A 227005-nucleotide genomic window follows, 5' to 3' on the forward strand; every position below is an offset into this window, starting at 1 on the left:
CGTCATGTCCGCTCATGCCGGGCATCATGATGTCCATGATCACCAGGTCGAAAGGTTCGCCGGAGGCAAGGGCGGCTTTGTATTTCTCGAGCGCCTCCATGCCGCTGCTCGCCTGATGGCAATCCGCGGTCGCACTGAGTAAGGTGGCGACAAAGTCACGGCAAAAAGACTCGTCATCTACTATCAAGCACTTCATAGCTTCCCCCAGGTGTCTGTTGTGATGTTCGATGACGCCGGGGGAGCCCGCAGCCGATAGCCGCGCCCCTGCGCTTTTAACCGTATCGGTTCATTGGAATGAGACTTTAGCGGCTTTATGAAGCAGTGAGGCTACTGGAAAACGGGAAGGGAAGTACTGCGGGAGGGGGATGCCGCACGGGCACCATTGTGATGTATGAGGCGGGGGCAGGCTCAAGGCCCGCCCCCACAGCAGTCTCAGATCAATAGGCGCACCGGGTTCTCAAGCACCTCCTTCAGAGCCTTCAGGAACTCGGCGGCATAGGCGCCGTCCGTAACGCGATGGTCGGCCGAGAGGGTCACCTTCATCACCTTGGCGCTCGTCAGCACACCGGAGCGCACCACGGGAGCGTCGAGCACCGCGCCGACGGCGAGGACGCCGGCCTGGGAGGGATGGATGATGGCGCTGAAACAGTCCACGCCGAACATGCCGAGGTTGGAAACCGAGAAGGTACCGCCGCTCATCTCCTGTTCGGTCAGGGCGCCGGAACGTGAAAGTTTCACGAGCCGCTCCGACTCCTGGGCGATTTCCAGCAGGGTTAATGCGTGGCACCTGTGAACCACGGGCATGAGCACACCCTCGGGGACACCTACCGCGACGCTCACGTTGACCTCACCGTGATACGAGATGCCGTCCGGCGTGTAACGCGCGTTCAACTGCGGGTATTGCACCAGGGCGAGGGCCACCCCCTTTACGATGACGTCGTTCACCGTGACGCGCATCCCTCCCTGTTTCAACTGACGCCGGATCGCCTCCGCCTCGTCCATGAGGATATCCATGGTGACGCTGAAGTGCGGGATGTGCTCCCACGATTCCGCAACCGTCTTCGCCACGGCGGCCCGCAGCCGGGACATGGTCCGCACCTCCTCGACGAGACGCGGCCCTGCGGGAGGTGCCGGTTCCTTGCGCGGCGGTGTTGGAGCAGCAGCGCCTCCCCCCCCGGCGGCCCCCTCGAGGTCCTGCAAAAGGATGCGCCCGTCGGGTCCGCTGCCGCGCACCTGGGCGAGGTCCATCCCCAGCTCGCGGGCACGCCTGCGCACCACGGGAGCGGCGCGTTCACGACCTGCCGCCGAGGGGGTGAACTCCGGGGCCTCTTTGCCGGGGGCCGGAGCCCTCGTGTGGATGTATTCCGTCGGCCCCGCGGCCGCTTTTTCCGGCTGTTCCTGATCGGTACCCGGGACGGGAGGCGCGGCCGGAGCCTGCTTCTCCCCTTCCATGGGGAAGAGGTCGGCCTCTTTGGCTTCCTTCGCCTCGGCGGGAGGAGGCGCGGCCTGGGATGGCTCGTCTCCTTTCTCCTGCGTCACCCGTTCCTTCTCCGGTTCCGGCTCCGGTACCTGTTCCGGCTCGGCCACCGGCTCCGGCTCGGGCGCCTGCCCGGTGCCCTGCGTCTCTTTTCCGGATGCCTGGGCCTGCGGTGCGGGCGCCCCCTTCTCTTCGGGCTTGCCTACGACGGCGATCACCGTCCCCACCTGGACCAGGTCCCCCGGCTGCGCCTTTAGCTCCAGGATCACCCCAGGCGCGTACGCCTCGAGCTCCATGTTCGCCTTGTCGGTTTCAACCTCCGCGATCACCTCGCCGCGGCGCACCTCATCCCCTACCCGCTTCTTCCAGGAGACGAGCCTCCCTTCGGTCATGGTATCGGAGAGCTTCGGCATCACGATATCGTTCATGGCGGCACCTCAGTACGGTTCGTTCAGAAGATCACGTACGCCCTGCACGATCCCATCGAGCTGCGGGATGCACAGCTTCTCGATCTTGCGTGAGTACGGCATGGGGACGTCAAGCCCGGAGATGCGGCGCACCGGGGCCAGCAGCGTATCGAAGCACCCCTCGTAGATGCGCGAGGCGATATCCCCGCCAAGCCCCGCGCTTTTCCAGCATTCCTCGATCACCACGGCGCGACCGGTCTTCGTCACCGACGCGAGGACAGTCTCCATGTCGAGCGGCACCAGGGTCCGCAGGTCGATCACCTCGCAGGACACCCCTTCCTTTTCCAGCGCAAGCGAGGCCTGCAGCGCCAGGATTGCCATGCGCCCGTAACCTACGAGGGTGACCCGATCGCCGCTTTTGAGGACGTTCGCCTTCCCGAAGGGGACCAGGAACTCGGGGTCCTCCGGGACTTCGCCCTTGCTGTTGTAGAGAAGCTCGTGCTCGAGGAAGATGACCGGGTTGTCGTCCCTGATCGAGCTCTTCAAAAGCCCCTTCGCGTCGGCGGGTGTCGCCGGGTAGGCGACCAGCATGCCGGGGCAGTGCATGAAGTAGCTCTCGAGACTCTGCGAGTGCTGGGCGCCGAGCTGGCTCCCGCCCCCCCCCGGCATGCGCACCACCATCGGGGCCTTCGTCTGCCCGCCGAACATGTAGCGCACCTTAGCCATGTGGTTCACGATCTGATCCATGGCAAGCAGGGCGAAGTTGACCGTCATCAGCTCGGCCACCGGGCGAATCCCCCCCATGGCCGCCCCGACGGCGACACCGACGATGGTGTTCTCGGAGATCGGGCAGTCGCGCACGCGCAGTTCGCCGAACTCGGCTAACAGTCCGCGGGTCACCTTGAAGGCCCCCTCGTACTGTGCCACGTCCTCGCCGTAGACCACGACGTTCTTGTCGCGACGCATCTCCTCTTTAAGCGCCAGGTTGATGGCGTCACGGTAGGTCATCTCAGCCATACACCCTCTCCATTGATGCAGTTGTTGGTCTTTCGAGTACACACAAGGTTCCAATCTTAACAAAGGAGGCTTGGAAAACAACGTGACGGCGACATTAAAGAAATAATGCCGCCGTCATGAAGGGCACTGAGCAAATACCTTGCAACGATTGGCCATTTACGGTACGGTCATAGGCCATGAAGCCTGCCGCGACACTGTCATCGATATCCAGAACAGCCCTCTTGACATTGGTCGCTGTCTTCACCGTCGTCTTCCTCACTCAGGGAGCGGCGGTACCTGATCCCTGCCGCCTCCACACCCCGCTGCTCAGCGCAAAGCACGTAACCCGCGACACCCAGGACGCCTTCCTGAAAAACGCCGGGAAGGGTGCGCAGGTAAAGGCGGCAAAGACGTCAGCCGCCCCTGCCCTCGCCCCGACACCACCGTCAATCAGGCTTCTTTCGTCCCTTCCCGCTCACCTAACGCCCGTACGGAACCTCTTTTCTCCGGCGGACACCTCTGCCGTTTCTGCCAGAGCACCTCCAGCCTAGCCTCCACCGTCACAACTCCAGATAAAGTCCCCCGAACCAGGTACGGCATGCACAGGTTCAGCCGCGACCTGCACCCCCGCCTTTTCAGGTCGCTCAGGGAAAACCACCGGCAACCTTCGTTGTGCAACCGGCGGCTGCGCTGTCGTGTACCCACAGCACCGGAGACACCCGAAAGAGCGCTGTCTCCTTCTGCGTCTGAAAGAAGGACTTGCGGGATTCGTGCAACCTGCGCCTGTGCCCGGGTCGGACCACTCATCCACCAAAGACGGGGCCGGTATTAAACCGGCTCAAGGAGCGCATATGGAACTGATCAAAAACACCAGCATAGACTTCATCGGAAAACGGAAAATAAGCTTCGCCATCTCGTCGTTAATCGCCATTATCGGTCTTATCGGCTCGCTGCAGATCGCAAGGAACAAGGCCAACATGGGGATCGACTTCTCCGGCGGGACGTCGGTGCAGGTGAGTTTTGCACGGCCGGTCCCTCTCGATCGGGTGCAGCACATCCTCTCGGAGAAGCTCAATAAGGAAGTGCACCTGCAGGAGATAACCGGTTCGAACCGGCTGTTGATCAAGGTCGGCAGGTCGGCAACCGCCTCGCTGAACGTGGCAGACACGGTTACCGCACGACTGCAGCAGGAATTCCCCGACAACGCACTGACAGTGGAAAGCTCCAACGAGGTGGGACCGTCCATCGGCGACAAGCTCAAAAAGGATACCCTGAAGGCAGTGGTGTTCTCCATGGTCGGCATAGTGCTCTACATAGCGTGGCGCTTCGATTTCAATTTCGGCATAGGTGCGATAGCTGCCACCTTGCACGACGTCCTCTTCATGATCGCCCTCTTCTACCTGCTCGGCAAAGAGATAAACCTGCTCTTCGTTACTGCCGTTTTGACCATTGCAGGATATTCTTTGACCGATACGGTGGTCATCTTCGACCGGATCAGGGAGAGCCTCGGCAAGTTCGTACCCGAAGAGAAGGATGTCCTCTTCAACAGAAGCATCAACGAGGTACTGCCGAGGACGGTGATCACCTCGCTCACGACGTTTCTGGCCGCCGTCTCGCTCTACCTCTTCGGCGGCGCCGCGATAAACGACTTCGCGCTGGCCCTGGTATCTGGGGTGGTCGTGGCGACCTATTCCTCCATCTTCATCGCGAGCCCCATCGTTCTGGAACTGGAGAAGAGGCAGGACGCAAGACGCTTAAAGCGGGATGTAGCAGTACCCAGGTACGAGCCGTAACGGGAGGAGATTTATGCACGAGTTCAACCTGATCACGACGGTAACCGGCGGCTTTCTGGCCGCCCTGGTCTTCGGCTACCTGGCGCACCGCATCGGCCTGTCCTCGATCGTCGGCTTCCTCCTGGCCGGCATCGCGGTCGGCCCGCGCACCCCCGGCTTCGTTGCCGACCGGCACATGGCCGAGCAGTTCGCCGAGATCGGCGTCATCCTGCTGATGTTCGGCGTCGGGCTGCAGTTCCACTTCAAGGAACTGCTCGAGGTGCGGCGCGCCGCCATACCGGGGGCCTTGGGACAGAGTGCTGTGGCCACCATGCTGAGCGCCCTGGTGGCGCTTGGGCTTGGCTGGAGCTGGCCGGCGGCGATCGTCTTCGGCTTCGCGGTCTCCGTCGCAAGTACCGTGGTCCTTCTGCGCGTGCTGGTGGACAACAACGAGCTGCACACCCAGGCAGGCCATATCGCGGTCGGCTGGCTCGTGGTGGAGGACATCCTGACCGTATTCCTGCTGGTCATCCTCCCGGTGCTGTTCGGTTCACAGGGAAGCGCCGAGACGGGCCTCGCCTCGGCGGTCGCCTTCGCCCTGGTGAAGATCGCGCTGCTTGTCGCGGTCACCTTCCTGGTGGGGGGGAAACTGATCCCGCGCATCCTCGAGCACGTGGCCGCGACGCATTCACGGGAGCTCTTCACCCTCGCCGTCCTGGTGCTGGCCCTCGGTATCGCCGTCGCCTCCGCCAGCTTCTTCGGGGTCTCCATGGCGCTCGGCGCCTTTTTGGCCGGGATGGTGGTGAAGCAGTCGGATTTCAGCTTTCGGGCAGCCTCCGAGGCGCTCCCGATGAGGGACGCGTTCGCGGTGCTCTTCTTCGTCTCGGTCGGGATGCTCTTCGATCCCGCCCACCTGGTGCAGCACCCGGGCCTCGTCCTAGCCACCCTCGGGATCATCATGCTCGGCAAGCCGCTTGCCGCCCTGGTGATCGTGCTCGCCCTGCGCTACCCCCCGCGGGTCGCCCTGGCCGTTGCCGTGGCGCTCGCGCAGATCGGGGAGTTTTCCTTCATCCTCGCATCGGTGGGAAGGGATCTTAAAGTGCTAGGGGAGAGCGGCGCCAGCACCATAGTGGCCGCCGCGATCATATCGATCAGCCTGAACCCGCTTTTGTACCGCATGATCCCTGGGTTCGAGCGGCGGGCGAAGACGACACGGTTCTGGCGTTATCTGGAGGAGCGTGCGCGACCAGGGCGAGACGGGGTCGAGGCGGCCGACGAAGCGCACGGCGCCGGTCGCGCCGTAGTAGTGGGCTACGGCCCGACCGGCAAGACCCTCGCCCGGCTGCTCGCGGAAAACGGCATCGCCCCCTTCGTGGTGGAGATGAACCTGCAGACCGTTCGCGAGCTGCAAAAGGCGGGAACCGCCGCCCTCTACGGCGACGTGACGCTCAGGGACACCCTTGAGGCCGCCGGGGTGGCCTCCGCCGTGGCGCTCGTTTTGACCTCGGCAGGGATGCAGGGGGAGGAGGACGTGATAAAGCTGGCAAGGGAGCTGAATCCGGAGGTGCGCATCCTCGCGCGCGCCACCTACTTGAGGGATGTCCCCGGACTCTACCGCGCCGGAGCCGACGCGGTGTTCTCGGGCGAAGGAGAGGTCGCGCTCAACATGACCGAGCACATGATGCGTGCCCTCGGTGCAACGGACGAACAGATCGAACGGGAGCGGGACCGGGTCAGGGGCGAGCTGGCCGTAGCCGGCCGCCCCATCGGTCCTGTGCTCACTCACACGTAGATATCCTCCCAGACCTCGGCGTCCTCGGGCCAGGGCGACTCCTCGGCGAAACGCACGCTCTCCTCGACCAGGGCGAGGCAGCGCCTGTCGATCTCCTCGAGCTGTTCCCGGGTCGCCAGTCCTTCTTCCAAAAGCCGGCGCGACAGGTTCGGGATCGGGTCGCGGCTCTTCCATACGTCGGTCTCCTGGACGCTGCGGTACTTCGCCGGGTCGGACATGGAGTGGCCGCGGAAGCGGTAGGTGACCGCCTCGATGAAGTAGGGGCGCTGCCGCTCGCGGACCCATTCGGCCGCCCTTTTCGTCGCCTGGTACATGGCGATCACGTCCATGCCGTCGACCTTCTCGCTCGGGATGTCGTAACCGCAGGTGCGCCGGTGCAGCGCCGCCTGGGCCGAAGCGCGATGCACCTCGGTGCCGATTCCGTAGAAGTTGTTCTCGCAGATGAAGAGGACGGGGAGATCCCAAAGGCGCGACCAGTTGAGCGACTCGTGGAAGGTCCCCTGGTTCATCGAGCCGTCACCGAAGAAGCAGGCGGTGACGCGGTCCTCGTCGAGGAGTTGGCTTGCCCAGGCGAGACCGGTGGCGATGGGGAACTGCCCCCCGACGATGGCGTACCCCCCCATGAAGTTGATGTCGGGCTGGAATAGGTGCATGGAGCCCCCCTTCCCGCGGCAAAGTCCGGTCGCCTTGCCGAAGAGCTCCGCCATCACCTTTTTGGGATCGGCGCCGCGGACGATGGCCTGGGCGTGGTCGCGGTACGCGGAGAGCATGTAGTCCGTCTTCTTAAGCCCCGCCGTGCACCCCACGGCGACTGCCTCCTGCCCGGTGTAGAGGTGCAGGAAACCGGTGATATGCCCCTTGGAGTACTGCTCGGCACAACTCTCCTCGAACTCGCGGCAGAGCACCATCTGCTCGTAAAATCCAACTAGCTCCTCAGCCGGGAGCAGATCGCTAAGCTTTTCCGCCATGACTCTCCTCCTTCACCGCGTTCAGCAGCCCCCCGGCCAGCAGTTCACGGCGCTCGCGCTCCGAGACCTGCAGCAGGGTCACCACTTCTTGCCCGTTCACGAAGACCGGGATCTCGCTCGCCCCCCCCTGCACCAGTTCCCGAACCTTGGGAATGGAAATGCGGTCACCCTGGGCGATCCGGTCGTAGTCCGCCGGGTCGCGGAAGACGAGGGGGAGGATGCCGAAGTTGATCAGGTTGGAGCGGTGTATCCTTGCGAAGCTCTTCGCCAGCTTCACCCGGATGCCGAGGTAGCGCGGGGCAAGCGCCGCGTGTTCACGCGAAGACCCCTGCCCGTAGTTCTCCCCGCCGACCACGGCGCCGGCCCCTTTTTCCGTCGCCCGCAGGGAGAACTCGGGGTCGGCCTGCTCGAAGACGAACTTGCTGATCGCCGGGATGTTGCTTCTAAACGGGAGCACCTTGTTTCCCGCCGGCATGATGGTGTCGGTGGAGATGTTTTCGCCCACCTTGATGATTACCTCGACCTCGAGGCTGTCCGGCAGCGCCTCGAACTCGGGGAACGGGACGATGTTGGGGCCGGTCACGATCTCGACGCCGCTGCCGTCCTCGGGCGGGGTCTCGATGCCGGAATCGTCGACCAGGTAGCGCTCCGGGTTCTTCACGTCGGGCCAGGGGAGGAGTTCCTCGAGCTTGCGCGGGTCGGTGACCACGCCGAATACGCCGGCGGCGGCCGCGGTCTCGGGCGAGCAGAGGTAGACGCGGTCCTCCTTGGTGCCGCTTCGCCCGGGGAAGTTGCGCGGGAAGGTCCTGAGCGACACCTGGTTCGTTCCCGGTGCCTGCCCCATGCCGATGCAGCCTAAGCAGCCGGGCTGGTGCACCTGTCCTCCGGCCAGGAGGAGCATCATGAAGCCCCCCTGGGCAACCACGTTCTCAAGCACCTGGCGGCTTCCCGGGTTGATGTGGAAGGAGAGCCCCTGGGCGATCCTGCGCCCATCGAGGATGCGGCAGACCGTCATGAGGTCGCGGAAAGAGGAGTTGACCGAGCTCCCGACGATGACCTGGTCCACCTTGAGCCCCTCGATCTCGGAGACCGGGACGACGTTGTCGGGCGACGAGGGGCAGGCGATCAGCGGGACCACCTGGGCTAGGTCGATCTCGTCGTGCTCGTCATAGGTCGCGTCCGGGTCGGGCATAAGCTCGCGCCAGAGCTCGCCGCGCCCCTGCGCCTCGAGAAACAGACGGGTGTTCTCGTCGCTTTGGAAGACGGTGCTGGTGGCGCCAAGCTCCGCCCCCATGTTCCCGATGGTCGCCCGGTCGGTAGCCGAAAGGGTCGCCACACCCGGACCGTAGTACTCGATGATCTTCCCTACCCCTCCCTTCACGCTGTGGCGCCTGAGCATCTCGAGGATGACGTCCTTACCCGACACCCACGGCTGCAGGCGGTTGATGAGCTTCACCCCGAAGATCTTCGGGCAGGTGAGATGGAACGGGTACCCTGCCATGGCGAGGGCCACGTCGAGCCCTCCCGCGCCGATGGCGAGCTGTCCCATCCCTGCCGCGGTCGGCGTGTGGGAGTCGGCGCCGAGAAGCGTGGTTCCGGGAACCCCGAAGCGCTCAAGGTGCACCTGGTGCGAAACGCCGTTGCCCGGCTTCGAGAGGTGGACGCCGAACCTTGCCGCGACGCTGGCCAGAAAGGCGTGGTCGTCGGCGTTCTTGTTGTCAGTCTGCAGCAGGTTGTGGTCGACGTACTGCGCGGCGAGCCCCACCTTCACCCGGGGTATCCCGGTGGCCAAGAACTCGAGCATCGCCATGGTGCCGGTGGCGTCCTGCAAAAGGGTCTGGTCGATCCTGATCGCGATCTCCTTCCCCGGCACCAGTTCACCTTCCACGAGGTGTTCCTTCAGTATCTTTATGGACAGACTGTCGCCCATGTTAAACCTCCTTCGCGCGACCGCGGCCGCGCCCTATCCACCGTGCCCCTGTTCCTCCAAAAGCTCCTTCAGCACCACGGCGTTGTTGTGCTCCTCGTCCTTCGCGGCGTAGAGCAGGGTCACCCTCCCCTTGCCGGCCTGCCGGGCGAGCTCGTGCAGCAGGGTCCCCTTGTCGGCGAGCTCCTCTCTGAAGCGGCGCCTGAATTCTGGCCACTTCTCCGGGTCGTGGGCGAACCAGCGCCTCAAGTCGTCGCTCGGGGCGAGGTCCTTTTCCCAGCGGTCCAGGTGCGCCGCTTCCTTTTTGACCCCACGCGGCCAGAGCCGGTCCACCAGGATGCGCAGGCCGTCACCCGGATCAGGTTCTTCGTACACCCTTTTCAGCGCGATCATGGCTTATACCTGCTGCAGGGCGGAGAGAACCCGCTTCAGGCTATCCTGCACCGTGTGCGAGAGCTCGGTCAGCTGGGGATTGCCGACCAGGGCGAGCCCCGCCACCGGGTCCATCATCATCACGACGGTGCGGGTCTCGCTTGCCGAGTAGACCGCGACGTTGCAGGGAAGCAGGGTGCCGATGTCGAGCTCCACCCCGAAGGCCTGGTAGGCGAGGCCCGGGTTGCACGCGCCCAGGATGTGGTAGTTGCGGAATTCCTTGTCCAGCTTCTCCTTGAACTTTTGCCGCACGTCGATCTCGAAGAGCACCCCGAAGCCCTCCTTCTGCAGCTCCTGATGGACCCTCGGCAGCGCTTCAGCGAAGGGTAGCATCACGGTGGCCCCGAAGGCATACGGGGTGGCAAGGGGCATCGCTTCCTGCTTTTCCAGTGTTTCGGCTCTCTCTTTCAAGCTCATCACCTCTCTTTGTATCTGTTCCGGCAGATCCCTGCGGATCATCCGCTCCGCCTCGTCGTCCTTGGGAACCCAGTCCACTTCGATGGTCAGGACCATGGGGGCCACCGGACTTTGCACCGACGACGGAACGACCCGGTTGATGACGCGGCCGCTGAAAAGGGGGTGATCGATGAGGAAGTACTGCACCTCACCGCGCGGCTTGTCGAGCACCACCTTTTCCTTGATCACCACCCCTTCCGCCTTGATCTCGCGTAAAAGCCCGTTGCCGTACTGCTGCAGGACGCGCGCATGGGTCACCCCCGGCAGGTAGGAGTGCGGCTGCTCCACCTTGTCGACGAGAAGCGTCCATACCGTGTCCAGCGCAGCGTGAACCTCGCAGCTAAAAGATATCTTGCGCATGGCGTGCACCTCCGCTCGCTTGCCCAACGGTTCATTAGATTAATGCCCCGTTCCGAAGACACAACTCGACAACTGTACCCGATTGTGGAAACCGGGCAATGGCCACCCCGGCATTTTCATGGGAAAATGCGTAGCGGCGGGGGTAAGCCTTCCTGATGTCCGAAGCGATGGGGAAGGCCCAGGTAGCTCTTGTCTTGACATGTGTTGTGGATTAAGATGGCCGCCTTGGCAGGCGAATCTGGATCGGGAGGATTTTCAGCATGAAGAAGACCGCACTGATAACCGGGGCATCCTCGGGCTTTGGCGCCGCCTGCGCGCGCACGCTGGCGGAAAAGGGATGGCAACTGGTGCTGACGGCCCGCAGGGCCGAGAGGCTCGCCGCTCTGCAGCGTGAGCTCTCGGTGCAGACGCCCGTGCACACGCTGGCCCTGGACGTAAGGGACGCGGAGGCGGTGGCCGCTTCCTTCGCTTCGCTGCCGCCTGAGTTCGCCGAGGTGGACCTCCTGGTGAACAACGCGGGGCTCGCCCTAGGCCTTGAGCCCGCCCACGCGGCGTCGCTTGAAGACTGGGACACCATGGTGGACACCAACGTGAAGGGGGTGATGTACTGCACCCGCGCCATCCTCCCGGGGATGGTGGCGAGAAACCGCGGGCACGTCGTCAACATAGGTTCGGTGGCCGGCAGCTGGCCCTACCCCGGCGGCAACGTGTACGGCGCGACCAAGGCGTTCGTGCAGCAGTTCTCCCGCAACCTGCGCGCGGACCTGCTCGGCACCGCAATTCGGGTCACCAACATCGAGCCCGGCATGGCGGAGACCGAGTTTTCGAAGGTGCGCTTCAAGGGGGATGACGAGAAGGCGGGACGCGTCTACACCGGCACCGAGGCGCTGCAGGCAGAGGACATCGCGGACATCGTCGCCTGGGTCGCCTCAGTCCCGGCACGGGTTAACGTGAACAGCGTCGAGGTGATGTCGGTGCACCAGGCCTGGGGGCCACTGGCGGTGGACCGCTCCTGAGGCGGAGAAACAAGGGATGGTCAATAAAAAAGGGGAGCCCGTTAAACCGGAAGCTCCCCTTTAGCTTTTCTCGTGAGCGCCCTACCCCGCTCAGCGCAGCTCGCCGTCGCCGTTACCGTCGTCGTTGCCGTTGCTCCCCCCGCTCCCCTGGTCCTGGCCGGTCGCCTTCAGGTAATCGATGAACTCCTTGTCCAGCTTGTTGAAGTGCGAACGAAGCCACTCGCACATGGCGGTGATCACCGCAACGATCATGAGGGTGTTGTCCCCCTGCTCGGTATGCAGGCTCTCAAGGCGGAGCACCTCCCGGAAGAAGATCTCGTGCTGGTGCTTGTGTCCCTGGTATCCGGGAAAGCCGGATTCGAGCTGCAGCTTCTCCTCATCGCGGAAATGCCACCTCACGTATTTCTTCAGGAACCACATGAGCCTGCCGATCTCCTCGCCCCCCTTCCTGTTCTTCGCCCCCTTCAGCAGATCATCGACACGGCGCAGCAGCTCCTTGTGCTGCCTGTCTATCGCCTCGCTCCCTGTTGCCATGTCGTCACGCCACTGCGTCAACATCAAGTACTCTCCTTTAACTGCCGGGCCGCTGCTGTCGGCCTTCCCAGGTTTTCTGCCGGTTATCGTACCCATCGGCACCGTCCCCCTACTGCTTGAGAACTTTCGTTAAAAAAAAGCGCCCCGGGCTGGATCCCGGGGCGCTGGAGGGGCACGATGACATTGCAGGGCTCTTAAGCCTTCTTCTCCTCGTTCAGCTGCACCACGTCTTCGCCGGACGATGCCTTCTTGAAGTTCTTGATGCTGCTCCCGAGGGCCTGCCCCAGCTGCGGGAGCTTGGCGGGGCCGACTACCACGAGTGCTATCACGAGTACGATGATCATTTCCGGCATACCGAATCCAAACATTTACCTTCTCCTTTGTACGCCCCTTTCAGGGCGGCCCGGCTTAAGCCTGGGCTTTATGAGCTGTTTCGTTGGCGGCCGGGATCGCACCTTCGCTCCGGGCCTTGTCGTTGTTTCTGAGTTCGTAGTACTCCTGCGGCGTGTTGATGTTGCTGAAGGAGTCGAAGCGTGGGTCGAAGCGCGCCACCTCGCTTGCCGGGACCTCGTTCACCTTGAGCTGGGGCAGTATCGATACGATGCGCCGCTTCCCCTCTTCCAGGCAGGCCTCCATGGCCGTCAGGGCGCTCTTGTTGTAGAGCGCGTGGAGCGGCTCGAAGCCGTGCTCGCTCATGGGGAGGACCAGGTCGCAGTCCCCCCGGCGGCTCACGATGTGCCTGATGAGCCCCGGATCGAGGTGCGGCATGTCGCAGGCTACGGTGAAGACGCTCGGGTTGTTCGCCTGGGCGAGCCCGGCATGGATCCCGGCCAGCGCGCCCATCCCGACGTAGAGGTCGGGCACCTTGCGGCACGGGAGGAATTGGTACTGCTCCGGGGTGTTGGTCACCAGGATCACCTCGGTGAAGAGCTCGGAAAGCTCCCGGTAGATGCTCTCGATGAAGCGCCCTCCCTTGTGCGGTAGGAGCGCCTTGTTGCTCCCCATGCGGCTCGAGGCGCCGCCGGCTAAGATCACGCCGGTCACCCCGGCGATTCTATCGTCCCCCCCCATGCTGAGCGCTTCCGGGTGGGTGTAGACCTTGAAGCTGTCGGCGCGGACGTAACCGACCAGGGTGATGCCCGCGTCTTCGGCCATCTTCACCGCCATGTCGGTGGGCGAGGTGCGCGAGGCTATCACGTCGATGCCCAAAAGCGATGCCTTGGCGACCAGCTCGGTGGAGACGCGTCCCGAGGTCACCAGTATGGTTCCAGCCAGGGAGATCCCCTTCAGGAGGGCCTCCCCGGCGATTCTGTCGATGGTATTGTGGCGGCCGATGTCTTCCGCGTGCAAAAGGAGCGTCTCGCTCCCGACGCCTGCGGAGTGCATCCCGCCGTGGTTCTTGTAACCTTCGCTCTTCACAGCCAGCTGCTGCATCAGGGCGAAGATGGTCTCGGGCGCATGCACCCTGGACGGCCCGGCTTTCTTCTCGGGCTTGGGCATGTTGAAGGTGATGCCGGTGCCGCAGCCGGAGGTGAGCACCGGTTTCAGGCGCTCGGGGAGCTCGCCGCGGATGGTGACGCTGGCGGCGCCGAAGTCCTGGCAGATGGCGAGGGCGAGAAAGTCGTCCACGCTGGAGACGAAGCCCTGCAGGCGCAAAAAGCCAGCAACCAGGAAGCGCAGGTCGTGCGGCGATGCGATAAGGGTCGCCATCTCGCGCCCGTTCACCACCAGCTGCAGGGGGTATTCGTTCACCACCCCGCCATCCACCTGCTCCACTACGCCCTTCTTGAAACTGTAAATGGTTGCCACCTGCGGACTCCTTGAAAGCTTGCGTTTTACCTTGCCGTGCCCCACCCGTCCCTCCCCCGCTCGCGCGGGAGAGGGACTTGGAGGGTTTCCTCGTACTTCTGTATTACCCGGCCTCAAGGGCCGGTACTCCCTTCACGCTTAGGCCTTGGCGGCACCGTGTGCGTGGCCTTGCTCGTTTTTGCGGAAGTGGTCCGGGATGGAATAATCCACGGTTTCCGGGTGGTGCTCGAAGATCGGGAAGTACTTCGCGATCAGCACGAAGAACAGGATGTGCGCCGCGATGATGCCGATGGTCACCACGGACTCCAGGAAGGAGGGGTAATAGAAGGTTCCCGGAGCCTCCATGCCGAACATGGAGACGTTGAAGCGGTTCAGGATGACGCCTGCGATGACGAGCCAGGCAGCCGTGGCGCGCAGACGGTTGTTCTCACGCACGTTGCCGTTCATCAGCATGACCAGCGGGAGGAGGACGCCGCACACGACCTCGACGGCGAAGAGCACCAGCAGGCCGGGACGGTTGAAGAGCGGCCCCTCGGTGAGTGCCACCAGGGAGAACACCTTCACGGTCAGGTACACGGTGATGCCCCAGGGGAGGATCTTGGCCAGGGTCTCGAGCAGTTCGCTCTCGTCCGGCTGCCCCATGTACTTGTGGCTCATGGTGGCCTCCACGATGATGATGGAGATACCGGCGCACATGGCGGAGAGCCAGAAGAGAAGCGGCAAGAGCGGGTTGTACCAGAGGCTGTGCAGCTTATCGACAGCGATCAGGAAGAAGGTCCCGAGCGACGACTGGTGCAGCGTCGAGATGGAAGCCGCCGCGACGACGAGCGGCATCTCGATGGTGCGCAGCAGGCGCAGCGGCACGTGATAGCCGAACTTCTCGCACACCGGCGACAGGAACTCGAGGAAGAGCACCGTCGTGTAGGCGGCGATGCACATGGAAACCTCGAACATCGGGGAGTGCGGGTTCCAGTACACCATGGTGTGCCAGCAGCGCTGCGGCTGACCGAGGTCGAGCAGAAGCCCCACGCAGACCAGGGAGTAGCCTAGGAAGCCGGTCACGATGGCCGGGCGCACCAGCGGCTCGAGCTTCTTTATGTGGAAGCAGTGCACGATGGCCCCGAGGGTGAAGGCGCCGGCCGCAAGAGGAACCGCGGTGACGACGTCGAAGGAGATCCAGAGACCCCAGGGGAAGGTGTCGTTCAGGTTGGTGGTGACGCCCAGGCCGAAGACGAAACGGGCCAGGGAGGCGAGCGCGCCGAGGGACACCAGGACGATCAGGAACTTAACGAAGCGGTGGTAGCCCTTGATCTCGTTAACGATTATCTTTGCAGCGGTCATCTAGCTCTCCTCCTTCGGCGTAGCGCCGGATTTTCTCTGTTCCTCTTCCTTGGCGATCCTCTCCTTCCGGTGGTTGAACCAGGAAAGCAGCGACAGCGAAGAGCCTACGGTGAGGAAGATCCCCGGCACGAGGCGCAGCGCCTGCCAGGTGTAGGACGGGAGCGGGCGCTTGGTGACCGGTTTGAAACCGAGCTCGTCGAACGGGAGCGCGGTCAGGTAGATGACGGAGGTACCGCCGGCCTCTTCGGAGCCGTAGAGCTTCTTCAGGTACTTCTCCGGACGGGCGGCTATCCTCTTGTTGGCTTCCTTGATCATGTCCTCGCGGTTGCCGTAGGTGATGGCCGAGACGCAGGTGGTGGCGCAGGCCGGCTTCAGCCCTTCCTTCACCCTGGAGTAGCAGCCGGTGCACTTTCTCACCAGCGGCAGCGCCTTGCTCCACTCGTATTTGGGCACCCCGAACGGGCAGGCGACCATGCAGAAGCGGCAGCCGATGCAGCGGTCCGCGTCATAGGTGACCGGGCCTTCCTTGGTCTTCTTGAAGGCGCCTACCGGGCAGACCGATGCGCAGGCCGGCTCGTTGCAGTGCATGCACATCTCTTTGTAGAAGGCGAACTCGTTCTGCCCGTTCTTCTCGTAGTCGCGGAACTTGATGCGGGTGAAGGTGTATTCCGACATGAGCGGCGGGTTCTGGTAACCCTCGCCGGTGAAGAACTCCGTCTTCTCGGCGCCCAACTGGTTCCACTGCTTGCAGGCAACCTGGCAGCCGCGGCAGCCGGTGCACTTGGTCATGTCGATCAAAAATGCCTTGTTCTTGCCGAAATCTTTGTTTTCGCTGCTCATGCGCGCTTACCCCCTTTCTCGATGTTGCAGAGGAATGCCTTGAATTCGGGGATGCTCGTGTTCGCGCAACCGACCGACGGCGTGAGGACGTTGCCCGAGTCGCCGGTAGCCATGCCTGCATAACCGAAGTGCCAGGGGAGACCCACCTGCTCTATCTCTTTTCCCTGCACGTTGAACGGCTTCAGCCTGGAGGTGACCAGGGCCTTCGCCTCGATGGAACCGCGCTCGCTCGTTATCTTCACCATGTCGCCGTTCGAGATCCCCTTGGCGCGGGCAAGCGTTTGGGAGATCTCGACGAACATGGTCGGGACCAGTTCGACGAGCCACGGCAGCGAACGGGTCATAGCACCCGCCTGCCAGTGCTCGGTCATCCTGTAGGTGGTGCCGACGTACGGGAACTTCGTCGTATCGCTGGTCATGTTGGCCGGGATCTTGACGGCCGGGTTGGTCTGCGTCTTGGAGAGGAGGTTCTTGGCCGGGCTTTCCACCGGCTCGTAGTGCTCGGGGAACGGACCGTCCTTCATGTCCAGGGCGTAGAGGCGTGCATGCCCTTCCGGGAGCATGATGAAGGGGTACTTCCCTTCCTTGTCGTCCTTCATCGGCGGCCAGGGGCCGTCGGGTACGTCGCCCTTCCACTTCTTCTCCAGGGCATCCCAGGCGATGACGGCACGCTTCGGGTTGAAGGGGGCACCTTCCTGGTTGACCGAGGCGCGGTTGTAGATGATGCGGCGGTTGACCGGCCAAGCCCAGGACCACTTCGGGAACAGGCCGAGCCCGGTCGGATCGCTCGCGTCGCGGCGCGCCATCTGGTTGCCGTCCTTCGTGTAGGAGCCGCAGTAGATCCAGCAGCCGGAGACGGTGGAGCCGTCGTCCTGCAGGTACTTGAACATCGGGACCTGGTCACCCTTTTTGAACTCGAGGGTCTTGTCCTTGTCGACGATGGTCATGTCCTTCGTGAAGTAGCCGTTGATCTCCTTGGCCACCAGGTGCACTTCCGGCTCATCCCCCTCGCCGTAGTTCCAGGCGAGTTTGGTGATCGCCTCGGGGAAGGCGCCGCCTTTCTCGTACGCCTTCTTCATGCGCTTGGCGAACTGGTTCAGGATCCAGAGGTCGCTCTTCGCATCGCCCACCGGCTCGGCGGCCTTGTAACGCCACTGGGTCCAGCGGCCGGAGTTGGAGATGGAACCTTCCTTCTCGACGGAGGAGGCTGCCGGGAGCATGAAGACCTCGGTCTTGATGTCCTTCGGGTTGACGCCCGGGCGCTTCCAGAAGATGGAGGTCTCGGTCTCCCAGAGGTCGACGGTTACGAGCCAGTCGAGCTTGCCGAGCGCCTCGCGGGTCTTCAGGGAGTCCGGACCGCCCACCGCCGGGTTCTGCCCCATGCAGACCAGGCCCTGCAGTTCGCCCTTGCCCATCTTCTCCATCATCTTGACGAAGGAGTAGTTGCCGCTTCTCTTCGGGAGATAGTCGTAGCAGAAGCCGTTCTCGGCGGTGGCGTTGTCGCCGTACCAGGCCTTCAGAAGGCTCACGGTGTACTTCGGGGTGTTGCCCCACCAGTTGGCGCTCTTCTTGTCCTTGGTCTTGGGGGTCCACTTCTCGAGGTAGGCCTTGAGGTCTACGTTGTCGAACTCAGGGGACTTCAGGTAGCCCGGGAGCAGGTGGAAGAGCAGACCGTAGTCGGTCGAGCCCTGGACGTTGCTCTCACCGCGCAGCGCGTTCACGCCGCCGCCGGCGATGCCGATGTTGCCCAGAAGAAGCTGCAGCATGGCGGTGGCACGGACGTTCTGGGAGCCGTGGGTGGACTGGGTGATACCCATCGCGTAAAGGATGGTACCCGCCTTGTCGGCGCGCCCGGTGGAGCAGTAGGCCTTGGCGACTGCGATGTAGTCTTCCTTCTTGGTCCCGGTGATGTTGCAGACCATGTCCACGGTGTAGCGGGAATAGTGCTTCTTAAGGAGCTGGTAGACGCAGCGCGGGTCCTTCATGGAATGGTCGCGCTTGGGGTTGCCGGAGCCGTCAACCGCGTAGGCCCAGGCCTTCGGATCGTAGGTCTTCTCCTGGTCGTCGAAGGAGCAGAAGATACCCTCGTTGAAGTCGTACTTCTCGTTCACGATGAAGGAGGCGTTGGTGTACTCGCGTACGTACTCCTCGTGGATCATGTTGTTCTGCAGCGCGTAGTTGATCATGCCGCCCAGGAAGGCGATGTCGGTGCCCGGACGGATCTGCGCGTAGTGGTCCGCCTTGGAGGCGGTCCTGGTGAAGCGGGGATCGACGGCGATCAGCTTCCCGCCCTGATCCATAGCCGCCTCGATCCATTTCATGGAAATCGGGTGATTCTCGGCCGGGTTGCAGCCGATAGCGAGGATCGCGTCAGCGTTTTTCAGGTCGATCCAGTGGTTGGTCATTGCACCACGCCCAAACGAAGCCGCCAGACCGGCGACTGTAGCGGAGTGTCATATTCGGGCCTGGTGTTCGAGGTTCGCAACACCCATGGCGCGGGAGAACTTGCTCCAGAGGTAGCACTCCTCGTTGTCAAGGCCTGCCCCCCCCAGGAAACCCATCCCCTCGGTGCGGTTGACAACGTATTCCTTGTTGTCCTTTTTGTTGATCTCTTTGGCCTTGAAGGTCTTGTCGCGCGTTTCCTTCATCTTCTGCGCGATCCGCTCCAGAGCCCAGTCCCACGACTTCTCTTCGAACTTGTCGCTGCCGGGTGCACGGTACATCACCTTCTGCAAACGACGCTCGTTGTTGGCCACCTGGAACAGCGCGCTACCCTTCGAGCAGAGGGCACCCTGGTTGATCGGATGCTGTGTGTCCCCCTCGATGTTGACGATCTTGCCGTTCTTGGTATGAACCACAAGCCCGCAACCTACCGCGCAGAAAGGACAGATGGTGGTCGAGCTTTTCAGCCCCTTGGTGCGCAGTTGCGTGCCGTCTGCGCCGCCCGCTTCTGCTTTTTTGCCGGAGAGGATCAGCGCTGCCGCGGCCGCCCCCCCCTGCAGAAACTCCCGTCGTGAAACTGCCATGTTGAATCTCTCCTTTTTCCATGATAAACGTCGTGCCACCGTTTTATAACTCCGCGTATACGGCAATTGCCATGCCAGCGTGTTTACGTTCACCAGAAAAATAGTTGTGTACCGTAAACCTCCGAAATGATAATGTTGTCCGCGCCGCTCAGGAATCTCCAACAGGTTAACTTTAATTAACAATTGCGTCGTTTTGTCAAAATGTGTGACATTTTGTCCAAGGCAAGAGTTGAGCAACGGCGCGGAAAAAGATCGAGGCACGCCCCAAAATGACACAGGAAAGAATTCTCATCTGCGACGACGAGGAAGGTATCCTCATCTACCTGAAGAAACTTTTGCAGACCCAGGGGTACCTCGTGGAGACCTTCGGCGGTGGTGCACAGCTCCTGCGCCGGCTGCGTGAGGGGGACCCAACCGACGCCGACCTCATCCTGCAGGACGTGAGGATGCCCGACATGGACGGCATCACCGTGCTTCAGGAGGTGAAGAAACTGAGGCCGTCGCTGCCGGTCATCATCATGACCGCCTTCGGCACCATCGACGCCGCGGTCGAGGCGATCAAGCTCGGTGCCTACGACTACGTCACCAAACCCTTCCCGAAGGAAAAGATCCTGAGCGTCCTGAAAAACGCCCTCGAAAAAGAGCAGTTGTTGCAGGAGAACCGGGCGCTCAAGTCCGAGCTCGGCAAGCCGATCCTGCAGGACGCGATCATCTTCAGAAGCGCCGTGTTCCAGGAGACCTACGACCTCACCCTCCAGGTGGCCGCGAGCGAGGCGAACATCCTCGTGCTGGGGGAGTCAGGGACCGGCAAGGAGCTGATCGCCGGGGCCATCCACTACAACAGCCCCCGGCGCGACCGCCGCTTCCTCTCCATCAACTGCGCGGCGCTTACCGAGACCCTCTTGGAGAGCCAGCTCTTCGGTCACGTGCGCGGTGCCTTCACCGGCGCCATAACGCACCAGAAGGGGCTCTTGGAGGAGGCCGACGGGGGGACGCTGTTCATGGACGAGATCGGCGACATGAGCCTCCCGATCCAGGCGAAGCTTTTGCGCGTGATCCAGGAGCGCGACTTCATCCCGGTGGGGGCGACCCGGTCGAAAAGCGCCGACATCCGGTTCGTGGCCGCGACCAACAAGGACCTCGAGGAGGAGGTGCGCGCGGGCCGCTTCCGTGAGGACCTTTACTACCGCCTGAACGTGATCAACATCCCCCTCCCCCCGCTGCGCGAGAGAAAGGACGACATCGAGCCGCTCGCCGAGCACTTCTTGAAGAAGTACAGCGTGAAGATGAAGAAGGAGGTCTCCGGGGTCACCCCCGAGGCGCTCATGCTGCTTTGCGGCTACGACTGGCCCGGGAACATCCGCGAACTCGAGAACGTCATGGAGCGCGCCGTGATCCTCGCGAGGACTCCGCTGGTAACCCCGAAGGAGCTCCCCATCTGGCGCAAGACCCCGCAAAAGGCGGAGGCGCAGGTGCAGCCGCAGCTCGTCTCCCTTGAGAACATGGAGAAGGCGCACATCGAGCGGACCCTGCTCGGCACCGGCTACCACAAGAGCAGATCGGCCGAGATCCTCGGCATTTCGAGAAAGACACTGGACCGCAAGATCGCGGAATACGGCATCGCCATCCCCTCATGAACCTCCCAAGGCTCCGCTTTCCCATCAAGACCAAGCTCACCGTCGCCACGCTGATCCCGCTGGCGATCGCCATCCTCATCTGCTGGATGGCAGGCGTCTTCATCCTGAGCGCCAAGGTGGCAGCCCAGGCGCAGGAGAAGGTCCGCTACGACCTCTCCGTCGCGCGCGAGGCGTACCTGAACGAGCTGACGCGCCTCTACGACGCGGTGAAGCTCTCCGCCTCCTTCGGCCGCACCGGTGAGACCATCGCCGCGGGAGACCTGCGCGCCCTCGAGGCGACCCTCGCACCGGTACGAAAAAGCGAGCACCTCGACATCCTCGCCGCGGTCGACGCCTCGGGCAAGGTGATCTTCCGCGCCAACAACACGCGCCAGTTCGGCGACGACAAGCTGCGCAACCAGTTCGTGGCGCGCGCCCTCAAGGGGGAGCTTGTAAGCGGCACCACCATCATCCCGACCTCCGAGCTCGCGCTAGAGGGGGAGGCGCTGGTGCGGCAGGCGCACGTCCAGGTGGCCGGGACCAGGGCGGACCCCTCCCCCCCGGCCCCCTTAAACGGCGCCATGTTCCTCTTCACCGCCGCCCCGGTGCGGGACCAGGCCGGCAATGTGCTCGGCGCCCTTTACGGCGGCGTGATGCTGAACAACAACCGAAAGCTCGTCGACAAGATCAAGGCGGTGGTCTACGAAGGGGCGAAATCAAAAGGCAGGGACGTGGGGAACGCGACCATCTTCCAGGGGGGGGTGAGGATCGCCACCAACGTCCCCAATTCGGACGGCCGCCGCGCCACCGGGACCAAGCTCTCCGCCCCGGTTTACGAGCGCGTCCTTTTGAAAGGGGCCAAGTGGGTGGGGAGGGCGTTCGTCGTCAACGACTGGTACCTGACCGCCTACGAACCGATTCTGTCGCTGCAGGGGGTCCCGATCGGCGCCCTCTACGTCGGGATGCTCGAGAGCCACTACTCGGCGGTGAAGACCGACATGGCGGTGCTCTTGAGCTTCGTCCTCCTGCTGAGCGGTCTGACCGGCGTTTCCATGTCGGCTTTTCTCGGCAAGAAGCTCGCCCATCCGATCAAGGAGCTCGAGCTGCTCACCCGGCGCGTGGCCGCCGGCGAGCGGGACGTTAAGAGCAGCATCGATTCCCGGGATGAGATCGGCGACCTGGCCGGGCGCTTCAACGACATGAGCCGCTCCCTTGGCGAGCGTGAAAACAGCATCATCGAGTTGAACCGCAACCTCGAGGAAAAGGTGCAGCAAAGAACCGCGGAGCTGGAAGAGAAGAACCGGTTACTGGTGCAGACGCGTGAGGAGCTTCTGCGCGTCGAGAAGCTGGCCGCGATCGGCGAGCTGGCCGCAGGGGTCGCCCACGAGATCAACAACCCGATGGCGATCATCCGCGGCAACACGGAACTTTTGCAGCTCACCATCGACGAGGGGGCCCCGAACCGCGAGGAGGTGGACACCATCTTCCAGCAGGTGAAGAGGGTCGAGCGGATCGTGTCGAACCTGTTGAAGTTCGCGAGACGCGAGCAGATGGAGCATGGCAGCGTGCGGTTGAACGAGCTCCTGCACGAGATCGTCGGGCAGATCGGGCACCAGGCTTCCCTGGAGAAGATAGAAGTGATCGAGCTTTACGCCGAGGATACCGCCGTCGTGGAAGGCGATGGCGACCAGTTGCGGCAGGTCTTCACCAACCTGATTTTGAACGCGGTCCAGGCGATGCCTCAGGGGGGAGTGCTCGGCATCAGGAGTGCGCCGGTGGGGAGTGGGGATCACTACGAGGTGAAGATATCCGACACCGGAGTCGGCATCGCACTGGAGAATCTGAGGCAGGTATTCAACCCCTTTTACACCACCAAGTCCAACGGAACCGGGCTGGGGCTGTCGGTGAGTTACGGCATCATCAGGGAGCATGGCGGCTGCATCGACGTGGAGAGCATCCCCGGCCAGGGGAGCAGTTTCACCGTGCTCCTCCCCCGCGAACGCTGACCCCGTCCCCGCACCTTAAAGCAAAGAAGGGCCGTCGGCGCAAAACGCACCGCGGCCCTTCTTTTTTTCAATCAGTAAGAGCGTCCACAAGGTCCATAAGGTCCACCGGGTCCATGTGGTCCACAAGAAGCAGGCACGCCGGTCCTCAGCAGCCGGCGCCTGGCAGCCGGTGCCTGGGCACCCCTGAACGCCGCTCCTTAGCTGCCGGTAGCTACCCGGTCCCCCGCTCGCACCACCCCGCCCTTCAGCACCCTGGCGAAGATCCCCTCCTTGGGCATGACGCAGTCCCCGGCCTGGTAGTAGATGGCGCAGCGGGTGTGACATTCCTTGCCGATCTGGGTCACCTCGAGGAGCGTCTCCCCGAGTTCGATCTTCGAACCGATCGGGAGGCTCACGAGGTCCACCCCTTCGGTGGTGATGTTCTCGGCGAAATCCCCCTCCTTCACGTCCAGCCCGAGCGCCTGCATCTTGGCGATGCTCTCCTGGGCCAGCAGGCTGATCTGGCGGTGCCAGTCGCCGGCGTGACCGTCCCCCACGATGCCGTGCTCCTCGCGCAGGGTTACCTCGGGTACCGGGGTCTTTCTCTCCCCTTTGTTGGTGCTGATGTTAACCGCGACAACCTTTCCGATCATGTTATCTCCTTGTGGCTAGCCCCCGACACGGGACATGGCAAATGGTTTCGTTTCGACACCCTCGTCGGTAACCTCGTGGCGCCCCGGCTTCGCCGCGACGATGCGCTGGATCTCCTGGCGCAAAAGCTCGGGATCACCCGTGGCAAGCACCGGCTTCAGATCCACGCCGGAGCCGGAGAAGAGGCATCCCTTGGCAACCCCGGCGGCGGTCACCCGCAGCCGGTTGCACCCCTCGCAGAAGTGCCCGGTCATTGCGGTGATGATCCCGAGGGAACCGGGCGCCCCCTTGATCCGGAAGTTCCTGGCGGGGCCGGAGCGTTCGGTGCTACCCCCCTCCTCGATGGTGTACCTCTGCGCGATCCTCTCCCGGATCTCGGCGCCGGGGACGGTAAGGTCGCGCCAATCGGCGTCGCCGCAGGTGGGCATGTACTCGATGAAACGGACCGCGTAGGGACGCTTCAGGGTCAGCTCGGCGAAGTCGAGGATCTCGTCGTCGTTCACCCCGCGCATCACCACCACGTTGATCTTGTGCGGCGGGAAGCCGACCCGCTCCGCCTCCTCGATGCCGTCCAGCACGCGCTGCAGGTCGCCGCCGCGGGTGATCGCCGCGAAGGTCTCGGGTTTTAGCGAGTCGAGGCTGATGTTCAGGCGCTGTACCCCGGCGTCCTTGAGCCCCTGTGCCATCTCCTTCAAAAGAAGCCCGTTCGTGGTGAGCACGAGTTCCTTGAGCCCTGGGAGGGCGGCTAAGCTCGCGAGGAAGTCGAGAATCCCCTTTCGTACCAGCGGTTCACCACCGGTCACCCGGATCTTCTCTATCCCGGCGGCGACCGCCTCGGCGGAAACCCGAAGCAGATCCTCGTAGGAGAGCACGTCGCAGTGGCCGAGCTTCTCCACCCCCTCTTCGGGCATGCAGTAGCTGCAGCGCAGGTTGCAGCGGTCCGTCACAGAAAGACGCAGGTAGTTGATACGCCTGCCGTAGGTATCGATGAGCGACATATTTTCCTTTGTGCTTTGGCTATTTGCACGGCACCCCGGGCACCTGCGGCGTCGGGGCCGCCCATGCAAATGTGGGACACGATCAAAACCATACTCTGTTTGTCGAATGGAAATCAACCCCCTTAATGAGGGAGAAGCCCCACACGGTGGCAGGCCTTGAAAAAGTATACGGCCATACCGACGCATTGAGTATCGTGCAGAAAATCATGCTATGATAGGCACTTACCGCCCTTCCCTGCGCAGTCGGCGACACCAGGGTGACGGACGCTTAAGGCAAAATAATTGTTTATTTTCTTGGGAATATGCTATGGAAACCAGAATAAGCAGATCTGTCTCCGAGCCACGGCCGTCTAAAGGGAGCTTCCCCACGGTGCCGCGGCCGATGGGTGCTGCCGGAAACGGCACCGCCTCCCTTTTGGAAAGGAGAAAGCCACCGCTTGCGCCAGGGGGCCCTTTCCTTTTCACGGAATCGGGCCTTTTTCTTTATCAAACAGCAATGACGAGGTAACGATGACAAACTACGAGCAGGCCAGACGGATGGTCGTCGATCATGTCGCCCCGGCCGGGGTGGAAAAGGTCCTTCTTCTCGAGGCGGCCGGACGCGTCCTCGCCGAGGATTACGTCACCCCGAAGGACATGCCGCGCTGGGACAATTCCGCCATGGACGGCTTCGCGGTACGCAGCGCTGACTGCGCGCCAGGCACCGTTCTCAAGGTGACCGACTACATCCCCGCAGGCGTAAGCTCCGACGAGGCGATTGCACCAGGCTGCGCCGCGAGGATCATGACCGGGGCCCCGATCCCCCCCGGCGCCGACGCCGTGGTGCCCATAGAGGAGACCGAGGCGACCGCCGAGACGGTCAAGCTGCTGCAACAGGTGAAAAGGCACGACCACATCCGTTTCAAGGGCGAGGATGTCGCAAGCGGCGACACCGTCATCACGAAAGGAACGCTGCTCGGACCGCCCCAGGTGAGCCTCCTCGCGTCGTTCTCCGCGGTGCTCGTCCCGGTGTACCGCAAGGTGCGTGTAGCGATCCTATCCACCGGCGACGAGCTCGTCGACGTCGGCACCGAGCCGACCGCGAGCCAGATCGTCAACAGCAACACCCTGGCGCTCGCCACTGCGATCAAGCTCTGCGGCGCCGAGCCCGTCATACTGGGAATCGCACGTGACGACCGGGAGAGCCATAGGGCGCTTCTTGCCGAGGGGCTGAAGGCGGACGTCCTGATCACCTCCGCCGGTGTCTCCGCAGGCGATCGGGATCTCGTGCGCGAGGTCTTGGCCGAGCTCGGCGTGGCGGAGAAGTTCTGGAAGCCTGGCATCAAGCCTGGCGGTCCGACCGCCTTCGGCATGAAAGGAAGCGTCCCGGTCTTTTCGCTTCCCGGCAACCCGGTCTCCACCATGATCACCTTCGAGGAGTTCGCCCGCCCCGCCCTTTTGCGGATGATGGGACACGAGAAGGTGTTCCGGCGCACCGTGCCCGGTGTGCTCAAGGAGGGTGCCCGCAAGAAGGCAGGGAAGCTTAACTTCCTGCGCGTGCACGTGACCCTGGAGAACGGCCGCTACGTCGCCAGCACCTCAGGGGACCAGAACACCGGCATATTGAAGACCATGCTGCGCTGCAACGCCCTCGCATTGCTTCCCGCCGACCGGACCGAATTTACCGCCGGCGAGGAAGTAGACCTGCATCTGCTCGACCCGACCCTGGAACTGGAGGTATAGATGTCATTCAACCATTTCGACGCCAGCGGCAACGCCATCATGGTGGACGTGAGCCAGAAGACCCCGACCATGCGCACCGCGGTAGCGGGCGCCGTATTGACCCTAAAGCCCGAGACTGTGCAGTCGATCGTCTCCGGCAGGATGGCCAAAGGTGACGTCTTGGGCGTCGCGCGGCTTTCCGGCATTGCCGGAGCCAAGAAGACCCCGGACCTCATCCCCCTTTCCCACCCGCTTGCCATCCACCACGTGGCCATAGAGTTCGAGGTGAACGAGACCGAAGGCACCATCGGCGTCATGGCAACCGTTCGCGCCTTCGAGCGGACCGGCGTAGAAATGGAAGCGATGACCGCGGCCACGATCGCCGCCCTCACCGTGTACGACATGTGCAAGGGGAGCGACAAGGGGATCGTCATCTCCGACGTCAAGCTGCATTACAAGGAAGGCGGCAAGAGCGGCGTCTACAAGCGCGAGGCGTAGCCGACCGGGCAAGAAAAAGGAGAATCAGCACCATGAAAGCAGCCATCCTCACCCTCAGCGATCGCTGTTCTACCGGGGAGCGCGCCGACGGCAGCGGCCCGGCACTGAAAAGCTGGCTCGAAGAGCGCGGCGTCAGCGTCACCTGCACCGAAGTGATCCCCGACGAGGCCCCCCTCATCTCGGAGAAGCTCGTTGAGTGGTCCGACAGCGGCGCTTACGACTTGATCCTCACCACCGGCGGGACCGGCGTCTCCCCGCGCGACGTCACCCCCGAGGCGACTGAACGCGTGGTGGACCGCCTGCTCCCAGGCTTCGGCGAGGTCATGCGCATGGAAAGCCTCAAGAAGACCCCGCATGCCATCATCTCCCGGGCCGTCGCGGGCATCAGGAAAAACACCCTGATCATCAACCTCCCGGGAAGCCCCAAGGGCGCCACCGAGAACATCGGCTTCGTCTGGGCGGCGGTGCCGCACACGGTCGCCAAGCTGCAGGGTGACCCGGAGGAATGCGGCACTCCCATGCCCAGTTGACCCCGCGATACCGGCTTTTCTATTGACCGATCCCTCCTACTGGGTTATATATCTAACGCAGTTTTAAAATCAACTTGCGGAGGGATAAACATGCCGTTGGTAAAGCAGATTCACGAGAAGGCTAAATCTAACCTGAAGACTGTGGTCTTACCCGAGAGCTATGACGAGAGGATGCTCTTCGCCGCACAGCAGATCGTGGAACAAGGTTTGGCCAAGATCGTGCTACTGGGCAACCCCGAGAAAGTCCTCGAGGCGGCCGCCGCCAAGGGTGTGAGCCTCTCCGGCGTCGAGATCGTGGATCCCGCCACTTCCCCCAAGCTCGATTCCTACGTCGGGAAACTCGTGGAACTGAGGAAAGCAAAAGGGCTTACCCCGCAGCAGGCCCAGCAGCTGCTGACCGCCGACGACAACCTCTACTTTGCCGGCATGATGGTGCGTGAAGGTGACGCCGACGGCGAGGTGGCCGGTGCAACCGGAACCACCGGCGACGTGCTCCGTGCCGCCTTCCAGACCGTCGGCCCCTCCCCCGGCATCAAGACCGTTTCCTCTTTCTTCCTCATGGCCACGCAGACCCCCAACTTCGGGGAAAACGGCGTGATCCTCTTCGCCGACTGCGCGGTTAACCCGAACCCGGACGCCCAGGCCCTCGCTGAGATCGCCATCGCCACCGCAAAGAACTGCAAGTCGTTCCTCGACGTGCCGGCCCGCGTCGCCATGCTCTCCTTCTCGACCAAGGGAAGCGCAAGCCACCCGGATGCCGACAAGGTACTGAAGGCGCTGGAAATCGCCAAGGGGATGGATCCGGAGCTTTCCATCGACGGCGAGCTGCAGGCGGATGCCGCCCTGATCCCTGCCGTTGGTGCGAAAAAAGCCCCGGCGAGCGGTGTCGCCGGTAAGGCCAACGTATTGGTGTTCCCCGATCTCGACGCCGGCAACATCGCCTACAAGCTCGTTGAGCGTTTAGCCGGCGCCAAGGCCATCGGCCCGGTGATCCAGGGGCTCGCGAAGCCGGTCAACGACCTCTCCCGCGGTTGCTCCGTGCAGGACATCGTCGACGTCACCGCAATCACCGCGGTGCAGGCGCAGGGCTAGCAGCGCCCACACTCGGACCAACCGGCCGCTGTCATTCGGCGGCGGCCGATTCAAAACACAAAAAGGCCGGCGGGAAATCCTCCCGCCGGCCTTTTTACTGTCTTGCCTGCCGCGCCTCTACTTCCTTACGAAGTCGGGCTTGGAGAAGCTGTACTCGAAGCTCATATGGTCGGTGTAGGTGCCGTCCAGAATTGCCGCCACGTCCTCGGTGAAGACAAGCTCCTCATCGGTCGGGATGACGTACACCTTCACCTTGGAGTCGTCGGTGGTGATCAGCGTCTCGCGCTTCCTGGTCATGGCGGAGGCGTTTCTCTCGGGATCGAGGATGATCCCCAGGTGCTCCAGCCCGGACAGGGCCCGAGCCCTGATCGGCGCACCCATCTCCCCTACCCCGGCAGTGAACACCACGGCATCGAGCCTTCCGACAACGGCCATGTAGGAGCCGATGTACTTCTTGAGCCGGTACGCCTCGATGTCCAGGGCGAGCGCACAGAGACGGTCCCCTGCGTTGGCGTTTTCGATGACGTCACGGCGGTCGGTGAAACGCCCGGTGATGCCGATGACGCCGCTTTTCTTGTTGAGGATGGAGTCGATCTCCTTGGCGGAGAGGTTCTCCTTCTGCATCATGAACGCCGGGATGGCCGGATCGATGTCACCGCAGCGGGTCCCCATCATGGCGCCTTCAAGCGGGGTGAGCCCCATGCTCGTGTCGACGGATACGCCATTTTTGATCGCGCAGTGGGACACGCCGTTGCCGATGTGCATGGTGATCACGTTGCACTCGCTGGCGGGCTTGCCGAGGATCGCGGCGATGCGCTTGGAAACGTAGAGGTGCGAGGTTCCGTGGAAACCGTAGCGCCTCACGCCGTACTTCTCGTACCACTCGTAGGGAAGCGGATAGAGGTACGCCTGCTCGGGCATAGTTTGATGAAACGCCGTATCGAAAATGGCAATCTGGGGAACGTCCGGAAGGACGGCCATGGCGCCCTCGATGCCGGCGATGTTGGGCGGGTTGTGCAGCGGTGCCAGATGCTGCACCTCGGTCACCGCGGCAAGCACCTCATCGTCGATGAGAACGGACTTGGTGAACTTCTCGCCGCCGTGCACCACGCGGTGGCCTACTGCGGCGATCTGCTTGATGTCTTTAAGCACCCCGTACTCGGGGGAGGTAAGCGTCCTCAGGATCAGGTCAACTGCGGTCTTGTGGTCGGGACAATCTGAGTCTTCCCGGTAGGTTTCGCGCCCCGGAACCTCATGCAGGATGAAGGAGTCGCCGATCACCACGCGCTCCACCATACCCTTGGCTACCACCACTTTTTTATCCCAGTCAAACAACTGGTATTTTACCGAAGAACTACCGCAGTTAAGTGCCAATATATCCATCAGTTAGCGTCCCCCATACGTGTAATTCGCCCATGGAAACCGGGTACAAACCTCTAGGGCAAAAAAGTCACAAATAAAACCTTTTTTTATATATACAGTAGAGTCGTCCTCAGTTCAAGATTTTTCTCCTGATTAGCAGTTTATTGTCTACAGCTTTATGGTGGACTTTTTGCGAGCGCTGTGCTAGTTTCCTCCTGACTTTTTACCCTAGGTAGAGGAGGTGAACACATTGGCACATACCATTAGCGACGAATGCATCAACTGCGGCGCCTGCGACGATTCCTGCCCGGTTAACGCCATTAGCGAGGCTGGCAGCAAAAGGGCCATCGCTGCGGATACCTGCATCGACTGCGGCGCTTGCGTAGACACCTGCCCGGTGAGCGCAATCTCCCCGGCCTAAGCCACACAAAGAAGCATGTAATGCCATGGCCTGCAGCCGGCTCGTCCGCTGCAGGCCTTCTTTTGTCTCGCTTTAAAAGAAAAGGAGGGCGCCCGATGGGCACCCTCCTTTCTTGTTGCGGCCCTTCCTTTTCGCCGGCTAGCGGCAAAGCACCGAGATGGCGCGCTCTATGCGTTTTTTGGTCTCGGCAAGGCCTAGCACCTCGATCATCTCGTAGATGCCGGGAGACGCGGTGGTGCCGGAAAGGGAGAGACGCACGGCGGGGCCTACCTGTCCGAGCTTGATCCCCTTCTCCGCCATCAGTTCCTTGAATGCCTGCTCGATCTGCGGTGCGTCGAGCGCGGGGAGTGCCGCGAGCTTCTCCACCAGCGCGTTAAGCAGTGCCGGGGTGTCCGCGTTGAACGCCTTCGCCACGCCCTGCTCGTCGTAGGAAAGCTCGTCCCTGTAGTAGAAGAGCGCACCGTCGGCGAGCTCCAGCATGGTCTTGGCGCGCTCCTGAAGGGTCTTCACCACGGCCACGAGGTCGGGTCCCCCCTGTGCCGGATCCACGCCGCGCTCCTTCAGGAACGGGATCAGCAGGTCCGCCAGACGTACCGGGTCGCCGGTCTTGATGTAGTGGGCGTTCAGCCACAAAAGTTTGTCCGGGTTGAAAACACCGGCGGAACGGCCGACGTTCTCGATGGAGAACTTCTCGATCAGGTCGGTGAGGGAGAAGATCTCCTCGTCACCGTAGCTCCAGCCGAGACGCACCAGGTAGTTCACCATCGCCTCGGGGAGAAAGCCCATATCGCGGTATGCCATGACCGAGGTGGCGCCGTGACGCTTGGAGAGGCGCGCCTTGTCGGCGCCGAGGATCATCGGCACGTGGGCGAACACCGGAACCGGCGCACCTAGGGCCTCGTAGATGAGGATCTGGCGCGGCGTGTTGTTCACGTGGTCGTCGCCGCGGATGACGGTGGTCATCCTCATGGTGACGTCGTCGACGACGACGACGAAGTTGTAGGTCGGGGTACCGTCGGTGCGCTGGATGATCAGGTCATCGAGCTCGGCGTTTTCGAAGGATATCTTCCCCTTGATCAGGTCGTTCCAGGAAGTGACCCCTTCCTTCGGGGTCTTGAAGCGGATCACGTACGGGCGGCCGTCGTCCTCCTGCGGCGGAAGATCACGGCAGGTGCCGTCGTACTTCGGCTTGCCCCCTTCCTTGAGCGCCTTCTCGCGCTTGGCCTCCAGTTCCTCTACGCTGCAGTAGCACTTGTACGCCTTACCCTCGGCGACGAGCCTGTCGATGTACTCCTTGTAAACCGGGAAGCAGTCGGACTGGAAGAAGGGACCTTCGTCCCAGTCCAGCCCCAGCCACTTCATCCCTTCGAAGATCGCGTCGACCGATTCCTGGGTGGAGCGGGTGACGTCGGTATCCTCGATCCTGAGAACGAAGGTGCCGTGCTGTTTCCTGGCCAAAAGCCAGTTGAAAAGCGCCGTGCGCGCCCCTCCGACATGAAGGTACCCGGTCGGGCTCGGGGCGAAACGGAGACGTACTTCTGACATGAAAGGCTCCTTTGCTGCTTTGATCATTGCATGGCTGCAATAAAATACGGTGTCACAAAATGTCTGCGAACCTGCTAGTTCTCGTCCTCGTCGCCGTCGTCATGCTGCGGCGCCTTCTCTCCCGGGATGCGGTAGCCCTCGCTGGCCCAGGTACCGAGGTCGATCATCTTGCACCGCTCGGAGCAAAACGGGCGGTACGGATTTCCGGCCAGCTCCGTCTCTTTCCTGCAGTGCGGGCACTTGATGGTTATTACGGCGCACATCGGTGTTGGTCCTCAAATGAAGAACTCCAGCGCCATGGGGAGCTGGAGGTAAAAGGTCAAAAACTATCTGGTGCGTCAAAAGGCTATTCGGTGACAACGGCCGCGCCGCTACCCACCTTGCCGGCCAGCTGCTGGGCCTCCTGTTTGGAGAGGTGCTTGCCCACCCTTATCCGGTACCAGACCCCCTTGTCCTTCAGCTTCGACTCGACGACATAGGCGGCGACCCCTTTCGCGGTGAGCTTCGCGCGCGCCGACTCGGCCTCCTGCTTGTCCTTGTACGACGCCACCTGGACGAGGTAACGGGGCTCGGCGGCCTGCTTCTCGTCTCCCGTCTGCTTCTCAGCCTGCTTTTCGGCGGCAGCCGCGGAAGCCTTCTCCGCGGGTTTCGCGTCCCCTCCCTTGCCTGCGGGGGGTGCGGCCTGTGCCGCCTTTTGCTCCGGTGCCGCCTGCGGCGTGGCAGGCGCGGACTTCGGCAGTACCTCGGGAAGCTTCGTGTTGATGCCGCTCCCGATGGCACCCTTGCCCCCCGAGGGGAGCGTCTTGTAGAAGGTAAGCGGCACATCCGGCGCGGGCTGCCCAGGCTGCCCCGGCTGACCGGGGACGGCTCCCGCGCCCTGCGGTGTCTGTGCTGCGGCCGGCGCCTTCGCCTGCTGGGCGGCGGGCGGCACGGCAGCCTGCGGGTTTTTCCCGTGGAAGAGGAACCATCCCGTGAGCACCCCGGCCCCGTACCCTATGACCAGCAGCACCAAGGCGACCAGCAGGAAGCCGCCGATCGGTTCCCGCCGGGGGCGGTTCTTCTGCACGGGGCGGTTTCTCTCCGCGCTGTCCCGGACCGCCGTCATCTTTTCGCTGTAGTCAAGCCGCATGGGACCCCTCCTACATCCTCTCGGGGGCGGAAATCCCCAGTACCGTCAGCGCGTTCTTCAGCGTGATGGCGACGCAGTGCAAGAGGAACAGGCGTGCCTGGGTCAGTTCCGGCTCTTCGGGGGTGATGACCCGGCTCTTGTTGTAGAAACTGTGGAACTCGCCGGCAAGATCCTGCAGGTAGTAGGTGATCCGGTGCGGCTCGAAGTTCACCGCGGCCCCCTCGAGGATCTCCGGGTAGAGGGAGAGCTTCTTGATGAGGCTCATGTCGTCGGCCGTCTGCAGAAGCTCCAGGCGCACGTTGTCGAAGCAGGGCACCACGCCGCGCTCTTTCGCCGTTTCGAAGATGCTCCTGATGCGCGCGTGGGCGTACTGCACGTAGTACACCGGGTTGTCGTTGCTCTGGCGCTTGGCGAGCTCGAGGTCGAAGTCGAGCTGGCTGTCCGAGCGGCGCATGAGGAAGAAGAAGCGTGCCGCGTCGCACCCGACCTCGTCGACGACCTCTTTCAAGGTCACGAACTCACCGCTTCTGGTGGACATGGCGACCGGCTGGCCGTCGCGCAGCAGGGAAACTAGCTGCACGAGGATGATGCCCAAGTCCTCGGCCTTCCTGCCGAGCCCCTGCACCACGCTTTTGAGCCTCGGGACGTAACCGTGGTGGTCCGCTCCCCATACGTCGATGACCCAGTCGAAGCCGCGCGCGAACTTGTCGCGGTGATAGGCGATGTCGGAGGCGAAGTAGGTGGTCACGCCGTTACTTCTGACCACGACGCGGTCCTTGTCGTCACCGAATTCGGTGGTCTTGAACCAGAGCGCGCCGTCCTGCTCGTAGATGTGCCCCTTCTCCTGCATCTCGGCGATCGCCGTGGGGACCTTCCCCTCGTCGAAGAGCGACTGCTCCGAGAACCAGTTGTCGAAGCGGATGCCGAAGTCCTGCAGGTCCTGGTCGATCCCCTTAAGGATCAGGTCGCCCCCCATCTTGGCGAAGAAGGCGACACCCTCCTCCTGGGGCGCGTTCAGGAAACGGTCGCCGTGCTTCGCGATGGCGTCGCGGGCGATGTCCTTGATGTAGTCCCCCTGGTAACAGTTTTCCGGGAAGTCGATCTTCTCGCCTAAGAGCTCCTTGTAGCGCAGAAGCCCGGAGAGGCCGAGGGTGTTCATCTGGTTGCCGGCGTCGTTGATGTAGTACTCGCGCTGCACGTTAAAGCCTGCCGCGCACAGAAGCGATGCGACGGCGTCGCCGGTCGCGGCGCCGCGGCCGTGCCCTATGTGCAGCGGACCGGTGGGGTTCGCGCTCACGAACTCGACCTGGACCTTCTTGCCCGCGCCGACCAGGCTCTTGCCGTACTGGTCACCGGCCCGGTCGATGTCGCTCAGCACCTTTCTCCAGGCGGAATCCTTGATGAAGAAGTTGATGAAACCGGGCCCCGCGATCTCGACCGACTCGATCAGGTCCGAGGCCTCGGCGAGTTTTTTGACCAGCACATCGGCGACGGCGCGGGGCGCCTTGCGCTCCTGCTTGGCCATCTGCATGGCGACGTTGGTTGCGAAATCTCCGTGCTCGGCGTGCGCCGGTTTCTCCACGCTGATGGCCGGGACCACACCAGAGGTGAGCGTGCCGTCGGCGAAACACCCCTCGATTCCCTTCAGGATGCATGCGCGCAGCTGCTCCTTCATATCTTCTCCTCCCTTTCCTTTTCCTGTTCCGTGTCGGGCACGGCCTTTATCGTAACGTCTCGCGTGAAATCGGGGCAGCGGGCGCCGCCGTCGGCCACGCAGAATTTCTTGGAGCAGTGTTCGCGCCAGGCGCAGACCACACAATGCTGTTTTCCTGCCTGAATCATCGTCTTCCCCTTTCGCCCTTGTCGGGCGGCTTACTTCCCCTACCCGTCCTACTTACCGGTCTTTGCCTTCTGTGCCGCGGCGGGGGTCGCAGGCGCCGCGTGCGGGCCTTCCCTGCCGCCGGCGGGCGCGGGCGCGGCAGGCTGCTGCGCGGCCGGTGCCGGAGCGGGTTGAGCCCCCGCACCGTTGCCACCTTTCCCCCCCGGGAACTGGTAGATCACCTCGTTGCCGCGCACGAGGCCGAAATCGCGCCGCGCGATGCTTTCCAGGTAGCGCCGGTCCGACTGCAGCGCTGCGATCTCGCGCTTGAGCTTGTCGTTTTCCTCTTTCAGCTCGCTAAGGTGCTTCTGCATGTCGTCGAGGTCGCGGTGCAGGTGGTTGATGCGCAGAAGTCCCCGGTCACCGAAGACGGTGAAGTAGAGGATGAAGATGATCACTGCTGCAGGTGCGAGAAATAGACTTTTCTGCATGCGTTCCTATGCCGTGGTGAGGACCGAGCGGAAGTAGTCGATGGTCTGTTTGAGCCCGTCGTCGACGCACACCGTGGGTTCCCAGCCGAGCATCTGCTTCGCCAGCGAGATGTCGGGCTGTCGCTGTTTCGGGTCGTCCGCCGGCAGCGGCCGATAGACGATGCGCGATGACGACCCGGTCAGGGCGATGATCTTCTTCGCGAACTCGAGGATGGTCGTTTCCGCGGGGTTTCCGAGGTTAACCGGACCGGTGAAGCCAGGGGTTTCCATCATGCGTATCATCCCCTCGACGAGATCGGAGACGAAGCAGAAAGAGCGGGTCTGCGCCCCCTCGCCGTAGACGGTGATGTCCTCGCCCCTGAGCGCCTGGAGGATGAAGTTTGAGACCACACGTCCGTCGTTTTCGGCCATCTTCGGCCCGTAGGTGTTGAAGATCCGGATGATCCTGATGTCGACGTGGTTCTGGCGGTGGTAATCCATCATGAGCGTCTCGGCGACGCGCTTTCCCTCGTCGTAGCAGCTCCTGATCCCGAGCGTGTTGACGTTGCCCCAGTACGCCTCGGTCTGCGGGTGCACCTGGGGATCGCCGTACACCTCCGAGGTCGACGCCTGCAGGATCCTGGCGCGCACCCTCTTGGCGATGCCGAGCATGTTGATTGCGCCCATCACGCTTGTCTTGATCGTCTTCACCGGGTTGTACTGGTAGTGGATCGGCGAGGCGGGGCAAGCGAGGTTGTAGATCCGGTCCACCTCGAGGAGGATCGGTTCGGTCACGTCGTGGCGGACCAGTTCGAAGTCGTTGTGGTCCAAGAGGTGCGAGATGTTGCGCTTGCTCCCGGTGAAGAAGTTGTCGAGGCAGATGACCTCGTGTCCCTCTTTGAGGAGCCTCTCGCAAAGATGTGATCCGATGAAACCGGCGCCGCCGGTGACCAAGACGCGCATAGAACCTCTCAGAGGCCGTTCAACGTTCAACGTTAGACGTTCAACGGGCTTTATACCTTAATTGCAGCTTTTCCCTGACTTTCGAGTTAACGAACATGCCGCGGGGAAAAGGCGCGGTTACAAAAGCACATGTTGAACGTTGAACGCTGAACGTTGAACGGCCGTTAAGCTACTCCATCTCGCAGACGGCCGCGCCGTTTCTGCCGATGGGAAGATACTCGAAGCCGATCTCGCGCATACGCTCCGGCTGGTACAGGTTCCTGCCGTCGAAGATGACCGGGTTGACCAGGAGCTTCTTGATCCTGTCGAAGTCGGGATTTCTGTACTCGTTCCACTCGGTGATGATGACCAGGCCGTCGGCCCCCTTGAGCGGCTCGTACTGGTTCATGTGGTACCCGATCCGGTCGCCGAAGTGCTTCTTCGCCTCGTTGAGCGCCTCGGGGTCGTGCGCCTGCACCGTCGCACCGAGCTCGAGAAGACGGTTGATGATGGTGAGCGACGGCGCCTCGCGCATGTCGTCGGTGCGCGGCTTGAAGGAGAGCCCCCAGACGGCGATGCTCTTGCCGGCAAGCGGCTTCGCCCCACCCTGCCCGAGCCTGCGCTCGATCTTGTCGGAGAGGACGCGCTTTTGACGCTCGTTGGCCTCCTCGACCGCCTTCAACAGCACGAAATCGTATTTGCACTCGTCGGCGGTCCTGACGAGCGCCTTCACGTCCTTCGGGAAGCAGGAGCCGCCGTAACCGACGCCGGGGAAGAGGAAGTCGTAGCCGATACGCGAATCGGAGCCGATCCCCTCGCGCACCGCCATGACGTCGGCACCCATCAGCTCGCAGAGGTTGGCCACTTGGTTCATGAAGGTGATGCGGGTCGCCAGCATGGCGTTCGCGGCGTACTTGGTCATCTCGGCGCTTCTGATGTCCATCACCAGCATGCGGTTGGACTTGCGCATGAAGGCGGAGTACAGCTCTTTCATGATCTCGGCGGTACGCACGTTGTCGGTGCCGATGACGACGCGGTCCGGCTTCATGAAATCGTCGATGGCCGCACCTTCTTTGAGGAACTCGGGGTTGGAGACGACGTCGAACTCGATGTGCGTGCCGCGCAGGGCAAGCTCCTCGGCGACGGCGGCGCGCACCTTGTCGGCGGTGCCGACCGGTACCGTCGACTTGTCGACGATGATCTTGAAGCTCTCCATGGCACGCCCGATGTTGCGGGCGACGGCGAGAACGTACTGCAGGTCGGCGGAACCGTCGGCACCCGGCGGGGTTCCCACGGCGATGAAGCAGACCAGGGACTCCTTCACCGCTGCGTCGAGGTCGGTGGTGAAGTTAAGGCGCCCCTCTTCGCGGTTTCTGAGCACCATCTCCTTGAGCCCAGGCTCGTAGATCGGGATGATGCCGCGCTTCAGCCCTTCAATCTTCTGTTCGTCGACGTCGACGCAGACGACGTCGTTACCGCTCTCCGCAAAACAGGTGCCGGCGACAAGGCCAACATAACCGGAACCGATGACACATATCTTCATGAGGTTAACTCCTCCTCGGGGTTAAGATTAGCATTCTTATATAGCACACTCATTGGTGCTTAGCCAGAGGTTTTCCCAGCCGAAAGCGCCCTGGAAAGCGCCGCGAACTCCTCCAGCGAGAGAGTCTCGCCGCGCCTCTTCCCGTCGATGGAACAGGCGGCAAGTGCAGCGGTGAGCGCCCCGTCGACGTCGTCGAAACCGGCGGAGCGCAGCGAGTTCAAAAGCGTCTTCCTGCGCTGGTTGAAGGCCCCCTTCACCACGCGCCTGAAGAGTTCCTCGTCCCCCACCTCCACACGCGGCGCGGCAAGGGGCGTGAAGGAGAGCACGGCGGAATCGACCTTCGGGATCGGGCGGAAGGAACCGGGTTTAACGATGAACTCGCGGCGGATGTCGAAGTGCAGCCGCAAAAGCACGGTGAGCGCGCCGTACTCCTTGCATCCCGGGGGGGCGGTGAGGCGGTCTCCTACCTCCTTCTGCAGCATGAGCACGAGCCCCTCGAAGAGATCGCACTCCTCCATGAACTTGAAGAGGACCTGCGAGGAGATGTTGTAGGGTAGGTTTGCCGCCACCTTCCATTTCCTGCCTGGGGCACGGCTCGTGAGGATCTGGCGCAGGTCGACCCTGAGGATGTCGCCGTGGCCGATCTCGACCCGGTCGTTGCCGGCGAACTCCGCGTTCAAAAGGGGGATGAGCTCCCGGTCCCACTCGACCGCGACGAAACGCGCCCCGCTCGCCACGAGAAGCCGCGAGAGCGCCCCCCTCCCCGGCCCGACTTCGAGGATGCAGTCCTCCGGAGTCGGCGCGACGCAGGATACGATACGGGAAAGGACGTTGTCGTCGATGAGGAAGTTCTGGCCGAACTCCTTTTTAGCCTTGATCCGCTTCTCCATCATACCCCTCCCTTGAAACGCGCCGCGAGCTTGTCGAGCGGCCAGACCGGGAGGGCGTCGAGGTCGAAGCCGCTGGTGATCCCGTTGGACAGGTAGTAGTCGCCCGGCACCGCGATCATGGCGGCGTTGTCGGCGCAAAGCTTGGGCGCGGGTATCGAAAGTTCGACGCCGGCCTTTTCGGCGAAACGTGCCATGGACCGACGCAGACCGCTGTTGCAGGCAACGCCCCCGGCGACCACGAGACGCTTGATGCCGGTTGCCGCAACCGCCGCGGCGGTCTTTTTGGTGAGGACGTCGCAGACCGCCTCCTGGAAGGAGGCGGCGAGGTCGTTGATCCCCGCCTCCTTGGCCTCGGGGTGCCTGTTCACGTGGGTGAGCACCGCGGTCTTTAACCCCGAGAAGCTGAAGTTGAAGGTTCCGTCGTGCAGAAGCGGGCGCGGGAACTTGATCGCTTCGGGGTTCCCTGTAGCGGCAAGCCGGTCGATGGCGACACCCCCCGGGTACGGAAGCCCGATCAGTTTAGCCACCTTGTCGAAGGCCTCACCGGCCGCGTCGTCCACGGTCTGGCCGAGCGTCTTATAGCGCCCGACGCCGTCCACGCGGTACAGGTGCGAATGCCCGCCGGAAACGGCAAGGGCCAGGAAGGGAAACTCGACCGGCTGCTCAAGGAAGACGGCAAGGAGGTGCCCCTCGATGTGGTTCACCCCGACGAGCGGGATGCCGCGCCCGAAGGAGAGCCCTTTGGCGGCGGAGATGCCGACCAGGAGGGCGCCGGCAAGCCCGGGTCCCTGGGTCACCGCGACCCCTTCGATCTCGGAGAGCCCCACCCCGGCCTCACTAAGCGCCTCCTCGATGACCACCGAGACCGCCTCAAGGTGCTGCCGGGACGCTATTTCCGGGACCACGCCGCCGTATTCGGCGTGGACGCTGATCTGGGAGGCGACGATGCTGGAAAGGACGGTCCTGCCGTCTTTGACCACGGCAGCCGCCGTTTCGTCACATGAAGATTCCAGGGAGAGAATAAGCATAGAAAAATAAGAGAGGGCACTGAAGCGTGCCCCCTTTTTGGTCTCCTGATTCCGGGTGGTTAGCTGTCTTACAAAAGGTTCGCCGCCAGTTCCGCGAGCTCGCTGCGCTCACCCTTTGTCATGGTGATGTGACTGGAGATCGACTGTTCCTTCAGGCGTTCGACCACGTAGGTGAGGCCGTTGCTTTCGGCATCCACGTAAGGGTTGTCGATCTGGTACGGGTCGCCGGTCAGGATGATCTTGGTCCCTTCGCCGGCGCGGGTCACGATGGTCTTGATCTCGTGCGGGGTCAGGTTCTGCGCCTCGTCGACGATCATGTACTGGTTCGGAATGGAACGCCCCCTGATGTAGGTGAGCGGCTCGATGTCGAGGATCCCCATCGCCATGAGCTCCTTGTACCCCTTGCTGTGCCGCTTCTCCCCCTCGTGCCCGGTCAAGAGCAGTTCGACGTTGTCGAAAATCGGCTGCATCCAGGGGGTGAGCTTCTCCTCGATGTCGCCCGGGAGGAAACCCAAGTCGCGCCCCATCGGGAAGACCGGGCGGGAAACCAAGAGGCGCGTGTAGACGTTCTCCTCGGCGGTCTTTTGCAGGCCGGCCGCGATGGCGAGTAGGGTCTTGCCGGTGCCCGCCTTGCCTACCAGGGTGACGATCTTGATGTTGTCGTCCAAAAGCGCGTCGAGGGCAAAGGACTGCTCCAGGTTGCGCGGGAACACGCTCCAGACCCCTTCCTTGTCGAGTTTTGCGAGCGGCACCATGCGGCGTGCGACGGCATCGTAGCGGCCGACGGCGCTGTGCTGGGCGTTACCTTTCTCGGTAAGGAGCAGGTACTGGTTCGGGTAGTAGTCGCCGTCCATCTCCAGCCACCCCTGCCCGTAGAAGCGGTCGATGAGATCTCCCCCCACCTCGAGGGTGGCGGAACCGTTGTAGAGATCCTCGATGGCGACCTTGTCGGACTCGTAATCCTCGGCGTTGAGACCGAGCGCGTCCGCCTTGATGCGCAGGTTGGTGTCCTTGGTGACCAGGATGACCGGCATATCCTTCTGGGTTTCCATCAGGTCGACGGCCACGGCAAGGATGCGGTTGTCGCCGCGCTCCTCGCGCAACTCTGGAGGAAGGCGCTTCATCACCTTCTCTTCGTAGATCTCGATCCTCAGGGTGCCGCCGCTCTCAAGCGCGATCCCCTGGGAGAGCGACCCCTCCTTCCTGAAGGCGTCCATGAGACGGGAGACGTGGCGGGCGTTGCGGCCGGTCTCGTTCATGTCCTTTTTGAAGCGGTCGATCTCCTCGATCACCGTAATCGGGATGATGATGGAGTTGTCTTCGAACCTGGTGAGAGCTTGCGGGTCGTACAGAAGCACGTTGGTGTCGAGAACATAGATTTTCTTCATATCCACTCCCTGTACGCTGCTGCCTGCTGAATTATCGAACGCTTCCTCATCCCTGGCCAACAAAGCTGAACTTTTCGTAATATCCCCTTCCACGGCTCCTGGGCCGGCTTACTTATTGGTTTGCTCTACACCTGCTGCTCACCCGCAGGGGACTGGCTCCAAAGGTGCCTGTCCCCCTAGTTACGGGGACATTTTTCTCATGATATTATCTCACGCACTGCCCTAAGAAAATAGTCTATATCGGTTTCGCTATTGAAGAACCCGGGGCTCACCCGCACCGTCCCCTCAGGGTAGCTGCCGATGCTGCGGTGCACGTCCGGCGCGCAGTGCAGCCCGACCCTCACGCTGATGTCGTAGGTCGAGTCGAGCAGGAAGCCAAGCGAGGCGGGATCATACCCCTCGGCGTTGAAGGAGACCGCGGCGCCCCGCTCCCCCTGCAATGGACCGTAGAGCCGCACCCCCGGCATGCCGCGCAGCCCTTCCAGCAACTGCTCGACCAGGGCGCTCTCCTTTGCGCGGATCACCTCGAGACCGGTCGCCTCGATGAATTCCACCCCGGCTTTGAGCCCGGCGATGGCAGGCGTATTGATGGTGCCGCTCTCCAGGCGCTCCGGCATCTGCTCGGGCGGCTCCGGCGTACTGGCACTCCCCCCCGTCCCACCTACCTGCAGCGGCTCAAGGTTGATTCCCGCGCCGACGGTAAGGATGCCGGTACCGGGAGGGCCGTAAAGCCCCTTGTGCCCCGGTGCGGCGAGCAGATCTATGCCGATCGATTCCACGTCGATGGGAAAGAACCCGGCGCTCTGTGCGGCATCGACCAGAAAGAGCGCCCCCCCGATGCGTGCGACCTCGGCGATCTCGGCTATGGGCTGCACCGCGCCGGTCACGTTGGAGCAGTGCGCAAGCGCAACCAGCCTGGTGTCCGGGCGCATGGCACGCGCTATGTCGCGCTCCGAGACGATACCGCAGGGATCTGAGGGGACGAAGGTCACCTCGACGCCGCGCTTTTTCGCCAGGTGCAGCGGGCGCGCCAGCGCGTTGTGCTCGACGCAGGTCGAGACTACATGATCGCCCGGCTTCAGGAGGCCGAACACCGCTATATTGATCGATTCGGTGGCGCTGTGGGTGAAGATGAGACGGGATGAGTCCGGGACCCCGAAGAAACGGGCCAGTGCGGAGCGTGCTTCGAAGACGATACGTGCCGCCGCGAGCGACTGGCGGTAACCTCCCCGCCCGGGGGCCACTCCCACATCCCGCATGGCCGCGTCCATCGCCTGGTATACGGCATCGGGTTTCGGGAATGAAGTCGCTGCGTTATCTAGGAATACGGACATACCGTATTTACTAGCATTTTAACGGGGCTTTGGCAACCCGTTTCATGAAAGGTTTACGGGACTAACGCTAATGGATTCTGGTCGGTGAGGCCTAGTTCGTTCAGGAACCTGCGCGTCAGTTCCCGCTCCAGTTCGGGGACCCGCGCCGAGGTGACGTTATCGACCTTCCCCCCGGCCATCATGCCGTGACCGCCTGCGGTGCCGATGCCGGCCACGAGCTTTCGGATCAGCTCTCCGGCGTTGATCTCCTCGCTGGTGGTCCTGATGGAGAGAACCAGTTCGTTGCTGTAATGCCCGAGACATAGGACGGTCTCGGTCCCCTCCAGACGCACGAGCAGGTCGGCCAGTTCGGAGACGACCTCCGGGAAGAGCACACCGTCGAGGGAGGCGACCAGCACGTCACCGTAAAGTTGGGCGTGTTCTAAGGCGCTGTGCAGCGCGATGAAGTACTCCTTCGGGAGGTTCGGCCTGGTGATGCTGTTCAAAAGCGTCTTGTTGGCGAGCGGGAAGAGCACCAGGTAGGCATCGCGGTCCGGGCGCGTCGCCTCACGCCCGAGGTCCTGGGTCTCGGACTTTATCGCGTAGAAAAGCGCCGTGGCGAGTTTCGTCCCGAGCGACACCCCCTGCACCTTCAGGTACTCGTAGAGGATGGTCGCCGTTGTCCCGTAGTGGGGACGGATGTCGACCCAGCGGCAGGAGGCGCTGTTGTCGCGCATGGGGTGGTGGTCGATGACGATGTCGGCACGCATCTCACGAGGCAGCGAGTTGTTGCCGGTGCCCGGCTGGGTGTCCAGGAGGCAGATTACCTGGAAGGCCTTCAGATCGATGAGCGGAAACGGGGTGAGCGGTATCTGCAGCAGTTTTGCCATGGCGAGGTTTTCACTGCGGCCGATCATCCCGGAGAAGGCGATCACAGCCTCGCGGTTCAGCCGCACCGCGAAGAGGTGGCGCAGCGCCATGGCAGAGGCGAGCGAATCGGGGTCGGGGTTGTCGTGTACGACGATGAGGATGCGTCCGCGTCCGCTCACCCAGGTGAGCATGGAGTCGGTGTAGGACAAAAGGTCGGGACGGGTTTCATTCTCCAGCAAAGGGCACCCCCTGAAAGAGCTGCAAACCCGTGTAGTTTATCCCAGTGACGATACTGGTGCAAAAATAAAAAAAGGGAGGCATAAGCCTCCCCATAGACAACTGAGAGTGAAAAGGTTTAGAACTTGCCGCGCAGCAGTTCTGCCATTGCGCAGAGGTTGGTCTGCCCGCCGTTTCCTTCCCTGAACTCCGGGCGGATCGTGGGCATGGAGAACTTGACCTTGCCGTTTTCGTACTCGGCGAGCGATTTCGTCGCGGCGAAAGCGCCGTAGCTTGCTCCGACGAGGACGCCGACGCCGGCGCCTATGCCTATATTCTGGATGTGATCAGCGGGCTTTTTGGTGAAGGCCATGAGGGCGGCGCCGACCAGGCTGCCGGCAAGACCGCCGTAAAGGGCATCCTCGAACACGGTCTTCATCGCGTTTTCTTCGGCGAGACAGGGAGTGGCTAGAAAAACAAGGGCGAAAACAAGGACAACAAGGCGCTTCAGGCTCTTCATATAATCCCCTTACTCGAGGTGGTGCGAAATGTCCGACATTCTGCAAGAAGAGGGCCAGGAGCGCACCGGCAGAACTACTTCATCGGCAAAGCGCTGTTTCTGCGACACAAATCCGCACCAACAGCCACTCAGGCACCCCAGGGATAAAAGGGCCCAATTAGTCTTAATGTGCTAATGATGCAACACTCCGGGCCTACGCCCCAAGTGAGAACCGTTATTTAACGGTGAGATAACAGAATATGGTGAAAAGGCGGCGGTGTGGCAAAAAAGCCACAATCAGGAGAGGAGTTTGCGGACCAATGCGGTTTCGTCTTCCTTACTGGAGACCTTTCCGTTGAGCCTCGCGCTCAACACGACGTCGAGCACCTCGCGGAAAAGCGGGCCGGGCTTCACGCCGAGTTGCTTCAGGTCCTCGCCCTTCAAAAGGGGACGCGTGCCGTGCAGTTTGGTGAAGTAAAGAGAGATGCAGCGTTTTACCTCTGAGCTGCTGCTCTTCGCCATCTGGTACAGGAGGATCTCGACGGGGAGCCCGCGCAGGGTGAAGTAAATCTCACTGTTCTCCACCTGCTCCCCGCGCGCGAGCTTGCGCTCCATCGGCCCCACGAGCTCCTCGCCCTGGCGGCGCATCTCGGCGAGACGCTCCCTGTAGTGCTCACTTACCGCGAGCCTGGTGCAGGTATCGAGGAACTGCTCCTGGGCAAGCCGCTCGCAGAGGGCGAGGAAATAGACGGCCCAGCGCTCGTAGGGACGCTCCAGATAGAGGAGATCGAACCAGGAGACCACGTAGCGCACCTCTTCCAGCGCCCCCTGCAGTTCGGGGGTAAGTTCGAGGCCGGGATGGATGAAGCGCAAAAGCCCCAGCGACGCCATGCGGGCGACGCCGTTTATCGGCTCCTTTTCCTTCAGGATCTGAACCAGTTCCGAAAGGAGCCTTCGCCCCCCAAGCTTCACGAGGAAATCCATCTTCACCGCCGTCTTGATGAGATCCTCGGTGTGCTTCGCGATCTTGAAGCCGAGCCTCTGTTCGAAGCGGATGGCACGGAAGACGCGGGTCGGGTCCTCAACGAAGGAGAGGTTGTGCAGCACCCGGATCACCTTCGCCTGCAGGTCACGATAGGCACCGAAGTAGTCGATCAGCTTTCCGAAGGACGGGGCGTTCAGTGAAATGGCGAGGGTGTTCACGGTGAAGTCGCGCCGATAGAGGTCCATCTTGAGCGATGAGCGCTCCACGGTGGGGAGGGCGCCTGGGGAGACGTAATACTCTAGGCGTGTGCTGGCGACGTCGATCTTGAAGCCGTCGGGAAAGACGATGACGGCGGTACCGAACTTCTCGTGGCTTTTCACGCGGCAGCCGTGCGACGCGGCGAACGTCTCGGCAAAGAGGATGCCGTCGCCGTCGACGGTTACGTCGAGATCGGCGTTCTCCTGCCCGAGGAGGAGATCCCGGACGAAGCCCCCCACCGCGTACACCGCGAGGTCGAGCATGTCTCCGGTGTTCCCCAGGTCATGGAGGATCTGCACCGAGCGCTTGGGGAGGGCCTTCTTCATCAGCGCCTCCACCTCGCGGTTTTTCACCTGGATGGCGTCGCGCGACAGGTCGTAGATCGCCTCGCTGCCGAGGCTGTAGCGCAGGAGATCGGTACGCGTGATGACGCCGAGCAGTTTCTTGTCCGAAAGGACCGGCACGAGGCGGGAGTCGCCCCCCACCATGTAATTCTGTATCTCGCTGATCGGAGTGTCCGGAGCGGCGACGTAGAACTCGGAATGCATGTAGTCCGAGATCGGGACGCCGTTCAGGTTGTGGTAGAGCGCCTTCTCCACTGTCTTTCTCGAAATGATCCCGACCACCTCGCCGCCTGAGACCACCGGCATGGCGCTCACGTTGTAGCGCACCAGGCGTTCGCGCGCCTGTTCTATGGTGCAGTCCGGCGGCAGGGTCTTCACTGGCGAGGACATGATGTTGCGCGCAACGCGGATCGGATCGACCCGTTTTCTTAGCACCGCCTCCAACTGCTCCAGCACCTGGATGAGGGTGAACCCTCGCACCGTGGCTGAGGCGGCCGTCGCGTGTCCCCCTCCACCCAACTCCTTCAGGATCTCCCCTACCCTCACCTCGGGGATGCGGCTTCTCGCGATGACGAAGACGCGGTCCTGCATCCCGACGACGAGGAAGAGTACCTGCAGGTTCTCCATGTCGCGGATCATGTGCGCGAGCTGCGCGATGTCCCCGACGTAGCGGTCCACCGAGGCGTGCGCCACCGAGACGTCCACCCCCTTGAGCGAGCTGGTCTTCAAGGAGGTGAGCAGGGTGTTCAGAAGCGACACCTGCTCCGCGGTCAGCTCGCGCCCTATGGAGTCGGCGACCTCGTTTAGTTGCGCGCCGCGCTCGAGGAGCCAGGACGCAACGGCGTAGTCTTCGGCAGTGGTCGATGGGAAGGTGAGGTTGCCGGTGTCCTCGTGGATGCCGAGCATCATCAGGGTCGCCTGGCTCGCCGTCACTTCGATCCCGCGCTCCATAAGTATGGTGCCCAGGATCGTGGTGGTCGAACCGCAAGGGCGGATCACGCCGCCGACGGCGTTCAGGTCGCCGGAACTCGTCGGATGGTGATCGTAGATGTGCAGTTCGACGCCCCCTGCCTTGGCGAGCTCGCCGAACTTCGCGAGACGTGAGGAATGCTGGCAGTCGACGACGATGAGGCGGGTGATTGCGGAGAGATCGATATCCTTGATGCGGGCGAAGGATATCTCCGGGTGGAGCCCCTTCTGGAAGAAGTCACGCACCCCTTTCTCCTGCGCGCCGGAGAAGACTAAGAGCGCGTCAGGGTAGAGCATCTTCGCCGCGACCATGGAGCCGACGCAGTCGAAATCGGCGTTGACGTGGGTGGTGATGACCTCCATCAGGAAACCAAGAGCGAGGCGTAGGCGACGACGTTGCGCAGGTCGCCGTTCACCTCTCCGCTGGTGGCGTAGTGCACCAGGCGGCAGGAGGTGGCCCCGAGGGCCTTCGCGGCGACCATCATGACCGCGGCGGGGATGACGCCGCACATGGTGATCCCCTTGTCGCGGCAGACGCGCAGGAGTCCTTCGGGGCTCATGTCGGCGAGCTGCGCGAGGGCCAGATCGTCCTTCGCCTTTGCCTGCACCGCCGATTCGAAGTGGGTCATGTCGGAGCTCGCCACGATGAGGACCTCTTCGCCGTAGGCCGCGATGGCCTTGGCGATTCCTTCGCCGATCCTGGAAATCGACGGGAAATCCGGGATGGCGAGGCAGATGGCGGCGATGGATACGCCAGGGTTTCGGTACTGCAGGAAGGGAACCTGGACCTCGAGGGAGTGCTCGAAGCGATGCGCCAGGGCATCCTCGCGGACAAGCGGTGCGTGTTCGAGGATGAGCTGAGAGAGCCTGCGGTTAACGGGGACGGTACCAAGCGGCGTAAGCCACTCCGTGTCCGGGGAGAGTGCCGCGGCGCTCCCCGCGCCGGTGTGGTTGGGGCCCAGGACGAGGACGGTGTCGGGGATGCGAACGGCGGCATACACCTTCCCGGCCACCTTGCCGGAATAGACGTATCCCGCGTGGGGAGCGATGATGCCGAGGGCGCTTTGCGCCTCCCACTGCGGCACCATGGCGGAGAGCTCCTCGCGGAGCCGGTCCGGATCGCCGGTGTAGAACTTCCCGGCCACAGCAGGTTGCCGTACCATACCAGCCTCCTTGTTGGAAGTGCTCATGAACAGCGAGCCAGGGGATATTTTAACCCGGCAAGGGCTCCTCTTCAACGGACTCAAGCGGAAGCGCAGGCTGGTCCGCGAAAGGATCCGGCGGTACGAGCTCCTGGATCTCCTTGAGTGTCGGGAGCTGGTTCAGGTCCTTGAGTCCGAAGAGTTCGAGGAATTCGCGGCTCGTACCGTAGATGAGCGGCTTCCCCGGGACGTCCTTCTTCCCCATGATGCGCAATAGTTTTTTCTCCAGGAGGCTCTTCATCACCCCGCCCGAGTCGACGCCGCGCAGGTATTCCACCTCGGCGCGGGTGATCGGCTGACGGTAGGCAACTATGGCGAGCGTTTCCAGCGCGGACTGGCTGAACTTCACCCCTTTGGTCTTGTTGAGCCTGCGGACGTAATCGCCGTGCTCCGGGCGGCTTCTCAACTGGTAACCGCCTGCCACCTGGATAAGGACGATGCCGCGCTGCGCCTGTTCGTACTCCTCGATCAACTCGTCCAGCGCGGCGCGCAGGTCGGCCCGCTCGAATTCCTCAAGGATGGAGGCGAGCCGGTCCAGCGTGAGCGGCTGGTCGTGGATGAAAAGGATGCTTTCTACGATCGATTTGAGCGACTTAGCGGACAACCAGGTTCCTCCGGTACGTTCAAGTTAAGACAAAAGCGGGCGAATCGTGGAACAATCCGCCCCAAAGTGTTGCTTATACCTCTTTAGCGAAAGCTCCGAGGAAATGACTGTTCCCTCGACGCAGTGAGCAGGCCCCAGCGTCCCCCCCCTTTGCGAAGGGGGGACAGGGGGGATTTAGCCTAGGTAGCCGTAGCATCCAACTGCGCCACGAAGCCAAAAATCCCAAAAGCCATCAGTCAGTAGGCAGACATTCCTCGGCCGCCACCTCACCCTCCGCTTCAGTCCCTTCCCCCTCTCCTTCCTCCTTGGCGGCCAGATGCAGCCAGATGGCGCCCCGGTTCTCCGTCTGCACCACCTTGATCAGCTTCAGCTTGCAGAGTTCGAGGATGGAGAGGAAGGTGACCACCAGGAGATCGCGGGTCATGCCGGTGGTGAAAAGCGCGTCGAAGGAGACCGTCTTTTCGACGTGGAGCACCGAGAGCACCTCGCCGATGCGGTCTGCGATTGAGATGCCGTCGGCGACGACGTCGTGGAAGGTATCAACCGAGACGCGTGCCAGCACCTTCTGAAATGCCTCGATCAGTTCGAAGAGTTCCACATCCGCCGGTTCTTCGACCGGCTCAAGTTCATCGAACTCCGGAGCGTCGAACTTGCGGGCAAAGACCTCGCGCCCGAGGAGGTTGCGGCAGTTGAGCAGTTGAGAAGCGTCGCGGTAGCGCTGGTATTCGAGGAGGCGGCGCACCAGTTCGGCGCGCGGGTCCTCGACCTCGGCCTCGCCGTCCTCCTCCGGGGTAGCCGGGAGGAGCATGCGAGACTTGATCTGCAGCAGGGTAGCCGCCATCACGAGGAACTCCCCGGCGATGTCGAGGTTGAGCTCCTTCATGATCTCCATGTAGTCGAGGTACTGCCTGGTGATGGCAGCAATCGGGATGTTGTAGATGTCCACCTCGTTCTTCTTGATGAGGTGGAGCAGGAGGTCCAACGGTCCCTCAAACTCCTCGATACGCACCCGGTAAGCCTGGTCCAGTGCGTCGGAGAACAGGTTGCTTTGCATCTCTTCCAAAAAGGCTCCTGAAACCCGTTCAACGTTCTACGTTCAACGTTCGCCGTGATTATCCTGCTAAGCAGCGCCACTCGTGGCTTGTCATTTCTTTAAAAAGAGCCTCGAAAGCCAAGGTACCCCAAGCCATTTAGGACCGCCCAGCTCGAACGTTGAACGCTGAACGTTGAACGTTTCCTTAGCCGTTAGACTTTCAGCGCCGCTCTCGCCTCGTCCATGGTCTGGCGAGCGACCACCTCGGCCTTGCGGCTACCCTCGGCGAGCACCTCGTCCACGAGACCCGGCTTAGCGGCAAGCTCCACGCGCTTCTCGCGGAACGGCGCCAGGGTGTCGACCATGGCCTGCGCAAGGATCTTCTTGCAGTCCACACAGCCCAGCTGGGCACCGCGGCAACCCTCAACGATCTCAGCGCGCTTGTCGGCATCGACGTAGAGGGAGTGCAGCGTGAAGGCGACGCAGCGGTCCGGCTCGCCGGGGTCGCGCTTGAAGGGACGCAGGGTGTCGGTCACCATGGACATGACCTTTTTCCTGGTCTCCTCGGCGTCGTCGGAGAGGAAGATCGCGTTGCCGTAGCTCTTGCTCATCTTGCGACCGTCGATCCCGAGCACCTTCGGGGTCTCGGTGAGCAGAGCCGCCGGCTCCGGGAAAACCTCGCCGTAGAGGTAGTTGAAGCGACGCGCGATCTCGCGGGTGATCTCGAGATGCGGGATCTGGTCCTGACCGACGGGAACACGGGCGGCCTTGTACACGATGATGTCAGAGGCCATCAGTACCGGGTAGCCGAGGAAACCGAAGGTGGAAAGATCCTTCGTGGTCAGGTTTTCCTGCATCTCCTTGTAAGTCGGGTTGCGCTCAAGCCAGGAGACCGGGGTGATCATGGAGAGGATCAGGTTCAGTTCCGCGTGCTGCGGCACCCTGCTCTGCTTGAAGATCACGCTCTGCTCGGGATCGATCCCGAAAGCAAGCCAGTCGAGCACCATCTCGGTGATGCTGTCCTGGATACCGTCCGTGCTGGCGTACTCCGTGGTCAAGGAATGCCAGTCCGCGGCGAAGAAGAAGCACTCGAAGTTGCGCTGCAATTCCATCCAGTTGGACAGAACCCCGTGGTAGTGCCCGAGGTGCAGCTTTCCAGTCGGTCTCATGCCGCTCACGATACGGTTGTTGCTCATAAAAACGGACTCCTTTTTGGTTTCTATATCCAGCCTACCCTCTCATCATGAGCCGGGTGACGCCGAAGACGAGGTTCGAGTAAGGACCTGCCAGAAGGTGCACGCCGAAACTGAGGGCGGGAGATATGACGTAGCTGAAGGCATCGGTGAAGAACACCAGTGCGATGATGATGATCATGCCGAACGGCTCAACCCGGGCAAGCGCGTTGGAGGGACCATAAGGCAGCAGGCCGACCGCCACCCTCCCGCCGTCCAGCGGCGGCACCGGGATCAGGTTGAAAATGCCGAGCAGCAGGTTGATGTACACCGAGAAGGCGAGCATCAAGGTAACCGGATCCACGAAGGCAGCGATCATGCTCCCCGCGGGGACCTCCTGGGTAGCCGCGATCAGACCGCGCATCAGAAAGGCCGAGAGGGTCGCCAGGCAGAAGTTGGTAATCGGCCCCGCGGCGGCGACCCAGATCATGTCGCGCTTGGGATGGCGCAGGTTGTTGAAGTTGACCGGCACCGGTTTGGCCCAGCCGATCCCGATGACGAAGATCATGATGGTGCCGAGGATATCCAGGTGCTTGAGCGGGTTGAGCGTCAGGCGCCCCAGGGATCTCGCGGTGCTGTCGCCGAACTTGTCTGCGATGAAGCCGTGGGATACCTCGTGACAGGTGATTGCCATTAGACCCGGGACCAGCATGATGGACAACTTTATGAAGAACTGGTCCATGACGTCCTTTAAACCGTGTTAGCTACAAGCCCTATGTCTCTAGCAGATCGGTATCGGAAAGTCAACGATAGCAGGCGATTGGAAGCGGCCCCGCCCACTCCTGCCTTTACTACGCTTTGCACAGTAATCAGGGAATCTCGTGGAACAAGGAGTGCATCTGCCAACGAAGCGCTGCAAGAGACGCAACGTCCCCCCCTTTGCGAAGGGGGGACAGGGGGGATTTGCCTTGTCTGTCCCTAAACCTCCGTCACCGTCTCGTGCCGCGCCTCGTGCCCCCACAATTGTAGGATGAGTCCGCCGAAGAGGAGCACGGCCCCACCGAACCCCTGCAGCGCGGTCACCCGTTCCCCGAGCAAAACCGCGGATAGTAGCACGGTGATGAGCGGCTCGAGCATACTGATGATGGAGGCATTGGTCGCGCCGACCAGGCGCAGCCCCGCGAAGAATCCCATGACACCCAAAAGGGTCGGGAAGATAGCGATGCCGAGGATGGAAAGCCATCCCTGCGAGGTGAGTTCCAGGATGATTTCGCCTTTGGCGGCGCCGTAGCACAAAAAGGCGAGCCCGGCGGCGGTGCAGACCCAGAGCGAAGTGACCATGGGGTCAATGTTCTTGAGTATCCGGTTACCGATGATGATGTAGCAGCTGTAGATCACCGCCGCCCCCAACACCGAAAGCACACCGGCAAGTTGCGCACCGTCGAACGACGCACCCAGCAACAGCACGAGACCTACCGAGCAGACTACGAGCGCGACCCCCTTGGTGCCGTTGAAGCGTTCCTCGCCAACGACAAGCGCGAGCACGGTGACGAGCGCAGGATAGGTGTAAAGGAGCATCCCCGTGAGCGAAGCGGGAAGGTAGTGAATCGCGTTCGCGTAAAGCCCGGACATGCCGCCGTAGCCGACGGCTCCCATCAGGATGAGCTGGAAGGCAACTTTTTTGTCCAGGCGGCAGTCGATGCCGCGGGCGCGGAGGATGCCGAAAAGAAAGAGCCCCGCGATCAGGAACCTTCCTGCCAGAACGGTGCTGATGTTGGCGCCGCCGGTGAAGGCGCTTTTTATGAGGATGCCGAGCGTGGCAAAACCCGCAGCCGAAACCGCGATGAACCATGCCCCCTTGTGCCTGTCGGTCATTGAATAAGATCCTTGTCTTAATCGAGCTGTATCGTCTGATCCGTGATTTCGGTGAAGCTTACGTCATGGCTCACCAGGAAGAGCTGGTCATACCAGTGCTCGGTCACCTCTTCCTGCCCGACGTCGATGGCCCGGAACGCCTTCGCCAGGTTCTCGCGCCGCTCCGCGTCGAGGTTCGAGGTAGGTTCGTCGAAAAAGGCGATGCGCGCGCCGATGGTTTGCAAAAGGGCCAGGCGCAAGGCGACCACCGCGCTCATCATCTGCCCCCCCGAAAGCTGGTCGTCGGTACGCTCCCTCATGGCACCGTCCACCATATCCTTCAATACGATCTGGTAGTTGTCGCCCCAGAGAAGCTCCTCGTCGGACTCGCAGATGCTGCGATAGATCCGGTCGGCGCGGAAGCTGATCTCTTCCCGGAAGCGCTCGGAGAGCTGGGCCGAGACGTTCTTGAACACCTGGTTGCGCATGAACTTAACGAGGTCGCCCTGCTCCTTGAGCTTCGCAATATCGGCGAGCTTCTGCTCGATCTCGGCGGCGACGGCACGTAAAAGCGCGGTTTCTCCCTCGAGGCGGGTGACGTCGTTGGCGATGGAGCCGATCTCGGACGTTAGCCTTGTCGCCGTCATCACGAGCTGTTCGCGCTCGTTCTTTGCCGCCTCGTGCTGCTCCGGCAGGTAGCCGGCCACGAGCTTGCCGAGCTCCGCCTGTTTCACGGCAAGGTCGGAAGCTATCTCTTTCAGGCGCGCCTGGTATTTCTCTAGCGTTTCCTGGCGTTTTACCAACTCTTCGGCGGACTTCTGGTTCGCTATGTAACGATCGCGCTCCGGTTGGAAGCGTACCAGCTCATCCTCCGCTTCCTTTACGCCACGCTCCACGTCTGCGAAAGCGGCAAGCTCCGTCTTCCTGGCGCCGAGCTCGGTTTGCAGCGCGGAAAGCCGGGCGTTGTGACGCGCGATGGACTGCTCGCGCTGCGCCGCCTGTTCCCGTGCACCGTCGAGAGCGCGCTCCCTTTTCTCCAGCGCCTCGCACCCTGCGGAGAGGGCGGCGAGCTTGCTGGCGGATTCCTGCACCGGCTCTCCGGCCAGCTTGACGCGCTCTTCCAGGGCCGTTTCCAACCCGGCAACAACGCGCTGCCAGCCGTCAGTCGTTCGGGACAGCGCGTCCCGGCGCAACTGCGGAGCCGCCGCAAGGTCGAGGTCCACAAGCGGCAATTCAATGGAGCAAACGTCTCCAAGTCCAGCAGTTGCGAGCCACTCTTCAAGCGGCGCTCGAAGTGAGGGGACGGCGATACGGGCGTAGTTGCGGCCGAATTCCTCCTCCTGCTTCGCCCGTTCCCGCTCGGCCTTGGTCAGTTCCAGATGCACCTGCTTCATGGCGACAAGTTCGCGCTCAGCCTGCTGGGCGGCACTGACCTGGGTCGCCAGTTCGGCCGCCTCGCCATCGAGCCCCGCGATCTGCTCGTCGAGAGCGGCGATACGGGCGTCAAAGAGTCCGGCCGGGTCGGCGCCGTTCAGGTTCTGACACGGCTCCAGGAAGAAGGGGCACTCTCCCGCACCGATCTTCTCGCGTCCTTCGACGAGGGAAAGCTTGCGTCCGGCCAGCTCGGAGCGCTGCGCCTGCAGCTCCTCCAACCGGGTCCTTCGTTCGGCAAGCTTTTCCGCCTCGGCCTTAAGCGCTTCGCTCCCGGCCAGCAGCTTTTGCCGCTCCTCGATCTGCCTGTCGATCTCCTCGATCCGGCTTAGGGCAACGTTCAGGTACGGCAGCGTGGTCTCCACGTTGTGCACGGGGAGTTCACGGAAGAGCACCCTGCTCCGCTCCGCGTCGGCCAGCCCCTGTGCGGCAACTGCCGCGAGCTTCTTCTGCTCCGCCAGGGCAGCAGCGAGGGATTCCTTCTCCGCCGTGAGGCTCTTCAGCTCCTCGTCCATCGAGGCGCGGGCAAGCACGAGCTCACGGCTCTCCGCCACCAGCATCGCCTGAGCGCTTCCCTGTTCCTTCTCGAGATCGGTGAGCTTTCTTTCCAACTGGTGCTTCTTCTGTTCCTGCTCGCGCAGCTCCTTCAGCCTCGCCTCGGCGGCATCGTACCCATGCTTCCCGGCAGCCGCCGCAGCAACTAGCGCCGCAGCCTGTTTGGACTGTTCCACCAGTAGTTGCTGGTTCGATACGTAGTTCTTGCCGGATTCGGCGCGCTCCTCGAGCCCCTGCACCTCCTGCTGGACCGACTGGATCTGTTCCTTTTTCGACTCAAGGGTGTTGAGCAGAGTCGTTGCCCGCTCAAGTTCCACATTCTTAAGTTCAAGCTCGGCCTTCTTCGCCTCTCCCTGCATCCGCAAGGCGGCCAGTTCTTCTTCCTTGGCCGGGAGCACGGCAACCTGCTCGGACCTGCTGTCCACTTCGGCCTGCAGCACATCAAGTTTTGCCTTAATGGTGCTGGTCAAAACCTTGGTCTTATCCTGTGTTTTGCGCCAGGCGTCGATGCCAAGGATCTCGTCGAAGGCGTCCTGTCGCTTGGCCGGCTGTTTGATGACGAACGGCCCGAGGAAGTCGTTCTGAAAGGGGCCGATCACCAGCTTGAACTGCTCGGAGAGCGGACGCCCCGCGGAGAGGCCGAGCAGCTTCGTGATCCGTGCCTCGGTCTCCTCCATGTTGGCGTGCTCTTCAACCTCGAACTCCCCGCCGACCTCTTTTGCGAGCAGCCACTTACCGGCGCTCCCGACGGTACGCGTCACACGGTACAGCTCCCCGGGCGCCGTTTCGAAAACGACGCCGATCTCTCCGCGCTTGGCGCCGATGGTAAGGAAGCGTTCCGCATTGGAGACGAAATCCTTCGCGTCCACGCCGAATAGTGCGTAGCCGATCGCCTCGAAGATGGTGCTCTTGCCAGAGCCGTTGGCACCAGAGAGGACGTTGATCCCCGGTGAGAAGGAGAGTTCCTTGTCACGGTGCGACTTGATGTTCCTGAGATGGACCGAGACTATGCGCACGGCTCACCTCCAGAAGAAAGAAGACTCAGTAGTTCCTCGCCTTCCACGTCCCCCTTCAACACCAGGTCGCGCAGCGCGAGGCTCAGGCGCGTAAGCTCCTCAACGCGCCCCTGGTACTGACTGTTGGCGCCGATCAGTTCACCAAGCACGTCCCGCTCGATCTCGGCGAGACTCTTCTTTACCTTCTCCTCCCCTCCCCCTCCGGCAACCAGGGAAAGGTGGTTCTTTATCTCCAGGTGGAGCGGCTCGCAGACCTCGCACAGGGACGCGCGCAAACGGTCGCGGCTCAATTCGAACGGGTGGAAGCCGACCTTTCCGGCCAGACGCACCTCGATGAGCGGAGACCTTTCATCGGCGCATCCGCTTAATTTCCCTGCCATCTCCACCTTGAAACGCTCCAGGGCGTCCGTGGCGTTGGCGGCGCCGTCCAGATTAGCGGTGACGACCAGCATCGGGCGCGGCGAGGTGCGCCGGAACTCGTGCTGCACCTTCCCGCCCGGCTCCAGCGCAACCACGTAATACCCCTTGTCGTAACGCTCCTCGCCGAAGTTCACGCAGTCGGGCGAACCTGGGTTGAAGGCGTACGGGCGCCCCTGCGCGTCGTTCACGATGTAAGGCTTGTGCCCGTGCCCAAGCGCCACGTAATCGAAGCACTCCGAAAGCGGCAGCGCCTCCTCAGGCTTTATGTTGCCGATCTCCACCGGGGAATAGGTCCATACGCCGACGTGGAAGAGCAGGATGTTCCTCTTCGTGGCAACCGCGTCGCAGATGCGGGCGATGTGGTTGCCTGCCTGCGAGCCGATGTAGCCAAGGCCGTAGATATTGACCCCGCCCGCCTCGATATGCCCGCCGCACCCCTCCTCCGGATCGAAGGGATCGAAAAGGTAGCCGCCGTCGGCGCTCCGCGAAGGGCGCAAGAGCCTTATGTAGCCCAGTTGCGAGAGCGCTTCCATCCACGAGACGCTGTCGCGGCGGTGGATCCAGTCGTGGTTTCCTTCGACGGCGATGCAGGGGATGCCGGCATCCTTCAGGGGCTGCAATATTTCAATGGTCTTGGCGAAGGTCTTGGGGAGGATCTGGCCGGTGTGGAACAGGTCGCCACCGATCAGGACGAAATCGACCCGCTCGCGTAGCGCGTCCGCCACGATCCCGGCGAAGGTCGCGAAGAAGTCCTGGTAGCGCTGGGCATCGCAGCCGGAGCCGCGATAGGTCTTGCCGAGGTGGATGTCGGAGGTGTGGATGAAGCGAACGGTCATGCGGGCTCCGGCGAAAAGGAATTGCACAGGTATACCGCCGCCCGCGGGGACAAGTCAAGCTCTCTAACCCGGCAACTTCTGCCGCAGTTCGCGGTATCCCAGCCAAGGTTCATCCCTGGGCTCTTCCAGGCGGGCCGGGAGGTACCGCAGGTACCACGAACCGTCGAAGGTGCCCTCGAGCCCCCCCCCTTTGCGAAGGGGGGACGGGGGGATTTGCTTTTGCCCCACAGTTGATTTCCTCAAGGAAGAGACCGAAGTGGCTGCTCTGCAAGTGTCATTATTTAATGCACTGTACGCAAGGGGCGCGTCAGCAGGAGCATGTATGGTCCGACCAAGGCAAATCCCCCCTGCCCCCCCTTCGCAAAGGGGGAAACGTTGGGCCCTATGTTGCACTTCGTCGGCAGCTACTCTTCGGTCCCCCCGGAATTCCCTGAAGAACCTATTTACCTCCGAAGATCTCGTTGAAGAAAAGCTTCATCGCCTCCCATGAACGCCGGTCCGCCTTTTCGTTGTAGGCGACACCTTTGCTGTTGTCGTTGCCTGACTTGGGATTGCTGAAGCTGTGCACGGCGTTGCCGTAGTAGTTCATCTGCCAGTCGACCTTGGCGTCGTGCATCTCCTTCTGGAACGCCGCCACCTCGTCGGGCTTCACATAGGGGTCGTCCGCCCCGTGCAGCGCCAGCACTTTACCTTTTATGTTGCGTGCATCGGACGGGTTAGGTGTACTAAGCCCGCCGTGAAAGCTGACCGTCCCTAACAGGTCCGCTCCGCTGCGCGCAAGCTCAAGGGCCGCGGTGCCGCCGAAGCAATAGCCGATTACCGCCAGACGCTTGCGATCAACCTGGGGGAAACTCGCCAGTTTCTCAAGGCCCGCAGCACCCCTTGCCCGGATCAGGCTCCGGTCGTCGCCGCGGTATTTACCCGCCTCCTTGGCGGCAGCGTCTGGAGTGGCCGGACGTACCCCCTTGCCGTAGATGTCTGCCGCAAAGGCTACATAGCCGAGCTTTGCGAGCTGCTCGGCCCGCATCTTTTCGTATGGCCCTACGCCCATCCATTCGTGGATCACCAGTACTCCCGGACGCTTTTCCTTGATGGAATCGTCATAGGCCAGGTACCCCTCCAGCACGGTATCCCCCTGGCGGTATTCAACGGTCTTGCCTACCACTCCGGCAGCGGCATTTTGCGCTACCAGTGTCATCATCAATGCGAACAGGTATCTTTTCATTGTCTCCTCCAACCGTCCGTTGCCATGCAACGTCGACTTTCATTGATGTTCGAGACATCTGCACCTTCACTGACTACCTGAATGAGTCATGTCGTATTGTACCAAAAACAGATTCCTTCAGACCATCATGCCCCGACCTCACTTCCTGACACACCGCCTGGCCGTTGACAGTCCCATACCTTTCAGTACCATTTACCAGTCGAACATCATAACAGGAGCCTGCCATGAGACAACAAAACCTCCGTACTTTAACGGTTCGCATCATATCAGCCGCCGCGATTCTGTGGCTCGCAGGATGCGCAAACTGGAAGAACTGGACCGCACCGAAGACGGCGTCGCTGCAAAACGTTCAGGACGACCTGACGTACGCGCAGATGAAGACCAAGGACACCCGCCAGGCGCTCGAGGAGTTGCTTTTCGCGGACCAGGCCGATCTTCCCGCTGCGTATAAATCCTTTACTGCGAAGCTAAACCTGATGGAGGGTGCGGGGAACCGGTTGACACAAAACGCCGGTGGTCTCATCTACCGCGGGAATTCCTATCTCGTGGAGGCCGAGGCATCAGCCGGGCAGTGCCGTTATCCCAGGCTCTCAAGAAGCGCACAAATGCCCACGCTCATCCTGGGCGACGCCTTCGAGCCGATAGCGGAGCAGAGCGCGCATGTGCAGCGTGCGTACCGGGCGTTCGAATCGGATCTTACCGCCGTTAAGATGCATCTCTCAAGGCACCTAACCGAGCAGGGGGTACGGGACATGGCCATGTTCATTCGAAAGGGTGAAACGGACGGGGAAAGCCTCTCGTACGCGCTGAACCAGGCGATGACCGCCGTGACGAAGGCGAAGGCCGCGTATGAGATGACGGCGCAGGAACGGGAGGCGGCGCGGCTGCAGGTACAGCCTGCACCTCAGGGGAAGCAGTAACGGGATCAGCGAGGAGTTTTATCGGCGTTGAGCGGCAGTTGGCAGTGCAGGCACTTACGCAGATACAAAAGCATCATGCCGTGCATGTGAAAGTAGTTTTTGCAACGGGGGCAGCGGGCCGTGGCGGAATAGGCCATGGCCCAGAGCAGCAGGACGAACCAGAGGAAGAAGACCGGCATGGAGCCGCTGAAGGAGTGGGTGATCTTTTGGGTGGCCCACATGGCCGGAAGGTAAACGATGAGTACGCCCCAAAGGCACATGCGACGCTTGCGCACAGCGGCAAGCCCCGAAGCCAGTTGAACCGGATCTACAACTTCTGCAGCATCGGCCCGATCGGCGGCCGGTTGGCTTTCGTGATGCTCCAAGCGCACCTCCCAGAACCTTCTACTGCTGCACCCCTTCACGGTACTTCATCGTGAGCCCCTTCAGAAAATTCCGAAGCATCTGATCGCCGCACGGCTTGTAGTTCTCATGTCCCTTGGCGCGAAACACCGCACTCAACTCGGGCTTGGAAACAGGGAACTTCGCAAGCTTGAAGATCGCGAGCATCTCGTCTTCCTTGAGGGCCAGGGCGATGCGGATCTTCTTCAGGGTGTCGTTATTGGTCAGTTGTGCCGTGAGCGGCGTCGCTGTCTCCCCTTCCCGCTTGCCGCGTTTCAACGCGATCAGCCCGTCCAGGAAAGCCTCGAGCACTTCATCGCTGCACTCGCGGAAGCCTTCCTCCTCTTCCTTCTTGACCAAGCTTGTGATGTCGGACTGCCCCATCTTAGTGCCCGAAAGCCGGAAAGCCTCGATCACGGCCTGGGTATTGAGGTTCAGTGCATAGCGCAGTCTGCGAAAGACATCGTTGTTGGTCATCGGTTGCTCCTATGTATTAAACGGGGGCGGGGAACCCGGCTACTACATAGCATTTACCGCTGCACTCTGCAAGATTTTGATGGTTGGGGTGGCGGCGGTTCAGGCTTACGTTGCTACAGTAAATTCAACCCCCAAAAGATTGGGCCTCCGGCCGCGGGAGTAAATTCAAAACGCAGAAGGTTGAACCTCCGGCCGCGCGAGTAAATTCAAAACGCTGAAGGTTGAACCTCCAGCCGCGCGAGTAAATTCAAAACGCTGAAGGTTGAACCTCCAGCCGTGCGAGTAAATTCAAAACGCTGAAGGTTGAACCTCCAGCCGCGCGAGTAAATTCAAAACGCTGAAGGTTGAACCTCCAGCCGCGCGAGTAAATTCAAAACGCTGAAGGTTGAACCTCCAGCCGCGCGAGTAAATTCAAAACGCCGAAGGTTGAACCTCCAGCCGCGCGAGTAAATTCCCAGCGCCGAAGGTTGAACCTTCGGCCGGGAAAAAATTCATGCGGCTGCCATGCCTGCATCATCCTCCACCTCAGGCAATCCTAGAATGGCGTCGATCTCTGCGGAATCCATCGTTTCCTTCGCGAACAGTTCCCTGGACAATCGCTCAAGGACGTCCATGTTCTCCATCAAGAGGGCCATCACATCGGAGTAGCAGCCGGTGACGATGGAACGGATCTCGTTGTCGATCTCGAGGGCGGTGACGTCGCTGAAACCTTTCTTTGCTCCCGGCTCTGCGCTTTCGTTATGCCCGAAAGCCACCGGACCGAAGGCCCGCGACATCCCCCACTCGCAGACCATCTTGCGCGCGGTGTCGGTCGCCCTGGCCAGGTCGTTCCCCGCGCCGGTGGTGGTCGTGCTGTAGATCAACTCCTCCGCGGCGCGTCCGCCCATAAGCACCTTCAGATGGGCCACCAGCATCTCTTTGGTGTAGCAGTAGATGTCGTCCTCGGGGATCTGAACCGTCACCCCCATGGCGCGACCCCGCGGGATGATGGTTACCTTGTGCACCGGATCGCAGCCGGGGGTGAGCTTCGCAACCAGCACGTGCCCGGCCTCGTGGTACGCCGTGGAAAGCTTCGACTTGTCCGACAGAACCATCGACTTTTTCTCGGCCCCCATTAGGACTTTGTCCTTAGCAAGGTCGAAGTCGATCATCTCGACCTGCTCCTTGTTTGAGCGGGCTGCCATAATGGCCGCCTCGTTCACGACGTTGGCGAGGTCCGCACCCGAAAAGCCGGGGGTTCCCCGAGCGATCACCATCAGGTCGACTTCTTCGTGCAGCGGGACGTTCTTCGCGTGCACCTTCAGGATCGCCTCGCGTCCCCTGATGTCCGGGGACCCCACGGTCACCTGACGGTCGAAGCGGCCGGAGCGCAGCAGTGCGGCGTCGAGGATTTCCGGTCGGTTCGTCGCGGCCAACACCACGATGCCGGAATTGACCTCAAACCCGTCCATCTCCACGAGGAGCTGGTTCAGGGTCTGGTCGCGCTCGTCGCTTGCCCCACCACCCACCGCAGCATCGCGCTTGCGACCGACGGCGTCGATCTCGTCGATGAAGACGATGCAGGGCGCCGCCTTTTTGGCCTGGGCAAAGAGATCCCTAACGCGGGAGGCCCCCACGCCGACGTACATCTCGACGAACTCGGAGCCGGAAATGGAGAAAAAGGGAACGTCCGCCTCCCCTGCGACGGCGCGGGCGATGAGAGTCTTGCCAGTGCCCGGAGGGCCGACAAGCAGGACACCGGTAGGCATTTTGCCACCCAGCAGGGAGAACTTCTTCGGGTCCTTGAGGAATTCAACCGTGTCCAGGAGCTCGACCTTGGCCTCATCGGCACCCGCCACGTCGGAAAAGCGCGTCCCAGACTCGGCATAGTCGATCATCCTGGCGCGGCTTCTCCCCATGCCGGTAAAGCGTCTCAGTACAACGATTAGGAAGACGGCGATGGCGATGAAAAAACCGATTTCGAACCATTTCGGTCCGCCTGAGGCAGGGGTTGACGTAAGATCTACCTTCTTCGCGATGAGCAGGTCAGGCAAGTTGGCTCCTGCCGGAACAAATAGCCGGTACTTCTCACCGCTTTTAGCGTCGGCGGTAATCTCTTCGCCCTCGATGCTGGCTCTTGCGATACTGCCTGCGTTCACCTTCTGCATGAAGGCGGTGTAACTGATCTGTTTACTTCTGTCACCGTGTGACTGCCAGGCATAGATGCCGTAGCCGGCTAAGGTTAGAATGCCAAGCGACAACATCACCAATATGAGCCTCTTGTTTCTAGTGCTTCCCATATTTCTCCTGTTGGCACTGAACTAGTTAAACATGATAAGGTTATTCAGTGCTGTATCACGACTACTGCATGAAATAGCTTAGCACAGGTAGGCTAATACTTGTCGATAAGCATGCGCTAAACAAACTTTTTAACATCGTAAAACATGCGAATATGTATTTTTACCGTAGTCGCAACTTTTTTGTACACACAATTATTTTTCATTTCTTTCCATACATCAGGCATTTGTTGACTGACCGAAGCAAATCCCCCTGTCCCCCCTTCGCAAAGGGGGGAACGTGATGCAATGTTTACCGCCTCGAAATTAACTTTGAAGAACATTTGAAAGCGAAAAGTGGCACAAAAAAAGAGGCATCCCCCTTAAGGGATGCCTCTTTGGCTGAAACCTTTATTTTCCTGAAAACTACCTGCGCAGCAGCTTCACGATGGCGGAGAAATCTTCCTCACCCCTGCCGTCATTGACGGCCTGCTCGTAGATCCCGGCGACGGTCTTCGCCGCCGGAAGGTCGAGCTCGAGCTTGTCGGCCATCTCGAGCACGCGCAGCATCTGGGAGTGCACGTACTTGAGGGCGAGGTTGCGGCTGAAATCGCCGCGCGCGATGGAGCGTCCCTTGGAGTGGAACAGCGGCGAGGCGACCCCGCCGGAGTCTAGCACCTCGAGGATCTTGTCCGGCTTGAACCCCATCTTCTCGCCGAAGACGAGTCCCTCGGAGAGAGACTGCATCATCTCGGCCTGCAGCAGGTTCACGATCAGCTTCATCCGGGTGGCGTCACCGATCTTCCCGATGTGAATGATGTTGAGCCCGAAGTAAGAGAACGGCTCGCGGCAGCGCCCGAGGAGCGCCTCGTCTCCTCCGGCCAGGATGGTGAGCAGACCGTTGGCGGCGTGCTCCTTGCTCCCCCAAACCGGCGCCTCGAGGAACATGACGCGGCGCTTCTTGGCCTCCTCGGCCATACGCTCTATGGTCTCCAGGCAGTGGGTGCCCATGTCGACGAGGATCGTGCCGGGATCGATGCCGTCCAGCACCCCGTTCTCGCCGAAAACCAGGAACTTGCTCTCAGGAACGATGACGATGACCAGGTCCTGCCCCTTGGCGGTGGCAGCAGGGGAATCGCCGACTTTCACTCCCAGTTTCGCCAGTTCGGCCATGGCATTGGCGTCCTGGTCAAACACCGTTAACTGGTAGTCCGACTTGGCAAGATTGGCTGCCATGTGAACACCGACGGTGCCCAGACCCACAAAACCTATCTTCTTAAGCATAATCCCCCCAGAGTGGCTGGCGTGCTAAACCAGCGGATAGCATTTCTCGTTCAGCGGCAAAACTCAAGGCCCCATTATACTCAATGAGCGAATTTCTGCAACACTGTTTTATCTTGATTTACTGACACCCACCCTGTCGCACAACTGGTACAGCGGACAGGTGGAACAGCGCGGTGAGACCGGGGTGCACAGGTTCTGCCCGAAAGTGACCAAAAGATCGTTGATTATGATCCAATATTGGTCAGGCAGCTTCTTTCTCAGGGCGAATTCGGTCTGCTCCGGCGTGTTTGTTTTCACGTACCCCCAGCGGTTGCAGATGCGGTGCACGTGAATGTCCACACAGATGCCGGGCTTGCCAAAGCCCAAAGTGATTACCAGGTTAGCGGTCTTACGCCCCACTCCCTTGAAGGTGAGCAGCGTTTCCAGGTCATCGGGTACCACACCCTGGTACAGATCGCAGAGTGTTTTAGAGATGGCGAGTATCTGTTCCGCTTTCACCCGGTAGAAACCGACCGGGTAGATCGCCTGCTCGATCTCTGCGACGGTCAGATGCACCATCATTTGTGGCGTATCGGCCAGAGCGAAGAGCCGCGAGGATGCCTCGGCCGTTGTCTGGTCACGGGTCCTCAGGGAAAGGATACAGGAGACGAGCACCTTGAAGGGATCGCGCCCCTGGGTAGCCACGATGGTCACGGCAGGACTGACCCAGGCCTTGACCGCCTCGTTCAGTATCGCTATGGCCTCGTGGATCTGCTCGTCACGCATGTCAGATCCTGTTGTTCACGATGCGCATCACAAGCACCCCGAGGATGGAGGCGATGAGCCCCACACAGACAAGGAGAATACCGATGCTGCGCCCCTCTCCAAGACCCATGAGATCCTTGTACTTCATGAAGGCGATAAGCCCCAGCCCGGTGAAGGTCATGAGCCCGCCGATGATGAACGTCGACAGGGCAAAAAACGCCCCCGCCATACCTTTTGTCTTTGCCACGAACACCTCTGCTTTTATTGTGAAAAACGCAATGCTTCGTTATACAAGATGGACCGGTCCAAGGCAACTGCTAAGTGTCCCTTAGCGGTTGCACAAAAGAGAGAAACCCCTATAATGACCTACTGATTAAATCCGGGAGACCCTCATGAACGATCTGGTAGACCTTCACCTTCACTCAACTTACTCCGACGGCGTGCGCACCCCTGCCGAACTGGTGGCCATGGCCAAGGGACTTGGCCTTAAGGCGATCGCACTCGCCGACCACGACACCGTGGAGGGCATCGACGAGGCGCTCGCCGCCGGCGCCGCCGCGGGGATAGAAGTGCTCCCCGCGCTGGAATTCTCCGTCGCCTACGGCTCCTTCAAGGACGTCCACCTTCTGGGCTACCTGCTCGACCATCGCGACCGGCAACTCCAGGAGATCCTGCAGGAGTTCAGGGACCGCAGGGAGGCGCGCGGCGACGCCATCGTCAACAGGATCAACGAGAAGCTCGCTACCGAAGGTAGAAAACCCATCTCGAGCGCCGAAGCCGCCGCTCTCGCCGGTGGCGCGCTGGGGCGCCCGCACATAGCGCAGGTGCTGATGCACAAGGGGTACGTGCGCGACATGCAGGACGCCTTCGTGCGTTATCTCCTTCCCTGCGACGTCCCGAAGCGCTACTTCCCGATGGAGGAGGCGCTCGCTACGGTCCAGCGTCTGGGCGGCATCGCCATCCTGGCGCATCCCACCACGATAACCAACGACCGCGACACCCTCTCCCGTATCATCGACGAACTGAGCGCAATGGGGCTTTCCGGCGTGGAAGCCTTCAACAACGTCTGCAGCGAGCAGGAAAGCTGGTTTTTACGGAGTTATGCCGAGAAGAAAGGGCTGATCTGGACCGGCGGGTCCGATTACCACGGCATCGAGGAAGGGATCAGCATGGGTACCGGCCGCGGCACGATGGCGATCCCGTACCACTGCGTCACCGAACTCAGGCGCATGAAAGAAGAAAGGGTTTAGGGAAAAAGAAAGGGCCTGGCAGCTAGGGGGTGGAGCTGAAAACCTGTCGGTTTTTCCGCCACCCCGTGCCGCCCGGCCCTTGCCGTTCGTATATGTCCGGTTGGTGCGCTTAGTCCTGCCTCTAGTCTTTCATCGGCTTGTAGCTCAGCACATCGAGCTCACTCTCCACGTCAACCACACCCTTCACCGACATGGCCAGCTTGACGGCCTCCTCGATCTCCTCCTCCGCCTGCACGTGGCCGGCGATGGTGACCACACCGTCCTCGCAGCTGATGCAGAACTTCAGGGCGCGGGCAAGCGACGATTTCAGCAGCTCCGCCTCCACCTTCTTGGCCAAGATGAGATCATCGAGGAGCGCCATCGACTCCTCCTCCCCTTCCTTGAGACGCGCGTCCTTGGAAGCGGCGATGACTGACTCGATCATGGCGTGCGGGCTGCAGACCTTAGTGTTGAAAAGAAGGTCGTAAGCCAGCGGGTCGTTCCAGTCGCGGTCGAAATAGAAGTGGATGAAACCGCCGAGCTGGTGATCACTTCTGCGGATCAACTCACGGGCCAGGTCCGGATCGATCCACTCCCTTTCCGCGAATTTCTCCACCCGGTCTTCAAACGGCGCGACGAAACGTACCTTGAGCACGTTGGTGAGTCCCTTGATGAGGTCCTGAGCGCCCCTGCCGTAAAGGATGACGTTCCCCTTCTTGGCGCAGTCCAAAAGGATCAGCTCCATGGTGGCAAGGTGGGCTGCCTGCAGGCGGTCTTCCGCGGTACGGTATGACGGGGGCTTCTCGTCCACCCGTTCCAGGATTTCCGGGGTCAGCCCATAGGAAGGAGCGAGCTCTTCGATCTTCACCCGGTCAACGAGGGTGTACTTGAGCTTTTTCGCAAGTTCCTTCGCGATGGCGTAGGCGCCGGTACCCATCTCCCTGGATATTGTGATGATTGCCATGCATGCCTCCTTTGCTAATGAAAAACGCACGAATCATAGCATGTAAAGTCGTCCGTATACAAGGAGTTTTGCTGCTTTCGGGGAACCGGGCTCAGGTGTGGCGGAGGCAAACGCAGGAGTTGAGGCATAAAAAAGGCGGGGGAGCATCTCCCCCGCCTCCGTAGCCTAGTAGTTTTCGGCGAGACGCTCGAAGTGCGCCTTCGGGTGGTGGCAGACCGGACAGATGTCCGGGGCGTCGGTCCCCTCGTGGATATGGCCGCAGTTACGGCATTTCCAGCTGGTCGGGGCCTCTTCCTTGAAGACGGTCCCCTCTTCAACCGCGGCAAGCAGCGCCTTGTAACGCTCCTGGTGTGCCTTTTCAATGGCTGCGATGCCGTCGAACATGGTCGCCAGCGCGGTGAACCCCTCCTCGCGCGCCTCCTTGGCCATACGGGGATACATGTCGACCCACTCGGCGTACTCGCCCGCCGCCGCTGCCTTCAGGTTGGTCACGGTGTCGCCAAGGCCGCTCAAAGCCTTGAAGTGGAGTTTCGCGTGCTCCTTCTCGTTCTCAGCCGTTTCGAGAAACAGTGCCGCGATCTGCTCGTACCCTTCCTTCTTGGCCACTGCCGCGTAGTAGGTGTACTTGTTGCGCGCCATCGACTCGCCGGCGAATGCTTCCATCAGGTTCTTCTCGGTCTTGCTTCCTTTCAGTTCCGCCATGCTCTGTTCTCCTTTCGTTGTTGTTTCAGAAACGTTGCCCATCCGGTCAGTCGACGCTGACCCTCTTGACCCCGTCGATAGCACTTAAGCGGGAAAGGAGTTCGACGGACGCACCCTTTCTCGCCTGCTTTACCTGCAGTTCTATTGATATGACCCCCTTTTCGAGGTCTTTTTGCAACTTTGCGTCCACGTTGTCCATGCCGGTATCGCTCAAGATGTCGTAGACGCGGGCGAGGAAGTCTCCCTTGTCCTCCCCCCACACCTTCACCAGCACGTAGGTGTCGCGGGTGAGTCTCCTCTCCACCTCCTTCAAGAGCAGGAGATTGACGAGCGCCACGAGAGTGACCGAGATGGCAAGCCAGAATAAACCGATGCCGCAGGCGATACCGAGCGCTGCGGCGACCCATAGACAGGCCGCGGTGGTGAGCCCGCGAATCGAGGCGCGCTCGCGGATGATCGCGCCCGCGCCCAGAAAGCCGATGCCGGTCACCACCTGCGCCGCGATGCGCCCGGGATCGACACCGACCGGTCCGTTACCGCTGAAATTTCCAAAGACGCGGTACATTTCGACCGAGGTGATGGTGAAGAGGCATGCCCCAAGCGAGACGAGCAGGTGGGTGCGGAAACCGGCCGGGCGGCCGTGTATCTCGCGCTCCAGGCCGATCAGCCCACCAAGGAATGAAGCGAGCAGCAGGCGGCTCAGCAGATGGATGCTCAGTTCAGGTCCCAAGCGCTACTCCTCGGAGAGTCCAAGCGAAAGGGTCAGCACGACGGTTTTCTCGCGCGACCCGCTGCGGATGGTGAGCGGCACGCGGATCTGGTCACCTTCGGCAACGAGCGGGGTCGCCGCGATCTCCAGGGAAAGCGGCGCATCGTCCGCCGTTTCTGCAAGCTCCAAGACAGCCTCCGGCGCTTCGGCCGGTGCTGCGGCGGGAGGGGGTACCTCGGCGAAAGGCTCTACCGACGCCTGTGCCGAAGCCGCGGCGGGAGCCGCTGTACCTTCCACCATGTGCTGCAGGGTTTCGCCGCTTGCGATCCCATCGGCGCCCTTGGCACGCAGGCCAGTCAGGATGCTCTTCACCAGGGCCATCACCCCTTGCAGCACTCCCTGCCCGCTGTGGCCGGAGGTGCTGAAGGTAAGCAGCCGGGAAGGGTTCAACTGGCGCTCCAGTTCGGCAACGGGGAGAGCATCGGACAGATCGTTCTTGTTGAGATGCAAAACGGCCGGAACGGTGGTCAACCCCTGTCCGTACCCCTTCAGGTAGGAAGCAAGTTCGTCCATGGCGGCCCGGTTCTCATCGAGACGCTGCGGCGAGGAGTCGGCCACGACGACGATGCCATCCGCCCCCTTAAGCACCATCTTCCATGCGGCCGGATCCACAACCGGTCCGGAGACGGTGTACAGGTGAAAACGGACGCGGAAGCCATCCACGTTGCCGTCGCCGGGCGGGGTGAAGTCGAAGAACAGCATGCGCGCGCCTTGCACGCTCATAACCTTCATCGCGCCGCGGAATTCCGGTTTCAGTTTGTTGAAGATGTGCCTGAGGCTGGTTCCCTTCCCTGCCTGGCCGGGGCCGAAAAAGACTATCTTGGCGTTTATTTCGCGTTTTGCCTGGTTCACCAGAGCCATTCGAAGTCCCCCCTGAACTACCTTTTTTCTTTCTTCTGGATCAAGATCTTGCGGGCCTGCGTCGCTAGCACCGTGTTGATGTTCTTGCTTTTGGCAAGGGAGGCAAGGTCCTTTTCCCCCAGGGTTCCCAAAAAGCGCAGGGCGCTGGGAAGCGGCGTCTTGTGGTTTTCCACGAGCGCCTTCCTGATCTGCGCGTTCTTCACCCACTCCTTGTTGGCGCAGATCACCCGCAGGATCTCATCGTTTTGCACCGTCGACTTCGCGATGGCGAGCACCTCAGCCTCGGTCATACGCGGGTTCTTGATGGCCGCGCCCGAGACGAGCTTGTTGTTGTCCTTGATCAGGATGTTGCGCCACTCCTTGTCACCGGTCATGGCCATCTTGATCTTTTCGCTTACCCCCAGTTCCTGCGCTATCTGGAACTTCGACTGGAAGCGCTCTTCGTCGATTTCCTCGTCATCGGCGCAGGATTCCTCGGCGGCGGGATCGTGCCGCCGTTGCGGCTCCTGACCGTCCGCGGCGGCGGATGCGGGGACTCCGGGAACGATCCCCTGTGCGGCAAGCCACGCCGCCGCCTTCTCGGAGAGGTTCGGGTGTCCGATAAAAACGATCCCGAGCTCCGGGCGTTTGCCGTGCAGTTGCACCAGTGCGTCCAGCACAACCGGTGGCAGCGCCGGATCAGCCAGTATCCCGACGAGAAACGGCGCATCCAGGGAGCGCAGCGTCCCGACTGCAAGGCGCTTTACCTCCTGGTCCGGATCATGGCAGAGGTAGTACAAAAGCAGCACGAGGTCGGACGGCGGCAGCGGCACCTTGCCGGAGGCGGCGAGAATCCGGCTCTCTCTGGGTTTGTCTGCGCCTGCGTAAGGAGCGGCCGCCGCTGAGATCCTCAGGGTAACTTTCGACACGGAATTTTATTTCCCCGCTTTGACGACCTTAGCCGTGAGTCCGCTCTTCTTAAGGCCTGCCGCCGCCCTCTCGGCGCTCGTCGGATCGGGGAAGCTGCCGGCGCGGACCTTGACCACGGTAACCGGGATGTTGGCCTTCTTCAGCACCAAGCGAACCCCTTTGTCATAGAGACGGTCCTGCTCTAAGGCGGCCTTCCCTTCCCTCATGAAGGAACCGGCATAGACGGCATACCGGCCGTTCTCCTTGAGCATGAAGGCGTTCGGGGCTACGCCCTTCAGGCGCCCCAGTTCCTCGGCGGCCTCGTCGTGGTTGCCGAAGTCAGCGAGGAAGAGGCGGTGCATCGGCTCGCCCTTGTGCGATTTGATGGTGACCACGCGGGTGAGACCCGCCTTCTTCAGTTTGTTCGTCACCGACGGGATCTCGCTCTCGGCGAGGTCGTTGTCCAGCTCCAGGGCAAATCCCCCCTTTGCCGAGGCTACGGTGGGCTTGACAGCTTTGGCCTTTGCCGCTGTCTTCGCGGCGGGTTTCGCCTCTTTGGCCGCTGCAGCCTTTGGCTCTTTGGCAGCGGCAGGCTTTGTCTCCTTGGCAGGAGCGGCTTTTGCCTGCTTGGCGGGAGCGGCGGGCTTAGCTTCCTTAGCCGGAGCGGCCTTCGCTTCCTTGGCCGGAGCCGGCTTCGCTTCCTTAGCAGCAGCAGGTTTCGGCTCTTTAGCAGGAGCCGGTTTGGCAGGAGCGGCCGGAGCAGCAGGCTTAGCAGCCGCCTCCGGTTTTGCCGCAGGAGCGGCAGGCTTAGCAGCCGCCTCCGGTTTAGCCGGAGCAGCAGCCGGTGCGGCGGCAGGCTTTCCAGCCTCCGCGGGCTTGCCTGCCGGAGCCTCGGCGGGCTTGTCCGCCGTAGCATTTGCGGAGGTGGATCGCGGCGGCAGCGGTTTTTTGACCACGGCAGGAGCAGGCGGCGGTGTCGGGGCGGAAGCCTCTTCCCCGCGCGGCTTGATCAGACCGGTAAAGAAGTACAGGTACGCAAAAAGGATGATGAGGAGCAGAAGCAGCAAAAGGAGCCTCTGTTGCGAGCTCTTCTTCTGTGCTACGTTTTCATCTTCTTCCGGAAAAAATTCTTTCGCCATCTGGCCCATCCTCCCTATTGCATCGAAAAATTACCTGCCCGGTCTCCTCAATCGAAGAGACCGGGCAGTACGTTCAGCTAAGCGCTCTTATGGTTGTTGTTCTTCTGGTCCTGCGCCTCGGTGATGATCTTCTGCGCCAGGTGACTCGGAACCTCCTCGTAATGGGAGAACTCCGAGGTGAACATGCCGCGGTCGCTCGTCATGGAGCGCAGGTCGTTGGAGTAGGTCAGTACCTCAGACATCGGAACGACACTCCTGATGATCTGCGAGTTCGCTTTGGGCTCCACGCCGACCACCTTGCCGCGCCTGGAGTTCAGGTCGCCAATGACGTCACCCATGTTCTCGTCCGGCACGGTTATCTTCATGTTGACGATCGGCTCGAGGAGCACCGGCTTGCACTGTTCCATCGCCTTCTTGAATGCCATGGATCCGGCAACCTTGAAGGCCATCTCCGAGGAGTCGACGGTGTGGAAAGAGCCGTCAAAGAGCGAGACCTTGAAATCGACCACCGGGTTTCCGGCGAGGAAGCCGTCCTTGGCCGCCTCCTGTATCCCCTTGTCGACCGCCGGGATGTACTGGCGCGGGATCACCCCCCCCACGATCTTGTCTTCGAAGAGGTACCCTTCGCCGCGCGGCATCGGCGAGAGCTCGATCCAGCAGTCGCCGTACTGGCCGCGTCCGCCGGACTGCTTCTTGTATTTCCCCTGCACCTTCGCGCTGCCGCGGATGGTCTCCAGGTATGGGACCTTCGGGGTCTTAAGGAGCACTTCCACCCCGAACTTGCGCTTCATCTTCTCGACGATCACCTCGAGGTGCACCTGCCCCATGCCGGAGATGATGAACTCGCGGGTCTGCGGGTCGCGGTGACTCTCGATGGTCGGGTCTTCCTCGATCATGCGCTGCAGGGCGCCGTGGATCTTGTCCTCGTCGTTCTTGGTCTTGGGCTCGATGGCGTACGAGATGACCGGGGTGAGCGGCTGGGCCGGCTCGTAGAGGATCGGCTTTCCCTCGTCGCAGAGGGTGTCGCCGGTCACGGTCTCCTTTAGCTTCGCCACTGCCACGATGTCGCCGGCGACCGCCTGCTTGATCGGGTGCTGCTTCTTCCCTTCCAGCTCGAAGATCTGGCCGATGCGCTCCTGCACCCCCTTGGTCGAGTTGTAGACCAGGGAATCGGAATTGAGGACACCCGAGTAGACGCGGAAGATGGTGATCTTGCCGGTGTACGGATCGGAGGTGGTCTTGAAGACCAGTGCCGAGAACGGCTCGCTCTCCGAAGGTCCCCGCTCGATGATCTGCTCCGTCTTCGGGTCGATCCCCACTGCCTTCGTCCGGTCCAGGGGAGACGGCAGGTAGTTGCAGATCGCGTCCAAAAGCTGCGCGACGCCGATGTTCATCGCGGCCGAACCGCAGAAGACGGCGGTGAAGGTGCTGCGCATGGTGCCGACCCTGATGCCGTCGATGATCTCCTCTTCGGTGAGTTCGCCGGTGTCGAGGAACTTCTCAGTGAGCGCGTCGTACGCCTCGGCCACCGTCTCGACCATCATGTCGCGCAGTCGCTGCGCCTCGTCGCGGTACTCGGCCGGGATCTCCTCCTCGGAGAACTTGCCGGAGAGGTCCTTCGCGTAGCGGTAGGCCTTCATCCGCACGAGGTCGACCACCCCCTCGAAATTCTCCTCCGCGCCCAGCGGCATCTGCACCGCGACCCCGCGCGCCCCGAGCGCCTTCTCCATGTCGTCGATGGCGCGCAGAAAGCTCGCGCGTTCGCGGTCCATCTTGTTCACGAAGGCGATGCGCGGGACCTCGAACTCGTTGGCCCACTGCCAGACCTCCTCGGTCTGGACCTTGACCCCCGAGATGGCAGAGAGGATCACCACGGCGCAGTCGAGGGAACGCATGCAGGCGCGGGTGTCGGCGATGAAGTTTCCGTATCCCGGGGTGTCGACGATGTGAATTGAGTGCCCGTTCCACTCGCAGTGGTCGAGGGAGGAGGTGATGGAGATCCGGCGCTTGATCTCTTCCGGCTCGAAATCCATCGTGGAGCTGCCGTCGTCGACCCGCCCGAGCCGGTCGATCATGCCCGTATCGAACAGGATCGCCTCGGCCAGCGTGGTCTTGCCGGCGCCGCCGTGAGCTACAATACCGAGGTTACGCAGTTTTGCCGTTTCATACCTTCCCATAGTGCCCTCCCTTTAGAATGAAGATCATCAATGACCTACGCTTCAACGAGACCTGACTTGAGACGAAACAGACTACTACAAACTACCTGGCTGAAACTCTGGAGTGGATTTCGGGGAACCTCCCTCACCCGCCTTGCGGATGGACCTGCATCTGCCGGTTACGCGTAAGCTCTAAGGCTTGTTCCTTTTGTAGATGATGCGCAGCCCCTCGAGGGTGAGGAACTCGTCCACAGCCTCAATGGTGCTCGACTCGGGTGCAATGAGCGAGGCAAGCCCGCCGGTGGCGATGACCTTCAACGGCTCCTTACCTTCCGACTTCATGCGCTGCACGATGCCGTCGACGAGTCCCACGTAGCCGAAGAAGATGCCGGCCTGCATCGAGTTCACCGTGTTCTTCGCGATGATGCTCGGCGGGCGGGCGATGTCGACGCGCGGAAGCTTGCTCGCCTTCTGGAACAGCGCCTCCATGGAGATGGCGAGCCCCGGGGCGATGGCCCCGCCGCAGTACTCCCCCTTCTTGTTCACGTAGTCGAAGGTGGTCGCGGTGCCGAAGTCGACGATGATGAGTGCCGAGCGGTACTTCTCGTAGCCGGCGATGGCATTCACGATGCGGTCCGCACCGACCTCCTTCGGGTTGTCGTAGTGGATCGGCATGCCGGTCTTGATCCCCGGGCCCACGATGTAGGGGGTGATCTTGAAGTACTGGCGTGCGAGCTTTTCGAGCACCCCGGTCAGGGTGGGAACCACCGAGGAAACGATGATGTCCTTCACGTCCGAGAAGACGATCCCCGACAGGCGGAACAGGTCGTGGAACAGGATGCCGTACTCGTCGATGGTCTTGGACTTGTCGGTAGAAACCCGCCAGTCCTGAACGAGGCGTTCCTCGTCGTATATCCCGAGAACGATGTTGCTGTTCCCTACATCAATCACCAAAAGCAAACGAAACCTCCAAGACTAAGAACTGAAAGCAAAGCTTCAACGCAAAGACGCCAAGGCGCGAAGCCGCAAAGAAAATCTAAAAAGGTGAGAGTTTAAAACCAGCTTCTTCTTTGCGTCTCAGCGACTTTGCGTCTTTGCGTTAACGCCGTTGACCTGACTTTAAACCAGTGCCACGTCGCCTGAGAGCACCGTCTCGACCGTGCCGTCGATAAGCTTGACAAGGAGCGCACCGAAGGAATCCACCCCCTGCACCTCACCGGTGAACTCGCGCTCTCCCTGGCTCACCTTAACGCTGCGCCCTCTGATCGCGGAACGCTCTAGCCACTCGGCCCGGACCGGCCCCTCCCCTTCCTGCAGAAAGACATCGTAGAGTTCGTCAAGCTCGGTCAAAAGCCTCCTGGTGAAGGCGACCCGGTCCACTTCCTCGCCACCCTCCTCGACAAGCGAGGTGGCCGGATGGCGCAAAAGCGACTCCGCTATCGACGACATCCTGAGGTTCAGGTTCACCCCGATCCCGAGCACGACAAAATTAACCTTCTCGGTCTCGGCGTTCATCTCGTTCAAAAGCCCGGCGACCTTCTTGCCGTTGATCAGGATGTCGTTGGGCCACTTGATCTGGGGCTTCAAGCTCGTGCAGCTCTCGATGGCACGCGCCACGGCGACCACGGAGAGAAAGGTGAGCTGGCAGGCCGCCATGGGCGCAATGTCCGGACGCAGCACCACGGAGCAGTAGAGGTTCACGCCGGCAGGCGACAGCCATACCCGCCCGAGCCTTCCCTTTCCCGCGCTCTGGGCGTCGGCGATGACCACGGTCCCCTCGACGGCGCCTTCCTCGGCCATCTTGAAGGCGACCTGGTTCGTGGACTCCGTTTCCTTTAGGCAGACGATGCGGGAACCGACCCTCCTGGTGGCGAGGCCGGAAGAGAGATCCAACTGGGTGAGGAGTTTGGGGGAGGAGAGCAACCGGTAACCCTTCGAGGGGACTGCTTCGATGAGATAGCCTGCGGCGCGCAGCCCCTTGACGTGCTTCCAGACGGCGGTGCGCGAAACGCCTAAAAGCCGGCTGAGCGCAGCTCCGGAGACGACCCCGTCGCCGGAGCGGAACAGCTCTATGATCCTGCCGTCGACCCCGGAGTCTTTCAAACGTCCTCCATGAGCATTGAGATGTCGGTCGCGCGTACCGAATGGGTGAGCGCACCGACCGATATGATATCCACACCGGTCAGGGCTATGGACCTGATCGTCTTCAGGTTCACCCCCCCGGACGCCTCGACCAGCGCCCTCTTATCGATTAGTTGCACAGCCTCGGTCATCTGATCTAGGCTCATGTTGTCGAGCATGATGATGTCCGCACCTGCGTCAAGCGCCTGCTGCACCTCGTCAAGCGTCTCGGTCTCCACCTCGATCTTCAGGGTGTGCGGGATGTAGGCGCGGGCGGCACGCACCGCCTCGGCGATCCCCCCTGCGGCGGCGATGTGGTTCTCCTTGATGAGAACGCCGTCGTAGAGACCGGTGCGATGGTTCGTCCCTCCTCCCACGCGCACGGAGTACTTCTCAAGGACGCGCAGGCCGGGGGTGGTCTTGCGGGTATCGACCACGCGCGCGCCGGTTCCCTCGAGTTCCTTGACGAAGGCGGCGGTCTGTGTGGCGATGCCGGACATGCGCTGCAAAAGGTTCAGGGAGACGCGCTCCCCCTGCAAAAGCGAGGCGGCATCCCCTTCCATCCTGGCGATGATGTCCCCCTTCTCAAGGCTCGCACCGTCTTTGAATTCCGCGGTGAAGGTAATGTCGGCATCGAGCCGGGCGAAGACGCGGCGGGCGACATCGATGCCGGAGAGGACCATGGCCTCCTTGGCGACAAGACGCGCGCGCATCCTACGCTGCCTGGTGAGCACGGAAAGGGTTGTGATGTCTCCGGTGTGGATGTCCTCAGCGAGGGCGTTGTCAATTATGTTATCGATTTGGTTCATATTATCCGGGATCTCCATGTGTTAAGCGGCATTTTTTTATAGCACAGCTTAACTAGCCCCGCAACCGCTAATAAATCCCGCCAAGATGCTACTGACGCCACTCCAGCGGTACTCCGGCCTGGGCCGCGGCAAGGTCGAGGGCCTGGATCCTGTTGAGCATCTCGCTTATCTTCGCATCGTCGCCGGCAATGTCGGCTTCCATGATGTTTATCGCCTGCCGGTCGCTCGCCTTGTGGAAGAAGGTCCGCTTGCGGCGCAACTCCTCGAGCGCCTGTTCCTTGCCGGCGCGGCCGTCCTGCAGGCTCTTCAGTTCGCTTCTAAGTGCCTTGTAGCGGTCGCGCCACCACCGCTCGCCGTGACCGCCCGGCTCGATCGGCTTTTGCTGCGGCTCCTGTCGCACCGCCCCGCCGGTTGCGGGGGCGGCCGTCGTGGCCTTGTCGGAAACCTCGACCCTGCGCGCGCGGTTCTGGTACTGTTTGGGGATGTTATTGCGGTTATCGGTGAAGTGCATCACGCCTTCCGCATCGGTCCACTGATAAAACGCCGCGCGTGCAGTCAGCGGCGACAGGAGAGTCAGTATAAGAAGAGAGAGCAACAGATGTCTCATCCTTCCCCCTTTTGGTGCCTTAAATGGCCGAACATAAAAAACAATCAATAGTTTTGAATTGACGATGGCTGTTGCGATGTGTATATTATCCCGGCTATGCCCGGTAGGCAGAGCAAATAAATAGCCAGAAGGAGTGTACCATGCAGTTTCGCCTCGCCTTACTTATGGTTCTTATCGTCTGCGCGTCGCCTGTTGCGCTTTTCGCAAAGGAAACCAAAGACGTCAAGTTCCCTCTTAAGAACGCGGATGCAGTTGTCTTCAGTCACGATGTGCACTTGAAGAAATATAACAACAATTGCAGGATCTGTCACAACGCTATCTTCGATCTTAAGGCGAAGCATCACTTCACCATGGCAGAGATGGAGAAGACGAAGTCCTGCGGTGCCTGTCACACCGGCATCAAGGCCTTCAGCGTAGCCGATGAAAAGAGCTGCGTCAAATGTCACAAGGGCAAGCCGCGCAACGTAGAGTTCAAAGTGAAAAGCGCGGGCCAGACTGTGTTCAGCCACTCCGTTCACATCGCCAAAGTCGGTTCCTGCAGGGCCTGCCACAACGGCGTCGTGTTCACCGGCAAAGAAGGGCGCGTGACCATGGCCCAGATGGAGAAAGGCAAGACCTGCGGCGCATGCCACAACGGTAAAAAAGCCTTCACCGTCGCCGGAAACTGCGGCAAGTGCCACGCCGGGATGAAGCCGCGCGAGATCACCTGGAAGGCCAAAGGGGTCACCGACGCGAAGTTCAGCCACGACTTCCACCTCGAGGCGTTCAGCTGCAAAGACTGCCACACCAAGCTCTTCGCCTTCAAGGCAGGCGCCAAACACTTCACCATGGCGGATATGGGCAAAGGCAAGTCCTGCGGCGGCTGCCACAACGGCAAGGAAGCCTTCTCCGTTGCCGGCGACTGCAACAAGTGCCACAAGGGCTACAAGCCCGGCAAGATTCTCTTCAAGAACGACGGCGGCGAAGTAACCTTCAGCCATGATTTCCACCTTGAAGCCTACAAGTGTGCCGACTGCCACAACAAGGTCTTCCCGATGCAGGCCGGTGCCAAGCATCACACCATGGGCGACATGGAGAAAGGGATGTCCTGCGGCGCATGCCACAACGGCAAAGATGCCTTCACCACCTCCGGTGACTGCGACAAGTGCCACAAGATGTAACCTTCAAGCGGTAATCAGCAAAATCAAAAGGCGGGACCTGAACAGGTCCCGCCTTTTTTTATGCGCCCCCGCTACAGCTGAAACCAGTTCGGGAGTTTCCAGTAGATAAAAAAGGCCCGCGAAGCGCCGCTGCGGCCCTAGCGCTCCCCCCTTCGCAAAGGGGGGACGGGGGGGATTTGCTTTTGTCCATCAGCTCACGTTGGCAGGGCGGGAAAGGATTGTTCGACATTCGTCATTTTGTTTGTGCACGGCGCGCGATCGTTTTGTCAGTAGCTATGGTCCGAACAAGGCAAATCCCCCCTGTCCCCCCTTCGCAAAGGGGGGAACGTCGGGCTCGTGCAGCGCTTCGTAGCAAAACACACGCTCCATCATACTAACAAAGACTATTCCGCCCTTTTCCCGTCAGGAGAAAACCTGTGGCCCGCTCGGCCGCATCGAGTATACTTGCCGAGGTTGAATCTCTTCCAACAGGAGGGCCGCCCATGTCAAGACGCCGCTACTGCCTCGCAGCTCTGCTCCTGCTTCTGACCCTGTTCCCTTCGCAACCCGCCCACGCCGACGACGTCATCATCGGCGACGTAGTCATGAGTGTCATTCCCGTCACTGCCTTCGCGGTCGCCTACTTCAAGGACGACGCGGAAGGTGAAAAACAGTGGCTGCGCAACTTAGCCGCCAACCAGCTCATCACCTCGGCGGCAAGGCTCGGCTTCAACCAGACCAGTTGGGGCGAGCGTCCTAACGGTCATCCCTACGGCTTCCCCTCCGGACACGTAGCCTTCGCCGGATCGGGCGCCGCCTTTTTAAGCGAGCGCTACGGGTGGCACTACGGGCTTCCCGCCTGGATAGGGACCGCCTACGTCGCGTACAACCGCGTCGACAACCACAGCCATCGCTGGCGCGACGCCATCGCCTCCGGCGCCATCGCTTTCGGCGTCGGCAAGCTCTTCGTCACCTCCGAAAACGCCACCCACATCGCCCCGACCATCGGACCGGACTGGATCGGCATGCGCTGGCAGCGCTCCTGGTAGAGGAGGAACCCGTCATGGCGAAGCTCTTTCTCGGATGCAGTGGCTTCAGCTACGACCACTGGCGGGGCAATTTCTACCCCGACGGGCTTCCCGCCAAGCGGTGGTTCGAGCATTACCGCTCCGTGTTCGACACCGTCGAGCTGAACGTCACCTTCTACCGAACGCCCAAGGCGGAGACCTTCCAGCACTGGTATGAGGAAAGCGAAGGTTCCTTTTCCTTCGCCATCAAGGGAAGTCGTTTCATCACGCACATAAAGAGACTCGTTGACATAGAGGAGGCCGTCGCGAGGTTCTTCACCCCGGCGGAAGAACTGCGCGAGAAGCTGCAGGTGGTGCTCTGGCAGTTCCCGCCGCAATTCAGGGCGGATGTGCCGCGCCTGGAGAATTTTCTCGACCAGGTGGCCCCTTATCACGGCAGGCACACGCTCGAGTTCAGGAACGAGAGCTGGCTCACCGACGACGTGGTGAAGCTCTGTCGCAGTCGCAACGTCTCACTCTGTATGGCGGACCATCCGACCTTTCTGGACGAAGCACCCATCACGGCGGACTTCGTCTACATCAGGCGGCACGGCTTGCAGGGGAGTTACAACGGGTTTTACACGGAAGAGGAGTTGCAAAAAGACGCGGCCCGCATCAGGAAGTACCTGGGGCGCGGTTTGGATGTGTATATATATTTCAACAACGACGCAGGCGGCGCCGCCCCCCAAAACGCCCTCGATCTCGCCGCCATGCTAAAGGCGTAGCCCGAGGTGCCGTCGGTGGCACTCCCCACTGAATAGAGGCGTACAACCCGCCAGCTCCCCACGAAGCCCTGCATGAGCCCCTGCGTCCCCCCCTTTGCGAAGGGGGAACAGGGAGGATTTGCCTTTAGATGAAACGCCGGCTTACCCCTTAAACCAACGCTGTGCGCTGCGGCCCACAAACATGCTCAACCGTAGTTTCAACACTCCCACCGCCGACCGTCAGGTAGATATTTCCCTCGGTGATGGTGATCGACCAGTTGATGACCCGCTCCAGCCCGTCGCAAAGCTCCCTCAGGAACTTGAAATCAACCAGGCAGACGGTCAGGTTCTTCACCTGTTCCAGCTTCTGCTGGTGCTGGGCCAGCCAGCGGGTTACGTTGGCCCCGAAAGCAAGCAGGAACGCGTGCTCCACGTGGCGGCAAGACTTCGCGAGCCGTTCAGGATCCGGCTGCCCCACCTCACCCCAGAGCTGCACCCGCCCATCCGGCCCCTTGCTCCAGAGATCCGGCTCGTCGCCGGAGCCAATCCCCTTGGTGAAGGAGAGCTCCTCGCGGTAGCAAAGTGCGTATGCCAAAAGCCTGGCGAGAAGCCGCTCCGCGGTCTCGGAGGGATGTTGGGCGATGGTGGTCTGCAGCTCGGCGTAGATCTGGCGGTCCAGGTCCGAGAGCTGCACGGAAGCGCGGTAAATAGTGGAGGGAAGTGCCACGTGAAAAACTCCTATTGATTATGCTTACGTGCGGCTGTTGAGCGGGGACTGGCTACATCTCCCTCCGCAACGAAAGGCGCTGCGCCGCAGGGCGAGTGATTATTCGCCCTCCTCCTTCGCCCAGCGTTTCCAATCGAACCCGTCGAAATCGATAAGCAGCGCGAGCGGAATGAGGGTATCGAGCTCACTCATCCTCCGTCCCAGCATCTGCCCGGTGAAATCCCGGAACAGCGCCACCTCCTCGCGGAGGATGGCATCAAACGGCGCCGTTAGCCCGGACAGAGCAAGCGGATCGACCTCGGTGAAATTCATGGTGCACCACTCGTCGTGCATCACCTCCCCCTCCGTGTCGACGAGCGGAATGCCGTGCAAACGACAGGTCATCGGGCGGTTTTGGTAAACGAGGCAGCGCCCGTCGTCGCCTAAGAGAACGCAAGGAGTCTCGTCCTCGTCAGGCATGAGGATTTCCCAGTCTTCCTCCGGGCGGTAGTTCAGCACGAAGGGATGGTCGAGCTCCGGCCAATGCTCCCGCATCAATGCGAGCCGTTCACGGCACTTGGCCAGCACCGCATCCTTGACCGGGACAGGCAGGGCGTCGAAGCCCAGCTTCAGGTAGTAGGCGTCCATGAGCGTGATGTCGAAGGTGCTCCGGCAGCAGGCCGAGCAGCCGCTTTGGCAGGCGATGTGCTCCGGGTAGGTCTCCATGCAGCGGGAAAACCAGGCATCCACCTGGGAGAGGAGCTCATTATTTCTTTTCAGTATTTCTTCCATAAAACCTGAAGCAAAGCTGGACCACAGAGGTCACAGAGGTCCACAGAGAACACGGAGAAAACAAAAGGAAAAGGAAAGACTAAAACCCTTAAAAGCTTTCCCTCTGTGACCTCTGTGCACCTCCGGGTCCTCTGTGTTCCGGGGTAAAGGTTCAAAAAACAAAGGCGGCAATGGAACAATTGCCGCCTTCGATGAAACAGGTGATGCCGGGTGAACTAGGCGAGGATCTCGGCCTTGGTGAAGATGGACTTCAGCCAGTACCCTTCCGCCTCGATGTTCTCGCGGCCGCCTTCCTCGCGGTCCACCAGAGTGACCACGCCGAGCACCTTGAGCCCCTCTTCCTCGGCGCGCTTGATAGCCTTGATGGAGGAACCGCCGCTCGTCACCACGTCCTCGACGATGACCACCTTGGAACCGGGCTTAAGGTTCTTGCGCCCTTCCAACCAGGCGCCGGTGCCGTGGCCTTTCGGTTCCTTGCGGATGATGAAAGCCGGAACAGGCTTTCCTTCCAGGAAGCTCACCACGGAGGTCGAGGTGGCGATCGGGTCGGCGCCCAGGGTGAGCCCCCCTACCCCTTCAACCCCTTCCACGTCCTTGATCGCATCGAAGAAGAGCTTGCCGGTCAGGTAGCCGCCCTCGGGGTGCAGCGTGGTCTGCTTCCCGTCAAAGTAAAAGTCGCTCTGACGACCGGAAGCCAAGGTCACGTTCCTCTTCTCGTAGGACAGCTCAATAATGATCTTCTTCAGCCTTTCCTTCTCGCTCATTTCTTCTCGATCTCCTTTTCGAATAGTCCCATCTGCGGCTCTTCGAGCAGACGCGGGAATTTAACCGGATAGCCACCGGTGAAGCAGGCGGTGCAGAAGCCGGCGTTTTCGGCGCCGACGGTAGACATGAGACCTTCTTCGGAAAGATAGCCGAGCGAGTCGGCGGTTATGTAGCGGCGGATCTCGTCGATGGAGTGGGACGAGGAGATCAGCTCCTTGCGGTTCGGGGTATCGATGCCGTAGTAGCAGGGGTAGCTGGTCGGCGGCGAGGAGATGCGTACGTGCACCTCTGAGGCGCCGGCGTTCCTGACCATCTTGACGATCTTCCTGGAGGTGGTGCCGCGCACGATGGAGTCGTCGATGACGACGACGCGCTTGCCTTTGAGCACCTCGCGCACCGGGTTCAGCTTGATCTTCACGCCGAAGTGGCGGATCGCCTGCTGCGGCTCGATGAAGGTGCGCCCGACGTAGTGGTTGCGGATGAGCCCCAACTCGAACGGGATGCCGGATTCCTCGGCATAGCCAAGGGCGGCCGGAACGCCGGAGTCCGGGATCGGGATGACGATGTCTGCGTCGACCTTGTGCTCGCGCGCCAGCTGGCGCCCCTGCTCCTTGCGCACCTGATAGACGTTCTTGCCGAAGATGTGGGAGTCCGGACGCGCGAAGTAGACGAACTCGAAGATGCACGGGGTCGGCTCCGCCTTCTTCAGCGGGAAGAAGGAGGTCATGCCGTTTTTGTCGATGACGATCACCTCGCCCGGCTCGATCTCGCGGATGAATTCGGCGTCGATCAGATCGAGGGCGCAGCTCTCGGAAGCGACCACGTAGGCGCTCCCCAGGCGACCGAGGCAGAGCGGGCGGAAGCCGTTCGGATCGCGCGCCGCCACCATGCGGCTTTCGGTCAGTAAGAGAAGGCAGTAGGCACCTTGGATCCGGTTCAGTGCGTCGGTCAGGCGGTCCAGAAGCGAATTGGCCTTGGAGGTGGCGAGCAGGTGCACGATGATCTCGGTGTCCATCGTGGTCTGGAAGATGGAGCCGTAGGCCTCGAGCTCGTCCTTGATGATCTGGGCGTTGACGATGTTGCCGTTGTGGGCGACCGCGATGGAACCGCGGGAGTAATCCACGTTGATGGGCTGGACGTTCTTGATCACCGACGAGCCGGTGGTCGAGTAACGTACGTGGCCGATGGCCGACCGGCCGGGAAGGGTCTTGAAGATCTCTTGGTTGCCGAAGACGTCGGCGACGAGACCCATGCTCTTATGTGCGTGCAGGCTGGTACCGTCCGAGGAGACGATACCGCAGCTTTCCTGTCCCCTGTGCTGCAAGGCGTAAAGCCCGAGGTAGGTGAGGTTGGACGCCTCCGGGTGGTTGAAGACACCGAAAATGCCGCACTCTTCTTCGGGCCTGCGCATCATCATTTCTTCCACGACTGCTCCTTATAAAAGAACTGCTTACCTGTCGATCTTTGTCGTATCCCTCGAAGTTATGGTCCGAGAGAGTGGAATACTAAAAGTTCTCTTTCACGTACTTTGCCGCGTTCTTGAAGAAGATGAGCCCTTCGCCCTCTTCCGGCAACTCCTCGCGGGTCCAGCGCGGGTGCTGGGTGCGGTGCACGAAGGCCTCGGGGTGCGGCATGAGCCCCATGATCCTTCCGGTCTCATCGCAGATGCCTGCGATGGCGTTGATCGAGCCGTTGGGGTTCTCGGGGAACTCCATGGTGGCGGCCTTGTAGTTGCGGTCGGAGTACTTCAGGCAGGCGAGATGCTTCGCCTCGATCGCGTCGAGCGTCTTCGCGTCGTCCACGAGGAACTTGCCTTCGCCGTGACGCACCGGGAGATAAACCCCGCCTTCGATCCCCTTGGTGTAGAGCGACGGGGAATCTGCGTCCACCTTCAAGTAGCACCAGCGGTCCTGGAAGCGGCCGCATTCGTTGTAGGTAAGGGTCGCCGTCTGGTTCAGGTAGTTCCCGGAAAGAGCCGGGAGCATCCCCATCTTCACCAGGAGCTGGAAGCCGTTGCATACGCCGAGGATGAGCTTGCCGTCGGCGATGAAGCGGGTGATCTGATCCACCAGGCGCTCCTCTTTCCCCTCGACGGCCGCGTACCGCAGGCGGTTCGCCTGGGCCTTGGCGCTGCCGAGGTCGTCGCCGTCCAGGAAGCCGCCGGTCAGGTTCAGGAAGTGGTAATCGTCCAGGCTCACCTCACCGGTGAGGAGTTCGGCGATGTGGGCGATGCGCGCCTCGTCGAATCCGCCCAGCCTGCAGGCATGGGCCGCCTCCATCTCGCAGTTGGTGCCGTTGCCTGTTATGACAAGCGCTTTAGCCTTGGTCATCTATTAAGTCCTCTATCGAAGTTGGTAGCGGGCACAACGCCAGCCATTATGGCATAACCCGCTTTTTTTCTGCATATAAAAGATTTGCGATATGGAGCTACAGGTCCTTCAAAGGCGCCTGCCAGGCGGCCTTCATCTCGGCGTTCGCGGCGTTCACCACCACGCCGCCGGAAAGCCCCTTCACCTTCAGGGCCGGCTCCTCGGTCACCGCGCCGATCTTCGCGAACGCGGTCCCCGCCATCGCCTTTTCGAAGGCCTCCGCCTTCTCGGGACGCACCGTCACCAGAAGGCGCGATGCGGACTCGGAGAAGAGGAGCACGACGTCGCTCTTCCCTGCCGCATCCCCCTTGAAGGAAACCTTGGCGAGATCGAGCTCGATCCCGAAACCGCCTGCGAAGGCTGACTCGGCAGCGGCAACGGCAAGGCCGCCGTCGGAGAGGTCGTGGCAGGAAGCAACGAGCCCCGCGCTCAGGGCGGCACCGTAGGCGCGGTAGGTGGCGAGTGCTGCCGCAGCGTCGACCTTCGGCACGTTGTTCCCCACGAAGCCCTTCTGCACCAGGTACTCGGAAGCGCCCAGCTCGTTCGCGGTGGCGCCCAGCAGGTACACCTGGTCTCCGGCGCGCTTCACGTCCATGGTGACGGCGAGGCGCGCATCCTCCATCTTGCCGATGACCGAGAAGAGGAGGGTCGGCGGAATGGAGATCTTGGTCGTGCCGTCGTAGAAGTCGTTCTTCATCGAGTCCTTGCCCGAGATAAGCGGCATGGAGAAGAAGGTGCAGTAGTCGTAGAGCGCCTTGTTGGCGCGCACGAGCTGCGCCATCTTGTAGGGGCCGTCCGGGGTCCTGTCGGAGAGGACCGGGTCGCACCAGCAGAAGTTGTCCAGACCGGCGACCAGGTCGAGCGAGCCGCCGACGGCGACGTAGTTCCTGAGCCCTTCGTCGATGGCGTTTGCCGCCATGTCGTAGGCGTCGATGTCGCTGTAGCGCGGGCAGATGCCGTGCCCTACGACGACCCCCTCGAAGGAGTCGAGCACGGGACGGACCACGGCGGCGTCAGACGGACCGTCGTTGTCGACACCGGTGAACGGCTTGACCACGGAACCGCCCTGCACCTCGTGGTCGTAGCGGCGCACCACGCTCTCCTTTGAGCAGATGTTGAGCGAGGAGAGGAGCGCCTTGACGTCGCCGGTATAGTCGCCGGAGACCTCGAGTTTCGGCTCCTCGTGCAGCGGCTTTTCCCAGCGCGCCGGGATCTGCATCGGGGGAAGCCCCGCGTGCATGAAGGAAAGCGGCAGGTAAGCCACGGTCTTCTCGCCGTAGAGCATGTGGAAGATGCCGGAATCGGTAAAGGTGCCGAGCACGGTGGCCTCGACGCCGTAGCGCTTCGCCATCTCCATGAACTCGTCGATTCTCTCCGGGGGAACGGCGAGGCTCATCCTTTCCTGCGCCTCGGAGATGAGGATCTCCCAGGGGGCAAGACCCGGGTACTTGAGCGGCGCCTTGGAGAGGTCGAGCTCGCAGCCGCCGCACTCCTCGGACATCTCGCCGATGGAGGAGGAAAGCCCCCCTGCCCCGTTGTCGGTGATGAAGCGGTAGAGCGCCTTGTCGCGGGCGCGGATCAGGAAGTCGAACATCCGCTTCTGGGTGATCGGGTCGCCGATCTGCACCGCGGAAACCGGCGAGTTCTCGTTCAGCTCCTCGGAGGAGAAGGTGGCACCATGGATGCCGTCCTTGCCGATGCGGCCGCCGGTCATGACGATCAGGTCGCCCGGGACGATCTTCTTCACGTGGGACGCTTCCCCCGCGATGGCGGCGGGCATGAGCCCTGCGGTACCGCAGAATACCAGCGGTTTCCCTGCGAAGCGCTCGTCGAAGACGAGGGAGCCGTTCACGGTCGGGATGCCGCTCTTGTTGCCGCCGTGCTCAACCCCCTCGACGACACCCTCGTAGATGCGGCGCGGGTGCAGAAGGCGCTTCGGCAGCTCCTTCTCGTAGAAGGGATCGGCGAAGCAGAAGACGTCGGTGTTGAAGATGAGCTTCGCGCCCTTACCGGTGCCGAACGGGTCGCGGTTCACGCCGACGATGCCGGTGAGCGCCCCGCCGTAGGGATCAAGCGCCGACGGGGAGTTGTGCGTCTCGACCTTGAAGACGAGGGACCAGTCGTCGTTGAACTTGATGACGCCGGCGTTGTCCTTGAAGACGGAGAGGCAGTAATCCTTGTCCCCCTGCGCCGCGCGTACGTCGGCGGTGGTCTTCTGGATGTAGCTCTTGAAGAGGGAGTTGATCTTCTCGGTATTCCCCTCGCCGTCCTCGTAGGTGACGTCGGCGGAGAAGATCTTGTGCTTGCAGTGCTCGGACCAGGTCTGCGCCAGCGCCTCGAGTTCGACGTCGGTGGGTGCCGCGCCGAGCCCGAGGCTCTTGCGCTTTTCGACCACGTTCGAGTCGCGGTAGTGCGCCTGGATGATCTTCATCTCGTCGAGGGTGAGCGCCAGCACGCCGTCGCGGCTGATGCGCATCAGCTCCTCGTCGGAGACCTCGAGGTTCACCGTGTTCACCTCGACCTTCGCCTCGGCCTGCACCTTCGGCACGAAGGGAGCGACGCCCCCCTGCGCCTTGAAGGTCGCGGCGTCGAGGATCTGGTAGCGCTGGATCAGGGTGTTGCACAAAAGCCCGGTGGCGATTTTCTCCGCATCGGCCTGGGTCAGTTTGCCGGAGAGAAGGTACTGTACCGAGGTGTAGACCCCCTCCCCCGCCGCCAGCTGACGCCCGAGCAGGTAGCCGATCGCCTCTTTGGCGGTGCGCCCGACGTTGTCGGTCACACCGGCGCGGAAGCCGACCTCGACCAGAAAGTCGAAGCCTGCCGCGGCGGGCTTGTCGATTGAGTAGTCCTGGATGACCGGATCGCTGAAGGGGCCGGCGGCAGCCTGCGCCAGCTCGTCGGCGGAGAGCACGGCATCGACCGTGTAGACGTCGATGGTGCGTACCTCGGCCACGTCGAGATGGAGGAAGTGTCCGATCTCACGCTTGATACGTTCGCCGCGCGGGTCGCGGACCTCGTCCTTTAGGGTGATCTCAATCCTGTGGGGCATTGTTGGTGTCCTTTTCATAGATGACCGTCCGCGTCGGGTACGGGATGTTGATGCCGTTTTCCTGGAATCTATTGAGGAGCGCGCTGTTGATCTTGTCCTGCGCGCCGAAGACCTGGGTGTATTCGGGAACCCAGAAGAAGAGCGAGAGGTTCAGGGCGCTGTCCCCGAAGTTCACGAAGAACGCCTCCGGGGCCGGGTCCTTCAACACCTCGGAAACGTCGAGGGCGGTCTGCACCATGATCTCCTTGGCGCGCGCCACGTCGCACTCGTAGCCGATGCCGATGTTGACCCTCCCTTTGCCGCGCATGTCCGGAAAGGCCATGTTGATCAGGTTGGAGTTGCACAGCTCGGAGTTCGGGATGATCAGGAGGGTGTTGTCGAGCCCCTTGATCTTGGTGCTCCTAAGGCCTATGTCCATCACGTCCCCGGTCTGGGTGCCGAGCGTGATCCGGTCGCCGATGCGGAACGGGCGGTCGATCATCAGGGTGAACCCGGAGATCATGTTCGCCAGGGTGTCCTTCGCCGCGAGACCGATGGCGAGGGAGCCGACGCCCAGGGCGGTGACCAGGGAGAGGATGTCGTAGTTGAAGTGCTTGAGCGTGATGATGAGCGCCGTGACCACCAGGAAAATGGTGCAGAGCTTCTCCACGAGCGGCATGAGCTGCCGGCTCATCTCGGCACCGGCCACCCGCGCCCCGTAGGCCTTCAACAGTTCGTCGAGGGCGCGGTAGGCGATGACGGTGAGGATGGAGATGTTCACCACGAAGAGAAGCCCCGAGGCGATGATGCCGATCCGGTCGTGCAGCGGAAGACGCCTGATGGCAAGGTACAGACCGGCGCAGTTGACGAGGAGCATGGCGGGTCCGGAGACCCGCTCAAGGATCCTGTCGTCGAGATCCGTCTCCGTGAAGGAGCAAAGGCGCGTGCCGACCTTGGTCAGCAGTTGCTGCGCCAGCCTGGAGAGGAGGTAGAAAACGCCGATGATGACGGCGGAGATGAGTGCCTGCTTGCCCCAGAAGAGAAGGAAGGGATCCATCTCGTCGGGCGCCAGGTAGTACAGGATGCTATCCACCAAAGACCCTCGTGAAAATGGTGTCGACATGCTTCAGATGGTAACCGAGATCGAAGGCTTCCTTGATCTCTTCGGGGGGGAGGAAACTGGCCACCTCCTCGTCGTTCAAGAGCTCGGTCTGGAAGTCCTTACCCTCTTCCCACACCTTCATGGCGTTTCTCTGCACCAGGGCGTACGCCTTCTCGCGGGAAGCACCCGCCTCGGCGAGCTTCAAAAGCACGCGCTGGGAGAAGATGAGGCCGCGCATCTGGTTCAGGTTTCTCATCATGTTCTCGGGGTAAACCACGAGGTTCTCGATGAGCCCGATGGCGCGGTTCAGCATGAAATCGAGCGTCACCGTGGCGTCCGGGCCGATGATGCGCTCTACCGAGGAGTGGGAGATGTCGCGCTCATGCCAAAGCGGCACGTTCTCCATGGCGGAGAGGGCGTAGCCGCGCATCAGGCGGGAAAGACCGGTCAGGTTCTCGGAGAGTACCGGGTTGCGCTTGTGCGGCATCGCCGAGGACCCTTTCTGCCCCTTGCTGAAGAACTCCTCGGCCTCGAGCACCTCGGTCCTTTGCAGGTGCCTGATCTCGACGGCGAACTTCTCGATGGAGGAGGCGACGATGGCGAGGGTGGTGAAGTACTCGGCGTGACGGTCGCGCTGCAGTACCTGCGTCGAGCAGGGAGCGGGCTTGAGGCCTGCCTTCTTGCAGACGTACTCCTCGACCTGCGGGTCGATGTTGGCGAAGGTGCCGACCGCGCCGGAGATCTTGCCGTAGGAGATGGTCTCCAGGGCCGCTTCCATGCGTTTCAGGTTCCTGGCCATCTCGTCGTACCAAAGCGCCATCTTGAGGCCGAAGGTGACCGGCTCGGCGTGGATGCCGTGCGAGCGCCCCATCTGCGGGGTCATCTTGTGCTCGAAGGCGCGGGTCTTGATGACCGCCATGAGACGCTTGATGTCGGAGATGATCAGTTCGCCCGCCTCCTTGAGGAGCATGGCGAAAGAGGTGTCGAGGATGTCGGAGGAGGTGAGCCCCAGGTGAACGAAGCGGGAGTCGTCGCCGATGTAGTCGGCAACCGAGGTGAGAAAGGCGATGACGTCATGCTTTACCGTGCGCTCGATCTCGTCGATGCGCTCCACGTCGAAGCTCGCCTTGGCACGGATGCGCGCGACGGCGTCCTTGGGAATGCGCCCCATCTCGGCGTGCGCCTCGCAGGCGTAGATCTCGATCTCGAGCCACTTGCGGTAGCGGTTTTCCGGTTCCCAGATGCGGGTCATTTCAGGACGGCTGTAACGTTCGATCACGAATAGTTCCCCCTTCTTGCATGTCTAGTTTTTGGTATGGCGAAAACAGCTGCACCGCGCGTCACTGGGGAGGACTCCCCTACCGACGCCCGGCGCAAAGGATCAAGCGGAGAATACGCCGCAGACCTTGTGCTGGCAGCCGACGAAGAGGTCGGGGCCGCACAGGTTCTGGCGTTTTAAAAGCCCGTCGGCGGCGGCAAAGGCCAGCGCCGGATCGTTGTTCACCTCGGAGAGATGTGAGAGGAAGACCCCCTGCAGCTCTGGGTGCAGAATCTCCTCCAAAAGGTTCGCCCCCTCCGTGTTGGAGAGGTGCCCGTGGCGGGAGCGGATGCGCTGCTTCAGATGCCATGGGTACGGCCCGTCCTGCAGCATCTGCTCGTCGTGGTTGAACTCTAGGACCAGCGCGCGGCACCCCTTGAGCTTCTCCTGGGTGAGCCGGGTGGCGATCCCGAGATCGGTTGCGAAACCGATGCACCCCTCGCCGCTTTCGATGCGGAAACCGACCGGATCGCAGGCGTCATGGGTGACCGGAAAGGGGTCGACCGACACACCCTTGAAGGCGAAGGAGGAACCGGCCTCGAACTCGATGAACTCGGCCTTGCCGATGGCGTGGCCAGCCGCCTGCAGCAAGAGGCTCGAGCAGAGCACCGGAATCTTCAGGCGCCGGGCGAGCGCTCCCACACCGCGGATGTGGTCGCCGTGCTCGTGCGTCACCATGATGCCGTCCAGGGTGTCGGCGTCGACGCCGATCGAGGCGAGCCGGGTCATCGTCTCCCGGCCGGAGAGGCCGGCATCGATCAGCAAACGGCAGGCATCGGTTTCCAGAAACAGGGAATTCCCCTTGCTGCCACTTGCCAGGAGGCTGAGCCTCATCCATCCCTCCGAGAATTCGCGCATCGCCCGTACGGGGCTCATGAACGGCAGAAAAACCTTATTTTTATACAGGAAACGGGTGGCGGATTCAAGATGAAGTTGCTGAGTTTTGCTTAACGCAGGAGCCTGCTGTAGTCGGTGTTCCCCTCGCCCAGACCGGGTGCCAGCGGGAGCAGAATGTGGAAGGTGGAGCCCGGGAAGCGCTCCGGGTTGTAGCCGGTGGACTCGACCCAGATCTCGCCACCGTGCATGTCGACGATCCCCTTGGCGATGGAGAGGCCAAGCCCCGCCCCCTTCGCCTTGAAGGCGACCTTGCCGCTTGAGTGCTCCTGGATGTTCCCCACCTCGTAGAACTTGTCGAAGACGCGCAGCTGGTCCTCGCGGTCGATGCCGATACCGGTGTCGGTGACGGTGATTTCCAGGAACAGGTGATGCTCGCGCCCCTCCGCCGACCCAGCGGGGCCGCGCAAAAGGTACTTCGCGGAGCTGCTCACCGTGATGCGCCCGCCGTCCGGGGTGAACTTGATGGCGTTTCCAAGGATGTTCGAGAGTAGCTGCATGAGCCTTAGCGCATCGCCGCGTATCGAAGGGAGCGACTCGTCGAGGTTCAGCACCACCTCCTGTTTTCTCATCGAGAAGAAGAAGCGCAGTTCGTTCACCGAGGCCTCGATGAGACGGTTCAGCTGGATGTCCTCCACCTTCAACTGCAGCCTCTTCTCGTCGATCATGGAAACGTCGACCATGTCCTTGATGATGTTGTCGAGGCGCGAGGCGGCGTTGGCGATGTTCACCACCATCTCGAGTACCGTCTTGTCCACCTTGTCGGCGAGATCGGTGGTGATGAGTTCCGAGTACCCCATGATGACGGTGAGCGGCGTCTTCAGCTCGTGCGAGGCGAGCCCCAGGAAGGAATCCTTCATCCGGTTCAGGCGCGCGAGGTCGGCGGAGCTCTTCTCCAGGTTCAGGATGATCTCGCGCTCGCGCGTAACGTCGCGGAATATGGCCTGGACCAGGGTCTCGGAGCCGCTTTTGATGCTGGAGGCGTGCAGCATGGCGACCATGGCGCCCCCCTCCTTCTTGGAGAGCTGCATCTCCTCGGCGATGTGCGCCCCCTCGGAGGCCTCGCGGAAGATCCGGTGCACCTTAGGGATGTTGCCGATATTCAGAAGCAGGAGCATCTTTGTGAGCGGAAGCCCAACGAGCTCCTTCGCCTCGTAGCCGAAGAACTCCTCCGCCATCTTGTTCACCATGCGGATCGAGTCGTCCGCCCCGATCACCACGATGGCGTCGCTTGCGTCCTCCATGAGCGACTTGTACAGCTCCTCGGAGCGCTCGAGGTCGGTGGAGAGGGTCTCGAGCTTGCGGTAGGAGGCCTGCAGTTCCTCGAAGGTCCGCTCCATGTCCTGGTAGTTCTTCTTGATCTCGGCGTCCCTGTTCTTCAGGAACTGAGACATGATGTTCACGTTTCTCGCGAGCTCGTTGAACTCGTCGACCTGCACCTCGCCGATATGGGTGTCGAAGGCACCCTCGGAGATCTGCTTCACCCCTTTCAAAAGGACCGAGATCGGCTGGGTGACGTAGCGCCTCATGAAGAGCATGATGAGGGTGAAGGAGGTGATCAGGGAGAAGGCGAGCAGCAGGAGGGTCTTCAACACCATGCCGCGCATCTTGTCGAAGACGACCTGTTCGCTGAAACCGACGTGCGCCTGGGCGATCGGCTTGCCGTAGGGGCTCATCACCATGATGGCGTTGTCGTAATAAGAGTTGTGGGCCCCGTCGAACACCATGGAGACGCGCCGCTTGTAGACCGGCTCGTCACCGGGGCGCGACTCCTCCTTCTGCGGCTGCGGCTGCAGCGGCATGGCGATGAAACGGGGATCGCTGGCGAAGAGCACGCGCCCATCGAGGTCGGTCACCACGCAGTAGGCGATGTCCGGATTCCCCTCGATGATCTCGCGGCACTTCTCGGAGACCCCGGTCATGTCCTTCAGCTCGAGCCCCAGGTTCAACACCTTCTCGATGTTGGACTTAAGCGCCACGGCGAGCCCCTTGGAGCGCAGGTTGAGCGCGCTCACCTGGTCCTTGCGCAACGCCATGATGTCCATACCTGAACTAATGAAGATAGTAAGGAAGAGGATCAGGAAGGAGAAGAGAAGGATGCGTTTTTCCAGTGTCATTTTCATCAAGTAAATGTCCAGCAGCCAGCGTGGTGGAAAATGGTGCGCATCATGGTCCACGCCAGCATAATTTATACTTCTGCGAAAAGTCAATTATTATGTGTATTTATTCACCGATAAAATACCGATCGCAAGCTCTCGATTAACCGTAAAAACCGTGCCTGTACCGGCTCTTCATCGCTATCGACAATCCCGGAATTATCTTGAATAAAATCTTGACGACCACCCCATCGGCTGTTAGTATGCCCAATTGTGAAGGAATACTTAATTAACGGGAGGAGCACATGGCTTTAAGAGTGGCGATTAACGGATTCGGCCGAATCGGACGTTGTGTACTTAGGGCAGCTGCGGGCACGCAAGAGTTTGAATTTGTTGCGATCAATGACCTGACTGATGCCAAGACCCTGGCGCACCTGTTAAAGTATGATTCCGTACATGGCAAGTTCCCCGGTGAAGTTTCCGTCGACGGCGACACCATCGTCGTGAACGGCAAGGCGATCAAGGTGCTCGCGGTGAGAAACCCCGCCGAGCTCCCGTGGAAGGATATGGGGATCGACATCGTCCTCGAATCCACCGGCCTTTTCACCGCGCGGGAGAAGGCGGCGCAGCACCTGACCGCCGGGGCGAAGAAGGTGATCATCTCGGCTCCCGCCACCGACCCCGACCTCACCGTCGTGCTCGGCGTGAACGACAAGGAGTATGACAAGAACAAGCACCATATCGTCTCCAACGCATCCTGCACCACCAACTGCCTTGCCCCGGTCGCCAAGGTGCTCCAGGACAGCTTCGGCATCGAGAGGGGCCTCGTCACCACGGTCCACTCGTACACGAACGACCAGAACATCCTCGACCTGCCGCACAAGGACCTGCGCCGCGCAAGAGCGGCGGCCCTCTCCATGATCCCCACCACCACCGGCGCAGCCAAGGCGGTATCCCTCGTGCTTCCGGCCCTCAAGGGGAAACTGGACGGCATGGCGATCCGCGTGCCGACCCCGAACGTCTCCGTGGTGGACCTTGTCGCCACGCTCTCGAAGACGACGGACGCGCAGCAGGTGAACGCGGCGCTCAAAGCCGCCGCCGACGGGCCACTCAAGGGGATCCTCGGCTTCTGCGAGGAGCCGCTCGTATCCACCGACTTCAACGGCAACCCCCTTTCCTCCATCGTCGACGCCTCCTGCACCAAGGTGATCGACGGGACCATGGTCAAGGTCATCTCCTGGTACGACAACGAAATGGGCTTCTCCAGCCGCGTGGTGGGGCTTATGAGAATCATGCTCTGACAGGCGCGGAGCTTATGACAAACCGCGGGGGGGGAGCAGTCGCCCCCCCGTTTATTTTTAGTGCAACGAGGAGGAATCATGTCAATTCGCTACATCGATGAAATCGAAAACCTTGCCGGCAAGAAAGTGTTCATGCGCGTCGACTTCAACGTGCCGCTGGACGAGCACCAGAACATCACCGAGGACACGAGGATCCGTGCGGTACTCCCCACGATCAACTACGCGCTGGACAACAAGGCGAAGATCGTGCTTGCCTCGCACCTGGGGCGCCCTAAGGGGGAGCGCAAGGAGAAGTACTCCATGGCCCCGGCCGCGAAGCGTCTTTCGAGACTTCTGGGCAAGGAGGTGAAGCTCGCCGTCGACTGCATCGGTGACGAAGTGCGCGCCATGATCGACGCCATGCAGCCCGGCGACGTGGTCATGCTAGAGAACGTCCGCTTCTACAACGGCGAGGAGAAAAACGACGCCGACTTCGCCAAGGCCCTCGTCAACGGTTGCGAGGTGTACGTGAACGACGCCTTCGCGGTGTCGCACCGCGCCCACGCCTCCGTCGAGGCGATCACCGACTTTTTCCCGGTGGTCGCTGCGGGCTTTTTGATGAAGAACGAGATGAACTACTTCGAGAAGGCGATGAAGAACCCGATCCGCCCGCTGGTCGCCATCCTTGGCGGCGCCAAGGTTTCCGGCAAGATCGAGGTGCTTGAGAACCTGTGCGACAAGGTGGACAAGATCATCATCGGCGGCGGCATGGCCTTCACCTTCCTGAAGGGGATGGGTTACAACGTAGGGAAGTCGCTGGTCGAGGACAACCTGATCGAGACCGCGATGAAGACCTACGAGAAGGCGCGTCAGAAGGGGGTCAAGTTCTACCTTCCGGTCGACTGCGTCGTGGCGGACCAGTTCAACCCGGCCGCCGAGACCAAGGTTACCCCGATCCAGGAGATCCCGGAAGGGTGGATGGCGCTCGACGTCGGCCCCGCCACGGTCACCCTCTTCGCCGAGGCGCTGCAGAACGCGAAGACCATCGTCTGGAACGGCCCGATGGGTGTCTTCGAGATGGACGCCTTCTCCCGGGGCACCTTCGCCATGGTCTCCGCCGTGGCCAACTCCTACGCGCTCACCATAGTGGGTGGCGGCGACACCGACGTCGCGGTGCACCGCGCCGGCGAGTACGCGAAGATCAGCTACATCTCCACCGGCGGCGGCGCCTTCCTCGAGCTTCTGGAAGGTAAGAAGCTCCCCGGCATCAAGGTCCTCGAGGACAAGGGGCACAAGTAAAAGACGAGGGCGAGGCGAGGGTTGCGGCTGACAAGTCAAAGCCCTCGACCTCGCCCCTTTCTGAACCCTACATTTTATTCTGATCTGTCATTGAGGAGGGATTAGATGCGCAAGCCGGTCATAGCAGGCAACTGGAAACTGTACAAAACGAAGGACGAGGCGCTCGCCCTGATCGAGGAGCTCGCGCCGTTGGTCACCGGCGTTGATAACGTCGAGATCGTGGTGGCGCCGGTATTCACCGTGCTCCCCGCCCTCCCCGCCGCTCTTGCCGGCACCGGCATAAACCTCGCCGCCCAGGACGTCTTCTGGGAAGAGGAAGGGGCCTACACCGGCGAGGTATCTCCGCGCATGCTGCTCGACGCCGGTGCAAGCCACGTCATCATCGGCCACTCCGAGCGCAGGCAGTACTTCGGCGAGACCGACACGACGGTGAACAAGAAGATCAAGGCGGCGCTCAAGGGTGCCCTGGTGCCGATCTTCTGCATCGGCGAGACCCTTGAGGAACGCGAGGCCGGCAACACCTTTAAGGTGTTGGAGCGCCAGTTGAAGGGGGGGCTCGAAGGGCTCACGGAAACCCAGTTCGCAGCGGTCATCATCGCCTACGAACCGGTCTGGGCCATCGGCACCGGCAAGGTAGCCACCGATGACCAGGCGCAGGAGGCGCACGCCTTCATCCGCGGCGTCGTAGCGCAGTTGCTTGGGAAAAACGCGGCCGACAAGGTACGCATCCTCTACGGCGGTTCGGTGAAGCCCGAGAACGTCAAGGGGCTCATGAGTCGCCCCGACATCGACGGCGCCCTGGTGGGAGGTGCGAGCCTCAAGGGGGCCTCGTTCGCCTCGATCGTCCGGTTTGGTGAATAGTGCTTGGTAATTTTGAACAAGTATGTTAAATAGACTCTTTGTATGTTAAGAAGACTTTTTCGCAGTCTCTTTGAACACTTTCGGAGGTTAGTTTTTTAATGACTATTCTACTGGTAACTCTGCATGTCATGGTCTGTTTCGCGCTTATCGTGGTCGTTTTGCTGCAGTCCGGCAAAGGGGCCGAGATGGGGGCATCGTTTGGCGCCAGCGGCAGCCAGTCCGTGTTCGGCGCAGGCGGTGGCAACACCTTCATGAGCAAGCTGACCACTTACGCCGCAGTAATCTTCATGCTGACCTCCCTCTCCCTCGCCTTCATCTCCGGCAAAGGCGGCGGTTCGTCCATCATGTCCAAGGCTCCCAAGGCCAAGCCGGCCCCCATGGGCGGCATGCCGCTGCAGCAGCCGATGAAACCGGGTGCACCCGCTACCGCACCGGCAGCACCTGGCGCGCCCGCAGCACCGGCGGCACCGGCGGCACCCGCAGCACCGGCAAAGTAATTAATTAGAGATTTGCTGTTGACATCTCTAACCAGTAATGTTAAAAGTCTGGTTCTTCCTGCCGAAGTGGTGGAATTGGTAGACACACCATCTTGAGGGGGTGGCGGGCGATAGCCTGTACGAGTTCGAGTCTCGTCTTCGGCACCAGAAAAGATCAAAGGGTTACGGTACACACCGTAGCCCTTTTTTCATTTCCGCTCCCCACTTTGCCCTCCCCCCTCCCCCTACCCTCTGGCACCCCTCACCACAACCGGAGTAAAATAACTACAGGCAAAAGGACAGGAGGTCCAGGTGCAAGACCACCAGCCCCCTGTCCCCAGTAGCGCGCCTCCCCGAAAGGGGTACCTGTCCAGCATAGCCTCCGCAAAGGGGGTACCTGTCCCCCGTAGCCTTGGCGCCTGTCCCCCGTAGCCTTGGCGAAGGGGGAAAGGGGGAAAGGAGGTCATATGAAAAGACACACCAGATCGAACGCAGCCGAAGCACTCGACCGACAGCACCAGGGCACGATAAGCAGCCGCTTCGAAAGCATGGACTTAACACCGGGGCGCGACCCCGCGGAAGGAGCCGATATCCCGCTGACGTCGCCGCTGCACGAGCGTTGGGCGCAGGGGACGCCACAGCGAGACCCGACGGAAGGACCAGTTATCCCGACCGGCTCGCCGCGCCGCAGTGGGAAGTAAATGAACCAGTACGCGAGCTGACAAAATTCCACAACCTGGGTTTATTTTGTTGACTTCGCGCCAAGCTAATGATAAAAGAATGGCTCTTCAACGCCGAAGTGGTGGAATTGGTAGACACACCATCTTGAGGGGGTGGCGGGCGATAGCCTGTACGAGTTCGAGTCTCGTCTTCGGCACCACACAAACACAACGCTCCAGCTTTACAGCTGGGGCGTTTTTTGTTCTTACCCTTCCCTGCTCTGCGATTTACAGTCACAGCCATTGTTTTCCCTGTTCTTCAGCAGATCAATTACAACCGCTTCGCCTCACAACTCCTCCACGGCATCCCGAAGTTACAACATTACATATCACTCATCCAATCGACAGTAACCCCTTCCCTGCCCTCACAGCGAAAATCAGCAAAGCGGTCTGGTTGACAACCAATCAACTCCCCATATAATGTTTACACCGACAATTTAATGATATCCAAAGACACAGGAGGGTTATATGAAAGACATGCAGGACGCACTCAAGCAAGCCATCCAGACCGAGAAGAACGCGATGAACTTCTACCAGATCGGCGCACAGCAGATGAAGGACAAGGAAGCCAAGCGGCTCTTCGAACAGCTGGCCAGGGAAGAGAAGGAACATGCGGCCCAGTTCTTCAAGGCCTACCAGGGGAAAGAGCTCGGGTCGTTCGAAGAGTTCATAACGTCCCCTCCCCAGAACGAAGCGCTTTGGATCAATTCCATCCAGAAGGTGATAGGTGCCGACTTCACCGAGCAGAAAGCGCTTGAGTACGCCATGGAGAAAGAGACCCAGCTGGAGAAGGCCCTTCGTGAGACCGCGGCGAAAATCACCGACTCATCCATCAAAGAGATCTTCCTCTGGAACGCCAACGAGACGCACAACCACTTCCTCACCATCGAGGCCGAGTACGCGCGCATCATGGCGATGGTGGACGAGTCCGACATGGACACCTTCGTCAGGGAGTAGCGACGTTATTCGTATAAAAGAAGCGACACCGAGGGGGGGCCATCGAGCCCCCTTTTTAGCACCTACGTTTTTTCGATCAGTTAACCGACACGGCCGAAAAAGATAATCATTCAGCCATTTTTTTCTTGCACGGGAAGGCGTCCGATGCTATAAGTAGGTCTCTCGCAAGCCGGAGTGGCGGAATTGGTAGACGCGCTAGATTCAGGTTCTAGTACTCGAAAGGGTGTGCTGGTTCGATTCCAGTCTTCGGCACCAAAAGATCAAGAGGTTAGGCAACGGCCTAACCTCTTTTTTCTTCCTTTACAATCAGATGGGGCTGTAGCTCAGTTGGGAGAGCGCTTGAATGGCATTCAAGAGGTCCGCGGTTCGATCCCGCGTAGCTCCACCATCAATCAGAAGGGCCAGGCATTTTGCCTGGCCTTTTTTCTTTGCGTAACCCTGCCGTAGCCCCCCCCTTTTTGCGAAGTCTCTTCGGAAATTCCTGAAAAGTTTCAGTTCGCGTGCCTCGAAGCTGTGATCATGGCATCACGTTCCCCCGTTTCCTCCTCTCAATATTAAAGCTGAAGAGGATTCAATTTAATTGCCTCACACGCTGTACAACCGTGGGGACTTAGCTATATTAGACGGCAGCAGCGTTAGCCAACTCTAACCATCAAAAAACGGAGGTGACGATGCTACATCTAAAGTATGAATTAGCCGGTAAAGCTTCGACGGTCCTCAGCAACTGCCAACGGTACTACGGCGGATTGGCCTCACTGTCGTTGTACAAAAAAGCGGCCGAGCAGGCGGTTCCTCTGGAGGTGATCAAAGCAGCGATCGATGACGCGGAGCAAAAGTACAACAGTGCCATCAACTACGATCGCGTCGCCATTGTAATGCGGAACAAATCCTTCAAAGTAATGATTGACCTGTTCAAGAAGGTCGCCGCCTATCTCCAGGTGGTGGCTACGGATGACGACATCCCTGCTCTGCTGCAGGCAGGAGTCGAAGTGGTCGCCACCCCCAAGAGGAAAAGGGCCTCCTCGTCTTCGTCTTAGGGAGCATCAAGGTCCGTGGCTACCCACTCCCTCGATGGCAAAAGCATGGCATCGAGGGAGCCTTTCCACTTTGTTCATGCCTACCTAGCCCGTTGCACCTTGCCCCCGCCCCCGCTTAGACCTCCACACACTTACGTACTGCCTTACGACACTTCATCAGGTCCAGGCGTCGTGGCAGTTCGCGCGACATGTTGCTCCATCAAGCCCAAACGTCATGCCACATCGCACGATAGGCCATGCCACATCGCACGATAGGTCATGGCATATCGCACGATAGGTCGTAGCATATCGCACGATAGGTCGTAGTACATCGCACGATAGGTCATGGCATATCGCACGATAGGTCGTAGCATATCGCACGATGGGTCGTAGCATATCGCACGATAGGTCGTAGCACATCGCACGATGGGTCGTAGCACATCGCACGATGGGTCGTAGCACATCGCACGATGGGTCGTAGCACATCGCACGATGGGTCGTAGCACATCGCGCGATAGGTCTTAGCACATCGCGCGATAGGTCATGGCACTTCGTGCAACAGGTCATGGCACATCGTGCGATAGGTAGCGACACAACGTGCGATACGTTGCTCCATCGAACCCTAAGGGGATAACGCATGGCTCGATGTATTGCTCCATGCATAAATGGGGGGCCGGGCCGTTGGATTGGCTTGACTGGCGGGGCGAAATAACATAAACAATGAAGCGATGAAAACCATCAAGGGACAAATAACTGCATCACTTTTTGAATCGGTGCTCTCGTCTTCCGTCGACAAAGGCGCAACGCGCTTCGCCCTTTGGTTTTACCCTTCAACGACGAAAAACCAAAGGCGACGAGTGATCGAAAGGTTTCGGTCATACGCCTTAGGCCATGAGGAACTGGAACCGGTTACTCTTTATTTCGGGACGGATGATGCTCCTGAAGGGACACCGGTCGAGGCGATGCCCCTGACGTTCAGACTCAACGCGGAGTCGATAAAGAAGCTGACCCTGCATCTGAAAAGACTGATCCGGACATGTGATGCCGTCGCCACTTACGCCGACAACGACAGTTCGTTCCGCTGCGCCATCGTCCTTCACGAAAAGACTGTGCATCTGAGGGGATGATTCTCGAACGATCAAGTGTTCGCGGACAGGGACAAGAGAATTAAAGAGTTGAAATCAAACGGACTCTATGATGAACGTAATGATCCCGCACACGACCACCATCAGCAGCAAACCGAAGATAAAAACGGCGTCTGCCACCCGCTCTATCCTGTACATGCGCTGCCGCTTTCTGGTTCTCAAGGCCCAATAGGACAGTAAACACGAGGTAAGAAAGATAAGCGACGCGACAGCCAAAATGTCATCCGCCAGCGTATCGATGCGCTTAATGGTAATGAAGACGCGTACCAGGCCGATTACGGTAAGGCAGACACCAACCATCGCGGCCGAAGCAGTAAAGATGTGGACGCTTATGTCCTCTTCGAGCTTGTACTCCTCAAGCTTGTCTTCCATACAAACCCGCTCCCAAGCCCTCTAGCTCACCCTTTCCTGACTATATCGACGGAAATCTCCACAGCGGGAATCGTGCCTCTGTTCTCGAGCCAGTGCATGGTGTTCCTGTCTTCGGGCCAGCCTACCCCCGGACCGTAGTCCGTGGCTATGCCGTTTCGGTGGTCGGTGATGGTTCCCTGTAGAATATAGACGGTGCCAGGCCTGTCTATATGGTCATGCAGCGGGCCGAAGACGCCTCCAGGCTCTATGGTCACCATGCGCATGCGCAGTTCGCGCCCCGCCATCCCCTCTATCTCGGGACCAAGATCTACACTCGCAAGTAACTGCACCGTCACCCCTTTGGTTTCGATGCTTAACGGGTCATCACTCATGGCACTCTCCTCCGTGTATCTCGAGGCACTTCTCACTGCGCCTTGGCAAGGGTGAAGGACTTTACCATCTGCTGCACCGCCGGGAGATCCCTTGCGAAATAATAGCGCGCCGGCGCCGAGTAAGTGATCTGGTAGTACCAGTTATCGTGTACGAAGCCGTAGATCTCGGCGCGATACTTCAATCCGGTTTTGGTGCTGTAAGTCAGGCGGACGCGAAAACCGGGCTCCCCACCAATCATCGCGGGTTCATTTTCCTCCACCGCGTCCACGGGGAAGTTCTGGTCCGACTGGAATTCGTCGATGACGACTTCGGCCAGCTCCTGCGGCAGCATCCCCGAAGTCACCCGTCGCTTCGTGTGGGTAAACTGTTTCTCCTCCTGGAGTCCCTTCCTGGCGATATCCACGTTCTGCAGGGCTGGATACTCCTTGCTGACCGACATCAGCGCGTTGGTCCTGTGCTCTTTCCAGCCAGGCGGTTGGGTCACCGAAAAAGGCCGGTTTTCCGCCACGGGCTTGGTTGTCGCACAGCCGCCAAGGAGAACAAGCACCATCACCAGCAGCACCCTTTTCATTTATGGCCTCCCCTAACGCAGGTTTTTCAGCATCCCCTCGATGTAGCCGCGGTCTTGAGCACCAGGTTGCAGCTTCAGATATTCACCAAGTGACTTACGTGCAAGCTCCGCGTCCTTTTCCTTGTAGGCAATAAGGCCCAACATGCGGTAAGGCTCGGGATACAGCGGGTCCAGCCGGACCGCCTTCTGATACAGCTCTTTTGCTCTCACCAGGTCGGGATGGCTGCTGTTGCGGCGGAAAGTCTCCCCCATGAGCAGGCAGGCCCGTGCATCCTCGCCACGGGCGGAGATATAACGCGTGATGCAGTCCTGCGCCCTCTCGAAGTGCCCCGCCTTCATGTCCATCTCCGCGTTTTCAAGCAGCAGTACGGCAAAGGTACGCAGGTACCCCTCGGCGTTGGTCTTCCCCTTTTTACCGTTTGCCTCAAGGGCGAGCAGAGCGTTGAAGTTATCGATCCGCGCCTGGAGCATCGGATGCGATGCGAAGAAGAAGGTCTCTTTGCGATCTTCCACCTTGGCCTCCTTCTGCAGTGCGCCGAAGACCTTGGGTGCCTCGTAGGGATCATAACCTGCCCGCATCAGCAACCGGAACCCTTCGCGGTCGGCTTCGGCCTCCAGCTCGCGGGAGTATCCCTTCATGGATGCAAGCGCTCCCAGGTTTCCCAGAGGGGTCAGGAGGTTCCCGGTCAGCATCCCGAGCACCGTCGAAAGAGCACTCTTGTCTTTTGTGTCGCGAAACTCCTTCAGCATGTGGCGATTGATGGCATGGATGCTTTCGTGGGCGAGGATCGTGGCGAGCTGCGCCTCGTTCTCCATATTCGCCAACATGCCGGTATTGATGTAGCCGCTGCCGTTGGGGAAGATAAAGGCGTTGCAGGAGTGCTCCCTGATGATCCGGAACTTGAGGGGCAAGACCGCGAGTTCCTCCCTTGTGCGCAGCGTCTTCACAACATTGTCCAGGTAAAGCTCCATCTCCGCGTTCTTGTAGATCTGGCTGCTGTCGTTCAGCTTCTTCACTTCCTCGTCGGCCCGCAGCCAAAGCCGCCGCTCATCGTCATCCTGCGGGTATGCCGGGCCGGCACCTGCCGCCGCGAAGGAGGCCGGACAGCAAAGCGCAAGTAGCACGACGATGAGGCAAAGCCTGATCATTTCTTCAGTCCCGGGAATTCGTCGAGAGCCACCTCGACGAAACCTTTTGCCTGGTCCGGGTCGCGCAGGTTCGTCGAACCGCCCTTAAGGTTGTGCCAGAGGACGGTCCCATTGCGGTCAACGAGGGCTATCCTGAGGGTCGTCCCCTCCCCTCTCGGTACGACGACGATCCCGGTGAACGCCGACATCATCACGCCCGAGACGGTGCCGAGGACATTCACCGCCTTTTTCCCGGCACTGGCATACTGGTCCACGCCGTGGACGAGGAGCAGGGCATCGGCCCCAGCCGGATCCAGGATCTTGGGGATCGGCCCGACCGAGTAGTCTGCGCCTGTCTCGTACGTCGTCGGGGCGCTTTGGGTAAATCCGGGCTGAGCCGGAGCGGCATGGTACATGATGGCGTTACTCACCACCGGGAAGAGAGCGAGTACCTCCTTCATCTCCTGCTCATTTTGAGGGTCCGTCTTCAGCACCGATATTTTGGTGCCGGAACCTTCGAACTGGGCGAGCAGGGCCTTGGTGACGTTGTCACTTGCGAGGTTCGACCATTCATCCATAAGTTCAGGGACGCCACCGGCGGAAACGAGGTAAACCTTTATGTCCGGTTTGGCAAAAACGATGCTCTTTATGTTCTGACATTTCTGTGAGAGGGCGGGATGAGTCTGGATAGTCCGTGGTGCGGCACACCCCAGCAGCAAGAGGGAGAAACCTATCGCGATAAAAACCAGCCGGGCACATCGTTTAAGGTTGTCCATAAAGCCTCCGACATAGTCAGGGAAAAAGCGAGATAGAAGCAGTAACGGTGGTCTCCAAACAAAGGGAATTCAAATACAGTAAGATTTTATGTCACAGTGAAATATTGTCAAAAATGACCAGTCCAGAATCATTGCGGCAACCAGTTTGGAACTCGAAGGATCCTCACCCCGTTTCACCTACAGAGAAACCCTTGATTTTCCTAACTCTATCTGGTACAAGTCGTGTCCGTAAAGTAACCATTGACGCCGGCATCGCTTGTTCGATCCCGGTATTGCAGCCAATAAGCAACAGGGGACCAGCTATTTTAGCTGGTCCCCTGTTGCCGTTTTGGAGGAGCGTAGGTGAAATACGGACACCAAGTCAGGAGAATTTCCCCATGATCAGTAGACAGAAGATACTGCAGAAAGAGAATGCACAGACCTTGAAGCTGCCCATGGACCAACTGCACTTCTTGCAGCAGTGTGCAGGATTCGAGTCGAAAGTGGCGAGTTTATACCACCATTTCTCCGATCTCTTTGCCGATGACGAAAGCCTCTCCATGTTGTTCAAGAAGACGGCAGTCGAGGAGGAAAATCATGCCCAGCAGTTCCACCTGGCGATAAGGCTGCAAGGAACCGGCATGGAAGCGGTCAAGATCGACGTCACCAAAGCGTCCGCCAACCTGAAAAAACTGGAGGAAATCGTCGAGCGGCTGACCGGCTCGACGCCGTTTCCCGAAGACGCCCTTGACTTGGCCATCCGTCTGGAGGAGCAGGTGGCACTTTTGCATATGTCCAACGTGGTGCACTTCCAGGACGCAGGACTCAAGCAGCTTTTCGAGGCGATGATGGCGCATGACAACGGCCATGTCACCATGTTGAAGGATTACCGGGAGGTCATCCGCATGGGGAAAAGTACGATGGAATTTTGCTGACAACGAGATGTGAGCGGAACGTTACGCCCGTCCTGCAAGGCAGGCAGCAGCCCCGTCACGAAGCCCATGCGCCAGCGGCTGGTGATGGACGATGTGAAGGGCCTTGCACGCCCTGGTGATGGCGACGTACAGGAGGTTTCGGTCCGGGTCGGTCTGGCGGTAGTCGAAGGAACTGGGGTTGTAGAGGATCACGTTGGTGAACTCGACTCCCTTGATGGCGTGAGCATGGATCACCTGGACCCCGGGCGAAAAGGAGACCTCCCCTTCGGCGTGCAGGCCTGGAACGCCGGAGAGCGCAGCGTGCAGCGCCTTGACGTCCGCCTTCTTCTTGCAGATGACACCGGTAAGCGAGCCGGGTGCGGCCTGCACCATAGCCTCGACGACTTCCCGGATCTTCGCCATCGACTCGGCGGCGTTTCGCGTGGCATGGAAATCGAGCGCACCGGAATGGGCCTTGGTGGTGTCGGCGCTCCTCCCGCTCACCTGGGCGGCCAGGTCGACGATCTCCTTCGGACAGCGGTAGGAAACGGTCAGGTTCTCCTTTTCCAGCCCCTGCGAGTGGAGCTGGGCCATGACGCTTGAGAACCCCTGCGAGTCGAGGAAACTCAGTATCTGCTGTTTTTCGTCGGCACATATGGTGATGCTTCGCGCAGCTGAGGTAGCGGCCACGATGGTACGCAGCTCTAGCGAGGAGAGATCCTGGGCTTCGTCGACCACGATGTGGTCGTAGGCATTCAGCGCCCCGACCACCACTGTCCCTGCCGGGCGACGCAGCTGAGCCAGGCGAAGCAGGATGCTGACATCGGAGAACGAGACGGTCCGCTCCTTCGCCTCGAACTTCCTCTGGGCCGTACGCTGGAACTCAGCGCCGGAATCGGTGCAAAGTGCGGCGACTACGTAATCCTGCATGAGGAAGCGCCACAGGTCGGTGACCGGCTCGATCTTCGTGGTCTCCTTCACGTATTTCGCGAGAAGGGCCGGAACCCGGCTGCTTTTCTTCTGCGCCCCGAAGGAATCGTCGAAGACCGTCTTCAACGAGTGCACGCCTAGGGCTGCGAGCGCCGTCAGGGACCATGCGCTGTAGGTATCCACCCGGACCGGACCGAGGAGGGTATCGCTGCTTTGCTTCACGTAGTCGCGCAGGACCCGGTTGAACATGAGGACGATGCACCGCTCCGGGCGGTACCTCTCGGGGGCATCGAACATGAGGTAGGAGAGCCTGTGGAGGGCGACCGTGGTCTTCCCTGCTCCGGCTGCACCGTTTATCACCACCACGCCGTCTTTTAGCTTGGTGATGGCGCGGAACTGTTCGGGAGAGATGAGGGCCGCGATGGAATCCACCATCCGGTGGTCCTCGGTGCGCTCCTTGGTGTCGGCGGTCGACTCGCCGGCCGAGCCGTTCTTGTGCCACGTGTCGCCGCGCAGCTCGTAGGTCTCCGAAGGGGTCTCGATCCGGTGCAGGGCCTTCCTGGTGATGGTCACCTTGTCCCGGCGGGTGATCACCCCTTCCCTCTCCACTCCCCTTATGGTGAGCTCGTACTCCTCCCCTATTTCATACCCCTCGTAGAAGGGACCCGTGATCTCCGCCTTGCGCCAGTCGATGACGATCACACGCTGGCCGTCCATGAGCGTCTGGTTGCCGATCAGGTACTCTTTCTTCCCGATCCTGCGGTCGGTGTCGTGGATGCCTAGGATGCCGAAGTAAGGAGATGCCTGCTGGGTGAATTCATGGAGGTACTTGCGCGGCGAGTGGTGCCCGTGCTCGATCAGTTTTTCCGCGATATCGTTCTTCTCGCGCCAGTCCACCGAGGCGAGGCGCTGCTGTTCCAGCTCCTTCGTGTACGCCTCGTGCCTCCCGATCGTCTGCAGGCGGTCCGCCGCGTAGCGCCCGATCGCCTCATGCACCCTGTCCAACCGCTCGATTTCCTGCTTTACGATTTCCATCAACTCCCCACAACTACAACATAAAAAAGCACCCGCAGGAAAACCCACAAGTGCCTTGTAACGTTCTTCAAGATGATTTCCTACCGCCCACCTTCGCACCGCTCAACACGGACTAGATATAACCAGATCCATGTAATGTTTCAAGCACTTTCTTCCAGCATCGCCGATGTCAATGCCGCGATCTCCGGTCACCCCAGCCAAAATACTGGGCATGCGAATTCCGCTCGAGACATACCTGTGTCATCCATCCCCCCTTGTTTACCTCAAGGCACCTGGCGATCGCAAAGTGATATACTGTCAGGGCATTGAAGTCACAGTTACAACCAGGCGTTTCCTGCGTAGAGATTTCACGGACGGAGGGGATAATAAAGGCCGGGTTAATGCTGGTAGCCCTCGTACTGTATGCCATCCCCCTATTTTACATAGCACCGTCCAGTGCGAGCCGCATCAAATCTTACGATGGAAAGGAGAGACGGTATGAGAAACCTTATGACTGCCGCGCTGGTTCTTGTAACAACCGCCGTGTTGATGGGCATGGGTAGCCTGGGGGGCGCACCGGAGGGAGAGGTACCCAAAACGGATGAGAACATCAAGGTGCAGCTTACCGACCGCTCCGGAATGAAACTCGAATTGAGCAGGTTTTCTATGAACGGCAAGGTCTTTCTCGAGGGGAAACGAGGGGCGGGAGACATGAGCGTCTTCTTCCACGACCTGAAAGAAGTAGACCTTGGCCCTGTCAGTGGCGATACGGTGCCGGCCGATCTGCTGCTTAAATCAGGGCGTCGCCTCCAACTCAAGATACGGACGAGTGCCGTCTTCCACGGAGAAACAGGAGACGGAGCCTACCAGATCTCCGCGCCTGACGTGAGCCGGATCCACATTCACTAGATAAGGGTACGCAGAAGCGAAAAAAACCGGAACTTGACGTGGGAAACGCAGGGGGAGCCATGAAAGAGGCACTGTTTTTCGAGCGGGGAGAAGGGAACACAGTGCGCTGCAACCTTTGTCGCTTCCGCTGTCACATCGCCGATGGCGCCCGTGGCATCTGCGCCGTACGTGAAAACCGTGATGGTACACTCTACAGCCTGGTCTATGGCAAACTCTGCGCCGAGCATGACGATCCGATCGAAAAAAAACCGCTCTTCCATGTCATGCCGGGGACCAGGTCCTACTCCATAGCCACGGTTGGATGCAACTTCCATTGCCGCCATTGCCAGAACTACACCATTTCCCAAGTTGAGCGTGGTGCCCCCATTATTGGTACCGAGCGCTCCCCCTTGGAAATCGTACAGAAGGCCTGCGATGCCGGCTGCCGTTCCATCTCCTACACCTACACCGAGCCGACCATATTTTTCGAATTTGCCTACGACACCGCCATCCTTGCGAAAGAAGCCGGCCTGAGCAACGTTTTCGTCACCAACGGCTACATAAGCAAGGAGGCGCTATCCATGATCGCGCCCTGCCTGGATGCGGCCAATATCGACCTCAAAGGTTTCTCCGAGAGCTTCTACCGGGACGTTGTCCATGCCCGTCTCTCCGAAGTCCTCGACTCTATCATCGAGTATCGCAGGCAGGGGATTTGGCTGGAACTGACCACGCTGATCATACCGGGACTGAACGACTCCGAGGCGGAACTGAAGGGAATAGCGGAATTCATCGTCACAAACCTGGGGGTCGATACCCCTTGGCACGTGACCCAGTTCTACCCTACCTACCAGATGACCGACCGGCCACGGACCCCGGTGGACACGCTGCGCAGGGCGCGTGAGATCGGCCGCGCCGCCGGCCTGCACTATGTTTATGAAGGCAACGTGCCCGGTGAGGGCGGAGAGAACACCTGGTGTCCCTCCTGTTCGGCCCTTCTAATCGAGCGTTACGGTTTTGCCATCAATACCAACAGGATACGCAACGGGGCCTGTCCTGAATGCGGCGCCACCATAGCGGGCCTCGGCATCTGAAACGGCACGGTAAAACACAGGAAAAGCAAAGTGCTGGAACGGCGCTGATCACCTTCTCAATCAAAGGGAGAAACCCATGAACGTGGAAATACACGACGTAAAAATCGAGTATCCCGAGGGCTGTAACATCATCATAGGGCAGACACACTTCATCAAGACGGCCGAAGACCTGTACGAAGTCATCGCCACGACGGTACCGCAGGCCCGCTTCGGAGTCGCCTTTACCGAGGCATCCGGACCGTGCCTGATCAGGACCGAGGGGAACGACGAGGAGTTGGTCCAGGGATGTGTGCAGGTGCTCAATGCCATAGGCGCCGGTCATGTCTTCTGCATTTTGCTGCGCGACGCCTACCCCATAAACGTGCTCAACCAGATCAAGAACTGCCCTGAGGTGTGCCGGATTTACTGTGCCACGGCAAACCCGCTCCAGGTAATCGTTGCCTCAACACTCCAGGGGTGGGGGATCCTCGGGGTCATCGACGGGCTGCCGCCCAAAGGGGTGGAAACGGACGAGGACCGGCAGGAGCGGCGCGACCTGCTGCGTCGTATCGGTTACAAGCGCTGAGAAATTCAGGGGCGTGGCGCAAAAAAAGGACAATCTCAAGGGGCGCACCCCAAAGGTGCGCCTCGGACACGAGTGGCACATGAATGACACTAAGCAAAGGGCAGCGGGGGACGTTGTTAATATTTTCACTTTTGCTCTACGTGTCCCACCAAATGTAAATATATCAACAACGCCCCCCTGCCCCTTAATTGATGGAGGGCACAAAAAAAGAAACTGCTTTGGGAGGTTGCCGCTGTAATTAGGACTCGTTTTCAGCAAGTCTAATTGCGGTCTCTGACCAAAGCAGTTTCGTTGGTGGCTCCCGGCGACAGAGCAGCGTTTTTAATGCTAGCAGTGTCTACGCTCAGCGGTCGGTTTTTTCAGGACCGATGCTGGTGGAGCGGGAGCCTTTACCTGGTTCTGAAGGTTTTCGCATTCGATGGATGTGGTTGGCATCCTTTCGGTACGATTGTCTTCATAGCAGGTAAGAGTAATTATCTGCCTGTCAGCTAGAAATGCAAACAGGAATTTTGGACATAACAGGCGCCAGAATTCCCGCGCGCCCCTCACACCAAATAGTAGGGCGCCCGACCTCGCCCCCGCACGTCTTCTGCGCGCGCTGCACCCGACAGTATGCGATTGTGGTGTGTACCATGCCATCGCCAGTAACCCGATACATCCTCCAGAACCATCGGCTGGAATCAGGTCACTGCGATATCGAGGGTTCCTTCCCATAGACCATGGAGGTTGCACTGCTGTTTTGCCACCAGTGTAACCTTTCCGGTCGATGCTGCCTCTTTGGGGACCACAACGGTGAAGGCAACTTTCGGTACCAGGTACCCCCTCGGCTGCAAATCCACTCTTCCAGCGGGCTCGTTGCCAAGGCTGAGCTCGATAAAGCCTATCCAGTGGGCGGGAATCATTCCGTGGAGCACTTCCCCGACCGATACTTCCACGGTGAAAGGCTTGCCCGCCGTTACTGATGCAGGAGCGGTGATGACAGGCGCATGGCTTTTCTCAAGCGGAGTCTTTTTAGTTGGGTCCTTTACCCTGTTGATTGTATCGAAGAGCCTTATGTCTACTTGTGGTGGGCAGCCGATGAAAGTAACTCAGGTGAACGTCTCCACCGCGTGACTGACAAGTTGCTGGCGGAGATCTTCAGGATGGGCCCCGGCCTTCGAGCGGCTGGCAGTCAATGCGATTAAGTCGGCATGCAAAGGGGAGAACAGCAGAGGTAGACCAAGAGCAAAAAGGGCCTACAGCGTTTGGGAGGGGGGGGACGTTGTTGAGTTAGTTGACTTGCTGGAGTGAACTCAACGAAGTCAACAACGTCCCCCTGCCCCCCGAACCGCGGTGCGAACGGCCAAACAACGTAAAACGGGTCATAACATCAGTCGTGAACCCGTTGGTTTCAGAGTTCTTGGGCCGCAGAGCGCACACGATAAGGGCGGCATGAGTCTCTGGTGCAGACTCTTATAAACTTATACGTGTCCCCTTATCCTTACTTATCCTTACTTATCCTTACTTATCCTTACTTATCCTTACTTATCCTTACTTATCCTTACTTATCCTTATCTTATCTCCTTATCTCGTCTCACATTTTACAATACCAGCGGAAGAGAATCTTTCGATGGTAACAGTGCATATTCTGCCTTAAGTATTGGTGGCGCGTCATACTCAGAGTCTTATTCTGATAATGGTTCCATCACCTCAAGAACTCTAGGAGTTGGGCGTGGTTGTTCAATTGCGGGTTGTAATGAAAGAGGAACCTCAGAAGGTGAAATTGCGCCCTGGAAAATAAACTTTGAATAATTTTAAAAACTGTGCCACACAGTAGAAGTGCAAAGCATGCATGAAATTTATGCAATGCACAAAAATGTGAATTCCAAAACCAGAGAGGAAAGGCAGTGAAGACCGATGATATATTCAGGCCAATCAGAGCTTTTGCTTACTATTATTTTATCATCCTTGGATTTTTTTCCTTGCTTTATACTATACAAGGGATTCCATACGGCGGCGAGATTTCACCATTTGAGATATTTATGCTTCTTATGTCATTCATACATGTTTTTATTGGCCTTTCAATTTTGTCCAGGAAAAAGTTTGCGTACTACTTGTTAATTGGTTATTTAAACATGTTACGCCCAATGTACCCAATATTATCAGCAATATCGAAATCAATGCTGGAATACATACAAAATAACAATATAAAATCGCGCTTCAAATAGGCTCAATACCATGAGAATGGTATCACCAGTGAACAAGAAAGTCTTCTTCTGCTTAAGTCTTGAGGCACAAGGGGACACATATAAAATTATAAGTTTTTCTGAGCGTCTTTAAGGCAACGGGCCAAAACGAAAAAAGGGTTACAGCAGATGCTGTAACCCTTTTATTATTTGTGGCGTCCCCGAGACGATTCGAACGTCCGACCCCTTCCTTGAGTCTTTTCGAGGGGTTACAGCTCACGACAAGCCCTTGCATATATGTTTTTATCAACCCTAAGGTCTCACTACAGGTCTCACTTTTACCACCATATCTGCATAATATCAATAGCGAACATGTCCTATTAACTTGAGATAACAGGTCTCACTGTTACCTCAAGTTAATCCCTGTCCGACAATCTGCCACTTGGTTTCCTAGAGTTCCAACACCTCAACAGCATGAGCCAGCTTGGAAGGATTTAGGTGTGCATACCGCTCTGTTACCTGAATCGTGCTGTGCCCTAACCACTCCTTAACCGTATAGAGGTCAATTCCTCTGTCCAGCAGTCTGGTAGCACATGTATGTCGGAGCGAGTGCATTACGAACTCTCGATCATCATCCAGCAGCATCCTTTTCCTAGCCCAATTCCATGCCTTCTGTGCTTGGTCGATGTCGATAGTGAAGGGCTTTAGCCAATTACCTTCCTGTCGAGCCAGTAGAACTCCCCCTACCCTCTTTGTCATGGGGATACTCCTGGGCTTGTCTCCTTTGTTGATCCAGATGCTGATGAGGTTGGTGTCAAAGTTGATATCCTCGTACTTCAGATTCAAGACCTCGCTTAACCTACATCCGGTGTCAACTAAGACCTCTACCAAGTCAGCGGCTTCAGGGTAATAGCTCCTCTTCTTGTTGTGTCCGGTATCCCGTAGCAAACTGACAACAGTGGTCTCCTCTTCCTTGGACAGTACCCGTATCCTCCCCTTGCTCTCCTTCTTGAGCTTGATATGTTCCCACGGCTGTTGGTGGTGGCGTAACAGGGTCTTCATTGTGGCAAGGTATCTGTTGATGGTGGCACCCTTTACACCAGAGTCCTCCAGTTTCTTCACCATGCGCTTGATGGTCTCGTCCTCGATTTTGCTGAGGGGTATATCCCCTATCAGATCAATTGCACGTTCAGCTAATCGCTTGGCTTTGAGTCCATCCTTGTTGTCCTTCCACCGTTCGTCATAGGTCTTCTGAATGGCAAAGCTCAAGAGCATCCTTGCTGCTCTCTCTCTTGGGGATAATGCGCCATCTACCATCATTCTCTTCTTCTCTACGGCTTCAACGAGCTTGGCCTCCTTCTTTGTGAACTTGCCAGTACTCCTGCTGACTCGAACTCCATCAACAGTAAAGTTCATGTAATACACTGCTTTATCTCCTCGCTTGTAGACTGCCATCGTGATACCTCCTTTGATTTCGGGCACAAAAAAAGAGCCTGTTGGCCCTCGTGCCCTATTTGACGCTGATAGGGAAATTTATGAATAACTGAAGCTGGTGTTTTGAAGTTAATTTTTGACGGGACTTTAGACTGTGGGCAGGGAAGAATTCTTCTAACTAGTTAGGTGAATCAGGGTGACTAAAAAGAATTTTGGCGTTATTTGGGTTATTGAACGCATCAAGAAAGTGGTCAAAACCCTCCTGCTGTGCTTTAGGCAGCTTAACAATGGCATCTCTAATCTTTCTACCTTCGTCATCTTCAAACATCACGGTCCTCCATTCGTAGGACCCATCATCATTAATTTTTTCTGCAATCTTGCTAGGGAAGATTAGTTCATCTGCACCATTATGACTTATAAGGTGATAAAGCATTACATTATTAACATCAAAACATCTGTCAATTACATCAGGTTTAATTGCAATGTTAACTGCGCCATTCTTATTTATTACGCTGGGGTATACTATCGCATCAGGCTTTAACACATCGAATAGTTTTTTTGATATCGAACTACTAATAAGATAACTGTATTTATTTTCATTTACCGAAGAAAACATCTCCGCAATAAATCCATTCAATAATCTCCACTTCTTAAATGTTTTATTACTCATAGTCAACTTAGCATCTAGATAGTTCATCATAACAACCCGATAAATTTCAGGAAGCAGCTCCACATTAACAACTGTATGCCTAGGAATTTTATGTATATATTCTTCCTCATATTCGAAACCGACCATCATCATTTCTATAGTCACTCTAGGTTTAGGTTGCAGAGCAATCACTGTAGCAAGCTTACAGTAAGGTTCTTGTGAATGAATTTCGGCAAAACGCTCGACTTCATAAATCGCCGTCTCTGGAGCAAAACCACCATAAAACACCGATTCTTTAGGGAAATTACACCTACCAAAAGTATCTATTAACTGGCTGGGAGGATACCACAGAGATTTAACATTATCATATTCTCCAATCCTTGCTCTAAAGATGAGACCGTTAAACATGGGCCTGCAATAATATTCAGTTTTATTTAATACTGAATCTATATTCAACAATATTTTCGTGAGATCACCACATTCAGCACAACACTTAAACTCACGTATGTTTCTCTTTATATCCGACATTGAGAATGAGTTATAGATCCGCTCTCTACGGCTTATCCACTCAGCATTTAGCTCTTTGAACTCATTTAAACGTTGAACCGCCATTTTCGTTTCTTTTGACCAGAACAAACTCTTAAACTGGAACATGCCATACCTCCTTTCAGGAACAGAGTAATTTTATATCACAAACTTGGTGACAAAGAAACGAACGCTTCACCAGCCGTCACATTATGTCTTTGCTGGTTGATAACAGATGTTGAAGTGATCTTTGGTCTGAGGCTGGTAAACTGGCAATAGCCTGGACCAGTCGATATGCATCCTTCATGAGGGAGGTAAGTTCAGGTACCATCTTGAGAATAGTTGGGTATGTTAATACTCTGTCGTCTAATGAGGAATACACGATTTGATAAACCTTGTTCCCGCATGGTCCGCATATCACTGTCACCGCAGAGTCCGATGCTGCCTCGAAGCCTATAGAGGTCAACGTCCCATACTTGATTCCGTGGATGATGTCTCCCGGCCTTAGTATCCTTCCGCAGTATTCGCATTTCATAGATGCCCCCTTTCGGTAAATGAGTAGTAGCTGTCACCAATGATAATATGGTCTAGGACACGTACCCCGATGAGATCCCCTGCTTCTTGGAGTCTTCGGGTAATGGTGAGGTCTTCCGTTGATGGTGTAGGGTCTCCGGTGGGGTGATTGTGCAGGAGGATCACCGCTGCTGCAGACGATAGAAGTGCTGTCTTGAACAGTTCGCGCGGGTGGACAATGCTTTGATTAAGAGATCCGGTGCTCACCATGTCGCAGCAAACGATTCGATTCTTCCCGTCCAGGTGGAGAGCTATGAAGTGTTCCTTGGTCTCATGTCTCAGGAAACTGAAGGTATCGAACACTTGGGATGCAGAGGTATAGCGAGTGTTGGGCTTGAGGTAGCCGGTGATGGTATCGCTGACGGTGAAGGTCTGGTAGACCGCTTTGATCGTTTTGAGCTTGATGGTGCGTGGCTTGGGTGCTGGTACTTCCTCTGGTCCGAATAGTGTTTCGATTGTCATAGTAAATCCTCCGTTAGTTTTAATGTTGCCATCTACAATTAGGAACCGTAGCCCTTCTAGATCATGTATTACATCTCGTAATTTTAATGGTTTATCCACCTCCTTTCATTTGTTACAGGCTAAGTACGTGAATTGCATACAGCTCGCTTAACAGGCATCTAACCAAATAAATATTGACATGTGATTACGGATAGTTAGAGAAATGTCTAGAAAATATGCAAGTCGTAAAAGTGCCTATTCTTGCGTTACAACCTACACGGTTATCCACAGGATTTGAGGACTTATCAACAGGTGGAGTGGAAAGCTGTTGAATCGCACAAACATGCATGTACACTAATGAGTTTTAAAGTACATGGGGGGGGGAGGTACTGAATGCTACGGGGCCATAAGAATGTGGTCAATTGTCTACAGCTTTGAATGCAAAACTCCTGTATACAGATCACTATGACCGGAGCACTTAGCTTGGCAACGAGGTCCTTATGAATTGTGGAGAAAAACTCGGCAAAATCCTTCTTGTTGATGATGACGAGCTCATAAGGTCCATGCTTTTTGATCTGCTGGTTGGCCAGGGTTACAACGTTATCCAGGCAGCTGATGGCATAGATGCAATTGAAAAATTTAAGAATGACATGCACAAAATAGTGCTGGTTATAAGCGACATTATCATGCCTCGAATGGACGGTATATCGAGCTATAAGATAATGACTTCTCTTAGTCCATCCATCAAAGTAGTCTTCATGAGTGGGTATACATCAGCGCAACCACTTCCTGATGGGGTCAGTGTCCTCACTAAGCCCTTCTCTCCTCTCGATGTCCTCAAAACAGTTCAGTCCCTCCTTTCTAACTAGACCAAATCATAATCTTACATCAGGTAGTTGATGAGTTTCTGGGTTATGTCGATGGCTGGTAGCTGTTCCCATTCAGGGCCGAACATGTCTTTGATCTCCTTGGTGGAATGCATGTAGAAATTGTTGATGGGGAATGGTTCTGGCGACATGTAGGCGTTGAGCCCGATGATTCCATGCTCTCTGTTGACGGTGAGTACGTACAGGGCAATGGGCTGGCTGAAGATGTAAATGGTGTCCTTGGTTCCGGCGTACAGGTGGTAGTTGTTCCCGTTGTGCTTCATGATGAGGCTGTTGATGTGGATGCCCTCTTTGTCCAGGTGGGTGTGTAACTTCAGTGTCGGGGTGATCGGTGTCATGCACATTGGTCTTCCTCCTTTGAAATAGAAAAGCCAGACACGTTATGGTCTGGCTCTGGGGTGATGATCCGTATGGTTCCGGTATTGCACTAGATGCAGGTATCGTCTGGTGGGTAGTAGTCCTCATACACAGCGTTGCAGCTACGACAACGGAAGTAAGGCATGCTAGTTCCTCCTGACAAATTAGTCGGTTAAGGGGTTACTATGGGTTCAACTAAGAAATGGGTTTGTAGAGCAATTACAGAGGCGTGAGGGGCGAGTCTGCATATCAGAATTGGATTCTGCTAAGGCTGGTCACCCTTGTTACAGTTGAAGTTGTGGTATTCCGAATAGTTGCAGCGAATGGTTCTGAGTAATGAGAGTGGGTGGTCTTGCTGAGGATGTTACTGTGGGGGAATAAGTTTGATCTGCTGAGGAAGGATTCTTGGTAGATCTATTCTGCTAATTCGCCTTGGTCCTGATCACCTCCTGTTCGTCGAAGTATGTAATCACTGGCCTTCTGGGCCTGAGCTGCCGCATGTACTAGCAATGTCCTATCATTCTTGAGAGCTTTAAGCCATCCAGCGATATAAGCCGCTGAGTTCTCCAACGTCTTTTGCTCGATACCAGCATGACCGCATAGAAACGCTGCTCCCATCTCTGCTACCAGTTCTTCCTTGCTGTATTCATGTGAGCCAAAGCTGTTGGTCTCGATGATACCCTTACGCCCTACCCTGCTGGCATGACCGGTGCTGTGGATCAACTCGTGAAAGGCAGTGCTGTAATATTCCTCTGATGACTCAAACGTTTCTGGTGTTGGTAGCTTTACGTAATCGAGCATGGGTGAGTAGCAAGCTTTGTTGCTGCCATGTCTGATGTCTGGTGGCAGTGGCATACCTTCAATGATCTGCTCTGCTCGTTCAATAGGAGAGAATGGGGTGGCAGTTGCCTCCGGTGATGGCGGGACGGTGATACCCTCTACTTGGTCTAGGTTAAACACGTTGTAGTACCTCAGTAACGGCACCTTACCATGCTTGGTCTCCTCCTGGTCAGATCCGTCACTATCTTTGCGGTCTATCCACTTCCAGAAAACTACCGGCGTTGACCTCTCTCCCTTGAGAACATGACCGCCCTTCTCGTGGCACTGCTTGAAGGTGAGCCAATACGGGCTACTGTACTCCTGACATGCGAGCATGAAGACGTTGATGCCTCGGTACTCCTTCTTGCTGATAAGATTCTTCGGCTGGTTGGTGGTAGCGTTCCAGGTCTTCCTCCATGGAACGGTTCCTTGTTGCAGTAACTCTATGATACGTTGGTTGATGACATCGTAGGTCTTACACATGGTGCATCTCCGTCTAAAGGCTTACCTGTAATGTCTGACTTCTTCGATTGGTCAGTCTGGTAGCCTTGAGATAAAAAAAGAGCATGTCGCAGTTGACATGCTCTATACGATCTGACTATTTAAAAAATATTGATTGAAACTTGAAACTAGTAATCTAACTCCGATAAGATGTTATTTTTTTGTTCAATACTTTGCACCTTGCATTTTAAAATAAATAAAAATAACTATTGCCAACAAGGCTGTAACCGATGTCCAAATAATAAATAAAGCATTCTGCCTTGTATTGGCAGATGATTTAACAGCAGCGATATAATCACCTTTAGATATCTCTCTTTTAGTCCTAAAATAACTTCCCAAACACAATCCGCCAACTATACCAAATCCCAACAAGAACGCCACTGTGACCAACCCACCATGCGTAGGTATTTCAGCAATGTTACCGTCATATTCAGTACAATTAAATTTATTTCCGCACGTACACTCACCTTCCCCGACAAATTGAAATCCTTGAGGGGTCTGAATAGCAGAGGCAACCTTAATCCAGCTGTCCTTTGAACACTTACCGCACCTGACTTCTATCCTATCACCAGATTTCCCAAGAAATAACATCGGGTAGTTAGCTTGAGCTGAATCTAAATTTACATTGCTATAATTTTCAATATTTTTCACGGATCTATGTTCTAACATAGCTTTGTACATAATTTCAGCATCATTGTATACTTTTTGTGCTTCAAAGTATCTATCTGGATCGTTTATAAAGTTATTCGGATTCCATTTTTTGCGGAAAATATCATAGGTTTCTGTAATTTGGTCTAATGATGAAGATGCTGGTAAAGCAAGAAGTTTAAGTAAATAATATTCGTTTTTGTTTTTTAAATTTTCACTGCAGGTGCTAACCGGTGAAACACCTGTGCTTTTGATACTGTCAAATTCGGAAGTGTTAACAATATAGTTATCAGGGGCTACCTTATAAAAAGAATTGCCACAGATGCAGTTAATAGCAAAATGTAGATGGTTTTCACCGTTAGATTTATCAATATTTATCTTGTATATAATGGATTTTTGTTGGCATATTGGACACTGTACTATAATTTCTGATTTTTTTTCACACAAATATCTGCACCAACCATAGTTTTCAGACTCCTCAATCCCCTCTGGCACCATATCTATTCCTCTCACTTAATTATAACTTGCCTTTTGACTTGTACAGTGAATATCCAATCCCAAATACAACAGCAATCGGTATCGGCCCAAGAAACGGAATACTGGCAATCGACATGACCGTAGCCACTAAAGCAATCAGGCATCCAATCCCCTCAAAGATGCTTTCACTTTCACGACTCATATTCCCTCCCATGTCAGCGGTGCTCACAAGATGTCCCTATACAACTATTAAAATGTCATATGATGTACCATACAGGACATTAAAAGTCTATATTTAGTTAATTTAAGGTCATTACATGGTATTACAAATCATCATACTTCTGCGGATACTCCACCTCACCACATCAGGAGGGGTATATGCAGACAGCCAAACAGTTACTTGGGACGAGAGTGAGAGAGGTACGGAAGCTGAGGGGATTGTCTCAAGAGAAACTTGCTGAGCAGGTGGGCGTGGATCCTAAGCAGATATCGAGGATAGAAGGTGGCAAGAGTGCTCCATCATTGGACACACTGGAGGCCATTGCCAAGCACCTCCAGGTAGAGATGAAGGACTTATTTGACTTCCAGCACCTTGTACAGGAAGAAAGGATAGAGGATCAGGTGTTGAGACTGTTGGGGATGATGGATGAAGAGAAGAAGCGGATGGCTCTCCACGTTTTGAACTCGTTAGCATCCTGTTAACACAAAAAGAATATTACTGAACACACTGCATATTTTTTTTACTCAACCGTTCTAACTTACAACCTATGGCATTAACAACACCGGTAAGCTCATTATAACCTGTTGCAGTACCACCTTTCAGCATCACTCTTAACAAAGCCTCCCGAGCTTTATAGTAATTCTCAGAGGCATCATTTATAGAGATTCCCTCTGGCGCTAAACTAGCAATATTGTAATACATAGCAGCAATAGCTAGTTCGAGCTGAATATCCTGTCCATTCTGGTTAAAAAGTTTTTGAAGCATCGCAAGGCAATTGGTATAACTAGCTATTGCAAGCTTATAATAACCTACTGCTTTATACTCGTTACCAAGTCGGTTATGTATTTCCACATAAAGCGCCGTTGTATCCACAACAGGTGGGTTGATATTTTCGAGACTTTCAACAACAGCTATGGCTTTTTTATAATAAGCTATAGCTTCTTCATGCAATAGTTTATTGCTATGAATATCAGCTATGCCTAAAAAAGTCTTTAATTTGGTGAGTTTGAATTGATTTTGTTTCAATTTTAACCGTTCACCGCTTACGACAACAGCTTGACTTTGCTCAAAATTGTAAAGTGCCGCAGGATAATCGCCCAAAGCCTGCTGCACTTCTCCTAGTCGTCCGTATACACCTGATAACTCTAACACATAATCTACGTTATCCTTCCTCGTTTTCACAAGTCTTTGGGTAGATTCCAGAGCCTCAGCGTAGGGAGAAATGGCTCTGGCAAAATCTCTCCGTGCTCGATAAACGTCACCTATTGCAATCAAAACCTCCGCAAGCTGGAATCTCCATTGAGAGTTGTCCTCTCCACCAGAAGAAATTTTCTTTATTACGGAAAGACCTTTCTCATAACTTTCGACTGCTTCCAATAGGCTACCCTCTGCTGCCTGTAAGTCACCTAATAAGTACAGTGCTTCAAAATATAATAAGTTCCATTCAGTGTCATCAGTTTGAACCTTGTTGTAAACACCTATAATTTTTAGAGCTGAATTAATATTCGTTTTTGCCTCTTGAAAATTACTAAGCTCTTTATAGCTTAGGGCAATGTGCAAATGGCATTTGGCCTGGTTGTATGCCCAATCTTTCTTATTTGGAAGAGAAGCTACAGCCTTAGTTATTATCTCTATACTAGCATTTAAACTAAGTAGCGACTCTTTGTGTTTTCCCTGCTTCATTTGAGCAGCACCGATAGCCATTAACACAGATGACTGATTTAGCTTTCCTTCATTCACGTCTTGATTATCAGATTCAAACTTTTTCAGAAGTGACAAGCTCTTTTGTAAAGCATTAATCCCTTCAGTTAGATCTATACCATCTACATGCAATTTTCCTATGTCTTCATAACATATAGAAAGGTTTAGCACCAGGCTTTCGAACTCTGGGTATTTCTCTATTGCTCCCTCAAGCACATCGGCAGCATTTCGAAAGTTAATTAAGCCAGAACTATTATCTCCCATCTGAACATAAGTGATAGCGATCTTTCGATAGTAATTAGATAGATTTACTAACAGCGGGAAAGATTCCTTATAGGCGGCAAGGGCCTCCTGCACAACTTTTATACTTTTTTCATAATTAACCAAACCTTCATTAAGTTGGCCTCGGGCGGAGTAGATATTCCCGATATTTTTGTAGATTTCAGCAATGTTTAAGGCAAATCCTATCTTTAAGGAAGGTAATTTGAGCTTTTGGTATATTTCTAGCCCCTTATGGTAATCCCTCAAAGCACCTTCAAAGTCACCATTAATTTTCTTTACCCGCCCCCTTCTGTTGTGGACTTCGGCAAAAAGAAACTGCCATTCCATATTATCGGCATCAAGTAAGACAAGTTTACTCATAATTTCAAAGCTATTGTCAAACAGGTCCGAGTCACCTGCTCCAGTATCCGCAATACTAACTTCACCCATTTCCAAATAAACTTTTGCCAGTTGGAACATCCATGTTGGGTTATCAGGATCACGGGACAGAACCTGCTTGATTAATACAGCACTTTTTCTATAATATTCTAAAAGCTTATCTGCCACCTCGCTACGAGCATGCCGGATACTAACTTGCTTGTCATAAGTGGTGATTAAATCCATAATACATTCATTGTTTTTTGACTCAGCAATTAAACATCTTTCAGCTAGTTCTTGAGCTTTTGAATATGCTTCCGATGCAGCACCAAATTTGACTTGGTTATAAAATACGTCTCCTAGCATTATCCAGTTCTTTGGATTATCCGCTTCATATTCTACAGCGTTATGAGCAGCTGACTCAGCGGCAACATTATCTCTCCACGAGGCAAGACTCGCTCTTTCACGCGCTAACTTAGCTGCGTCTGCTAGTTGGCCTTTAGCTCCTGCCAACATCTTCTGTTCTAAAAACTTGAGGTAATTTTCTGCTGCAATAGTCCTTCCTTCAGCTAATTCATCTCTAGCTTTCTTTACTGCTGCATCAGCATTCGGTCCCTTTGCGCCTAGGACTATGCGAAGAGCAGCTTCCTCGCGCAACTTATTGAGTTCGCTTTGTAGAGTTAGATTAGTGGATTGCAGCGACGCATTTTGATTTTGCAAGTTATTCAGTTTTTCCCATACAGCAGGATCTTCTTCCTGGATTGTCTGATTAATAATGACACGTGCCGATCCAGATGCTGTAACCGCTATCCCCTTACCGCCGACGATAGCGGTCTTATTCTTTACATTCACCTCGCTTGCTCTTGCACTTTCAGTCGAAACGGAAAAGCCAATTACAAGGAGGAGAAAACAGCAAATGGTAGCTTGCACTATTTTGCCCATACAGCCTCTTATCATTTATGAATTTCCTGTTTTAGACTAACTTTTGACGATCCTGATGCGCTAACTGCAGCTCCATCTTCTCGGCTCTGAGCAGCCTGTTCACTTTTAGTTCGCACATCAAGGGAAGGCAGTACCTTTGATGTAGTATACCTCCTGTGCTTTATAATCTGCACAATGGTCACGTTAGCATTTTCGGATGCTGTTACCGCAGTTCCACTTTCTCCGACAACTGCTTGCTGCTTTATATGCTTCTTTCCTCCAATCCATTTAAACACCTTGGGGGCAGTAGTATTAGCTCGCGTGGAACTCTCGCTCTTCTGTCGCGCAGCAAGCTCTTTTCCTTTTTCTTCAAAAAAAGGTGGAATAAAAGACACAACCGCCAACAATAGTAAAAACAAAATAAGGTAAGGTATGAGCTTCATTTTCTCTGACTTGCACATCTTTACGAATGCAGCGAAAGACTTCATCCACATAGCTTTCTCCGTGTGTCAGTTTAAAATAATATAGCAATTCATATCGTGGACCTACAAATCGCCTTATACCACAAAAACTTATAACCCTGAAAGCAGTTTCACACTCCACGCCTTTACATTTACCCTACACTCCGACTTTTCTCTCCGATCCTACCCTACACCCATCCCTTTAAACTTAATCTTGAAATACACAGCAAGTAGAGTATATTCCCCCGCATCAATTTCATTTTATTAATGGAGGCAACTCGATGACTGCCGACACCAAGGATATCAGTAAGACTTACAAGAAAGGCAAACTTCATGACATCAGCCTCGACCTGCTTCGTCGGGACATCGACCAGCCCCGGAAGCACTTTGACCTTGAGGAGCATGAAGCTCTTAAGAAGTCGATTGCAGACAAGGGTCTACTCTATCCTGTCCTCTTCCGAGTAGACGAGAACGACAACCTTATCCTGGTATCTGGGGAAAGAAGACTTAAAGCATGTAGGGATTTAGGTAAAGAGACCATCCTTGCAATGAAAGTAGACAGTGATCGTTATGATGAGGTTGCGCTGATAGACAACATCCAGCGTGTGGACCTGTCACCGCTCGACGAGAGTGAAGCTCTGTACAACCTCCAGGCCAAGTACGGTCATACCCAGGAGCAGCTAGGGAACCTCATTGGCAAGGCGCAGAACACGATAGCAGATATACTCGGGCTGATGAAGCTGTCCGATGAGATAAGAGAGGATGCTAGACACAGGAAGGAGCTTAGCAGAGGGGCATTGCTGAAGGTTGCTAGGATCAAAAGACCCACCTCCCAGAGGAAGGCTTATGATGCTCTTGTTGCTTCTCTTGATATCCCTAGGAAGGAGATCAAGAGACCTAGGCTTAGTGACACCAAGAAGACTATCGCCTCTACAGACAATACCCTCAAGTGCATCAAACGCATAGACCTTGAAACCCTTGGGGGTGATAGAGAGGTCGTGGTATCGAAGCTACAGGAACTTTTACAGGAGATCCAGAATAAGCTTGGCACTATAGCAGGTTAGACTGTATCGGCGCACCGATACTCTTGGAAGTGTAGATACCAGAGAAGCCCTATCATTTATGATGATAGGGCTTTTTAATTAGGCTATTGCTTGGCATGAACATCTTCAAGCATTAAAAGAATATGCTGGTACAATACGAGTTGCGCCTGCACCCAGTCCTTTTGGGAGCGTGGCTTTTCGACGCCAATCAAAGACATGTAAGCCTTCCCTATCGCTACAAACTTGTCTAAAATTTCCCTTTCATTCCCATGCTCAATATCATGCCTAAACCCTAACCTAAGATGCTTAACCCACCAAAGAGGAGCTAATGCGTCCTTGCCTACAACCGTCACCAACCGGTTTGCTGTCCCACTCCCCTCATAAACCAGGAAATAAAGGCAATCTATAATTTCTGCAAAGGAAGAGCTGTTAGTAGCAATTGTGGTTGGAATAATCGAACAAGCCAACATCGATTTGTTGGTACTTTTAAAAATTGCCTCGTTACCTTGCCTGCAACTCAATTCGTTCATTGAGCAAATTATAGCAACAATAGAACAGCCCAATTGATTAATTTGAGTCGGCAATGATCTGTAGAAGGACCGATCAACATCCCCACGCACTGTTTGCCTGTAAAGATAAGCTAAATGTTGATTGTTTATTCGATACAGGTTCGGGCTGCGAACTGAAATCGTCTCGACTGAGGGAACACTGTCTTCATAAAATGAGCTAAGACCAAGACCTGCAGCTGTTTCGGAGGATTCATACAACTCACCAGACAACTCGGTGACTACCGCTCGACGAACAGCAATTTTGGGGTCATCTTTGTCAATTAGTTTTAGCTGTTCTTCAACGTAACTTTGATATGATAATGAGTTAGACAAGCTAATTAGGTTTAGGTTAGACTCGGGGGAAAGACTGTAAGCAGCAGCAATCCCAGCAATGGAATTTATCACTCTTTGAGAAGGCAGAACATAATCAACATTACAGGTATCAATTACCCGCCTGTAATTGTCTTCTAATCTATGGATATTTGAAAGCCTTTCTGACAACCTTTCAAGCTCGGTCGCCGGTTCATGAAGTAGTGATTTCATTGTGCTTTCGATTGACCTATAATCTTTGCTGAACGATAATTTATAATCCTCAACCGCTGATGCGGAAAGTAAGCTAATGCCTTTAACTGTTTCCCACTGCTGTCGAACTTTATTCATTTCATCGATGTGAGATTGTATTGCTTGATATGGGCGGAGCACTTCCCATATTCGCTGTTGTTCTTCCAATTGCTGCAGCATACCGCCACTCTGGTAAAGTTTACTTTTCCAGTCTAAATCTTGCATTACTTTACTTTTCCAATCTAGGTCCTGCATCAATCTCTGAAACGGACTATTGATAAAATCATCCCAATCCATTCATCGCCCCCCTAAAAGTCTTACATGTGCTTCTTTCCCTGTGGATGCAATTGCCACCTTGCCAGTACCTCTACCTCTGCTCCTGGCAGAGATAGTAACTTACCTCCTCCAGGAAATATCGGTCTTAACACAAGTAAAAATGTCATGTTTTTATTTTACGCGCTTTGCCTTTAACATAATCATCGTCATAGGCACTAATTTCTTTAAGAAAGTAATTTCTCAACGCATCAATCTGATCAAAGCATTGACTCTTGGGTAATACATTAAGATTACCAACTACAGCATTGACAATTTTTGTAAAAACATTTTTTTCAAGTCGTTTGCAGGTGTGGAAATATTCTTTTAACTGCTTAATACAAATTTTGAGAGCTGCACTATTTTCTCTATGAAGGTGAGATTTAACCTCTGCAAACGTCTCATCTATATGTTTGATTCTAACTCTGAAGTCATCTTCATAGATAAATGGTGTACTTCTTGGGACAGGATTATGAGTGTTGAATTCAGATATTGCTCTTGAATTGATTGGAGTAGAGTTTTCAGCCCCTGGCCAACTACTTTTAATCCCCATGACACACCTCAAGAAGGAAATATGTTCATGACACTATGTCATGCAAAGCCCTTATACCATAAGATTTTAACGTTGGGAAGGCAGATGGCATGGGATTGATGGTGGGGGTGGGTATTCGTCGGAATAGATTTTTTCCTATACGATGAGAGAGGTGACGCTAACTTTTTTAAATAAAAACAGCATGAGACTTCTAAATTTGACCTATAACAAGACTTTACCTATTACCCTTAACGTTGTCATATCTAAGTAAAAACTGACGACCACAGGGCTAATATGCTCACTCGGCGTTTTATATATAAAAAGGCAGGAATGTGATTCCTGCCTTCTATCTAAGCCGCTTGTCTCAATTCGTTTTGCTCCTTGTACCGGTAGAATAACGAATACACGCCGCCTGGCTTCATCCCATACCTCTCGGCTACGTCTTTGACCGGCACCCCTGATTTAACCAGGTCAAAGACCTCCTTCTTCTGGTGGGAGAGTATCTTCTGATTCGGGTACAGGCCCAAGGTCGCTGCATGATCGTGGTTCTCCTGGCCAGTAACCCACTCCAGATTTTCGACACGATTATTGGTCTTAACTCCGTCAATGTGGTTAACCATCGGTTTATTGTCAGGGTTGGTGATGTAGGTTTGCGCTACAACTCGGTGGATATAAACCAACTTCGTTCTGCCGTCTTTTGTCAAGGCCACCCTCAAATATCCTGCCTTCATGTTGTCTACCGGGGTCATGATCTTCAATTTATTGCTGTGTTTGCGAGGTAGGCTGTAAACTACTCCGGTTCTGGTAACTGCGTATAATCCCTCATATCCAGGTATGGGTCGTGCTGCATTTGAAATGAATTCCACTTATAAAACTCCTTAGTTATTGATTCTAGCTCAATGCTAGTACCTGTTATTAACCAAGGAGTGTGCTTTACATGAAAAGTTTCCCGCTAAGCCCGTATTGCGACCGCTCCGCCTCTCCCTCGGCCAACCTGCGCCCCGCCGAGGAAAACACTTGAAACTGGTTATTTTTCTGATACTTAGCGCGAATCCTTCCAAGTTATAGAGAGATACCCCCGATGATCTCCGGTCACAACATGTTGCTCCCTCTATCCTCTATAGATGTCAATCTAATGTTCTCCTTTTTTACCTTTATAATAAGAGTACTAATACACGATTCTTCCATTCGAACTAACTCTAGTTTAATGTTCGGTAGAAACTTACATCTGTTTATTATTCTGACATTGTGTCTACATTTACCACTACAAGTGTTACATCTCAATGTCCTTTTAATGTTAAGTGTTCTGGGTACAACATCTTTGATAGTAAGTTTATGTTTTGGCAATATCCTTGGCATGTATGCTCTCCTAGATTCCAACCATCCTTCAGGTACTATATAATTAAAACCTTTATCTAGAGAAGATAGCATCCTCCTCGCATGTGGGTACTTTAGAACTGGATCAACTCTTAAAGCAAGCAGTTCATTTACTGTCTCATAAAAAAATTTTAACATCATATTAGTTACATCGTCGACATGTGAAGTCTGACATATCACCGAATCATGCACTGTCAGAACCGGTACTCCTTTACAGGTAAAATGCTCAATCACCTTCTCCATGACACAGGAGTCATAATACTGAAGTTCACTGCCGAAGTTGTTTGCCACCAGGTGAGATATAGCCGGATGCTTGGCTTTCAGGAGATCAAGCTTTGCCCAGATGGGTTCGTAATTAGTGATCTCGTACTTGCTAAGTTTTCTTTCCCTTCTTAGTTGGTCAAATACTCCTGAAGCCGCTAGTTCCGGAGTTACAGCATTGAAGGCCGTCAAGAGTATCAATTTGTTCAGATCACGGTCATCATTGGCATTCTCCAGGGCATACTGGCCAGGTTCAAGAGTGTAGGCGTCCTCCTCTTTATTGGCGTAATTCAGTCCGACCTTGGCATAAAGGAGGTGGATGTGCATTGCCGAGAAGTCAAGCTCCACAGTAGGCTCCCCTTGGATGGTGATGTATTTCCTGACAATGCTAGGGGCGCTGATCCACCAGGCCCCATAATAACGCCCTCCCTGTGCCATGCTTCCATTGTTGAATACCCTGTAGACGGATTTATTCGAAAGTCTGAGAACTATACGCTTTACACCAGGCAGATCCATGCCGGTCAACTGCTCTACCAATGCATCCCGGTCCTCTTCAGTGAGACACTCGATATCAACGTCTATCTGTGACCGTTCTAGAAGCCCATTGTACTGACGTACTTTCTTAGCCATCCTCTTGGTCGTGGTATTGATGGGAACTTTCAGAGGAGGTTTTACTTCCCTCTTTTTCATTTTACCCTTGTACTCGTACTCTACCTCTTTGGGCTTTCCTCTGAGCACGAGGACATCATCCTCAACGAATGTTGAGATCATGACAGGGGTAAGGTTATGTTTGGCAAAGAGCATTGCAAGGCTTTGGGTAGGTCTCATTCTGCTGACATATGAATGAAAAGTATTAGATTCTTCATCATAGAACTGACCTCCAGGACGGTTGTCTATATATCCGTTCGCGTATAGGTGCCCTATGCATCCAATTAAATAGTCAAATGATATATTGTGATTTTTAATATAAATATGACCGATGCCTGTCCCGGTGTAGTCGGCCTTGTCTCTGCTGTATGCCAGGTATTGTTCGGGATCGCACAAGAACGACTGATACAGGTCCAGCACCAGGGCCTTCATGTTGATCCGGTAGCCATCAACCTTCCGAGATGCGATCCCCTCCGTCAACTCTTTGACCAGAGCATCAACTTCATTTGCCCCGCTCCACCGGTTACAGTTGATCCACCTGTAATTATCAAACTCACTATATTCATCTTTCATGATGCCCTCGATAAGCAAAAAGGGGAGACCGAAATCTCCCCCTCTGGTTTAGCATGCCGTTGGTTGGTAACGGTCTATCAACTAACAGTAGTGCCTGCCCCCTCCTTCTTAGCATCCTGCTCGGCCATCTTCGCTTGGATCTCTTCCTCGGACACCTTAACCCCTGCCTTTTTAGCCTTCTCTGCAAGAAGAGCCACCTTAATAGCAGCCTTACGAGCATGGAGCTGGGCTTTGCGTTCTTTCTCTTCCAGTTTCTTCAACCGCTCCAACTGTGCCTTAGTTACCTCTACCATTTCCTGATTACTCATCCTTTTTTCTCCTTTCATTTCTTGTAGTGTTGTCAGCCGTGACCGACGCACCTTTCTAGCATGAAGCTCCAGAAATAAAAAAACGCCTACTTCGAAAAGTAGGCGTCAATTAGCTGGCATGGTATATGCTGGTCAGAGTTTCCTCTTCCGCCCAGTTTTCACACTGCGGGGATCGACCTCACTAAGCCACCGTCGCAATGTCGTATCAGCGGGATAGCCCTTGCCTCCTCCATAGTGTTGGATTGCATGGTGGTATTGCATATCTTCGTTGTTCAGATTGGGATACTCATCCCAAAGGGTTTGCCCTATCCCCTGGCATACAGCTTTATCTATTCTCTCTGCTTCTCTTTGAGTAAGCCTTTTTTCCTCTACATCCGCAACACCAATGAACTGTTTAAACTCATATGGTAATTGATAGCCCTTTTTGTAAACCCATTCCAAGAACTCCATGGGCTTAACCTGAGATTCTTCAGTATCTACTCCTGTTTCAATCCATATATCAGTCACTTCATCCCACCTTTCAACATCAGTAACCAGCATACCAAATATATGTTTAGCATCTTCATTTGCCATCTGAGCCTTCAATTTATCATGGAAGGACCTCATAATCTGCATATAGTCATCCGTGTCTTCCCATCCTTTCTTGATCTTCATATAATCAAAGAGCATGTAAATAGCAAATTCTGCATTCCAATACTTCTTAGTTAGCCAGTATTCATAGTAGGTCAACTTCTCTGAGTCTGTCATTTACACCTCATTTTCCGCAATGGGATTCACAATCCCTTGCGCTATTTAAAATGTTTCAGTTATCTAAGCACTTACAACTGCAAACCTGAAAGTGTTGCACATTCTGCGGCAAAACGCTTAACATTTATCATACAATTCCCCTTGCAACAACAGATACTTGAGTCTTTAAGGCTCGGATCACGAGAGATCGTTTTGTGCCTTTTACAAAATGATCTTGAGTGACCGAAACGGTTTCTGTTCACCTGAGCACTTGGTTACTCATCCCGCAAAAGGTACCCTGGGGTCGGTTATATTTTACTTTCCGAAGCCCCATACCCCTCAACTCTCCTGGTACTATATTATGGATTTCATTTCCCAGTGGGAATTTGCTTTTCACACTATCTGCTTCCCTGCTGGCAACACGATGACAGCACTCCTCCCTTACCACCAATGAAGTAAAAGCCACCACGCGGTAACTGGCAGACGTTCCCTGGGTTTGGTACTACTGACAAGGCGCGGTAATTACCCGTTATATGGCTATGTACTCGTCAACCATTACCACCCTGCGAAGTTGACATTTATCCAAGACGTTCAATGCTTTAGTCACGTGAGCATCTTAGCCGTATTGAGCATCACTTTTCCAAACACCTATACCCCTTCCAGGGTCTAATCTCGATGCCGTAATCTATGAGCTTCAGGGCTTCCAACAATACCTTCGGTTGATATCGTTTACCGTAGCGACTGCTAGTGATGCTCTTATGAGCATGACCAAGTATCTCAGCTATTACAGCTTCGGACACCCCCTTTTGCTTGAGCATATCGGCTACCGTATGACGCATACTGTGAAACACCCTCTTTGGGTCATCGGTTACATACTCCCTGTTAAACCTTTGGTACCATTTCCCGATGCTGTTGGTGTATCCGTGAAGGTCTATGTGAACGAGGTTCATCCACAACCTTGGGCATCCTGTGTCTCTCATGTTATCATAGTAGTCTATCAAGCCCAGTTCTACTAATTTGGGATGTATCGGTATCATCCTGACACTGGCTGCGTTCTTCAGGCGCTTGTCGCCCCCCTCATTAATGCTCCAACACCAGTGACCATCTATGCTAACCACATCCTCAATATGGAGCTGACATATCTCGTTTAATCGCATACCAGAATAAAGACCGATCAGGGGGATCCAGTAACGTTCCGGTGTTTCTTTGTCTCTTGGCAGGTTGGTTATGATGTTCCTGATATCTTCGAGACTATAGACACTCCTCTCTTGGTCTGCCCTCAGTTTCTCTGACAGTTGCAAACCAGTTCCTGGGTTGTTGGGTATCAACCCTAATTCGTGACAATACTTGAGAAGACTTCCTATCCTTGCCATGTGCTTGTTTACCGACTTGACGCTTATCCCAAGACCTTCGTTGGCGGCAACCACCTGCTTAACTGATTGCCCAGGGTTCCTCTTGTAGAAGTGCGGTGGCACACGTAACAGCGATGATCTTAGCTCGATCAACACAAGCCGTGTAATGCTGGACACCTCAATATCACCAAGTATGTCAACGAGGAGCTTAAAGACACCTGCCACTTCGATCTTGGTCTTATCAGTCCACCCGTTCTGCTTCTCTGCCGTATAGGTCTGTACCACATCACTAAGCAGCTTCCCATTACTGGAAGTCGCCGCCTTGTGTACTTTGGGCATTAGCTCTTGGATGATCTGCTGTATCAGCTCCTCGCTCAGCATACCAAAACGCAACAAGGCATATCCTTGTAGTGCCTGTAGCTCTAGTCGGTTAGCTGCAAGCTTGGCTATACTGGGATCACTTGTTTTGAGGGATCGCTTTATTTCTGTGACAGGGAAGTAATGGGTAAGGTCTTTGGGGATATCTAAACGGAAGTAGTATATGCCATTGCGAATGTAGACATGCTCTCTGAATACAGAAAGCCCTTGCACAAAAGGTCTCATAAGAGGTCTCACTTCATGCAAGGGCTTATCTTTTACTAGTCTTATCAACTAGTTATACATTTGGCGTCCCCGAGACGATTCGAACGTCCGACCCCTTCCTTAGGAGGGAAGTGCTCTATCCGGCTGAGCTACGGGGACAAGTCAGACGGACTTTATACATCAGCACCATCCGTTTTGCAAGATGTTTTGTTAAAACTTGAGCAGCGAGAAGACCTTACCTTCGGGCAGTTTCTTCCGACCTTCCAGGAACTCGAGCTCGGCCATGAAGCAGCACTCGACAAGCTCCACGCCCATATTGGTGATCATGTCGACGACGGCGGCCATGGTGCCGCCGGTGGCCAGAAGATCGTCGGCGATCAGCACGCGGTCGCCTTTGTTGAAGGCGTCGGTGTGGATCTCGAGGGTGTCGGTGCCGTACTCGAGGTCGTAGGTCTTCTTGACGGTGGCGGAGGGAAGCTTGCCGGGCTTTCTAACGAGTACGATGCCGGCGCCCAGTTTGTATGCGAGGGCGGCACCGATGATGAAGCCGCGGGCCTCGACTCCGACTACCTTGTCAATCTTCTGCCCGACATAGCGGTGCGACATGAGGTCTACCATGCGCTGGAACGACTTGGCGTCTCCTAAAAGCGTGGTGATGTCCTTGAAGAGGATCCCCTTCTTGGGGAAGTCCGGGATGTTCCTGATGATGCTTTTAAGATCTTCCATGTCGAACGGCCGCTCCTTATTTTCCATTAGTAGCACTGCGCCCCATTATGTCGGTGGCTTCCACAATTTTTCTCAGTTTTTCGAGGGACTTCGCCTCGATCTGGCGGATCCTCTCGCGGGTCACGCCGAAGCTGCGCCCTATCGTGTCCAGTGTCTGCGGGTCCTTGTCGTCCAGGCCGAAACGAAGGGTCAGGATCTTCTTCTCGGCGTCGGAAAGGGTCTCGAACCACTGGGATACCAGCTCGTACTTGTTCAGGTCCTCGAGCAGCACCGCGGGGGAGATGGTCGAGGTGTCCTCGATGGTGTCGATGAGGAAGTAGTCGTTGTTCTCCCCCATGGGACGCTCGATCGAGTAGGTCTTCTTCAAAAGCACCATGAGGCGGCGCACGTAGGTGATGTTCACCTCGAGGGCATCGGCGACTTCCTTCACCGAGGGCTCGCGGTTCATCTTCTGCACCAGCTCGCGGGTCACCCTGAGCATCTTGTTGATGTCGTCGGAGACGTGCACGGGGAGGCGGATGGTGCGGGACTGGTTCACCAGGGCGCGCTCGATGGACTGCCTGATCCACCAGGTGGCGTAGGTGGAGAAGCGGCACTCCTTGGAGAGCTTGAATCGCTCCACCGCCTTGATGAGACCCATGTTCCCCTCTTCGATCAGGTCGAGGAAGGGAAGTCCGCGGTTTATGTAGCGCTTAGCTATCTTCACTACGAGGCGGAGGTTGGAGACGATCATCCGGTCGCGGGCGGCCTTGTCTCCAAGGTCTATGCGCGCCGCCAGTTCCTTCTCCTCATCGGCGGTGAGCAGCTTGGTCTTCTGGATCTCGCGCAGGTAGAGCTTGATGGCATCATCGAAATGCTCCACCTCGACGGCCTTGATCTCCTCTTCCTCTACCTCGGCCTCTTCGTCCGCCTCTTCCTCGACCCGTTCAAGTTCTACCGCGTCGGGGTCCTGCTCGCCGTCAAGAAAGAGAGGTTCCTTCTCCAACAGTTCGTCGTTGTCCATGCAAGACTCCTTTGGCAAGGTTTTAGGTGTGTGTGCAGGTCCTGCCTACGCTTCGTCGCTCCAGCCGTTTTTCCCGATCAGTCTTACGAATCTGCAGTCGTCCGCCTCTTCGCGCGTCACGCTGCCGTCCATCCCTTTTCTTACCACCAACAGTTTCTGGTCGACGCGGTCGCCGACCGGGATCACCAGGCGCCCGCCCGGTGCGAGTTGCTCGATGAGGCACTCCGGAAGAAACGGTGCGCCGGCGGTGACGAGGATGGCGTCGAACGGTGCTTCCTCGGGCCACCCTTCGGTGCCGTCGCCGATTTTCAGGTTCACGTTCAAAAGCCTCAGGCTGTCGAGGGCCTTGCGGGCCTTCAGCGCCAGGGGCCTGATCCTCTCTACGGTGCAGACGCGATCGGCGAGGGTCGCCAGCACGGCGGCCTGGTAGCCGGAGCCGGTGCCTAGTTCAAGCACCTTCTCGCGCCCGGTGAGCGCCAAAAGCTCGGTCATGCGCGCCACGATGTAGGGCTGCGATATGGTCTGCTTCTCTCCGATCGGGAGCGATCCATCGCTGTAGGCCTGGGCCGACATCGCCTCTTCGACGAAGATGTGCCTCGGCAACTCGAGCATGACGTTGATCACCCGCTGGTCCGTTATGCCGCGTTTCACCAGCTCGGCGACCATCCTCTTGCGTGCTACAGCTGAATTCATTCCACCCCCGATCTTTAGCAGCGGGGAAATATAGCAAATGGCGTGCTAAAAGTCCAGCATCACGGCAATTCCCACGCCTCCAGCTGGCCAATTGCGGCGTGATTGGTGAAGTCAATCTGTAGCGGCGAGACGGAAATGTGCCCGCGAGAAACGGCGTGATAATCGGTGCCGGGTACGTCCTGAAAGCTGAGATCAACGGTGCCGATCCAGTAGTAGTTCCTGCCGCGCGGATCAACCTTGTCCACGATGGTCCCTTCGTAGCTCCGCCTACCCTGGCGGGTGACCAGCGCGGGGAGAAGCGCTTCGGCGGGGACATCGGGGACGTTGACGTTCAGGTAGGTATCACGCGGCAGGCCGCGCTCGGCGACGGACTTGGCAAGGCGGGCGGCGAAGGAGGCTGCGGCGTCGTAGTTGTCGCCCGCGCCGCGCGTGACGAGGGAGACCGCGATGGCGGGGATCCCCATGAGGGTGGCTTCCAGTGCCGCGGCAACGGTGCCGGAATAGGTGACGTCGTCGCCTATGTTGGCACCGCGGTTGATGCCGGAGATGACGAGGTCGGGCCTGAAGGAGAGGAGGTTGTGAATGCCCAGGTTGACGCAGTCGGTCGGCGTCCCTTCCACCGAGAAGATGTTGTCGGCGATGCGGGCGGCCCTTAAGGGATGGTGCAGCGTGAGCGCGTGCGAGACGGCGCTTTGTTCGCGGTCCGGGGCGACGACGACCACCTCGGCCACCTCCCCCATTCTTCTGGCAAGTGCGGCGAGCCCGGGGGCGTGGACGCCGTCGTCGTTGGTAAGCAGCACTTTCACGGTGGTTCCCTCTCTGGTCGTAATCCCCGGCACGCTGCACACCCATCCTGCATCGGCTGCCCGGGAGAAAACTTTAGTTCGCTCTAACGTGCAAGATTCATCCTGAAATCCTGGGCAGGGCGTCAAGGCAAATCCCCCCTGTCCCCCCTTCGCAAAGGGGGGAACGCTGGGGCTCATGCAGCGCTACGTGAACAGCTGTACTCGATGTTAACCGAATTCCCTGAAGAACCTCCATAAAGGAGTGGGAGCTGGAAGCAAGTAAGATAACGCCCACGGTGCGGTCACGACCCGCAGACGTGAGCAGGGACGCAGCGAGGGCTTAGTCTGCATTTCCTTTCTTTCCCTTGAACTCGGCGCAGGCCCAGTCGATCTGGGAAAGAAGACCGCGCAGCGAGGCGACCTCGCGCTCGTCGAGCTCGGCTCGGGAGAAGATGCGCCGCATGGTGCGCATCATGTGGTCCGGGTTCTGCGGGTTCAGGTAGCCGATACGCAGGAAGGTCTTTTCCATATGGCCGTACATCGGCTCGAGCGAGGCGGAACCGGCAAGTTCACGGGCTTCCTTTACCGGGACCGGCGCTGCCACGCCTTTCAGGAATTCGTAGCAGAAGATGAGCACGGCCTGGGAGAGGTTCAGGGAGCCGAACTCGTCCGCGGTCTCGATGGTCGACTGCCAGCGGCAAAGCGCAACCTCGTCGGTGGTGAGCCCGCTGTCCTCGCGTCCGAAGACGAGGGCCAGGCGGCTTGTCGGGGCGCAGGCGGCGAACTTCTCGACGATCTCGGGCGGGGTGCTGATCTCGCTGCGGTACTTGCCGTGGCGCCGGGTCGTGGCGACGGAGTACTCGCAGTCGGCGATGGCGTCCTCGAGGGAGGTGAAGATGCGGGCGCGCTCCAGCAGATTACGCGCGGAGACGGCGAACTTGATCGCATCCAGGTGGTCTACCTGGCAGGGGTTCACTAGGCGCAGATCGGCCAGACCCATGTTCTTCATGGCACGGCAGACCATGCCTATGTTGCCGGGACTCTGGGTCCCTACCAGGACGACGGAAACTCTTTGCTTCAAATCCATGCGGTACCTTTGTTCGTTGTGCGGAATGGCGTCCAGTTTGGGCGCGGCGGGCATTAGACCATAAAAGGGAGGTGATTGACAATTGGCAATTGAGAATTGGCAGCGGGGGGCATGGGTGGGGCTAGAGGCAAATCCCCCCTGTCCCCCTTCCGCCAAGGCTACGGGGGGCAGGCTCCCCCTTCGCAAAGGGGGGACGTGACGGCAAACGCCTTCCTTTGACAGCCACCCTATCCTCTTGAGCTAACATGCAAATGGGAGACTCGGACTGGGGGAGTACCTTCCCTCTTGGGTCAGGCGCGTGGGAGGTGGTGGTTGGGCCTGGGGTGGCGGGGGCGGGATTTGATGCGGTTCAGACGGGCTCTCGCGTGCCGCTTGCGCCAACGGTGCACGACGAAGTGACTGGACCAGAAACAGGCGATGACACCGGCTAAGACGAGCATCAGGTACGGCTCGTAACGCTCCAGATCTTCTATAAAGAGGGATGCGGTCTTACCGAAGAGATAGCCGGCAAGGGAGAATATGACGGACCAGGTAAGAGCGGAGAGCAGGTTTAGAAACAAAAAGCGGCGCGAGGGAAAGGTGGTCATGCCCAGGATGATCGGGAGGATGATGCGGAAACCGTAGGTGTAACGGGAGACGAAAGCAACGAAGGTGCCGTAACGCTCGATGAGCCGCAGGGCCTTACGGAACTTTCGGGCGATGGTGGTGAAAAGCCTGAGGAGTTGCGCCCCTTTCCGGCGCCCTATCTGAAAGTAGAACTGGTCGCCCAGGAAGGAGCCGACCAGGGCGGAGAGAATGACAAGGTATATATCGAGGTATCCCTGGAAGGCTAGAAAGCCGGCAAAGATAAGGACGGCTTCTCCTTCGAGGAAGGTGCCTAGAAAGAGCACCCAGTAACCGTGGACCTGCAGGTATTCCTTGAACAGTTCCTGCACGGCAGCTCCAGTTATGACAGTGGGGGATCGGCTGATTCAGTGACCGGGCACTTGGAGAGTATACCGCATTCTCTGTCCTCCCTTCGCGGAATGCAACGGGGGCAGGCTCCCTCTTCGCAAAGGTGGGGACGCTTGGACGCGTGCGGTACTTCGTGGGAATGGTTAGGGGGAGGAACTTTATTAAGAAGGTTGAGAACGTTGGGGTGGTTCGGAACTGCAAATCCCCCCAGCCCCCCTTCGCAAAGGGGGGAACGTGATGCCATGCTCACAAATTAGAGGCTGGCGGGCTACTTGCGGTAGACGGGGTTTTGGCCTCTGACTTCGACTACGGGGGCGTCTTCCAGTTCTTCGAGATTGCCGGTGTCGTCTTCATATTCGTTCTCGCCGACGGCCCAGGCGTAGAATTTTTCGGAATCGAGAAGCACCGGCTTGGCCGGAATGCCGTAGACGCGATTCTGCATCGCCTCGTCATAGAGACCTACGCAGCCGTGAGAGGCGGGCTTGCCGGGTAGATCGCGGGCGTGGATCCAGTAGGCGGCGTTGTCGGGACCGATGTGGAAACGCATCGCGTTGTCCATCGGATATTGACCGGTTTCGTCCTCGGTCTTGTACAGGGAGGAGGTGTGGGTGCGGTGCCGCGCATCGATGCGGAAGATGCCGACGGGGGTTTCATGCCCGGGCGCGCCGGTGGCGGCTGGGGCGGAGAAACGAAGCTTGCCGTTCTCGTAGGCGCCCATCCACTGCTCGGTCATGTCGATGAGGATGTACTTCCCGTAGCGTTTCGCCTCGGGGTACTCGGCGGGCATCGGGGTGTAGCTGCGCGCGGCGGCCATATCCACGGGAACCTTGATGGTCATCCCGGGATAGACGTGACGCCGGTCGATACGGTTGAAGCGCGCTACGACGGGCCAGTCCTCACCGAAGAGGGACTCCAGGGTCTCGCTGGGCTGTATGAAATGCCCGCGCCAGGCGACCTTGGCGAGGCTCGGGTACTCCACGCGGGTCAGGTCTTCCTTGGCTGGATCTTGGGGGTTCGCTCCGGGTAAGGAGATAGCGGAGGGGTTATATACAACGATGGAAAAAAGGACTGCCAGTACGACGAACGCCAGAAGCTTACGTAACATTCTTGCCTACTCCCAACCGGAAAACGACTAATGGGGCCTTTGGCCCCATTTCTGTGTTAATTAACACTTTTGCCGTGGCCGGTCAAGTAAAAGCGCTTTCCGCCATGACTTTCTGCACCGCGCTGTAGGGGTCGGTACTCCTGTCGCGCAGCCCGGTGAGGATCTCCTGGTAGGTGCCGTTCGCACTGATGGCGGTCATGACGCTATCGAAGAGTTCGTCCCTCAGTGTATCGGCGAACACCTTGGCGTTTCGTTCCTCGATCAGGCGCTGCAGGGCACCAGACTCTTTCAGGTAGGCGCGGTGCGCGTCGAACTCCTCGACTAGTTCCTCGATGCCGACGCCCCTGCTCCCCTCGGTTTTCATGACGCGGGGAAACCAGCCGTCGTCGTCCGGGTGTTTCATCTCGAGCATGGTGGTGAGTTCGCGCGCGGTGCGCTCGGCGCCGTCGCGGTCGGCCTTGTTCACGACGAAGACGTCGCCGATCTCGAGGATGCCCGCCTTGATCGCCTGGATGTCGTCGCCAAGGCCGGGGACCATGACGACCACCGTGGTGTGCGCGGTGCTTACGATATCGACCTCGTCCTGTCCGACGCCGACGGTCTCGATGACGATGACGTCCATCCCCATGGCGTCCATGACGTTCGCCACGTCCATGGTGGAGCGGGAGAGGCCGCCTAGGGCGCCGCGCGTGGCGAGGCTGCGGATGAAGACGCCTGCATCGTCGGCGTGGCGGTTCATACGGATGCGGTCACCGAGGATGGCGCCTCCCGAGAAGGGGCTGGTCGGGTCGATGGCGACTACGCCGACCAGGAGGTCGCGTTTCCGGTAGGCCGCGACGATCTGGTCGACGAGGGTCGACTTCCCCGCCCCCGGAGGTCCGGTGATGCCGATGATGTAGGCGTTGCCGGTATGGGGGTAGAGAGTTTTCAGCTCTTCGACGGCGCTTTTGAAGCGGTCGTCGATGTCGCGCATCAGACGCGCGGCGGCACGGATGTCGCCGTCGAGCACACGTTCGGCTAAGGACATAAGGACTCCAAAAAACGTTCAACGTTCAGCGTTCAACGTTCGATTTGCTTGGCCGGCTGAGGCCGACGCTTTCCTGGCGGATAGATACAGCGCGTTCTACGTTCAGCGTTCAACGTTCAAGCTGCTTGGCCGGTTGGGGCCGACGCTTTTCTGGCTTACCATTAAGACAGCGAGTAGACGTTCGACATTCAATGTTAGTTGGGCGTCAAAACCTCACCCAAAGAGTGCACCAAGTGATACGCCGCGGGCTGCCTGTTTGGCAATCACGCGGCGCATGGTGGTTTCGGTTTGTAACGTTGAACGTTGAACGTTGAACGTTGAACGGCCGTTCAGGCCGTTAAGCGTGGGGCGTTATGTTGTCGCGCACCCAGCCTACGATGGTCTCGGTGGAGGTACCGGGGGTGAAGACTTCGGCAATGCCGGCTTTCTTCAGACCGGGGATGTCGTCCTCGGGAATGACGCCGCCGGCCATGAGCACGATGTCGGCAGCTCCCTTCTCTACGAGGATCTCTTTCACCGCGGGAAGCAGGGTGTTGTGTGCGCCGGAAAGGATGGAAAGAGCGACGCAGTCAACGTCTTCCTGGATGGCGGCGGATACGATCTGCTCCGGGGTCTGGTGCAGACCGGTGTAGATCACCTCGAAACCGGCATCACGGAAGGCGCGGGCGATGATCTTCGCCCCCCTGTCGTGCCCGTCCAGACCAGGCTTTCCTACCAACACGCGAACTCTTCTTTCTGCCATGGCAAACCTCCGCTATCAGTATATTGAATGGTAAGTTATTTCTCGATGCCGACGCGCGCGTTGACGCCCGCCTTGTAGTAGTGCTTGATCTCGCACATCTCGGTGACCAGATCGGCCGCCGCGATGACGCGCTCGTGGGCGTTGCGGCCGGTAAGAACGAGTTCGACCTTTTCCGGCTTCTTCGCCATGAGATCGAGCAGCGCGTCCACCGGTAGGAGTCCCATGGAAACCGCGCCGTTCACCTCGTCGAGGATGACGAGATCGTACTCCCCTCCCTGCACCTTCTCCGCGGCCAGGGCAAGCGCCTCTGCGGCAAGGTCCTTGTCGGCCTGGTGCGGGTTGTCCTTGTTCACCCAACCGGGACGCCCGGTCTGGATGATGGTGAGAAAAGGCGCGAGTTTCTCGGCGGCCATCTGCTCACCGTAGGGCCCGCCCCCCTTCATGAACTGGATCATGCAGACCTTCAGCTCGCGACCGACGGCACGCAGGGCAAGTCCCAGCGAAGCGGTGGTTTTCCCTTTGCCGTTGCCGGTATACACCTGAATAAGACCGCGTTCCAGTTTCAAAACGACACCTCTCGGTAGTTGTGCGGGGCCCCTATTGGCATGGGAGGAAAGGTTTGCGCTGACGCTAACGGAAGCCCCTCGAGACGCCGCACTATAGCAACAGCCAAAGGACCGTGTCAAGGCGAAATAGGTAAAATCTAGAACGATGTTAGCGCTTAACGCAGCGACTTTGCCGGTTCGTAAGGACGAGGGATATCCGCTCGTCCCTTTCCCACACAGCGCATTCCTCCATCCGCCCATCGTGCACCTCCCCTCCTGTTCGCAAGGGGAAACATATGACGCGCAGGCAGAGGAAGCCAGGTAGAAGGAGATGGCCGATCAGGAATTTTTCGTATCTGGCGAGGACGAATAAGTATCAGCGCCAGCGTCAATAGTTGTCCTTTATCGGCCGTGAGTGCGGCTTGAGCGGCGATAAACAGTCTTGACATCGATTGGGCCATCTGATACATACACAGAACACATCGGGCGATTAGCTCAGCGGGAGAGCACTGCCTTCACACGGCAGGGGTCACTGGTTCGAACCCAGTATCGCCCACCATGAAAACAGCAAAGGCCAAGTCGAATGACTTGGCCTTTTTCTTTTATCTAGAAACTGAGAAACTGATCAGCGGTCGGTGATGTCGCGGTCGATGCCTCGGAAACCGCAGAAATTCCCGTCATCGTCGAAGATGGGAACCCCGCTGCTCTCTAGAAGCACTTCCTTGCCGTCCTTGCGCAGATTCACGTTCTTCAGGTTATGGAAAGGCTCACGCCTTGATACGATGTCGCCAAAGACCATGAGCAACCGCTCTGCCTCGTGGGGCGACATGAGGTCGAAGGGGGTCTTCCCGAGGACCTCTTCGGGACCGTAGCCCAAAAGGTCGTACACCTTGGGGCTTACGTAGCTGTACACCCCCTTCTCGTTCACCTCCCAGACCCAGTCAGAGGTCACCTCGACGAGCGATTTGAAGCGCCGCTCGCTCTCCCTAAGCGCTTCCTCGGCCTGCTTCTGCTTCGTGATGTCCAGAAGCACCATGCGGCACTCCTGATGCGCGGAGGAGGCCTCCATCGCCAAAAGCACCGGCGTCCCGTTTAACAGCCTCACCTCGCACTCAAGCTTTCCCTTGCGATGTCGCACCCGCTCCAGGCACTCCAGAAGCGAGGAGCGGTCTCCCTTCACCACGAGATCGAGAAAATCCATCCCCTGCAGAACGATCCGGTCCCGCTTCAGAAGCGAGCAGCAGGTGAGGTTGGTCTTCACGATGCGCCGATCGAAGTCGGTGGAGAGATAGCCGACCGGGGCGTTGTCGTAGAGCTCCGCGTACTGGGCCATGGCGCGGTCCAGTTGGGTGTAGGCGTCCAGCAGTTGCTGGTTCTGCCGCTCCAGCTCATTATTTTGGGCGTTGGAATCAGCCATGCGGCCCCCGGAACTATCAGAACTTGAGTCTGAGACCTACGGTCGCATTGTGGGTGGTAAGTTCCATTTTCGTATCGAAGAAGTTTGCCTCGGTGGTGCCGAAGTACCGGTAGGCAAGGTCAAGGGAAAGCTGACGGTTCAGCGGAATCTCAAGACCGCCCCCCACCTGGTAGGCGAAGACGGCGTCGTCGTCGGATAGATAGGAAAGCTCGGCCCCGTTACTGTCAAAGCCGTGGGTGTCGTTCAGGTGCAAGGCAGCGAATCCCACCCCGCCGCCGATGTAGGGGGTTATCGGGGTCTGGTTGTGCAGGTCGAAAAACACGTTGGCCATGAAGGCGGTCGTGTCTATGCTCCCATCAACAATGTTGTACCTGCCGCCCAGGTTGTCGGTTACCGTGTCGAACTGGATGTCCTTGTAGGATATTTCCCCCTCGAAACGCACCCCGCCGAAATCGTACCCCATCACACCGCCCACGTTGACGCCTGGCTGGAACGAGATCCTGTCGTTGAACACGGAACCGCCACTGTAGCTCGTCGCATCGGTTTTATCAGGGACGGTTACGCCTATGAAGCCGCCGATGTAGGGCCCCTGGCGGAACGGAGCCGCCGATGCCATGGCCGGAAGTGCGAGTGAAGCAGCAACGAGGATTGCTAAAGTTGTCTTTTTCATGGATTTCCTCCTTCTGTTTTCAGGTCTCTTCTCAATCAACAGCAATAACAAACGACATGCGGTGAAGTATACAGCGTCCTGCGGCGCTTTGTACAGTTTTCGTTATCTACAATGCAATATAGCGAATACCTCGGATGTGATGTCGCGAGCCTCTTTGTCAGCCACGGCAGGCGTTGACAGCTTCCAGTGACTTATCTATGGCTATGAAAAGATCCTTGTAGTCAACCGGCTTCGCTATGTAATGGTCGAGGTGGAATCCGGTTCCGACACTGTGTTCGACGGTTGCCCTGCCGGTGTCGGCGGTGATGAAGATCAACTGCACGTCCGGTTTCATGGCCCGGAGGGCCTGGACCATAGCTATCCCATCCATCTCCGGCATGTTCACGTCGGTGATCACGATGTCGAAGTTCTCCTGACTGAAGAGATCGACCCCTTTTCTGCCGTTGTTCGCCGTACAGATCTCCATGTCGACGTACTTGCGCTGCAGCACTACGCCCAGTATCTCCAGTGTGTCCCTGTCATCTTCCACGACCATCATTCTAAGCTTCATATCAAACCTCGATCCTGAACTCGGCGCCGCCCGGCACGTTGCGCGCGGTGAGCACCCCTCCCATATTTTTTTCAATGATGGTCTTGGACATGAAGAGCCCTACGCCGGATCCCGCCTGCGGCCCCTTCGTGGTGAAATACGGGTCGAAGATCTTGTCGATGATCCCCTCTGGAATCCCCCCCGCGTTGTCGGTGACCACCACTACCGACCTCTCCTTCTCCTCCCCGATGGCGATGACCACCCGCGGTGACTCGACGGCGCGCTCGACGATGGCGTCGCGTGCGTTCAGCAGGATGTTCAAAAGCACCTGGGAAAACTCGTTCGGGTACCCCTCGATACAGGGGTCGCCTTCCTGCTTCAATTCCACGACGATGTTCAGCGACTGCAACCATCCGTCCACGAGGGAGAGGGTCTTGCCGACCTCATCGGCGATCCTGAAGCGAACCTTCTCCTTATCCGGGCGGAAGAAGCTTCTGAAATCGTCGATGGTCTGCGACATGTGCTTTACGATCTGCATGGTCTTGCGCGCATGCTCTTCCAGGTATTCCCGGTCCACCTGACCAAGCTCGTAAAAAAGAGGCGGTTGCTGGACCATGAGGCCAATGGCGTTCAGCGGCTGGCGCCATTGATGGGCGATGTTGCCGATCATCTCCCCCAGGGCCGCCTGCCGGCTTTGCTGGGTGAGAAGCTGTTCCTGCCTGCGCAATTCCTCGAGGGCGCGGATTTTTTCGGCGGTCTCGCTACGCAACTCGTCCATGGCGTGGGAGAGCTGCCGCTCGGCAAGATCGCGCTCCGCCTCGCGCCGCTGCAACAGATGCGACGCCTGTACGAGCGCCTCAGCCACCTCGGTGGTCTCCTTAACCGACTCGCTGCGTATGCTCGTCACCACCCTCCCCTGTCCTATGGCGAGCGCGGGTTCCACCAGGCTCAGCACGTCTTTGGCGATGCGGCGCCCGATGAAGGTGGCCAAAAGGAGGCCGAGCATGGAAATGGTGGCCACCCCGGCTACGGTCCACGCCACCCAGAGGTAGATCTGGTGCAGTACCAACCGCTTGGGGACCCCGAAGGCGACGGTCCAGCCGGAGTAGGAAGACTTGGCAAAGGCGGTGAAGGCCTCTTCCTTCGCAGGGAAGGTCTGCATGATAGTCCCCTCGCCTGCCGCCGCCGCGGCACGGCGCAGCTCTACGCCGGCCTGCTTCCCGACAACATCGCCGAGATTCCCCGTGCGTGCGGTGATGACGCCGTTACGGTCCAACACCGCGCCGTACCACTCCTTGAAGACGTTCTTGCTTTGCAAAATCGTGGAGAGTTTTTCGGACGAGAAGGTCATCGAGAGATCAAAGGCTGCGCTGCCGTCGATGATGACGGGGACGTCTATGGCGATGAGCGGCCGCTTGGTGACGGCCCCGGTGAAAAGGTCGCTCACCTGCGGCTGTCCTGTCTCGAAGATGCGCCGCACCATGGCGAGGTTGTTGCGCTTGGGAAGCGTGCTTCCGAAGGGGCGGTAGGTGTTGACGAGCTGCTGCCCGTCCCGGTCGGCGATGACGATGTCCACACCCGGGTAGTTCCGCAGAACCTCTTTGCACTGCAGATAAAGCGCGGGGAGGTCCCTGTTCCTGAAAGACGGAGATGTGGCGAGAGCGGCGAGCGACGCCTGGACGTTGGCAAGTTCGCGGTCCACCACGAGGGACATGGCGCGCGCGTTCACCAGCATGTCGCGGTTCACCTGGTCCAGTTTGGTCACGTAGGCGTGGCGCACCATCACGGCGGCCAAAAGCCACACGGGCAGCACGCACGCAGCGACCAGGAAGCAGAGTTGTAGGCGGATTGTGGACTTCTTGTTTTCCTGCATTGCGGTCCTTTACTGGGCCGTTACTGTCTCAGCGGCGCTTTCCCTGCCGGGTGCAGCGTCACTCGAGCATTTCGGTAAGTATGGCGTCGAGGCTCTTTCCCAGGTAAAGGTTTTCCAGCAGTTTCTGCAGCGTCGTTTGAATCCCTTTGTACTGGCAGTTTGCTACCAGCTGGTTCTCGAGAATCTGCAATTGATCTCTGGTCATCCTTCCTCCTTTTCTCATTATCGGAGCCGCCGACACCAATTCTGCCAAAGGCGCGTTTTCTGTCAATGCGCACCGTAGGAAAAAAGCCGAGGAATTACAAGATGAAGCGGCGTTAAGCTGATGGTTCCCAGCGCCTGAACCAGGCAAGGAGCGCTTCGGCTGATTGAGCGCCTGAGATCTGGTCCACGGTCTTTGTGCCGCGCAACAGATGGGTCACCGGGATCCCCCTCACCCCGAAGCGTGCCGACAGGGTCGGGCTGTCATCGCAGTTCACCTGGATCACAGCGGCCTTTCCGGCCAGAAGTTCTGCAGCTTTTCGCACCGCCGGTGCGAATGAGACGCAGTGGGGTCACCAGGGGGCCCAGAACTCGACAAGTACGGGGCCGGGGTAGGAGGACACGAAGGCGTTGAAACTGGAGTCGTCCAGTTGCAACGGATGGGAGTAAAGCGGAGGAAGTTCGCAGCGGCAGCTGCCGCACTTGCCGGCGATGCCTTCCTTGTCGGCGGGGACGCGGTTTAGGGCGCCGCATGAGGGACATCTGATTTCGAAATTTTGCATGGTACACCTCCTGTTGGGTTCCTAGGATGAAGGGGCCTTTCAGTCGCGAAATGCGTTGGGGATTTGTTGGGGGCAGCTGGTAAATCCTCCCGGCCCCCCTTCGCAAAGGGAGGACGTTTGGGCGCGTACAGCGCTTCGTGGGTAGCGGCTCCTCCTGCCCGGTTGGTAATTTTACCATCCTGCAGTCGAGGCGCAGATTCATATGATCCAGGAGGATTCTCTCGTTTCAAATTTGCGAAGTTTCTGCTATGTTAGGTCGTTTGCTTCGCCCCTCTACCAGGGGAAACTATAACGGAGGTCTTGTTCCGCATGAAGTTCCGCATTCTGTTCCTTCTCCTTGCCGCCCTCTTCGCCGCTACCGGCGCACAGGCGGCGCCCGCCGCAAAGGCCGCCCCGGCCGCCGTCACCCAGGGAGTCCACGTCCCGATCCTTCTTTACCACCGCTTCGGCCCCACCGTGGCCGACGGCATGACGATAAAGACCTCGGTATTCGAGGAACACCTGAAGTACCTGAAGGAGAACGGCTATACCGTCATCCCGCTCAGGAAACTGGTGGACTACTACCTGAAAAAGGGACCGGCACCGGCACCGAAGTCGGTGGTCATCGTCGAGGACGACGCCCACAAGTCGGTCTACTCCGACATGCTGCCGCTGGCGAAGAAGTACAATGTCCCTGTCACCGTGTTCGTCTACCCCTCGGCCATCTCGAACGCGAAGTACGCAATGACCTGGGAACAGCTGAAGACGCTGCAGAAAAACGGCTTCGACATCCAGTCCCACACCTTCTGGCACCCGAACTTCAAGAAGGACAGGAAGAAGATGGCTCCGGCCGAGTTCGAGAAGTCGGTGCAGACCCAGCTGAAGAAATCGAAGGCGCGCCTCGAGGAGAAGCTCGGCACTAAGGTCGACATGCTGGCGTGGCCCTTCGGCATCTACGACGACTACCTCCTGAAGCGTGCAGCCGAGGCAGGCTACGTCGCCACCTTCACCATCGAAGCGCATCACGCAGGTCCGAACGACCAGGTGATGAAACTGCCGCGTTACCTCCTCATCAACGCGGACCAGGGCAAGTCCTTCGCCCGCATCGTCGAAGGGACCGCGCCCAAGCGCAACATCGTCTACTGACAAAAAGGGGAGCGGTGGTAACGCCGCTCCCCGCATATGTTCGGTGATCCGTATGAGTAAAGAAGAAGGGTGCGGGAAAGACTGCAAGAAGCACCCGTGCGAGGACTGCAATTTCTGTCAGTGGTGCTCCGATGACAGGTGCAGGATGTGCAGAGGGAAGCAAAGCGGCAAGAAGAAGCTTTCCATCGCCGAGCAGATCGCCCTTTATGAATCACTGAACCGGAAGAAGCCCGCCTGAAACATCCCCGATTCACGAAAAGCGCCGTTTAAAATCCTCAAGTAGTCATTCCCCCGTCCGAAGAGAAGTTGAGTCAGATGTCGGTCCCCTGCCGCACCTGCACCCTGGTCACCCTAATGCGTGGCGTGACGCCGGTCAGCTCGCGGTACAGCGAGGCCAGGTAGCGCACGGTCACCACCTTGTGGAGGTACGACTGCGTCCAGCCGTAGAGGACCTTTCTGAGCCTCGACGGAGTGCGACTGCCGAGCAGCAGCGGGCAGTAATCGGAGAGCCGCACCGTGACACGGATACCATCCCCTGCCGGTGCGGTCACCAGCGAGAACATACCGCTGTCGCACTCACCGGGCTGAACCAGGAACCCGCCGCAGATGTAGAGGTGCACGGCATGCGCTCCCTCGATGGCCTCGAAGCGGGGGGGGGCAAAAGAAAGCAGGGAGAGACCGGTCCCGGTGACGCGGAAGCGTACCCCGTCGGCGTCGGCAACCGGGGTGATCATACCGAAGGTGGCGCGGCGCACGACCTTGAAATAGTGCTCGAGCAGGAACCGGGGGGCGGCGCGAAGCGAGACCGAAGAAGGAAGGTCGATCCATTGGACCGAGAAGACGGAGCTGTCCGGAAGCAGTATCTGCTGGTGAAAGATCTCCAAGTGCTTTGTTGGAGGGTGTGGCATGAAGGCTCCGGATACCGCGGCAATGACCGACGGCAAAAGATACCACAGAGTACCGTGATTTGGCACGCATCAAAAGGCAGGCGCACCCTGAAGGGAGATGTTCATGGAAATAGTGGCATGGTCGGATAGTCTCAGCCTCGGCATAGCAAGGGTGGACGAGCAGCACAAAAGGCTGATCCAGATGATGGGAGAGCTTGACGAGGCGATCAGGAACAACCAGGGGGCAGACGCGGTGGAGGACGTACTGACGAACCTGTTCAACTACGCCCAGGCGCACTTCGCAGTCGAGGAGGAGCTGTTCCGAAAGCACAAGTATCCGGAGATGGCACTGCACGAGCTGGAGCACCAACGTTTCATCGCGAAGGCATTCGCCTTCAAGGAGCGCCTTGGGAGCAACAAGCCGGGGCTCGCGCTGGAACTGCTGAATTTCCTCTCCAGCTGGGTCTTGAACCACATCGAGCTCACCGACAAGCGCTACGCGAAGTACCTGCGCGACTGCGGCGTGAGCTAGCGCCCCCTACCCTTTCACCGCTACGACGTATTTCAGATAACGCCCTTCCGCAAAGGTCACCGGGTACGGAAAATCCTCCGGCTGCCCGGTGACCGCAATCACCTGCAAATCCGCCCCACCCTGCAATGCCCCCCTGCGCAGTTCCTTCAGGTAATCCGCAAGATCGACCTTCTGGTGGTTCGAAGAGGTAATGAGGAGTCCACCCGGCTTTATGAGCCTCACCGCCGACGCGACGAGGTCGGAAGTCCCGCCCCGCGTGGTGAAGCGGTTCTTGGAGGTGGTCGAGAAGGAGGGAGGATCCATGAGGATCACGTCGTACACCTTCTTCTGGCGCGCGAGGTCGTCGAGCGTCGTGAGGCAGTCCCCCACCAGGAACTCGTGGCGCTTCGGGTTCAGCCGGTTCAGGTTGAAGTTTTCCCTCGCCTGCGCCATGTATCCGGGGGAGGCGTCCACGCTGGTGACGAGGCTCGCCCCGGCCGCGGCCGCCGCCACGGAAAAGGCGCCGGTGTAGCTGAAGAGGTTTAAAAAGCGCTTTCCCTTCACGCGTGCCATGAGTTCGCGGCGGTTCTTGCGCATGTCGAGGAAGAGCCCGGTGTTGAGGCCGCGCTCGAGGCTCACCTGGAAGACGAGTCCGTTCTCGCGCACGTGGTGCGGTTCCGGCGCCGGGGTCCCGGCGAGGAGATGGCCGTACTTCTTGCTGTCGCTGGCCGCCTCGAGCTCCCTTGTGTTCTGGGGGCGCACCTTCTCGTAGATCCCGACCGGTGCTAGGAGGTCTTCGAGCGCCTGGGTGACGAGTTTGAGGTGCCGGCGCCAGCCGGAGCAGTAGATTTGCACCATGAGGTAATCGCCGTAGCGGTCGACGGTGAGGCCGGGAAGGCCGTCACCTTCGCCGTTCACGAGGCGGTAGGCGTCGGAATCTTCCAGGTCGGCGTGCTGTTTTCTGAGCAGCACCGCGCGCTCCAGGCGCTTGAGCACCCATGCGCGGTCCAGGCGCATCCGCTCGCGCGACAGCACCCGGGCCACGATCCGGTCTGCCGGGTCAAGGAGTGCGGTGGCGAGGAAGGCGCCGGAGGCATCTACCAGTTCCACGAGCTCCCCGGCCTCGCCGGCAGGCCATTTCTTGGTATAGGCGTCGGCGATGATCCATGGGTGCCCAAGCTCGATCATTCGCACTGACTCGCTTCCAACGACACACTTCTTTGACACGTTTGCTCCTTTGGGGAAAGGGGGCTGCCCTTGATTCCCTTACTGCTTGCCTGATCAAAAACAAGTTCTTTCCGCACCTTTCTGGAAGGTGGGGCTCTCTACTAAAAAGCAAATCCCCCCTGTCCCCCCTTCGCAAAGGGGGGAACGCCGGGGCACGTGCAGCGCTTCGCGGCGCAGTAAAAAGCCATTTCCGCGGAATTCGCGGCCTTGCCGGGAGCATCCTGAATTGAAGCTGCTCCACCGTCCTATGAACTAAAAGAAGGGGCGGCGTTCCTGTGAGGAACCCCGCCCCTTTTAGACGACCTGTGAAAGCCCTACCCTAGTGGGTTACCTGACCTGCCTGCTCTGCGGCCATGGCGCCACGTGCCTGCTCCATCGCTTCGAATTCCTTGAGCTTCTCGCCCAGCCAGAAGTGCAGCTCGCGGGCGGTCTGGTGGTTCACGACTACACCGTTGATGACCTGACGCACCAGGCTCCTGCCCAGATCGGACGGCTCAACCTCGGTCTCCGGACCGATCTGACCGGTCGCGGTGATCTCGTGGCTGATGGCGTTCGGAAGCGGCTGACGCTCTAGGTAAAAGTTGATGACGAGCTCGCCGCGCGGGGAGATCCCGCCGTGGGCACCGTTCACGTAGACGGGGTTGTAGTCGTAGGTAAAGATGTATTTAAAGGTCATTTCGTTTTGTTTGGACATGCGGCTGCTCTCCTTTGGCTGATGGCATTGAATAACGGCATGCGTCTTATAACACGGAGCGCCCCCGGAAGGCAAACAAGAATGTAAGAGTCGCTAATGTTAACGCGCGTCGTACTCCTCCCCCCGGAGGGGGGAGGCTGGGAGGGGGGAAGTCGGTAACAGCCGCTACGCTCCCCCTCCCTTGCCCTCCCCTCCTGGGGAGGGGATGTCCCGGCTTTAAACGTGGTGGCGGTGCTCGGTCTTCGAGAGGTAGTAGTCGTAATCCCCCTCGTAGACGCGCATCTCGCCGTGGTCGACCTCTATGACCCGGTCCACCAGCTCGCGCAGGAAGTGACGGTCGTGGCTCACCAGGATAACGGTTCCCTGGAATCCCGAAAGGGCGTCTAACAGGATCTCACGCGAACGGATGTCCAGGTGGTTCGTGGGTTCGTCCAGGACGAGGAAGTTCACCGGACGCGCCAAGAGCGTGGCGAGCACGACGCGGCTCTTCTCGCCGCCGGAGAGGTTCTCGATGCGCTTGTCGACGTCGTCCCCCTGGAAGAGGAAGGATCCCAGGAGGTTGCGGATGACGCCGATGGTGGCCAGGGGAATGACGTCCTGCACCGTCTCAAAGATGGTCTTCTTCGGGTCGAGGATCTCCATGGCGTGCTGGCTGAAGTAGCCGAGCTCCACGTTGGCGCCGAGCGCGACGCTGCCGGTGGTCGCCTCGGTCTGCCCGGCGATGGTCTTCAAGAAGGTCGACTTGCCTGCGCCGTTCACCCCGACCACGGCGATCTTGCTCAGGCGCTTGATGACGCCGGTCACCCCGGAGAAGATGGGGTGTTCGCTCCCGTCCGGGTTGGGCCAGCTCTTGCCGAGGTTCTCCATGATGACGACGTCGTCGCCGCTACGCGGCGGTTCGTTGAAGACGAACTTGACCACCTTGTCCTCGGGGGGGATCTCGATGCGGTCGATCTTATCGATCTTCTTCACCCTTGACTGCACCTGCGCCGCATGGGAGGCGCGGGCGGCGAAGCGGGCGATGAAATCCTCTTCCTTGGCAAGCATCTCCTGCTGACGCTTGTAGCTCGCCAAGAGCTGCTCGCGCCGAATGTCGCGCTCGCGTTCGTAGAAATCGTAGTTGCCGCCGTAGGTGGTCACGGTCTTGTTGGCCACCTCGACGACGCGGCTCACCACGCGGTTCATGAAGTCACGGTCATGGCTCGTCATGAGGAGTGCACCCTTGAACTCGCTGGCGAGCCACTCCTCGAGCCAGATGATCGATTCGACGTCCAGGTGGTTGGTCGGCTCGTCCAGAAGAAGCACGTCCGGCTGCAGGGTGAGGATGCCGGCCAGGGCCACGCGCATGCGCCAGCCGCCGCTGAAGGATTCAACGGGGTTGTGGAAACGGTCCGGACCGATGCCGAGGCCGGTGAGGACTTCCTGGGCGCGGGAGTCGAGATCGTAGCCGCCGCGATGCTCGAACTCCTCCATCGCGACACCGTAGCGTTCGAGAAGGCTCGCCATGTCGTCGTCGGACATCGGTTGCCCCATCCGCTCCTCCATCTGCTTCAGCTCGCCCGCCAGGCGCACCGTCTCCGCCGAGACCGCCATCACCTCCTGAAGGGCTGAGCGTCCCGCCATATCGCCGATGTTCTGGGAGAAGTAACCGATGGTGGTCTTCTTGCCGACGGTGATTTCACCGGCATCCACCTCTTCCTCACCGGTGATGATCCGGAAAAGCGACGTCTTGCCGGCGCCGTTGGGACCGACAAGCCCGGTCCTCGTACCGGAAAGTATCTGGAAGCTCGCGTCTCGGAAAAGTACCTGCGAGCCGTGCTGTTTCGTGATGTTGGAAAGGTGGATCATGCTTTCTCCCTGGACCGATTTTGAACTTTCCAGCGTTAGCATGAACGCGCGGCAGTGACAACTTAATTTTTGTCAAGGTGCAGTGGAGAGTGGTTGATATCCCGCTTAGGCGACGTGGGGTGTGCGTCATTTAGCGTACAGATGGGACAGCTAGTGTGCAAATGCCGGACAGTGAACAGGGAGCGGCGCAGCAGCAAGCAGGGGAGCCAAGAGACGCACGACGGATAAGTGCTGGTAATAACGGGAGAAGTGGCGTTAATGAGAGATAATGTCGCAGACGGGATTTTGGGCCTTTTTTGTGCTTCAGCGAGATGGAAGCCTGAGTGACACAGGGAGGGGAATATGAACATCTATAGCGCGCTGATGATGTCCGTAACCATGATCATGACCGCGGTCATGCTGCCTCGCATCTACTTTTCCTGGATCACGGCGCAGCATTGCGACGAGGCTGAGATCGACCAACTGGAGCAGCTGCTCGCGGAGCAGAACCGCTGGGTCTGGCGCCACTTCGGTTGCGCGACCCTCGCCGTCGCCATGATCTGGATGGCGCACAACTCGCCGAACGACCTGGGCATCCCGGCTTCGATGGAGATGACGCTTGCCTGCTACGCCACGGTTTCGCTCTTCTTCGCCGTGCTGGAATCGATCATCGCCCAGAAGGTCGCCGCGTACCTTGCCCTGGTGCCGGTCGAGGTGAGGGAAGAAAAGGACTAGTCCCTCCTGATGAAGCGCTCCACCCCTCGTCTGAGCAGGTTGGCGAGGTAAATGGAGACGAACATGATGAGGGCGACGTTGACGAACCTGGTCCAGACGGGATCGGCGCCGACGGTCGCCCTCGCGGCGCTTTGGTAGAGATAAAAGCCGCTTGCAACCGCCCCAGCGATGGCGCCCGCCGCCACGAAGGGGCGTCTTAGTTTCGAGACCGTTTTTTCCTTTTGTTGCACCTTGATTCCCCTTCCCGGCCTCAGTGGTATTGGCGCTCGCCGAAGAGCGCCGAGCCGACCCGCACCAGGGTAGCCCCCTCCTCGATCGCCGCCTCGAAGTCCCCGGACATCCCCATGCTGAGCTCACGCATCTCGACGCCGTCGATTGCCGCGCCTGCCACATCTTCGGAGAGTTCGCGCAGTTTCCTGAAGAAAGGGCGCGCCAGTTCCGGTTCGTCGAAGAAGGGGGGCATGGTCATGAGACCCACGATTTTCACGTGCGGCAATTGCGCCACCTCGCGCACCAGGTCGATGAGTTCCTCGCTGCTTGTGCCACCCTTGGTTTCCTCGCGCGAGATGTTCACCTGGATGAGGATCTCGCACACCCGGCCCAAGGCGCCCCACTGGCGGTCGATCTCTTTTGCGAGGCTTGCGCGGTCCACCGAGTGGATCAGCTCGACCTTCCCGGCGATCTGCCGCACCTTGTTGCTCTGGAGGTTGCCGATGAAGTGCCAGCAGATACCTTCCGGCAGCTCATCCAGCTTGCCGACCAGTTCCTGCACGTAGTTCTCGCCGAAGATGCGCTGGCCGCAGGAGTATGCCTCGGCGACGGCCGTGGCAGGCTTGGTCTTGGAGACGGCGACGAGCCGGACCTCCTTCGGATCTCGTCCGGCCCTGAGTGCGGCCTGCGCCATGCGCCCTTCGATCGCTTTCAGGTTTTCGGTTATCTCGCCCATGGCACCCTCCTTACTGCGGCAACGCGCCCATTACCCTCAACTTTTCCACCACCTCGCAAAGCGGCAGCCCGACCACGTTGGTGTAGGAGCCGTCGATCTTTTGCACCATGTGGGCCGCGCCACCCTGGATGGCGTAGGCGCCCGCCTTGTCGAAGGGGCAGCCGGTGGCGATGTAGGCCTCGATCTCCTCGTCGCGCAGCGGCTTGAAGTAGACCTTGGTGCGCACCGCCTCGACGACGGCGCCGTCGCGCTCACGGTCGTAGATGGCGAAGCCGGTGACCACCTCGTGCGGCACGCCGGAGAGTTTCTTCAACATGCGGAAGGCGTCGTCGTGGTCTTTCGGTTTACCCATGATCTCGCCGTCGCAAAGGACGATGGTGTCGGCGCCGAGAAAGAAGCGACCGTCGGTCTTTTCCGATGCGGCGCGGGCCTTTCCTTCGGCCAGACGCAGCACGTGGTCCACCGGTTCCTCGCCCGGAAGCGGGTCCTCGCAGATGTCGGCCGGGAGAACACGGAAGTTGATGCCTGCGGATTCGAGCAATTCGCTGCGCCTCGGGGAGGCGGAGGCGAGCACTATGGGCTGGTTCATATCGGTACTCCTTGCAATTTACATCGGACTATTAAGCGGGGGGATCAAGGCAAATCCCCCCTGTCCCCCCTTCGCAAAGGGGGGGACGCTGGGGCCTATGCAGTGCTCCTTGGCAGCTGTGCTCTGGTTATTCGCCTTTACGGCGGCGGCAGAGGCGGTAGACCAGAACGACCAGGAGGACGGCGGCGGCGCCTAAGGCGGTTCTCTTATGGCTGCCGGTGACTAGACCGTAGACGAGGGAGGCGACACCCATCACGAAGACCAGGGCCTCGAGCGACAAGAGCCTGCCGACCACGCTTATTTCCTGACTCTCCTTGTTTCCCGTCATGGCACCCTCCCCATCCCTCGCGGCGGCTAGGCTAGCACGACAGCTAAACCGTCACTTCGGGAAGCCATTTCTCCAACGCCTCGAGCCCGCGCTGGGCCAGAAGGCCACGTTTCTCTTTCTTCTTTATGCGCCCGATGAGGGGCGGGAAAAGCCCGTAGTTCACGTTCATGGGCTGGAAATGCTCGGCTTCGGTGTTGGTTATGTGCCGGGCCAGGGCGCCTATGGCTGTTTCGGCGGGTGGGACGAGAAGCGTCTCTCCCAAAACCAGGCGCGCGGCGTTGACACCGGCCACGAAACCGCTCGAGGCGGACTCGACGTACCCTTCCACGCCGGTGATCTGCCCGGCGAAGAGGATCCTTGAATCCTCCTTCAACTGGCAGGTGGGGAGCAGAAGTTTCGGCGCGTTGATGAAGGTGTTGCGGTGCATGGAGCCAAGACGCAGGAACTGCGCGTTCTCGAGCCCCGGAATCATGCGGAAGATCCGTTTCTGCTCAGGCCAGGTGAGCTTGGTCTGGAAGCCGACCAGGTTGTACATGGTGGCCTCCATGTTCTCCTGGCGCAGTTGGATCACGGCGTAGGGCTCGACGCCGACGCGCGGGTCGACGAGCCCCACCGGCTTCATGGGGCCAAAGCGCAGCGTCTCGACGCCGCGGCTCGCCATCTCCTCGATCGGCATGCATCCTTCGAAGTGCACCACCTTTTCGAAGCTCTTAGGCTCCACCTTCCCGGCGGCGAGGATCTCCCGGACGAAGTTTTTGTACTGCTCCTCGTCCATGGGGCAGTTCAGGTAGTCGTCACCGTCCCCCTTGCCGTAGCGCGAGGCGCGGAAGGCCTTGTCGTAGTCGATGGAATCGGCGGCGACGATGGGGGCGATGGCGTCGTAGAAGTAGAGGTAGTCACCGGTGAGGCGGCCGATCTCTTCGGCGAGCGCACCGCTGGTAAGCGGTCCCGAGGCGACGATGACGATCCCTTCTTCCGGGATGCGGGTGATCTCCTCGTGCACCACCTCGATGTTCGGGTGGGACTCGATCTTTCTGGTCACGTACTCGGAGAAGAGCGTGCGGTCGACGGCGAGGGCGCCGCCGGCGGGGACCTTGGTCGCCTCGGCGCCTTCCATGAAGAGGGTGTGCAGTCGACGCATTTCCTCCTTCAAAAGGCCCACCGCGTTCTCGAGGGCGTCGCCGCGGAGCGAGTTGGAGCAGACCAGTTCGGAGAGGCCCGGGAGGTGGTGTGCCTCGGAATACTTGTGCGGTTTCATCTCGTAGAGGCGGACCTTAACCCCACGAATCGCCGCCTGCCACGCCGCCTCACAACCGGCGAGACCGCCGCCTATTACCGTTACATGCTGCATTCAATTCTCCTAAAACCTTAAAAGCTTCAACGCAAAGACGCAAAGCCGCCAAGTCGCAAAGAAAACTTCAGATGGAAACTGCAAAACCAAAGTCTAAAGGCCTGGAAGGGCTTCGGGGTTAACCCGTTTTTCCCCTCGCGTCTCCGCGCCTTTGCGTCTTTGCGTTAATGCCTTTTGCTTCTGAAGGGTTTCCGCTCCAAAATCAAAGCGGGCTTAAAAGCTTAAAAGCTTCAACGCAAAGACGCAAAGCCGCCAAGTCGCAAAGAAAACTTCAGATGGAAACTGCAAAACCAAAGTCCAAAGGCTTGGAAGGGCTTCGGGGTTAACCCGTTTTTCCCCTCGCGTCTCCGCGCCTTTGCGTCTTTGCGTTAATGCCTTTTGCTTCTGAAAATCAAAGCGGGGCCCGAAGACCCCGCACGAAAAACACACTGTTACCGACTCCCGCCCCTACTCCTTGTTGCTCTGGTAGTCGCACCCTTCCTTGGGACACTTAAGGAACTCGCCGGTACGCTTGTACACCTTCTTCACCAGAAGCGGGAAACCACACTTAGGACAGGGCTTTTGCACCGGCAGATCCCACAACGCGAACTTGCACTCGGGATACCGGTTGCACGAGTAGAAAAGCTTCCCGAAACGGGACTTCTTCTCGATCAGTTCTCCCTTGCCGCAGGCGGTGCAGGTGATGCCGGTCCCCTTGGGCTTCACCAGGGGCTGGATGTTCTTGCAGTTCGGATACGCGGAGCAGGCGAGGTACTTACCGAAACGCCCTTCCTTGATCAGCATCTTGCTGCCGCACTTGTCGCAGACTTCGTCGGAGACGACCGGCTCGGCCACCTCTCCGGTCTCCTTGTCGAGACGACGGATGTAACGGCACTCGGGGTACCCGCTGCAGGCGAAGAACTTGCCGAACTTGCCGAGCTTCACGACGAGGGGCTTCCCGCACTCGGGGCAGACCTCGTCGGTCGCCTCGGTGGTCAGGTCGGACTTGCTCACCTCTCCTTCTTTCAGCTTCAGAAGGTTGATGAACGGACCCCAGAACTCGTGCAGAAGCGGTCGCCACTGCTTCTCGCCGCGCGATACCATGTCGAGCTCTTCCTCGAGGTTTGCGGTGAAGTTGTAGTCGACGTACTGGTTGAAGTGGTTGGTCAAAAGATCCGAGACCACCATCCCGACGTCCTCGGGGAAGAAGCGCTTCTTGTCCAGGCGCGCGTACTTCCTCTCGGTGAGCGTGTTCATGATGGAGGCGTAGGTGGACGGACGCCCGATGCCGTACTCCTCCAGGGTCTTCACCAGGGTCGCCTCGGTGTAGCGCGGCGGCGGCTGTGTGAAGTGACGCTCGGGGAGCAGGTCGTTCAGCTTCAGGATGTCCCCCTCGGCCATCGGCGGGAGCATCCCTTCCTTCTCCTTGTCCTCCGCCTCGTCGTCCACACCCTCGATGTAGAGCTTCATGAAGCCGGCGAAGCGGATCACGGTGCCGGCAACGCGGAAACGGAAACCTGGCCCCGCGGTGATCTCGACGGAGGTCTGGTCGAGGAGCGCCTCGGCCATCTGGCAGGCAACGGTCCTCTTCCAGATCAGGTCGTAGAGCTTGAACTGGTCCGAGGTGAGGAACTTCTTCAGCTCGATCGGGGTCTTGGAGATGTAGGTCGGACGAACCGCCTCGTGGGCCTCCTGGGCGTTCTTCGACTTGTTCTTGAAGAAGCGCGGTTTCTCGAGGGCGTACTCCTTGCCGTAGAGCGAGGTGATGACGCTCTTCGCCTCTTCGAGCGCCACGTTGGAGAGCGCCACGGAGTCGGTACGCATGTAGGTGATGAGACCCATGTGCCCGTCGCCGATGTCGATACCCTCGTAGAGCTTTTGGGCGGTGGACATGGTCTTCTTCGCGGAGAAGCCTAGCTTTCGAGCCGCCTCCTGCTGCAGGGTGGAGGTGGTGAACGGCGGCGACGGGGAGCGTTTCCTCTCGCTCTTGGTGACCTTGTCGACCCGGTATTCGGGGTCAACCGGTTTTTGCACCACGAGCGGCACACCCTTCTCGTCACCCTCCAGGAGCGGGAACTGGCGCCCCCCCAGAAGCCCGAAGAGCCGGAAGGCGGCGTCGCGGTCGGGGATGTCGAACTTGGAGAGCTTCTTCCCTTCCGCCTCGACCAGCGCCGCGGTCAACCCCTGCTTCTTAGCGGTCTCGAGCTTCGCGCCGATGGTCCAGTACTCCTGCTCCTTGAAGGCCTGGATCTCCTTCTCGCGCTCGCAGATGAGCCTGAGTGCCACGGACTGGACGCGTCCGGCGGAGAGGCCGTAGCGGATCTTCTTCCAGAGAAACGGGGAGAGGGTGAAGCCGACCAGGTAGTCGAGGATGGAGCGGGCCTGCTGGGCGTCGACCAGTTCGAGCGCGATATCGCGCGGGTTTTGCACCGCGTGCACGATGGCGTCCTTCGTAATCTCGTGGAAGACGACGCGCTTGATCTCGAAGGGGGGCTTCTTCTTGCCGTCGAGCCCGAGAGCCGCCAGCAGGTGCCAGGAGATGGCCTCTCCCTCGCGGTCGGGGTCTGTTGCAAGCAGGAGCGCGGAGATACCCTTCATCTCCTTCTTGATGGCATCGATGTGCTTCTTGCTTTCGGGAAGCACGGCGTACTTCGGCTCGAAGTCGTGCTCCACGTCCACCGACCCCTGCTTGCTCGGGAGGGCGCGCACGTGACCGAAGGAGGCGAGCACCTTGTACTCGGGGCCTAGGAATTTTTCTATGGTCTTCGCCTTTGCGGGCGACTCGACGATGACGAGATTTTGAGACATGTAACCACCTGGTAACGGTAATGGTTCAGACCGGCGTGAAACGCTTGCCGGGGAGCTGGGTTATCACTCCCTTCACTTCCAAGCGCAGTAAGGTAGCGGAAACCTCGCCGGCTGTCAACGCGCTCTGCGCGATGAGTTCGTCGATCTCCAGCACCCCCTGGCAGATGAGGGCGTAGAGTTCGGCCTCCTGCGGGGTGAGCGGGAACGACGGGGGCTTTCCTTTGGGATGGGTGAAGCGGGGCTCGATGGAGAGTTCTTCGAGGATATCCTCCACCTGCTGCACCAGCTTCGCCCCCTCCTTGATCAGGGCATTGGCGCCGCGGCTGCCGTTCGCGGTGACGTTGCCCGGTACCGCGAACACCTCGCGCCCCTGCTCGAGCGCGTAGCGTGCCGTGATGAGCGATCCGCTCGCCTCCCCCGCCTCGACCACCACCACGCCGCGCGACAGGGCGCTTATGATGCGGTTGCGGCTCGGGAAGTGCTCGGCCAATGGCTCGCTCCCCATCGGGAACTCGGTGATGACCGCCCCGCTCTCGCAAAGGGTGCGGTACAGGACGTCGTTCTCCGGGGGATAGATCACGTCTATGCCGCAGCCAAGGACGGCGACGCTTCTTCCGCCCGCCTTGAGGGCTCCCCAGTGGGCCGCGGTATCGATGCCGCGCGCCATGCCGGAGACCACCGTGATCCCCTGCCCGGCCAGTTCCCGCGCCAAAAGCGTTGCGGTGCTCTGCCCGTAATGCGAGGCGCGCCTGGAACCGACCACGGCTACCGCGGTCTCGCTGCCGTCCAGCTCCCCCATCACATAGAGGTAAGGGGGCGGGTCCGGGATCTCCATCAAAAGGCGCGGGTAGCGCCCGGAGAGGATGTCCACCACCTGCGCCTTCTGCGCGGAAACCTTCTCGCACTCCGCCTGGGCAAATGAGGCGTAATCGTGCTCGGCGATGGATGCGGCCGCGGCGGCACTCACACCCTTCACGGCGACAAGCTCGCGGTACGGCGCCTTGAGCGCCGCCTCGGGCGAGCCGAAGTGCGCGAGGAGCCGCAGGAAGGTGACGTTTCCCACCAGGGGGACCGATTTCAGGGCGAACCAGTAGTAGTGATCCATGGGGTCACCCCCTTTGGCGTCACCTGCTCTTTTTCATCTCCACGCGGTCGCCGCGGTACACGGTGTCCACGCTCTTAACGATCACGGCGGTGGAGCTGTTCATCCCGGTGGAAACCACCACCAAGGCGCCGACAACCTCGACCGGGAGCTTGTCTATCTTCACCTGGGTGTAGCGCTGGTCGGGGACCACGTCGCGCACGATGTAGAGCATGTTGCCGGGCTGCACCCCTTGCGCCTTGCCAAGGTCGAGGAACACCACGTCGTTCACGGCGAGGGCCTGGTTCCCGGTCTGGGTCTGCACGATGTAGCCGGTGAGGTCGCGGTCGGCGGCTCTAAGCGGCACGGTCAGCTTGCGCTCCTGGTACGGCATCAGGAAGGAGCCGGCGCTGATCTCCAGGAACGATCTGGTGACGATCGCCTTGGAGGCCTTCTCCTCGACCTCGGAGAGCTGCAACTCGCCAAGCGGCATCACCTGCTGGCCGAGGATCACGTTGGTGATCGGGTGGCTCACCGGGCCGATCTTCTTGTAGATGAGGAAGCGGTCGCCGGGGTTGCCGCCGTTTACCCGCCCGATATCGGTATAGACGATGTCGTCGGCACCGACCATCTCGCGGTTCTGGTAGAGGGAGATAACGATGCCGGAGGGCTTCATCCCGTTCTCGATGAGAAAGCCTTCGCTGCCGTTCACCGCGAAGGTCGCCGCCTGGGGCTCCTCACGCGGCTCCTGGGGCTTGGGCTGCTCAGCCTTGGGAAGCGCCGGGAAGGGCTCGATCTCGATGCGGTCGGAGTAGATGCGCACCTTCTGCCCCGGGTAGATGAAATGCGGGTTGCCGACGGTCTGGTTGTTCGCCCAGAGGTTCGGCCAGTAGTAGGGATCTCTCAGGAAGCGCTGCGACAGCCCCCAGAGGGTGTCGCCGGGGACGATGGTGTAGATGGTGGGTTGTTCCTGCGCCGCCGCAAAGGGTGCGGTGGTGGTGAGGCAAATGAAGAGCAGTGCCGCCAGACCAAGGTATTTTCTCATAGGCTCCTTTTAGGGGCGTGAACACCCCACCCTCCTCCTCGGGCACGCGCGCCGCGAGGTCTTTGCAAATTAATACAACGGCTTCATGACAACAGGCGGTACAGGACGGCCGAATCATTCATTAGTACTTTGCCGTCTTGGAAAGGGTAACGCGACCGGGGCGGACCGGTAAAACCGCGATGAGAGCGGATCGGCAAGAGTGCCGTTTCCCGGCCCGAAGTCTGAGAGCCGAGAAAAATTTAACATAATTAAAGCGTTTTGCCTCGTAATGTCAAGGATAAAGACCTTTTGGGGGGTTCATTATCGCCGCGCTCTATGCTACGTTGTCCCGGTGCAGGACCGGCGCCGAGGCCGGCAGCCTCACAGATCCACAGGCAGCTACGGTTACGGGAGTGAAGGTGACGCAAGAAGAACTGGGTAAGGTGACGTTGCAGAAGAAGATGCAAGGCCACAGGACGGCTGGTGGGAGGATGAAGCCCGAGCTCCTCGCTCCGGCGGGGAACATGGAGAAGCTGAAGGTGGCGATCCGCTACGGCGCGGACGCGGTGTACCTCGGGGGAAAGGCCTTTGGTCTCAGAAACCTCGCGGGGAACTTCACCGGAGAGGAGCTCGAGGCGGGGGTGGCCTACGCGCACACGCAAGGCGTCAAGGTGTACCTCACCGTGAACGCCTTCGCCGACAACGCCGATCTGCCGGAGCTCGAGCACTACCTGGACGAGGTCGCCCACATCCCCTTTGACGCGTTCATCGCCGCCGACCCCGGCGTCGTGGCACTCATCGCCGAGCGCCATCCCGGACGCGACATCCATCTCTCCACCCAGGCCAATACGACCAACTGGCGCTCCGCGCGCTTCTGGCAGTCCCAGGGGGTGACCCGGGTGAACCTCGCCCGCGAGATGTCCCTCGAGGAGATCGCCGAGACGGCCAGGCGCTGCGACATCGAGCTCGAGGTCTTCGTCCACGGCGCCATGTGCATCTCTTATTCGGGGCGTTGCCTCCTTTCGAGCGCCATGACCGGGCGCGACGCCAACAAGGGGGAATGCACCCAGCCCTGCCGCTGGAACTATTCCATCGTCGAGGAGACCCGCCCGGGCGAGTACTTCCCGATCCACGAGGACGAAAGCGGCACCTTCATCTTCAACTCGAAGGACCTCTGCCTGATCGAGCACCTCCCGGCGCTCGTGGAGAGCGGGGTGCACTCGCTGAAGATCGAGGGGCGCATGAAGGGGATCTACTACGCGGCGAGCGTGATACGGATCTACCGGGAGGCGCTGGACCGCTACTGGGAGGACCCGGAGGGTTACCGGTTGGAGCCGCACTGGCTCGAGGAGCTCGCCAAGGTGAGCCACCGCGGCTACACCACCGGCTTTCTCTTCGGCAAGCCGCGCGACGTCGACCACGAGTACCTCTCCTGCTACGTGAGAAACTACGAGTTCGTGGCGCTCGTCGAAGAGGGCCTCTCCGAAGGAACGCAGGTGCTCGTGAGAAACCGCCTGAAGGTTGGCGACGTCCTCGAGCTGATCGGCCAGGGGGCGAGCTTCACCCGCTTCACCCTGACCGGGATGCGGGACCTGGAGGGGACGCCGCTCAGCGTCGCGCACGCGAACCAGCGCGTGGTCCTCGAAGGGGTGGCCGGCGCAGGAGAGTTCGACCTGATCCGGCGCGAGAAGATCGACTAGCCTCCCACCACCCTGTTGCGCCCTTCGTTCTTCGCCCGGTACAAAAGCTGATCGGCGCAGGACAAAAGCGCCGCCGCATCGGCGCCGTCATCGGGGAACCCGGCGACGCCGATGCTCACCGTCACCCGCCCGAGCGGCTGGGTCTCCCCCCCTGCAAAGGGGTGCTCGGCCACCCGGCTGCGCAGATCCTCCGCGACGTTCAAGGCAAGCTCCTTGCCGGTCTCCGGAAGCAAAAGGACGAACTCCTCGCCGCCGTAGCGCGCCGCCAGGTCGCACGCCCGCGTGTTCGCGGTCAGCAAACCGGCGAGCCCCTTTAGGAGACGGTCCCCCTCGGGGTGGCCGTGGGTGTCGTTGTAATGCTTGAAGTGGTCCACGTCGAAGAAGATGAGGGAGCAGCGCTTGTCGTAGCGTTTCGAGCGCGCCACCTCCTGGGCCAGCGACTCCTGGAAGTAGCGGTGGTTGTAGAGCGAGGTGAGGCCGTCGCGCACCGCCATCTCCTTCAAGGCCCGGTTCGCCTCCTGGAGTTCCTCGTTGGCGCGGGTCAGCTGTTCCAGGAGCTCCCGGTTCTGCGCCACGAGGCGCGCCTTCTCCGCCGCGCGCCCCGCCACAGCGGAGATGAGGTCCAGGCTCTCGAACGGCTTCACCAGGTAATCGTAGGCACCGGCGCGCAACGCCGTGATGGCGGAATCCAGCGAGGCGTGACTCGTCATGATCACCACCTGGGTGTCCGGGTTGTGCTCCTTGATCCTGGTCAAAAGCTCGATGCCGCTCATCCCCCCCATCCGGATGTCGGTGATCACCAACTGGTGCGAACCGGACCGGAACACCTCCAAAGCCTCCTCGCCGCTCGCCGCCTCGGATACCTTGAAGCCGTCGGCGGTCAGCACCTGGGACACCACGCTCCTCAGGGTCTCCTCGTCGTCAACAACCAGCAGATGCATGTCCGTCCTCCTCTGACCTCGCGGGAAGGGTGATGATGAAGGTCGTACCCACACCCTCCTCGCTTTCCAGGCGGATATCACCGCCGTGATCCTTCACGATGCCGTAACTCACCGAGAGCCCGAGACCGGTCCCCTGCCCGGCGGGCTTCGTGGTGAAGAAGGGATCGAAGATCTTTTCCCTGATCTTAGGCGGGATGCCGGGGCCGTCGTCGGCCACCCGGACCTCGACCCCGCCCGCGTCCAGGCGTTTCGCGCTCAGGCGCACGGTGCCGGCCGCCCCACCCATCGCCTGCTGCGCGTTGATCATCAGGTTCATGAGCACCTGCTGCAGCTGGTTCGCGTTGCCGCGGCAAAGAGGGAGCCCCTCCTCCACCTCCTTTTCCACCTTCACGCTGTTGATCCCCAACTGGTGGTCCACGATGGCGAGGGCGTCGCTCAATACGAGGGCGATGTCCACGGCTGAGAACTCGACCTGCTCCTGGCGCGCGAACTTAAGTAGGTTCTCGATGATGGTCTTGCAGCGCTTGGTCTCCTTCTCGATGATGTGCAGGTTCTTCTCCAGCGGGTGCCCGCTCTCCACCCCGCGCAGCGAGAGCTGCGTGATGCCGAGGATGCCGGCGAGCGGGTTTTTCACCTCGTGGGCGATCCCGGCGCCGAGCGCACCGAAGGCCGCCATCTTCTCCGACTGCACGAGCTGCCCGTAAAGCTCCTTGAGCGCCTGCTCGCGCTGTTTGAGCTCGGTCGCCATCCGGTTGAAGGAGTCGCCGAGCGCGCCGATCTCGTCGCCGGAGGAGGCCGGCACCTCCACCTCGAAGCGCCCCTGCCCCACCATGCGCGTAGCCTCGGAGAGCTTTTCGATGGGGCGGGTGAGATGGTGCGACCAGAACTGGCTCAAAACCGCGGCCCCCACGAGCAGGGCCAGGGAGAGGACGAGGAGGTCCAGTAGCAGCGCGCGCGAGGTGAGAAAGGCGGCGCTCTTCTTGATCTGCACCCCTACGGTGAGCCCCCCGGTCATGGTGCGGGAGAAACCTCCCACGATGGCGGCACCCCGGCTTTCATACTCGCGGGTAAGCCCGGAGACGCGGCTCGCCTTTTTCACCCAGGGCCACCACTCCCCTTCCGGAACGCTCCCGACGCGCCCTGTCTCCGCGTGGGCTAGGAAGCGGCCGGAAGCGTCGACGACGAAGGTATCGAAGACCCTGGAGCGGGTGGCGATGCGTTGCAGCCGATCGAGCCGGATCACCGCGGAGGTGAGCACAGGCTCGGCCCCGTCTGCCGCAGGTTCGGCGATGGTCACCTTCATGGCTTGAAAGGCAGGAGAGACCGCGGCGAACTCAACGAGCGGCTCCCCTCCGGTCACCGGATCGATCCCGGGATCGCGGGGAGAAACGGCAGCCTCTTTCCCTTGGCTCCCTGATGAACCGTTTGCCGTGGCGGCGGGAGAAGGGGCCAATACGCGCAGCAAATCCTCCCGGGTCACCCCGACGGCATCGAGGGCCGCCTGGTCGTAGACGTCCTCGTCACCATCGGGGGCGTTGCGGGTCACCATGACGAACTCGCCGAACTCCTCGAAGAGCCCCTTGAGCGCCTGTTCGCGCCCCCCCATCTCCCGGTCCGACATGAGGCGCGAAAAGAGCTTCAGCTTCTCGGTGTACCCGGTCACCAGGGTCCCCGCCTCCTCGGCGCTGTGCAGCGCCATGGTCGAGGTGAGGTCGTGGATGTAGGCGGTCTTGTCCTTTTGGAACAGGGTCGCCATGGTGAAGGTGATCAGGCTCAGCACCACGGAGACGACGAGGAGCTGCGAGAGCAGGATCTTGAACCTGAGCGGGAACTTCAGTCTGGTATTCATTGCACCTCCTCCCCTGTCTGTTTGCCGTACACGACCCGAGAGGCGTAGCTCGCGTTGCCGGTCTCATCCACCGCCTCGACCCGAATCAGGTTCACCCCGGCTTTCAGCATGAGTTCGTGGCTGAAGGCGCCGGTCGGGGCGGTCCGTGCGTCCGCACCGTTCACGTAGACGCGCGAGCCGGGGCGGGAAGTCCCGGTAAGGCGGAAGGCCCCGACCGTGGCGCTTTGCGGCGGGAAGTCGACGGCAAGCGGCGGCGCTTCGGTCTCCTGCAGGAGACGGCAGCTCCCGGGCCTGCTGAAACGCCCCTCGCGCCCCTCCTCGATACGGCTCACCCTCCAGTAGTAGTTCCCGGCGTCCAGGGTGCCTGCGGTCACCTCGGGTGCTGTCACCTTGAGGTCCATGACGGGCCTCTTGAAGCCGGGCTCCCTGGAGAGCTGGAAGTGGTACAGGGCGCTGCCGCCGGTCCAGTTGAAGTGGACCCTCGGGGGAAGCATCCGGAACCGGTATATGAGCTCGTCGTTTTTGAGCGCGGGGGGCGAGGGTAGCGGCGACGCCGGACCGGCAGCGACGCCGCGCCGCAGCGTAATGCCGAAGTTCGCCGGAACACGCACCGGGCCGTCCTCTCCCTCCACGTGCAGCTGTCCCGAGTAGACGACAAGGCTCGTCGCGTCGTCGCCCAAGGGGGTAAAACGGAAACGGGACGAGCCGGGCCGCACCCGCGCCAGGTGCCCCACGGCCGCCACCTCCATGCGCACCTTCTTCGAGGCGGAGAGGCACCCCTGCAGCTCCCCTTCCACGTGCACCCGGTAGGCCCGCGCGGCGCCGCCCATCCCGTCATTCAGGCGGGTGACGACGAGCATGGAGTTGCTTCCCAAAGTGAGGTAGTCGCCGGGGGTGAAGGAGATGGTGGCCCCGGAGCGGTCGAAGGTCTGCACCGCGTCGTGGTTGAAAAGGAGCATCCCTTCCCGGGCGTCCCCCCACGCCACCGAATCGCCGCGCCGACAGCGCACGTCCCGCACCAGGGTGGTGAGGGCCGCCTCGGCGCTCCTCGCCCCACCCTGTCGCGGCGCGGGCCGCCCAGAGTCCCCCACGAGTTCGCGCAGCGGCGTGCCGGAAGGGAAGACGGCGTAGAGAAGGAGTATGAAGAGCCAGAAGAGCGCGAGCACGAGGAGAAGCGCCGCGCCGGTCTCGGCGGCTAACGTTGCCCATTTACGGAGACGGGAACCGGTGCTCACTTTTTCACCTCCTCGCGAAGCATCTCCTTCGCGGAGCGCAGGCGCAGGTTCAAAAGCTTCGAGCACCCCGACCCGTTTCTGAGCACGACCCCCATGACGCGATCGCCGCTGCGTACCGGCAGTTCGAGGGCGAAGGAGCCCGATCGATCGACCGGAACCTGAGCTCCGTCCACCTCGAGCCGTTCACCTGCGCCGACGGCACCCAGAAGGCGGCACCCGACGGCGCCGTCCGGACCGACGCTCACCCCGGAGGCGGAGCTCCCGAAGGGAACGACGACGGGACCGGCGGGGTGCGCGAGGGTGAGAGCCGGAAGCGGCAGCGCGGTGGCGAGGTAGCGCCCTTGGGCATCCCCCATCTCGATCTGCAGCCGCTCGGTGGCACCGGGGAGCGAGGTCTCGAAGCGCCCGAAGCCGTCCACGGGGAGGTCGCGCCCGTTGATCACCGCGAAGGGGCGGGTGCGGTAGCGGTCGTCCGGCGCCACTTCCTTCACCTGCCGGAAGTCCCCCTTCAGCTCGACGCGGCGGTTAAGCCTGCGGCCGGGGGTGGTCGTGTTGTCGGCCACCGGGCGCGACTTGCCGTACCAGCGCCTTAAAAGCCGCTGCGGGTCGATCCCTTCCACCCGGACCAGGTAATCCGCAGCGGAGTCGCACCGCTTGCGCGAGAGTTCGACGTTGTAGGGGGCGCTGCCGATGCCGTCGGTGTGTCCCTCGACGATCACCTTCTCGCGCGGGCGCTCGCGCAGCACGCGCGCCGCGCCGCTTAGGAGCCTTTTCGCCTCGGGGGTGAGCGCCCACTTGTCGAATACGAAAGCGCCGCCGGCAAGGGTGAGGAGCACCGCCTCGCTGCGGTTCACCCCGAAGAGCTCGCGGCCGGTCCTGAAGACGGAGCCGTCCCGGTAGGTGACCTGGAGCTGCCCCTGGTAGATCTCCCCCTCGACCACCTCCTTGCGGTCGGTCTCCCCGTCCCACGCGACGCGCGGCGGCGGAGCGCCGATCCCGGTGAAGGCGCGCAGCACCTCCCCTTCCCGGTTCATCATGACGAGGTGCCACGAGGCGACCTCGTCCGCCGCTTCCACGGTCATCAGCAGCCCGAGCGGCACGGCGAACTTGCCGCCTTTTAGTTCCAGCGAGGCTAGGCGCTCGCGGGTGAGGGTGACCGCGGTGGAGGGAAGGCGCGCCGGCGAGCCGTTCACGAGCAGGGTGAAAAGCTCCGCGCTCCCGGAAACGGCAAGAGGCTCGTCGATCCGCTCCAGGGTGACCAGCATGGCGGGGATGATTTTCGGCTCGGGCACCGGCACCGGTTGCAACGCGACCGGTTCGGGTGCCGGGGGCGGGGGCGGAAGCTGCGTAACGCGGGCCTCGGCGCTCTCGAACATATCCTCGTCGAACTTCACCTTGATCCCGACGAAGGGGCCCTGCCCCTGGTAGCTCTCGCCGGTCAGGTCGCGGTCGTCCAGGCGCGCGTAGTTGTACCCCGCGGAGAGGACCACGTTACGGTAGACCCGGTAGCCGGCGCTCCCGACCGCGCCCAGGGAGTGCATCCCGGCGTCGTACTGGTTCAAGAGCTTCAGGTAGGCGGAGAGCTCCCAGCGCTCGGCGAGGTCGTAGGAGAGACCGGCGAGGATGAGGTCTGTGTAGGTGTCGAGCCGCCCTCCGGTCCCCTCGGACCAGCTAAGTTTCCCGGCGTATTTCCCCTGGGCGGTCCACCGGCTCACCAGACGATAGGTGGGCTCGGCGGAAAGGATGAGGCTGCGGTTGTCCGGGGCGCCGCTCAGGGTGCCGCGTTTCTCGACCTTGTAACGCAGGAGGGTGAGGAGCTGCCACGGATTGCCGCCGGGGGGGCGGAAGGCGCCACCTATATAGCTGTCGACGACGAGGTCGTTCCCTTGGTCGGCGTCGCGGTCCCAGAGGGAGGCCTTGCCGACCAGGGTGAGCGCGGGGCTCACCTTGAAGGCGGCATAGGCGCCGTAAAGGGAAGCGGTCTCCTCGGGGCCGGTCCGGATCTCGTAGCGGCCGGTCAGCTTCACATCCTTTGCGCGCAGGTATTCGCCCGCCATGGTGAAGGCGGTACGGGTGCCGTTGTTGCCCTGCACCGTCTGCACCCTTTCGAAGGTGGAGTTGACGAAGAGCCCCTGCGCCAGGCGGTAGCGGCTGTTCAGGCCGAGGATCGCTTGTCCGCGCTCCCCGGAGAGGGAGTTCTCGACCTGGTAGCCGGTGCGCGAGTCGAGGCTGAAGCCTTCCTTCTCCATGAGCTTTGTGTGCAGGTCGACGTTTTCCTGCTCGGTGCTCCCGGCGACCCCGCTGGAGAGGCGGTAGCCGGTGGTGAGGCGCATCCGATCGTTAAGCGTGCTGTCGAGCCCGAAGACGGTGGCGTTGCGCACCAGGGGGGAGCCCTCCTGGTACTCCTCGGTCAAAAAGGCGCGGGTCCGTTCGTTCAGCCGGTAGTCGAGTTTCAGGAAGGTCTTCGTCTGGTACTCGGCGATGCTCGAGGAGGAGAGGAGCTGTTCGCGCCTGAGGGTCGCATCGAGCTTCGAGTTCAGGGGGGCCTTGATCCCGGCCCAGACGAGGTCGGAGGAGCCTTCCTTGCCGTCGATATCCTCGCGGATGATTTTCACCCCCGCGTCCGCGTCCAGGAGGGAGAACCTGCGCGAGGCGCCGATCTCGTTGCCGAAGAGCCTGCGGTCGCGCAACTCATCGCGCTGCACGAAGCTCTCCGCGTAAAGGCGCGTGTTGGGCGCGGCGCGGTAGTCCAGGCGAGCGCCGAACTTCTCGGTCCCGGTCTCGTTACCGCTCATGGAGGGGTTGAAGAAATCGGCTTCAACCTTCCGGTAATAAAGGGCAAGCGCAAGCGGCTCGACGGGGCGCAGGGTGAGGTCGGCCTTCCAGGCGCTTCCCCTTCCCTTGTCGAGGCTCTCGCTCACCGCCCCCTCACCTTTCAGGGAGAGCCACTCACCCAGGCGCCACCCCGCGTCGAGGCCGAAGAGGGTGGTGTCCTTCAGGGCGTGCTCCTCGACCACCGCGGTGCCCCCTAGGTAGGAGCCGTTCCCCGAGTCAAGAAGCGCACGGCCGCCGTAGACGTAGCGCTTCTCGCCTCCCCCTGAGGCCTGGTAGGTGACCACGATGGAGACCGGGTTAAGGTTCCGGTCCAGCGAGGGGACCGGCTCCTTGAAGAGGATGGTGCCGGCCAGGTAGTCGATCGAGTAGTCGGCGTAGCGGACCTTTTCCGTGATGGAGAGGACCCGTTCGGAGTGGTAGCGGTCGCGGACCTCGATGCGCACCCGCTCGCTGTTTTCGAAGACCGGCCTTTTGGAGAGGAGGTAATGGCCGGAGGTGCCGTTACCCGGGATGTCGTCGCGGGTGATGGTCTCCTCGGTACGGCTTTCGAACCCCTTCAGGGTGAGGTGATTGCGGTTCACCTCGAACTTCGCGCCGTTCAGGGCACGGTCGTAGCGGGAGAACTCGTTTTCGGAGAGGTCGGTGCGGTAGTCCCCCCCCATTACGTAGGAGCGTCCCGACTCGAGTTTGAGGTATAGCTTGCCGCGCGACTGCGCGTCGTAGCCGATGTCGGTCGCGTCGCCGTAGACCGGGTAGTATTTCTCCGGGTCGATGCTCTGGAAGACGCCGTCGCGCCGCTCCTTGTGCGAGTCGTAGGCGGCGGTGAGGAGGTATTTGTCGAGGAGCTTGCCGCGGGTAAAGAAGGCGAGGCGCTCTTGGTGAAAGAGCCCCGAGTCGAAGCGGTCGTCCTTGCCGATGTTGTCGAGGTTGCCGCTGGTCGCCTTGGCGCCGACGGTCGCGGTCCCGAGGCCGACGAGGATCCAGTCGCGCCGGTCGTTGGCGGCCAGGAGGGTAGCCGGGGTGTTGGCCGGTGTGTTAGCCGGGGTGGGGGCGGCCACAGTCGGACCAGTCGGACCAGTCGGACCAGTCGGACCGGTCTGACCGGTCGGACCGGGCGCCTGAGCTGCACCGGCCCCACCAGCCCCACCGGCACCGGCCCCACCAGCCCCAGCCCCAGCCCCAGCCCCAGCCCCAGCAGCCCCAGCAGCCCCAGCAGCCCCGGCAGTGCCGGCAGTGCCGGTCGGCACCAGCGCAAAATCTCCCCGCGCCGGGCCGCCGAAGGGGACCGTCACGAACTGGCTCCACCCCACCCCGGCAAAGGCTGTGTTGTAAGGGACCGACTTGAGCCCGGCCCCAAGGGTGCTCCGGTCGATCTTCAGCACGTGGTCGCCGGCGGATACGCCGGTGAAACTGTAGTTACCTTCGGCGTCGCTCCAGACGTACGAGCCGTCCTCCAGGTAGATGCGCACCCGGGGCTCTCCCGGCTCGCCGGGATCGGGGACGCCGTTGCCGTTATGGTCCCTGAAGATCCTTCCCAGAATCACCGCCTTGTCCCCGAGGATGGAGGGGCGCACTTTCACTGCGGCACTCGCCGGGGGTGAGACGCTGCTGCTCCCGGCGGCGGTCACGCCGGAGGCACGCGCCCAGTTAACACTCGTCCCCACCGGCACCTCGGCGGAAAGCACGAGCCGGTAGTTGAGGGTCTTCCCGGCTCCCGGGGCGAGCGAGCCGATGTCCCAGCTGAGCTGCTGCGAGGCACCGACCGGATCGCCGACGGAAAAACCATCGACATGGCTCGACCCCTTCAGGTACCGGAACCCCCTCGGTATCCGGTCGCTCACCGTCACGTGCTCCAGGGCCGCCGCGCCGACGTTTTCCACCCGCACCGCGTAGGCGACGATGTCTCCCGCCTCGGCTACGCTGCTCCCGGCCTGCTTCGCGACCAGCAGGGCGCGCGCGAGCACCGTGTTGAAGGTGCTGTTGGTGAGGGTCGGCGTGGGGTTGATGCTGCTGGTGACGCCGGCCGTGTTGACGATGGTGGCATTTCCCTGGGCGTCCAGGCGCACCACGGCGTCGAAGGCGAGCGCTCCGCTGAAACCGGCGGGAAGCTCGGTGACGTCGTAGATGAGCGAGCGGCTAACGGCATCGTAGCTCACCGTCCCGGAAAGGCCGGCGGGAAGAAGGGCGCTCCCCTCCTGGTAATCGAGGAGCGGATCGAGCGGGTCGATGACGCGCACTCCCGACACCGGCGCGGACCCTGCGTTGGCGAGCGTGATCCGGTAGGAAAGGAGCGTCCCGGGAAGGACGGCGCCCGCTGGGGTCACCGATTTCAGGAAGGAGAGCCCTCCCGGAAAGGGGACCTGCACCTGGTCGTTCGTACTGCTCGAGCGTGCGGAAACAGCGACCGAGGATGCGGTAACGAGGATGGCGGCGACCTTCCCTTCGCTCCCGGCAGGCGGCGTCACCCTGAGCACCAGGTCCACCGAGCCGCCGGCGGGAACCGGGCCGAGCACCTGGACTCCTTCGGGGTTGGCGGGAACGGGGGTCACTCCGTCGGGGAGGTAGAAGCGCAGCTTAGGGAGGGAAACCGTCTCCCCCCAGCTACCCTGGAGCGTCGCCTTCAACTGGAAGCTATCGGATAAATTCCCCTTGTTGGTGAGGGTGTGCAGGAAATCGACGGGGACGCCTGCCGGGGTGGTGGCGTTTCGGGGGGGTACCAGGTCCGGAGCGGCCAGGTCCTTCACCGTGATCACGGTCTGGTTGGAGCGCGCCTGCCGGGAGACCGGTGCCGCATAGCGGGTGCCGAAATCGTGGGTGATCACCGTGCCGGACGGGGTCAGCGCGAGAGAAACGCAAGGCAGGGCGAGCAGAAGCGTCAAGCCCGCAAGGCACGCCCGGATTGCCCCCCCTCCCATGTACCGCCATGCCGGGATCTTCATCGGTATCCCCGATCAATGCATTATTTAATTCATTTATTGGACCTGCGCCTTGAAGAATATGTACACCGTCCTGCCGGGGGCGATGCTTCCTCCCGCCGCATCCCCCGCCCCCTGGCCGAGCTGGGCCACGATGCCACCTTCCTGTATCCGGGCCGTGCCGCACTCGGCGGCGGCGCATGGGGTTCCATCCCCCGCTGGGGAGAGCGAGACGAAGAGGGTGTCGGCAGCGACGGAAAGCCCCGCCGGGATGGGGCTTTCCAGGTTCACTTTCGCTGCGGGGGCGGAGCCGCTGTTCGTGATCCCCATCCGGTACTGGATCTCGTCGCCGGGAATCGCCTCGGCGCTCGCCTCAAAGACGCCCCCCCTGGTGATGTTGCGCACCGCTTCGGCAAGACCTACGACCGGGGCGGCCGCACGGGTCCCCACCTGGTCGCTGCCGCTTGCCCCCTCGCCCGTTGCGGCAAGGAGGTGGTCGCAGCGCGCCCCGTCGCTGCCGGACTCGGGGACGGTGACCGCCAGAAAGAAACGGAAGGACGCACCGGGCGCCAGGGTCCCGGTGGTCGCGCAGATGCGCGTTTCACCAGCCTCGCGCACCCCGTCCCCGGCGACGCCCCCTCCCGCTCCGTCGTCGGCGAAGAGCTCCCCTTTCCACCCGCTCCCGCCGCTAACGGAAAGGACGAAGCTGTTCACCGTGTTGCCGACGTTGGTGACGATGTACGGGTAGTTCACCACGGTGCCGGGACCACCCACGCCATCCGGCGGGGCGGAAACGGTGACCGCGGCGGTCTGGCCGCAGGCGACGGTCTCGGTCTTCACCTGGTCCACGGCGAGCGCGTCGCCGGTGGAGACCGCAGTGAGGGGGACGCGGTAACTGGCACCCAGGGTGAAGAGAACCGGGGTCACCTGGACCACGAGCAGGGTTGAGCCTCCGGGAGGGAGCTCCGGCGTCAGGTAGCCGGCGCCGGAGATGGCGGCGGCGCGGTCCACCCCGCCGGGATCGGTGTAGCTGACCTTGAAGGCGCTTCCGCTGCCGGGCCCGGTAACGAGGAAGCGGTCCGGCCGGTCCCCCGCGTTCACGAGCAGCACGGCAAAACGCGCCGGGATTCCGGAGTAGGCGGCCTGCGACCGCGACTGCAGGGTCGCGCTCCCCTCGTAGATGCCTCCCCCCAGGTACGACGCATCGGACTCGCCCGCAAGCCGGACCATGAGGTCGGGCTGGTAGGCCGCGAAGGCCGTGTTTCCCATGAAGAGCAGGATAACGGGAACGTAACGAAGCCACGAAAGCAGTCGTATCAGAGGGTTACGGACGTTGCGGTATTTATTAATTTCAATTAATTTCATAACCATGAAAAAATAACAGAGGATCGGCGTGAGGCAACCGGGGAAAGAAAAATTGTCTTTTGTGCGTCCGGATGGTATGAACGAAGGCCGGGCGCGAAGGCGTCCGAGGGGGGAAAAGATGGAAACCGCAAGCCGTTACTACCAGTTGGCCAACCGCGACATCGTCTACATGAAGTACATCCTGGAGGCGCACGAGGGGCTCACCACCATGAGCACCGTCGACGGCAAGCGCGGCATCGTCCGCGTCAACTACCCGGTATGTTTCGCAGAAACGGTGGACGAGATGATGCGGGCCTTGGCCGGGGAGATCACGGTGACCGAGGTGACCGAGGAGGGTGAGCCATGCTCGAAGGGATAGACTGCGCGGCGCTTTTGAAACGCGCCCTCGCCGCCGGTGGTGAGTTCGCCGACATCTACTACGAGGACGGCGCCTACACAACGGTCGTCTGTGAGGACGGCAAGGTTGAGCGCGTGCTGGCCGCGGCGGACCGCGGCGTCGGCATCAGGGTCATCTCCGGCTTCTCCACCGCCTACGCCTACACGAACCAGCTCGACTACCGCTCGCTTTTGCAACTGGCCGAGACGGTGAGCCACGGCGTTCGCTCCGGACTCCCCGCCCCTGATTTCAACCTCTGCGCGCCGCGCCTCGCGCCGGGACAGGCCGTCTCGCTGCCGCCGGACCAGGTTGAGCTCGTGCGCAAGGTCGAGCTGGTGAACCGGGCCGACGTCGCCGCGCGCGGCTTCGATGCGCGCGTCCGCCAGGTGCTGGCGGTATACCGCGACTCCCGGGTGAAGACCCAGTCGGTGAACTCCCTCGGTGAGTTCCACGAGGACGACGCCTGCGCCTCCGTCTTCATGGTGCAGGTGGTGGCCCAGGACGGAAAAGAGACCCAGACCGGATACGAGCCGGTGGGTGGAAGCCGCGGCTTCGAGCTCTTCGACGCCATCTCGCCTGAGGAACTCGCGATCACGGCGGCAGGGCGCAGCGTGATGATGCTCGGCGCGCAGAAGTCCCCAGCCGGACGACTGCCGGTGGTTCTTTCCAGCGAGGCGGGGGGGACCATGGTGCACGAGGCGATCGGACACGGCCTCGAGGCGGACCTGGTGCAGGCAGGGACCTCGGTCTACCGCGGTCGCGTGGGGCAAAAGGTCGCCTCCGAGCTCATCACCGTAATCGACGATGCCACCATCCCCTACGCACGCGGCACCTTCGGCTTCGACGGCGAAGGGACGGCAGCGCAGCGCACCATCCTGGTGGAAGACGGGGTCCTCAAGGGTTATCTCTACGACCGGCTCTCCGCGATGAAGGAGGGATGCGCCTCCACCGGCAACGGGCGGCGCGAGTCGTACCGCTGCCGTCCCATCGTGCGCATGACCAACACCCTCATCGCACCGGGCAAGAGCGATCCGGCTGACATAGTTAAAAGCGTATCCAAGGGGCTCTTCGTCAAACGGATGGGGGGCGGTCAGGTGAACACGGTGAACGGCGACTTCGTCTTCGAGGTGTCGGAAGGTTACCTGGTGGAAAACGGTGTGATAGGGGAACCGGTGCGCGGGGCGACGCTGGCGGGTAACGGCCCGGAGGTACTCGGGCAGATCGCGATGGTGGGGAACGACCTCGGTTTCGGCATCGGCACCTGCGGCAAGGACGGCCAGGGGGTACCGGTCGCCGACGCGCAACCCACCCTCCTCATCCCGGCCATCACCGTCGGCGGCGCGCGCTAACGCCGCCGTCGCGGCCGGACCTTTAGTCTCCGACCTCTCCTACCTCGAGCCGCCCCCTCTATGCTCGAGTTCCTTTTGCAGCCTCTCCAGAACCGGCAGGACCCGGTCGCCGATCCATATCTGCGGGTTCGACGGGGTCTCCCCCCTCTCCTCTTCCCACTTTCCGATGGTCTCACGGCTTTTCTCGAAGGCCTTGGTGAAGCTGAAGGTCTCCTTCAGCGCTTGGCCGACGAAGGCCTCACCGAACCAGGTGAAGTTCTCCCCGAAGCCGCAACCAAACGACTCGTGCGTCGCGTCCGACGCGGTGATGACGAGGCTCCCCGCGTCCCTGAGCGGCTCGACGAAGCCCCCCGAGAAGCAGGCGGAAACGACGACCACCTTGTAACGGATGCCGGATTTGACGAGCAGCCGTTTGAGGAGTTCCGGGGTGACCTGCTTCAGCTCAAGGGGGGCGTTGCTGACGGCGAGCTCGTGGTCCCGCGAGCCGTGCGAGCTGAGGTAAAGGAAAAGGACGTCCTCGTCGCGGTTCATCACCTCGCCCACCCGCGCGAGGGCACGCTCCAGGTTCCCGACCGTGGCGAAGGGAAGCGCGGTAGCACTCTGCGGGTTGTTCACCAGGAGCACCGATCGTCCGGCCGTGCCGAAACGGCCGTCGAAGGTCTGCCGAGCAACGGTCAGCTCCTTCAGGAAAACGTCCTGCGAGGCGTCGCCGGCAAAGCCCACGAAGTAAAGGTCGGTGACGCCGGGGCGGCCGTGCCGCAAGCGTGAAAGCTCACCCTCCAGAAGCCTTTGCTGGGCGCTCAGCACCTCGTCATCGATGGTGAGCGCGCCGCTCTCGTTCCCACCCTCGCCGCTTGCCCAGAGGTCGCCGCGCTGGAAAAACCATAAAGGGGTCGCCACAAGGGCGAGAAACAGCAAAGCGATCCCGACACGGCGTGAAAGGTTGCGTGCTTTAAGGCGCAGGAGAAAAACGAGCGACGCCGCGGCCCACCACCCGAAGAAGCGGTAGTAATGCGGGGCGGAGAGGTAATCGGAGAGGACTTCGAAGCGCCGCCACTGCGCGAGCCACTCGAGTGCGCCGTGGCAGAACTCAACCGGGATGCTGAAAGCGACCAGCGCCGCCGCGAGGGGGACGACCCCGGACCTGGGCGCTAGAAGCCGCTGTGCCGCGACCCCGAAGAGGAGAAAGAGCGGCAGGTAGAAGAGGAAGTACGGCAGCGAGTTCGAGTAGAAACTGCCGCCGCGCCCGACGAGCAGGAAGGAGACCAGCAGGTTGAAGGCTAAGTCGGCCAAAACCAGCATGACCAGGTTGGCGGGGAGGGTGCTGAGCGTCTCCAGTTCGCTGCGCAGAAAGAGCACGCCGCGCACCCCGTCCAGGAGGTCGCGGCCGAGCTGCAGGAAAAGTGCGCGACGCGGCGCAGGCTCCGGGCGCAGCGGGAGGCCGGTCTCCTCCGCCCCGCAGGCGGTCGCCGTGGCGTCCTCGGCCGGGGCGTCGGGACGGTCCGTTTCCGTTATAGGTGCTGCTTCGGGCGCCTTATGCATGTCAGGTTCATTGGGCATGGTCGAGCATCATATCATGAAGACACAGCTTTGGAAGAGTGTTTAAGCTGGCTTTACTTGATTTTATTAACTTTTTTGTTTTTCAATCGCTTCAATCCTGCTACCATTGCCGTCGGCCTGTACGTATAACCGCGCCGGGCAACCACTTCCCACAGCTTTAGCGAGGTTTCCACCATGACGATCAACAAATGGTCCAAGTCGAGCTGGCGTTCCTTTCCCGCCAAGCAGCAGCCGGTATGGCCGGGAGAAGCGGCGCTGGACGACACGCTGAAGACGCTGTCCCAGCTCCCGCCGCTGGTTTTCGCCGGGGAGTGCCAGACCCTCCGGGCGGGGCTCGCCGAAGCGGTCGAGGGGAAGGCGTTCGTGCTGCAGTGCGGAGACTGCGCCGAGGACTTTTCGCGCTGCACCGGGCCGGACATAAGGGAGCTTCTGAAGGTCATCCTGCAGATGGCGGTCGTCGTCGCCTACGCGGGGGAGAAGCGCGTCCTCAAGATCGGGAGGATGGCGGGACAGTACGCGAAGCCCCGTTCTTCCGACACGGAGCTCGTGGACGGTGTGGAACTCCCAAGCTACCGCGGCGACATGGTGAACCTCCCTGACGCGACGCTGGAGGCAAGGACACCCGACCCGCGCCGCATGCTGGAAGGCTACTACCGCGCCGCGGCGACCCTCAACCTGGTCCGCTCCTTCACCCTGGGTGGCTACGCCGCCCTGGACCGCGTGCAGGCGTGGCACCGCGCCTCGCTTGACGCCCTTCCCGCCGGGCAGAAGTACGAGGACCTGGTGCGCCAGATCTGGAAGACCATCAACTTCATGACCGCGATCGGCCTCGACCCGCAGCACACCCCGCAGTTGAACCAGGTCACCCTGTACACCTCGCACGAGGCGCTCCTGCTCGATTACGAAGAGGCGCTCACCCGCATGGATTCCACCACCGGCGGCTGGTACGACTGCAGCGGGCACATGCTCTGGATCGGCGACCGCACCCGGCAGTTGGATGGGGCGCACGTCGAGTTCCTGCGCGGCGTGAAAAATCCGCTCGGCATGAAGATCGGCCCGAACTACGACATCGACAACATCAAGGCGATCGTGGAGCGGCTGAACCCTGAGAACGAGGCGGGGCGCCTGACCCTGATCACCCGTTTCGGGGCCGATAAGGTTTCCGGTTACCTCCCGAAGCTTTTGCGCGAGATGCAGCGCGAGGGGTACAAGGTGGTCTGGAGCTGCGACCCGATGCACGGCAACACCTACCAGAACGAGTTCGGGCAGAAGTCGAGGAAGTTCGAGGACATTATCCGGGAGATCAAGACCTTCTGGGAGATCCACAAGTCCGAGGGGACCGTGGCTGGGGGGGTACACCTGGAGCTCACCGGCGACCACGTCACCGAGTGCACCGGCGGCAGCCGTCAGCTCCTCGACAAGCACCTGCACCAGAACTACCAGACCAACTGCGATCCGCGCCTGAACGCGGAGCAGAGCGTCGAGCTCGCCTTCGAGCTCGCCGAGATGCTGCACCCCTGCAAATAGCGCGATCCCGGAGAGGGGGTACGGTAACGCCCCCTCTCCTAGCGCCCTCCCCCTTTTTTCTGCAACGCCCGTGTGAGGTTTTCCTGCGCCACGGCGTCCTCAGGTTTCAGCCGCACAGCTTCCTGGAACTGCGCAAGCGCCGCATCAAGATCTCCCTTTGCGAGGTACGCCTCGCCCAGGTTGCTGTACGCCTTCGCGTAGCCGGGGTGCACCGAGATGGCCGTCTTGAACTCGGCCACCGCCTCCTCCACCTTCCCGTTTCTGAGGAGCGCAAACCCCAAGTTGTTGCGCGCTTCGGCGAAGTTCGGTTTCCGTTTCAGCACGACCTGGTAGTAATCGATGGCGCGCCTGTCGTCCCCCTTCAGCAGGCAATCGACGGCGAGGTTGTTGTAGGCGGCGTCGAGATCGGGCTGCAGGGCAACGGCCGCCTCGTAGCAGCTGACGGCGGTGTCGATGTTCCCGGTCTCGTCGAAAAGCCTCCCCAGGTTGTACAGTGCGACCGGGTTGCGCGGGTTTATCTGCAGCGCCTTTTTGAGGTACTCCATCGCCTCCGGAACACGCCCCACCTTGGAGAGGGCGACGCCGTAGTGGTTGTTCGCCCTGGACTTCTCCGGCGACTTGGCGATCACGTCCCCCCAGAGGGTGAGCTGACTCTCCCACACCGTGTTTCGCTGCCAGGTAACCACGGCAAACACTACTACCAGGAGCGCCGCTCCCCCGGCGACGGCGCGCATTGGAAGGTTGCGGCATCCGAGCAGGAGGGCGGCGATGAGGGCGGTGAAGGCGCCCGCTGAGGGGAGGTAGACGCGGTGCTCGAAGATGACGTCCGCGATGGGTATCACGCTCGATTCGACGGAGAGGGTCAGGAAAAACCAGAGGATCCCGAAGGCGATCATCCTCCCCAGCCCCCCCTTCACCTGCCGGTCTTCGTCCAACTCATCTCCTTTTCCGAAACCGGAAACGGAGGAGGAGCGCAGTTGCACCACTGCGACCGCGCAGAGCCCCAGCAACAGTAGGAATGAGAAGAACACCTGTGGCGCGAACAGTGAGTGGTACACCGGGTAGTCGTAATCGAGGTTCTGGTTTACCGGGAGGACCAGCAGACGCAGGTAGGTCGCGATGACGCTGAACTGGGTGATCAGGTAATCGCCGCGCGAGATGTTGACCGTCTCGCGGCTGAGCTCGTTCACGTCCGAGAGGAGCTCCCCGAGAGGCTTTCCGGCCTTCAGCACGACGACAGCCGCAGCGAGAACGAAAAGTGCCGCCCCGGCGCCGAGAAGGAGGTTACGTTTCCGGCTGGGTTGGAAAAAGCAGAAGTCGTAGAGGAGCAGCGCTAGCGGCAGCGTCGCCGCCACCTCCTTGGTCTGTGCCGCGAGGAGTGCGAACAAAAGCGCCGCCGAGAAGTACACGAAGGGAACCAGCGGTTTTCTTTGCCCGTGCTCCCCGGCACCGCCCGGCGTAAGGAGCACCCTTCCCCGGGCGTAGCAGAACAGGGTCAGCAGGTAGAAAAGGGTGACCAGCGAGGCCAGCCGCTGCACGATGTAAGTCACCGCCTGCGTCTGCACCGGGTGGACCACGAAGAGAAGCGCGGCAAAAAGCGGCAGCAGTTCCAGGCTCCGGTGCACTTTTCCGGTCCCGAAGAAGGGGGTCCGCAGGGTCACCCGCAGCAGGAAGTAGAGCACCCACGCGTTAAGGACGTGGATGAAGATGTTGAAGAGGTGGTATCCGAAGGGATCAAGGGCGCCCCACCGGTAATTGAGGGCAAAGGTGAAGTACCCGACGACGCGGCGGGGATTGAACGCCCTCCCCTCGCCCCCGAAGAAACGGGAGAGGTCCCGGATGGTCTCGTTGTCTATGATGGAGGGGATGTCGTCGAGGACGAACGGGGAATGCAGGGTATTGCTGTAGGCGGCGATGCCCAGGAGCATCATCAGCAACAGGTGCACCGGGATGCGGAATCGGTGGTAAAGGGTTTCAGGGGCGGGATCAGCCGCACCGGCAAGCTTCTGCCTCTTCATATTCACCTCTACATATGCGCATTAAACAAGTTGGCGGAGTCTAACCTTTTTCCTCTCAAGTTGCAAGAAAATGCGCGAGGATAGGAGGTTTGGTGGGTCACGCTAAGGGCGCGAGGACCGGTTGTGAAATCAAGGGCGCCTGTCGTCGTGGCAGCTTGCGCGCTCGCGGAAGTTTTTGGTGTACGCGGTGGGTTCAGACGCTATAATTCAGCACGAGGTGCCCATTAAAATCATCGCGCCCACTTTCCAAGAAATGAGGTCATCACATGAGAATTGAGGTATCCGTCGCTAACCCGTTGCAATACGAGACTCCGGCGCTTGTCGTCGGATGTTTTGAGGATGAGCAGGACCAGTTGTTCCTCGATCTTGATGCCGCGCTCGGGGGGCTGCTCCAGCGCCTTGCGGAGAGCCGCGAGTTTTCCGGCAAGAAGGGGACGTCGCGCCTCATCCACACGCTGGGCAAGTTCCCCGCCGAACGGCTTTTGCTCGTAGGTTTGGGCAAGAAGAAGGAGCTTGGCAGGGAACGCCTGCGCCAGGCCGCCGGTAACGCGGTTCAGGCGCTGCGGGGCGCGCGTGTCGCCTCTTTTGGCAGCGCTCTGCATCGCGCCGGGGAGCTTCCCGACGGTGTCGAGGCGGTTGCCGTCGGCATGCTCTTGGGAAGCTACAGCTTCGATCTTTACAAGACCAAGGAGAAAGAGCAGCGCTTCAGTTTCGACACGGCGACCGTGCTGGTGGCGTCGGAAGCCGAGTTGGATGAGCAGCGACAGGCAGCGGGCCGTGCCGAGATCCTATGCGAGGCGGTGGCGCTTGCACGGGACCTCGTTTCCCACCCGGGGAACGTGGTGACCCCCGTCTACTTGGCCCATACCGCCCTGGGCTTGGCCGAGCGAAACGGGCTCGACTGCAGGATCTACGAGCTGGACGAGTTGGAGCAGATGGGGATGAACGCCCTCATCGGGGTCGGCAAGGGTGCGGCGATCGCGCCGCGCCTGATCGTGCTGCAATACCACGGCGGCAAGGGGCGCCCCACGGTCCTGGTCGGCAAAGGGATCACCTTCGACTCCGGCGGGATTTCCATAAAGCCCGGTGCCGGGATGGAGGCGATGAAGACCGACATGGCGGGCAGCGCCGCGGTACTCGGGACCATGGAGGCGGCCGCGCGGCTGAGGCTCCCCGTAAACCTGATCGGTATCATCCCGACCGCCGAGAACATGCCCGACGGCAACGCCTTCAAGCCGGGGGACGTCCTCACCTCCCTCTCCGGGACCACCATCGAGATCACCAACACCGACGCCGAAGGGCGCCTGATCCTCTGCGACGCGCTCCACTTCGCCCAGCAGTTCAAGCCTGCCGCCATGGTGGACCTCGCCACGCTCACGGGTGCCTGCGTGGTCGCACTGGGACACGAGGCGAGCGGGCTCATGGGTAACGACCAGCGCCTCATCGACGCCCTAAGGCGTGCCGGCGAGGAAAGCGGGGAAAGGGTATGGCAGCTTCCCCTTTGGGAGGAGTATGGCGAAGTGATGAAGAGCGACATCGCCGACCTCAAGAACTCCGGGAGCCGGGACGGCGGGAGCATCTCGGCGGGGTGGTTCCTGAAGCAGTTCGTGGGGGAGACCCGCTGGGCCCATCTGGACATAGCCGGCACCGCCTGGAACGACAAGCCCCGCCCCTACGCTCCCAAGGGAGCGACCGGGGTCGGCGTAAGGCTCCTGATCGAGTTTCTGCAAGCACGCTAAGCAAAGCAATGGGGCGCCCTGTCGGGCGCCCCCAGCCCAGCCCCAGCATCAAACAGTGCTCCGTCGGACCAGTCGGACATACCCGCCAAAATTGACATCCCCCTGCCCGCCGGGTAGCCTTTAAAAGTTTTTAACCATGGGGTCACAGAACCCAGCCAGGAGCCCCCATGTCGAAAACGATCTCGGTAATGACCTACAACGTCCATAGTTGCATCGGTACCGACGGAAAGCTCTCGCCACTGCGCATCGCCGAGGTGATCGACCAGTGCAATGCGGACATCGTCGCCCTGCAGGAGCTCGACGCGGGGCTGCAGCGCACCCAGATGATCGACCAGGCCCACCTCATCGCCATGACGCTGGAGATGTCCTTTCACTTCCACTCCTCGATCCACCTGCAGGAAGGGGGCTACGGCAACGCCATTCTGAGCCGTGGCAGCGTCCAACTGATCAAGGCGGCCCCCGTCCCCACCGACCCGCTGCACCCCTCCTTCGAACGGCGCGGCGCGATCTGGGCCCAGGTCGACCTGCGCGGCCACAGCGTGCAGGTCCTGGCCACCCATTTCGGGCTGAACCGGGGCGAGCGCGTCCGGCAGGCCCGCAGCATCACCGGCCACGAATGGCTCGACCACCCCGAGTGCCGTCATCCCGCCATCCTCTGCGGCGATTTCAACGCCATGGCCGGATCCCACGTCTATCGCCTGCTGACCCAACACATGCACGACGTCCAGCGCGGCGTGAAAGGGCGCTTCCCCAGAGGAACCTGGCCGTCGCAACTCCCCTTCATGCGCATCGACCACATGTTCGTCACCCGTGACCTCAAGGTGCGCGACGTTTCGGTCCCGAAAACCCCTCTCACCAGGGTCGCCTCCGATCATCTGCCGCTCGTGGTCACACTGGAGCTGCCATGAACATTTTGAAGCCGGGCCTGAACTGCATGGGTATCTACGACGCGGACGAGACGGGGGTCCTGGTCGACGCCGAGGACTACTACCGCGCCTTCTACCATACGGCCCTTGCCGCCCGGAGCTATCTCCTTATGGCGGGGTGGCAGTTCGATTCGGAGGTGCGCCTGCTGCGCGGAGCGGATGAACATGACGCGCTCGGTGGAGGAAGATTCCTGCGCTTTCTCGATCGGCTGTGCGAACGGAATCCCGACCTGCAGGTCTACATCCTCGCCTGGGACTTCAGTGCCGTTTTCTCGCTCGAGCGGGAGTGGTTCCAGGGCATCATCTTCAACTGGACCACCAACAAGAGGATCCACTTCCGCTTCGACAGCTGCCACGCACCCGGGGCGACACACCACCAGAAGTTCGTCATCGCCGACGGGGCCCTCGCCTACCTGGGTGGCATGGACATCTGTTCCTCGCGCTGGGACGACCGCTACCACATGAAGGAAAACCCGGAGCGCATCGACGTCGACGGCCACCGGTACGGTTCCTACCACGACATCCAGACCTACCATACCGGACCGGTGGTGCAGGTGCTACTCGACCTGTTCCGGCAGCGCTGGCGCGACTCCGGAGCCGGTGAGCTGAAACTGCCAGAGGCCGGAACCCTCGTCCCGACCGTCCCGTCCGGGGCGTTCAAAATGCCGACGGCGAAGGTGGCCATAAGCCGGACGGCGGCCCCCACCCCGCTCACCACGCCCCCGGAGATCCAGGAGATCCGCCGTCTCTTCGTGGACGCCATCATGTCGGCACAAAGCCTCATCTACCTGGAAAACCAGTATTTCAGCTCGCAGGCTATCTTCTGGTCGCTGGTCGCACGCATGAGCATGCCGGAGCGCCCACGCCTGCAGATCATCCTGATGCTCCCGGACCGGCTCCCGCTCACCGAGGAGCTCTTCCTCGGCCTGCCCCAGATCCGCATGATCCGGTCACTGCAGCGGGTGGCGGAGAAGACCGGCCACACGCTGAGCGTCTACTCTTCCGCCCAGGCGGACCACGACGTAAGGCAGATGACCTTCATCCACAGCAAGCTCCTCCTGATCGACGACCGCTTCCTCACCATCGGGTCCGCGAATGCCACCAACCGCAGCATGGGTCTCGATACCGAGTTGAACGTCGCATGGGAGGCATCGCTCGCTCCATGCCATGAAGAGCTGGTCCACGCGATCCGTGTCCTGCGCTCATCGCTGCTGGCCGAGCATGCCGGCCTCTTCGGCTGCGGTAAGGAGAGAAAATTCGAGGAGATGGAACAGCTGACCGCGCATCTCGAATCCCTTGCCGACGACGACGAAGCGAGGCTTTGCCGGTACCAGCCGGATCCGACCTTTGAAAACAGCGAGCTCCCCGAAGCGCTGGAGCCAATCGCCCGCGTCGTCGACCCGGCGCAACCGGTCGACAACGAGTTCATCTTCGAGAGCTTCACAAATTCCGAACTGGGTTCCTTCGCAAGGGGTATATTTAAGTTAAGCCAGATGATCATCCGGCTTTGAAAAACCCGAGCAAGGAGGACACCAACATGGCAGAGAAAACGACTAAGACAGGTATCGAGATTGACGATCACGCATGCGATGTCAGGGTCTGGAGTCCCTCCTGTCAACGCAACGTCTACTCGAATGACAGCGAGAAATATCTCTGCGCCTCGTGCGGTACGATTTCAGATCTCAAACACGAGATGCATCACGAACACTTCCCTCACCTAAGCGGCGATACCGACGAAATGAGCTGAGGGCAAAAAAAAGACAGGGGCGAAAGTATCGCCCCTGCCGTTTGTCTAACTACGTGCACTTTACTGTTCAGCGCGGCAACCCAGGGCCCTCTCCCGGCCCCACCGATTCCACCCGCGGCACCACCCCTTGGAAAAGCAGCCCTGCCACCTCCTGCACCTCTTCCGCAGTTACCGCCGAAATCGCCTCCAAAGAGAGTTCGATCGGTTCCGGCGCACCCAGAAGCGAGGTCGTGTTGGAAATCCTGCGCACCTGGGTCTCGCAGTCGTCAAGCGCCATGAGGCGCGCGCAGCGGATCTGCTCCTTGGCGGCCGCCAGCATTTCCTCGCTCACCTTTTCGTCGCAAAAGCGCAGCACCTCGCCGTGGCAGACGTCCACCGCCTCTTGGGCCCGCTCCGGACCGGTCCCCGCATAGATCATGAGGCCTGCCGAGTCGGTGTAGGACGACATCATGGAATAAACGGTGTAGGCAAGCCCCCTGCGTTCGCGCACCTCGCGGAAAAGGCGCGAGTTCATGCCGCTGCCAAGGATCTGGTTCAGGACGGCAAGCTTATGGCGATGCTCGTTCCCCGCAGGAGGAAGCGGATATCCCATGTAGAAATGGGTCTGCTCCATGGTGCGCTGGTAGTGCACGTTCTGCCCGACGGCCACGCGGTACCCTTCCGAAGGCTTCTTACCTTTCGGGGTGCCGGTCGGAAGCTCCGCCAGAAGGCGCGCCGCCTGCTCCACGACCTCATCGTGCTCGACGTTTCCTGCCACGGAAACGATGGTCGCGTTGCTCAGGTAGTTTCTGAGCTTATGCTCCATCAGGCGCTCGCGCGAAATGTTCCCGATGGTCTCCGCGGTCCCGAGGATCGGCGTCCCGAGCGGGTGTCCCTGCCAGAACCCCTGATGGAACTGGTTGTAGATGAAGCGACCCGGGTTGTCCTGGTTCATCAGGATTTCCTGCAGCACGACGCCGCGCTCCTTCTCCACCTCATCCCCCGGGAGCCAGGAGTTGACGAACATGTCGGCCAGGATGTCGAAGGTCGCCGGGATGATGGAGGCGAGGGAAACGGCGTAGTAGAAGACCTCCTCCTGGCTCGTGTAGGCGTTGGCTCGGGCTCCGATGCTGTTGAACTCGTCGGTGATGCGGTCCGCGTCGCGGCTCGGAGTCCCTTTGAAGAGCAGGTGCTCTATGAAGTGCGAGGCGCCTCCGGTCTCCGGTTCTTCATTTCTGGTGCTGGAGTCGATCCGGATGCCGACGGCGGCGCTTTGCATACCCTGTATCTGCTGCGTAACCACGCGTATGCCGTTGGGCAGCGTGGTGAGTTGAAGCTTGGGGGCGGTCGAAAGGGTAAACATAAAGGCTCCTTAAGCTTGCGGAATATTTGGTTTTCACTGGCAGCAATTATAACACGCAGGCTGTCGGGAAAACAGGTGGACAAAAAAAAGACGCCTGCCGATGAAACGACAGGCGCCTTTGCCGCGTTTAAAACCTTCTGACGGACTACTTGAACTCGGCGTAACGCGAGAGGACGAAGGCACGATCCTTCGCGTCCTTCTCGTGGCAACCGAAGCAGTCGCGCTTGCCGTCGAGCCCGGAAGGCTTGCCGTCGGGGGTGAAGCCTACGAAACGCCAGCCGCCGGTCTCCTTGGCCTTCTTGTCACGCTGCATCATGACGATCATGGTCTTCTTGCCCGGCACCTGCTTGCCGCCTTCCTCCTTTATGGAGTAGTTGACGGCGACGAAACGGCTGCCGTCGGGGTAGTTGGCTGCACCCGACTTGTAGGCGGGCATCGCCTTTTTGTTCACGTAGATGTAGTGGATGCCGTAGAACATGGACTTCTTGTCGGTGATCACCCTCGCCTTGCTTTTTTCCCAGTTCTCATAGTTCCTGGGAAGGGTCCCCTGTTCAGCAGCAAAGGCAGCGCCTGTTACGCCTACCAGGGCGGCAAGAGCCAGCAAAGAAATCATTTTTTTCATTGTCGTGCCTCCGATTGATGAGAAAGTTGGTCCGTTTTCGAACATCGAGGTCCGAGCGCGGGCCCTAAAGAGATACCACGCCGTGGCGACGCTATCAAAGGTTGTATTAAATTAAGTTCACGGAAAGACGGTCCGGCTGGAGGTGCCCGACGCGGCCGGCGACCAGGGATAATCCGCCAGGTGGTCGGCAAGCTCGTCCTTGTGATAGCGATCAACCTTCTGAGCCAGGAGCACCAGGGTCATCACGACCGGCAGGGTGAAGATGAAGATCCCGGTCAGCCCCATCAGGTTCTCACCGATATAGAAGGTGACACCCAGGTTGAAGACGATCACGCAAAGGTAGAGAAACGGCCCGTAAAGCGAGCGGAACGGGGCGGCGACAACGCCTGCCGGGCGCCGCTTCGCGCTCCCCACACGGTCGATCCGCTGCAGGACGAAGATGAGGGCGGCACTCACGAGCCACCATCCCCAGTAGTTGGACATCGGGATGCCGAAATGGGTCCCCACCTCGCGATACCCGTAGATCCTCCCCAGAAACCAGCGGTTCCCCTGCAGTGCCACCGGGTCGGTGATGATGTCCAAAAAGACCTGGAACAGCGAGCCTAAAAGCAGCACAGGGAAAGAGCGGCGCAGGCGTGCCGTCTCGAGGAGCACGAGGTCTCCCTTTAAGCGCTTTACCGGCCCAAGGACCAGAAGTGCCGTGGCGTAGCTGCAGTAGGTGAGGAAAACGTAGGAGAGCGAGTCGAAGAAAGGGACGCCCGCGATCCAGAGCTCACGGTCGCGCGTCACGTCCACGTAGTAGTACCAGCCGTAGGGAAAGCCCGTGTTGATCGAGGAATACTCGGAGGCGAAGGCGACCAGGTAGCCGCAGACGGTGAACCACGCCGTCTTCTTCCACCCGAGGTGCAGCACGGCGGTGACGAGGTAGACGGCGAAAAAAGCGAAGACGTAGGGACGCATGGTGAAGGTCCCCACCGCGATGTCGAGGATGTGGGTCATACCGGCGGGTCTCCGATGTAGTAGCGATCTTGAGGCTGCGATACGGACAGCGAAAAAGCATCGCCCCCTCCCCCGCCTGCGGGTCGAAACCCGAAATGGAGGGGGAGGGGGCAGTAGATGGAGCTAAAGCGTTACACCTTTAGAAAAGCGTCCCGACGATGGTGCCTAAGACAGAGATGGGGCCGGTGTCGCCGAGCCCTTCCATGGCGCGTTCCGCCTTCTTGAGCGTTGCCGTGGTGTCGCGGTAGAGCTGGTCCTCGTTGACAAGCTTCCCGATGGTCCCCTGGCCGGAGTTGATCTTCTGGGTGATCTCCTTCACGTTTTTCGACGCGTCGCGCAGGTCGTTGTAGAGGGAGTCGTCGTGCACCAGCTTGCCCATGGTCCCTTCGCCCTTGTTGATCTTCGCGGTGATCTCCCGGACGTCCTTCATGCTCGCGTTCAGGTCCTGGGTGCCGCTTCTGAGATCCTTGATGAGGGCGGAGGCGTCGGTGTACACGGTGTCGTCGTTGACGAGCTTGCCCAAGGTACCCTCGCCGCGCTCGATCTTGCCGGCGACTACCTTCAGGCTGGACACGGCGCTGCTCGCGTCGTCGAAGAGCTGGCGGTCGTTCAAAAGCATGGCGAGCGACCCTTCGCCGCGATCCATCTTGCCGGTGATGCTGCTGATGTTGGCGATCGCCTCCTTCAGGTTGCCGCGGTTGTCGTCCAGGATGCCGCTGATCTTTTGCATCACCTCGTCCTGGTTCTTGTTCAGGTTGTTGACCAGGACCTTGGTGTCCTTGATTACGGCGGAAAGGTCGTCGACGATGATGTCGATGTTGGCGACGTCCTTTCCTCTCACCGTTCCCCCCTCCGGAAGCAGCGGCGCGTTCGGGGAACCGAAGGAGAGACCGAGGAACTGGCCGCCCAGAAGGTTCGTGAGCCTCAGGCCGGCGACGGTGTCGGTCTTGATGCGGGTACCGGGTTTCACCTCAAAATCGATCTCGATCTTGTCGTTCAGCACCACGATGTCCTTGATGCGACCGACGTCGACGCCCGCCAGGCGGACCGGGTCGCCCACCTTGAGGCCGGTGATGCTGGTGAGGTAGGTCTTGTACTTGACGTTCTTCTCGAACGGGTTCCACTTCTCCCCCACCTCCAGGAGTACGCCCAGGATGATGAGACCGAACACGAAGAACATGCCGACCTTTTTCTCGACTGACAGAGCCATATATCTCTACCTCCGGAACAAAGGAAAAACAGTTACATAAGGAGCCTGGTCAGGACGTAGTCGGCGACCAGGATCAGCATGAAAGATAGAACTACGGACCGCGTGGTGGACTGACCGATCCCCCTGGCGCCGCCTGAGGTGGCGAAGCCGACATAGCAGCATACCAGGGCGATGATCGCGCCAAAGACCATGGACTTGGTGAGGCCGATGCCGATCTCCTTCATCTTAAGGGCAGCGGTCAGGCTGTCGTAGTAGGTGGCGTAGGAGACGAAGATCTGCGGGTGCAGGTTGCTGATGAGCGCCCCCCCGACGATGCCGATCAGGTCGCCGTACAGAACCAGTGCCGGGACACAGATGATGCAGGCGATGAAGCGCGGCATGGCCAGGTAGCGCACCGGGTCGATGTCGAGCGTCTTCAGCGCATCGATCTCCTCGTACACCGTCATGACGCCGAGTTCCGCTGCCATGGCGGAACCGCAGCGCCCGGCGACCAGGAAGCTCGTCATGACCGGGCCGAGTTCACGCACCATGGAGTGCCCGACGATGGCCCCTATGATGTTCTGCCCGCCGTACTTCTGCAATTCGACGCCGGTCTGCAGTGCGAGCACCATCCCCACGAAGAAGGCCATTACCGACGCGACAGGGAGGGTGTCCCAGCCGATCACCGCCATCTGGGTCAGGATGCTCGGGATGTTGCGGGGCGCCTCCCGCACGAAGTAGATGATCTTCCCCTGGAGGATGGCCATCTCCCCCAGCACCTGGTGAAAGTAGAGGACCTTCTTGCCTAAGCGTTCAAAAACTTGCGTCACTTATCACCCCATTTGGGTCCGAAGGGAAGCCAGAAGAGATTCACCCCCTCCTGACCGCCGTCGCGCTTCAGGCTGATCAGTCCCTTCAGAAGTTTCAGCTCGCGCTCCTTTGCCGTCCTGCGGTAGGAGATCAGCGGGAAGAGTTCGTAGGCGAGGTCATCGCCGCGCCGCTCGTGCCAGAACAGGTTCCACAAAACACTGGAGGTGGAGTTACCCGCCTCGTCCCACCGCCTTTGATAAAGGCGCCAAAGCGGTGCCCATTCCTTTTCGATCCCGTCCTTGTCGAGGATCGGCTCGAGCAGAGCGGGGAACGAGAACGAGGAGACGCCGTCGGTGTTCTTCCGGTAGAGATAAAGCGGCCACAGTGTGTTACGGCGCCGCTGGTTTCCGTCTTTGGGCCAGTACTCGCGGTTGTCACGGTACAGGAAAAAGAGTACCCGGTCCTGCTCCTGGCCGAATATGTCCGATTTCAGTTCCTCGTGCTTGTACAGCGGCCACATGTACCAGGTCTTCTCCCCTTCCGGGTAGCTCTCATGGGAGTAGAAGGGAAGGAAGGAGTCGCCGTTTTTCTTCTCGCCACGGACCTTGGTGATGAAGGGCCAGAAGTAATCCACTTCCTCTACCTTCTTACCGCGGTCCTCGGTGTAGCCGAAGAAGGGCCACAGGTAGCTGCGCGAGGTCCTCTTGGGAGAGTCGGTCGAGGCGTACAGCGGGAAGATGAACTTCTTCTCGGTCGGGTTGTCGGTGTTGAGCCCGGTCCTTTCGGACGTGTAAAAGGGCCAGAGCACGAAGCGCTTCTCGTACACCCCGGTCTTGTGCGACTGACCGTAGAGCGGGAAGACGTCGAAGCCCGACTCGTTCTCGCCCGAAGTGGTTGCGAAGATGGGCCAGAGGTAGTGCCTCGTCGTGGTCCCCTTCTTCACGGTGCTGCCGTAAAGCGGGAAAAGGACGAAGTGATACTCGTCACGCCAGAAACGCTCGTAGAGGTCGCCGTAAATCGGGAACAGGGCGCGGTACGGTCCGTACTTCTTCGACTCCCCGGAGACGTAGAACGGAAACAGCATGGTCGACGATTCGCGCTGCGGTTCCGCTTCCTCTTTCCGGAAGGTGGAGGTCCTGAAGAGTTGCAGCACCTCGGCGTTCCCGGCCTCAGGTGTATTCTCACTCGACGCCACGGGATAGAGGTAGTACGTGGAACTTGCCTTCTCCCTGGTATTGCTGGTCCGGTAGAACAGCGGCCTCAGGGCCAGGTCGCGGTTGTCCCCGCTTTTCTGGTACTTGAAAAGGGGCCCGAGAATCGAGAGGTTGCTGTAGCCCTCGCGGGGGCTCTCGCGGTAGTCCACCAGGGGCCACAGGGTGAAGATGGTCCCTTCCTCCTGCTTAGCCTCCTGCTTAGCCTCCTGCTTAGCCTCCTGCTTAGCTTCCTGCTTAGCTTCCTGCTTAGCTTCCTGCTTAGCTTCCTGCTTAGCTTCCTGCTTAGCTTCCTGCTTAGCTTCCTGCTTAGCTTCCTGCTCGGCGTGCCCTGGCGCTGAGAGCAGCAGCAAGGCCAGCAACGCAGTTATGGACGTGACGGAGCGTGTCATGAACCTCTTTGGACCACCTTGATTGAAGATACAAGGTCGGATAGTAACTGCTGCAATTACGCTGAGTCAACCAAAATGTATTATTGAGTACGTCACAGTAATGGCGACGTAAGACAATTACTACAAGTGACACAAGGGCTTCACATCGCTCGACTCACCGTCAAAGTTATGCCACTTCCGTTGAAAATGTCCAGTCATGCGACAAAAAGAGCGAGGCAGGAAACTGTCTGTCTCCTGCCTCGGCAAATCTCTCTGAATGTAGATTATGCTTGATCAGTACTTGCTGTCAGCGTAATCGACCCATCCCCCGGCGAGAACAAGCGCCTTGTCAAAGGGAGAGATCTCGAACTGCATCGACTCCTCACGCCCCCCACCTTTGATAGTGAGCGTCGTGTTGGCAACGTCCACCTCTATGGTAGCGTCTGCGGCATCGGCAAAGGTGAAGAGGCGGTCGATCTGCTCCGGCGCAAGCTCGATGGCGGCCATGCCGCAGTTGAACATGTTCTGGCGGAAGATCCTGGCGAAGGACTCGGCGATGACCACATGGATGCCGTTCACCTCGAAGACCCACGGTGCATGTTCGCGGGAGGAACCGCAACCGAAGTTGGCGCGGGTGACCACGGCGCCGGCGCCGAAGGTCTTATCGCTCTTCGGGTCGAAGCCCGGCAGTTTCAGGTCCTCGAGGAGGTAAGGCTTCAGGTCCTCCTTGGTGATCTCGGTGAGATACTTGGCCGGGATGATTTCATCGGTATTTATGTCGCTGCGGTCCAGGAAGAGGGCCGGGCCACCAAATTTTTTCATGTCAGTCTCCTGTAAGCGGGCACACCCCGCGATTCGTTGTCAATTGTCAATGTGAGTCGTCAATTGATTACAGATACTTGCGCGGGTCGGCAAGTTTCCCTTCGATGGCGGAGGCGGCGGCGGTAGCCGGCGAAAGCAGGTGCACCATGCCACCCTTCCCCATCCTCCCCATGAAGTTGCGGTTCGTGGTGGAAGCGCAGACCTCGCCCTCGGCGAGAACGCCGTTGCTCATGCCGAGGCAGGCACCGCAGGTCGGGTTGGTGACGCAGAAGCCGGCGTCCATGAAGGTCTGGATCAGCCCCTCAGCGACCGCTTCCTTGTAGATCTGCGGGGTAGCCGGGGAGAGGATGCCGCGCACCGTCGGGGCGATCTTCTTCCCCTTGAGGATCTGGGCGGCAACCCTGAGGTCCTCGATGCGGCCGTTGGTGCAGGAACCGACGTAGACCTGGTCGACCGGGGTCCCGGCCATCTCTTCGATGCTCTTCACCTGGTCCGGCTTGTAGCCGAAGGTGCAGAGCGGGGTGAGATTGGAGAGGTCGAGGTCGATCACCTTGTCGTACTCGGCATCGGCGTCGGAAGCCCACTTGGCGTACTCGGCGACAGCCGCTTCCTTGGAGGCGAAGGAGTCGGAGATGAACGGCCAGAGGTAGTCCACGGTGACGCGGTCCGGTGCGCAGATGCCGGAGGTGCCCCCCGCCTCGATGGCCATGTTGCACAGGGTCATCCTGGACTCCATGGTCATGGCGTCGACGATCGGGCCGCCGAACTCAATGACGCGGTCGGTGGCGCCGTTCACGGTCAGTTCGCTGATGACGCGCAGGATGGCGTCCTTGGCGTAGACCCCCTTGGGGAGGGTGCCGTTTAAGTTGATCCTGATGGTCTTCGGCTCGCGGAAGGCGCAGACCCCTTTCAGGATGCCGACTTCGAGGTCGGTGGTGCCGACCCCGGCCGCGAAGGCGCCGAAAGCGCCGTGGGTGCAGGTGTGGGAGTCACCCATGATGACGGTGTTGCCGGGGCGGATGAACCCTTTTTCCGGGAAGATGGCGTGGCAGACGCCGTTTGCGCCGATATCGAAGAAGTCCTTGATCTCATGGCGACGCGCCCAGTCCCTGAGCATCTTCGCCTGGGTGGCGGTCTTGGAGTCCTTGCTCGGGGTCACGTGATCGATGACCGCCTTGATCTTCGTGGTGTCGAAGACCCGGTCCTTACCGCGCGCCATGAGGTCGGCGATCGCGATCGGCGTGGTGATTTCGTGGCACATAACGACGTCGATGCCAAGCACTTTGGTTCCTGCAAAAGGCTCATCAACCAGATGGGCCGCGAATATCTTTTGAGCCGTTGTCATACCCATAAATAGCGCTTCCTTTTGAGTTTGAAGTGTTTTTACCAGTCGCCAAGATAATAAAATAAGAGCAACAAATCAAACTAATAATTGTTCAATGTTATTAAACATTTGCCTGCTCGTACAGCCATGCTATAATGGCCCCCTCAATTCAACAGGGAGCCCCGTATGCAACTTCGTTTCAACAGGACAAACAGCGAAATCGACAAGATGATTGATGATCTGATGGAGAAGGCGGGCGGGGTACACCACCCCGAGCAGACGCGCGAGATGATCATCGCCGCGCTCAAAGCCGGACAGGACACCAGCTACCTTGCAGACCTGAAGCTATTGAGCAACACCATGAAGGAGATGCGTTACACGACGACCGTCTTCGCACCCTACCGGCAGAAGAAGAAGGTAACCATCTTCGGCTCGGCCAGAACGCTCCCCGAAGAGGAGATGTACAAAAAGTGCATCACCTTCAGCCGCCTGCTGGCGGACAAGGGGTACATGATCATAACCGGCGGCGGTGGCGGCATCATGCAGGCCGGCAACGAGGGAGCGGGAAGCGAGTGCTCCTTCGCCGCGAACATCAAGCTCCCCTTCGAACAGAGCGCCAACCCGATCATGCTGAAGAACCCCAGGCTCATCACCTACAAGTACTTCTTCAACCGCAAGGTCGCCTTCGTGAAGGAGTCCGACGCGATCGCGGTGTTCCCGGGGGGATTCGGAACGCTGGACGAGGCGATGGAGGTCTTCACCCTGGTGCAGACCGGCAAGACGTCCCCCAAACCGCTGGTTTTGGTCGACGACGAGGAAGGTTACTGGGAGCACTTCTTCCGTTTCATCAAGGAAAGGCTGCTGGTTAAGGGGTTCATCTCCGCCGAGGACTTCTCCATCTTCACCATCACGAAGAGCTATGAAGAGGCCGTCCAGGTCATCGACGAGTTCTATACCAACTATCATTCTATTCGCTTCGTGAACGGCGAGCTCATTATCCGTCTGACCAAGATCCTCACCCCCGAACAGATCGAGATGCTCGAGAACGAGTTCCCGGAATTGAGGTTAGACGGCAGCCGCATCGAGCTCATTAGCGCTCGTCCCGAGGAGGCCGACGAGCCGGACCTGCTCGAGCTGCCGAGGATCGCCTTCCGATTCCACCACCAGCACTACGGTCTGCTGATCGCCTTCATTAGGCGCTTGAACACCTTTTAGTGGGGCAAATAAGAAACAATTGTTTTGAAATATTTGCTTGACAAGGTTATTACACGATGTTAATTTTTATCCCAGCAGCTAGTTCTGGAAGTTTGCAGCGCCGAAAAGCCAAAGGGTTATCAACACTTTGAGCCATTTCTAGCCAAAGAACCTTCCGGAAATTGCAGCATCAAACGTAGATCCGGCAGAGACCCGGAGGTTAGAAAAAGGAGGCAGGAAAATGGCACAGGGCAAGGTTAAATGGTTCAACGACGCGAAAGGGTTCGGTTTCATCGAGCAGGAGAACGGCGAGGACGTGTTCGTGCACTTCTCTGCCATCACCGGGGAAGGCTTCAAATCCCTTGCTGAGGGGGAGGCGGTCTCCTTCGACGTGACCAACGGGCCGAAAGGTCTGCAGGCTGCAAACGTTAAGAAGCTGGGCTAAGGCTTAAAGCATCGAACGTAGAAGGCCCCGCCGGGATTCCGGCGGGGCCTTTTTTTATTCCCTTATTCCCTAGGCGGCGATTTCCCCCGCCCTCCCCTTCAGAAGCAGCACGCCTCTCCGCACCATGGCCCCCATCAGGAGCAGCAGGAGCATCAGTGCGCCCACCGGGTGCTCGACGGCGAAGATCAGCGGGAGCAGCATCACGCGCACACCGCTCTTCATCCATTCATGGCCGGCGATCACATCGGCGATCGGCGGGCTCAACCGGTAGTAGGCCGAGACGAAGAGCCTTCCCGGCGCGTTGGTCATGAGCCAGTGATCGCGGAAAGCCCTGAGCTCGGCGACCTTGGGATGAAGGTAGCTACCATAAGCGGCCGTCGCGATGAAGCATCCCCCGCCACCTCCGCCACCGCCACTACTTGCGCTTTGGGCCGGGATGGTGAGACGGTTGGCATCCAGCACCAGCCCGTCGTTGCCAAGCCCGGTACCGTCGTTAACAGTGACGCTGTCCGCCGGGAAAGCCGGCGAGACCACCACCGGATTGCTCAGGTCGCCGTTGCCGTTGTTGCAGGCAATCAGATAGACGACATCACCCGCCTCGAAAAGGGGAACCGTTATGCTCTGAGTTGAGGCGTTGTAAGGGTACTCGGTGACACCCGAGGTGCCGACCTTTTCAGCGGCCACCACCACCGAGGCGGGGAGGCTCGTGAAGGTGATCTTCAGGGTGCCGCCCGGGTTTGCCGGCAGGTACTTGTAGACCTGGAACGTGTATGGGGTCGGCAAGGAGATGGCGGGCGCGGGTATCGTGCCGTCGACTGTATTGATCTGGGCCGGCGGGACCGTCGGGATAAGCTGCAGATCGATCAGGTGGCTTTCCCAGTCGTGCATGAGCATACGCTTCGCGAAGCCGACGAAGTTGTTGCCGATGTTGCCCTGAAGGGCGGTATCAAGCGACGGGATGAAGGGGATCTCTATGCCTAGATCGGGTGAGGTCGTGTTGCTCGGCCGGGGTTGCGCCGCGAGATCGGTCCAGACCGCCCTGATCACGGTGCGGCTTTGCTGCAGTTCGGTGAGGTAACGGTTGAAGATCCAGCGCCCGTACTCGGTGCCTCCCCCGACCCCGGCGTTGACCGCGACGGTCCCCACGCTCGACATGTAGGCCCAAAGGTAGTCGTAGAGCTGGTTGCCGGAATCGTACACCTCGTCCTCCATCCAGGTGGAGGTCATCTCGGCGAAGGCGGTATCGAAATAGGCGTTGTACCCGAACTGGATCGCGTGGTGGAACTCGTGGGCCGCGGTGATCCTAAGGCTCGTGATCGGGGTGTAGGGACTGAATATGGGCGAAGCGAAGGAGCGGTCTATCTGGATCCAGCTTGAATAGGAGACCGAGCTGCCGGCAACCGGCGCGGAATCGTTCTGGGTGTAGCCGTAGACCCCGTCCGTTGCCAGGTCCTGCAGGTAGACATCGTAACTCGCGTCGGGGGGGGGATGGTACCCCATCTTCTCCACTTCGACGCTGTAGACGTATTCGAACACGCCGGCAACCGTCTCGACCCAGTCCGGCACGCCATTGCCGTTGTTGTCGGTGGGGCTGACGGCGTCCCCGCCGCTCGTCGTATAGTGGATGGTGAAGTGCCCGCCGACCGGGGTGCAGGTCTTCTCGCTGCTGAGCGAGGGGCGGGCGAGGTATTTGGCGAGCACCTTTTGGGTGGGGGCCTCGAGCCGGCTCCAGTCCTTTTTCAGCTGTCTGAAAAACCCGGTACGGCACCTTTCGGCGTGCGTCGCCTGGGACTGCACCGAGCTCAGCGCCTTGGCGACTCCCGCCTCGTGGCCGAACTTGGCAAGGTAATAGTCGTCGAGAGCCGCCGCCGAAGCGAACGCCGGAAAGAGCAGTGCCGCGCAAAGCGCAGATGCGAAGAGTTTGTTTACCACTAGTCCACCATCCTTTTGCCCACTCGAAGCGGGACCAGTTTTGTTGCGCCCACCTCAACCTTCACCTCGACGCCCTGGTTGCCGACCCGGTAGGTGCCACCCGGGAGTACCGCCACGAAGAAGCCGTTACCGTCGGTATCAACCGTCGTCACCTGCTTGTCCCGGGCAGTGATGGGAACGGAAAGCAGCGGCACCGCATGGTACCCCGCGGCGGAGCGCAGCTTCCCTCCGTACGACTGCACGAAGCAGATCCCTGCGATCGCTCCGGTACCTTCGGCCAGCGCCTCCTCGCGGATCCTCTCCTCGTTGGTCTCCACCACGGGACGGAACCCGGGGCGCACCGCCACGAAGGGGACGAAAGGCTCTCCCGGTTTGCCGGCGACAAACCCCTTCCCGTCGAAATGAAGGTAGGACCAGAGTTCGGAAGGGCGCTTGGCGAAGGCATGCGCAGTCAAAGCGGTTAGGGCTACTGTCAAAGCAACAAGAGCTAGGCGTCTGAGACCGTGCATGTGAATCACCTGGATACTGATCGGATGGGAAGCGAAAAACATGAAGGGAAATGCTGATAGCATTACACGAGGCGGCAGCAGAATTACAGTAAAAAAATGTAAAGACAGGATAAGGAAGCCGGACGGCTTCCTTATCCTTGTTGCGGTTCAGAGTGTGTTGCGGACAACTAGAGAGATTCTATGTCGCGATCGGTGGAGAAGTAGAGCCGGTTCAGCGCATCGATGTACGCCTTTGCCGAAGCCTCGATGATGTCGGTGGAGGACCCGCGCCCGACGACCGGGTTTCTTTCCCCTTCGGTGATGCGGACGGTGACCTCGCCGAGCGCGTCGGTGCCGCCGGTGATGGAGCCTACGTTGTACTGGAGCAGCTGCGCGTCACGCTTGGCGAGTTTCTTGATCGCCTTGAGCGTCGCGTCGACCGGGCCGTCGCCGAGCTCGGCCGTTCTCACCTGCATGCCGTCGATCTCCATCTGGACCGTTGCCGTGGCGACGGCGAACGAGCCGCAGGTGACGGTGATGTGGGAGAGCTTGTACTTCTCGTCGATCTTCTTCGCCTGGTCGGCGACGATGGTTTCCAGGTCCTCGTCGAAGACCTCCTTCTTCAGGTCAGCGAGCGCCTTGAACCGGGTGAACGCCTTGTTCAGCGCGTCCTCGTCCAGCTCGTGTCCGAGTTCTTCGAGTCTCTTCTTGAAGGCGTGGCGCCCGGAGTGTTTGCCGAGAACGAGAGCGCTTGCCTTGAGGCCGACCGACTCGGGGGTCATGATCTCGTAGGTCGACTTGTCCATCAGCATGCCGTGCTGGTGGATCCCCGCCTCGTGGGCGAAAGCGTTCGCACCGACGATGGCCTTGTTCTGCTGCACCGCGATGCCGGTAACCTGGGTGAGCAGGCGGGAGGCCGGGGTGAGCTGCTCGGTGACCACGTTGGTCTTGAAGGGGAGGATGTCGCCGCGGGTCCTTATCGCCATGACGAACTCCTCGAGCGAGCAGTTGCCGGCGCGCTCGCCGATGCCGTTGATGGTGCACTCGACCTGTCCCGCGCCCGCCTGCACGGCGGCGATGGAGTTGGCCACGGAAAGGCCCAGGTCGTTGTGGCAGTGAACCGAGATGATCGCGTCGTCGATGTTCTTCACGTTGTCCTTCAGGTACTTGATGATGTTGAAGTACTCGAAGGGGATGGTGTAGCCGACCGTGTCGGGGATGTTGACCGTGGTGGCGCCGGCGTCGATGACCGCGCCCACCACTTCGGCGAGGAATTTGAGGTCGGTGCGCACTGCGTCCTCACAGGAGAACTCGACGTTGGAGGTGTAGGAACGTGCCCTTTTCACCCCTTTGACCGCCGCATCAAGCACCTGGGCCGGTGTCATCTGCAGCTTGTACTTCATGTGGATGTCGGAGGTGGCGATGAAGGTGTGGATGCGACCCTTCTCCTCGGCGTACTTCAGGGCCTCCCAGGCGCGATCGATGTCCTTGAAACCGGCGCGGCAAAGACCGGCGATCTCCGGCCCTTTGATGGTCTGGGCCACCTTTTGCACCGCCTCAAAATCCCCCTCCGAGGCGATCGGGAAGCCCGCCTCGATGACGTCGACGTTCAGTTTCTGAAGCTGCCTGGCGAGGCGGAGTTTCTCCTCGATGTTCATGCTGGCGCCCGGGGACTGCTCCCCGTCTCTGAGTGTCGTGTCAAAGATCTTGATGGTTTTCGGTTCCGTGTTGTTCACTTGCGCTCCCCCTCTTAGTGGTTGTGCTGCCTCGTTAGCCTGCCCTCCCCTGCCTGCTTGATCAGGTCAGACACGGTGGCAAAAACCGACAGGCCGAAAATAAAAAAGCCTCCGCCCCAGCAAGGGGCGAAGGCTTCTAAAAAGCTTCCGCGGTACCACCCTCATTCATCCGCCTTGCGGCAGACCTCGTTGTCCCCTTTACGCGGGGTTTCGGTCATGGCTAGGAGCGACGCGTTCTCGGTAGAACGGGTGTTCTTCACCACGACGGCTCGAAGGCGAGTTCACCTGCTTCCTCACCGGTTTGCACCAACCACCGGCTCTCTGTAGGGGAAGTTATAGGCTACTACTCCTCGTCATTGCCTTTACATTACGGGAGATAATAGAAAACGCTCGAACCCGTGTCAAGCCTTTTTGTTTTATTTTCCGACACCACCCTACTAAAACGGCGTTGCCCATACTGGACAACGCCGTGTTTTAACCATCGAGCCGCCGTAGTACCGTTGCGTCCCATCGTTGTCAACGTAGAACGTTGAACGCAGAACGTTGAACGGGTTTACAGGTTCTTCTTCCCCTCGTAGACCCGGTGCATGGCGCGCTCAAGCCTGCGCCTGCGCGGGTAACCGATGACGAAACCGATCGGGCCGGAGAGGATGTAGCAGATGAAGATGGTGAAAAGCATCACCACCGGTTCCGCCGCGACCACGATGAGGAGCAGCACCGCGAGCACCAGGATGGCGAAGGGCTGCCTCTTGATCAGGCTCGGGTCCTTGAACGAGTAGTATTTGACGTTCGAGACCATGAGGAGCGCGAGGAAGTATATGAGTACCAGGATGGCGAGCTTGTTGTACGAGGCGGGCCAGCCCATGTGGTAGAAGAAGAGCACCGTCGCGGACACCATGCTCGCCGCGGCAGGGGTCGGCAGCCCCACGAAACGCTTGCTCTCCACGGTCTCCACCTGGACGTTGAAGCGGGCAAGCCTCAAAGCCGCGCAGGCGAGAAAGAGGAAACCGGCGAGCCAGCCCAGGCGCCCGAAGGGCTTCAAGGCCCAGCAGTACATGAGAAGCCCGGGTGCGGCGCCGAAGGAGACCACGTCGGCAAGCGAGTCGAATTCAACGCCGAACTTGCTGGCGGTCCCGGTGAGGCGGGCCACCTTGCCGTCCAGGCCGTCGAAGATCGAGGAGGCGAGGATCCAGAGGGCGGCGGTGCGGTAGTCGCCGTTCACGGTGGAAACCATGCAGTAAAAGCCGGCGAAGAGGCTCCCGGCGGTGAACAGGTTGGGAAGGACGTAGATCCCCTTGCGCATCCCTTCCCTTTCTACTTTTGGTTTCTCTTCACTCACGGCAGTATCCCCAGTACGGTCTCACCGGCGACCGTTTTCTGTCCCATGACCACGTCGATCTTCGTGTTAAGCGGCAGGTAAACGTCGAGCCGCGAACCGAAACGGATCAGGCCGTACCTGCGACCGCGGGTCAGCTGGTCCCCCGGCTTCGCGTAGCAGACGATGCGCCTTGCGATGAGCCCGGCCACCTGCACCACCACCATCTTAAGCCCGGAAGCGGTCTCGAGGACGAGCCCCTGCTGTTCGTTCTCGAAGCTCGCGCGCTCGTCGCGCACGTCGTAGAACTTACCCTTGTTGTAGAAGCCGTCCACCACCTTCGCTGTCAGCGGCGCGCGGTTCACGTGAACGTTGAAGACGGACATGAAGATGCTGATCTTCTCCATCTCGGTCGAGGTGTGCGGTTCGATCACCTTGCCGAGGAAGATCACCTCGCCGTCGGCCGGGGCAATAACCTTGTTCTCACCGGCAGGCGTGTTACGTTCGGGGTTTCGGAAGAAGAAGACGGAGAACAGGGCGAGCAGCGCAAAGAGGGCTGCCGGGAAGAAGAAGCCGCAGTGCAGGAACTGCCCCATGACCGCGAAGACCGCGGCCACAGCGGCGAAGCCTGCTATGAACGGGTACCCCTCGACGGCGATCGGGGTATTGGTATTGCGCATCTAGTACCTCTGGTTGAGTGATTGTCGCGGAAAGAAAAAGGCCGTTTCCGGGCCTCCGCGCAGCAAAGCGGGAGTATAGCCCGAAAACGGCCCTTCATGCAATGAAAAGAAGCTATTACCCCTTCCATCCCTTGGCGCCGCGGCCGATCACCACGGGACCGGTGCTGACCAGTTCCTTGAGCCCCAAGGGGCGCAGGAGCTCGATCATGGCGCCCACTTTGGCGGGGGTGCCGGTTGCCTCGAGCGTGTAGGACTTGGGGGTCACGTCGATGACCTTGGCGCGGAAGATGTCCGCGATCCTTAAGACCTCGGCGCGGCTTTGGTCCTCGGCGGCGACCTTCACGAGCACCATCTCGCGCTCGATGGCGTTCTCCGCCTCGAAGTCGATAACCTTGATCACGTCGATCAGCTTGTTGAGCTGCTTGGTGATCTGCTCGATGATCTGTTCGTCACCGCGGGTGACCAGGGTGATGCGGGAAAGCGCCTCGTCGTTCGTCGGCGCCACGGTAAGGGAATCTATGTTGAAGCCGCGGCCGGAAAAGAGACCGACCACGCGGGAGAGAACGCCGAATTCGTTCTCCACGAGCACAGCTATCGTATGTTTCATCGTATCCTCCATGGGCATGGGCATTTAGCTAGCAAGAACCATCTCGGTCAGCGAAGCGCCGGCCGGGACCATCGGGAGCACCTTTTCCTCGCGTGCGACCTTGAACTCCATCAGAACGGGTCCCTTGATGGAGAACCCTTTCTTGATGATCTCGTCGACCTCGTCCACCTTGGTCGCCTGCAGACCGGTGGCGCCGAAGGCCTCGGCGAGCTTGATGAAGTCGATGGGAAGTTCCATGCAGGTCGAGGAGTAGCGCTTGTCGAAGAAGAGCTCCTGCCACTGGCGTACCATGCCCAGGAAGTTGTTGTTCAGGATGACGATCTTTACGTTGAGACGGTTCTGCACGATGGTGGCGAGTTCCTGCATGTTCATCTGGAAGCCGCCGTCGCCGCAGATCACCATGACCTGACGGTCGGGGAAGCCGGCCTGGGCCCCCATGGCCGCCGGGAGGCCGAAGCCCATGGTGCCGAGGCCGCCGGAGGAAAGGAGCGTCCTCGGTGCGGTGAAGCCGAAAAACTGCGCCGTCCACATCTGGTGCTGCCCGACGTCGGTTGCCACGATGGCGTCCGGGTCTGAGAGCGCCCGCAGCCTCTGGATCACGTACTGCGGCTTGATGGTGGAGGTGGTCTGTTTGTAGGACATCGGGTGTTTTTCCTTCCACCCGTCGATTTCGGCGCTCCAAGCGGCGACCGCCTGGCGGCACCCTTCGGCGTCCGGGCCGATTTCGTCTACGATCTTCAGCATCTTCGTAAGCACGTCGCGCACGTCGCCTACGATGGGGAGGTCGACGCGCACGTTCTTCTTGATCGAGGTGGGGTCGACGTCGACATGGACGATCTTCGCGTGCGGCGCGAAGGAGGCGATCTTGCCGGTGACGCGGTCATCGAAACGGGCCCCGATCGCAATCAGCATGTCGCAGTTGGAAACCGCCATGTTCGCGTAGTAGGTGCCGTGCATGCCGAGAAGCCCCAGCGACAGCGGATCGTTCTCAGGGAAGGAGCCAAGGCCCATGAGGGTGGTGGTGACCGGGATGGCGAGGCGTTTCGCGAGCGCCACGAGTTCGGCCGAGGCGTTGCCTAAGATGACGCCGCCACCAACGTAGATCACCGGCTTTTTCGCCTGCATGATCGCGGCGACCGCCTTCTCGATCTGTTTCGGGTGACCCTCGACGGTCGGCTTGTAGCCGCGGATTTCCACGGTATCGGGGTACTTGAACTCGGTCTGGGCGACCTGGACGTCCTTCGGGAGGTCGACCACGACCGGGCCGGGACGGCCGGTGCGGGCGATGTAGAACGCCTTCTTCATGATGGTCGCCAAGTCCTTCACGTCCTTCACGAGGAAGTTGTGCTTCGTGCACGGGCGGGTGATGCCGATGATGTCCGCCTCCTGGAAGGCGTCGTTGCCGATGAGGGCGGTCGGCACCTGTCCGGTGATGATCACCATCGGGATGGAGTCCATGTAGGCGGTGGCGATACCGGTGATGGTGTTGGTGGCGCCGGGTCCCGAGGTGGCGATGGCGACCCCTACCTTGCCGGTGGCGCGGGCATAGCCGTCGGCCGCGTGAACACCTGCCTGCTCGTGCCTGGGCAGGATGTGCCTGATCTCCTTGAACGAGAAGAGCTCGTCGTAGAGGTTGATGACCGTCCCGCCGGGATAGCCGAAGATCGTGTCGACCCCCTCCCGCTTGAGACACTCCAATAGAATACGTGCACCGTTCATCTTCATGCGATGTCCCCCTTGCCGCGGCAGTTCTCCTGCCTGCGTATTGATCGATCCCACGCTTGGTAAGCACGGAATCACTAGTAATGAGTTTCCCCTGGGGCCGATCCGTCCCGGTAAGGAAGGGACCTGCCCCTGCCCCTCACGGTAGAGGGGGTCGAGGTTTTATTCAGCGGTGGTGATGGCGCCGGTATGGGCCGAGGTAACCACCTTCGCATAGCGGGCGAGCCAACCCTTCTTGATCTTCGGCTCAGGGGCGACCCAGCGGGCGCGCCTTGCCGCCAGTTCCTCGTCGCTCACGAGGAGCTTCAGGGAACGGGACGGGATATCGAGTTCAATCTTGTCGCCGTCTTCAACGAGGGCGATGGGGCCGCCCACCGCGGCTTCCGGCGAGATGTGGCCCACGCAGGGACCGCGGGTGCCGCCGGAGAAGCGGCCGTCGGTGATGAGAGCCACGGAGTCGCCAAGGCCCAGGCCCATGATGGCGGCGGTCGGCGCGAGCATCTCGCGCATCCCCGGTCCCCCCTTGGGTCCCTCGTAGCGGATCACCACCATGTCGCCGCTCTTGATCCTCCCTTCCATGATGGCGGCCATTGCGAGGTCCTCGGAATCAAAGCAGCGGGCGGTGCCGGTGAACTGCATCATCTTCTCGCCGACGCCGGACTGCTTGACCACGGCACCCTCTGGGGCGATGTTGCCGAAGAGGACCGCGATCCCCCCTTCCTTCTTGACCGGTGCATCCATCGGGCGGATCACGCTTTCGTCCACCGCTTTAAGGCTCGCCGCGATCTCTTTCGTGGAAAGGCCCATGAGGGTCGGGCAGTCGTGGATCTTGTCCCCAAGCTGCTTCATGACACCGGCGACGCCGCCTGCCGCGTCGAGGTCTTCCATGAAGTGTTCGCCAGCCGGGTTCATCGAGGCGATCTGCGGGGTCTCTTTGGAGAGGATATCGAAGGTGTTGAGCGGCAGATCCACGCCGGCCTCGTGGGCGATGGCGAGTAGGTGCAGCACGGTGTTCGAAGAGCCGCCAAGCGCCAGGTCGACGCGGATCGCGTTCTCGAACGCCTCGCGGGTCAGGATGGAGCGCGGGGTGATGTTCTCGCGCACGAGGTCGACGATGCGCTCGCCCGAGGCGAAGGCGATGCGGCGCTTGAGCGCCGAGACGGCGAGTGCGGTGCCGCAGCGCGGCAGGCTCATCCCCATGGTCTCGGTGAGGATCGCCATGGTGTTCGCGGTGAAGAGCCCCTGGCAGGAACCCATGCCGGGGCAGGCGTTCTCCTCGCAGCGGGCGAGTTCCTGGTCGTCGATGACGCCGGCCTTGTAGCGGGCCATCGCCTCGAAGGTGTCGGTGACGAAGGAGTACTTCCTGCCGGCGTCGCCGCGGCCGCTCATCATGGGGCCTGCGGTGACCACGATGCAGGGGATGTCGAGACGGGCTGCCGCCATGAGCATGCCCGGGGTGATCTTGTCGCAGTTGGTCAGAAGGACGAGGCCGTCCAGGCGGTGCGCCTCGGCGACCGACTCGACCATGTCCGCGATCAGTTCGCGGGTCGGCAGCGAGTAGTGCATCCCCTTGTGCCCCATGGAGATGCCGTCGCATACGCCGGGAATGCCGAAGAAGAAGGAGTAGCCGCCGCCGGTGTGCACCCCCTTCTCGATGAAGCGCTCGAGGTCGCGCATCCCGACGTGGCCGGGGATGAGATCGGTGAAGCTTGTGGCGATGCCGATGAAGGGTTTTCCCATCTCGCTCTGCGGGAGGCCGGTTCCTTTCAAAAGGGCGCGGTGCGGGGTACGCTCAAGCCCTTGGGTGATCATGTCGCTACGCATGCAGTTCTCCCATGACGCCGGCGGCACTCTGTTCGAGGAGGCCGAACCGGCAGTTGATCTTGCCAAAAACTGTGTAGTTGAGAACAGTTACCGAGAATTGGTAGGAAGGGTCACCATAATACATTAAAACGGGGCTGTCAACAGACTAAAACGGTGTTAAAGGGACTCGCGCTTTCGTTTCGCGATCTCCGCCTCGGAGGCGCGCAGGTAGACGGGGTTTAGCTGGGCAAGCGGCGTGAACTTCCCGGCCCGGGCCGCCTCGCGTGCCAGCACCGCTCCGGCGCTCGCGCGCGGCAGGTTCGCGTGCCAGGGAGGGAAGATGGCAAGCTCGCCGACCGTTTCGGCGATCAAGTCGCGGTAGCGCACCGCGCCGTCCCCAATGAAGACGGTCGGCTGGGTGATCCGGGAAAGAAAGTCCTGCGGGGGGAGAACGGCGTCGGCAAAGACGGCCTCGGGGAGCGAGCCTAAGCGGTAAAGGGCGGCGTAGACCTCGGCCTTGCGCGCATCGAACATGGGTGCCACCTGTGCCGAGCAGTAAGGGAGGTTCATGGCGAGCATGGCGAGGGAGGAGAAGCCGACCGCGGGCTTGCCGGTCGCGATGGCAAGTCCCTTGACCGTTGCGATCCCGACGCGCACCCCGGTGAAGGAGCCGGGGCCGAGCGAGACGGCGAAGGCATCGACTCCTTCCGGGGCGAGACGCGCCGCCTTCAGGAGCTCGGAAACCGAGTCCATGAGGCGGCCCGAGTTGCAGCGGCCTTCGCCTAAGATGCACTCGCCGAGCAGGGTCGCACCGTCGGAGAGCGCAACCGAGGAGCAGTTGCTGGAGGTGTCGATGGTGAGTATCTTCATCGATCAGGCCTTACTGGCAAACATGCGCGCGATGTCGTTGTAGAAGGCGAGCATCATGAGGCTGATCAGGAGCACGAGCCCTATCTGCTGCGCGATCTCGCGGGTTCGCTTGCTGACCGGTCTGCGGAGCACCAGCTCGATCACGAAGAAGGCCAAGTGCCCGCCGTCCAGGATCGGCACCGGCAGAAGGTTAAGCACACCGAGGTTCACGGAGAGAAGCGCGACGAAGGCTAAGAAACTCACCCCGCCAGCGGCTGCCTGTTCGCCCGCCATCTTGACGATCATGATCGGTCCGCCGATGTTGTCCAGCGGGATGGCCCGCTCCACGAGGCGCACCAGCGAAAGCACGGTGAGCTCGATCACGTTCCAGCACTGGGCGCTCCCCTTGACGATGGCCTCGCCCGGAGGGAAATGATCGATTACGGTTTCTCCGGCGGCGACGACGCCGATGATCGGCTGGGTGACGGTCTCGCCCAGGACGTTCTTCGCAACGCGCTTCTCAGGGACCATGTTGAAGTTCAGGCGTGACTGGCCGCGCTCGACCTCGACCTGCACCGGCGCCCCTTTCCCCTCGGCGATCACCTTGGCGAACTCGTCCCAGCGCGTTACCGCTTTGCCGTTCACGATCCGGATCGCGTCGCCGGTTTTGATCCCCGCCCGCGCCGCGGGCTTGTCCGGCATCACCTCGCCGACCTTCGTGGTCAGGGATGGCACGCCGACCATGAAGAGGAGGATGAAGATCAGGTAGGCGAAAAGGAGGTTGAAGACGGGGCCGGCGGCGACGATGACGATGCGCTGCAGCACCGGCTTGTCGGCAAAGGAGCGCTTTTTGTCCTCATCGGAGAGTTCTGCCTCCTCCCCTTCCCCCACCATCTTCACGTACCCGCCCAGCGGAAACGCCGAAATCACGTATTCGGTCTCCCCCACCTGCTTGCCGAAGATCTTCGGCCCGAAGCCTAGGGAAAACTTCTCGACACCGACCTTGAAGGCCTTGGCGAACAGGAAATGACCGAGTTCGTGAATGAAGATCAACGCCCCGAGGGCTATGATTGCGAAAAGTATGCTCATCGTCGTCCCTTTTTTCGGCGGGCGGCACCCTGCCGTCACCGCCCCTGTGGCACGTCATGCGTGCGGATCGGCGGTGGTTTGAGTTATTCCATCACCCCAAGGACTTCCCTGGCGGTTCTTCTTCCCCAGCGGTCTGCCTCCAGCACTTCTTCGATGGAGTGCAGGTCGTGGGGGGTGTGCAGGTTCATGACCTTCTCGATCGATTCGGCGATGGCCATGAAACCGATCTTTCCGGCGAGGAAGGTCTCCACGGCGATCTCGTTGGCGGCGTTCATCACCGCCGGCATGCTTTCGCCCGCGTTGGAAGCCTCGTAGGCGAGTCTTAACGCCGGGAACCGGTCCGTGTCCGGCTTGAGAAAGGTCAGCCCGGAGAGGGCGGTCAGATCGAGCGCTTTCACCCCTGAGGCGACCCGGCAGGGGTAGGTAAGCGCGTAAGCGATCGGCCCCTTCATGTCCGGTACCCCCAGTTGAGCCATCACGCTGCCGTCGATGTACTCGACCATGGAGTGCACGATGCTCTGGGGGTGGACGTTGACTGCGATGCGCTCCACCGGGATGTCGAAGAGCCAGCGCGCCTCGATCACCTCGAGTCCTTTGTTCATCATGCTTGCGGAGTCGACGGTGATCTTCTTCCCCATGCTCCAGTTCGGGTGGTTCAGGGCGTCGGCTACGGTGGCGTTTCTAAGCTGCTCAAGCCCCCAGTTGAGAAACGGGCCGCCCGAAGCGGTGAGGATGACGCGGGCGATGTCCTCGCAGCGGTGTCCGGCCATGGACTGGAAGACGGCGCAGTGTTCGCTGTCCACCGGGTAGAGGCGCACCCCTTTGTCACGCACCATCTTCATGATCAGATGCCCGGCGGTGACCAGGGTCTCCTTGTTGGCGAGCGCCACATCCTTGCCCGCCATGATGGCGGCGGCGGTAGGAATCAGGCCGGCCGCACCGACGATGGCCGCTACGACCATGTTGCTCTCGGGGGCGGTCGCCGCCGCGATGAGCCCTTCCACTCCGTGCATGATCTGGGGTTTCTTCCCGCTCAAGGATCTGCTGAGCGTCTTCGCCTTTTCGGCGGTGAGCACCGAGACCAGGTCCGGCTTGAAGGTCTCGATTTGCTGCTGAAGAAGTTCAAGGTTGGAGCCCGCGGTGAGTGCCACCACGCGGAACTTGTCGGGGTGGGCCGCCACCACCTCGAGGGTGCTGACCCCGATCGACCCTGTCGAGCCCAAAATCGTAAGATTTTTCATTTTCCCTCGCAGACGTCTCAAGTCAACCAACGCCGATGCCGGATTACGCCCGCCCGCGTGAAAAATCGGGAGAGCGGCCGGGCCTTTCAAGCGCAGTTTAGAACAGGAAGTAGGCGTAGTAGTACGCCGCAGGTGCCGCAAACAAGATGGAATCGATCCGGTCAAGAACGCCGCCGTGACCGGGGATGATGGAGCCGGAATCCTTCACGCCGCAGCTCCTTTTGATGAGCGATTCGAACAGGTCGCCCAATTGCCCGAGGACGCCCAAGACGAGCGCGGCGCCGAAGCAGTGGACCAAGGAAAGCTCAGGGAAAAATGTGAACTTTGCAATGACCGCGCCGCTCACGCTGCCGGCCAGCCCCCCCAGCGCCCCCTCGACGCTCTTTTTGGGGCTCACCGCCGGGTAGAGCGGCGTTTTTCCGATACTGGAGCCGACGTAGTAGGCAAAGCTGTCCCCGGCCATGACGATCACCATGATGAGGAACAGCCAGGAGGTCCCGTGCGGCAGCGCACGCACGAGCACGAGGTGCGCCAGAAGAAGCGGCACGTAAAGAAAGCCGGTGAGGATCAGCGCCACGTCGGGAGCCGCCTGCCTGATCTCCTTCAGCCGGAAAAGTGCGACGAGCGAGAAAACAAGCACCAGCGCGGTGAGGGTCAGAAGCGGGATAGCGGGGCTGCCGGAGAAGATGACGAAGACGGAACCGGCGCCGGCCAAGGCGGCACCCCTGCCTTCTGCGCGGCGGTGCGGCAACGCCATGCGGTAGAACTCGTCGAGCCCCAAAAGGGAGAGCAGGAATACCAGCAGCGAGAACTGGAACACCGTCGCCTTGAGGATGAAGAGGATCACGAGGGGCAGCAGGACGGCTGCGGTGATTAGTCGTTTGATGGCGGACTCCTTCGGGGCACTGCCCCTGCAAGGCTTTAGCCTTTTTATGAAGGCAGCTGGCCCAGCTGCTCGCTGGTCATGCCGAACCTGCGCTCGCGGGACTGGAAGTCGTGGAATGCGCGCAAGAGTTCTTCTCTGTCGAAATCGGGCCAGTTAACGTCGGTGAAGTAAAGCTCGGCGTAGGCCAACTGCCAAAGCAGGAAGTTGCTGATGCGCATCTCCCCGCTGGTTCTGATGAGAAGGTCCGGATCCGGAATCCCGGCGGTGAAGAGCGATGCGCTGAAGGCGCGCTCGTCGATGCTCGCAGGATCGAGCCTACCGGCGGCGGCCTCGGTCGCGAGCCTTCTGGCGGCGGCCACCATCTCCTGGCGGCTGCCGTAGGAAAGGGCCAGGGTTAGGAGCATCCCCTTGTTGCCGGAGGTCTTGTCGATGGTCGACTGGATCTCCCGATCAATATCCGGCGGCAGGTCGCCCCGGTTGCCGATCACGTTGAAGCGGATGTCGTTCTGCATCATGCGGCCGGTCTCGGCGCGGATGTACTGCTTCAAGAGCGTCATGAGCGCCTTGACCTCAGCCTTCGGCCTCAGCCAGTTTTCGGCTGAGAAGGCGAAGAGGGTAAGGTAACCGATGCCCAGACGCGAGCATTCCTCGACGATGACCCGCACCGTCTCAACTCCTTTTTGGTGTCCAACGATCCTGCGCAGCATGCGCTGCTTGGCCCACCGGCCGTTGCCGTCCATGATGACGGCTAGGTGCTTCGGGAGTTTCTTCGGGTCTAAGCGTTTGTCCATGAGCATCCTGAAAACAAAAAAGCCCCTTTGAATAGGGGGTTTGCCTGTGAACGCGAAGGCCGGACGGCAGCGCGAAGGGGAGTATCCTCCCCCTCGCGCCTCGGTCCGTTAGACCTCCATCACCTCTTTTTCCTTGTGAGCCAGCACTTCCTCGACCTTGGCAACGTACTTGTTGGTCCCGTCCTGGACATCCTTCTCGGCGCGCTTCAGATCGTCCTCGGAGATCTGCTTGTCCTTCTCGAGCTTCTTCAGCTTGTCGATGGCGTCGCGACGGATGTTCCTGAGCGCAACCTTGGCTTCCTCGGCGTCGCGCTTCAGCTGCTTCACGATGTCCTTGCGGCGCTCCTCGGTGAGCGGCGGAAGGCAGAGGCGGATCACCTTGCCGTCGTTGGCAGGGGTGAGCCCGAGGTTCGAGTTCATGATCGCCTTCTCGATGGGACCGATCATCTTGTTGTCCCACGGCTGGATCGTGATGGTCCTGGCCTCGGGGACGGAAAGGGTCGCCACCTGGTTGAGCGGGGAGAGCATCCCGTAGGAGTCCACCTTGACGTCCTCCAGAAGCGAGGTGCTTGCGCGACCGGTGCGGACCTTCTGGTAGTCCTTCCTGAGGGAATCTATGCTCTTGTCCATGTGGACGTTCATGTCGGCGATGACATCCTTGATCATGTTATTCTCCTTCTTTCACGAGGGTGCCGATCGGTTCGCCCGTGACTACCCGCACGACATTGCCGTCGGTCGTCACGTCGAAGACGATGATCGGAAGGCTGTTGTCCATGCACAACGAGATGGCGGTGGCGTCCATGACCTGAAGCCCTTTTCTAAGGACCTCCAGGTAGCTGAGCGTACCGTACTTGGTGGCATTTTTGTCCTTGGCGGGGTCGGCGGAGTAAACGCCGTCGACCTTGGTCCCCTTGAGGATCACGTCGGCGCCGATCTCCATCGCCCTCAGGCTCGCCGCGGTATCGGTGGTGAAGTAGGGGTTGCCGGTGCCGGCTCCGAAGATGACCACCCTCCCCTTTTCCAGATGCCTGATGGCGCGCCTGCGGATGTAGGGTTCGGCCACCTCGGCCATGGCGATGGCGGACTGGACGCGGGTGTCGACGCCGACCTTCTCGAGGGCGTCCTGCATGGCCAGCGAGTTGATCATGGTGGCAAGCATCCCCATGTAGTCGGCGCTGGCGCGATCCATCCCCTTGGAGGAGGCCGCCACGCCGCGGAAGATGTTGCCGCCGCCGATGACGAGGCACAGCTCGACGCCCAGTTCAACCACCTGCTTCACCTCGCGGGCGATCGCGGTGATGGTGTTGGGGTCGATGCCGTACCCCTGGTCGCCGCCGAGGGCCTCGCCGGAAAGCTTGAGAAGTACTCTTTTGTAATAGGGTTCTGCCATCGTAGTCACCTTGCCTTTTTTAGACGGCAAAAAGCCTTCACGCAGAACAGGTTCGGGCGTAGCCCGTTCGCCTGCCGGGGCTTGACGCCGCCATCGCAGGGCTTTTTGCCTTGCTGCAGATAAAAAAAGAGCCGCCCATTTTCATGGCCGGCTCCCTTTGGGACGTGTTACACGCCGGCCGCCGCGGCGACCTCTGCCGCGAAGTCGCTCTCCTTCTTGGCGAGCCCTTCGCCAAGCACGAACTTGGTGAAGCGGCGGATGCTCATGTTCTCGCCGATGGAAGCGATGGTCTCGTTCAGGAAGGTCTGGATGGTCTTGTCCGGGTCCTTCACGTAGGCCTGCTCGAGAAGGCAGATATCGCCGTAGAACTTGTTGATCTGGCCTTCGAGGATCTTCTCGATGATGGCCGCCGGCTTGCCGCTCTCTTTGGCCTTCTCGCGGTAGATCGCCTTCTCGCGCTCGATCAGCTCTCCGGGTACTTCCTCACGGCGCACGTAAAGCGGGGAGGCCGCAGCGATGTGCATCGCGATGTCCTTCACGAAGTTCTGGAAGTTCTCGTTCTTGGCGACGAAGTCGGTCTCGCAGTTGACCTCAACCAGGACGCCTATCTTGCCGCCGCCGTGGATGTAGGAGCCTACCATGCCCTCGGTCGCTGCGCGGCCGGCCTTCTTGGATGCGGCAGCCAGACCCTTGGTGCGCAGGTAGTCGATCGCCTTCTCGTGATCGCCGTTGGTCTCGGTAAGAGCTTTCTTGCAGTCCATGAGGCCTGCGCCGGTTGCTTTCCTCAGTTCGTTAACCTGTGCAGCTGTAATGCTCACGTTATCCTCCACAGTAGCCCGCACCGGTTTCGGTGCGGGCTTCTTAGTCATGTAGATTTTTTGAAAAAGGTGATGCCGGTACGGTGACCGAAGGAGACCTTAGGCCTCGGCGGGAGTTTCTTCGGCAACCTCTTCGCCCTCGGTGAAGGCTACTTCTTCCTCAGCGCCGGTCTGGAGACGGGCGTTGCGAGCCTGGGCACCTTCAAGAACGGCGTCAGCCATTTTGCTGGTCAGCAGACGAATGGCGCGGATAGCGTCGTCGTTGCCCGGGATGACGTAGTTGATGTCGTCCGGATCGCAGTTGGTGTCGACGATGGCGACGACCGGGATGCCCAGCTTCTTCGCCTCGGATACCGCGATTTCTTCGTTTTTCGGGTCAACCACGAAGAGCATGCCCGGGGTCCTGCCCATACCCTTGATGCCGCCCAGGGTCTTCTCGAGCTTCTCGCGCTCTTTGCCGAGCTTGAGCTGCTCTTTCTTGGTGTATGCCTCGATGGTGCCGTCAGCGATCATGCTATCAAGACGCTTGAGACGGTCGATGCTCTGCTTCACGGTGGAGAAGTTGGTGAGCATGCCGCCGAGCCAGCGGTCGTTGACGTAGAACTGCCCGCAACGCTGTGCCTCTTCCGCCACGGAATCCTGAGCCTGCTTCTTGGTGCCGACGAAGAGGACGGTCTCGCCAGCCTGTGCCATTTCGGTCACGAAGCTGTAAGCGTTTTTGAAGAGCCTGACGGTCTTCTGCAGGTCGATGATGTAGATCCCGTTACGAGCGCCGAAGATGTACGGCTTCATTTTCGGGTTCCACCTCTTGGTCTGGTGTCCGAAGTGGACGCCGGCTTCGAGCAGTTCTTTCATGGTGATGTTCGACATTTTTACTTTCTCCTTTGGTTTTCCCTCCGCCACCAGTTAATGCCGGAACCCGCATGCGGGCACCACCGACACGGCTGTGATGGCGTGTGAATTTTGAACAGCGAACTTATATAGCACAGGGGAGAAATGAAGGCAAGACCAAAACCATGTCACGCAGTGCCGCAAAGCCGCAAAGAACGACGGACATAAGCCAGGCAAAATCAGAAGCAGGTACAACAGCAAAAATCGTTAACGCAAAGACGCGAAGGCGCTGAGACGCAAAGAAAGCGGGTAAAAAATTTTTGCTTCTGCATTTCCTTGTCGTTCATAGTCTTTGATTTTCTCTTTGCGCCTTTGCGGCTTCGCGTCTTTGCGTTGAGTGATTTTAAACCGACATCGACCGCTCCTCAGCCAGTTGCCAGAAAGCCTTCACGCTTGCCCGCTGCAGGTTTCTTTTGCTGGTGCAAAGCCCCACCTGGTATGGCTTCAGCACAGGGGCGTCCTGCAGGATGGCGACCTCGTCGCGAAAAGGGCTGCGCTCCAGCACGAGCTGGGGAACTATGCCCACGCCGCAGCCAAGGCGCACCATGGCGATGATGGCCTCATTCCCGGAGACCTCCGAGGTGATATTGGGAGTGATGCGATGCTCCTTAAGCCACTGATCCAGACGTCGACGCGAAAGGCCGGTTTGCGGCAGCACGAGCGGAGCGCGGGAAAGGTCGAGGCGGTCGCCGGGAACCGGCACCTCCGCCGCGCCTGCAACACGTGGGGCGATGAAGATGAGCGGGATGGTAACGATGGGGAGAAACTCGATGTTTGGGCGTGGTCCATCCGGGAACGCCGCCACAGCGAGGTCGATTTCCCCACTTTGCACCTGGGCCACAGCTTGTTCAGCGGCGCCAGTCCTCAACTCAAGCTGCACCTCCGGGTACCGCTCCCTGAACGATTCCAGAAGTTCCGGGAGGAGACTGTAGACAGCAGTGATGGAAGCGTATATGGAGAGGGAGCCGGTGACAGCCTGCTCATTGCGGATCGACGAGCGGAGGCTTTGCCATTCGTTGAGACAAAGGCGCGCGTAAGCCTTCAGGCGCTCCCCAGCCGGGGACAAGGCGACCGTGCGGTTATCGCGCAAGAAGAGCGGTTGTTCCAGCTTTTCCTCCATGCGCTGGATGGTGCGAGTAAGCGCCGAGGGGCTCAAGTTGCACGCCTGGCTCGCGCGGCCGAAATGTTTCAACTCCGCCAGGGTAAGAAATATTTCGAGCTCCCGCAGATCCATAAAAAGTCTCCTTCTTCTTCACCATCCACGGTGTCCACCGCGCCCACGACGTCCACCGGGCCCACCATCCCCACAAGGTCCACCACCACACGCCATCATTGCGCTATACGCAACACAATATGCACAACAAATCAATTTACGCAACGTTAAATATAGTATACAGTCAGCACACTTTCAGACTTGTAACCACACCAGCAATATAATCAGGAGGAGAAAAACGATGGGACAGAACTATTTCAACACCCTGCCGCTGCGCCGTCAGCTGCAGGAACTGGGGACCTGCCGCTTCATGGACGCATCCGAATTCGCCAACGGCTGCGAATACGTGAAAGGCAAGAAGATCGTCATCGTCGGTTGCGGCGCACAGGGTCTCAACCAGGGCCTCAACATGCGCGACAGCGGGCTTGACGTCTCCTATGCCCTCAGGAAAGACGCCATCGAGCAGAAGCGCCAGTCCTACCTAAACGCCTCGGACAACGGCTTCAAGGTCGGAACCTACGAGGAACTCCTCCCCACCGCCGACATCGTCATGAACCTCACCCCGGACAAGCAGCACACCAAGGTGGTGGAGACCGTCATTCCTTTCATGAAGCAAGGCGCAGTGTTCAGCTACGCCCACGGCTTCAACATCGTCGAGGAAGGCACCCAGATCCGCAAGGACCTGACCGTCGTCATGGTAGCACCGAAGTGCCCGGGCTCCGAGGTGCGCGCCGAGTACAAACGCGGCTTCGGCGTACCGACCCTCATCGCGGTGCACGGCGAGAACGACCCCAAGGGTGACGGCCTCGAAATCGCAAAGGCCATCGCCTCCGCCCAGGGCGGCGACCGCGCCGGCGTACTCGAGTCCTCCTTCGTCGCGGAAGTGAAATCGGACCTCATGGGCGAGCAGACCATCCTCTGCGGCATGCTGCAGGCGGGCGCCCTCCTCTGCTTCGACAAGATGGTCGAAAACGGCATGGGCGCCCCTTACGCCGTAAAGCTCATCCAGTTCGGCTGGGAGACCATCACCGAGGCACTGAAGCACGGCGGCATCACCAACATGATGGATCGCCTCTCCAACCCGGCCAAACTCGTTGCCTTCAAGCTCGCCAGCGAGCTTAAGGACATCATGCGTCCGCTGTTCCAGAAACACATGGACGACATCATGAGTGGCGAGTTCTCCAGCACCATGATGCAGGACTGGGCCAACGACGACGTGAAGCTCCTCACCTGGCGCGAAGAGACCGGAAAGACCACCTTCGAGCAGACCGAAGCTGCCGGCGAGATTTCCGAGCAGGAGTACTTCGACAAGGCGATCCTCATGGTCGCCATGGTGAAGGCAGGCGTCGAGCTCGCCTTCGAGACCATGGTCGAGACCGGCATCGAGCCGGAGAGCGCCTACTACGAGTCGCTGCACGAGACCCCGCTCATCGCCAACACCATCGCCAGGAAGAAGCTGTACGAGATGAACCGCGTCATCTCCGACACCGCTGAATATGGCTGCTACCTCTTCTCGCACGCCTGCGTACCGCTTCTGAAGCCCTTCATGGCCAAGGTCGGCACCGACGTGATCGGCAAAGGTCTCGACGTGAAGGACAACAGCGTCGACAACCAGCTGCTGGTCGCGGTGAACGCTGAAATCCGCAACCACCTCGTTGAGGAAGTCGGCGCCGAACTGCGTGCCGCCATGACCGGCATGCAGAAGATCGTTTAACTAGGTCACCGCCGCAGACAAGAAAAGGCGCTCCATCCGGAGCGCCTTTTTTATTTTCAGCCGAAAAATCGGAAGCGGCATCAGACCCCGGTTATCTTGGGCGGCGCATGAACCGCCTCTAGCAGGGTACTCAGCAGGTAGACCATCGGCTTGATGACGGTTTCGTCGCTCCAGTAGGCTGCATGGTTGCCGGGGTTCCAGGAGGTGAGGATATTACCCACGCTCACCTCAATGTCCTCGTTCACCGCCGCGGCATAGCCGGTGCCGAGGGGCTTCAGCGGCCAGCCGAGCACGTCGTCGGAATCGTAGAGGTTCAACCACTTTGCCTTCTTTCTAAGCGGTTCAGTGAGGGTCGGCGGCGGGAACTCGATGCAGGCGGGATTCTCGTGTGCAACGCAGAAAAGCGGAATGGTACTCCCCAAAGTAACCATGCCGGAAAGGGTCTCCATCCGCTCGAACGGCGTGGCTCCGTAGCGCTCACGTCCATAACCCATCTGCCTGTCCCAGATATAGTCGCTCATGAACACAGATCCGAGGGAGTGGGCGACAACGACAAGCGGTTTGTCGTCGTCTCCGAGCTTCACGCGCAACTGTTGCACCGCTTCGTGGATGAGGCCGTGAATAGTTTCGTATAGCCCACCCGGCCTCCCGCTTTGATTGTGATAGGCGCTCACGGTACCGAAGGCGCTTAGGAAGAACTTGCGCAGCTTGGCCCAATTCAAATCGTTGTTCGCGGCGAGGTCCACCCAGAGTTGGTGCTCCCGCGCCGAGAGCAGCGGCGCCCAATACACGCCATGCCAGGCAATCTCGTCACGATTCAGGCCGCGACCGGAAATCCGCTCGCGCAGTTCCTGTACCGTATCGTGCGCAAAATCGTCGGACATCGTCCCCATTCCATGCACAAGCAACACGCCGAGCTTCTTATCCATGTTCGCCTCCTGTAGCCTGAATTTACTGCCGTCGTCCAACTCCAAGACATAAACAGCGACCAATGTGCGCACACAAATATAACTGGATAATCAGCCTGTGCAAGCAGGCCCGAAACAAGGCCCATGGTGCGGTCTGCACTAAAGGGGAGGCGCCAGAAAAAGACTTGTTATTCAGAAAGGAAAAAAGTAGTCTGCCGGGAGCAAGGATCCCTCTAAGGAGTCATTACATGAACCAAGTACTGAAACACCTCTTCCTGTTGCTTATGTTCGCCGTCTTGACTGTTCATCAGGCCGGCGCGGCGGACACCGCCCGGAAAGAGATCCCCCTTTCCGGCAAGGTCCTGGAGACCATGGACGGCGGAGGATACACCTACCTGCTGCTGCAAAACGGTCCGGAAAAGGTGTGGGTGGCGATACCTCTCACCAAGATCACGGTAGGTCAGCAGCTTACCCTCACCCCTGGCTTCGCCATGAAGAACTTCAACAGTAAGGCGCTGAACCGCAAATTCGACCAGGTCATCTTCTCGGCGGGGCCGAGCGATGCGAAGAAGATGCAACTGAGCCCGTCCGCCATAAAGGCGCTGCATCAGGGCGTTCCCGGTGCACCTGGCGGGCAGCAGGGGCAAGCGACCAAAGAAAAAGCAACCGCCCAGGCAGCCAAGCCAGTCTCTAAGAGCGAGAAAGTCACCAAGGCAAAGGGTGCCAATGCGTACACCATTGCTGAGGTGTTCGCCAAGAGTAAGAAACTTGAAAAGAAACGGGTGGTGGTCCGTGGCCGCGTCGTGAACGTCGCGGAGAGGATCATGAAGAAGAACTGGATTCACCTGGAGGACGGCACCGGCTCCAAGGCCAAGAAAACCGACAACCTCGTGGTGACTTCGAAAGAACTGCCCAAGGTGGGAGATGTGGTGACCATTACCGGCACCCTATACAACGACCTCGACTTCGGTTCGGGCTACCGTTACAAGGTCCTGATTCAGGACGCGACGCTGAAAAAGTAATTACCTGCAAAGACATCCCTTCTCCCGCTGAGCCACGCACCGTAGCGCTTCGGCCCGCAAAGGCGGGAGAAGGGGATGTTCCTGTCCCCTTCCCTATCCGCGCCTGCTTCTCACTTCTTCGTTGAACTTCTGCATGTTGCCGCTCAACTCTCCGGTCAAGGCATGATAGTCGTCTATCGCCCGTCCCAGTAGAAATTCCGCCTCGCTGCGCACATCCATGTGCACGTAGAGGTCGGTCTCGTGCGCCGGACTAGTTTCCCCGCGGACCGAGGCCCGTGCCGGTCGGAAAAGATTCAGCACGGAGCGCAAAGGAGTTTCCTTTTCACCGGCACCGAGCCGCAACAACTGCCCAAGTATCTCCTCTGCGGCACCTGCCAGAGTAATGACACTAAAGAGATCCTTCTTGGCGAAGTACAGAAGCAACGCCGTCTCCAACTGGCGCACCGCGATCTCCTGTTTGTGATGTTTCTCTATGTTCACTGTCCCCCCAATGTGCGGCGCAAGTACGGGCTGGCAAAGATCTTTAGTCGCACGCGTCCATGCGGCTATCTTCAAAATAAAAAGGGCCGCTCTCACAGGAGGCGGCCCTTTATTGTTACAGACAGGTTCGGCTTTGCAGCGGTCCTAGGCCTTGGTGACCACGACCTTCAGGTTGGCCGCAACTTCCGGGTGCAGCTTAACGATGGCGGTGAACTCGCCCAGATGCTTGATCGGCTCGTCAAGCACGATGCGCTTGCGATCGATTTCCACGCCGACTGCCTTCAGCTGCTCGGCCAGTTCCATGTTGGTGACTGCGCCGAAAAGCTTGTCGTCTGCACCGGCCTGGTGTGCCAGGTTGAGGGTGATTGCTTCGATCTTGGCGCAAAGCTGCTTGGCAGCTTCGAGAACCTTGTTCTTCTTGTATTCGAGGTGACGCTTCGCGTGCTCGAGAGCCTTGGCGTTCTTCTCGGTAGCCTCGATGGCGAACCCTTTCGGGAGCAGGTAGTTCCTTGCGTAGCCCGGGGCTACCTTGACGATGTCGCCGATGTGACCGAGGTTTTCAACGTTTTCCTTGAGAATCAACTTCATGTGTTGCCTCCTAGCCTGATTAGTTACAGGTTTTCCTGTTTATTGGGGGACCTGAAGTCCGCCCAGAGATCAAATATCCCTAGCGACGCGATCGCCAGCACCATCATGGGCTGGAAAACGAGGAGCAGGGTTGCCAACAACCTGATGAAGACCGGGACCGCCAGCTTCTGAAAGAAGAAGCTGATGATGGCGAGCCCCTGGGTCGAGTACAACGCACCCAGAACGATCAGTACGTTCAAGGCGGAGAGGTGCACTATGTTGTCAGGGACCAGCACGCAAAACCCGGCGGCTATAAGCAGCCATACGAGCGGCTCCGGGTTCTTGTACTTCTTGAAGTCACCGACCAGCAGCGGCATCCCCATGCGTGAAACGATGCCCGCGATGAGCAGAAGGTTCAAGCATGCGATGACCCCGTAGGCGACGGTGACCATGGCCGGGTAGATGGTTACCACCAACTGCCCCGCCTGGTGCATCGAGTCATTGAGCGCCTTCAGCTCATCGCCCTTAACACCCGCCTTCTCGTAGAGAAGCGCGGTCTGGTTGATGCTGTTTTGCACGCCCTTGGTGATCTTCGCCTGCAGGTCTGCGCCGGTAGCGAGCCCGTAAACGACGGCTGCGGCAAGCAGGACCGAGACGTTGACCGCCACAGCGTAGATCACCGAGCGGGCCCCACCCTTGCCACGGGCAAGGAACTCGGGGAGCGCAAGGGAAAGCACGCCCGCCTGCAAAAGGTAGATCGCGGTGGCCGCCGGATCGGCAATCGCCAGAAGAAGCGCACTGCTTCCGAGGACGACGCCGAGACCGGTCCCCCTCCCCCGCTTCAAAGCATAGAAAGCGGCAGGAGCGGGGGCGAAGAGGCCGGGGATCATGCCGACCACGGGGAGGTAGACGAAAGCAAGGAAGAGCGTTACCGTAGCAACGCTCCCCTTGATCACATCAAAAACCTTACCCTGCGGAGGGTTCACCGGTAGCGGCATTTACGCGGTCGCGTGGCTGCCTGCGATCGGGAGCAGCGCGATGTTCCTGGCACGCTTGATCGCCTCGGTGATTTCCCTCTGGTGCTTGGAGCAGTTACCGGAGATACGGCGCGGGATGATCTTGCCGCGCTCGGATACGAAGTAACGAAGGGTACGGGGATCCTTGTAATCGATGCTAACCTGCTTGTCTGCGCAGAAACGGCAGACCTTGCGACGCTGGAACGGACGCTTCTTCCTCGGCCCGCTGCTGGTTCTCTGGGGTGCTCTTTCGTCAGCCATCTTTTATTCCTCCACCGTAGTAGTCGTTTCGGCCGGAGCCTCGGTAGCGGCGGCAGCCACTTCCTCGGTCCCTTCCTCGGCGCTCTTAACCGGAGCGGCCGCCGGGGCAACCACTTCCTGCTCGAGTTTCACGCTCTGGTACCTGATCACCTTGTCGTCAAGACGCAGACGACGCTCAAGCTCTGCGATCAACGGGGCATCGGCGTCAAAACGGAGGTAAAAGTAACGGCCACGCGGGTTCTTGTTGATCGGGTAGGCAAGCTTCCTGGTGCCCCAGTCCTCAAGCCTCTTGAAATCGCCGTTCATGCTGGCGATGACGTCCTGTACCTTGGTGGAAAGAGCTTTGATCTCTTCGTCACCGAGGTCCGGCTGGACGATGTAAATCGTCTCGTACATCCTGCTCATTGTTAAGCCTCCTCACGGTTAATTTAGCCCCGGTCCAACCCGGAGCAAGGAGATACGGCCATGGGCCGTTCTGGTGAACGCTGCTTATTACTACAGTTTTCAAACTTTGACAAGCAAAAGATGGCGAAATGGGCGAATATTATTTACCCATCCCAGCGCACACTACACGTTGAACCTGAAGTGCATGACGTCACCGTCCTGCACCACGTACTCTTTCCCCTCAAGACGCATCAGGCCCTTCTCCTTGGCGCCTGATTCACCACCGGAGGCTATGAAGTCCTTGTAGGCGATAACTTCAGCGCGGATGAACCCTTTCTCGAAGTCGGAGTGGATCACGCCGGCCGCCCCGGGAGCCTTGGTCCCGCGGGTGATGGTCCAGGCACGCACTTCCTTCACCCCTGCGGTGAAATAGGTGATGAGGCCGAGAAGTTCGTAGCCCGAGCGGATCAGGCGGTCCAGGCCTGACTCGGCAAGTCCCATCTCCTCGAGAAAGGCCTGCTTCTCCTCGCCCTCCAGTTCGGAAATCTCCGCCTCGATGGAACCGCAGATGAACACGACGCCGTTGCCTTCCTTGGCCGCGAGTTGGCGCACCTCCTCGACGTAGGGGTGTTTCCCTTCCAGGTCGTCCTCGGCCACGTTGGCGACATAAAGAACAGGCTTCGCGGTCATCAGGTGCATATCGCGCAGGATCAGCCTCTCGTCCTCGTTCTCCGCGAGGTTGCGCGGGGAAAGCCCCTTTTCCAGGGTCGCCTTCACCTTCTGGCAGAACTCCACGTCTTCCTTCGCCTTCTTGTCGCCGCTTCTCGCCTGTTTTTCGGTGCGCAGCATGCGCTTTTCCACCGTATCCAGATCGGCGAGGGCAAGCTCGGTCTGGATCACCTCGATGTCACGCACCGGGGAAACGCTTCCGCTCACGTGGACCACGTTCTCGTTCTCAAAGCAGCGCACCACGTGCAGGATTGCGTCGACGGAACGGATGTGCCCCAGGAACTTGTTGCCGAGCCCCTCGCCCTGGCTCGCGCCCTTCACCAGTCCGGCTATGTCGAGGAATTCTATGGTGGTGGGAAGGATGCGCTCGGGGTGCACGATCTCGGCGAGCTTATCCATGCGCGGATCGGGAACGGAAACGATGCCGACGTTGGGGTCGATGGTGCAGAACGGGTAGTTGGCGGACTCGGCACCTGCCGAGGTGAGCGCGTTGAAGATGGTCGACTTCCCGACGTTGGGGAGACCTACGATGCCGCAGTTAAAGCCCATGATTTATCCTTTTAAGTCGTTACTTCGCGTTGAAGATGCTCATCGCCTTCGGCATACCTTCCTTCATCGCCATCTCGATGGCGTCCAGGGAGGTGTCCAGCACGTCCAGCAGTTCGTTCATCTCTTCCTTGGCGAAGTTGGTGAGCACGAAGTTCACCACGTCGCCGTGCAGCGGCCGTCCGATACCGACGCGCACACGGGCGAAGGAAGTGGAACCTAATTCCTGGGCCAGCGAGCGTAGCCCGTTGTGCCCGCCGTGACCGCCCCCTTCCTTGAGCCGCACCTTGCCGAAAGGGATGTCCAGGTCGTCATGGATCACGATGAGATCAGAGAGGGACAACTTGTAGAAGCGGAGCGCCTCGGCGACCGAGCGCCCGGAGAGGTTCATGAAGGTCTGCGGCTTGAGGAGATAGACACGCTCGCCCGCCCAGTTCCCGTCACCGGAAAGCCCGGAGAAGGCCTTCCTGGTGACGGAGATACCGGACTGGCTGGAGAGACGGTCTAAAACCATGAAACCCGCGTTGTGGCGGGTCCATGTGTACTTGGGCCCGGGGTTGCCGAGCCCTACGATCAGTTTTGCAGCCATAGCGGTCCTGGTTAGGCGGCAGTCTCTTCCTCAGCGGCGGCTTTGCGCCCGAGGATGCTGACCACCGGAGCCTTCGGATCGCTCAGGATGGCGGTGCCCACCGGAGCCTTGATATCACCCACGTGGACGGAGTGGCCGATGGCAAGCTCGACGACGTCGACGTTGATGTGCGACGGGATGTGAACCGGGAGGCACTCGACCTCAACTTCGTGCATTGCGAAATCGAGGAAGCCGCCCGCCTTGACGCCGGCCGGGGTGCCGACCAGGTTCAGTTTCACGTGCACCTTCACCTTGTCGGCGAGGTTGATCTTGTGCAGGTCTACGTGACGCGGGATGTTCTTCAGGGAGTCGCGCAGCAGGTCAGCCACGATGACGTTGGTGCCTTCCAGTGCGGGGACGCCCTGCAGGGTCAGGATGTGGTTGCGGCCGCCCTCGCCTGCGATGGCTTCGGAAAGCTCTCTCTGGCCCAGGGAGATGCAGACCGGCTCAAAACCTTTACCGTACACGACGGCCGGAACACGGCCGGCAGCGCGAAGACGACGGCAAATACCCTTGCCGGTTTTTTCTCTCAGTTCAACATTCAGCACCTGCTTACTCATACATCCTCCGATGTCAATCTTGGTATTTGATCTTCCAATGACAGTTTTATATTTGGTACTACACGAAAAGGGAGCTGACGGATTCGTCCTCGTGGATGCGGCGGATCGCCTCAGCCAGAAGGTCGGCCACGGACAACACTCTCAGTTTCTCGGTCTGTTCAGCCTTCTCCCCAAGCGGGACCGTGTCCGTGATGACCACTTTCTCGATGACGGAGTTGTTGATCCTCTCGATCGCCGGACCGGAGAGAACACCGTGGGTGGCGCAGGCATAGACGTTGGCGGCGCCGTGCTCCTTGAGCGCGAGGGCTGCCTGGGTCAAGGTCCCGGCGGTGTCGATCATGTCGTCAAGGATGATGGCGTTCTTCCCCTTGACGTCACCGATCAGGTGCATGACCTCCATGACGTTCGGACCGGTGCGGCGCTTGTCGATCACGGCGAGAGTGCAGCCAAGCCTCTTGGCGAAGGCCCTGGCGCGCTCGGTACCGCCGGCATCGGGGGAAACCATGACCAGGTTGTTCAGGTCGTCCGCGAAGCGGCTCTTCAGGTGGGCGAGGAGCACCGGCGCGGCGTAGAGATTGTCCACCGGGATATTGAAAAAGCCCTGGATCTGACCGGCGTGCAGGTCGATGGTCACCACCCTGTGGGCACCCGCCGTGGTGATCAGATCGGCCACCAGTTTGGAGCTGATCGGCGTCCTCGGCGCGGCCTTGCGGTCTTGCCGCGCATAGCCGTAGTACGGCATGACGGCGGTGATGGTATGGGCCGACGCCCTTTTAAGCGCGTCGATCATGATGAGCAGTTCCATGAGATTGTTGTTGGTCGGGCAGCAGGTCGACTGCACCACGTAAATATCCCGCCCACGAACGTTCTCGCCGATTTCGACCATGATCTCGCCATCGGAAAAGGTCCTCACCTTGGCCTTGCCAAGGGGCACCTTGAGGCAATCACAGATCTTCTCCGCCAGAACCGGATTCGAGTTACCGCTGAACACCCTGATCTTGTTTTCCATTAACGCACCGGCCCTCTCTGCTTCTTTTCTTTATAAATTAGCTGCGTGTGTACCAGCCGAAACCTCAGGAATCCACATCCCAAATCCAGGAAACGCTACTTAATACAATACTTGCCTTGTGAAGTCAACGGAAAACCTGCCTTCACCGAGGCCATCTTTGTGCCGGCACAACGGGTCAGCAGGCGACGCCCCCCGCCCCGACCCATGGGCGCACGACACAAAAAACTTGTTGCAGAACTGTATGTTGACAAAATCGGCTACAGTTTGTATGGATCATGGTCGATAAGGAACCTGCCTGACATTCTATAAGCATGCGAGGAGGGCTTCACCCATGAACCAGCGGCGTTTTCACCGGGTTAAACACACGGCACCCGGCGAACTGAAACATCTTGAAATGAAATATCGTTGCCGCATCGAAAACATATCGCTTCGCGGCGCGCTCATCAGTGCGGACGAATGTCTGATGGTTCCGCTCAACGAATCCTGCACCCTTTCCATCGAGGTCTCCCCCGGGGAAGCCCCCATGGTCATCACGGTCAGCGTGGTGCACTGCTTCTTCTCGATGATGGGTGTGAAGTTCACTGCCTTCGAGGGGAACGCTGAGCAGACCCTGCTCGAACTGATCAAAAGGATCACGACCGAGCCGGAAAAGCTTATGCAGGAATGGGAAAGCATTCAGCAGGAAAAGGCGGGACGCAAACAGCAGACCGTTGCCGGGCCTGCCGTCGCGATTTCTAACGAAGGAATCAGAGCTTGAAGCCTTACGGCTAGTGACTGCCGAAGCCGTCGGGACGTGAAGAGGAGGGAACGCGCCTTTCATAGGGAAGGCAGCTGTTAATATTCAGCACCTCCTCAGCAAGCGCCACACTCTTGTACCTCAACGAAACCTGTTCCAGTTTGTCCTTCAGCCGGACGAGAACGTCCAGACTCTCCGTACGTGCGTATTCGTTGTACAACTGCATCACTTCCATGAAAACGCAGTCGAGAGATTCCTCAATGGATGGGCGCACGTCACGAGGCTCTGCTTTTCTCTCATCCGCACCGGCATCAGCGTTCCGGCGTGCTTCCTCCCTGAAACGGCATAGCGCGAGCCTGTCGATCTTGTACTTGGCGTTGCCGATATCAAGGATACTTCTAACCATGCTCCCCCCCTCGTACTACACTTGTATAAAACAGAACAACAAAAGGCATCGCTTACAGTAGTAGAAGTTCGGCAGTGCTTCGGAAAACTTTAGTCATTTTCGCCCCTATCTGCTTGTGATCAGTAGGAAACACCCGACACAAGCAAAACCGCGCTTGACAGGGTACAGGCCTTGCGTTATCGTTCCTGCGAAAACCGCAACAGCACCGATAGACGACAATACTAAACCATCCGCGAGGATGGGACGGAAAGCCTACAGGGTCTCTCAGAGACAGCCGGGTCGCCGAAATATCACATAGATATTAGGCCCCGGCTTTTTTATTGCGCGGAGTTTGAGACAGAGACAGAGAAGTCCCTGCTTGAGCTCGGGATACAAAAGACGGGGCAAATACCACCCCGAAAGGAATCCGACATGCGCATGAAACCACCCTCAACCTCACTGGCTGCCTTAGCTCTTACCTGCTTCATGCTGGCAGCCCCTACGACAAGCCACTCCGGAACCGTCGGCGTTAACATCCAGCTTAACGGCTACCTCCCCGCCCCCCCAGGAGTACACATCTACTACGACTCCGGGCGTCCGTATTACGTAGAGAACCACCAGCGGGTTTACCTGAAGAAAAATGAGAAGGACCACCACGACCACGGCAAGAAGAAAGGACACAAAAAGCATCATCGTGACTAACAGCGGATCTCCAAACAAAAGGAGGACACCACAATGCGAAAGATCTTTGTTTCCTACCGTTATCTGCTCATCGCCCTTTGCACCGTCACCGCAGCCCTTTTGTACCTGGGAGGATGCGGCGGAGGCGGCAGCAGCAGCACCAGCAAGGGGACCCTCAAGCTTGCCATCACCGACCGTCAAAGCGACGAATTCCAGAACCTTTTCATATCCATCCGTGAAATAAGGCTCGTGCCCGCGGGGCATGAAAACGCCGCCGACAACGACCCCGCACTGCCCGTATTCGCAAGCTACACCACCGCCAGGTCGGTGGACGTGATGCAGTTGCGCTTCAGCCAGGAAACCTTGGGCGACCTCGCCCTCCCCGCCGGCACCTACAGCCAGATCCGCCTCATCCTTGATCCGAACCCGGGCGGCAACCAGGATCCGGTCAACTACCTCGTCCTGGCGAGTGATCCCAACACGAAGATCCCTCTAACCACGCCGAGCGGACAGCAATCCGGGCTCAAGATCCTCGGACCGATCGAGGTCAAGCCTGGCGTCATCAACGCCGTCATGATCGACTTCGACCCAAATACGGCCGTGGTGAAGCGCGGCAACACCGGACAGTACAACTTCAAGCCTACCGGGATAAGGCTCATCCAGATGGCGAACATGCTTGAGACCTTCGGTTCCATCGCAGGCAACGTCAGCAATCCGTCCGTCAACTGGAGCAGCGCCACCGTCTCCGTCAAGCGCCGCGGGACCATCAACGACACCAACCCGATTGCAGCGGGGCAGATCTTCGCGACCTATACCAGCGGCAAGTGGCAGGCGCCTTTCTCCGCCTTCGTTCCTGCCAACACCACCGACTACGGCTACAAGGCCTTCATAAGCGCGAACGGCTTCGCCCTGTACTCGTCGGCAGCGGTATCGGTCACCGCCGGTCACGAAACATCTCTGGGTGAGATCACCCTAACACCACAGTAATTGATCGTTATGTGCCCGGTCTGTCCCCAACAGGGGAGGACCGGGCACTACTCTTAATCAGGAGAACAGGCTGTATGCCTATTATTGAATGGAAGGACTGTTATTTGGTTGGCATACAAGAGATCGACCGTTATCACCAACACCTGGTGCAATATCTCAACAGAAGCTATGACCATTTCCGTGAAAACCACACGCTTGAACCGGGGGTACTGGAAATCCTGGTCGATTTCTCCATCCAGCAGTTCAACTGCGAGGAACGCTGGATGCAGCGAAGTTCGTACCCGAAACTCGCCGCGCACAAGGAAGAGCATCGGCACTTCCAAACCGAGATAGCCTTGCTGAAAAAAGGAAGTGGATTGGATACCAAGGGATGCGTCGACCTGCTCTGGTTTTTGTGCTCTTGGGTCACGAACCACATGCGCGAGAGCGATGCGGAGTTCGGCAGATTTCTCGATTCCCAGCCGCGACGGACCTGAACAGAGCTCATAAACGGGCAGAGCGCCCGTCACTGAGGATACAGCCGGGTTGCGATTCAAGACATTGCACCCGGCTTTTTTATGCCTGGATTAAAAGCTGCGCCCGAAGCTGGGCAGAGGCGTATCATTTACCTGTAGCATTTAGTGACAACAAAGGAGGATAGCATCCATGAGAACGATAAGACTGATTACCGCGGCGATCGTTGCCCTGCTGCTGGGGACGAGCATCACGCCGGCCTTCGCTGCCGGTGAGACGCGGAAAATAGAGGACTGCATAGAAGTGGTCAAGGCGATCAAGGCCATCCCAGAGCAAAGCATCCCCCCCGCACTCCTTCAGAACGCCCAGGGGATCATGGTGATTCCCGGAGTGATCAAGGTCGGGTTCGTGGTCGGCGGCAGGTACGGCACTGGAGTACTGACGGTTCGTGATGAAAAAGGGAACTGGAGCGATCCGGTCTTCATCAAGATTGCGGGCGGTAGCCTCGGCTGGCAGATCGGGGCGGAATCTACCGACCTCATCCTCGTTTTCAAGACCAAGAAGGGCGTGGAAGGCGCACTGAAAGGTAAATTCACCCTGGG

General features: G+C 59.5%; 214 protein-coding genes, 6 tRNA genes, 1 pseudogene, 2 riboswitches and 1 other annotated feature (2 of these 224 running past the window's edge). Of the genes and pseudogenes, 56 read left to right on the forward strand and 165 right to left on the reverse strand.

Annotation, left to right across the window (positions count from 1 at the left end):
* The 4 genes from E8L22_RS13300 to E8L22_RS21395 form a co-directional block, all read right to left on the reverse strand.
* Positions 1-196: the start of a response regulator gene (locus E8L22_RS13300; protein ID WP_136525633.1), read on the reverse strand. 200 nt of this gene lie to the left of the window's left edge; the window shows 196 of its 396 coding nt (coding positions 1-196); it begins with the start codon at positions 194-196; its stop codon lies off the left edge, out of view.
* Between the two features lie 236 nt (positions 197-432).
* The gene (locus E8L22_RS13305; RefSeq protein WP_136525634.1) at positions 433-1905 is read right to left on the reverse strand and encodes a dihydrolipoamide acetyltransferase family protein; all 1473 of its coding nucleotides are present in this window, start codon (positions 1903-1905) and stop codon (positions 433-435) included.
* Between the two features lie 9 nt (positions 1906-1914).
* The gene (locus tag E8L22_RS13310) at positions 1915-2901 is read right to left on the reverse strand and encodes an alpha-ketoacid dehydrogenase subunit beta (RefSeq protein WP_136525635.1); all 987 of its coding nucleotides are present in this window, start codon (positions 2899-2901) and stop codon (positions 1915-1917) included.
* A gap of 94 nt (positions 2902-2995) precedes the next feature.
* Positions 2996-3145: a hypothetical protein gene (locus E8L22_RS21395; RefSeq protein ID WP_162604835.1), complete on the reverse strand. Its 150-nt coding sequence runs from the start codon at positions 3143-3145 to the stop codon at positions 2996-2998.
* Between the two features lie 586 nt (positions 3146-3731).
* Between E8L22_RS21395 and secF the strand changes: the two genes are divergently transcribed.
* Entirely contained in the window at positions 3732-4673 is a 942-nt protein-coding gene (gene secF, locus E8L22_RS13315) for a protein translocase subunit SecF (RefSeq protein ID WP_136525636.1), read from the forward strand.
* A 13-nt stretch (positions 4674-4686) separates the two neighbouring features.
* Complete coding sequence (locus E8L22_RS13320; protein WP_136525637.1) at positions 4687-6444, forward strand: cation:proton antiporter; 1758 nt, start codon at positions 4687-4689, stop codon at positions 6442-6444.
* On the opposite strand, the gene pdhA is transcribed toward E8L22_RS13320, so the two are convergent.
* From pdhA to E8L22_RS13340, 4 genes are read right to left on the reverse strand one after another with little or no spacing between them, the layout of a single operon-like run.
* Entirely contained in the window at positions 6435-7412 is a 978-nt protein-coding gene (gene pdhA, locus E8L22_RS13325) for a pyruvate dehydrogenase (acetyl-transferring) E1 component subunit alpha (RefSeq protein WP_136525638.1), read from the reverse strand. The genes E8L22_RS13320 and pdhA overlap by 10 nt on opposite strands.
* Positions 7396-9342 carry an aconitate hydratase gene (locus tag E8L22_RS13330; RefSeq protein ID WP_136525639.1) on the reverse strand — a complete coding sequence of 649 codons (1947 nt, stop codon included), beginning with the start codon at positions 9340-9342 and terminating at the stop codon, positions 7396-7398. The genes pdhA and E8L22_RS13330 overlap by 17 nt, the downstream gene beginning before the upstream one ends.
* Positions 9343-9375: 33 nt before the next feature.
* Positions 9376-9732: a DUF488 domain-containing protein gene (locus tag E8L22_RS13335; protein WP_136525640.1), complete on the reverse strand. Its 357-nt coding sequence runs from the start codon at positions 9730-9732 to the stop codon at positions 9376-9378.
* 3 nt (positions 9733-9735) lie between these two features.
* Positions 9736-10587 carry an AtaL-like protein gene (locus tag E8L22_RS13340; protein ID WP_136525641.1) on the reverse strand — a complete coding sequence of 284 codons (852 nt, stop codon included), beginning with the start codon at positions 10585-10587 and terminating at the stop codon, positions 9736-9738.
* A 260-nt stretch (positions 10588-10847) separates the two neighbouring features.
* On the opposite strand from E8L22_RS13340, the gene E8L22_RS13345 reads away from it, so the two are divergent.
* On the forward strand, positions 10848-11603 hold the full coding sequence (locus tag E8L22_RS13345) for an SDR family oxidoreductase (protein ID WP_136525642.1): 756 nt from the start codon (positions 10848-10850) through the stop codon (positions 11601-11603).
* Positions 11604-11693: 90 nt separating this feature from the next.
* On the opposite strand, the gene E8L22_RS13350 is transcribed toward E8L22_RS13345, so the two are convergent.
* The 6 genes from E8L22_RS13350 to fdnG all read right to left on the reverse strand — a co-directional run bounded on the left by E8L22_RS13350 (position 11694) and on the right by fdnG (position 19153).
* Positions 11694-12161: a bacteriohemerythrin gene (locus tag E8L22_RS13350; protein WP_246044644.1), complete on the reverse strand. Its 468-nt coding sequence runs from the start codon at positions 12159-12161 to the stop codon at positions 11694-11696.
* A gap of 170 nt (positions 12162-12331) precedes the next feature.
* Positions 12332-12505, reverse strand: coding sequence for a twin-arginine translocase TatA/TatE family subunit (locus E8L22_RS13355; RefSeq protein WP_012530698.1), 174 nt, complete (start codon positions 12503-12505; stop codon positions 12332-12334).
* A 40-nt stretch (positions 12506-12545) separates the two neighbouring features.
* The gene (gene fdhD, locus E8L22_RS13360) at positions 12546-13946 is read right to left on the reverse strand and encodes a formate dehydrogenase accessory sulfurtransferase FdhD (RefSeq protein WP_136525643.1); all 1401 of its coding nucleotides are present in this window, start codon (positions 13944-13946) and stop codon (positions 12546-12548) included.
* A gap of 138 nt (positions 13947-14084) precedes the next feature.
* The gene (nrfD, locus tag E8L22_RS13365; protein ID WP_136525644.1) at positions 14085-15287 is read right to left on the reverse strand and encodes an NrfD/PsrC family molybdoenzyme membrane anchor subunit; all 1203 of its coding nucleotides are present in this window, start codon (positions 15285-15287) and stop codon (positions 14085-14087) included.
* Complete coding sequence (locus E8L22_RS13370) at positions 15288-16127, reverse strand: 4Fe-4S dicluster domain-containing protein (protein WP_136525645.1); 840 nt, start codon at positions 16125-16127, stop codon at positions 15288-15290. It abuts the gene before it with no gap.
* Entirely contained in the window at positions 16124-19153 is a 3030-nt protein-coding gene (fdnG, locus tag E8L22_RS13375; protein ID WP_136525646.1) for a formate dehydrogenase-N subunit alpha, read from the reverse strand. Before fdnG ends, E8L22_RS13370 begins: the two co-directional genes overlap by 4 nt.
* A 269-nt stretch (positions 19154-19422) precedes the next feature.
* On the opposite strand from fdnG, the gene E8L22_RS13380 reads away from it, so the two are divergent.
* Positions 19423-20790, forward strand: coding sequence for a sigma-54-dependent transcriptional regulator (locus E8L22_RS13380; RefSeq protein ID WP_136525647.1), 1368 nt, complete (start codon positions 19423-19425; stop codon positions 20788-20790).
* Positions 20787-22775 carry a cache domain-containing protein gene (locus E8L22_RS13385; RefSeq protein WP_136525648.1) on the forward strand — a complete coding sequence of 663 codons (1989 nt, stop codon included), beginning with the start codon at positions 20787-20789 and terminating at the stop codon, positions 22773-22775. The genes E8L22_RS13380 and E8L22_RS13385 overlap by 4 nt, the downstream gene beginning before the upstream one ends.
* 197 nt (positions 22776-22972) lie before the next feature.
* On the opposite strand, the gene E8L22_RS13390 is transcribed toward E8L22_RS13385, so the two are convergent.
* Positions 22973-23407, reverse strand: a complete 435-nt coding sequence (locus E8L22_RS13390) for an MOSC domain-containing protein (protein WP_136525649.1) — start codon at positions 23405-23407, stop codon at positions 22973-22975.
* Positions 23408-23422: 15 nt separating this feature from the next.
* Positions 23423-24403, reverse strand: coding sequence for a GTP 3',8-cyclase MoaA (moaA, locus tag E8L22_RS13395; RefSeq protein ID WP_136525650.1), 981 nt, complete (start codon positions 24401-24403; stop codon positions 23423-23425).
* A gap of 321 nt (positions 24404-24724) precedes the next feature.
* Positions 24725-24846, forward strand: a riboswitch (molybdenum cofactor riboswitch).
* A 67-nt stretch (positions 24847-24913) separates the two neighbouring features.
* Between moaA and E8L22_RS13400 the strand changes: the two genes are divergently transcribed.
* The 4 genes from E8L22_RS13400 to pta all read left to right on the forward strand — a co-directional run bounded on the left by E8L22_RS13400 (position 24914) and on the right by pta (position 28224).
* Complete coding sequence (locus E8L22_RS13400) at positions 24914-26125, forward strand: molybdopterin molybdotransferase MoeA (protein ID WP_136525651.1); 1212 nt, start codon at positions 24914-24916, stop codon at positions 26123-26125.
* Positions 26126-26602 carry a cyclic pyranopterin monophosphate synthase MoaC gene (moaC, locus tag E8L22_RS13405; protein ID WP_136525652.1) on the forward strand — a complete coding sequence of 159 codons (477 nt, stop codon included), beginning with the start codon at positions 26126-26128 and terminating at the stop codon, positions 26600-26602.
* A 32-nt stretch (positions 26603-26634) separates the two neighbouring features.
* The gene (mog, locus tag E8L22_RS13410) at positions 26635-27132 is read left to right on the forward strand and encodes a molybdopterin adenylyltransferase (RefSeq protein WP_136525653.1); all 498 of its coding nucleotides are present in this window, start codon (positions 26635-26637) and stop codon (positions 27130-27132) included.
* A gap of 90 nt (positions 27133-27222) precedes the next feature.
* Complete coding sequence (gene pta, locus E8L22_RS13415) at positions 27223-28224, forward strand: phosphate acetyltransferase (RefSeq protein WP_136525654.1); 1002 nt, start codon at positions 27223-27225, stop codon at positions 28222-28224.
* 117 nt (positions 28225-28341) lie between these two features.
* Here pta and E8L22_RS13420 read toward each other — a convergent pair whose 3' ends face one another.
* A complete protein-coding gene (locus tag E8L22_RS13420; RefSeq protein ID WP_136525655.1) occupies positions 28342-29607 on the reverse strand; it encodes an acetate kinase in 1266 nt (421 codons plus the stop codon).
* Between the two features lie 229 nt (positions 29608-29836).
* On the opposite strand from E8L22_RS13420, the gene E8L22_RS13425 reads away from it, so the two are divergent.
* Positions 29837-30007, forward strand: coding sequence for a DUF362 domain-containing protein (locus tag E8L22_RS13425; RefSeq protein ID WP_129126239.1), 171 nt, complete (start codon positions 29837-29839; stop codon positions 30005-30007).
* A 138-nt stretch (positions 30008-30145) separates the two neighbouring features.
* Here E8L22_RS13425 and gltX read toward each other — a convergent pair whose 3' ends face one another.
* The 24 genes from gltX to E8L22_RS13555 form a co-directional block, all read right to left on the reverse strand.
* The gene (gltX, locus tag E8L22_RS13430) at positions 30146-31552 is read right to left on the reverse strand and encodes a glutamate--tRNA ligase (RefSeq protein ID WP_136525656.1); all 1407 of its coding nucleotides are present in this window, start codon (positions 31550-31552) and stop codon (positions 30146-30148) included.
* Between the two features lie 74 nt (positions 31553-31626).
* The gene (locus E8L22_RS13435) at positions 31627-31815 is read right to left on the reverse strand and encodes a DNA gyrase inhibitor YacG (RefSeq protein ID WP_136525657.1); all 189 of its coding nucleotides are present in this window, start codon (positions 31813-31815) and stop codon (positions 31627-31629) included.
* A gap of 83 nt (positions 31816-31898) precedes the next feature.
* Complete coding sequence (locus tag E8L22_RS13440) at positions 31899-32681, reverse strand: SPOR domain-containing protein (RefSeq protein ID WP_136525658.1); 783 nt, start codon at positions 32679-32681, stop codon at positions 31899-31901.
* Between the two features lie 10 nt (positions 32682-32691).
* Entirely contained in the window at positions 32692-34356 is a 1665-nt protein-coding gene (gene argS / locus E8L22_RS13445) for an arginine--tRNA ligase (protein WP_136525659.1), read from the reverse strand.
* Positions 34353-34523 carry a hypothetical protein gene (locus E8L22_RS21555; RefSeq protein WP_135869675.1) on the reverse strand — a complete coding sequence of 57 codons (171 nt, stop codon included), beginning with the start codon at positions 34521-34523 and terminating at the stop codon, positions 34353-34355. Before E8L22_RS21555 ends, argS begins: the two co-directional genes overlap by 4 nt.
* 48 nt (positions 34524-34571) lie before the next feature.
* Positions 34572-34991, reverse strand: coding sequence for an FtsB family cell division protein (locus E8L22_RS21750; protein WP_246044645.1), 420 nt, complete (start codon positions 34989-34991; stop codon positions 34572-34574).
* Between the two features lie 6 nt (positions 34992-34997).
* On the reverse strand, positions 34998-35933 hold the full coding sequence (locus tag E8L22_RS13465; protein ID WP_136525660.1) for a UDP-glucuronic acid decarboxylase family protein: 936 nt from the start codon (positions 35931-35933) through the stop codon (positions 34998-35000).
* A 169-nt stretch (positions 35934-36102) separates the two neighbouring features.
* Positions 36103-37455 carry a UDP-glucose dehydrogenase family protein gene (locus E8L22_RS13470; protein ID WP_136525661.1) on the reverse strand — a complete coding sequence of 451 codons (1353 nt, stop codon included), beginning with the start codon at positions 37453-37455 and terminating at the stop codon, positions 36103-36105.
* Positions 37456-37514: 59 nt separating this feature from the next.
* Positions 37515-38348, reverse strand: coding sequence for a 16S rRNA (adenine(1518)-N(6)/adenine(1519)-N(6))-dimethyltransferase RsmA (rsmA, locus tag E8L22_RS13475; protein ID WP_198420159.1), 834 nt, complete (start codon positions 38346-38348; stop codon positions 37515-37517).
* Positions 38345-39373, reverse strand: coding sequence for a tRNA (adenosine(37)-N6)-threonylcarbamoyltransferase complex transferase subunit TsaD (tsaD, locus tag E8L22_RS13480; RefSeq protein WP_136525663.1), 1029 nt, complete (start codon positions 39371-39373; stop codon positions 38345-38347). Before tsaD ends, rsmA begins: the two co-directional genes overlap by 4 nt.
* 68 nt (positions 39374-39441) lie before the next feature.
* A complete protein-coding gene (locus E8L22_RS13485) occupies positions 39442-40761 on the reverse strand; it encodes a PhoH family protein (RefSeq protein WP_136525664.1) in 1320 nt (439 codons plus the stop codon).
* 197 nt (positions 40762-40958) lie between these two features.
* Positions 40959-42095, reverse strand: coding sequence for an aminotransferase class V-fold PLP-dependent enzyme (locus tag E8L22_RS13490; RefSeq protein ID WP_136525665.1), 1137 nt, complete (start codon positions 42093-42095; stop codon positions 40959-40961).
* Positions 42096-42148: 53 nt separating this feature from the next.
* A complete protein-coding gene (locus E8L22_RS13495) occupies positions 42149-43183 on the reverse strand; it encodes a DHH family phosphoesterase (protein WP_281282971.1) in 1035 nt (344 codons plus the stop codon).
* Positions 43184-43299: 116 nt separating this feature from the next.
* Positions 43300-43680 carry a hypothetical protein gene (locus E8L22_RS13500; RefSeq protein ID WP_136525666.1) on the reverse strand — a complete coding sequence of 127 codons (381 nt, stop codon included), beginning with the start codon at positions 43678-43680 and terminating at the stop codon, positions 43300-43302.
* A gap of 276 nt (positions 43681-43956) precedes the next feature.
* Positions 43957-46578: an A-adding tRNA nucleotidyltransferase gene (locus E8L22_RS13505; protein ID WP_136525667.1), complete on the reverse strand. Its 2622-nt coding sequence runs from the start codon at positions 46576-46578 to the stop codon at positions 43957-43959.
* Entirely contained in the window at positions 46578-47378 is an 801-nt protein-coding gene (gene amrB, locus E8L22_RS13510; protein WP_136525668.1) for an AmmeMemoRadiSam system protein B, read from the reverse strand. Before amrB ends, E8L22_RS13505 begins: the two co-directional genes overlap by 1 nt.
* Positions 47379-47427: 49 nt before the next feature.
* Positions 47428-48021: an SMC-Scp complex subunit ScpB gene (scpB, locus tag E8L22_RS13515; RefSeq protein WP_136525669.1), complete on the reverse strand. Its 594-nt coding sequence runs from the start codon at positions 48019-48021 to the stop codon at positions 47428-47430.
* Positions 48022-48253: 232 nt separating this feature from the next.
* Complete coding sequence (locus E8L22_RS13520; RefSeq protein ID WP_136526106.1) at positions 48254-49075, reverse strand: segregation and condensation protein A; 822 nt, start codon at positions 49073-49075, stop codon at positions 48254-48256.
* 191 nt (positions 49076-49266) lie between these two features.
* Complete coding sequence (gene trpS, locus E8L22_RS13525; RefSeq protein WP_136525670.1) at positions 49267-50250, reverse strand: tryptophan--tRNA ligase; 984 nt, start codon at positions 50248-50250, stop codon at positions 49267-49269.
* 34 nt (positions 50251-50284) lie between these two features.
* Positions 50285-50968, reverse strand: a complete 684-nt coding sequence (locus E8L22_RS13530; RefSeq protein WP_136525671.1) for a site-2 protease family protein — start codon at positions 50966-50968, stop codon at positions 50285-50287.
* Between the two features lie 236 nt (positions 50969-51204).
* Positions 51205-52101 carry a DMT family transporter gene (locus E8L22_RS13540; RefSeq protein WP_136525672.1) on the reverse strand — a complete coding sequence of 299 codons (897 nt, stop codon included), beginning with the start codon at positions 52099-52101 and terminating at the stop codon, positions 51205-51207.
* Positions 52102-52118: 17 nt separating this feature from the next.
* Positions 52119-55082, reverse strand: coding sequence for an AAA family ATPase (locus E8L22_RS13545; protein WP_136525673.1), 2964 nt, complete (start codon positions 55080-55082; stop codon positions 52119-52121).
* On the reverse strand, positions 55073-56338 hold the full coding sequence (locus E8L22_RS13550; protein WP_136525674.1) for a metallophosphoesterase family protein: 1266 nt from the start codon (positions 56336-56338) through the stop codon (positions 55073-55075). The genes E8L22_RS13545 and E8L22_RS13550 overlap by 10 nt, the downstream gene beginning before the upstream one ends.
* A 439-nt stretch (positions 56339-56777) precedes the next feature.
* Entirely contained in the window at positions 56778-57563 is a 786-nt protein-coding gene (locus E8L22_RS13555) for a dienelactone hydrolase family protein (protein WP_136525675.1), read from the reverse strand.
* Between the two features lie 224 nt (positions 57564-57787).
* On the opposite strand from E8L22_RS13555, the gene E8L22_RS13560 reads away from it, so the two are divergent.
* On the forward strand, positions 57788-58483 hold the full coding sequence (locus tag E8L22_RS13560; protein WP_136525676.1) for a hypothetical protein: 696 nt from the start codon (positions 57788-57790) through the stop codon (positions 58481-58483).
* A gap of 5 nt (positions 58484-58488) precedes the next feature.
* Here E8L22_RS13560 and E8L22_RS13565 read toward each other — a convergent pair whose 3' ends face one another.
* From E8L22_RS13565 to E8L22_RS13590, 6 genes are all read right to left on the reverse strand, one after another.
* Positions 58489-58848, reverse strand: coding sequence for a hypothetical protein (locus E8L22_RS13565; RefSeq protein WP_136525677.1), 360 nt, complete (start codon positions 58846-58848; stop codon positions 58489-58491).
* A 19-nt stretch (positions 58849-58867) separates the two neighbouring features.
* Positions 58868-59341, reverse strand: a complete 474-nt coding sequence (locus E8L22_RS13570) for a YehS family protein (RefSeq protein WP_136525678.1) — start codon at positions 59339-59341, stop codon at positions 58868-58870.
* Between the two features lie 491 nt (positions 59342-59832).
* Positions 59833-61620, reverse strand: a complete 1788-nt coding sequence (ftsH, locus tag E8L22_RS13575) for an ATP-dependent zinc metalloprotease FtsH (RefSeq protein WP_136525679.1) — start codon at positions 61618-61620, stop codon at positions 59833-59835.
* Positions 61621-62022: 402 nt separating this feature from the next.
* Positions 62023-62880, reverse strand: coding sequence for an NAD(P)-dependent oxidoreductase (locus E8L22_RS13580; protein WP_136525680.1), 858 nt, complete (start codon positions 62878-62880; stop codon positions 62023-62025).
* 108 nt (positions 62881-62988) lie between these two features.
* Positions 62989-63645, reverse strand: a complete 657-nt coding sequence (locus E8L22_RS13585) for an endonuclease III domain-containing protein (RefSeq protein ID WP_136525681.1) — start codon at positions 63643-63645, stop codon at positions 62989-62991.
* A gap of 1 nt (position 63646) precedes the next feature.
* Positions 63647-63871, reverse strand: a complete 225-nt coding sequence (locus tag E8L22_RS13590) for a hypothetical protein (protein ID WP_136525682.1) — start codon at positions 63869-63871, stop codon at positions 63647-63649.
* 145 nt (positions 63872-64016) lie between these two features.
* On the opposite strand from E8L22_RS13590, the gene E8L22_RS13595 reads away from it, so the two are divergent.
* Positions 64017-64874, forward strand: a complete 858-nt coding sequence (locus tag E8L22_RS13595; RefSeq protein WP_136525683.1) for a PHP domain-containing protein — start codon at positions 64017-64019, stop codon at positions 64872-64874.
* Between the two features lie 121 nt (positions 64875-64995).
* On the opposite strand, the gene E8L22_RS13600 is transcribed toward E8L22_RS13595, so the two are convergent.
* From E8L22_RS13600 to E8L22_RS13650, 11 genes are all read right to left on the reverse strand, one after another.
* The gene (locus tag E8L22_RS13600; RefSeq protein ID WP_136525684.1) at positions 64996-65817 is read right to left on the reverse strand and encodes a cytidylate kinase family protein; all 822 of its coding nucleotides are present in this window, start codon (positions 65815-65817) and stop codon (positions 64996-64998) included.
* A 165-nt stretch (positions 65818-65982) separates the two neighbouring features.
* The gene (gene rbr, locus E8L22_RS13605; RefSeq protein WP_136525685.1) at positions 65983-66519 is read right to left on the reverse strand and encodes a rubrerythrin; all 537 of its coding nucleotides are present in this window, start codon (positions 66517-66519) and stop codon (positions 65983-65985) included.
* Between the two features lie 46 nt (positions 66520-66565).
* Positions 66566-67249 carry an MgtC/SapB family protein gene (locus E8L22_RS13610; RefSeq protein ID WP_136525686.1) on the reverse strand — a complete coding sequence of 228 codons (684 nt, stop codon included), beginning with the start codon at positions 67247-67249 and terminating at the stop codon, positions 66566-66568.
* A 3-nt stretch (positions 67250-67252) separates the two neighbouring features.
* Complete coding sequence (locus E8L22_RS13615; protein WP_136525687.1) at positions 67253-68149, reverse strand: GTP-binding protein; 897 nt, start codon at positions 68147-68149, stop codon at positions 67253-67255.
* A gap of 17 nt (positions 68150-68166) precedes the next feature.
* Positions 68167-69057, reverse strand: a complete 891-nt coding sequence (locus tag E8L22_RS13620) for a hypothetical protein (RefSeq protein WP_136525688.1) — start codon at positions 69055-69057, stop codon at positions 68167-68169.
* A gap of 6 nt (positions 69058-69063) precedes the next feature.
* Positions 69064-70176, reverse strand: coding sequence for an SPOR domain-containing protein (locus E8L22_RS13625; RefSeq protein WP_136525689.1), 1113 nt, complete (start codon positions 70174-70176; stop codon positions 69064-69066).
* A 77-nt stretch (positions 70177-70253) separates the two neighbouring features.
* Positions 70254-72353, reverse strand: coding sequence for an elongation factor G (fusA, locus tag E8L22_RS13630; RefSeq protein WP_136525690.1), 2100 nt, complete (start codon positions 72351-72353; stop codon positions 70254-70256).
* 171 nt (positions 72354-72524) lie between these two features.
* Positions 72525-73292, reverse strand: coding sequence for a type III pantothenate kinase (locus E8L22_RS13635; protein ID WP_129126276.1), 768 nt, complete (start codon positions 73290-73292; stop codon positions 72525-72527).
* Positions 73293-73451: 159 nt separating this feature from the next.
* Entirely contained in the window at positions 73452-74435 is a 984-nt protein-coding gene (locus tag E8L22_RS13640) for a biotin--[acetyl-CoA-carboxylase] ligase (RefSeq protein WP_136525691.1), read from the reverse strand.
* On the reverse strand, positions 74432-75262 hold the full coding sequence (gene nadC / locus E8L22_RS13645) for a carboxylating nicotinate-nucleotide diphosphorylase (protein ID WP_136525692.1): 831 nt from the start codon (positions 75260-75262) through the stop codon (positions 74432-74434). Before nadC ends, E8L22_RS13640 begins: the two co-directional genes overlap by 4 nt.
* An 88-nt stretch (positions 75263-75350) precedes the next feature.
* The gene (locus E8L22_RS13650; RefSeq protein ID WP_136525693.1) at positions 75351-75869 is read right to left on the reverse strand and encodes a DUF4124 domain-containing protein; all 519 of its coding nucleotides are present in this window, start codon (positions 75867-75869) and stop codon (positions 75351-75353) included.
* Positions 75870-76009: 140 nt separating this feature from the next.
* On the opposite strand from E8L22_RS13650, the gene E8L22_RS13655 reads away from it, so the two are divergent.
* The 3 genes from E8L22_RS13655 (at position 76010) to E8L22_RS13665 (ending at position 78800) form a co-directional block, all read left to right on the forward strand.
* Positions 76010-77029, forward strand: a complete 1020-nt coding sequence (locus tag E8L22_RS13655) for a cytochrome c3 family protein (protein ID WP_136525694.1) — start codon at positions 76010-76012, stop codon at positions 77027-77029.
* Positions 77030-77511: 482 nt separating this feature from the next.
* A complete protein-coding gene (locus tag E8L22_RS13660; RefSeq protein WP_136525695.1) occupies positions 77512-78057 on the forward strand; it encodes a phosphatase PAP2 family protein in 546 nt (181 codons plus the stop codon).
* A gap of 14 nt (positions 78058-78071) precedes the next feature.
* Positions 78072-78800, forward strand: a complete 729-nt coding sequence (locus tag E8L22_RS13665) for a DUF72 domain-containing protein (protein WP_136525696.1) — start codon at positions 78072-78074, stop codon at positions 78798-78800.
* A gap of 148 nt (positions 78801-78948) precedes the next feature.
* Here E8L22_RS13665 and E8L22_RS13670 read toward each other — a convergent pair whose 3' ends face one another.
* The 10 genes from E8L22_RS13670 to E8L22_RS13715 form a co-directional block, all read right to left on the reverse strand.
* Positions 78949-79506 carry a YaeQ family protein gene (locus E8L22_RS13670; RefSeq protein ID WP_136525697.1) on the reverse strand — a complete coding sequence of 186 codons (558 nt, stop codon included), beginning with the start codon at positions 79504-79506 and terminating at the stop codon, positions 78949-78951.
* Positions 79507-79605: 99 nt separating this feature from the next.
* The gene (locus E8L22_RS13675) at positions 79606-80277 is read right to left on the reverse strand and encodes a YkgJ family cysteine cluster protein (RefSeq protein ID WP_136525698.1); all 672 of its coding nucleotides are present in this window, start codon (positions 80275-80277) and stop codon (positions 79606-79608) included.
* 215 nt (positions 80278-80492) lie between these two features.
* Entirely contained in the window at positions 80493-81041 is a 549-nt protein-coding gene (gene pyrE, locus E8L22_RS13680) for an orotate phosphoribosyltransferase (RefSeq protein ID WP_136525699.1), read from the reverse strand.
* Positions 81038-82459: an amidophosphoribosyltransferase gene (purF, locus tag E8L22_RS13685; RefSeq protein WP_136526107.1), complete on the reverse strand. Its 1422-nt coding sequence runs from the start codon at positions 82457-82459 to the stop codon at positions 81038-81040. Before purF ends, pyrE begins: the two co-directional genes overlap by 4 nt.
* Positions 82460-82547: 88 nt before the next feature.
* A complete protein-coding gene (locus E8L22_RS13690) occupies positions 82548-83372 on the reverse strand; it encodes a phosphoribosylformylglycinamidine synthase subunit PurQ (RefSeq protein ID WP_136525700.1) in 825 nt (274 codons plus the stop codon).
* Between the two features lie 97 nt (positions 83373-83469).
* Positions 83470-86460, reverse strand: coding sequence for a phosphoribosylformylglycinamidine synthase subunit PurS (locus E8L22_RS13695; RefSeq protein ID WP_136525701.1), 2991 nt, complete (start codon positions 86458-86460; stop codon positions 83470-83472).
* A complete protein-coding gene (locus tag E8L22_RS13700; protein WP_136525702.1) occupies positions 86444-87532 on the reverse strand; it encodes a mechanosensitive ion channel family protein in 1089 nt (362 codons plus the stop codon). Before E8L22_RS13700 ends, E8L22_RS13695 begins: the two co-directional genes overlap by 17 nt.
* Positions 87525-88820, reverse strand: a complete 1296-nt coding sequence (purB, locus tag E8L22_RS13705) for an adenylosuccinate lyase (RefSeq protein ID WP_136525703.1) — start codon at positions 88818-88820, stop codon at positions 87525-87527. Before purB ends, E8L22_RS13700 begins: the two co-directional genes overlap by 8 nt.
* A gap of 102 nt (positions 88821-88922) precedes the next feature.
* The gene (locus E8L22_RS13710; protein WP_136525704.1) at positions 88923-89693 is read right to left on the reverse strand and encodes an MBL fold metallo-hydrolase; all 771 of its coding nucleotides are present in this window, start codon (positions 89691-89693) and stop codon (positions 88923-88925) included.
* 113 nt (positions 89694-89806) lie between these two features.
* Positions 89807-91876 carry an ATP-binding protein gene (locus E8L22_RS13715; protein ID WP_136525705.1) on the reverse strand — a complete coding sequence of 690 codons (2070 nt, stop codon included), beginning with the start codon at positions 91874-91876 and terminating at the stop codon, positions 89807-89809.
* 278 nt (positions 91877-92154) lie between these two features.
* On the opposite strand from E8L22_RS13715, the gene gap reads away from it, so the two are divergent.
* The 12 genes from gap (at position 92155) to E8L22_RS13775 (ending at position 99584) form a co-directional block, all read left to right on the forward strand.
* Positions 92155-93150, forward strand: coding sequence for a type I glyceraldehyde-3-phosphate dehydrogenase (gap, locus tag E8L22_RS13720; protein ID WP_136525706.1), 996 nt, complete (start codon positions 92155-92157; stop codon positions 93148-93150).
* A gap of 78 nt (positions 93151-93228) precedes the next feature.
* Positions 93229-94428, forward strand: coding sequence for a phosphoglycerate kinase (gene pgk / locus E8L22_RS13725; RefSeq protein WP_135869628.1), 1200 nt, complete (start codon positions 93229-93231; stop codon positions 94426-94428).
* 105 nt (positions 94429-94533) lie between these two features.
* The gene (gene tpiA, locus E8L22_RS13730) at positions 94534-95289 is read left to right on the forward strand and encodes a triose-phosphate isomerase (protein ID WP_136525707.1); all 756 of its coding nucleotides are present in this window, start codon (positions 94534-94536) and stop codon (positions 95287-95289) included.
* Between the two features lie 98 nt (positions 95290-95387).
* Complete coding sequence (gene secG / locus E8L22_RS13735; RefSeq protein ID WP_136525708.1) at positions 95388-95786, forward strand: preprotein translocase subunit SecG; 399 nt, start codon at positions 95388-95390, stop codon at positions 95784-95786.
* Between the two features lie 60 nt (positions 95787-95846).
* A tRNA-Leu gene (locus E8L22_RS13740) sits at positions 95847-95933 on the forward strand.
* 299 nt (positions 95934-96232) lie between these two features.
* Positions 96233-96466, forward strand: a complete 234-nt coding sequence (locus tag E8L22_RS13745) for a hypothetical protein (RefSeq protein ID WP_136525709.1) — start codon at positions 96233-96235, stop codon at positions 96464-96466.
* Between the two features lie 92 nt (positions 96467-96558).
* A tRNA-Leu gene (locus E8L22_RS13750) sits at positions 96559-96645 on the forward strand.
* A gap of 307 nt (positions 96646-96952) precedes the next feature.
* Positions 96953-97441, forward strand: coding sequence for a ferritin-like domain-containing protein (locus tag E8L22_RS13755; RefSeq protein ID WP_136525710.1), 489 nt, complete (start codon positions 96953-96955; stop codon positions 97439-97441).
* 168 nt (positions 97442-97609) lie between these two features.
* Positions 97610-97696: transfer RNA gene (locus tag E8L22_RS13760), tRNA-Leu, on the forward strand.
* Positions 97697-97753: 57 nt separating this feature from the next.
* Positions 97754-97829: transfer RNA gene (locus E8L22_RS13765), tRNA-Ala, on the forward strand.
* 283 nt (positions 97830-98112) lie between these two features.
* The gene (locus tag E8L22_RS13770; RefSeq protein ID WP_136525711.1) at positions 98113-98478 is read left to right on the forward strand and encodes a hypothetical protein; all 366 of its coding nucleotides are present in this window, start codon (positions 98113-98115) and stop codon (positions 98476-98478) included.
* Positions 98479-99185: 707 nt separating this feature from the next.
* Complete coding sequence (locus E8L22_RS13775; protein ID WP_136525712.1) at positions 99186-99584, forward strand: hypothetical protein; 399 nt, start codon at positions 99186-99188, stop codon at positions 99582-99584.
* A 54-nt stretch (positions 99585-99638) separates the two neighbouring features.
* Here E8L22_RS13775 and E8L22_RS13780 read toward each other — a convergent pair whose 3' ends face one another.
* Genes E8L22_RS13780 through E8L22_RS13800 form a run of 5 tightly spaced genes read right to left on the reverse strand, consistent with a single transcriptional unit; the run spans position 99639 to position 102821 of the window.
* The gene (locus E8L22_RS13780; protein WP_136525713.1) at positions 99639-99974 is read right to left on the reverse strand and encodes a hypothetical protein; all 336 of its coding nucleotides are present in this window, start codon (positions 99972-99974) and stop codon (positions 99639-99641) included.
* Between the two features lie 26 nt (positions 99975-100000).
* Complete coding sequence (locus tag E8L22_RS13785; protein ID WP_136525714.1) at positions 100001-100345, reverse strand: cupin domain-containing protein; 345 nt, start codon at positions 100343-100345, stop codon at positions 100001-100003.
* Between the two features lie 32 nt (positions 100346-100377).
* Positions 100378-100917 carry a hypothetical protein gene (locus E8L22_RS13790; protein ID WP_136525715.1) on the reverse strand — a complete coding sequence of 180 codons (540 nt, stop codon included), beginning with the start codon at positions 100915-100917 and terminating at the stop codon, positions 100378-100380.
* 12 nt (positions 100918-100929) lie between these two features.
* Positions 100930-102066 carry a M48 family metallopeptidase gene (locus E8L22_RS13795; protein WP_136525716.1) on the reverse strand — a complete coding sequence of 379 codons (1137 nt, stop codon included), beginning with the start codon at positions 102064-102066 and terminating at the stop codon, positions 100930-100932.
* Complete coding sequence (locus tag E8L22_RS13800) at positions 102063-102821, reverse strand: hypothetical protein (RefSeq protein ID WP_136525717.1); 759 nt, start codon at positions 102819-102821, stop codon at positions 102063-102065. The genes E8L22_RS13795 and E8L22_RS13800 overlap by 4 nt, the downstream gene beginning before the upstream one ends.
* A gap of 377 nt (positions 102822-103198) precedes the next feature.
* On the opposite strand from E8L22_RS13800, the gene E8L22_RS13805 reads away from it, so the two are divergent.
* On the forward strand, positions 103199-103735 hold the full coding sequence (locus E8L22_RS13805) for a ferritin family protein (RefSeq protein ID WP_246044646.1): 537 nt from the start codon (positions 103199-103201) through the stop codon (positions 103733-103735).
* Between the two features lie 21 nt (positions 103736-103756).
* Here E8L22_RS13805 and E8L22_RS13810 read toward each other — a convergent pair whose 3' ends face one another.
* Positions 103757-105679: a UvrD-helicase domain-containing protein gene (locus E8L22_RS13810; protein WP_136525718.1), complete on the reverse strand. Its 1923-nt coding sequence runs from the start codon at positions 105677-105679 to the stop codon at positions 103757-103759.
* 477 nt (positions 105680-106156) lie between these two features.
* On the opposite strand from E8L22_RS13810, the gene E8L22_RS13815 reads away from it, so the two are divergent.
* From E8L22_RS13815 to E8L22_RS13825, 3 genes are all read left to right on the forward strand, one after another.
* Positions 106157-106567, forward strand: a complete 411-nt coding sequence (locus E8L22_RS13815; protein ID WP_136525719.1) for a hypothetical protein — start codon at positions 106157-106159, stop codon at positions 106565-106567.
* Between the two features lie 59 nt (positions 106568-106626).
* Complete coding sequence (gene amrS, locus E8L22_RS13820) at positions 106627-107637, forward strand: AmmeMemoRadiSam system radical SAM enzyme (RefSeq protein WP_136525720.1); 1011 nt, start codon at positions 106627-106629, stop codon at positions 107635-107637.
* Between the two features lie 76 nt (positions 107638-107713).
* Positions 107714-108202, forward strand: coding sequence for an adenosine-specific kinase (locus E8L22_RS13825; RefSeq protein WP_136525721.1), 489 nt, complete (start codon positions 107714-107716; stop codon positions 108200-108202).
* Between the two features lie 680 nt (positions 108203-108882).
* On the opposite strand, the gene E8L22_RS13830 is transcribed toward E8L22_RS13825, so the two are convergent.
* From E8L22_RS13830 to E8L22_RS13850, 5 genes and pseudogenes are all read right to left on the reverse strand, one after another.
* On the reverse strand, positions 108883-109281 hold the full coding sequence (locus E8L22_RS13830) for a desulfoferrodoxin family protein (RefSeq protein WP_136525722.1): 399 nt from the start codon (positions 109279-109281) through the stop codon (positions 108883-108885).
* A gap of 1536 nt (positions 109282-110817) precedes the next feature.
* Positions 110818-111822: a tyrosine-type recombinase/integrase gene (locus E8L22_RS13835; protein ID WP_136525723.1), complete on the reverse strand. Its 1005-nt coding sequence runs from the start codon at positions 111820-111822 to the stop codon at positions 110818-110820.
* Between the two features lie 157 nt (positions 111823-111979).
* A complete protein-coding gene (locus tag E8L22_RS13840; RefSeq protein WP_136525724.1) occupies positions 111980-113104 on the reverse strand; it encodes an RES domain-containing protein in 1125 nt (374 codons plus the stop codon).
* A gap of 76 nt (positions 113105-113180) precedes the next feature.
* Positions 113181-113510: a hypothetical protein gene (locus E8L22_RS13845; protein WP_136525725.1), complete on the reverse strand. Its 330-nt coding sequence runs from the start codon at positions 113508-113510 to the stop codon at positions 113181-113183.
* Positions 113507-113872: pseudogene (locus tag E8L22_RS13850) on the reverse strand (JAB domain-containing protein); the annotation flags it as partial. The gene E8L22_RS13845 and the pseudogene E8L22_RS13850, both read right to left, overlap by 4 nt.
* A 617-nt stretch (positions 113873-114489) precedes the next feature.
* On the opposite strand from E8L22_RS13850, the gene E8L22_RS13855 reads away from it, so the two are divergent.
* A complete protein-coding gene (locus E8L22_RS13855) occupies positions 114490-114858 on the forward strand; it encodes a response regulator (protein ID WP_136525727.1) in 369 nt (122 codons plus the stop codon).
* A gap of 14 nt (positions 114859-114872) precedes the next feature.
* Here the strand turns inward: E8L22_RS13855 and E8L22_RS13860 are convergent, their stop codons facing one another.
* The 4 genes from E8L22_RS13860 to E8L22_RS21400 form a co-directional block, all read right to left on the reverse strand.
* Positions 114873-115220 carry a hypothetical protein gene (locus tag E8L22_RS13860; RefSeq protein ID WP_136525728.1) on the reverse strand — a complete coding sequence of 116 codons (348 nt, stop codon included), beginning with the start codon at positions 115218-115220 and terminating at the stop codon, positions 114873-114875.
* Between the two features lie 427 nt (positions 115221-115647).
* Positions 115648-116535, reverse strand: a complete 888-nt coding sequence (locus E8L22_RS13865) for an ArdC family protein (protein ID WP_136525729.1) — start codon at positions 116533-116535, stop codon at positions 115648-115650.
* A 183-nt stretch (positions 116536-116718) separates the two neighbouring features.
* On the reverse strand, positions 116719-117699 hold the full coding sequence (locus E8L22_RS13870; protein WP_136525730.1) for a hypothetical protein: 981 nt from the start codon (positions 117697-117699) through the stop codon (positions 116719-116721).
* A 19-nt stretch (positions 117700-117718) separates the two neighbouring features.
* Positions 117719-117880, reverse strand: coding sequence for a hypothetical protein (locus E8L22_RS21400; RefSeq protein WP_162604836.1), 162 nt, complete (start codon positions 117878-117880; stop codon positions 117719-117721).
* A 176-nt stretch (positions 117881-118056) separates the two neighbouring features.
* Here E8L22_RS21400 and E8L22_RS13875 point away from each other — a divergent pair, with 176 nt between their 5' ends.
* Complete coding sequence (locus E8L22_RS13875; protein WP_136525731.1) at positions 118057-118380, forward strand: helix-turn-helix domain-containing protein; 324 nt, start codon at positions 118057-118059, stop codon at positions 118378-118380.
* A gap of 13 nt (positions 118381-118393) precedes the next feature.
* Here the strand turns inward: E8L22_RS13875 and E8L22_RS13880 are convergent, their stop codons facing one another.
* Together E8L22_RS13880 and E8L22_RS13885 are read right to left on the reverse strand one after the other, a co-directional pair.
* Positions 118394-121180, reverse strand: a complete 2787-nt coding sequence (locus E8L22_RS13880; protein WP_162604837.1) for a tetratricopeptide repeat protein — start codon at positions 121178-121180, stop codon at positions 118394-118396.
* Between the two features lie 11 nt (positions 121181-121191).
* Complete coding sequence (locus E8L22_RS13885) at positions 121192-121653, reverse strand: hypothetical protein (protein WP_136525733.1); 462 nt, start codon at positions 121651-121653, stop codon at positions 121192-121194.
* Between the two features lie 248 nt (positions 121654-121901).
* Between E8L22_RS13885 and E8L22_RS13890 the strand changes: the two genes are divergently transcribed.
* On the forward strand, positions 121902-122684 hold the full coding sequence (locus E8L22_RS13890) for a ParB/RepB/Spo0J family partition protein (protein WP_136525734.1): 783 nt from the start codon (positions 121902-121904) through the stop codon (positions 122682-122684).
* Positions 122685-122767: 83 nt separating this feature from the next.
* On the opposite strand, the gene E8L22_RS13895 is transcribed toward E8L22_RS13890, so the two are convergent.
* The 18 genes from E8L22_RS13895 to cobO form a co-directional block, all read right to left on the reverse strand.
* On the reverse strand, positions 122768-124069 hold the full coding sequence (locus E8L22_RS13895; RefSeq protein ID WP_136525735.1) for a hypothetical protein: 1302 nt from the start codon (positions 124067-124069) through the stop codon (positions 122768-122770).
* A gap of 142 nt (positions 124070-124211) precedes the next feature.
* Complete coding sequence (locus E8L22_RS13900) at positions 124212-124637, reverse strand: hypothetical protein (protein WP_136525736.1); 426 nt, start codon at positions 124635-124637, stop codon at positions 124212-124214.
* A 329-nt stretch (positions 124638-124966) separates the two neighbouring features.
* Positions 124967-125482, reverse strand: a complete 516-nt coding sequence (locus tag E8L22_RS13905; RefSeq protein WP_198420160.1) for an NUMOD4 motif-containing HNH endonuclease — start codon at positions 125480-125482, stop codon at positions 124967-124969.
* A 226-nt stretch (positions 125483-125708) separates the two neighbouring features.
* Positions 125709-127475, reverse strand: coding sequence for a hypothetical protein (locus tag E8L22_RS13910; protein ID WP_136525737.1), 1767 nt, complete (start codon positions 127473-127475; stop codon positions 125709-125711).
* A gap of 77 nt (positions 127476-127552) precedes the next feature.
* The gene (locus E8L22_RS13915) at positions 127553-127783 is read right to left on the reverse strand and encodes a hypothetical protein (protein WP_136525738.1); all 231 of its coding nucleotides are present in this window, start codon (positions 127781-127783) and stop codon (positions 127553-127555) included.
* 132 nt (positions 127784-127915) lie between these two features.
* The gene (locus tag E8L22_RS13920) at positions 127916-128530 is read right to left on the reverse strand and encodes a hypothetical protein (protein ID WP_136525739.1); all 615 of its coding nucleotides are present in this window, start codon (positions 128528-128530) and stop codon (positions 127916-127918) included.
* 611 nt (positions 128531-129141) lie between these two features.
* Positions 129142-130464 (reverse strand): site-specific integrase, encoded by a 1323-nt coding sequence (locus E8L22_RS13925; RefSeq protein ID WP_136525740.1) that lies wholly within the window; start codon positions 130462-130464, stop codon positions 129142-129144.
* A gap of 61 nt (positions 130465-130525) precedes the next feature.
* Positions 130526-130602 (reverse strand) — tRNA-Arg (locus tag E8L22_RS13930).
* 51 nt (positions 130603-130653) lie between these two features.
* Positions 130654-131169, reverse strand: a complete 516-nt coding sequence (locus E8L22_RS13935) for an adenine phosphoribosyltransferase (protein WP_136525741.1) — start codon at positions 131167-131169, stop codon at positions 130654-130656.
* Positions 131170-131185: 16 nt separating this feature from the next.
* Positions 131186-132172 (reverse strand): sigma-70 family RNA polymerase sigma factor, encoded by a 987-nt coding sequence (locus E8L22_RS13940; RefSeq protein ID WP_136525742.1) that lies wholly within the window; start codon positions 132170-132172, stop codon positions 131186-131188.
* 45 nt (positions 132173-132217) lie between these two features.
* Entirely contained in the window at positions 132218-132865 is a 648-nt protein-coding gene (locus E8L22_RS13945; RefSeq protein WP_136525743.1) for a protein-L-isoaspartate(D-aspartate) O-methyltransferase, read from the reverse strand.
* Positions 132866-132924: 59 nt separating this feature from the next.
* The gene (gene surE / locus E8L22_RS13950; RefSeq protein WP_136525744.1) at positions 132925-133671 is read right to left on the reverse strand and encodes a 5'/3'-nucleotidase SurE; all 747 of its coding nucleotides are present in this window, start codon (positions 133669-133671) and stop codon (positions 132925-132927) included.
* Positions 133672-133990: 319 nt separating this feature from the next.
* Positions 133991-134737 (reverse strand): RNA methyltransferase, encoded by a 747-nt coding sequence (locus E8L22_RS13955; RefSeq protein ID WP_136513650.1) that lies wholly within the window; start codon positions 134735-134737, stop codon positions 133991-133993.
* Positions 134738-135027: 290 nt separating this feature from the next.
* On the reverse strand, positions 135028-135672 hold the full coding sequence (locus E8L22_RS13960; RefSeq protein WP_136525745.1) for a DedA family protein: 645 nt from the start codon (positions 135670-135672) through the stop codon (positions 135028-135030).
* A gap of 287 nt (positions 135673-135959) precedes the next feature.
* Positions 135960-136796, reverse strand: coding sequence for a L,D-transpeptidase (locus E8L22_RS13965; protein WP_136525746.1), 837 nt, complete (start codon positions 136794-136796; stop codon positions 135960-135962).
* A gap of 82 nt (positions 136797-136878) precedes the next feature.
* Entirely contained in the window at positions 136879-137823 is a 945-nt protein-coding gene (gene meaB, locus E8L22_RS13970) for a methylmalonyl Co-A mutase-associated GTPase MeaB (RefSeq protein ID WP_136525747.1), read from the reverse strand.
* Between the two features lie 337 nt (positions 137824-138160).
* Complete coding sequence (locus E8L22_RS13975) at positions 138161-138565, reverse strand: cobalamin B12-binding domain-containing protein (RefSeq protein WP_136513653.1); 405 nt, start codon at positions 138563-138565, stop codon at positions 138161-138163.
* Positions 138566-138600: 35 nt separating this feature from the next.
* Positions 138601-139131: a cob(I)yrinic acid a,c-diamide adenosyltransferase gene (gene cobO / locus E8L22_RS13980; protein WP_136525748.1), complete on the reverse strand. Its 531-nt coding sequence runs from the start codon at positions 139129-139131 to the stop codon at positions 138601-138603.
* A gap of 463 nt (positions 139132-139594) precedes the next feature.
* Between cobO and E8L22_RS13985 the strand changes: the two genes are divergently transcribed.
* Positions 139595-139669 (forward strand) — tRNA-Val (locus tag E8L22_RS13985).
* Between the two features lie 66 nt (positions 139670-139735).
* Here E8L22_RS13985 and E8L22_RS13990 read toward each other — a convergent pair.
* The 6 genes from E8L22_RS13990 to E8L22_RS14010 form a co-directional block, all read right to left on the reverse strand.
* On the reverse strand, positions 139736-140527 hold the full coding sequence (locus E8L22_RS13990) for a PAS domain-containing protein (RefSeq protein WP_136525749.1): 792 nt from the start codon (positions 140525-140527) through the stop codon (positions 139736-139738).
* A gap of 16 nt (positions 140528-140543) precedes the next feature.
* Entirely contained in the window at positions 140544-141197 is a 654-nt protein-coding gene (locus tag E8L22_RS13995) for an outer membrane protein (protein WP_136525750.1), read from the reverse strand.
* Between the two features lie 157 nt (positions 141198-141354).
* Positions 141355-141747, reverse strand: coding sequence for a response regulator (locus E8L22_RS14000; protein WP_136525751.1), 393 nt, complete (start codon positions 141745-141747; stop codon positions 141355-141357).
* Position 141748: 1 nt separating this feature from the next.
* Positions 141749-143599 (reverse strand): sensor histidine kinase, encoded by a 1851-nt coding sequence (locus E8L22_RS14005; RefSeq protein ID WP_136525752.1) that lies wholly within the window; start codon positions 143597-143599, stop codon positions 141749-141751.
* A gap of 58 nt (positions 143600-143657) precedes the next feature.
* A complete protein-coding gene (locus E8L22_RS21560; RefSeq protein ID WP_198420161.1) occupies positions 143658-143804 on the reverse strand; it encodes a hypothetical protein in 147 nt (48 codons plus the stop codon).
* 112 nt (positions 143805-143916) lie between these two features.
* Complete coding sequence (locus tag E8L22_RS14010) at positions 143917-144363, reverse strand: thioredoxin family protein (protein ID WP_136525753.1); 447 nt, start codon at positions 144361-144363, stop codon at positions 143917-143919.
* A gap of 309 nt (positions 144364-144672) precedes the next feature.
* Between E8L22_RS14010 and E8L22_RS14015 the strand changes: the two genes are divergently transcribed.
* Positions 144673-145488 carry a polysaccharide deacetylase family protein gene (locus tag E8L22_RS14015; protein ID WP_136525754.1) on the forward strand — a complete coding sequence of 272 codons (816 nt, stop codon included), beginning with the start codon at positions 144673-144675 and terminating at the stop codon, positions 145486-145488.
* A 52-nt stretch (positions 145489-145540) separates the two neighbouring features.
* Entirely contained in the window at positions 145541-145726 is a 186-nt protein-coding gene (locus E8L22_RS14020) for a hypothetical protein (protein ID WP_135871541.1), read from the forward strand.
* Positions 145727-145799: 73 nt separating this feature from the next.
* Here the strand turns inward: E8L22_RS14020 and E8L22_RS14025 are convergent, their stop codons facing one another.
* The gene (locus E8L22_RS14025) at positions 145800-146396 is read right to left on the reverse strand and encodes a hypothetical protein (protein ID WP_136525755.1); all 597 of its coding nucleotides are present in this window, start codon (positions 146394-146396) and stop codon (positions 145800-145802) included.
* A 103-nt stretch (positions 146397-146499) separates the two neighbouring features.
* Here E8L22_RS14025 and E8L22_RS14030 point away from each other — a divergent pair, with 103 nt between their 5' ends.
* The gene (locus tag E8L22_RS14030) at positions 146500-146907 is read left to right on the forward strand and encodes a bacteriohemerythrin (RefSeq protein WP_136525756.1); all 408 of its coding nucleotides are present in this window, start codon (positions 146500-146502) and stop codon (positions 146905-146907) included.
* Between the two features lie 6 nt (positions 146908-146913).
* Here E8L22_RS14030 and E8L22_RS14035 read toward each other — a convergent pair whose 3' ends face one another.
* From E8L22_RS14035 to E8L22_RS14045, 3 genes are all read right to left on the reverse strand, one after another.
* Complete coding sequence (locus E8L22_RS14035) at positions 146914-148113, reverse strand: class I SAM-dependent rRNA methyltransferase (RefSeq protein ID WP_136525757.1); 1200 nt, start codon at positions 148111-148113, stop codon at positions 146914-146916.
* Positions 148114-148432: 319 nt separating this feature from the next.
* Complete coding sequence (locus E8L22_RS14040; protein ID WP_136525758.1) at positions 148433-148807, reverse strand: hypothetical protein; 375 nt, start codon at positions 148805-148807, stop codon at positions 148433-148435.
* Positions 148808-149023: 216 nt separating this feature from the next.
* Positions 149024-150655: an ABC-F family ATP-binding cassette domain-containing protein gene (locus E8L22_RS14045; protein ID WP_136525759.1), complete on the reverse strand. Its 1632-nt coding sequence runs from the start codon at positions 150653-150655 to the stop codon at positions 149024-149026.
* A gap of 342 nt (positions 150656-150997) precedes the next feature.
* On the opposite strand from E8L22_RS14045, the gene E8L22_RS14050 reads away from it, so the two are divergent.
* Positions 150998-151369 (forward strand): hypothetical protein, encoded by a 372-nt coding sequence (locus E8L22_RS14050; protein WP_136525760.1) that lies wholly within the window; start codon positions 150998-151000, stop codon positions 151367-151369.
* Here E8L22_RS14050 and E8L22_RS14055 read toward each other — a convergent pair.
* The 8 genes from E8L22_RS14055 to E8L22_RS14090 form a co-directional block, all read right to left on the reverse strand.
* Positions 151366-151599, reverse strand: coding sequence for a hypothetical protein (locus E8L22_RS14055; RefSeq protein ID WP_136525761.1), 234 nt, complete (start codon positions 151597-151599; stop codon positions 151366-151368). The two genes, E8L22_RS14050 and E8L22_RS14055, sit on opposite strands and share 4 nt — an antisense overlap.
* 20 nt (positions 151600-151619) lie before the next feature.
* Entirely contained in the window at positions 151620-152315 is a 696-nt protein-coding gene (locus E8L22_RS14060; protein WP_136525762.1) for a YggS family pyridoxal phosphate-dependent enzyme, read from the reverse strand.
* Between the two features lie 10 nt (positions 152316-152325).
* Positions 152326-152904, reverse strand: a complete 579-nt coding sequence (locus tag E8L22_RS14065; RefSeq protein WP_136525763.1) for a Maf family nucleotide pyrophosphatase — start codon at positions 152902-152904, stop codon at positions 152326-152328.
* Between the two features lie 127 nt (positions 152905-153031).
* A complete protein-coding gene (locus E8L22_RS14070) occupies positions 153032-153232 on the reverse strand; it encodes a hypothetical protein (protein ID WP_136525764.1) in 201 nt (66 codons plus the stop codon).
* Between the two features lie 43 nt (positions 153233-153275).
* A complete protein-coding gene (trmFO, locus tag E8L22_RS14075) occupies positions 153276-154583 on the reverse strand; it encodes a methylenetetrahydrofolate--tRNA-(uracil(54)-C(5))-methyltransferase (FADH(2)-oxidizing) TrmFO (protein ID WP_136525765.1) in 1308 nt (435 codons plus the stop codon).
* 447 nt (positions 154584-155030) lie between these two features.
* Positions 155031-157370 (reverse strand): type I DNA topoisomerase, encoded by a 2340-nt coding sequence (gene topA / locus E8L22_RS14080; protein ID WP_136525766.1) that lies wholly within the window; start codon positions 157368-157370, stop codon positions 155031-155033.
* Positions 157371-157395: 25 nt separating this feature from the next.
* The gene (gene dprA / locus E8L22_RS14085; protein ID WP_136525767.1) at positions 157396-158475 is read right to left on the reverse strand and encodes a DNA-processing protein DprA; all 1080 of its coding nucleotides are present in this window, start codon (positions 158473-158475) and stop codon (positions 157396-157398) included.
* A gap of 19 nt (positions 158476-158494) precedes the next feature.
* Positions 158495-159496 (reverse strand): LysM peptidoglycan-binding domain-containing protein, encoded by a 1002-nt coding sequence (locus E8L22_RS14090; RefSeq protein ID WP_136525768.1) that lies wholly within the window; start codon positions 159494-159496, stop codon positions 158495-158497.
* Between the two features lie 440 nt (positions 159497-159936).
* On the opposite strand from E8L22_RS14090, the gene E8L22_RS14095 reads away from it, so the two are divergent.
* Positions 159937-161175, forward strand: a complete 1239-nt coding sequence (locus E8L22_RS14095) for a peptidase U32 family protein (protein WP_342792918.1) — start codon at positions 159937-159939, stop codon at positions 161173-161175.
* Here the strand turns inward: E8L22_RS14095 and E8L22_RS14100 are convergent.
* From E8L22_RS14100 to E8L22_RS14120, 5 genes are read right to left on the reverse strand one after another with little or no spacing between them, the layout of a single operon-like run.
* Positions 161172-162116, reverse strand: a complete 945-nt coding sequence (locus tag E8L22_RS14100) for a GGDEF domain-containing response regulator (protein WP_136525769.1) — start codon at positions 162114-162116, stop codon at positions 161172-161174. The two genes, E8L22_RS14095 and E8L22_RS14100, sit on opposite strands and share 4 nt — an antisense overlap.
* Positions 162097-163965, reverse strand: coding sequence for a sensor histidine kinase (locus E8L22_RS14105; RefSeq protein WP_136525770.1), 1869 nt, complete (start codon positions 163963-163965; stop codon positions 162097-162099). The genes E8L22_RS14100 and E8L22_RS14105 overlap by 20 nt, the downstream gene beginning before the upstream one ends.
* Positions 163962-165200 carry a hypothetical protein gene (locus tag E8L22_RS14110; protein WP_136525771.1) on the reverse strand — a complete coding sequence of 413 codons (1239 nt, stop codon included), beginning with the start codon at positions 165198-165200 and terminating at the stop codon, positions 163962-163964. The genes E8L22_RS14105 and E8L22_RS14110 overlap by 4 nt, the downstream gene beginning before the upstream one ends.
* On the reverse strand, positions 165197-170974 hold the full coding sequence (locus tag E8L22_RS14115; protein WP_246044647.1) for an OmpA family protein: 5778 nt from the start codon (positions 170972-170974) through the stop codon (positions 165197-165199). Before E8L22_RS14115 ends, E8L22_RS14110 begins: the two co-directional genes overlap by 4 nt.
* Before the next feature lie 33 nt (positions 170975-171007).
* Complete coding sequence (locus E8L22_RS14120) at positions 171008-172219, reverse strand: COG1470 family protein (RefSeq protein WP_246044648.1); 1212 nt, start codon at positions 172217-172219, stop codon at positions 171008-171010.
* Positions 172220-172433: 214 nt separating this feature from the next.
* Between E8L22_RS14120 and E8L22_RS14125 the strand changes: the two genes are divergently transcribed.
* Positions 172434-172673, forward strand: coding sequence for a DUF4911 domain-containing protein (locus E8L22_RS14125; RefSeq protein WP_129126343.1), 240 nt, complete (start codon positions 172434-172436; stop codon positions 172671-172673).
* Positions 172658-174040: a TldD/PmbA family protein gene (locus E8L22_RS14130; RefSeq protein ID WP_136525773.1), complete on the forward strand. Its 1383-nt coding sequence runs from the start codon at positions 172658-172660 to the stop codon at positions 174038-174040. The genes E8L22_RS14125 and E8L22_RS14130 overlap by 16 nt, the downstream gene beginning before the upstream one ends.
* 39 nt (positions 174041-174079) lie before the next feature.
* On the opposite strand, the gene E8L22_RS14135 is transcribed toward E8L22_RS14130, so the two are convergent.
* Positions 174080-175600 carry a C13 family peptidase gene (locus E8L22_RS14135; protein ID WP_246044649.1) on the reverse strand — a complete coding sequence of 507 codons (1521 nt, stop codon included), beginning with the start codon at positions 175598-175600 and terminating at the stop codon, positions 174080-174082.
* A 174-nt stretch (positions 175601-175774) separates the two neighbouring features.
* Here E8L22_RS14135 and E8L22_RS14140 point away from each other — a divergent pair, with 174 nt between their 5' ends.
* The gene (locus tag E8L22_RS14140) at positions 175775-177127 is read left to right on the forward strand and encodes a class II 3-deoxy-7-phosphoheptulonate synthase (protein WP_136525774.1); all 1353 of its coding nucleotides are present in this window, start codon (positions 175775-175777) and stop codon (positions 177125-177127) included.
* 38 nt (positions 177128-177165) lie between these two features.
* Here the strand turns inward: E8L22_RS14140 and E8L22_RS14145 are convergent, their stop codons facing one another.
* The gene (locus E8L22_RS14145; protein WP_136525775.1) at positions 177166-179145 is read right to left on the reverse strand and encodes a tetratricopeptide repeat protein; all 1980 of its coding nucleotides are present in this window, start codon (positions 179143-179145) and stop codon (positions 177166-177168) included.
* Between the two features lie 266 nt (positions 179146-179411).
* Between E8L22_RS14145 and E8L22_RS14150 the strand changes: the two genes are divergently transcribed.
* The 4 genes from E8L22_RS14150 (at position 179412) to E8L22_RS14165 (ending at position 183557) form a co-directional block, all read left to right on the forward strand.
* On the forward strand, positions 179412-180884 hold the full coding sequence (locus E8L22_RS14150) for a leucyl aminopeptidase (RefSeq protein ID WP_136525776.1): 1473 nt from the start codon (positions 179412-179414) through the stop codon (positions 180882-180884).
* Positions 180885-181051: 167 nt separating this feature from the next.
* The gene (locus tag E8L22_RS14155) at positions 181052-181792 is read left to right on the forward strand and encodes an endonuclease/exonuclease/phosphatase family protein (RefSeq protein WP_136525777.1); all 741 of its coding nucleotides are present in this window, start codon (positions 181052-181054) and stop codon (positions 181790-181792) included.
* Entirely contained in the window at positions 181789-183321 is a 1533-nt protein-coding gene (locus E8L22_RS14160) for a phospholipase D-like domain-containing protein (protein WP_136525778.1), read from the forward strand. Before E8L22_RS14155 ends, E8L22_RS14160 begins: the two co-directional genes overlap by 4 nt.
* Positions 183322-183347: 26 nt before the next feature.
* A complete protein-coding gene (locus tag E8L22_RS14165) occupies positions 183348-183557 on the forward strand; it encodes a hypothetical protein (protein WP_136525779.1) in 210 nt (69 codons plus the stop codon).
* 67 nt (positions 183558-183624) lie between these two features.
* On the opposite strand, the gene E8L22_RS14170 is transcribed toward E8L22_RS14165, so the two are convergent.
* From E8L22_RS14170 to E8L22_RS14205, 8 genes are all read right to left on the reverse strand, one after another.
* A complete protein-coding gene (locus tag E8L22_RS14170; protein ID WP_136525780.1) occupies positions 183625-184899 on the reverse strand; it encodes a M16 family metallopeptidase in 1275 nt (424 codons plus the stop codon).
* 145 nt (positions 184900-185044) lie between these two features.
* Positions 185045-185521, reverse strand: a complete 477-nt coding sequence (locus E8L22_RS14175) for a cytochrome P460 family protein (RefSeq protein WP_135871485.1) — start codon at positions 185519-185521, stop codon at positions 185045-185047.
* A 117-nt stretch (positions 185522-185638) separates the two neighbouring features.
* Positions 185639-186520, reverse strand: coding sequence for a carotenoid biosynthesis protein (locus tag E8L22_RS14180; RefSeq protein ID WP_136525781.1), 882 nt, complete (start codon positions 186518-186520; stop codon positions 185639-185641).
* A 139-nt stretch (positions 186521-186659) separates the two neighbouring features.
* The gene (locus E8L22_RS14185) at positions 186660-187730 is read right to left on the reverse strand and encodes an MlaD family protein (protein ID WP_136525782.1); all 1071 of its coding nucleotides are present in this window, start codon (positions 187728-187730) and stop codon (positions 186660-186662) included.
* A gap of 32 nt (positions 187731-187762) precedes the next feature.
* Entirely contained in the window at positions 187763-188539 is a 777-nt protein-coding gene (locus tag E8L22_RS14190; protein WP_198420162.1) for an MlaE family ABC transporter permease, read from the reverse strand.
* A complete protein-coding gene (locus tag E8L22_RS14195) occupies positions 188536-190122 on the reverse strand; it encodes a hypothetical protein (RefSeq protein ID WP_246044650.1) in 1587 nt (528 codons plus the stop codon). The genes E8L22_RS14190 and E8L22_RS14195 overlap by 4 nt, the downstream gene beginning before the upstream one ends.
* A 273-nt stretch (positions 190123-190395) precedes the next feature.
* Positions 190396-190923 (reverse strand): 3-isopropylmalate dehydratase small subunit, encoded by a 528-nt coding sequence (locus tag E8L22_RS14200; protein WP_136525783.1) that lies wholly within the window; start codon positions 190921-190923, stop codon positions 190396-190398.
* Between the two features lie 67 nt (positions 190924-190990).
* Positions 190991-192274 (reverse strand): 3-isopropylmalate dehydratase large subunit, encoded by a 1284-nt coding sequence (locus E8L22_RS14205; RefSeq protein WP_136525784.1) that lies wholly within the window; start codon positions 192272-192274, stop codon positions 190991-190993.
* A gap of 159 nt (positions 192275-192433) precedes the next feature.
* Here E8L22_RS14205 and E8L22_RS14210 point away from each other — a divergent pair, with 159 nt between their 5' ends.
* Entirely contained in the window at positions 192434-193462 is a 1029-nt protein-coding gene (locus tag E8L22_RS14210) for an LOG family protein (protein ID WP_136525785.1), read from the forward strand.
* A gap of 220 nt (positions 193463-193682) precedes the next feature.
* Positions 193683-193886, forward strand: coding sequence for a cold-shock protein (locus E8L22_RS14215; protein WP_129126359.1), 204 nt, complete (start codon positions 193683-193685; stop codon positions 193884-193886).
* A 69-nt stretch (positions 193887-193955) separates the two neighbouring features.
* On the opposite strand, the gene E8L22_RS14220 is transcribed toward E8L22_RS14215, so the two are convergent.
* The 18 genes from E8L22_RS14220 to ilvY all read right to left on the reverse strand — a co-directional run bounded on the left by E8L22_RS14220 (position 193956) and on the right by ilvY (position 213358).
* A complete protein-coding gene (locus tag E8L22_RS14220; protein WP_136525786.1) occupies positions 193956-195818 on the reverse strand; it encodes an MXAN_6640 family putative metalloprotease in 1863 nt (620 codons plus the stop codon).
* Positions 195818-196327: a hypothetical protein gene (locus E8L22_RS14225; RefSeq protein WP_136525787.1), complete on the reverse strand. Its 510-nt coding sequence runs from the start codon at positions 196325-196327 to the stop codon at positions 195818-195820. The genes E8L22_RS14220 and E8L22_RS14225 overlap by 1 nt, the downstream gene beginning before the upstream one ends.
* A gap of 167 nt (positions 196328-196494) precedes the next feature.
* The gene (locus E8L22_RS14230; protein ID WP_136525788.1) at positions 196495-198042 is read right to left on the reverse strand and encodes a 2-isopropylmalate synthase; all 1548 of its coding nucleotides are present in this window, start codon (positions 198040-198042) and stop codon (positions 196495-196497) included.
* A gap of 119 nt (positions 198043-198161) precedes the next feature.
* Positions 198162-198408 (reverse strand) — a binding site (T-box leader).
* 187 nt (positions 198409-198595) lie between these two features.
* Entirely contained in the window at positions 198596-199345 is a 750-nt protein-coding gene (pssA, locus tag E8L22_RS14235; RefSeq protein ID WP_162604849.1) for a CDP-diacylglycerol--serine O-phosphatidyltransferase, read from the reverse strand.
* Positions 199346-199377: 32 nt separating this feature from the next.
* Positions 199378-200037 (reverse strand): phosphatidylserine decarboxylase family protein, encoded by a 660-nt coding sequence (locus tag E8L22_RS14240; RefSeq protein ID WP_136525790.1) that lies wholly within the window; start codon positions 200035-200037, stop codon positions 199378-199380.
* A gap of 115 nt (positions 200038-200152) precedes the next feature.
* Positions 200153-200644 (reverse strand): acetolactate synthase small subunit, encoded by a 492-nt coding sequence (gene ilvN / locus E8L22_RS14245; RefSeq protein WP_129126365.1) that lies wholly within the window; start codon positions 200642-200644, stop codon positions 200153-200155.
* A 24-nt stretch (positions 200645-200668) separates the two neighbouring features.
* Entirely contained in the window at positions 200669-202369 is a 1701-nt protein-coding gene (gene ilvB, locus E8L22_RS14250; RefSeq protein ID WP_136525791.1) for a biosynthetic-type acetolactate synthase large subunit, read from the reverse strand.
* 159 nt (positions 202370-202528) lie between these two features.
* The gene (ilvD, locus tag E8L22_RS14255) at positions 202529-204190 is read right to left on the reverse strand and encodes a dihydroxy-acid dehydratase (protein WP_136525792.1); all 1662 of its coding nucleotides are present in this window, start codon (positions 204188-204190) and stop codon (positions 202529-202531) included.
* A gap of 156 nt (positions 204191-204346) precedes the next feature.
* Positions 204347-205039 carry a tRNA (adenosine(37)-N6)-threonylcarbamoyltransferase complex dimerization subunit type 1 TsaB gene (gene tsaB / locus E8L22_RS14260; RefSeq protein WP_136525793.1) on the reverse strand — a complete coding sequence of 231 codons (693 nt, stop codon included), beginning with the start codon at positions 205037-205039 and terminating at the stop codon, positions 204347-204349.
* Between the two features lie 3 nt (positions 205040-205042).
* Complete coding sequence (rseP, locus tag E8L22_RS14265; RefSeq protein ID WP_136525794.1) at positions 205043-206107, reverse strand: RIP metalloprotease RseP; 1065 nt, start codon at positions 206105-206107, stop codon at positions 205043-205045.
* Positions 206108-206190: 83 nt separating this feature from the next.
* Positions 206191-207348 (reverse strand): 1-deoxy-D-xylulose-5-phosphate reductoisomerase, encoded by a 1158-nt coding sequence (locus E8L22_RS14270; protein WP_136525795.1) that lies wholly within the window; start codon positions 207346-207348, stop codon positions 206191-206193.
* A 97-nt stretch (positions 207349-207445) separates the two neighbouring features.
* Positions 207446-208234, reverse strand: coding sequence for a phosphatidate cytidylyltransferase (locus E8L22_RS14275; RefSeq protein ID WP_136525796.1), 789 nt, complete (start codon positions 208232-208234; stop codon positions 207446-207448).
* 44 nt (positions 208235-208278) lie between these two features.
* Positions 208279-209025 carry an isoprenyl transferase gene (locus tag E8L22_RS14280; RefSeq protein WP_136525797.1) on the reverse strand — a complete coding sequence of 249 codons (747 nt, stop codon included), beginning with the start codon at positions 209023-209025 and terminating at the stop codon, positions 208279-208281.
* A gap of 108 nt (positions 209026-209133) precedes the next feature.
* Positions 209134-209691 carry a ribosome recycling factor gene (frr, locus tag E8L22_RS14285; RefSeq protein WP_136525798.1) on the reverse strand — a complete coding sequence of 186 codons (558 nt, stop codon included), beginning with the start codon at positions 209689-209691 and terminating at the stop codon, positions 209134-209136.
* A gap of 1 nt (position 209692) precedes the next feature.
* Entirely contained in the window at positions 209693-210415 is a 723-nt protein-coding gene (pyrH, locus tag E8L22_RS14290) for a UMP kinase (RefSeq protein WP_135871443.1), read from the reverse strand.
* Positions 210416-210582: 167 nt separating this feature from the next.
* Positions 210583-211233 (reverse strand): translation elongation factor Ts, encoded by a 651-nt coding sequence (gene tsf / locus E8L22_RS14295; RefSeq protein WP_136525799.1) that lies wholly within the window; start codon positions 211231-211233, stop codon positions 210583-210585.
* A gap of 99 nt (positions 211234-211332) precedes the next feature.
* Complete coding sequence (rpsB, locus tag E8L22_RS14300) at positions 211333-212103, reverse strand: 30S ribosomal protein S2 (protein WP_136525800.1); 771 nt, start codon at positions 212101-212103, stop codon at positions 211333-211335.
* A 364-nt stretch (positions 212104-212467) separates the two neighbouring features.
* Positions 212468-213358: an HTH-type transcriptional activator IlvY gene (gene ilvY, locus E8L22_RS14305; protein ID WP_136525801.1), complete on the reverse strand. Its 891-nt coding sequence runs from the start codon at positions 213356-213358 to the stop codon at positions 212468-212470.
* Positions 213359-213578: 220 nt separating this feature from the next.
* On the opposite strand from ilvY, the gene ilvC reads away from it, so the two are divergent.
* The gene (ilvC, locus tag E8L22_RS14310; protein ID WP_136525802.1) at positions 213579-215051 is read left to right on the forward strand and encodes a ketol-acid reductoisomerase; all 1473 of its coding nucleotides are present in this window, start codon (positions 213579-213581) and stop codon (positions 215049-215051) included.
* A gap of 80 nt (positions 215052-215131) precedes the next feature.
* On the opposite strand, the gene E8L22_RS14315 is transcribed toward ilvC, so the two are convergent.
* Entirely contained in the window at positions 215132-215935 is an 804-nt protein-coding gene (locus E8L22_RS14315) for a hypothetical protein (protein WP_246044652.1), read from the reverse strand.
* Positions 215936-216207: 272 nt separating this feature from the next.
* Here E8L22_RS14315 and E8L22_RS14320 point away from each other — a divergent pair, with 272 nt between their 5' ends.
* Positions 216208-216981 carry a DNA-binding protein gene (locus E8L22_RS14320; RefSeq protein WP_136525804.1) on the forward strand — a complete coding sequence of 258 codons (774 nt, stop codon included), beginning with the start codon at positions 216208-216210 and terminating at the stop codon, positions 216979-216981.
* A 93-nt stretch (positions 216982-217074) separates the two neighbouring features.
* On the opposite strand, the gene E8L22_RS14325 is transcribed toward E8L22_RS14320, so the two are convergent.
* From E8L22_RS14325 to E8L22_RS14365, 9 genes are all read right to left on the reverse strand, one after another.
* Positions 217075-217461 carry a hypothetical protein gene (locus tag E8L22_RS14325; protein ID WP_136525805.1) on the reverse strand — a complete coding sequence of 129 codons (387 nt, stop codon included), beginning with the start codon at positions 217459-217461 and terminating at the stop codon, positions 217075-217077.
* A 144-nt stretch (positions 217462-217605) separates the two neighbouring features.
* Positions 217606-218049 (reverse strand): 50S ribosomal protein L9, encoded by a 444-nt coding sequence (rplI, locus tag E8L22_RS14330; protein WP_136525806.1) that lies wholly within the window; start codon positions 218047-218049, stop codon positions 217606-217608.
* 23 nt (positions 218050-218072) lie between these two features.
* Positions 218073-219026, reverse strand: coding sequence for a YybS family protein (locus tag E8L22_RS14335; protein ID WP_136525807.1), 954 nt, complete (start codon positions 219024-219026; stop codon positions 218073-218075).
* Positions 219027-219305: a 30S ribosomal protein S18 gene (gene rpsR, locus E8L22_RS14340; protein ID WP_135871425.1), complete on the reverse strand. Its 279-nt coding sequence runs from the start codon at positions 219303-219305 to the stop codon at positions 219027-219029.
* A 3-nt stretch (positions 219306-219308) separates the two neighbouring features.
* Complete coding sequence (gene rpsF / locus E8L22_RS14345; protein ID WP_015720931.1) at positions 219309-219710, reverse strand: 30S ribosomal protein S6; 402 nt, start codon at positions 219708-219710, stop codon at positions 219309-219311.
* Positions 219711-219872: 162 nt separating this feature from the next.
* A complete protein-coding gene (gene ychF, locus E8L22_RS14350; RefSeq protein ID WP_135871424.1) occupies positions 219873-220967 on the reverse strand; it encodes a redox-regulated ATPase YchF in 1095 nt (364 codons plus the stop codon).
* Between the two features lie 19 nt (positions 220968-220986).
* A complete protein-coding gene (gene pth, locus E8L22_RS14355; RefSeq protein ID WP_136525808.1) occupies positions 220987-221553 on the reverse strand; it encodes an aminoacyl-tRNA hydrolase in 567 nt (188 codons plus the stop codon).
* A gap of 11 nt (positions 221554-221564) precedes the next feature.
* The gene (locus E8L22_RS14360; protein WP_136525809.1) at positions 221565-222152 is read right to left on the reverse strand and encodes a 50S ribosomal protein L25; all 588 of its coding nucleotides are present in this window, start codon (positions 222150-222152) and stop codon (positions 221565-221567) included.
* A gap of 58 nt (positions 222153-222210) precedes the next feature.
* Entirely contained in the window at positions 222211-223161 is a 951-nt protein-coding gene (locus E8L22_RS14365; protein WP_136525810.1) for a ribose-phosphate pyrophosphokinase, read from the reverse strand.
* Between the two features lie 331 nt (positions 223162-223492).
* On the opposite strand from E8L22_RS14365, the gene E8L22_RS14370 reads away from it, so the two are divergent.
* A complete protein-coding gene (locus E8L22_RS14370) occupies positions 223493-223918 on the forward strand; it encodes a PilZ domain-containing protein (RefSeq protein WP_136525811.1) in 426 nt (141 codons plus the stop codon).
* A gap of 10 nt (positions 223919-223928) precedes the next feature.
* Here the strand turns inward: E8L22_RS14370 and E8L22_RS14375 are convergent, their stop codons facing one another.
* Positions 223929-224303, reverse strand: coding sequence for a hypothetical protein (locus tag E8L22_RS14375; RefSeq protein ID WP_136525812.1), 375 nt, complete (start codon positions 224301-224303; stop codon positions 223929-223931).
* Positions 224304-224513: 210 nt separating this feature from the next.
* A riboswitch (cyclic di-GMP riboswitch) is annotated at positions 224514-224590 on the forward strand.
* Between the two features lie 124 nt (positions 224591-224714).
* Here E8L22_RS14375 and E8L22_RS14380 point away from each other — a divergent pair.
* From E8L22_RS14380 to E8L22_RS14395, 4 genes are all read left to right on the forward strand, one after another.
* On the forward strand, positions 224715-224984 hold the full coding sequence (locus tag E8L22_RS14380; protein WP_246044653.1) for a hypothetical protein: 270 nt from the start codon (positions 224715-224717) through the stop codon (positions 224982-224984).
* A gap of 33 nt (positions 224985-225017) precedes the next feature.
* Positions 225018-225950, forward strand: a complete 933-nt coding sequence (locus E8L22_RS14385; protein ID WP_136525813.1) for a DUF4382 domain-containing protein — start codon at positions 225018-225020, stop codon at positions 225948-225950.
* A gap of 74 nt (positions 225951-226024) precedes the next feature.
* Positions 226025-226426, forward strand: coding sequence for a bacteriohemerythrin (locus tag E8L22_RS14390; RefSeq protein WP_136525814.1), 402 nt, complete (start codon positions 226025-226027; stop codon positions 226424-226426).
* A gap of 169 nt (positions 226427-226595) precedes the next feature.
* Positions 226596-227005, forward strand: the 5' portion of a protein-coding gene (locus E8L22_RS14395; RefSeq protein WP_136525815.1) for a lipid-binding SYLF domain-containing protein. It continues 259 nt past the right edge of the window; the window shows 410 of its 669 coding nt (coding positions 1-410); its start codon is at positions 226596-226598; its stop codon lies off the right edge, out of view.

Origin of the sequence: Geomonas ferrireducens (assembly GCF_004917065.1) — a bacterium.
Classification (GTDB): Bacteria; Desulfobacterota; Desulfuromonadia; order Geobacterales; family Geobacteraceae; genus Geomonas; species Geomonas ferrireducens.

What these genes read in the sequence shown, in the direction of transcription:
- E8L22_RS13305 (WP_136525634.1), bottom strand. Translation starts at nt 1,905, where the DNA reads ATGAACGATATCGTGATGCCGAAGCTCTCCGATACCATGACCGAAGGG.
- E8L22_RS13310 (WP_136525635.1), bottom strand. Translation starts at nt 2,901, where the DNA reads ATGGCTGAGATGACCTACCGTGACGCCATCAACCTGGCGCTTAAAGAG.
- secF (WP_136525636.1), top strand. Translation starts at nt 3,732, where the DNA reads ATGGAACTGATCAAAAACACCAGCATAGACTTCATCGGAAAACGGAAA.
- E8L22_RS13320 (WP_136525637.1), top strand. Translation starts at nt 4,687, where the DNA reads ATGCACGAGTTCAACCTGATCACGACGGTAACCGGCGGCTTTCTGGCC.
- pdhA (WP_136525638.1), bottom strand. Translation starts at nt 7,412, where the DNA reads ATGGCGGAAAAGCTTAGCGATCTGCTCCCGGCTGAGGAGCTAGTTGGA.
- E8L22_RS13330 (WP_136525639.1), bottom strand. Translation starts at nt 9,342, where the DNA reads ATGGGCGACAGTCTGTCCATAAAGATACTGAAGGAACACCTCGTGGAA.
- E8L22_RS13335 (WP_136525640.1), bottom strand. Translation starts at nt 9,732, where the DNA reads ATGATCGCGCTGAAAAGGGTGTACGAAGAACCTGATCCGGGTGACGGC.
- E8L22_RS13340 (WP_136525641.1), bottom strand. Translation starts at nt 10,587, where the DNA reads ATGCGCAAGATATCTTTTAGCTGCGAGGTTCACGCTGCGCTGGACACG.
- E8L22_RS13345 (WP_136525642.1), top strand. Translation starts at nt 10,848, where the DNA reads ATGAAGAAGACCGCACTGATAACCGGGGCATCCTCGGGCTTTGGCGCC.
- E8L22_RS13350 (WP_246044644.1), bottom strand. Translation starts at nt 12,161, where the DNA reads ATGTTGACGCAGTGGCGTGACGACATGGCAACAGGGAGCGAGGCGATA.
- E8L22_RS13355 (WP_012530698.1), bottom strand. Translation starts at nt 12,505, where the DNA reads ATGTTTGGATTCGGTATGCCGGAAATGATCATCGTACTCGTGATAGCA.
- nrfD (WP_136525644.1), bottom strand. Translation starts at nt 15,287, where the DNA reads ATGACCGCTGCAAAGATAATCGTTAACGAGATCAAGGGCTACCACCGC.
- E8L22_RS13370 (WP_136525645.1), bottom strand. Translation starts at nt 16,127, where the DNA reads ATGAGCAGCGAAAACAAAGATTTCGGCAAGAACAAGGCATTTTTGATC.
- E8L22_RS13380 (WP_136525647.1), top strand. Translation starts at nt 19,423, where the DNA reads ATGACACAGGAAAGAATTCTCATCTGCGACGACGAGGAAGGTATCCTC.
- E8L22_RS13385 (WP_136525648.1), top strand. Translation starts at nt 20,787, where the DNA reads ATGAACCTCCCAAGGCTCCGCTTTCCCATCAAGACCAAGCTCACCGTC.
- E8L22_RS13390 (WP_136525649.1), bottom strand. Translation starts at nt 23,407, where the DNA reads ATGATCGGAAAGGTTGTCGCGGTTAACATCAGCACCAACAAAGGGGAG.
- moaA (WP_136525650.1), bottom strand. Translation starts at nt 24,403, where the DNA reads ATGTCGCTCATCGATACCTACGGCAGGCGTATCAACTACCTGCGTCTT.
- E8L22_RS13400 (WP_136525651.1), top strand. Translation starts at nt 24,914, where the DNA reads ATGACAAACTACGAGCAGGCCAGACGGATGGTCGTCGATCATGTCGCC.
- moaC (WP_136525652.1), top strand. Translation starts at nt 26,126, where the DNA reads ATGTCATTCAACCATTTCGACGCCAGCGGCAACGCCATCATGGTGGAC.
- mog (WP_136525653.1), top strand. Translation starts at nt 26,635, where the DNA reads ATGAAAGCAGCCATCCTCACCCTCAGCGATCGCTGTTCTACCGGGGAG.
- pta (WP_136525654.1), top strand. Translation starts at nt 27,223, where the DNA reads ATGCCGTTGGTAAAGCAGATTCACGAGAAGGCTAAATCTAACCTGAAG.
- E8L22_RS13420 (WP_136525655.1), bottom strand. Translation starts at nt 29,607, where the DNA reads ATGGATATATTGGCACTTAACTGCGGTAGTTCTTCGGTAAAATACCAG.
- gltX (WP_136525656.1), bottom strand. Translation starts at nt 31,552, where the DNA reads ATGTCAGAAGTACGTCTCCGTTTCGCCCCGAGCCCGACCGGGTACCTT.
- E8L22_RS13435 (WP_136525657.1), bottom strand. Translation starts at nt 31,815, where the DNA reads ATGTGCGCCGTAATAACCATCAAGTGCCCGCACTGCAGGAAAGAGACG.
- E8L22_RS13440 (WP_136525658.1), bottom strand. Translation starts at nt 32,681, where the DNA reads ATGCGGCTTGACTACAGCGAAAAGATGACGGCGGTCCGGGACAGCGCG.
- argS (WP_136525659.1), bottom strand. Translation starts at nt 34,356, where the DNA reads ATGAAGGAGCAGCTGCGCGCATGCATCCTGAAGGGAATCGAGGGGTGT.
- E8L22_RS21555 (WP_135869675.1), bottom strand. Translation starts at nt 34,523, where the DNA reads ATGATTCAGGCAGGAAAACAGCATTGTGTGGTCTGCGCCTGGCGCGAA.
- E8L22_RS21750 (WP_246044645.1), bottom strand. Translation starts at nt 34,991, where the DNA reads ATGCAGAAAAGTCTATTTCTCGCACCTGCAGCAGTGATCATCTTCATC.
- E8L22_RS13465 (WP_136525660.1), bottom strand. Translation starts at nt 35,933, where the DNA reads ATGCGCGTCTTGGTCACCGGCGGCGCCGGTTTCATCGGATCACATCTT.
- E8L22_RS13470 (WP_136525661.1), bottom strand. Translation starts at nt 37,455, where the DNA reads ATGAAGATATGTGTCATCGGTTCCGGTTATGTTGGCCTTGTCGCCGGC.
- rsmA (WP_198420159.1), bottom strand. Translation starts at nt 38,348, where the DNA reads ATGATGGAGAAGCGGATCAAGGCTAAAAAGGAGTTCGGCCAGAACTTC.
- tsaD (WP_136525663.1), bottom strand. Translation starts at nt 39,373, where the DNA reads ATGCTTATTCTCTCCCTGGAATCTTCATGTGACGAAACGGCGGCTGCC.
- E8L22_RS13485 (WP_136525664.1), bottom strand. Translation starts at nt 40,761, where the DNA reads ATGAAGAAAATCTATGTTCTCGACACCAACGTGCTTCTGTACGACCCG.
- E8L22_RS13490 (WP_136525665.1), bottom strand. Translation starts at nt 42,095, where the DNA reads ATGTCCGTATTCCTAGATAACGCAGCGACTTCATTCCCGAAACCCGAT.
- E8L22_RS13500 (WP_136525666.1), bottom strand. Translation starts at nt 43,680, where the DNA reads ATGAAGAGCCTGAAGCGCCTTGTTGTCCTTGTTTTCGCCCTTGTTTTT.
- E8L22_RS13505 (WP_136525667.1), bottom strand. Translation starts at nt 46,578, where the DNA reads ATGGAGGTCATCACCACCCACGTCAACGCCGATTTCGACTGCGTCGGC.
- amrB (WP_136525668.1), bottom strand. Translation starts at nt 47,378, where the DNA reads ATGGTACGGCAACCTGCTGTGGCCGGGAAGTTCTACACCGGCGATCCG.
- E8L22_RS13520 (WP_136526106.1), bottom strand. Translation starts at nt 49,075, where the DNA reads ATGCAAAGCAACCTGTTCTCCGACGCACTGGACCAGGCTTACCGGGTG.
- trpS (WP_136525670.1), bottom strand. Translation starts at nt 50,250, where the DNA reads ATGAGCAACAACCGTATCGTGAGCGGCATGAGACCGACTGGAAAGCTG.
- E8L22_RS13530 (WP_136525671.1), bottom strand. Translation starts at nt 50,968, where the DNA reads ATGGACCAGTTCTTCATAAAGTTGTCCATCATGCTGGTCCCGGGTCTA.
- E8L22_RS13540 (WP_136525672.1), bottom strand. Translation starts at nt 52,101, where the DNA reads ATGACCGACAGGCACAAGGGGGCATGGTTCATCGCGGTTTCGGCTGCG.
- E8L22_RS13550 (WP_136525674.1), bottom strand. Translation starts at nt 56,338, where the DNA reads ATGACCGTTCGCTTCATCCACACCTCCGACATCCACCTCGGCAAGACC.
- E8L22_RS13555 (WP_136525675.1), bottom strand. Translation starts at nt 57,563, where the DNA reads ATGAAAAGATACCTGTTCGCATTGATGATGACACTGGTAGCGCAAAAT.
- E8L22_RS13560 (WP_136525676.1), top strand. Translation starts at nt 57,788, where the DNA reads ATGAGACAACAAAACCTCCGTACTTTAACGGTTCGCATCATATCAGCC.
- E8L22_RS13570 (WP_136525678.1), bottom strand. Translation starts at nt 59,341, where the DNA reads ATGACCAACAACGATGTCTTTCGCAGACTGCGCTATGCACTGAACCTC.
- ftsH (WP_136525679.1), bottom strand. Translation starts at nt 61,620, where the DNA reads ATGGGAAGCACTAGAAACAAGAGGCTCATATTGGTGATGTTGTCGCTT.
- E8L22_RS13580 (WP_136525680.1), bottom strand. Translation starts at nt 62,880, where the DNA reads ATGCTTAAGAAGATAGGTTTTGTGGGTCTGGGCACCGTCGGTGTTCAC.
- E8L22_RS13585 (WP_136525681.1), bottom strand. Translation starts at nt 63,645, where the DNA reads ATGCGTGACGAGCAGATCCACGAGGCCATAGCGATACTGAACGAGGCG.
- E8L22_RS13595 (WP_136525683.1), top strand. Translation starts at nt 64,017, where the DNA reads ATGAACGATCTGGTAGACCTTCACCTTCACTCAACTTACTCCGACGGC.
- E8L22_RS13600 (WP_136525684.1), bottom strand. Translation starts at nt 65,817, where the DNA reads ATGGCAATCATCACAATATCCAGGGAGATGGGTACCGGCGCCTACGCC.
- rbr (WP_136525685.1), bottom strand. Translation starts at nt 66,519, where the DNA reads ATGGCGGAACTGAAAGGAAGCAAGACCGAGAAGAACCTGATGGAAGCA.
- E8L22_RS13615 (WP_136525687.1), bottom strand. Translation starts at nt 68,149, where the DNA reads ATGGCTCTGGTGAACCAGGCAAAACGCGAAATAAACGCCAAGATAGTC.
- E8L22_RS13625 (WP_136525689.1), bottom strand. Translation starts at nt 70,176, where the DNA reads ATGGCGAAAGAATTTTTTCCGGAAGAAGATGAAAACGTAGCACAGAAG.
- fusA (WP_136525690.1), bottom strand. Translation starts at nt 72,353, where the DNA reads ATGGGAAGGTATGAAACGGCAAAACTGCGTAACCTCGGTATTGTAGCT.
- nadC (WP_136525692.1), bottom strand. Translation starts at nt 75,262, where the DNA reads ATGAACCAAATCGATAACATAATTGACAACGCCCTCGCTGAGGACATC.
- E8L22_RS13650 (WP_136525693.1), bottom strand. Translation starts at nt 75,869, where the DNA reads ATGAGACATCTGTTGCTCTCTCTTCTTATACTGACTCTCCTGTCGCCG.
- E8L22_RS13655 (WP_136525694.1), top strand. Translation starts at nt 76,010, where the DNA reads ATGCAGTTTCGCCTCGCCTTACTTATGGTTCTTATCGTCTGCGCGTCG.
- E8L22_RS13660 (WP_136525695.1), top strand. Translation starts at nt 77,512, where the DNA reads ATGTCAAGACGCCGCTACTGCCTCGCAGCTCTGCTCCTGCTTCTGACC.
- E8L22_RS13665 (WP_136525696.1), top strand. Translation starts at nt 78,072, where the DNA reads ATGGCGAAGCTCTTTCTCGGATGCAGTGGCTTCAGCTACGACCACTGG.
- E8L22_RS13675 (WP_136525698.1), bottom strand. Translation starts at nt 80,277, where the DNA reads ATGGAAGAAATACTGAAAAGAAATAATGAGCTCCTCTCCCAGGTGGAT.
- pyrE (WP_136525699.1), bottom strand. Translation starts at nt 81,041, where the DNA reads ATGAGCGAGAAGGAAAGGCTGAAGAAGATCATTATTGAGCTGTCCTAC.
- purF (WP_136526107.1), bottom strand. Translation starts at nt 82,459, where the DNA reads ATGATGATGCGCAGGCCCGAAGAAGAGTGCGGCATTTTCGGTGTCTTC.
- E8L22_RS13690 (WP_136525700.1), bottom strand. Translation starts at nt 83,372, where the DNA reads ATGACCAAGGCTAAAGCGCTTGTCATAACAGGCAACGGCACCAACTGC.
- E8L22_RS13695 (WP_136525701.1), bottom strand. Translation starts at nt 86,460, where the DNA reads ATGCCCCACAGGATTGAGATCACCCTAAAGGACGAGGTCCGCGACCCG.
- E8L22_RS13710 (WP_136525704.1), bottom strand. Translation starts at nt 89,693, where the DNA reads ATGAGGCTCAGCCTCCTGGCAAGTGGCAGCAAGGGGAATTCCCTGTTT.
- E8L22_RS13715 (WP_136525705.1), bottom strand. Translation starts at nt 91,876, where the DNA reads ATGAAAATGACACTGGAAAAACGCATCCTTCTCTTCTCCTTCCTGATC.
- gap (WP_136525706.1), top strand. Translation starts at nt 92,155, where the DNA reads ATGGCTTTAAGAGTGGCGATTAACGGATTCGGCCGAATCGGACGTTGT.
- pgk (WP_135869628.1), top strand. Translation starts at nt 93,229, where the DNA reads ATGTCAATTCGCTACATCGATGAAATCGAAAACCTTGCCGGCAAGAAA.
- tpiA (WP_136525707.1), top strand. Translation starts at nt 94,534, where the DNA reads ATGCGCAAGCCGGTCATAGCAGGCAACTGGAAACTGTACAAAACGAAG.
- secG (WP_136525708.1), top strand. Translation starts at nt 95,388, where the DNA reads ATGACTATTCTACTGGTAACTCTGCATGTCATGGTCTGTTTCGCGCTT.
- E8L22_RS13745 (WP_136525709.1), top strand. Translation starts at nt 96,233, where the DNA reads ATGAAAAGACACACCAGATCGAACGCAGCCGAAGCACTCGACCGACAG.
- E8L22_RS13755 (WP_136525710.1), top strand. Translation starts at nt 96,953, where the DNA reads ATGAAAGACATGCAGGACGCACTCAAGCAAGCCATCCAGACCGAGAAG.
- E8L22_RS13770 (WP_136525711.1), top strand. Translation starts at nt 98,113, where the DNA reads ATGCTACATCTAAAGTATGAATTAGCCGGTAAAGCTTCGACGGTCCTC.
- E8L22_RS13775 (WP_136525712.1), top strand. Translation starts at nt 99,186, where the DNA reads ATGAAAACCATCAAGGGACAAATAACTGCATCACTTTTTGAATCGGTG.
- E8L22_RS13780 (WP_136525713.1), bottom strand. Translation starts at nt 99,974, where the DNA reads ATGGAAGACAAGCTTGAGGAGTACAAGCTCGAAGAGGACATAAGCGTC.
- E8L22_RS13785 (WP_136525714.1), bottom strand. Translation starts at nt 100,345, where the DNA reads ATGAGTGATGACCCGTTAAGCATCGAAACCAAAGGGGTGACGGTGCAG.
- E8L22_RS13790 (WP_136525715.1), bottom strand. Translation starts at nt 100,917, where the DNA reads ATGAAAAGGGTGCTGCTGGTGATGGTGCTTGTTCTCCTTGGCGGCTGT.
- E8L22_RS13795 (WP_136525716.1), bottom strand. Translation starts at nt 102,066, where the DNA reads ATGATCAGGCTTTGCCTCATCGTCGTGCTACTTGCGCTTTGCTGTCCG.
- E8L22_RS13800 (WP_136525717.1), bottom strand. Translation starts at nt 102,821, where the DNA reads ATGGACAACCTTAAACGATGTGCCCGGCTGGTTTTTATCGCGATAGGT.
- E8L22_RS13805 (WP_246044646.1), top strand. Translation starts at nt 103,199, where the DNA reads ATGATCAGTAGACAGAAGATACTGCAGAAAGAGAATGCACAGACCTTG.
- E8L22_RS13810 (WP_136525718.1), bottom strand. Translation starts at nt 105,679, where the DNA reads ATGGAAATCGTAAAGCAGGAAATCGAGCGGTTGGACAGGGTGCATGAG.
- E8L22_RS13815 (WP_136525719.1), top strand. Translation starts at nt 106,157, where the DNA reads ATGAGAAACCTTATGACTGCCGCGCTGGTTCTTGTAACAACCGCCGTG.
- amrS (WP_136525720.1), top strand. Translation starts at nt 106,627, where the DNA reads ATGAAAGAGGCACTGTTTTTCGAGCGGGGAGAAGGGAACACAGTGCGC.
- E8L22_RS13825 (WP_136525721.1), top strand. Translation starts at nt 107,714, where the DNA reads ATGAACGTGGAAATACACGACGTAAAAATCGAGTATCCCGAGGGCTGT.
- E8L22_RS13835 (WP_136525723.1), bottom strand. Translation starts at nt 111,822, where the DNA reads ATGGCAGTCTACAAGCGAGGAGATAAAGCAGTGTATTACATGAACTTT.
- E8L22_RS13840 (WP_136525724.1), bottom strand. Translation starts at nt 113,104, where the DNA reads ATGTTCCAGTTTAAGAGTTTGTTCTGGTCAAAAGAAACGAAAATGGCG.
- E8L22_RS13845 (WP_136525725.1), bottom strand. Translation starts at nt 113,510, where the DNA reads ATGAAATGCGAATACTGCGGAAGGATACTAAGGCCGGGAGACATCATC.
- E8L22_RS13855 (WP_136525727.1), top strand. Translation starts at nt 114,490, where the DNA reads ATGAATTGTGGAGAAAAACTCGGCAAAATCCTTCTTGTTGATGATGAC.
- E8L22_RS13860 (WP_136525728.1), bottom strand. Translation starts at nt 115,220, where the DNA reads ATGTGCATGACACCGATCACCCCGACACTGAAGTTACACACCCACCTG.
- E8L22_RS13865 (WP_136525729.1), bottom strand. Translation starts at nt 116,535, where the DNA reads ATGTGTAAGACCTACGATGTCATCAACCAACGTATCATAGAGTTACTG.
- E8L22_RS13870 (WP_136525730.1), bottom strand. Translation starts at nt 117,699, where the DNA reads ATGGTGCCAGAGGGGATTGAGGAGTCTGAAAACTATGGTTGGTGCAGA.
- E8L22_RS21400 (WP_162604836.1), bottom strand. Translation starts at nt 117,880, where the DNA reads ATGAGTCGTGAAAGTGAAAGCATCTTTGAGGGGATTGGATGCCTGATT.
- E8L22_RS13875 (WP_136525731.1), top strand. Translation starts at nt 118,057, where the DNA reads ATGCAGACAGCCAAACAGTTACTTGGGACGAGAGTGAGAGAGGTACGG.
- E8L22_RS13880 (WP_162604837.1), bottom strand. Translation starts at nt 121,180, where the DNA reads ATGGGCAAAATAGTGCAAGCTACCATTTGCTGTTTTCTCCTCCTTGTA.
- E8L22_RS13885 (WP_136525733.1), bottom strand. Translation starts at nt 121,653, where the DNA reads ATGTGGATGAAGTCTTTCGCTGCATTCGTAAAGATGTGCAAGTCAGAG.
- E8L22_RS13890 (WP_136525734.1), top strand. Translation starts at nt 121,902, where the DNA reads ATGACTGCCGACACCAAGGATATCAGTAAGACTTACAAGAAAGGCAAA.
- E8L22_RS13895 (WP_136525735.1), bottom strand. Translation starts at nt 124,069, where the DNA reads ATGGATTGGGATGATTTTATCAATAGTCCGTTTCAGAGATTGATGCAG.
- E8L22_RS13900 (WP_136525736.1), bottom strand. Translation starts at nt 124,637, where the DNA reads ATGGGGATTAAAAGTAGTTGGCCAGGGGCTGAAAACTCTACTCCAATC.
- E8L22_RS13910 (WP_136525737.1), bottom strand. Translation starts at nt 127,475, where the DNA reads ATGAAAGATGAATATAGTGAGTTTGATAATTACAGGTGGATCAACTGT.
- E8L22_RS13915 (WP_136525738.1), bottom strand. Translation starts at nt 127,783, where the DNA reads ATGAGTAATCAGGAAATGGTAGAGGTAACTAAGGCACAGTTGGAGCGG.
- E8L22_RS13920 (WP_136525739.1), bottom strand. Translation starts at nt 128,530, where the DNA reads ATGACAGACTCAGAGAAGTTGACCTACTATGAATACTGGCTAACTAAG.
- E8L22_RS13925 (WP_136525740.1), bottom strand. Translation starts at nt 130,464, where the DNA reads ATGAGACCTTTTGTGCAAGGGCTTTCTGTATTCAGAGAGCATGTCTAC.
- E8L22_RS13935 (WP_136525741.1), bottom strand. Translation starts at nt 131,169, where the DNA reads ATGGAAGATCTTAAAAGCATCATCAGGAACATCCCGGACTTCCCCAAG.
- E8L22_RS13940 (WP_136525742.1), bottom strand. Translation starts at nt 132,172, where the DNA reads ATGGACAACGACGAACTGTTGGAGAAGGAACCTCTCTTTCTTGACGGC.
- E8L22_RS13945 (WP_136525743.1), bottom strand. Translation starts at nt 132,865, where the DNA reads ATGAATTCAGCTGTAGCACGCAAGAGGATGGTCGCCGAGCTGGTGAAA.
- E8L22_RS13955 (WP_136513650.1), bottom strand. Translation starts at nt 134,737, where the DNA reads ATGGATTTGAAGCAAAGAGTTTCCGTCGTCCTGGTAGGGACCCAGAGT.
- E8L22_RS13965 (WP_136525746.1), bottom strand. Translation starts at nt 136,796, where the DNA reads ATGTTACGTAAGCTTCTGGCGTTCGTCGTACTGGCAGTCCTTTTTTCC.
- meaB (WP_136525747.1), bottom strand. Translation starts at nt 137,823, where the DNA reads ATGTCCTTAGCCGAACGTGTGCTCGACGGCGACATCCGTGCCGCCGCG.
- E8L22_RS13975 (WP_136513653.1), bottom strand. Translation starts at nt 138,565, where the DNA reads ATGGCAGAAAGAAGAGTTCGCGTGTTGGTAGGAAAGCCTGGTCTGGAC.
- E8L22_RS13990 (WP_136525749.1), bottom strand. Translation starts at nt 140,527, where the DNA reads ATGGCTGATTCCAACGCCCAAAATAATGAGCTGGAGCGGCAGAACCAG.
- E8L22_RS13995 (WP_136525750.1), bottom strand. Translation starts at nt 141,197, where the DNA reads ATGAAAAAGACAACTTTAGCAATCCTCGTTGCTGCTTCACTCGCACTT.
- E8L22_RS14000 (WP_136525751.1), bottom strand. Translation starts at nt 141,747, where the DNA reads ATGAAGCTTAGAATGATGGTCGTGGAAGATGACAGGGACACACTGGAG.
- E8L22_RS14005 (WP_136525752.1), bottom strand. Translation starts at nt 143,599, where the DNA reads ATGCAGGAAAACAAGAAGTCCACAATCCGCCTACAACTCTGCTTCCTG.
- E8L22_RS21560 (WP_198420161.1), bottom strand. Translation starts at nt 143,804, where the DNA reads ATGACCAGAGATCAATTGCAGATTCTCGAGAACCAGCTGGTAGCAAAC.
- E8L22_RS14015 (WP_136525754.1), top strand. Translation starts at nt 144,673, where the DNA reads ATGAAGTTCCGCATTCTGTTCCTTCTCCTTGCCGCCCTCTTCGCCGCT.
- E8L22_RS14020 (WP_135871541.1), top strand. Translation starts at nt 145,541, where the DNA reads ATGAGTAAAGAAGAAGGGTGCGGGAAAGACTGCAAGAAGCACCCGTGC.
- E8L22_RS14025 (WP_136525755.1), bottom strand. Translation starts at nt 146,396, where the DNA reads ATGCCACACCCTCCAACAAAGCACTTGGAGATCTTTCACCAGCAGATA.
- E8L22_RS14030 (WP_136525756.1), top strand. Translation starts at nt 146,500, where the DNA reads ATGGAAATAGTGGCATGGTCGGATAGTCTCAGCCTCGGCATAGCAAGG.
- E8L22_RS14040 (WP_136525758.1), bottom strand. Translation starts at nt 148,807, where the DNA reads ATGTCCAAACAAAACGAAATGACCTTTAAATACATCTTTACCTACGAC.
- E8L22_RS14045 (WP_136525759.1), bottom strand. Translation starts at nt 150,655, where the DNA reads ATGATCCACCTTTCCAACATCACGAAACAGCACGGCTCGCAGGTACTT.
- E8L22_RS14050 (WP_136525760.1), top strand. Translation starts at nt 150,998, where the DNA reads ATGAACATCTATAGCGCGCTGATGATGTCCGTAACCATGATCATGACC.
- E8L22_RS14060 (WP_136525762.1), bottom strand. Translation starts at nt 152,315, where the DNA reads ATGGGCGAGATAACCGAAAACCTGAAAGCGATCGAAGGGCGCATGGCG.
- E8L22_RS14065 (WP_136525763.1), bottom strand. Translation starts at nt 152,904, where the DNA reads ATGAACCAGCCCATAGTGCTCGCCTCCGCCTCCCCGAGGCGCAGCGAA.
- E8L22_RS14070 (WP_136525764.1), bottom strand. Translation starts at nt 153,232, where the DNA reads ATGACGGGAAACAAGGAGAGTCAGGAAATAAGCGTGGTCGGCAGGCTC.
- trmFO (WP_136525765.1), bottom strand. Translation starts at nt 154,583, where the DNA reads ATGCAGCATGTAACGGTAATAGGCGGCGGTCTCGCCGGTTGTGAGGCG.
- topA (WP_136525766.1), bottom strand. Translation starts at nt 157,370, where the DNA reads ATGTCTCAAAATCTCGTCATCGTCGAGTCGCCCGCAAAGGCGAAGACC.
- dprA (WP_136525767.1), bottom strand. Translation starts at nt 158,475, where the DNA reads ATGGATCACTACTACTGGTTCGCCCTGAAATCGGTCCCCCTGGTGGGA.
- E8L22_RS14090 (WP_136525768.1), bottom strand. Translation starts at nt 159,496, where the DNA reads ATGAGAAAATACCTTGGTCTGGCGGCACTGCTCTTCATTTGCCTCACC.
- E8L22_RS14095 (WP_342792918.1), top strand. Translation starts at nt 159,937, where the DNA reads ATGCAAGGCCACAGGACGGCTGGTGGGAGGATGAAGCCCGAGCTCCTC.
- E8L22_RS14100 (WP_136525769.1), bottom strand. Translation starts at nt 162,116, where the DNA reads ATGCATCTGCTGGTTGTTGACGACGAGGAGACCCTGAGGAGCGTGGTG.
- E8L22_RS14105 (WP_136525770.1), bottom strand. Translation starts at nt 163,965, where the DNA reads ATGAATACCAGACTGAAGTTCCCGCTCAGGTTCAAGATCCTGCTCTCG.
- E8L22_RS14115 (WP_246044647.1), bottom strand. Translation starts at nt 170,974, where the DNA reads ATGAAGATCCCGGCATGGCGGTACATGGGAGGGGGGGCAATCCGGGCG.
- E8L22_RS14120 (WP_246044648.1), bottom strand. Translation starts at nt 172,219, where the DNA reads ATGGGAAACACGGCCTTCGCGGCCTACCAGCCCGACCTCATGGTCCGG.
- E8L22_RS14125 (WP_129126343.1), top strand. Translation starts at nt 172,434, where the DNA reads ATGGAAACCGCAAGCCGTTACTACCAGTTGGCCAACCGCGACATCGTC.
- E8L22_RS14130 (WP_136525773.1), top strand. Translation starts at nt 172,658, where the DNA reads ATGCTCGAAGGGATAGACTGCGCGGCGCTTTTGAAACGCGCCCTCGCC.
- E8L22_RS14135 (WP_246044649.1), bottom strand. Translation starts at nt 175,600, where the DNA reads ATGCCCAATGAACCTGACATGCATAAGGCGCCCGAAGCAGCACCTATA.
- E8L22_RS14140 (WP_136525774.1), top strand. Translation starts at nt 175,775, where the DNA reads ATGACGATCAACAAATGGTCCAAGTCGAGCTGGCGTTCCTTTCCCGCC.
- E8L22_RS14145 (WP_136525775.1), bottom strand. Translation starts at nt 179,145, where the DNA reads ATGAAGAGGCAGAAGCTTGCCGGTGCGGCTGATCCCGCCCCTGAAACC.
- E8L22_RS14150 (WP_136525776.1), top strand. Translation starts at nt 179,412, where the DNA reads ATGAGAATTGAGGTATCCGTCGCTAACCCGTTGCAATACGAGACTCCG.
- E8L22_RS14155 (WP_136525777.1), top strand. Translation starts at nt 181,052, where the DNA reads ATGTCGAAAACGATCTCGGTAATGACCTACAACGTCCATAGTTGCATC.
- E8L22_RS14160 (WP_136525778.1), top strand. Translation starts at nt 181,789, where the DNA reads ATGAACATTTTGAAGCCGGGCCTGAACTGCATGGGTATCTACGACGCG.
- E8L22_RS14165 (WP_136525779.1), top strand. Translation starts at nt 183,348, where the DNA reads ATGGCAGAGAAAACGACTAAGACAGGTATCGAGATTGACGATCACGCA.
- E8L22_RS14170 (WP_136525780.1), bottom strand. Translation starts at nt 184,899, where the DNA reads ATGTTTACCCTTTCGACCGCCCCCAAGCTTCAACTCACCACGCTGCCC.
- E8L22_RS14175 (WP_135871485.1), bottom strand. Translation starts at nt 185,521, where the DNA reads ATGAAAAAAATGATTTCTTTGCTGGCTCTTGCCGCCCTGGTAGGCGTA.
- E8L22_RS14180 (WP_136525781.1), bottom strand. Translation starts at nt 186,520, where the DNA reads ATGACCCACATCCTCGACATCGCGGTGGGGACCTTCACCATGCGTCCC.
- E8L22_RS14185 (WP_136525782.1), bottom strand. Translation starts at nt 187,730, where the DNA reads ATGGCTCTGTCAGTCGAGAAAAAGGTCGGCATGTTCTTCGTGTTCGGT.
- E8L22_RS14195 (WP_246044650.1), bottom strand. Translation starts at nt 190,122, where the DNA reads ATGACACGCTCCGTCACGTCCATAACTGCGTTGCTGGCCTTGCTGCTG.
- E8L22_RS14200 (WP_136525783.1), bottom strand. Translation starts at nt 190,923, where the DNA reads ATGAAAAAATTTGGTGGCCCGGCCCTCTTCCTGGACCGCAGCGACATA.
- E8L22_RS14205 (WP_136525784.1), bottom strand. Translation starts at nt 192,274, where the DNA reads ATGGGTATGACAACGGCTCAAAAGATATTCGCGGCCCATCTGGTTGAT.
- E8L22_RS14210 (WP_136525785.1), top strand. Translation starts at nt 192,434, where the DNA reads ATGCAACTTCGTTTCAACAGGACAAACAGCGAAATCGACAAGATGATT.
- E8L22_RS14215 (WP_129126359.1), top strand. Translation starts at nt 193,683, where the DNA reads ATGGCACAGGGCAAGGTTAAATGGTTCAACGACGCGAAAGGGTTCGGT.
- E8L22_RS14225 (WP_136525787.1), bottom strand. Translation starts at nt 196,327, where the DNA reads ATGCACGGTCTCAGACGCCTAGCTCTTGTTGCTTTGACAGTAGCCCTA.
- pssA (WP_162604849.1), bottom strand. Translation starts at nt 199,345, where the DNA reads ATGCGCAAGGGGATCTACGTCCTTCCCAACCTGTTCACCGCCGGGAGC.
- E8L22_RS14240 (WP_136525790.1), bottom strand. Translation starts at nt 200,037, where the DNA reads ATGCGCAATACCAATACCCCGATCGCCGTCGAGGGGTACCCGTTCATA.
- ilvN (WP_129126365.1), bottom strand. Translation starts at nt 200,644, where the DNA reads ATGAAACATACGATAGCTGTGCTCGTGGAGAACGAATTCGGCGTTCTC.
- ilvB (WP_136525791.1), bottom strand. Translation starts at nt 202,369, where the DNA reads ATGAAGATGAACGGTGCACGTATTCTATTGGAGTGTCTCAAGCGGGAG.
- ilvD (WP_136525792.1), bottom strand. Translation starts at nt 204,190, where the DNA reads ATGCGTAGCGACATGATCACCCAAGGGCTTGAGCGTACCCCGCACCGC.
- tsaB (WP_136525793.1), bottom strand. Translation starts at nt 205,039, where the DNA reads ATGAAGATACTCACCATCGACACCTCCAGCAACTGCTCCTCGGTTGCG.
- rseP (WP_136525794.1), bottom strand. Translation starts at nt 206,107, where the DNA reads ATGAGCATACTTTTCGCAATCATAGCCCTCGGGGCGTTGATCTTCATT.
- E8L22_RS14270 (WP_136525795.1), bottom strand. Translation starts at nt 207,348, where the DNA reads ATGAAAAATCTTACGATTTTGGGCTCGACAGGGTCGATCGGGGTCAGC.
- E8L22_RS14280 (WP_136525797.1), bottom strand. Translation starts at nt 209,025, where the DNA reads ATGGACAAACGCTTAGACCCGAAGAAACTCCCGAAGCACCTAGCCGTC.
- frr (WP_136525798.1), bottom strand. Translation starts at nt 209,691, where the DNA reads ATGATCAAGGATGTCATCGCCGACATGAACGTCCACATGGACAAGAGC.
- pyrH (WP_135871443.1), bottom strand. Translation starts at nt 210,415, where the DNA reads ATGGCAGAACCCTATTACAAAAGAGTACTTCTCAAGCTTTCCGGCGAG.
- rpsB (WP_136525800.1), bottom strand. Translation starts at nt 212,103, where the DNA reads ATGTCGAACATCACCATGAAAGAACTGCTCGAAGCCGGCGTCCACTTC.
- ilvY (WP_136525801.1), bottom strand. Translation starts at nt 213,358, where the DNA reads ATGGATCTGCGGGAGCTCGAAATATTTCTTACCCTGGCGGAGTTGAAA.
- ilvC (WP_136525802.1), top strand. Translation starts at nt 213,579, where the DNA reads ATGGGACAGAACTATTTCAACACCCTGCCGCTGCGCCGTCAGCTGCAG.
- E8L22_RS14315 (WP_246044652.1), bottom strand. Translation starts at nt 215,935, where the DNA reads ATGTCCGACGATTTTGCGCACGATACGGTACAGGAACTGCGCGAGCGG.
- E8L22_RS14320 (WP_136525804.1), top strand. Translation starts at nt 216,208, where the DNA reads ATGAACCAAGTACTGAAACACCTCTTCCTGTTGCTTATGTTCGCCGTC.
- rplI (WP_136525806.1), bottom strand. Translation starts at nt 218,049, where the DNA reads ATGAAGTTGATTCTCAAGGAAAACGTTGAAAACCTCGGTCACATCGGC.
- E8L22_RS14335 (WP_136525807.1), bottom strand. Translation starts at nt 219,026, where the DNA reads ATGCCGCTACCGGTGAACCCTCCGCAGGGTAAGGTTTTTGATGTGATC.
- rpsR (WP_135871425.1), bottom strand. Translation starts at nt 219,305, where the DNA reads ATGGCTGACGAAAGAGCACCCCAGAGAACCAGCAGCGGGCCGAGGAAG.
- rpsF (WP_015720931.1), bottom strand. Translation starts at nt 219,710, where the DNA reads ATGAGCAGGATGTACGAGACGATTTACATCGTCCAGCCGGACCTCGGT.
- ychF (WP_135871424.1), bottom strand. Translation starts at nt 220,967, where the DNA reads ATGGGCTTTAACTGCGGCATCGTAGGTCTCCCCAACGTCGGGAAGTCG.
- pth (WP_136525808.1), bottom strand. Translation starts at nt 221,553, where the DNA reads ATGGCTGCAAAACTGATCGTAGGGCTCGGCAACCCCGGGCCCAAGTAC.
- E8L22_RS14360 (WP_136525809.1), bottom strand. Translation starts at nt 222,152, where the DNA reads ATGAGTAAGCAGGTGCTGAATGTTGAACTGAGAGAAAAAACCGGCAAG.
- E8L22_RS14365 (WP_136525810.1), bottom strand. Translation starts at nt 223,161, where the DNA reads ATGGAAAACAAGATCAGGGTGTTCAGCGGTAACTCGAATCCGGTTCTG.
- E8L22_RS14370 (WP_136525811.1), top strand. Translation starts at nt 223,493, where the DNA reads ATGAACCAGCGGCGTTTTCACCGGGTTAAACACACGGCACCCGGCGAA.
- E8L22_RS14375 (WP_136525812.1), bottom strand. Translation starts at nt 224,303, where the DNA reads ATGGTTAGAAGTATCCTTGATATCGGCAACGCCAAGTACAAGATCGAC.
- E8L22_RS14380 (WP_246044653.1), top strand. Translation starts at nt 224,715, where the DNA reads ATGCGCATGAAACCACCCTCAACCTCACTGGCTGCCTTAGCTCTTACC.
- E8L22_RS14385 (WP_136525813.1), top strand. Translation starts at nt 225,018, where the DNA reads ATGCGAAAGATCTTTGTTTCCTACCGTTATCTGCTCATCGCCCTTTGC.
- E8L22_RS14390 (WP_136525814.1), top strand. Translation starts at nt 226,025, where the DNA reads ATGCCTATTATTGAATGGAAGGACTGTTATTTGGTTGGCATACAAGAG.